General features: G+C 58.4%; 197 protein-coding genes and 1 riboswitch (2 of these 198 cut by a window edge). Of the genes, 78 read left to right on the top strand and 119 right to left on the bottom strand.

Translation table 11 applies throughout. The annotated features are described in order from the left end of the window. Positions 1–578: the 3' end of an NAD(P)(+) transhydrogenase (Re/Si-specific) subunit beta gene (locus D777_RS15615; protein WP_036134059.1), read on the top strand. The gene continues 820 nt to the left of window position 1, outside the view; only the last 578 of its 1,398 coding nucleotides appear in the window; its start codon lies off the left edge, out of view; the stop codon is at positions 576–578. 120 nt (positions 579–698) lie between these two features. Next, entirely contained in the window at positions 699–2,087 is a 1,389-nt protein-coding gene (locus tag D777_RS15610) for a sodium:solute symporter family transporter (RefSeq protein WP_036134057.1), read from the top strand. Here the strand turns inward: D777_RS15610 and D777_RS15605 are convergent. Continuing rightward, complete coding sequence (locus D777_RS15605) at positions 2,041–2,835, bottom strand: alpha/beta hydrolase (protein ID WP_036134055.1); 795 nt, start codon at positions 2,833–2,835, stop codon at positions 2,041–2,043. The two genes, D777_RS15610 and D777_RS15605, sit on opposite strands and share 47 nt — an antisense overlap. A gap of 22 nt (positions 2,836–2,857) precedes the next feature. After that, entirely contained in the window at positions 2,858–4,360 is a 1,503-nt protein-coding gene (locus tag D777_RS15600) for a flavin-containing monooxygenase (RefSeq protein WP_036134053.1), read from the bottom strand. 172 nt (positions 4,361–4,532) lie between these two features. On the opposite strand from D777_RS15600, the gene D777_RS15595 reads away from it, so the two are divergent. Continuing rightward, positions 4,533–5,546 (top strand): AraC family transcriptional regulator, encoded by a 1,014-nt coding sequence (locus D777_RS15595; protein WP_036134051.1) that lies wholly within the window; start codon positions 4,533–4,535, stop codon positions 5,544–5,546. 138 nt (positions 5,547–5,684) lie between these two features. Further along, positions 5,685–6,275: a hypothetical protein gene (locus D777_RS15590; RefSeq protein ID WP_051669143.1), complete on the top strand. Its 591-nt coding sequence runs from the start codon at positions 5,685–5,687 to the stop codon at positions 6,273–6,275. Positions 6,276–6,288: 13 nt separating this feature from the next. On the opposite strand, the gene D777_RS15585 is transcribed toward D777_RS15590, so the two are convergent. Further along, the gene (locus tag D777_RS15585) at positions 6,289–7,194 is read right to left on the bottom strand and encodes a LysR family transcriptional regulator (RefSeq protein WP_036134469.1); all 906 of its coding nucleotides are present in this window, start codon (positions 7,192–7,194) and stop codon (positions 6,289–6,291) included. Between the two features lie 103 nt (positions 7,195–7,297). Between D777_RS15585 and metE the strand changes: the two genes are divergently transcribed. Continuing rightward, a complete protein-coding gene (metE, locus tag D777_RS15580) occupies positions 7,298–9,571 on the top strand; it encodes a 5-methyltetrahydropteroyltriglutamate--homocysteine S-methyltransferase (RefSeq protein WP_036134049.1) in 2,274 nt (757 codons plus the stop codon). Between the two features lie 74 nt (positions 9,572–9,645). Beyond that, the gene (locus D777_RS15575) at positions 9,646–9,963 is read left to right on the top strand and encodes a hypothetical protein (RefSeq protein ID WP_036134047.1); all 318 of its coding nucleotides are present in this window, start codon (positions 9,646–9,648) and stop codon (positions 9,961–9,963) included. Between the two features lie 12 nt (positions 9,964–9,975). On the opposite strand, the gene D777_RS15570 is transcribed toward D777_RS15575, so the two are convergent. The 4 genes from D777_RS15570 to D777_RS15555 are packed head-to-tail and all read right to left on the bottom strand — an operon-like array spanning position 9,976 to position 14,890. After that, complete coding sequence (locus tag D777_RS15570; protein WP_227501799.1) at positions 9,976–11,163, bottom strand: MFS transporter; 1,188 nt, start codon at positions 11,161–11,163, stop codon at positions 9,976–9,978. A gap of 25 nt (positions 11,164–11,188) precedes the next feature. Beyond that, entirely contained in the window at positions 11,189–12,628 is a 1,440-nt protein-coding gene (gene eat / locus D777_RS15565; RefSeq protein ID WP_036134045.1) for an ethanolamine permease, read from the bottom strand. Positions 12,629–12,654: 26 nt separating this feature from the next. Continuing rightward, complete coding sequence (gene eutC, locus D777_RS15560; protein ID WP_036134043.1) at positions 12,655–13,485, bottom strand: ethanolamine ammonia-lyase subunit EutC; 831 nt, start codon at positions 13,483–13,485, stop codon at positions 12,655–12,657. Continuing rightward, positions 13,478–14,890 carry an ethanolamine ammonia-lyase subunit EutB gene (locus D777_RS15555; protein WP_036134041.1) on the bottom strand — a complete coding sequence of 471 codons (1,413 nt, stop codon included), beginning with the start codon at positions 14,888–14,890 and terminating at the stop codon, positions 13,478–13,480. Before D777_RS15555 ends, eutC begins: the two co-directional genes overlap by 8 nt. 139 nt (positions 14,891–15,029) lie before the next feature. On the opposite strand from D777_RS15555, the gene D777_RS15550 reads away from it, so the two are divergent. After that, positions 15,030–16,058, top strand: a complete 1,029-nt coding sequence (locus D777_RS15550) for a helix-turn-helix domain-containing protein (RefSeq protein ID WP_201443390.1) — start codon at positions 15,030–15,032, stop codon at positions 16,056–16,058. 176 nt (positions 16,059–16,234) lie between these two features. Next, a complete protein-coding gene (gene nfsA, locus D777_RS15545) occupies positions 16,235–16,972 on the top strand; it encodes an oxygen-insensitive NADPH nitroreductase (protein ID WP_036134039.1) in 738 nt (245 codons plus the stop codon). A 4-nt stretch (positions 16,973–16,976) separates the two neighbouring features. On the opposite strand, the gene D777_RS15540 is transcribed toward nfsA, so the two are convergent. The 4 genes from D777_RS15540 to D777_RS15525 are packed head-to-tail and all read right to left on the bottom strand — an operon-like array spanning position 16,977 to position 21,672. Then, a complete protein-coding gene (locus D777_RS15540) occupies positions 16,977–17,648 on the bottom strand; it encodes a LutC/YkgG family protein (RefSeq protein WP_036134037.1) in 672 nt (223 codons plus the stop codon). Position 17,649: 1 nt separating this feature from the next. Then, the gene (locus D777_RS15535; protein ID WP_036134035.1) at positions 17,650–19,119 is read right to left on the bottom strand and encodes a LutB/LldF family L-lactate oxidation iron-sulfur protein; all 1,470 of its coding nucleotides are present in this window, start codon (positions 19,117–19,119) and stop codon (positions 17,650–17,652) included. Further along, on the bottom strand, positions 19,116–19,943 hold the full coding sequence (locus tag D777_RS15530) for a (Fe-S)-binding protein (RefSeq protein WP_036134033.1): 828 nt from the start codon (positions 19,941–19,943) through the stop codon (positions 19,116–19,118). Before D777_RS15530 ends, D777_RS15535 begins: the two co-directional genes overlap by 4 nt. A 40-nt stretch (positions 19,944–19,983) precedes the next feature. Beyond that, the gene (locus D777_RS15525; protein ID WP_036134031.1) at positions 19,984–21,672 is read right to left on the bottom strand and encodes an L-lactate permease; all 1,689 of its coding nucleotides are present in this window, start codon (positions 21,670–21,672) and stop codon (positions 19,984–19,986) included. Between the two features lie 227 nt (positions 21,673–21,899). Here D777_RS15525 and D777_RS15520 point away from each other — a divergent pair, with 227 nt between their 5' ends. Then, complete coding sequence (locus tag D777_RS15520) at positions 21,900–22,676, top strand: GntR family transcriptional regulator (protein WP_036134028.1); 777 nt, start codon at positions 21,900–21,902, stop codon at positions 22,674–22,676. Between the two features lie 123 nt (positions 22,677–22,799). On the opposite strand, the gene D777_RS15515 is transcribed toward D777_RS15520, so the two are convergent. Further along, positions 22,800–23,552, bottom strand: a complete 753-nt coding sequence (locus D777_RS15515; RefSeq protein ID WP_036134027.1) for a putative 4-mercaptohistidine N1-methyltransferase — start codon at positions 23,550–23,552, stop codon at positions 22,800–22,802. Between the two features lie 95 nt (positions 23,553–23,647). On the opposite strand from D777_RS15515, the gene D777_RS15510 reads away from it, so the two are divergent. Beyond that, positions 23,648–24,424, top strand: a complete 777-nt coding sequence (locus D777_RS15510; protein ID WP_036134025.1) for a crotonase/enoyl-CoA hydratase family protein — start codon at positions 23,648–23,650, stop codon at positions 24,422–24,424. On the opposite strand, the gene D777_RS15505 is transcribed toward D777_RS15510, so the two are convergent. Next, positions 24,390–25,262 carry an Nmad3 family putative nucleotide modification protein gene (locus tag D777_RS15505; RefSeq protein ID WP_036134022.1) on the bottom strand — a complete coding sequence of 291 codons (873 nt, stop codon included), beginning with the start codon at positions 25,260–25,262 and terminating at the stop codon, positions 24,390–24,392. The two genes, D777_RS15510 and D777_RS15505, sit on opposite strands and share 35 nt — an antisense overlap. Before the next feature lie 131 nt (positions 25,263–25,393). Between D777_RS15505 and D777_RS15500 the strand changes: the two genes are divergently transcribed. From D777_RS15500 to D777_RS15490, 3 genes are all read left to right on the top strand, one after another. Continuing rightward, entirely contained in the window at positions 25,394–27,874 is a 2,481-nt protein-coding gene (locus D777_RS15500) for an ExeM/NucH family extracellular endonuclease (RefSeq protein ID WP_036134020.1), read from the top strand. Between the two features lie 124 nt (positions 27,875–27,998). Next, positions 27,999–29,822: an NAD nucleotidase gene (gene nadN / locus D777_RS15495; RefSeq protein ID WP_036134018.1), complete on the top strand. Its 1,824-nt coding sequence runs from the start codon at positions 27,999–28,001 to the stop codon at positions 29,820–29,822. A gap of 159 nt (positions 29,823–29,981) precedes the next feature. Further along, positions 29,982–30,590: an LLM class oxidoreductase gene (locus tag D777_RS15490; RefSeq protein WP_227501798.1), complete on the top strand. Its 609-nt coding sequence runs from the start codon at positions 29,982–29,984 to the stop codon at positions 30,588–30,590. Here D777_RS15490 and D777_RS15485 read toward each other — a convergent pair. Beyond that, complete coding sequence (locus D777_RS15485) at positions 30,587–31,117, bottom strand: glutathione peroxidase (RefSeq protein ID WP_264673456.1); 531 nt, start codon at positions 31,115–31,117, stop codon at positions 30,587–30,589. The two genes, D777_RS15490 and D777_RS15485, sit on opposite strands and share 4 nt — an antisense overlap. Before the next feature lie 124 nt (positions 31,118–31,241). On the opposite strand from D777_RS15485, the gene D777_RS15480 reads away from it, so the two are divergent. The 5 genes from D777_RS15480 (at position 31,242) to D777_RS15460 (ending at position 35,453) form a co-directional block, all read left to right on the top strand. Further along, positions 31,242–31,766, top strand: coding sequence for an alpha/beta fold hydrolase (locus tag D777_RS15480; RefSeq protein WP_036134461.1), 525 nt, complete (start codon positions 31,242–31,244; stop codon positions 31,764–31,766). 162 nt (positions 31,767–31,928) lie between these two features. Continuing rightward, positions 31,929–32,957 carry a TRAP transporter substrate-binding protein gene (locus tag D777_RS15475; RefSeq protein ID WP_036134015.1) on the top strand — a complete coding sequence of 343 codons (1,029 nt, stop codon included), beginning with the start codon at positions 31,929–31,931 and terminating at the stop codon, positions 32,955–32,957. A gap of 108 nt (positions 32,958–33,065) precedes the next feature. Continuing rightward, entirely contained in the window at positions 33,066–33,659 is a 594-nt protein-coding gene (locus D777_RS15470; RefSeq protein ID WP_036134012.1) for a TRAP transporter small permease, read from the top strand. 35 nt (positions 33,660–33,694) lie between these two features. Continuing rightward, positions 33,695–34,981, top strand: coding sequence for a TRAP transporter large permease (locus tag D777_RS15465; RefSeq protein ID WP_036134010.1), 1,287 nt, complete (start codon positions 33,695–33,697; stop codon positions 34,979–34,981). Between the two features lie 28 nt (positions 34,982–35,009). Further along, positions 35,010–35,453, top strand: coding sequence for a universal stress protein (locus D777_RS15460; RefSeq protein ID WP_036134009.1), 444 nt, complete (start codon positions 35,010–35,012; stop codon positions 35,451–35,453). Here the strand turns inward: D777_RS15460 and D777_RS15455 are convergent. The 10 genes from D777_RS15455 to D777_RS15410 form a co-directional block, all read right to left on the bottom strand. Further along, a complete protein-coding gene (locus tag D777_RS15455) occupies positions 35,421–37,676 on the bottom strand; it encodes a GGDEF domain-containing protein (protein WP_051669141.1) in 2,256 nt (751 codons plus the stop codon). The genes D777_RS15460 and D777_RS15455 overlap by 33 nt on opposite strands. A gap of 149 nt (positions 37,677–37,825) precedes the next feature. Next, the gene (locus D777_RS15450) at positions 37,826–38,680 is read right to left on the bottom strand and encodes an ABC transporter permease (RefSeq protein WP_036134008.1); all 855 of its coding nucleotides are present in this window, start codon (positions 38,678–38,680) and stop codon (positions 37,826–37,828) included. Positions 38,681–38,683: 3 nt separating this feature from the next. Beyond that, positions 38,684–39,547, bottom strand: a complete 864-nt coding sequence (locus D777_RS15445; protein ID WP_227501797.1) for an ABC transporter permease — start codon at positions 39,545–39,547, stop codon at positions 38,684–38,686. Then, positions 39,547–40,638 carry an ABC transporter ATP-binding protein gene (locus D777_RS15440; protein WP_036134006.1) on the bottom strand — a complete coding sequence of 364 codons (1,092 nt, stop codon included), beginning with the start codon at positions 40,636–40,638 and terminating at the stop codon, positions 39,547–39,549. Before D777_RS15440 ends, D777_RS15445 begins: the two co-directional genes overlap by 1 nt. Positions 40,639–40,643: 5 nt before the next feature. Continuing rightward, positions 40,644–41,729, bottom strand: a complete 1,086-nt coding sequence (locus D777_RS15435) for an extracellular solute-binding protein (protein WP_036134004.1) — start codon at positions 41,727–41,729, stop codon at positions 40,644–40,646. A gap of 167 nt (positions 41,730–41,896) precedes the next feature. Next, complete coding sequence (locus tag D777_RS15430; protein ID WP_036134001.1) at positions 41,897–42,934, bottom strand: extracellular solute-binding protein; 1,038 nt, start codon at positions 42,932–42,934, stop codon at positions 41,897–41,899. Further along, a complete protein-coding gene (potC, locus tag D777_RS15425) occupies positions 42,931–43,701 on the bottom strand; it encodes a spermidine/putrescine ABC transporter permease PotC (RefSeq protein WP_036133999.1) in 771 nt (256 codons plus the stop codon). The genes D777_RS15430 and potC overlap by 4 nt, the downstream gene beginning before the upstream one ends. Then, entirely contained in the window at positions 43,698–44,555 is an 858-nt protein-coding gene (gene potB, locus D777_RS15420) for a spermidine/putrescine ABC transporter permease PotB (protein ID WP_036133997.1), read from the bottom strand. The genes potC and potB overlap by 4 nt, the downstream gene beginning before the upstream one ends. Continuing rightward, entirely contained in the window at positions 44,548–45,666 is a 1,119-nt protein-coding gene (potA, locus tag D777_RS15415) for a spermidine/putrescine ABC transporter ATP-binding protein PotA (protein ID WP_051669140.1), read from the bottom strand. The genes potB and potA overlap by 8 nt, the downstream gene beginning before the upstream one ends. A gap of 132 nt (positions 45,667–45,798) precedes the next feature. Continuing rightward, positions 45,799–46,863 carry a TRAP transporter substrate-binding protein gene (locus tag D777_RS15410; protein WP_036134455.1) on the bottom strand — a complete coding sequence of 355 codons (1,065 nt, stop codon included), beginning with the start codon at positions 46,861–46,863 and terminating at the stop codon, positions 45,799–45,801. A gap of 185 nt (positions 46,864–47,048) precedes the next feature. On the opposite strand from D777_RS15410, the gene D777_RS15405 reads away from it, so the two are divergent. Further along, complete coding sequence (locus tag D777_RS15405) at positions 47,049–48,233, top strand: response regulator (RefSeq protein WP_036133993.1); 1,185 nt, start codon at positions 47,049–47,051, stop codon at positions 48,231–48,233. Here D777_RS15405 and D777_RS15400 read toward each other — a convergent pair whose 3' ends face one another. Next, positions 48,234–49,910 (bottom strand): methyl-accepting chemotaxis protein, encoded by a 1,677-nt coding sequence (locus tag D777_RS15400; protein ID WP_036133991.1) that lies wholly within the window; start codon positions 49,908–49,910, stop codon positions 48,234–48,236. It lies immediately after the preceding gene. A 236-nt stretch (positions 49,911–50,146) separates the two neighbouring features. Between D777_RS15400 and D777_RS15395 the strand changes: the two genes are divergently transcribed. Beyond that, positions 50,147–51,469: a CHAD domain-containing protein gene (locus D777_RS15395; protein WP_036133989.1), complete on the top strand. Its 1,323-nt coding sequence runs from the start codon at positions 50,147–50,149 to the stop codon at positions 51,467–51,469. Positions 51,470–51,549: 80 nt separating this feature from the next. Further along, positions 51,550–51,930, top strand: coding sequence for a rhodanese-like domain-containing protein (locus D777_RS15390; protein ID WP_036133987.1), 381 nt, complete (start codon positions 51,550–51,552; stop codon positions 51,928–51,930). A gap of 22 nt (positions 51,931–51,952) precedes the next feature. Here D777_RS15390 and D777_RS15385 read toward each other — a convergent pair whose 3' ends face one another. Beyond that, positions 51,953–52,414, bottom strand: coding sequence for a YchJ family protein (locus D777_RS15385; protein WP_264673453.1), 462 nt, complete (start codon positions 52,412–52,414; stop codon positions 51,953–51,955). 105 nt (positions 52,415–52,519) lie between these two features. Here D777_RS15385 and D777_RS15380 point away from each other — a divergent pair, with 105 nt between their 5' ends. Together D777_RS15380 and D777_RS15375 are read left to right on the top strand one after the other, a co-directional pair. Beyond that, positions 52,520–53,251, top strand: a complete 732-nt coding sequence (locus tag D777_RS15380) for a TSUP family transporter (protein ID WP_036133983.1) — start codon at positions 52,520–52,522, stop codon at positions 53,249–53,251. A 98-nt stretch (positions 53,252–53,349) separates the two neighbouring features. Further along, on the top strand, positions 53,350–54,315 hold the full coding sequence (locus tag D777_RS15375) for a GGDEF domain-containing protein (protein WP_036133981.1): 966 nt from the start codon (positions 53,350–53,352) through the stop codon (positions 54,313–54,315). Here the strand turns inward: D777_RS15375 and D777_RS15370 are convergent. From D777_RS15370 to D777_RS15360, 3 genes are all read right to left on the bottom strand, one after another. After that, positions 54,312–54,740, bottom strand: a complete 429-nt coding sequence (locus D777_RS15370) for a hotdog fold thioesterase (RefSeq protein WP_036133979.1) — start codon at positions 54,738–54,740, stop codon at positions 54,312–54,314. The two genes, D777_RS15375 and D777_RS15370, sit on opposite strands and share 4 nt — an antisense overlap. 96 nt (positions 54,741–54,836) lie before the next feature. After that, positions 54,837–57,443 (bottom strand): bifunctional diguanylate cyclase/phosphodiesterase, encoded by a 2,607-nt coding sequence (locus tag D777_RS15365; RefSeq protein ID WP_051669139.1) that lies wholly within the window; start codon positions 57,441–57,443, stop codon positions 54,837–54,839. 49 nt (positions 57,444–57,492) lie between these two features. After that, complete coding sequence (locus D777_RS15360; RefSeq protein ID WP_051669138.1) at positions 57,493–58,284, bottom strand: substrate-binding periplasmic protein; 792 nt, start codon at positions 58,282–58,284, stop codon at positions 57,493–57,495. Positions 58,285–58,487: 203 nt separating this feature from the next. Here D777_RS15360 and D777_RS15355 point away from each other — a divergent pair, with 203 nt between their 5' ends. The 3 genes from D777_RS15355 to D777_RS15345 all read left to right on the top strand — a co-directional run bounded on the left by D777_RS15355 (position 58,488) and on the right by D777_RS15345 (position 61,683). Further along, positions 58,488–59,216, top strand: coding sequence for a MotA/TolQ/ExbB proton channel family protein (locus D777_RS15355; protein WP_036134448.1), 729 nt, complete (start codon positions 58,488–58,490; stop codon positions 59,214–59,216). After that, the gene (locus D777_RS15350; protein ID WP_036133977.1) at positions 59,213–60,259 is read left to right on the top strand and encodes a peptidoglycan -binding protein; all 1,047 of its coding nucleotides are present in this window, start codon (positions 59,213–59,215) and stop codon (positions 60,257–60,259) included. The genes D777_RS15355 and D777_RS15350 overlap by 4 nt, the downstream gene beginning before the upstream one ends. A gap of 101 nt (positions 60,260–60,360) precedes the next feature. After that, on the top strand, positions 60,361–61,683 hold the full coding sequence (locus tag D777_RS15345; protein WP_036133975.1) for a DASH family cryptochrome: 1,323 nt from the start codon (positions 60,361–60,363) through the stop codon (positions 61,681–61,683). 5 nt (positions 61,684–61,688) lie between these two features. On the opposite strand, the gene D777_RS17720 is transcribed toward D777_RS15345, so the two are convergent. The 12 genes from D777_RS17720 to D777_RS15285 are packed head-to-tail and all read right to left on the bottom strand — an operon-like array spanning position 61,689 to position 73,525. After that, positions 61,689–63,773 carry a sensor domain-containing diguanylate cyclase gene (locus D777_RS17720; protein WP_051669137.1) on the bottom strand — a complete coding sequence of 695 codons (2,085 nt, stop codon included), beginning with the start codon at positions 63,771–63,773 and terminating at the stop codon, positions 61,689–61,691. A gap of 25 nt (positions 63,774–63,798) precedes the next feature. Next, on the bottom strand, positions 63,799–65,562 hold the full coding sequence (locus D777_RS15335; protein ID WP_036133973.1) for a hypothetical protein: 1,764 nt from the start codon (positions 65,560–65,562) through the stop codon (positions 63,799–63,801). A 1-nt stretch (position 65,563) separates the two neighbouring features. After that, on the bottom strand, positions 65,564–65,848 hold the full coding sequence (locus tag D777_RS15330; RefSeq protein WP_036133972.1) for a hypothetical protein: 285 nt from the start codon (positions 65,846–65,848) through the stop codon (positions 65,564–65,566). After that, on the bottom strand, positions 65,845–66,528 hold the full coding sequence (locus D777_RS15325; protein ID WP_051669136.1) for a tetratricopeptide repeat protein: 684 nt from the start codon (positions 66,526–66,528) through the stop codon (positions 65,845–65,847). The genes D777_RS15330 and D777_RS15325 overlap by 4 nt, the downstream gene beginning before the upstream one ends. A 56-nt stretch (positions 66,529–66,584) precedes the next feature. Continuing rightward, the gene (locus D777_RS15320) at positions 66,585–67,454 is read right to left on the bottom strand and encodes a type II secretion system F family protein (RefSeq protein ID WP_036133969.1); all 870 of its coding nucleotides are present in this window, start codon (positions 67,452–67,454) and stop codon (positions 66,585–66,587) included. Continuing rightward, positions 67,447–68,364 (bottom strand): type II secretion system F family protein, encoded by a 918-nt coding sequence (locus tag D777_RS15315; RefSeq protein WP_036133967.1) that lies wholly within the window; start codon positions 68,362–68,364, stop codon positions 67,447–67,449. Before D777_RS15315 ends, D777_RS15320 begins: the two co-directional genes overlap by 8 nt. Continuing rightward, positions 68,364–69,566, bottom strand: coding sequence for a CpaF family protein (locus D777_RS15310; RefSeq protein ID WP_036133965.1), 1,203 nt, complete (start codon positions 69,564–69,566; stop codon positions 68,364–68,366). The genes D777_RS15315 and D777_RS15310 overlap by 1 nt, the downstream gene beginning before the upstream one ends. A 10-nt stretch (positions 69,567–69,576) precedes the next feature. Then, positions 69,577–70,755, bottom strand: a complete 1,179-nt coding sequence (locus tag D777_RS15305) for an AAA family ATPase (RefSeq protein ID WP_036133963.1) — start codon at positions 70,753–70,755, stop codon at positions 69,577–69,579. Between the two features lie 4 nt (positions 70,756–70,759). After that, positions 70,760–71,914 carry a type II and III secretion system protein family protein gene (locus D777_RS15300; RefSeq protein ID WP_227501794.1) on the bottom strand — a complete coding sequence of 385 codons (1,155 nt, stop codon included), beginning with the start codon at positions 71,912–71,914 and terminating at the stop codon, positions 70,760–70,762. Beyond that, the gene (gene cpaB / locus D777_RS15295; protein WP_036133962.1) at positions 71,904–72,755 is read right to left on the bottom strand and encodes a Flp pilus assembly protein CpaB; all 852 of its coding nucleotides are present in this window, start codon (positions 72,753–72,755) and stop codon (positions 71,904–71,906) included. Before cpaB ends, D777_RS15300 begins: the two co-directional genes overlap by 11 nt. Before the next feature lie 52 nt (positions 72,756–72,807). Then, complete coding sequence (locus tag D777_RS15290) at positions 72,808–73,254, bottom strand: TadE/TadG family type IV pilus assembly protein (protein ID WP_036133960.1); 447 nt, start codon at positions 73,252–73,254, stop codon at positions 72,808–72,810. Positions 73,255–73,291: 37 nt separating this feature from the next. Continuing rightward, the gene (locus tag D777_RS15285; protein ID WP_036133958.1) at positions 73,292–73,525 is read right to left on the bottom strand and encodes a hypothetical protein; all 234 of its coding nucleotides are present in this window, start codon (positions 73,523–73,525) and stop codon (positions 73,292–73,294) included. 330 nt (positions 73,526–73,855) lie between these two features. On the opposite strand from D777_RS15285, the gene D777_RS17715 reads away from it, so the two are divergent. The 6 genes from D777_RS17715 (at position 73,856) to D777_RS15255 (ending at position 79,610) form a co-directional block, all read left to right on the top strand. Further along, positions 73,856–74,350: a DUF6231 family protein gene (locus tag D777_RS17715; protein ID WP_051669135.1), complete on the top strand. Its 495-nt coding sequence runs from the start codon at positions 73,856–73,858 to the stop codon at positions 74,348–74,350. Beyond that, entirely contained in the window at positions 74,341–75,987 is a 1,647-nt protein-coding gene (locus D777_RS15275) for a phytoene desaturase family protein (protein ID WP_036133957.1), read from the top strand. Before D777_RS17715 ends, D777_RS15275 begins: the two co-directional genes overlap by 10 nt. A 20-nt stretch (positions 75,988–76,007) precedes the next feature. Continuing rightward, a complete protein-coding gene (locus tag D777_RS15270) occupies positions 76,008–76,427 on the top strand; it encodes a YkvA family protein (protein WP_036133955.1) in 420 nt (139 codons plus the stop codon). 66 nt (positions 76,428–76,493) lie between these two features. Then, the gene (gene pomA, locus D777_RS15265; RefSeq protein WP_036133953.1) at positions 76,494–77,270 is read left to right on the top strand and encodes a flagellar motor protein PomA; all 777 of its coding nucleotides are present in this window, start codon (positions 76,494–76,496) and stop codon (positions 77,268–77,270) included. Between the two features lie 3 nt (positions 77,271–77,273). Next, positions 77,274–78,191 carry a flagellar motor protein MotB gene (locus tag D777_RS15260; RefSeq protein WP_036133951.1) on the top strand — a complete coding sequence of 306 codons (918 nt, stop codon included), beginning with the start codon at positions 77,274–77,276 and terminating at the stop codon, positions 78,189–78,191. Between the two features lie 210 nt (positions 78,192–78,401). Then, on the top strand, positions 78,402–79,610 hold the full coding sequence (locus D777_RS15255) for an ammonium transporter (protein WP_036133950.1): 1,209 nt from the start codon (positions 78,402–78,404) through the stop codon (positions 79,608–79,610). 9 nt (positions 79,611–79,619) lie between these two features. Here D777_RS15255 and D777_RS15250 read toward each other — a convergent pair whose 3' ends face one another. Both D777_RS15250 and D777_RS15245 read right to left on the bottom strand, forming a co-directional pair. Continuing rightward, a complete protein-coding gene (locus D777_RS15250) occupies positions 79,620–82,760 on the bottom strand; it encodes an efflux RND transporter permease subunit (protein WP_036133947.1) in 3,141 nt (1,046 codons plus the stop codon). Further along, positions 82,757–83,989 (bottom strand): efflux RND transporter periplasmic adaptor subunit, encoded by a 1,233-nt coding sequence (locus D777_RS15245; RefSeq protein ID WP_036133945.1) that lies wholly within the window; start codon positions 83,987–83,989, stop codon positions 82,757–82,759. Before D777_RS15245 ends, D777_RS15250 begins: the two co-directional genes overlap by 4 nt. A gap of 134 nt (positions 83,990–84,123) precedes the next feature. On the opposite strand from D777_RS15245, the gene D777_RS15240 reads away from it, so the two are divergent. After that, positions 84,124–84,549 (top strand): potassium channel family protein, encoded by a 426-nt coding sequence (locus D777_RS15240; protein ID WP_036134436.1) that lies wholly within the window; start codon positions 84,124–84,126, stop codon positions 84,547–84,549. 14 nt (positions 84,550–84,563) lie between these two features. Here the strand turns inward: D777_RS15240 and D777_RS15235 are convergent, their stop codons facing one another. From D777_RS15235 to D777_RS15225, 3 genes are all read right to left on the bottom strand, one after another. Next, the gene (locus tag D777_RS15235) at positions 84,564–87,785 is read right to left on the bottom strand and encodes an efflux RND transporter permease subunit (RefSeq protein WP_036133943.1); all 3,222 of its coding nucleotides are present in this window, start codon (positions 87,783–87,785) and stop codon (positions 84,564–84,566) included. Then, positions 87,782–88,846, bottom strand: coding sequence for an efflux RND transporter periplasmic adaptor subunit (locus D777_RS15230; protein ID WP_081849579.1), 1,065 nt, complete (start codon positions 88,844–88,846; stop codon positions 87,782–87,784). Before D777_RS15230 ends, D777_RS15235 begins: the two co-directional genes overlap by 4 nt. A gap of 178 nt (positions 88,847–89,024) precedes the next feature. Next, positions 89,025–91,043, bottom strand: coding sequence for a TonB-dependent receptor domain-containing protein (locus D777_RS15225; RefSeq protein ID WP_227501793.1), 2,019 nt, complete (start codon positions 91,041–91,043; stop codon positions 89,025–89,027). A 135-nt stretch (positions 91,044–91,178) separates the two neighbouring features. Here D777_RS15225 and D777_RS15220 point away from each other — a divergent pair, with 135 nt between their 5' ends. The 3 genes from D777_RS15220 (at position 91,179) to D777_RS15210 (ending at position 95,351) form a co-directional block, all read left to right on the top strand. Continuing rightward, entirely contained in the window at positions 91,179–92,471 is a 1,293-nt protein-coding gene (locus D777_RS15220) for a sensor histidine kinase (protein WP_036133942.1), read from the top strand. Further along, complete coding sequence (locus D777_RS15215; protein ID WP_036133940.1) at positions 92,468–93,001, top strand: response regulator transcription factor; 534 nt, start codon at positions 92,468–92,470, stop codon at positions 92,999–93,001. Before D777_RS15220 ends, D777_RS15215 begins: the two co-directional genes overlap by 4 nt. 226 nt (positions 93,002–93,227) lie before the next feature. Next, on the top strand, positions 93,228–95,351 hold the full coding sequence (locus D777_RS15210) for a GGDEF and EAL domain-containing protein (RefSeq protein WP_051669134.1): 2,124 nt from the start codon (positions 93,228–93,230) through the stop codon (positions 95,349–95,351). Positions 95,352–95,360: 9 nt separating this feature from the next. Here D777_RS15210 and D777_RS15205 read toward each other — a convergent pair whose 3' ends face one another. From D777_RS15205 to D777_RS15170, 8 genes are all read right to left on the bottom strand, one after another. Then, positions 95,361–96,020, bottom strand: a complete 660-nt coding sequence (locus tag D777_RS15205; protein ID WP_036133939.1) for an energy-coupling factor ABC transporter permease — start codon at positions 96,018–96,020, stop codon at positions 95,361–95,363. A gap of 82 nt (positions 96,021–96,102) precedes the next feature. Next, positions 96,103–97,836 (bottom strand): SulP family inorganic anion transporter, encoded by a 1,734-nt coding sequence (locus D777_RS15200; RefSeq protein ID WP_036133937.1) that lies wholly within the window; start codon positions 97,834–97,836, stop codon positions 96,103–96,105. 7 nt (positions 97,837–97,843) lie between these two features. Continuing rightward, complete coding sequence (locus D777_RS15195; protein ID WP_036133935.1) at positions 97,844–98,710, bottom strand: MBL fold metallo-hydrolase; 867 nt, start codon at positions 98,708–98,710, stop codon at positions 97,844–97,846. A gap of 81 nt (positions 98,711–98,791) precedes the next feature. Continuing rightward, the gene (locus D777_RS15190) at positions 98,792–100,291 is read right to left on the bottom strand and encodes a sensor domain-containing diguanylate cyclase (RefSeq protein WP_036133933.1); all 1,500 of its coding nucleotides are present in this window, start codon (positions 100,289–100,291) and stop codon (positions 98,792–98,794) included. 87 nt (positions 100,292–100,378) lie between these two features. Next, entirely contained in the window at positions 100,379–100,999 is a 621-nt protein-coding gene (locus D777_RS15185; RefSeq protein WP_036133932.1) for a tetratricopeptide repeat protein, read from the bottom strand. After that, a complete protein-coding gene (locus D777_RS15180; RefSeq protein ID WP_036133930.1) occupies positions 100,996–101,778 on the bottom strand; it encodes an SDR family oxidoreductase in 783 nt (260 codons plus the stop codon). Before D777_RS15180 ends, D777_RS15185 begins: the two co-directional genes overlap by 4 nt. Beyond that, positions 101,765–103,936 (bottom strand): AMP-binding protein, encoded by a 2,172-nt coding sequence (locus D777_RS15175; RefSeq protein ID WP_036133928.1) that lies wholly within the window; start codon positions 103,934–103,936, stop codon positions 101,765–101,767. The genes D777_RS15180 and D777_RS15175 overlap by 14 nt, the downstream gene beginning before the upstream one ends. Continuing rightward, positions 103,920–104,630 carry a thermostable hemolysin gene (locus D777_RS15170; protein WP_201443389.1) on the bottom strand — a complete coding sequence of 237 codons (711 nt, stop codon included), beginning with the start codon at positions 104,628–104,630 and terminating at the stop codon, positions 103,920–103,922. Before D777_RS15170 ends, D777_RS15175 begins: the two co-directional genes overlap by 17 nt. Before the next feature lie 226 nt (positions 104,631–104,856). Here D777_RS15170 and D777_RS15165 point away from each other — a divergent pair, with 226 nt between their 5' ends. The 8 genes from D777_RS15165 to D777_RS15130 all read left to right on the top strand — a co-directional run bounded on the left by D777_RS15165 (position 104,857) and on the right by D777_RS15130 (position 113,057). Beyond that, the gene (locus tag D777_RS15165; protein WP_036133926.1) at positions 104,857–105,261 is read left to right on the top strand and encodes a GtrA family protein; all 405 of its coding nucleotides are present in this window, start codon (positions 104,857–104,859) and stop codon (positions 105,259–105,261) included. Further along, positions 105,254–106,228 carry a glycosyltransferase family 2 protein gene (locus D777_RS15160; protein ID WP_264673452.1) on the top strand — a complete coding sequence of 325 codons (975 nt, stop codon included), beginning with the start codon at positions 105,254–105,256 and terminating at the stop codon, positions 106,226–106,228. The genes D777_RS15165 and D777_RS15160 overlap by 8 nt, the downstream gene beginning before the upstream one ends. Beyond that, the gene (locus tag D777_RS15155) at positions 106,212–107,765 is read left to right on the top strand and encodes an ArnT family glycosyltransferase (RefSeq protein WP_051669133.1); all 1,554 of its coding nucleotides are present in this window, start codon (positions 106,212–106,214) and stop codon (positions 107,763–107,765) included. Before D777_RS15160 ends, D777_RS15155 begins: the two co-directional genes overlap by 17 nt. Further along, complete coding sequence (locus tag D777_RS15150; RefSeq protein ID WP_036133922.1) at positions 107,671–108,357, top strand: response regulator transcription factor; 687 nt, start codon at positions 107,671–107,673, stop codon at positions 108,355–108,357. Before D777_RS15155 ends, D777_RS15150 begins: the two co-directional genes overlap by 95 nt. Beyond that, on the top strand, positions 108,354–109,769 hold the full coding sequence (locus D777_RS15145; protein WP_036133920.1) for an ATP-binding protein: 1,416 nt from the start codon (positions 108,354–108,356) through the stop codon (positions 109,767–109,769). Before D777_RS15150 ends, D777_RS15145 begins: the two co-directional genes overlap by 4 nt. 93 nt (positions 109,770–109,862) lie before the next feature. After that, a complete protein-coding gene (locus tag D777_RS15140; RefSeq protein WP_036133919.1) occupies positions 109,863–110,630 on the top strand; it encodes a glycosyltransferase family 2 protein in 768 nt (255 codons plus the stop codon). Position 110,631: 1 nt separating this feature from the next. Continuing rightward, the gene (locus D777_RS15135; RefSeq protein ID WP_036133918.1) at positions 110,632–111,300 is read left to right on the top strand and encodes a TVP38/TMEM64 family protein; all 669 of its coding nucleotides are present in this window, start codon (positions 110,632–110,634) and stop codon (positions 111,298–111,300) included. An 8-nt stretch (positions 111,301–111,308) separates the two neighbouring features. Further along, positions 111,309–113,057: an ArnT family glycosyltransferase gene (locus D777_RS15130; protein WP_036133917.1), complete on the top strand. Its 1,749-nt coding sequence runs from the start codon at positions 111,309–111,311 to the stop codon at positions 113,055–113,057. A gap of 10 nt (positions 113,058–113,067) precedes the next feature. Here D777_RS15130 and D777_RS15125 read toward each other — a convergent pair whose 3' ends face one another. Continuing rightward, the gene (locus D777_RS15125; protein ID WP_036133916.1) at positions 113,068–113,736 is read right to left on the bottom strand and encodes a DNA-3-methyladenine glycosylase I; all 669 of its coding nucleotides are present in this window, start codon (positions 113,734–113,736) and stop codon (positions 113,068–113,070) included. Between the two features lie 67 nt (positions 113,737–113,803). On the opposite strand from D777_RS15125, the gene cobS reads away from it, so the two are divergent. Next, positions 113,804–114,601, top strand: a complete 798-nt coding sequence (gene cobS / locus D777_RS15120) for an adenosylcobinamide-GDP ribazoletransferase (RefSeq protein WP_036133915.1) — start codon at positions 113,804–113,806, stop codon at positions 114,599–114,601. On the opposite strand, the gene D777_RS15115 is transcribed toward cobS, so the two are convergent. The 13 genes from D777_RS15115 to cbiB all read right to left on the bottom strand — a co-directional run bounded on the left by D777_RS15115 (position 114,598) and on the right by cbiB (position 132,065). After that, positions 114,598–116,193 carry a GGDEF domain-containing protein gene (locus D777_RS15115; RefSeq protein ID WP_051669132.1) on the bottom strand — a complete coding sequence of 532 codons (1,596 nt, stop codon included), beginning with the start codon at positions 116,191–116,193 and terminating at the stop codon, positions 114,598–114,600. The two genes, cobS and D777_RS15115, sit on opposite strands and share 4 nt — an antisense overlap. A gap of 104 nt (positions 116,194–116,297) precedes the next feature. Continuing rightward, positions 116,298–116,759 (bottom strand): methyltransferase family protein, encoded by a 462-nt coding sequence (locus tag D777_RS15110; RefSeq protein ID WP_036133914.1) that lies wholly within the window; start codon positions 116,757–116,759, stop codon positions 116,298–116,300. Further along, positions 116,756–117,463, bottom strand: a complete 708-nt coding sequence (gene bluB / locus D777_RS15105; RefSeq protein WP_036133913.1) for a 5,6-dimethylbenzimidazole synthase — start codon at positions 117,461–117,463, stop codon at positions 116,756–116,758. The genes D777_RS15110 and bluB overlap by 4 nt, the downstream gene beginning before the upstream one ends. Beyond that, on the bottom strand, positions 117,460–118,956 hold the full coding sequence (locus D777_RS15100; protein ID WP_036133912.1) for a cobyric acid synthase: 1,497 nt from the start codon (positions 118,954–118,956) through the stop codon (positions 117,460–117,462). Before D777_RS15100 ends, bluB begins: the two co-directional genes overlap by 4 nt. Beyond that, positions 118,957–119,568, bottom strand: coding sequence for a cob(I)yrinic acid a,c-diamide adenosyltransferase (gene cobO, locus D777_RS15095; RefSeq protein WP_036133911.1), 612 nt, complete (start codon positions 119,566–119,568; stop codon positions 118,957–118,959). It abuts the gene before it with no gap. Continuing rightward, the gene (locus tag D777_RS15090; RefSeq protein ID WP_036133910.1) at positions 119,561–120,901 is read right to left on the bottom strand and encodes a cobyrinate a,c-diamide synthase; all 1,341 of its coding nucleotides are present in this window, start codon (positions 120,899–120,901) and stop codon (positions 119,561–119,563) included. Before D777_RS15090 ends, cobO begins: the two co-directional genes overlap by 8 nt. Before the next feature lie 27 nt (positions 120,902–120,928). Next, entirely contained in the window at positions 120,929–121,699 is a 771-nt protein-coding gene (locus tag D777_RS15085) for an ABC transporter ATP-binding protein (RefSeq protein ID WP_036133909.1), read from the bottom strand. Continuing rightward, positions 121,696–122,670 (bottom strand): FecCD family ABC transporter permease, encoded by a 975-nt coding sequence (locus D777_RS15080; RefSeq protein ID WP_036133908.1) that lies wholly within the window; start codon positions 122,668–122,670, stop codon positions 121,696–121,698. Before D777_RS15080 ends, D777_RS15085 begins: the two co-directional genes overlap by 4 nt. Continuing rightward, complete coding sequence (locus D777_RS15075) at positions 122,667–123,563, bottom strand: cobalamin-binding protein (protein WP_036133906.1); 897 nt, start codon at positions 123,561–123,563, stop codon at positions 122,667–122,669. Before D777_RS15075 ends, D777_RS15080 begins: the two co-directional genes overlap by 4 nt. A 2-nt stretch (positions 123,564–123,565) precedes the next feature. Then, positions 123,566–127,804 carry a cobaltochelatase subunit CobN gene (locus D777_RS15070; protein WP_227501792.1) on the bottom strand — a complete coding sequence of 1,413 codons (4,239 nt, stop codon included), beginning with the start codon at positions 127,802–127,804 and terminating at the stop codon, positions 123,566–123,568. Between the two features lie 20 nt (positions 127,805–127,824). Further along, positions 127,825–129,678, bottom strand: a complete 1,854-nt coding sequence (locus D777_RS15065) for a TonB-dependent receptor domain-containing protein (protein WP_036133904.1) — start codon at positions 129,676–129,678, stop codon at positions 127,825–127,827. Between the two features lie 144 nt (positions 129,679–129,822). Then, positions 129,823–130,053, bottom strand: a riboswitch (cobalamin riboswitch). A gap of 21 nt (positions 130,054–130,074) precedes the next feature. After that, positions 130,075–131,085, bottom strand: coding sequence for a threonine-phosphate decarboxylase CobD (gene cobD / locus D777_RS15060; RefSeq protein ID WP_036133902.1), 1,011 nt, complete (start codon positions 131,083–131,085; stop codon positions 130,075–130,077). Beyond that, positions 131,085–132,065, bottom strand: coding sequence for an adenosylcobinamide-phosphate synthase CbiB (gene cbiB / locus D777_RS15055; RefSeq protein WP_264673455.1), 981 nt, complete (start codon positions 132,063–132,065; stop codon positions 131,085–131,087). The genes cobD and cbiB overlap by 1 nt, the downstream gene beginning before the upstream one ends. 94 nt (positions 132,066–132,159) lie before the next feature. On the opposite strand from cbiB, the gene cobT reads away from it, so the two are divergent. Together cobT and D777_RS15045 are read left to right on the top strand one after the other, a co-directional pair. Further along, a complete protein-coding gene (gene cobT, locus D777_RS15050) occupies positions 132,160–133,215 on the top strand; it encodes a nicotinate-nucleotide--dimethylbenzimidazole phosphoribosyltransferase (RefSeq protein WP_036133900.1) in 1,056 nt (351 codons plus the stop codon). Positions 133,216–133,217: 2 nt separating this feature from the next. After that, entirely contained in the window at positions 133,218–133,844 is a 627-nt protein-coding gene (locus D777_RS15045; RefSeq protein WP_036133897.1) for a histidine phosphatase family protein, read from the top strand. On the opposite strand, the gene cobU is transcribed toward D777_RS15045, so the two are convergent. Next, a complete protein-coding gene (gene cobU / locus D777_RS15040) occupies positions 133,827–134,360 on the bottom strand; it encodes a bifunctional adenosylcobinamide kinase/adenosylcobinamide-phosphate guanylyltransferase (RefSeq protein ID WP_036133895.1) in 534 nt (177 codons plus the stop codon). The genes D777_RS15045 and cobU overlap by 18 nt on opposite strands. A gap of 239 nt (positions 134,361–134,599) precedes the next feature. Here cobU and D777_RS17710 point away from each other — a divergent pair, with 239 nt between their 5' ends. The 4 genes from D777_RS17710 to D777_RS15020 all read left to right on the top strand — a co-directional run bounded on the left by D777_RS17710 (position 134,600) and on the right by D777_RS15020 (position 142,882). Continuing rightward, entirely contained in the window at positions 134,600–137,068 is a 2,469-nt protein-coding gene (locus D777_RS17710) for an amidohydrolase family protein (RefSeq protein ID WP_051669131.1), read from the top strand. A gap of 73 nt (positions 137,069–137,141) precedes the next feature. Continuing rightward, on the top strand, positions 137,142–140,150 hold the full coding sequence (locus tag D777_RS15030; protein WP_081849577.1) for a parallel beta-helix domain-containing protein: 3,009 nt from the start codon (positions 137,142–137,144) through the stop codon (positions 140,148–140,150). Positions 140,151–140,277: 127 nt separating this feature from the next. Continuing rightward, on the top strand, positions 140,278–142,155 hold the full coding sequence (locus tag D777_RS15025; RefSeq protein ID WP_036133893.1) for a putative nucleotidyltransferase substrate binding domain-containing protein: 1,878 nt from the start codon (positions 140,278–140,280) through the stop codon (positions 142,153–142,155). Beyond that, positions 142,145–142,882, top strand: a complete 738-nt coding sequence (locus tag D777_RS15020) for a 3'-5' exonuclease (RefSeq protein WP_036133892.1) — start codon at positions 142,145–142,147, stop codon at positions 142,880–142,882. Before D777_RS15025 ends, D777_RS15020 begins: the two co-directional genes overlap by 11 nt. Here the strand turns inward: D777_RS15020 and msrB are convergent. The 5 genes from msrB to D777_RS14995 all read right to left on the bottom strand — a co-directional run bounded on the left by msrB (position 142,879) and on the right by D777_RS14995 (position 147,829). Further along, positions 142,879–144,069, bottom strand: coding sequence for a peptide-methionine (R)-S-oxide reductase MsrB (msrB, locus tag D777_RS15015; RefSeq protein ID WP_036133890.1), 1,191 nt, complete (start codon positions 144,067–144,069; stop codon positions 142,879–142,881). The two genes, D777_RS15020 and msrB, sit on opposite strands and share 4 nt — an antisense overlap. 99 nt (positions 144,070–144,168) lie before the next feature. Further along, the gene (locus D777_RS15010; RefSeq protein WP_036133887.1) at positions 144,169–145,629 is read right to left on the bottom strand and encodes a sensor histidine kinase; all 1,461 of its coding nucleotides are present in this window, start codon (positions 145,627–145,629) and stop codon (positions 144,169–144,171) included. A gap of 3 nt (positions 145,630–145,632) precedes the next feature. Next, positions 145,633–146,334, bottom strand: a complete 702-nt coding sequence (locus D777_RS15005) for a response regulator transcription factor (RefSeq protein ID WP_036133885.1) — start codon at positions 146,332–146,334, stop codon at positions 145,633–145,635. Positions 146,335–146,367: 33 nt separating this feature from the next. Continuing rightward, the gene (locus D777_RS15000; protein ID WP_051669130.1) at positions 146,368–146,670 is read right to left on the bottom strand and encodes a hypothetical protein; all 303 of its coding nucleotides are present in this window, start codon (positions 146,668–146,670) and stop codon (positions 146,368–146,370) included. Positions 146,671–146,851: 181 nt separating this feature from the next. Then, positions 146,852–147,829 (bottom strand): NAD(P)H-dependent flavin oxidoreductase, encoded by a 978-nt coding sequence (locus D777_RS14995; protein ID WP_036133883.1) that lies wholly within the window; start codon positions 147,827–147,829, stop codon positions 146,852–146,854. Positions 147,830–147,884: 55 nt separating this feature from the next. Between D777_RS14995 and D777_RS14990 the strand changes: the two genes are divergently transcribed. Then, entirely contained in the window at positions 147,885–148,466 is a 582-nt protein-coding gene (locus D777_RS14990) for a QsdR family transcriptional regulator (RefSeq protein ID WP_036133881.1), read from the top strand. 144 nt (positions 148,467–148,610) lie between these two features. On the opposite strand, the gene D777_RS14985 is transcribed toward D777_RS14990, so the two are convergent. The 5 genes from D777_RS14985 to D777_RS14965 all read right to left on the bottom strand — a co-directional run bounded on the left by D777_RS14985 (position 148,611) and on the right by D777_RS14965 (position 156,337). After that, positions 148,611–150,026, bottom strand: a complete 1,416-nt coding sequence (locus tag D777_RS14985; RefSeq protein WP_036133879.1) for an aldehyde dehydrogenase family protein — start codon at positions 150,024–150,026, stop codon at positions 148,611–148,613. A 10-nt stretch (positions 150,027–150,036) separates the two neighbouring features. Next, complete coding sequence (locus D777_RS14980; protein WP_036133877.1) at positions 150,037–151,143, bottom strand: zinc-binding dehydrogenase; 1,107 nt, start codon at positions 151,141–151,143, stop codon at positions 150,037–150,039. Between the two features lie 31 nt (positions 151,144–151,174). Further along, positions 151,175–152,977, bottom strand: a complete 1,803-nt coding sequence (locus D777_RS14975) for an acyl-CoA dehydrogenase (RefSeq protein ID WP_036133876.1) — start codon at positions 152,975–152,977, stop codon at positions 151,175–151,177. A 16-nt stretch (positions 152,978–152,993) separates the two neighbouring features. Beyond that, positions 152,994–154,178, bottom strand: a complete 1,185-nt coding sequence (locus D777_RS14970) for an acetyl-CoA C-acyltransferase (protein ID WP_036133874.1) — start codon at positions 154,176–154,178, stop codon at positions 152,994–152,996. A 62-nt stretch (positions 154,179–154,240) separates the two neighbouring features. Further along, positions 154,241–156,337, bottom strand: coding sequence for a 3-hydroxyacyl-CoA dehydrogenase NAD-binding domain-containing protein (locus tag D777_RS14965; protein WP_036133872.1), 2,097 nt, complete (start codon positions 156,335–156,337; stop codon positions 154,241–154,243). 317 nt (positions 156,338–156,654) lie between these two features. Between D777_RS14965 and D777_RS14960 the strand changes: the two genes are divergently transcribed. Continuing rightward, positions 156,655–158,061, top strand: coding sequence for an alpha/beta hydrolase (locus D777_RS14960; protein WP_036133870.1), 1,407 nt, complete (start codon positions 156,655–156,657; stop codon positions 158,059–158,061). Between the two features lie 73 nt (positions 158,062–158,134). Here D777_RS14960 and D777_RS14955 read toward each other — a convergent pair whose 3' ends face one another. Then, positions 158,135–158,962 carry an IclR family transcriptional regulator gene (locus D777_RS14955; protein ID WP_036133868.1) on the bottom strand — a complete coding sequence of 276 codons (828 nt, stop codon included), beginning with the start codon at positions 158,960–158,962 and terminating at the stop codon, positions 158,135–158,137. Between the two features lie 260 nt (positions 158,963–159,222). After that, on the bottom strand, positions 159,223–160,590 hold the full coding sequence (locus tag D777_RS14950; RefSeq protein ID WP_036133867.1) for a hypothetical protein: 1,368 nt from the start codon (positions 160,588–160,590) through the stop codon (positions 159,223–159,225). Positions 160,591–160,751: 161 nt separating this feature from the next. On the opposite strand from D777_RS14950, the gene D777_RS14945 reads away from it, so the two are divergent. Continuing rightward, positions 160,752–161,957 (top strand): 3-oxoadipyl-CoA thiolase, encoded by a 1,206-nt coding sequence (locus D777_RS14945; RefSeq protein WP_036133865.1) that lies wholly within the window; start codon positions 160,752–160,754, stop codon positions 161,955–161,957. Between the two features lie 27 nt (positions 161,958–161,984). Here D777_RS14945 and D777_RS14940 read toward each other — a convergent pair whose 3' ends face one another. The 4 genes from D777_RS14940 to D777_RS14925 form a co-directional block, all read right to left on the bottom strand. Beyond that, a complete protein-coding gene (locus D777_RS14940) occupies positions 161,985–162,278 on the bottom strand; it encodes a hypothetical protein (RefSeq protein ID WP_036133863.1) in 294 nt (97 codons plus the stop codon). Between the two features lie 177 nt (positions 162,279–162,455). Continuing rightward, the gene (locus D777_RS14935; RefSeq protein WP_227501815.1) at positions 162,456–163,808 is read right to left on the bottom strand and encodes a DUF1329 domain-containing protein; all 1,353 of its coding nucleotides are present in this window, start codon (positions 163,806–163,808) and stop codon (positions 162,456–162,458) included. A gap of 38 nt (positions 163,809–163,846) precedes the next feature. Further along, positions 163,847–165,739, bottom strand: coding sequence for a DUF1302 domain-containing protein (locus D777_RS14930; RefSeq protein WP_036133860.1), 1,893 nt, complete (start codon positions 165,737–165,739; stop codon positions 163,847–163,849). A 95-nt stretch (positions 165,740–165,834) separates the two neighbouring features. Further along, positions 165,835–168,801: a hypothetical protein gene (locus tag D777_RS14925; protein ID WP_036133858.1), complete on the bottom strand. Its 2,967-nt coding sequence runs from the start codon at positions 168,799–168,801 to the stop codon at positions 165,835–165,837. A 291-nt stretch (positions 168,802–169,092) separates the two neighbouring features. Here D777_RS14925 and D777_RS14920 point away from each other — a divergent pair, with 291 nt between their 5' ends. From D777_RS14920 to D777_RS14905, 4 genes are all read left to right on the top strand, one after another. Further along, the gene (locus D777_RS14920; protein ID WP_081849576.1) at positions 169,093–169,680 is read left to right on the top strand and encodes an RNA polymerase sigma factor; all 588 of its coding nucleotides are present in this window, start codon (positions 169,093–169,095) and stop codon (positions 169,678–169,680) included. Next, positions 169,667–170,344 carry an anti-sigma factor family protein gene (locus tag D777_RS14915; RefSeq protein ID WP_150112658.1) on the top strand — a complete coding sequence of 226 codons (678 nt, stop codon included), beginning with the start codon at positions 169,667–169,669 and terminating at the stop codon, positions 170,342–170,344. Before D777_RS14920 ends, D777_RS14915 begins: the two co-directional genes overlap by 14 nt. After that, positions 170,341–170,799 carry a hypothetical protein gene (locus tag D777_RS14910; protein ID WP_036133853.1) on the top strand — a complete coding sequence of 153 codons (459 nt, stop codon included), beginning with the start codon at positions 170,341–170,343 and terminating at the stop codon, positions 170,797–170,799. Before D777_RS14915 ends, D777_RS14910 begins: the two co-directional genes overlap by 4 nt. 102 nt (positions 170,800–170,901) lie before the next feature. Beyond that, positions 170,902–172,215, top strand: a complete 1,314-nt coding sequence (locus D777_RS14905) for a tetratricopeptide repeat protein (protein ID WP_036133851.1) — start codon at positions 170,902–170,904, stop codon at positions 172,213–172,215. Positions 172,216–172,224: 9 nt separating this feature from the next. On the opposite strand, the gene oadA is transcribed toward D777_RS14905, so the two are convergent. The 6 genes from oadA to D777_RS14875 all read right to left on the bottom strand — a co-directional run bounded on the left by oadA (position 172,225) and on the right by D777_RS14875 (position 178,519). After that, the gene (gene oadA / locus D777_RS14900; protein WP_036133849.1) at positions 172,225–174,024 is read right to left on the bottom strand and encodes a sodium-extruding oxaloacetate decarboxylase subunit alpha; all 1,800 of its coding nucleotides are present in this window, start codon (positions 174,022–174,024) and stop codon (positions 172,225–172,227) included. A 23-nt stretch (positions 174,025–174,047) separates the two neighbouring features. Further along, positions 174,048–175,469 (bottom strand): acetyl-CoA carboxylase biotin carboxylase subunit, encoded by a 1,422-nt coding sequence (locus D777_RS14895; RefSeq protein WP_036133847.1) that lies wholly within the window; start codon positions 175,467–175,469, stop codon positions 174,048–174,050. 91 nt (positions 175,470–175,560) lie between these two features. Next, on the bottom strand, positions 175,561–175,917 hold the full coding sequence (locus D777_RS14890; protein ID WP_150112657.1) for a hypothetical protein: 357 nt from the start codon (positions 175,915–175,917) through the stop codon (positions 175,561–175,563). Between the two features lie 74 nt (positions 175,918–175,991). Continuing rightward, the gene (locus D777_RS14885) at positions 175,992–176,591 is read right to left on the bottom strand and encodes a CBS domain-containing protein (RefSeq protein ID WP_036133840.1); all 600 of its coding nucleotides are present in this window, start codon (positions 176,589–176,591) and stop codon (positions 175,992–175,994) included. A gap of 77 nt (positions 176,592–176,668) precedes the next feature. Then, positions 176,669–177,010, bottom strand: a complete 342-nt coding sequence (locus D777_RS14880) for a hypothetical protein (RefSeq protein WP_036133837.1) — start codon at positions 177,008–177,010, stop codon at positions 176,669–176,671. A gap of 195 nt (positions 177,011–177,205) precedes the next feature. After that, positions 177,206–178,519: a DcaP family trimeric outer membrane transporter gene (locus D777_RS14875; RefSeq protein ID WP_227501791.1), complete on the bottom strand. Its 1,314-nt coding sequence runs from the start codon at positions 178,517–178,519 to the stop codon at positions 177,206–177,208. Positions 178,520–178,847: 328 nt separating this feature from the next. Here D777_RS14875 and D777_RS14870 point away from each other — a divergent pair, with 328 nt between their 5' ends. The 4 genes from D777_RS14870 to D777_RS14855 all read left to right on the top strand — a co-directional run bounded on the left by D777_RS14870 (position 178,848) and on the right by D777_RS14855 (position 182,538). After that, positions 178,848–180,044, top strand: coding sequence for an acyl-CoA dehydrogenase family protein (locus D777_RS14870; RefSeq protein ID WP_036133830.1), 1,197 nt, complete (start codon positions 178,848–178,850; stop codon positions 180,042–180,044). 10 nt (positions 180,045–180,054) lie between these two features. After that, complete coding sequence (locus D777_RS14865) at positions 180,055–181,197, top strand: acyl-CoA dehydrogenase family protein (RefSeq protein ID WP_036133827.1); 1,143 nt, start codon at positions 180,055–180,057, stop codon at positions 181,195–181,197. 110 nt (positions 181,198–181,307) lie between these two features. Next, positions 181,308–182,069, top strand: coding sequence for a class II aldolase/adducin family protein (locus D777_RS14860; protein ID WP_036134412.1), 762 nt, complete (start codon positions 181,308–181,310; stop codon positions 182,067–182,069). A 10-nt stretch (positions 182,070–182,079) separates the two neighbouring features. Beyond that, positions 182,080–182,538 (top strand): MaoC family dehydratase, encoded by a 459-nt coding sequence (locus D777_RS14855; RefSeq protein ID WP_036133824.1) that lies wholly within the window; start codon positions 182,080–182,082, stop codon positions 182,536–182,538. A 38-nt stretch (positions 182,539–182,576) separates the two neighbouring features. On the opposite strand, the gene D777_RS14850 is transcribed toward D777_RS14855, so the two are convergent. The 13 genes from D777_RS14850 to D777_RS14790 form a co-directional block, all read right to left on the bottom strand. Then, a complete protein-coding gene (locus D777_RS14850; RefSeq protein WP_036133820.1) occupies positions 182,577–183,509 on the bottom strand; it encodes a ketopantoate reductase family protein in 933 nt (310 codons plus the stop codon). A gap of 102 nt (positions 183,510–183,611) precedes the next feature. Next, entirely contained in the window at positions 183,612–184,760 is a 1,149-nt protein-coding gene (locus tag D777_RS14845) for an ABC transporter substrate-binding protein (protein ID WP_036133817.1), read from the bottom strand. Between the two features lie 59 nt (positions 184,761–184,819). Then, positions 184,820–185,527 carry an ABC transporter ATP-binding protein gene (locus tag D777_RS14840; protein WP_036133814.1) on the bottom strand — a complete coding sequence of 236 codons (708 nt, stop codon included), beginning with the start codon at positions 185,525–185,527 and terminating at the stop codon, positions 184,820–184,822. Beyond that, positions 185,514–186,281, bottom strand: a complete 768-nt coding sequence (locus D777_RS14835) for an ABC transporter ATP-binding protein (protein ID WP_036133811.1) — start codon at positions 186,279–186,281, stop codon at positions 185,514–185,516. The genes D777_RS14840 and D777_RS14835 overlap by 14 nt, the downstream gene beginning before the upstream one ends. Further along, complete coding sequence (locus D777_RS14830) at positions 186,274–187,308, bottom strand: branched-chain amino acid ABC transporter permease (RefSeq protein WP_081849575.1); 1,035 nt, start codon at positions 187,306–187,308, stop codon at positions 186,274–186,276. The genes D777_RS14835 and D777_RS14830 overlap by 8 nt, the downstream gene beginning before the upstream one ends. 2 nt (positions 187,309–187,310) lie before the next feature. After that, positions 187,311–188,174 (bottom strand): branched-chain amino acid ABC transporter permease, encoded by an 864-nt coding sequence (locus tag D777_RS14825; protein ID WP_036133808.1) that lies wholly within the window; start codon positions 188,172–188,174, stop codon positions 187,311–187,313. Positions 188,175–188,340: 166 nt separating this feature from the next. Then, on the bottom strand, positions 188,341–190,005 hold the full coding sequence (locus D777_RS14820; protein WP_036133805.1) for a long-chain fatty acid--CoA ligase: 1,665 nt from the start codon (positions 190,003–190,005) through the stop codon (positions 188,341–188,343). 25 nt (positions 190,006–190,030) lie between these two features. Beyond that, positions 190,031–190,810 carry a 5'/3'-nucleotidase SurE gene (gene surE / locus D777_RS14815; RefSeq protein WP_036134408.1) on the bottom strand — a complete coding sequence of 260 codons (780 nt, stop codon included), beginning with the start codon at positions 190,808–190,810 and terminating at the stop codon, positions 190,031–190,033. A gap of 14 nt (positions 190,811–190,824) precedes the next feature. Beyond that, positions 190,825–191,889, bottom strand: a complete 1,065-nt coding sequence (locus D777_RS14810) for a phosphotransferase (protein WP_036133802.1) — start codon at positions 191,887–191,889, stop codon at positions 190,825–190,827. A 173-nt stretch (positions 191,890–192,062) separates the two neighbouring features. Continuing rightward, positions 192,063–192,830, bottom strand: coding sequence for an SDR family NAD(P)-dependent oxidoreductase (locus D777_RS14805; RefSeq protein WP_036133800.1), 768 nt, complete (start codon positions 192,828–192,830; stop codon positions 192,063–192,065). A gap of 165 nt (positions 192,831–192,995) precedes the next feature. Then, complete coding sequence (locus tag D777_RS14800) at positions 192,996–194,198, bottom strand: acyl-CoA dehydrogenase family protein (RefSeq protein WP_036133796.1); 1,203 nt, start codon at positions 194,196–194,198, stop codon at positions 192,996–192,998. A gap of 32 nt (positions 194,199–194,230) precedes the next feature. Next, positions 194,231–194,671, bottom strand: coding sequence for a PaaI family thioesterase (locus tag D777_RS14795; RefSeq protein WP_036133793.1), 441 nt, complete (start codon positions 194,669–194,671; stop codon positions 194,231–194,233). Then, complete coding sequence (locus D777_RS14790) at positions 194,671–195,465, bottom strand: SDR family NAD(P)-dependent oxidoreductase (RefSeq protein ID WP_036133791.1); 795 nt, start codon at positions 195,463–195,465, stop codon at positions 194,671–194,673. Before D777_RS14790 ends, D777_RS14795 begins: the two co-directional genes overlap by 1 nt. 141 nt (positions 195,466–195,606) lie before the next feature. On the opposite strand from D777_RS14790, the gene D777_RS14785 reads away from it, so the two are divergent. Next, entirely contained in the window at positions 195,607–197,214 is a 1,608-nt protein-coding gene (locus D777_RS14785) for a class I adenylate-forming enzyme family protein (RefSeq protein ID WP_036133788.1), read from the top strand. Here the strand turns inward: D777_RS14785 and D777_RS14780 are convergent. Then, entirely contained in the window at positions 197,211–197,951 is a 741-nt protein-coding gene (locus D777_RS14780; RefSeq protein WP_036133785.1) for an enoyl-CoA hydratase/isomerase family protein, read from the bottom strand. The two genes, D777_RS14785 and D777_RS14780, sit on opposite strands and share 4 nt — an antisense overlap. Before the next feature lie 179 nt (positions 197,952–198,130). Here D777_RS14780 and dctP point away from each other — a divergent pair, with 179 nt between their 5' ends. From dctP to D777_RS14760, 4 genes are all read left to right on the top strand, one after another. Continuing rightward, positions 198,131–199,177, top strand: a complete 1,047-nt coding sequence (gene dctP / locus D777_RS14775; RefSeq protein WP_036133782.1) for a TRAP transporter substrate-binding protein DctP — start codon at positions 198,131–198,133, stop codon at positions 199,175–199,177. Between the two features lie 99 nt (positions 199,178–199,276). Further along, on the top strand, positions 199,277–199,825 hold the full coding sequence (locus D777_RS14770) for a TRAP transporter small permease subunit (RefSeq protein WP_036133779.1): 549 nt from the start codon (positions 199,277–199,279) through the stop codon (positions 199,823–199,825). After that, positions 199,822–201,132, top strand: coding sequence for a TRAP transporter large permease (locus D777_RS14765; protein ID WP_036133776.1), 1,311 nt, complete (start codon positions 199,822–199,824; stop codon positions 201,130–201,132). The genes D777_RS14770 and D777_RS14765 overlap by 4 nt, the downstream gene beginning before the upstream one ends. Before the next feature lie 72 nt (positions 201,133–201,204). Then, the gene (locus D777_RS14760; protein ID WP_036133773.1) at positions 201,205–203,067 is read left to right on the top strand and encodes a HAMP domain-containing methyl-accepting chemotaxis protein; all 1,863 of its coding nucleotides are present in this window, start codon (positions 201,205–201,207) and stop codon (positions 203,065–203,067) included. A gap of 33 nt (positions 203,068–203,100) precedes the next feature. Here the strand turns inward: D777_RS14760 and D777_RS14755 are convergent, their stop codons facing one another. From D777_RS14755 to D777_RS14745, 3 genes are all read right to left on the bottom strand, one after another. Then, positions 203,101–204,492 (bottom strand): sodium-dependent transporter, encoded by a 1,392-nt coding sequence (locus tag D777_RS14755; protein ID WP_036133770.1) that lies wholly within the window; start codon positions 204,490–204,492, stop codon positions 203,101–203,103. A 158-nt stretch (positions 204,493–204,650) separates the two neighbouring features. Continuing rightward, a complete protein-coding gene (locus D777_RS14750; RefSeq protein ID WP_036133768.1) occupies positions 204,651–206,222 on the bottom strand; it encodes a methyl-accepting chemotaxis protein in 1,572 nt (523 codons plus the stop codon). Positions 206,223–206,378: 156 nt separating this feature from the next. Further along, on the bottom strand, positions 206,379–207,248 hold the full coding sequence (locus D777_RS14745; protein WP_036133764.1) for a carboxylate/amino acid/amine transporter: 870 nt from the start codon (positions 207,246–207,248) through the stop codon (positions 206,379–206,381). A gap of 170 nt (positions 207,249–207,418) precedes the next feature. Between D777_RS14745 and D777_RS14740 the strand changes: the two genes are divergently transcribed. Continuing rightward, positions 207,419–208,816: an MATE family efflux transporter gene (locus tag D777_RS14740; RefSeq protein WP_036133762.1), complete on the top strand. Its 1,398-nt coding sequence runs from the start codon at positions 207,419–207,421 to the stop codon at positions 208,814–208,816. Here D777_RS14740 and D777_RS14735 read toward each other — a convergent pair. Next, positions 208,746–209,774, bottom strand: a complete 1,029-nt coding sequence (locus D777_RS14735; protein WP_051669129.1) for a GGDEF domain-containing protein — start codon at positions 209,772–209,774, stop codon at positions 208,746–208,748. The genes D777_RS14740 and D777_RS14735 overlap by 71 nt on opposite strands. A 169-nt stretch (positions 209,775–209,943) precedes the next feature. On the opposite strand from D777_RS14735, the gene D777_RS14730 reads away from it, so the two are divergent. Then, positions 209,944–211,068 (top strand): HD-GYP domain-containing protein, encoded by a 1,125-nt coding sequence (locus tag D777_RS14730; protein WP_036133759.1) that lies wholly within the window; start codon positions 209,944–209,946, stop codon positions 211,066–211,068. A 13-nt stretch (positions 211,069–211,081) separates the two neighbouring features. Here D777_RS14730 and D777_RS14725 read toward each other — a convergent pair whose 3' ends face one another. Beyond that, positions 211,082–211,513, bottom strand: coding sequence for a CBS domain-containing protein (locus D777_RS14725; protein WP_036133756.1), 432 nt, complete (start codon positions 211,511–211,513; stop codon positions 211,082–211,084). A gap of 251 nt (positions 211,514–211,764) precedes the next feature. Here D777_RS14725 and D777_RS14720 point away from each other — a divergent pair, with 251 nt between their 5' ends. Both D777_RS14720 and D777_RS14715 read left to right on the top strand, forming a co-directional pair. Beyond that, positions 211,765–213,129, top strand: a complete 1,365-nt coding sequence (locus tag D777_RS14720) for an alanine/glycine:cation symporter family protein (RefSeq protein WP_036133753.1) — start codon at positions 211,765–211,767, stop codon at positions 213,127–213,129. A gap of 119 nt (positions 213,130–213,248) precedes the next feature. Beyond that, a complete protein-coding gene (locus D777_RS14715; RefSeq protein ID WP_036133749.1) occupies positions 213,249–213,902 on the top strand; it encodes a peroxiredoxin in 654 nt (217 codons plus the stop codon). Positions 213,903–213,905: 3 nt separating this feature from the next. On the opposite strand, the gene D777_RS14710 is transcribed toward D777_RS14715, so the two are convergent. The 4 genes from D777_RS14710 to D777_RS14695 form a co-directional block, all read right to left on the bottom strand. Beyond that, a complete protein-coding gene (locus D777_RS14710; RefSeq protein ID WP_036133746.1) occupies positions 213,906–215,168 on the bottom strand; it encodes a YncE family protein in 1,263 nt (420 codons plus the stop codon). A 191-nt stretch (positions 215,169–215,359) separates the two neighbouring features. Continuing rightward, entirely contained in the window at positions 215,360–216,142 is a 783-nt protein-coding gene (locus D777_RS14705; protein WP_036133741.1) for a MetQ/NlpA family ABC transporter substrate-binding protein, read from the bottom strand. A gap of 181 nt (positions 216,143–216,323) precedes the next feature. After that, the gene (locus tag D777_RS14700) at positions 216,324–216,989 is read right to left on the bottom strand and encodes a methionine ABC transporter permease (protein WP_036133739.1); all 666 of its coding nucleotides are present in this window, start codon (positions 216,987–216,989) and stop codon (positions 216,324–216,326) included. Next, positions 216,989–217,996, bottom strand: coding sequence for a methionine ABC transporter ATP-binding protein (locus D777_RS14695; protein ID WP_036133736.1), 1,008 nt, complete (start codon positions 217,994–217,996; stop codon positions 216,989–216,991). Before D777_RS14695 ends, D777_RS14700 begins: the two co-directional genes overlap by 1 nt. Before the next feature lie 212 nt (positions 217,997–218,208). Here D777_RS14695 and D777_RS14690 point away from each other — a divergent pair, with 212 nt between their 5' ends. Next, entirely contained in the window at positions 218,209–219,630 is a 1,422-nt protein-coding gene (locus D777_RS14690; protein WP_036133733.1) for an HDOD domain-containing protein, read from the top strand. A 5-nt stretch (positions 219,631–219,635) separates the two neighbouring features. Here D777_RS14690 and D777_RS14685 read toward each other — a convergent pair whose 3' ends face one another. Next, positions 219,636–220,334, bottom strand: coding sequence for an anti-sigma factor (locus D777_RS14685; RefSeq protein ID WP_036133730.1), 699 nt, complete (start codon positions 220,332–220,334; stop codon positions 219,636–219,638). Next, positions 220,331–220,888 carry a sigma-70 family RNA polymerase sigma factor gene (locus tag D777_RS14680; protein ID WP_036133727.1) on the bottom strand — a complete coding sequence of 186 codons (558 nt, stop codon included), beginning with the start codon at positions 220,886–220,888 and terminating at the stop codon, positions 220,331–220,333. Before D777_RS14680 ends, D777_RS14685 begins: the two co-directional genes overlap by 4 nt. Positions 220,889–221,042: 154 nt before the next feature. Between D777_RS14680 and D777_RS14675 the strand changes: the two genes are divergently transcribed. The 4 genes from D777_RS14675 to D777_RS14660 all read left to right on the top strand — a co-directional run bounded on the left by D777_RS14675 (position 221,043) and on the right by D777_RS14660 (position 225,107). Next, the gene (locus D777_RS14675) at positions 221,043–222,527 is read left to right on the top strand and encodes a DUF4331 domain-containing protein (RefSeq protein WP_036133724.1); all 1,485 of its coding nucleotides are present in this window, start codon (positions 221,043–221,045) and stop codon (positions 222,525–222,527) included. Positions 222,528–222,539: 12 nt separating this feature from the next. After that, positions 222,540–222,776, top strand: coding sequence for a hypothetical protein (locus D777_RS14670; protein ID WP_051669128.1), 237 nt, complete (start codon positions 222,540–222,542; stop codon positions 222,774–222,776). Between the two features lie 79 nt (positions 222,777–222,855). Next, complete coding sequence (locus tag D777_RS14665; RefSeq protein WP_036133722.1) at positions 222,856–223,980, top strand: tetratricopeptide repeat protein; 1,125 nt, start codon at positions 222,856–222,858, stop codon at positions 223,978–223,980. After that, entirely contained in the window at positions 223,980–225,107 is a 1,128-nt protein-coding gene (locus D777_RS14660) for a HupE/UreJ family protein (RefSeq protein WP_051669127.1), read from the top strand. Before D777_RS14665 ends, D777_RS14660 begins: the two co-directional genes overlap by 1 nt. A 13-nt stretch (positions 225,108–225,120) precedes the next feature. On the opposite strand, the gene D777_RS14655 is transcribed toward D777_RS14660, so the two are convergent. Continuing rightward, complete coding sequence (locus D777_RS14655; RefSeq protein WP_036133719.1) at positions 225,121–225,717, bottom strand: hypothetical protein; 597 nt, start codon at positions 225,715–225,717, stop codon at positions 225,121–225,123. A 114-nt stretch (positions 225,718–225,831) separates the two neighbouring features. Beyond that, positions 225,832–227,334, bottom strand: a complete 1,503-nt coding sequence (locus D777_RS14650) for an amidase (RefSeq protein ID WP_036133717.1) — start codon at positions 227,332–227,334, stop codon at positions 225,832–225,834. Positions 227,335–227,385: 51 nt separating this feature from the next. Here D777_RS14650 and D777_RS14645 point away from each other — a divergent pair, with 51 nt between their 5' ends. Further along, complete coding sequence (locus D777_RS14645) at positions 227,386–228,498, top strand: transglycosylase SLT domain-containing protein (protein ID WP_036133713.1); 1,113 nt, start codon at positions 227,386–227,388, stop codon at positions 228,496–228,498. Beyond that, the gene (locus D777_RS14640; RefSeq protein WP_036133710.1) at positions 228,489–229,253 is read left to right on the top strand and encodes a sulfite exporter TauE/SafE family protein; all 765 of its coding nucleotides are present in this window, start codon (positions 228,489–228,491) and stop codon (positions 229,251–229,253) included. The genes D777_RS14645 and D777_RS14640 overlap by 10 nt, the downstream gene beginning before the upstream one ends. A 2-nt stretch (positions 229,254–229,255) precedes the next feature. On the opposite strand, the gene D777_RS14635 is transcribed toward D777_RS14640, so the two are convergent. Then, positions 229,256–230,686: the 3' portion of a diguanylate cyclase domain-containing protein gene (locus D777_RS14635; protein ID WP_227501789.1), read on the bottom strand. Its footprint extends 933 nt past the window's final position; only the last 1,431 of its 2,364 coding nucleotides appear in the window; its start codon lies beyond the right edge, outside the window; it ends in the stop codon at positions 229,256–229,258.

Genomic DNA, 230,686 nt, shown 5'->3' with positions numbered 1-230,686 from the left:
CCGACAGTGCATCCGCCAGTCGCGACGAAGGCGATTTCTATGCCGGCAAGGTGAAATACGCAACCCCGGACGACCTCGCGCTGCTGCTGGACAGCGCCAGAAATGTTGTCATGGTTCCGGGCTACGGCCTCGCGGTCGCCCAGGCCCAACACGCCGTGAAAGAGCTGGCGTCTCAACTCGAGAGCCGCGGCGCCAACGTACGCTACGCGATTCACCCGGTGGCCGGTCGAATGCCTGGTCATATGAACGTACTGCTGGCTGAGGCAGAAATTCCTTATGACCACCTCAAGGACATGGACGCCATCAACCCGGAACTGCCCCAGGCTGACGTCGCCATCGTTCTCGGGGCCAATGACGTGGTCAACCCGGCCGCAGCCGAGGAGCCCAGCTCCCCGATCTATGGCATGCCGATTCTGGATGTTCACAAGGCCAAGACCGTCGTTGTGGTGAAGCGGAGCCTGTCACCCGGCTTTGCCGGCATCCCCAACAGCCTGTTCATCAAGGACAACAGCCTGATGGTGAAAGGCGACGCCAAAGAAGTCCTGCAGGACACCACTCGGGCGTTCAAGGACCTGTAACAGACAGACTGAGTCTCAGTCATACCTTGAAAAGGCCTGCGTGAAAACGCGGGCCTTTTCTGTTTCGTTCCGGGTGATCTCTGATATGGTTGCCCCACATCAACAAACCGTGACTCAACCATGATCCTGACCCACTCCATCGCCCTGTTAGCGGCTTTATGCCTTTTTACCTGGCTGGGCCTGCGCGCCCGTAAAACATCCGACAACCTCGATGATTACGTGACGGCGCGGAATAGCCAGGGTGCCACGGCCATTGGCCTTTCATTTCTTGCCTCTGGCATGGGGGCGTGGATTCTCTTTGCACCGCCCGAAGTGGGCGCCTTTGTAGGCCCGGTCGCGCTGGCGGGCTATGCGCTGGGTGCAGCCCTGCCCTTTATCGTCTTCGCCATACTCGGACCGCAGATTCGCAAACAGATGCCGCAGGGCCGTAGCATCAGCGAGTTTGCCGACCAGCGCTTCGGCAAAGGCATGAGGCATTGGGTGTCCCTGATTTCGGTGCTTTACATGGCCTGTTTCCTGGCCGCCGAGTTAACGGCCATTGGTGCGATTACCGGGCTGTTGTCTGACCTGAACGGGCAGCTGGTGATTATCGGTGTTGCCGTGACCACCCTGGTTTACACCGCCTGGGGTGGGTTACGGGCCAGCCTGGCCACCGATCGCTGGCAGGCGGTGCTCCTGATGGCGCTGCTGGCCGCGGTGTTTTTCGTGGACTGGAAGCACCTTCCTGCAGTCACGGAGTCCGCCGAGTTACCGGGCATTCCGTTCTGGAGTGCCGTGAGTGTGGCGCTGACTCTGGTGCTCGCCGTGACCGCCGCCAACCTGTTCCATCAGGGCTACTGGCAACGCGTCTGGGCTGCCAGAGATACGGCGTCACTCTGGAAAGGTGCGGCGCTGGGTGGCATCACCACCATCATCGTGGTCGCCGCCGTTGGTGCGCTTGGGATCAGCGCCGCCATGGCCGGGCTGGACCTGGGCACACCGCCGATTCCGTTTTTTGCTCTGCTCAACGAAGCGCCCCAGTGGCTTGGGGCGGTAGCGCTGGTACTGGCGGTCACCCTGGTGGCCTCATCCGTTGACACACTGCAGAATGGTATTGCGTCACTCGCGGTGTCCGCGAAATCCGGGCTGACCCTGAGGGCTGCACGCTGGATAACCGTGGCGCTCATGGTGCCGGTGATTCTGGTGGCGTTGCAGGGTGCGTCGGTACTTCGCCTGTTCCTGATTGCTGACCTGCTCTGCGCGACCGCGATCATTCCGGTATTGATGGGTTTGTGGTCCAGGGTTAACCATCAGGCCGCAATGGCCGGAGCCGTCGCAGGTCTGGTCGGAGCCATACTGCCCGATTGGGTGATCACTGGCAGTCTGGTGGAGGCCATCCAGATTGCCAGCTTCCCGGGCGGAGTACCAACGCTGGCGCCCTTTGTCGGGGCACTGGTATTGTCTGCCACCGTCGCGACAGCACTCACACTGCTCCGGGCTTCTCCAGCCACTCAAACATCACCTGACTGATTTCTCCAAAAAAGCGGCCACCAATCGTCCAGTGGCAGCATCCTGGAATTTCCACCAACTGGCATCGGTCGCCGTAGCGGCGAGCGATGCTTCGTTGGATTCTAAAAGGCGTCACACGGTCCTCCGAACCGCCAATGATGAGCACCGGACAGGTAATACTGTCCGGAGGCACATGGGCGAATACCCGTTTGGTAAACGCCGCCAGCGTCATCTGGAAGGTCACCATGCCCGATTCGTAGCCACAGTGCTCATAGATGTCCCGCTGCTCGTCGTCGCTCTGGGAGTTGGCGATACCGTAGCGAACGTTTGCCAGTTTCAGCTCGGTGGTACTTTTCCACAGAGGAAAGCGCAGAAGGTTGGTACCCAGGGTTCGGAACACCGAAATACCCAACCCATTAATGCCCGCTGGTGCAGCGGACGACAACAGAATCAGCCTTTCACAGGGCACCCGGGCCGCCGTGAGCTGCGCAAGCAGCCCACCCATGGAGTGCCCGACCAGAATAGGGGGGCGGTCCAGTTTCCGGACACGGTCCGTCAGGAACGCGACATAATCCTGAAGCTTGGTACTGGCCAGGGCGGCCCGACTCGCCTCCGTATGCTCAGCGCGGGTGCCATGATGGGGAAGGGTCACCGCATCGACCTGATACCCTTCCCGCGAGAACGCATCACGAACGTCCTTCATGGTGCCCGCATCACTCCACATGCCATGGATCATGACCACGGGCGGTTTGCTGTCAGTCAACATCATCAGATCTCCCGATCACTGGCTGTCAGGCCGAGGCCTTCATAGCTCGGTTACTGCTGTTGTTCGCCGCCTCCGGCTGCTCAAACTGGAGCACACCATCATCGACCGGGTCTTCCACCAGCATTTGTTTGTCCTTGCCGTAATGCATCGTCACTTTCCAGGGACCTTCCCTGCCCTGCCGTGGCATACGATCCTTGGCGCGCATGATGTAGCCGGGAGCAAACCCGTCCAGCATGCCTACCCCGGTTTCATTGCCCTCAAGGTCGACAGGGCGCACCACCCTGGCACCGCGCTTTTCCATCAGATCAAACAGACGGCAGATGTACTGGCCTCCGATATCACATTTCAGAGTCCACGGTGCATTGGTGTACCCGAAAATCCAGCCATAGTTGGGCACATCCTGCATCATAATCCCCTTGTAGATCAGCTTCTTGGGCATATCCACATCTTTACCATCCAGCTTCAGCTGCAGGCCGCCCATCAACTGAACGTCCAGACCCGTTGCAGTCACGACGATATCCGCTTCCAGCTCCTGGCCGGACTTGAGCACGATGCCGTTCTCCGAGAAGTGATCAATTTGATCCGTCACGATATGACTCTTGCCTGAACGCAGGCTTTTGAAGAAATCACCATCCGGTGCCGCGCACAGGCGCTGTTCCCAGGGATTGTACTTCGGTGTGAAGTGACGCATGTCGACGTTCGGCCCCACCTGTCGGCGCATATGCCCAAGCATGACCTTGCGCATGGCATTAGGCCATTTTTCGCAGGCCAGGTAGAGACCACGCTGGAACAGGATGTTGCGTTTGCGGGCCATTTTGAAGACAGTCTTCTTCGGCAGGAATGTATTCAGAACCATGGAGATCCTGTCGGTGTCCGGCATCGCCATGATGTAACTGGGCGAGCGCTGCAACATCGTCACACTTGCCGCTTTCTCCGCCATTGCCGGAACCACGGTAATAGCGGTGGCGCCGCTTCCGATGACAACGACCTTCTTACCGGCGTATTCCAGGTTTTCCGGCCAGAACTGGGGGTGAACAATCTCGCCCCTGAAGTTTTCCTGGCCTTCAAAGTCGGGACGATAGCCCTGATCGAAGTTGTAGTATCCGGCGCAGTTGAGCATGAAGTTGCAGGTGAAATGGCGGAGTTCTCCACTCTTCTCATGGATAGCCGTTACCGTCCAACGTTGGTCATCACCCGACCAGTCCGCACTGGTAATTTTCAGACCGTAATGGACCTTATCCTGAATCCCGAACTCTCGCGCCGTCTCCGCCACATAGTTCCGGATATCCCCGCCCTTCGCCAGCACCTGATCGGAGTACCAGGGTTTAAAGTTGTAGCCAAAGCTGGCCATATCAGAGTCTGAGCGAATACCCGGATATCGGAACAGATCCCACGTTCCCCCCATCGCCTCTCGGCGCTCAAGAATGGCCATACTCTTGTTCGGGTACTTCTCGGCAATACGGCAGGCACTTCCTATACCGGATAGGCCCGCGCCAATGATAATGAGGTCGAAGTGCTGAGCGGTCATAGCGTTTTCCTTGTTTTTGGTTTCACGACTTGACGCTCGTACGATGCCAAATCCCGCGCTTGACAATATTGCCGGATACGGACATATTTTTGACGAATCGCGACATTTGATATAACTCAAAGAAAGCTCCAGCCAAAAGCCGACGAAACAACAAAAATCATTCGGAGGGCGCGTGTCCAGTCTTATCCGGGCCACAAACCTGTGGGGGTATGACGAACTGGTCAGAAGCAAAGGCGGTGATCCGATCCCGTTACTGGCCCGTCACCATATCCCGCCAGCGGAACAACGGGACGACCAATCCTTCCTGGTATTCAAGCACCTGAACGCATTGCTGGAAGACACATCGGCGGAACTGAACGACCCGGCCTTCGGGATGATGCTCGCAAACTATCAGGGACTCGATATTCTCGGCCCCATTTCAGTGATTGCTCGCAGCTCTCTGACAGTGGGAGAAGCGATCCAGAGTATTGCAGGTTACCTGCACCTGCATGCCCCGGCTCTGTCGATGGCCTTTGAACCGGTTGATTTCGATGGGACCTCAGCGTTTCGATTGGCGTTTAACATCGATAGTGAAGGCGAGGCGTACCGACGACAATCTCGAGAACTCACCATCGCCAATGCCGTGCAGGTCATGAAACTGTTGTGCGGGGAGACATTCCGGCCATTGGCTGTCGATTTCCCCCACACACAGATAGCAGATCAGGCAGACTACCATGCGGTCTACCGGTGTATTGCGAGATTCGAACGCCCCGTGCTCGGGCTTTATCTGCCCGCATCGATCGCGACGCTTCCCCTCACCAGCGCCGATCACCAGACATGGCAAATGGCCAAGCAATACCTGGATTCCCAGCAGGCTCCCAATGCCCACTCACTGTCGGAAGATGTCACCCGGCTGATCAACACTTTATTGCCCACTGGGCAATGCAGCAGCGGCGCCATTGCCTCCCATCTTGCGATGCACAAGCGCACCTTACAGCGGAAGCTGGCAGAAGAAGGGGTGACCTACGAGCAGTTACTCAACGAAGAACGTATCCGTCTGGCCAGGCAGTACTTTATGGAACCCAACCTCGGGCTCAGTCAGATTACCGGCCTGCTCGGCTACTCCGAGCAGTCAGCGCTCAGCCGGGCCTGCAAAGAATGGTTCGGGGTAACCCCAAAAACCTATCGCAAGCAACTTCAGAATTGAATGCCTCGTTGACGTTCAACAGCAGCGCCGAAATCTGACACTGAGCCGAGAAAATCATCTATCCTACTGAAACGCCATGATCTTCTGAGATATTGCTTCAAGGTCACCCAAGCATTCCCACCATCAAGGAGATTAAGAATGGGAATCGGCAAACCAGTTCAGCGGCACAAAGGAGCCGTTACAACGTCAGCTCAGCACCTGGCTATCGGCATGATCTCCCTTACCCTGGTCGCCTGTGCAAACAATGGCCCTCTATCAGTAGGGGTTACTGATCCATGCACGAGCCTGAGCAATATCGTTGACGATTACCCAAGCGGTTTTGAAAAGTATCGCGGCGCCGGAAATGACTATCACTCCGTCACCCTGTTCCGGGCCAAAGAACAGCTCGTCAAGGGACATTGCGAAATCTGGTCCTGGTCGGGCGGTGATCACGCCTATGTCTGCACTGCAAATGCCCTTGCCGCGGAAGTGGCAGCCGAACGCTATCAATCCAGCGTGGGATTTGTCTCGCAATGCCTGGGAAGCGGATGGACCCGGGAGACCATCAAGCGGGAGCGAGACGGAGTCCCCCTGGGAGAAGCGACACGGTTCACGTCAAGCGAAGCCCCAGGGCTTGTAGTGTCGGTAGAGAACCTGAATCCAAAGAAGTCATACCGCCAGTGGCACAGCAATTACCTCTATATTGGGTCCCAAAGCCGAGCGCCATCAAAGCAGCCAGCGACGAAGTGAGCTCAGAGATACATCACGTCGAAACCTTCCCCACTCCGGCGCTCTGAAAAGCCAGGGCCAGAAAGGATTCACCGAAGGAACTTCGCGCCTCATCGGTGCGGGTTCCAAGGTGAATGTGTTTGTGAATCCCCCCTCGCCCAAGCCGGACCGATGCGATGGGTAGTTGCTTCGAATACTCCTCCACCAACCACTGAGGTAAAGTCGCTACCCCGCGATTCGCCGCTACCATCTGCAGCATGATCTCGGTAGCCTCCACGGTTTTATGTTTCCGAGGGCTACTTTGGGCCGGCAACAGAAACTGCTGAAAAATATCCAGGCGTTCCACCGCCACCGGGTAGGTATACAACACCTGATCTGAAAGGTGATGCGGTTCTGCCTGCTCAAGCCTCGCCAACGCACTATCCCGACTCACCACCAACACCTGCTCGTAGGGAAACACCGGCTCGAACTGAATACCTTTCTTCTCGATCGGATCCGGCGTCACCAGAATGTCGATATCGTGATTGAACAACGCCGCCACACCACCGAACTGAAACTCCTGTTTCACATCCACATCCACCCCCGGCCACTCAGCCAGAAAGGGATCAACCACTTTCAGGAGCCACTGGTAGCAGGGATGACACTCCATGCCGATGCGGAGCGTACCCTGCTCGCCGGCAGCGTAGCCGGCCAGTACCTCGTCGATCCGCTCAAGCTGGGGTAACAACCGCAATGACTCCCGCAGCAGATACTCCCCCGCCTGGGTTGGTCGCAGCTGGCGCCCTTCCCGGCGCCAGAGGGCTGTACCCACACGCTCCTCCAGTTTGCGAATGGTATGGCTCAAGGCGGACTGGGTCAGGTGCAGACTCTCGGCCGCCGCCGTCAGGGACCCCTGGCGATCAATCTCTCTGAAAATCCTCAGGTGCGTACGTTCAATCATGGAACACCACATGAACAGATTTCATGGAAAAATGAAATAATAACATTATTTCTCATGTCTTATTTCTCCTAATCTGGCCTCCTTACGATTTGGAGGATATGACATGGCAAGGATTCACAACCTTGGATTCCCACGCATCGGCGCACGCCGGGAACTGAAATTTGCTCTTGAAGGCTACTGGAAGGGACTGTCTGAAGAACGGGATTTACAGGCTGTCGCCGGGCAAATCCGGCAGACCAACCGGCTTATCCAGAGTGGCCTGGACCTGCAGCCGGTTGGCGACTTTTCACTCTATGACCAGGTACTGGACATGAGCTTTACCCTGGGCCATTTGCCTGAGCGGGTTGCCAGTCTGGAGGGGAGTGAACTCGATAACTACTTCCGTGTCGCCCGGGGCCGCTCAGCACCGGACTGTGGCTGCGGCGGTGTGCACGCGGGCGAAATGACCAAGTGGTTTGATACCAATTACCATTTCATCGTACCGGAAGTCACTCGCGAGACCCGCTTTACACTGAACCCGAATCGCCTGCTGGCCCAATTGTCGGAAGCCAGGGCGGACGGCATCAACGCGAAACCGGTCATCATCGGCCCGGTCACCTATCTGTGGCTCTGCAAGGAAAAAGACGACTCCAAACCGCTGGATCTGCTGGAATCCCTGTTGCCGCTATACAGCCAACTGCTGGAGCAGTTGGCGGATGCCGGTGCCGAATGGGTTCAGGTCGACGAACCCGTGCTGTCCACCGAGCTGGAGCCAGCCTGGAAACAGGCACTGGAAACGGCATACCACACCCTCAAAGCGAATCGACCGAAGCTGTTGCTCACCAACTATTTCGGCGGTCTCCGCGAGAATCTTCAACAGGCCTGCAACCTGCCGGTCGCCGGACTCCACATTGACGCGGTTCGGGCCCCCGAGGAAGTTGCCCGGGTCGCTGACTGGCTGCCCGCCCACAAAGTCCTGTCGCTCGGCGTGGTTGATGGTCGTAACATCTGGAAAACCGATCTCAACACGGTTCTTGACTGGCTCGAACCGCTGGCGCAGCGTCTGAGCGAACGGCTGTGGATTGCCCCCTCCTGTTCCCTGCTACACGTTCCCGTTGACCTGGACAGCGAAGAAAATCTGGACCACGACCTTCGCCAATGGCTGGCCTTCGCGCAACAGAAAATCGATGAGGTGGTTCTTCTAGGCCGGGCAATCAACGAAGGTCGCAACGCCGTGGCCGAGGCCCTGGCGAATAACCAGAAAGCTATCGCCGCCCGAAAGCAGTCAAACCGGGTCCACAACCCGGCGGTCCGGGAGGCCATAGCTTGTGCTGACACCGCTCTGGGACAGCGCCAGAGCCCCTATCCCGATCGGGCCCGGGCACAATCTGCACGCCTGAACCTGCCTGATTTCCCGACCACGACCATAGGCTCTTTCCCGCAAACCCCGAACATCCGCCAGGCCCGGCAGGCATTCCGGAAACAGGAGCTCTCGGCCTCAGCCTACGAGCAACGGATGAAGTCGGAGATCGAGTACGCCATCCGTGAGCAGGAGAAGCTTGGGCTCGATGTGCTTGTGCATGGGGAGGCCGAACGCAATGACATGGTCGAGTACTTCGGTGAACAGCTTGATGGCTTTGCCTTCACCCGGTTCGGTTGGGTGCAGTCTTACGGTTCGCGCTGCGTGAAACCGCCCATTCTGTTTGGCGACATCAGCCGACCCAAGGCCATGACCGTGAATTGGATACGATACGCCCAATCCCTCACCGACAAACCGATGAAAGGCATGCTCACCGGTCCGGTGACCATTCTCAACTGGTCCTTCGTACGGGACGACCAGCCTCGTAGCGAGAGCTGCAAACAGCTGGCTTTGGCCATACGCCAGGAAGTCCTGGATCTCGAGGCGGCTGGCGTCAGCATTATCCAGATTGACGAAGCGGCGCTGCGGGAGGGCCTGCCGTTGCGTCGCTCAGAGTGGCAGGCCTACCTGGACTGGGCAGTCGAGTGTTTCCGGATCAGCGCGAACGGTGTGAAGGACGACACTCAGATCCACACCCACATGTGTTACTCGGAATTCAATGACATCATCAATGCCATCGCCCGAATGGACGCCGACGTGATCACCATTGAGACGTCCCGGTCGGATATGGAGCTGCTAGATGTGTTCGACCGGTTCGACTACCCGAATGAGATTGGCCCCGGGGTCTACGATATCCACAGCCCCAACATTCCTTCCGAGGAGCAGGTCGTCAGTCTGATGAAAGAGGCGGCGAAACGTATTCCTGCGGAACGATTATGGGTCAATCCGGACTGCGGCCTGAAAACCCGGCAATGGGAGGAAGTCGTGCCGGCACTGACCCATATGGTGGCAGCAGCCAGGAAGTTGAGGGCAGCCTGAGATTTGCAATTTCTGGCCAATCGGGGATAATCGCGAACAATTTTTAACCAGCTCAATACTCATATTCAGCCGTTATGACGTTACTGATTGTTCTTCAAGTCCTTATTTTTATTACCCTGATGCTGCACACGGTGCACCTGATGCCCGCCTTCAACCGGTGCCTGCGCAACGCAGAAACCATGATGGAGGCGGGCTATCTCGGGGCCATGCTGACGATCCGCCTGGCACGCAATATTCTTGGCCTGATCCTGGTGACCGCCAGCGCGGCACCCAACCCCGACGTGCATGCACTGGTTGGCAAAGGCATAGCCCTTTTCCTGGCCCTGGCAGCCGTGAACGTGGTGCTTACCCACTACCGCCGTCGCAGTCAGATTGAAGGCGTTCGCTTCTAACGCACGTCTTCTTCAGGGTCGATTCAGGCGAACAAGCAGTAAAGCAATACCGGCAACGAGAACGCCCGACAGGGCAAACGAAGCGCCGAATCCGCTAAGCTCAAGAATGGCCCCGAACCACAGGGGCGCGAGAAAGTGAATGGCACGGTTGGCCATCAGCCTCATGCCCAGGGCCCCGGAGCGTTGCTCACGGCCCACGCTTTCTGCCAGCACCACCATGGATAGCGGCTGGCTCAGGCCGCCGCCCAGCCCCACCAGTATCGACAGCAGCACAACGGCCGCAACACCTGTCGCAAAGCCAAGCCCGCCGAGACCTATCGCCAGGGTGGCCAGCGCCAGACTGGTTGCCCTCGCCCGACCACCAGCGGCCTGTATGATCTTGGGGATGAACGGCCGGATTACCATGGACACACCCGCCCGCAGGCTGACCATGATCCCGATCAACGCCGCACTCACCTCGAGGCTGTGGAGGTAGACGGGCAAATAGCTGCCGTAGACACCCAGGGCAAACATGCCCGCAACGGTAATCGCCACGGACACCTGCACGCCGGTATTCTCGCGCATTAGCCTGGCCTGTGCCCGGAACCCCGATTCGGCCCGGCCGACCTTGATGCCTTGAACGGCATCACCCGCCAACCACAATCCCGCAATTCCCCCGAGCAAGGCGACGACCGCCATCATCAGGAACAGAGCGCCAAAGCCTCCCGAAGACTCGATCCAGAAGCCAGCCAGCAGCGGGCCAATGACCTGACCGCCGGATAGCCACGTGGAATACCAGCCGAAATAGCCCTCAAGTCTGGTCCCCGAGGCCAGCGACGAAATCACAGTCTGCGCCGACAGCACCATCTGCAAATGCGCCAGCCCAACCAGCAACTGCCCGAGAATCAACCCGGCATAACCCGGTACAGCCTGCATGGTTAACAACCCGCCACCCATGATCACACCACCAGCAATCAGGTTCACCCGGCCACCAAAACGCGCGACCAAGCCACCCAGTGGTATCGCCATGATCAAGGGCAGCAGGTACTGGGAACTCAGAACAACCCCCAACATCAACGGGGACGCGCCCAGCTCCAGTCCGTAGACAGGCACCACAACAAGCAGCATGGAATAGACGACAAAGCAGAATGTCAGGGAAACACAGACCGCAATGAAGCTTCGCCGGGCATCGTCCTCCGGTGATCGGACATCTGAACTCAACTACCTGGTCTCCGATTTTGTAAAGTCAGGCTTTCACTGGCTCGGGCCGAAATTCCGGCGCCTCGTGTTCATCCAACGATGATTCCGCATCCAGGACCAGAGCCAACTCCTCTTCCGCCGACTTGGCCACCAACTGGTGCCGCCCATAGATGAAGTAGTAAGCCGCTCCCACCGCAAACAGCACAATAGTGTAGTTAAAGGCACGGGGGTCGAAGGCATATACACCAGTCAGCGCGATGAGAGACAACACCAGTGCGATACCTGACGTCATGATACCTCCCGGAGTACGGTACGGGCGGTGCAGAGTCGGCTGCCGCAGCCGCAGCAGAATGTGGCTCACGGCCATCAGGGCATAGGAGATAGTTGCGCCGACAACCGCCATACCCAGTATCAGGTCACCTTCGCCGGACAGCGAGACCAGGAAACCGAATACGCCCGGCACAATCAGCGCCCACATCGGCGCCTTGCGCTTGCTGGTCAGAGACAATGCCTTGGGCAGATATCCCGCCCGGGACAGCGCGAATACCAGACGGCTGTAGCCATAAATAATTGAAAAGAAGGAAGCGATCAAGCCCGCCAGGCCCAGTACGTTAATGACCGTTGCCAGAGTCGGATTGCCGGTTACTTTCAGGGCATCGACAAGAGGCACACCGCTGGCACCAATGGTTTCCGCGCCGGCTGCGCCCGCCAGAAGAACAACCACGAGCAGAGCAGTAAACAGGAGGAACAGCATGGCACCGATGATACCTTTAGGCATATCGCGCTTCGGATCCTTTGCTTCCTCCGCCGCCAGAGGAACGCCTTCCACGGCCAGGAACAGCCACATGGCGAACGGCAGTGCGGCCCAGACACCGTACCATCCAAAAGGCAGGAACTCGCTTGCGCCTGCGGCATCGCTCGCGGCGATATTGAACAGGTTGGTAGCATCAAAATCGCCCACCAGAACCGCGGCGGTTGCGAGAATAGCAAACACCGCCAGACCGCTGATCACCATCATCACTTTGAGCGCTTCACCAACGCCTGCCAGGTGAATACCGACGAAAACCGCGTAGAACAATGCATAAACCCAGGGGCCATTGACGCCCAACAGCTCTTCAACCGCTGCCCCGATAAAAATTACGATGGCGGCAGGTGCCAGGGCGTATTCGATCAATACCGCCAACCCGGTCAGGTAGCCACCGGTCGCTCCCATGGCGTGGCGGGCAAAACTGTAACCACCACCGGCAGCAGGAATCGCAGCAGACATCTCGGCGAGGGAGAGCACAAGGGCAAAATACATAACCGCCATCAGCCCTATGGCCACGGCAAAGCCACCCCAGCCCGCTTCACCAATACCAAAGTTCCAGCCAGCGAAATCCCCCGAAATCACATAGGACACGCCAAGACCCGCCAGCAGAATCCAGCCGGCGCTTCCCTTCTTCAACTGGCGCTTGGCCAGGTAGTCATCATCAAGTTGTTTTGCCATGGTGCATTGTATCCAGATTCGTGTTTTCAGTTAGTCAGAAAATTGCTGTGTTTGCTGTTATTGTCGATTACCACTTCTTCGGTCCGATCTTTCAGACCGACGCCGGATAATTTCAGACGATCTGCCTCCCGGATCAGGTAAAGCAGACGCTGGCTGGCATGGCCAAACGCCAGACCGGCCGGGCGAACGTTCGAAATACAGTTCCTGCGGGCATCCGTAAGCCCGCTTACCGGGCCGAAGGTCAGATATATCCCCAGACTGTCTGGCGAACTCAGCCCCGGCCGCTCACCAACCAGCAGAATCACCATGCGCGCCTTCAGCAGGTCCCCGATCTCGTCACCGATCGCTACGCGGCCTTGTTGAACCACGGTCACCGGAGCCAGCTGCCAGGGTCTCGGCTCCGCCTCCAGATCCGTCAGGAACTGCTCAAGAAAGGGCACCACATTGCTCTGAACGGCAGAGGATGAGAGTCCGTCAACGATCACAATGGCCAGATCAGGGACAGCATCATCAGCCAGTGACAGGGCCTGCAGCCTGTTGCGCGAATCGTCTGCCAGACGCCGCCCGAGATCCGGCCGCTGGAGGTAGGTAAACCGGTCATCAGCCTGGCTGTGGAGAACCTCAGGCGCCAACGGCTTATCTGCCACGCTCAACTGGCGCAGCTCGGCGGACAGACGGTTTACATCCAGAGGCAAATGGACAGCATCCCGAGCCCGGGCATGGGCGAGCTGAAACTTCAGGAGTTCGGCCGTCGGGAGGCTGATTCCGGCGCGCCCCAGACCAATCCGCGCATCGGTATAGCGGCGAAGCGCGCTCCAGACATTATCGGTAACGATGGGGCGGTTCTGGTCACTCATCACGGACCTCCTGAGCAATACCTTTCAGACTGCCCCGGAACGCATGGGGCAGCGCGTCGTTGGGGGAGTGCGTTTTCACGTTCTCAAAAATGTTCATCCGCTCGAGCCAGGCCTCGAATTCCGGTGCCGGCTTGAGTCCAAGGACCCGCCGGGCATAGAGCGCGTCGTGGAAGGATGTGGTCTGGTAATTGAGCATGATGTCGTCAGAACCGGGAATACCCATGATGAAGGTGCAACCCGCCACTCCCAGCAGGGTCAGCAGGTTATCCATGTCGTTCTGGTCGGCTTCGGCGTGGTTGGTGTAGCAGATGTCGCACCCCATGGGCACACCGAGAAGCTTGGCGCAGAAGTGGTCCTCCAGACCCGCCCGGATGATTTCTTTGCCATCAAACAGGTATTCCGGACCAATAAAACCGACCACCGTATTAACCAGCAAAGGCTCGAACTTGCGTGCGACGGCATAAGCCCGAGCCTCACATGTCTGCTGATCAAGACCGTGGTGCGCATCAGCCGATAGCGAACTGCCCTGTCCAGTCTCGAAATACATGACGTTCTGCCCAACAGTGCCCCGGTTCAGGGAAAGGGCGGCATCCCGTGCCTCCTGAAGATTCGCAAGGTTGAAACCAAAACTGCTGTTGGTCGCTTCGGTGCCACCGATGGACTGGAACACCAGGTCCACCGGGGCGCCCTGCTCAATCGCTTCCAGCGTGTTGGTCACGTGAGTAAGGACACAGGACTGGGTTGGAATGTCGTATTTGCGGATCACCTCATCCATTAAATGCATGAGCTTCACAGCCTGAGACACGTTGTCCGTCGCCGGATTGATACCGATAACCGCGTCCCCGCTGCCATATAACAGGCCATCGAGGATGCTTGCCGCAATACCCGCCACATCGTCTGTGGGATGATTTGGCTGCAGCCGAGTAGAAAGGTGACCCGGCAATCCAATGGTGTTTCGGAACGCGGTGTGTACGTGGCATTTGCGCGCCACCAGAATCAGGTCCTGATTGCGCATCAACTTGCTGACCGCTGCCACCATTTCCGGGGTCAGTCCGGAACGCAATCGCTCCAGCGCGTCCGGTGTCGCATGATCACTCAGCAACCAGTTTCTGAAATCCCCAACGGTAAGATGAGCGATTGCCTGAAAGGCCACGGCGTCATGATCATCCAGGATCAGCCGCGTCACTTCGTCCTGCTCATAAGGGATCAGGGCCTCGGACAGAAATGTCTTCAGTGGCAACTCCGAAAGTCTCATCTGGGCAACAACACGCTCCTCTGCCGACTCGGCAATAACGCCCGCGAGTCGATCCCCGGATCGGCCAGGTGTCGCCTTGGCCATCAGGTCCGCCAGATCCCTGAACTGCCACGTCCGCTGCCCGAGCATGTATGAATATTTATGGTTCATGTCGACCTCCCGACACCGTACAACGCCTTACCACCGCGCACACCGGCAAGGAATGGAATTTGCTGATAGCTCTACTCTAGCCACCCCGCTGATGACGGGTTATCGAAATTCGGCAAACCTTTTCTACTTCGGAAGTGCAATGAAATCAGGCGAAAAGTTCAGTTGGCAGAACGCAGAAAGTGGAACCATGCTGGTAGGCAGCGACTCCTGGGAGGCCCGCATGCACGACAAAAAACAAAAAACCGCACCAAAGAAGTGCGTCACAGCAACCGATGATGCCAACGAACAGGCGGCGAACCTGACGGATTGGAACCAAAAGTACGATCAGGTAGGTTCCGGCCGATTTTATGGCCGGATTGATGAACTGAGACTGGGCGACATGCAGGTCTATAACGAACACAGCAGCCAGACCCTTCACCAGCAATGCATGGTGCGAGAAGACGCTTTCTGGTTCGGGATTCCCAGTAAACGGGATGGCTGCAGGATCAACGGACAGGCGGTTGAGGGTAACGACATCCTATACCGACCTGGCAGCCGAGCGTTTGACCTCGTAACCCCTGACCGCTTCGATATGCTGGGCATCGTCATTGCCAAACATGACCTGACAAGCGCCGCGGAACAGCAAGGGATTTCGGTCAAAAGCCTGGACTGTTCAGATGTGCCGCGTCTTCAGCTTCCCCAAAAAACCCTGCAGCAGATCAGCTATCTGCTGGGCCGGATTATCAACTCGAAAACCGGCTCTATCGACAGCCACATCCACTACGATCTTTTGATGATCGCGCTGCTGGAAGTGCTGAAGCGGGAGCAGCCAAATGACTCGGTCACACCCAGCTATCACCACCGGAAAGCGGTGGTTGAACGTATTCGGGAACACATAGAGAGGGTCAGTGACCTGCCCCTGACCATGGCAGAACTCTGTGAAGTGGGCTGTGTCAGCCGGCGTACCCTGCAGTACAGCTTTGAGAGCATTCTTGGCATGAGCCCGTCCCAGTTCCTCAGAGTCAGTCGGCTGAACCGCGTAAAACGACTGTTGAGCAAGGACTCGACCACGTCCGTTTCCGACGCCGCTGCGTTCAACGGCTTTTACCACCTCAGCCAGTTTGCCGCAGACTACAAGCAGCTGTTCGGCGAGTTACCCTCACAGACTCTGGCGCGCCACACAGGTTAGCCCCGGGGCCCGAATCCGTCATCATCTCTATCGCACTAATGCGCATGGATGATTGCGCCAACCCCCACGCTCGGCTTATGGTGACATGCTTCGCAAGCTACCTTATCGTTCAAGGCAAACGAACAGGGCATAGTACGCAACCAGTCCCACTAGCCAGACACTGCCAGAGAGAAGCCATGAATCCGATCATCGAACTCCAGAAATCCCACCGTTCCATCCGGAAATTCAAAGATCAGAAAATTCCTCGCGACCTGTTTGAAGAACTTATTCGGGCAGGCCAGTGCGCTGCCACTTCCAACCATGTCCAGGCCTATTCAATTATCCATGTGGTCAATCCGGAGAACCGCCAGAAGCTGTCGGAACTGGCCGGCGGTCAGGCCCATGTTGCCGCCGCCTCTGACTTTCTTGTCTTCTGCGCCGATATGAAGCGCTCTACGGAAGCGGCTGAGCGGGTTGGAGCCGAGGTTGTCCGGGGCATGACCGAGCAGTTGCTGGTCGCCAGTATCGACGCTGCACTGATGGCTCAGAACGTCGCCATCGCGGCAGAATCCGAAGGGCTGGGGCTGTGTTATGTGGGCGGCATTCGCAACAACCCGGCTGACGTGGCTGAGGTTCTCAAACTGCCGGATCACGTATACCCGGTTTTCGGGATGAGTCTCGGTTACCCGGACCAAAACCCGGAGGTGAAGCCGCGGCTGCCGCTGGAGACCATTCTCAAAGAAGATTATTACGACGACAGCCGGGATGAAGAACAGGTGGCTGGTTTTGATGCCACCATGAATCGCTACTACAGCGAGAGAACCGGCGGCAACAAGGACACCAACTGGTCCGAGCAGTTGAAGCCCCTGTTTACCACCAAACTGCGCCCGCACATGCGCGACTTTCTCACCAAGCGCGGCTTCGAGATGAAGTAAGCGCTTACGCGTCCTCAAGGATGAGGACAATCAGCTCCTTCGGGCCATGGGCTCCGAATGCCAGCACCTGTTCGATATCCGCGGTCTTGGATGGCCCGGATACCAGCAACAGGTTGGTCGGCATGCCCGCGGACCAGTTGTTGCGTTTCATCACCGCGTAAAGGTTATCGTCAATCTCACTGGCCTTGAGCAAGGCAATATGAAGAGGCGGCAACAGGCTCATCAGCCGTGGTTCCAGACGATCCGGCCACATCACCAGCGAGCCGGTAGCGGCAATAGCGCCCCGGGTACCGGTGATGCTCGCGTCCACGTTCCAGAACAGCTCCTCTTTCCATTCTTCAATGGGGCGATCGTAGCTCAACAGGTCCACAGACTGACCGCTGCTGTGCCAGTATTCCGCCAACTGTTTGCCATGCCCGGTTGCCGGCGCATGCAGCAGGTTACTCAGATTGCGCTCAGCCAGAACCTCGGCCACTTTCTCGGGCCAGTTTTGACTGTCGACCTGATGAACCTCGGTGTGCACAGCTTCCATCAGGGTGCGCAGACGCTTGATACGGTCTTCCGGCCGGTATTGCCAGGGTTCGGTGACCAGGCGTTCGTTGAAATCGTCCGGGCGCGGCGTGGTGCCGGCCAGCCCCGAGCGCAACTTGTTCAGAATATTATTGCGGGCACTCACGTTACTGCCCTCCCTTTGTCGGTCCGTTTGAACGGCCATGGCCGGAGAGGTGGTCACGGGCGAGATCGTGCAGAGACCGTTTCGCAGGCACCGGCGCGGTATGGTTCTCAGTCCAGGGTCCGACATTGCCCGGCGTCAGTTTGCGGAAACGGGTGGCGCCCCACAGGAACAACCGATAGAACAGTGAACTGGTATTCAGGGTCTGCCAGAGCCGCCAGACCAGCTTTTCTTTTGCCGAATACTTGGCGCCACCGTCTTTGACCTTCGACCCTTCTGACGGCTTCTTCACGTTTTCCTGGCGCAACCGCTGAAGCATTTCCGGAATCGGGATCTTGACCGGACACACGTCCCCACAGGCGCCGCACAGGGAGGACGCACTGGGGTGGTCGGGCACCTTGTGCAAACCCACCATGTGCGGCGTAATGATTTTCCCGATCGGCCCCGGATAGACTTCCCCGTATGTGTGGCCACCCACCCGGACATACACCGGGCAATGGTTGATACAGGCTCCGCAGCGGATACAGTTCAGGGTCTGGCGGAGCTGGGCATCGGCAAACGCACCGCTGCGGCCATTGTCCAGCAGAACCAGGTGCACCTCTTCCGGACCATCCAGCTCATCCGGCTTGCGGGGGCTGGAGATCATGTTCACGTAGGTGGTGATCGGCTGACCCAGGGCTGAACGGGTCAGCAGGGACAGCAGTGGCACCACGTCCCTGAGATTCTGAACCACCTTTTCAATACCCGTCACCGCAACGTGTACCGGCGGCGCGGTGGTGCTCATCCGGCCATTGCCTTCGTTCTCCACCAGCAACAGAGTGCCGGTTTCGGCGATGGCGAAGTTGACCCCGGAGACGCCAACATCGGCCTCCATGAACTTGCGCCTCAGGGTCCGCCGACCGATCTGGATCAGTTCATTCACATCGTCGGTCTCATCGACGCCGAGCTTGTCGTGGAACAGCTTTGAAACCTGCCGACGATTCTTGTGGATGGCCGGCATGATGATATGGGACGGTTTTTCATGATCCAGCTGGACGATGTACTCCCCCATGTCGGATTCCAGGCACTCGATGCCCCGGTCAGCCAGGTAGTCGTTCATCTCCATCTCTTCACTGACCATGGACTTGCCTTTGACCACTTGCGTGCCCTGGCGCGCCTCTATGATGCTGTGAACAATCTCGTTGGCTTCTTCCGTGGTTTCCGCCCAGTGCACCTTCACGCCATTGGCGGTCAGGTTTTCTTCCAGCTGTTCCAGCAGATCCGGCAACTGTGACAACGCCCTGGCCTTGATGCGGTTGCCCAGTTCCCGCAGGCTTTCCCGCTCGTCCTCATCCGGGAACGCATCCGCCCGCTTCTGCATCAGCGAGTCCATGGCGGTACGGAAGTTGGTTCGCAACTGGCTGTCGTCGAGAGCGCAGGTGGCGCGCTCCCGGAAGCTGCTGGTCAGTTCGGTGACGGGAATACGCTGGTTCATGCCTTCACCTCCCCGCTCACACGCTCCCAGAGGAAGCTGGCCAGGTGACGCCCGCGGAACGCCTGCTTCTGTTTATCGAGGGAGCCATTGATGTTCAACAGACATCCGCCATCCGCAGTCACCATTTCGTCAGCGCCGGTGTCCATCAACGAGCGGGTCTTGTCCCGAACCATGGCACCGGACACTTCCGGCATCCGCACAGAGAAGGTCCCGCCGAAGCCGCAGCATTCACTCTCATGGTCGTGATTGATGCGCTCGACGTTGGAGAGGGTCGAAAGCAACTCCCGGGCATGCAGGTGGGTGTTCATTTCCCGGCGCGCAGAACAGGAGGTGTGCAGGGCAATCCGGGTTGGCTCTCCAACGTCCTGCCACTGCACTTTGCACACCTTGAGCAGGAACTCCGTCAGCTCGAAGGTTCGCGCTTCCAGAGATTCAACCCGTTTCAGGGTTTCAGGTTCTTCGGCAAAGAGTTCCCGGTAGTGCTGCCGGAACATGCCCGCACAGGAACCCGAAGGCACAACCACCGGGATCCCGGCATCGAGGATATCCAACTGCGCCCTGGCCACGCCCCGGGCTTCATCAGCATAGCCGGAGGTCCACGCCGGTTGACCGCAGCAACTCTGGGCTTGTGGATACTGAACCCGGATACCTTCCCGCTCCAACAGGCGGATAGCATCCAGCCCCGCCTCCGGGAAGAACAGATCCACCACGCAGGTGCCGAACAGGATGACTTCCTGCGGCTTGTCCGGGTAATCCCGCTCTGTCGGTCGCGGCGGGGCAACCCGGGTGGCATTCGGTGCAGCATCGTAGAACAGTTCGCTCATGATCGGCTCCTCAGGAAGGGTCCTGTATCGGTATCAACAATCAGGCCAGGGGATCGGTCAGGCCCAACACATAGGCTCCGATCAGGGCAATCAGCCCCGCCATCACCAGGTAGTACAGGGTCGGCCAGATTGTCTTGCGCAACGTCTGCCCTTCACGGCCAAGCAGCCCTACCGTTGCCGATGCCGCGACCACGTTGTGAATCGCCACCATGTTACCGGCGGCCGCACCAACCGCCTGCACGGCAACAATCAGGGCGGTGGACAAACCAAGGCTTTCCGCCACACCGAACTGGAACTGGCTGAACATCATGTTGGAGACAGTATTGGAACCCGCCAGGAAAGCACCCATGGCGCCGACGGCGGGCGCCAGTAATGGATAGATTCCACCCACGGTATCCGCCACCCAGGCTGCCATGGCAATCGGCATACTGGGCAGGTCCGACAGATTAACGCCGGAGTTGATCAGGATCCGCACCATCGGCACGGTGAACAGCAACACAAAACCCGCACTGAGCAGAACGCTGCCGGATTCCTTGACCGCTGCGGTCAGTTCCCGGACCTGCATGCGGTGGATGAAGAACGTGGCAATCACCACCATCACCAGGATGCCGCCCGGCAGATACAGCGGCTGAACGCCGGCATTGATACCAGCTTCACCAAGGATGTTGGAGAAACCGACCCCCACCGAGGTGAATGCTGCCTTCACTTCCGGGATCACCCGGCTAATCACCAGCACCGCACCCACGAGAATGTAGGGCAGCCATGCGCGGAAACCGCTCATGGGCCTGGCAGCGAGGTCTTCCAGTTTCATTTCGATCCGCCCGAACCACTCGGACGGCCACTCATCACGACCCGCAAAATCCCAGGTGGTTTTCGGCAACAGGAAGCCCTTGCGCGCAGCGGTCGTTACGATCGCCAGGCCGATCAGACCACCCAGCAGTGAGGGAAACTCCGGCCCAAGGACCACGCCCGTGATGGCATACGGCACAACAAAGGCGAGACCGGCGAAGATAGCAAACGGCAGGACCTCGAGCCCCTCGCGCCAGCTTTTGTTACGACCAAAGAAACGGGTCATCATCATGACCATGAACAACGGCATTAATACGCCGACAATCGCGTGCGTAATGGCAACCTCAGACGTTACCAGTTGCAGGTACTGATCCCAGTTGGCGCCGACCTGCTCCATACGCTCGCCGATGGCGTTGCGATCAAGCCCCGTGGTGACACCTACAATGATGGGCGTACCGACAGCGCCGAAGGAAACCGGCGTGCTCTGCACCATCATGCCCAGCATCACCGCCGCCATGGCCGGGAAACCCACCGCGACCAACAACGGCGCCGCGATCGCAGCCGGTGTACCGAAACCGGAAGCACCCTCAATGAAGGAGCCGAACAGCCAGACAATAATAATGGCCTGAACCCGACGGTCGGGACTGATGTTGGTGAAACCGGCACGAATGGCGGTAATCGCACCCGAGTGCTTGAGGGTGTTCAACAGCAGGATGGCGCCAAAGATGATCCACAACAGACCAATCGTGATCACCAGCCCCTGCAGGGACGAAGCGAGGATACGATTAACACTCATGTCCCATCCCGTGTAGGCGATCAGGGCGGTGATCACAAACACCAGGGGCATGGCACGACGAGCCGGCCAGCGGAGTCCCAGCAACAGGATTCCGGCTAGCAGGATGGGGGTAAAGGCCAGAAAGGCGAGCATTCCGGACGACATACAGCTCTCCGAGTTTTGTTATTAAAATCTCTTTGGATAATTGGTAATACCAATTTACAAAATCTAGGCACTTAAGGTATGTGAGGCGTCCTCACCGTGTCAAAACCGAAAACTTCGACATTGGTCGCATTGCTTTTGCTAATCACTGAAAAATCAGTTCAAAACCGGTACGATTATTTTGGTAAGACCAATCCACCTTCACCTTTGCAAAGGCATAGAATCCGCGCATGGCCATAGGACAGATCGCTCCACGCCGCCTGGCAGATACAATCGTAGAACAGCTGGAAACGATGATTCTGGAAGGAACCCTGCAACCGGGCGAGCGTCTGCCTCCGGAACGGGCATTGGCCGAGCAATTCGGCGTGTCCCGCCCCTCTCTTCGGGAGGCTGTTCAGAAGCTGGCTGCGAGGGGGCTACTCAACAGTCGGCAAGGCGGGGGCAATTACGTCACCGAGGCCCTGGGCAGCAGCTTCAGCGACCCGCTGATTCCGTTACTGGAAAACCGTCCCGACGCCCAGCGGGACCTGCTTGAATTCCGGCGCACACTGGAATCCGACTGCTCCTACTATGCCGCCCAACGGGCAACGGAAGTGGATCGAGAGCACCTGCAATCGGCCTACGATCAGCTACAGGCGTGCTATGACACCGGAGTTGAACCGGATACCGACGCCGAGGGTGTCGCCGATGCGCGCTTTCACCTGGCGATCGCGGAAGCCAGCCACAACGTGATCCTGCTGCACACAACCCGCAATCTGTTCAGCATGTTCAAGACCAACATGATCCTGAATATTGACGGCCTGTATGCCAAAGATGCAGAAACAAGGAACAACCTGAAAAGCCAGCACCAGGCTCTGTTCAACGCCATTATGGAAGGCCGTGCCGAGGATGCCCGCCGGTTTGCCGGCAGCCATATCCAGTTCGTTCAGGAGCAACTGTCAGAACGTCACGAAAACGACCGCAGACTGGAGCGCGCCAAACGTCGCGAGCGGATGCATCACGACTGAACGGCGGACATAAAAAAACCGGGGCAAAGCCCCGGTTAAGCATTCACACGATGCACCAACACAATGCATGTCGTCCTGATGAGTGTTCAGACTAAAAGCCCCCGATGACCATTTGATGACAAGTCAGGTCAACTTTTCCCACACCGTCAGTTCCGAGAAACTGTGCTGGAATTTGTTTCGGGTCTCCCGGATCACGAATGGCACACTGCGAGGCTCTCCCAGCATCCGGAAATGAGGCGCCAGTAACTGCTTTAACCCCTGCAGCGTGGTGAAATCCTTGCCGTTCTTGCGGAAACCTCCAACCCAGTTTTCCCGGGGAGTAAACTCCTCTAGCCAGGTGTAGGGCGAAGCGATGACCAACAGGCCCAGCTCGTTAATGCGTTCGTGGATACGGGTCAGGAAGTCGGACGGCTGGTAAAGGCGGTCAATCAGGTTGCCGGCAAGAACCAGATCGTACCCTGCAAATTCAGGCGCCAGGTCGCAGGCATCACCCTGATGGAACTGGACCCGGGAGCAGGCATCAGACAGGCCAAGCTCATCGAGAGAATGCTGCTGAAAACTCGTCAGCGCCCCTTCTTCCGGGCGGGCGTAGCGTACTTCTCCATCCCTTGCGATGCCACGACAGGCCTCAATGAATGCGTTGGAATAATCGACGCCGTCGACCTGTCGAAATCGTCGTGCCAGTTCAAAGCTGGCTCGACCGCAGGCACAGCCAATATCCAGAGCCTTGCCCGCATCCCTGCCGTCAAAGGCTTCGAGCGACAGCTCCGCAAGCTCCCTCGGGAAATTGGGCTCCCCGTGCCATGACTCACCGAAATGAAACTCAAGGTACTGAGCAAGAGCCGCATCGTTTTCGTAAAAATTGGACTCGGACAAACCACAAACCTCCTGCCAACGCAGCTTAATGACCTGCTATCTTGGATGAACACCCAGATTATGGATCAATCCCACCAACAATAAAGGGTCCGAGCATGAATAAACCACTCGTGCTGACAGAAGCCGACCAGGGCATCCTGACCATTACCATCAACCGACCTGCCAGCCGCAACTGCGTGGACCGGCCAACCGCCGACGCGCTCCGTCAGGCTTTTATCGAGTTCTCCGACAACGACGAGCTGCGGGTTGCCATCCTTGCTGGTGCCGGAGGTAATTTTTGCGCGGGCGCCGACCTGACAGCGCTTGACGACCCGGAGCGTAGAAACCAAATCGACTCTCAAGGAACCGGCCCAGGCCCCATGGGCCCAACCCGGATGCCTCTGGGCAAACCGGTTATTGCCGCCGTATCCGGCTACGCAGTGGCGGGCGGACTGGAACTGGCGCTGATGTGCGATCTTCGTGTCGCGGAAAGATCAGCGGTCTTTGGCGTTTTCTGCCGGCGCTGGGGCGTCCCGCTGATTGACGGTGGCACGGTCAGGCTCCCCAGGATCATTGGCCATGGCCGAGCTATGGACATGATCCTGACCGGGCGGCCGGTCCAGGCCGATGAAGCACTGGGCATGGGGCTGGCAAACCGGCTGGTCGAGAACGGAACGGCGCTCGACGAGGCTCGGGAACTGGCCCGTACCATCGCGGCTTTCCCGCAACGGTGCCTGCTCGCGGATAGGGCTTCCGCTAACCGTCAGTGGGATCTGGAATTCGAACAGGCACTGAAGAACGAAGGCGCCGGTGGTTATCCGGTGGTGTTCGAGGAGGCCCTCGACGGTGCGCGGAAGTTCAGCGCTGGCGCCGGTCGCCATGGTCGTTTCTGAGCAACCCTTCGAGCCAGGGCTTCACATCCGGATAACGGGACAGATCAAGAACAAACTCCTGCCCTCTGGCGGCGCACTCCAGGTAACACCAGGGGGCTTCCCGCCGCCACCGATCCATTCGCGTGTGGTAACTCAACGGCGGCTGCCCATCCCCCGGGTAGAAGCTTTCCGGTAACCGCCAACGCGTGGGCAGGCGTTCAGCCGGGTCCGTCAGAACCAGAGAGTCGCGGAGGTGAGGAAATACACCGCTGCCGGAGAGTACAGGCTCCTTGCCTCCCAACCTGAAACTGTCGGACGCCAGGTACAGCGTATTTCCAGGATCCGGCTCACCGTGACAATGAGGATGGTACCGCACCCATTCCAGGCGCCCTGCGGGAATGTCATCGACGCGATGAATCTCGCCAATATGGAGCCAGCCCCAGATGGCATGAAAGGGCCGACTTCCCGGCACAAAACGCCAGCGCCTATGCCACACCTCGGCCTGCCGGAATACCCCGAAAAACAGGAACAGATCACCCGTCTCAACGCTCTGATTTCGCAAATGACCCTGGGCGGATCCGGTCTGGCCCAGAACCGGCCGCCAGCCATCAGCACGGGCGATGGAACCGGCCAACAGGTCCGGGTCCAGATGCGCGCCGCTCCCCCCGCCCACGCGACCGCCAGTCAGGTCCCGGACCAGCTTGCCCAGCCGTCGTCCACCGAAGTGCACGTCCTGGTATCGGATACGTGAACGGGCATCGGGAATGGGCAGCACACACAGAGAACCATCCGGCAACACCGGGCTCGGACAACCGCCCGCGGACGAATCGAACCCCTTCCGGCTGAGTATCAGACGCATGAGACAACTTCCCCTTTCATAAAACTCTCACCTCATCGTCACACATTCTTCCCTGATTGGTCACAGGGGGTTTCCACACTGGAGGCGGCAAACGTTGCCCTTTCTCAAAATCAAAAATCAGGGACAAAACCATGACGATGAAACACGCCCTGTTGGCTGCCGCCATCGGCGGGCTGCTGACAACCTCTGCGCAGGCCTCGCTTGTGATTAGCGAGTACATTGAAGGATCCAGTAACAACAAAGCCATTGAGCTTCTCAACACCGGCGATCAGACCGTCGATCTCACTGCGTGGGAACTTCAGATCTTTTTCAACGGCTCCCAAAGTGCCGGCCAGACGTTCAACCTGGAAGGCAGCGTGGCTCCGGGCAAAAACTTCGTCTTCGCGCACAGCTCAGCGGCCAGCGACATTCTCTCGGTGGCTGATCAGACCACCGGCGCCGGTCTGTTCAACGGCGACGACGCGATCACACTGCTCAACGGCGGTAACGTGGTGGACAGTATCGGCCAGATCGGAACCGACCCTGGCAGCTATTGGGGTTCTGGAGATATCACCACCCAGAATCACACCCTTCGTCGCAAGGACGGTGCCGCTGCCGACAACGACCCCTCGAATAGCTATAACCCGGCGGACACGTTTGATGGTTATCCCCAGGACAGCTTCGAAGACCTGGGAGCAGCAGGTGGCGACAATAACACAGGCGGCGAGAATCCGGACGCTCCGGAGATGGCCTGCGGCGCTGGCGCGACACCCATTTCCGCCATTCAGGGCAACACCGGCATCAGCCCCCTCGACGGACAGAACGTCGTGGTAGAGGCGGTCGTCACCGCCGTTTTCAATGCTGAGAACAGCCTGAACGGATTCTACATTGAGGAAGAAGCCGATGACCGGGACAATGACGACAGCACCTCTGAGGGTCTGTTTGTCTACTCCCCCACCCTGAACGTTGAACCCGGTCAGGTCCTCCGTATCGCGGGCGAAGTCGTGGAATACTATGGCCTGACCGAGCTCTCCAATATTAGCGACAGTGTCATCTGCGGCACCAGCGACCTGCCAGCGCCCGCCGTCATTTCCCTGCCTTGGGCCTCCGAGACCGCACCGGAAGCGTTGGAATCCATGCGCGTGACATTCGCAGAAGGGCTTGTGGTCAACGACAACTATGACCTGGGCCGCTACGGCAGCCTCACCCTTGGCAGTGGCCGTCACTTCATTCCCACCAGCATCGCCACCCCGGGTGCCGACGCGGCCATCGTGGAGGGTATGAACGCCCTGGACCGGATCATCCTCGACGACGCCAGCAATCAGCAGAACCCGGCCACCGTGCCATACCCGGCACCCGAACTGAGCGCCAGCCAGACCGTGCGCGCCGGTGATACCGTTCAGGACCTTGAGGGCATCCTGGACTACAGCTATTCGGAGTGGCGACTGCAGCCCACCAAGGCTCCCTCATTTACTCAGACCAACCCCCGCAGCTCGGAGCCGATGCTCGAGTCCCGAGGCAACCTGGTTGTTGCGTCATTCAACGTGCTCAACTTCTTTAACGGCGACGGCTTTGGCGGCGGTTTCCCGACCGCTCGCGGCGCCGATAACGTCGAAGAACTGAGCCGCCAGACCGCCAAACTGGTAAGCGCCATCACCGCGCTGAACGCGGATGTGGTCGGCCTGATGGAAATTGAAAACGACGGTTACGGCGAGAACAGCGCCATCGCAGAGCTGGCCAACGCGCTGGGTGAAAACTGGAACTACGTTAACCCCGGCCTCGAGCAGCTGGGAAATGATGCCATTGCTGTCGGTTTCATTTATCGCTCAGACCGCGTAGAAACCGTCGGCGAAGCCGCGACCCTCGCCACCGCGCCCTTTGATGATCTCAACCGCCAGCCACTGGCACAGACCTTCCAGCGGCTGGATTCCACGGACGGCGTAACCCTCGCAGTGAACCACTTCAAATCCAAGGGCTGTTATGACGTGGAAGGCCCAAATGCCGACCAGGGCGATGGTCAGGGCTGCTGGAACCCGACCCGCACCGAAGCGGCTCAGGCACTGTTGTCCTGGCTGGCGAATGACGCCACTGGCACGGGAGAGGAAGACGTACTGATCATTGGCGACCTGAACAGCTACGCCAAGGAAGATCCGATCACCACCCTGACGACCAACGGTTACACGGACCTTATTGCCAGCCATGAAGGCGAGCAGGCGTATTCGTATGTCTACTATGGCGCCGCCGGCTATCTGGACCACGGTCTGGCGAATGCAACCCTGGCCGCCAAGGTGCAGGACGTAACGGTGTGGGCAATCAACGCCGACGAGCCCCGGGCCCTGGATTACAACACCGAGTACAAGTCCGTGGAGCAGCAGGCCAGTTTCTACGCACCGGATGCCTATCGCGCGTCCGATCACGACCCGGTCATCGTGGCACTGGACATGAACATCCGCTCTGCGGCAGAGCGTGCGGACCTGAATGGTGACGGTCGCATCAATGGTCGTGATCTTTCCCGGTTCGTTCTGGCGCTGATTTTCGGCAAGGCCAGCGCCCCGGATTACGACATTAACGGCGACGGCAGCATTACCCGTCACGATATGTTTACCCTGATCAATCTCCTGCGCGGTCGCTGATCACCTTCTTGTGATAACGCCCGCGCCAGGCGGGCGTTTTTTCTTTTTTTCGCAATAAAACCATCATCTTGCTGACACCTGCATGTCGGAAGCTTGTCGGGATACTCAACAAGGAGTCCAGAACATGCAACGCAAAAGCCTCTGGCTAGCCCTTCCCTTACTGGCCCTCGCGGGCTGCAATGACAGCGATAATAATTCGACCACCGATGACAACGCATCGTTCAGCGTTAACATCCTGCACATTAACGACCACCACTCGCATCTGGAGGAGGATAGTCAGGCCCTGAACATCGCCGGTCAGGAGACCGAGTTTTCCTCCGGTGGTTTTCCTCGTGTGGCTGCCAAGATTGCCGAACGCGAAGCCGCCCTCGATAACGTCCTCAAGCTTCATGCCGGGGACGCGATCACCGGAACCCTTTATTTCACGTCCTTTGAAGGTGAAGCCGATGCCGAACTGATGAACCAGGTCTGCTTCGACGCCTTTGCCCTGGGTAATCACGAGTTTGACCGTGGCGATTCGGGACTCAAGAGCTTCCTGGATCTGCTCGACAGCGGCAGTTGTAACACGCCGGTACTGGCGGCCAACGTCAAGCCCCAGGTTGGTACTCCGCTGGCTCCGTTTGCCGAGAATGACTACATCCAGCCTTACACCATCCAAACCATCGCTGGCGAAAAGGTCGGCATTGTCGGTCTGGACATTGCCACCAAGACCAAGAACAGCTCCAGCCCCCTGGACAGCACGCAATTCCTCGATGAGATCGACACCGCCCAGAAAATGATTGATGAACTGGACGCGGGGGGCGTGGACAAGATTATTCTGCTGACCCATTACCAGTACGCTAATGACAAGCTTCTGGCCGAGACGCTTTCCGGCGTGGACGTCATTGTCGGTGGTGATTCACACACGCTGCTCGGCGACTTCGACGCCTACGGCCTTGGCGCATCCGGCCCTTACCCCACGGAAGTGACCAATGCCGATGGCGACCTGGTCTGTATTGCCCAGGCCTGGCAGTACGCACAGGTTGTCGGCGAGCTCAACGTCACCTGGAATGCGGACGGTGTCGTGGAATCCTGTTCCGGCGTACCGCACCTGCTGCTGGGTGACAACATCGTTCGCGAAGACGAAACCGGAGCCGAATACGAGCCAGAAGGTTCAGAGCTCTCCGACATCATGGCGGCTGTCGACGCTGATCCACAGCTGAGCATTGTTCAGGAGGATGCGACCTCCGCTCAGATGCTGGCATACTACACCGACCAACTGGACAGCTTCCGGAATAAGGTGGTTGGCACCGCCACGGAAGATCTTTGCCTCGCGAGAATCCCGGGCGTAGCCTACGGCGACGACACCTGTGAAGGGGAAGATCCGGCCCGCGGCGGCGACATCGCAAACCTGGTAGCTCAGGCATTCCTGTATCTGAGCAAAGACGCCGACGTTGCCATCCAGAATGCCGGTGGCGTTCGTATCGATATACTGGCAGGAGACATCACCATAGGTGACGCCTACACCCTGCTGCCATTTGCCAACACTTTGACCGACCTCTCCATGACCGGTGCGGAAATCCGAACGGTGCTGAACGAAGCCGTTGACTTCGCCCACCGCGAAGGCGGGTCCACAGGCGCCTACCCTTATGCAGCGGGTCTTCGCTGGGATGTCGACATGACTCGCGCTGAAGGCGAACGTCTGTTCGATATCGAGGTCAAGCCGAGGGGCGAGACCACCTGGCGCGCGCTGACCGACGGTGAAACCCTGACGGTTGTTTCCAACAGCTACACCGCCGGCGGCAAAGATGGTTACCTTACGTTCGGCACCGTATCCGACGATGGTCGCGCCGTAGATACCTACCTGGACTACGCGCAGTCCTTCGTGGATTACCTGACCGAAGTCGGCACCCTCAGCAAGCCCGCGCTGGAAGACTACTCTACCCAGTCCTACACGCCTGCCCCCTGACTTCCGGGCACTCCGGAGCCCGGCCCTGATGCCGGGTTCCACACCTTGAAACCAGGCCCCCGGATCACCACGTTACAAGCTGTCATTCAGTATTTATCCAGCCCGGGAGCTTCATGTCCAAACCACAGCACTACTCTCTTCTTGAGCTCGCCTCCGTTCGTGAAGGCGACTCCGTGGCAACCACGCTCGCCAACAGCGTTGCCTATGCCCGGCACCGATCCGATCACCTCGCGCGCCCTGCGTCGTGACGGTCTTGGGGCGGAGCAATTCCCGGACGATGTCGCCGCCCTGCAAACGCTGCTCGGCCCATTACAACCGGGGCAGCAAGTGAAGGCCATCCCGGGCGCAGGCACACAGGTGCCAATCTGGCTCCTGGGTTCCAGCCTGTACAGCGCGCAACTGGCGGCCATGCGCGGCCTGCCGTATGCTTTCGCCGGCCACTTTGCACCGCGCCTTTATCGGGAAGCGCTGAGGGTCTACCGGGATAATTTCCAGCCCTCGTCTCAGCTAGACTCACCCTATGCCATGCTTGCGGTTCCCGCCGTGCCGGCCGACTCCATGGACGGTCTGTGGAACGCGGGCGAAGAAGCTGGCGTGCAGGACTTCCTTGGGCTGCAACTTCTGGGCAACAGCGACGACATTCGACGCCAGATCGACGAACTTCTGAACGGTGTTGAGGTCGACGAACTGATGTTCACTGCCGACATCTACGATCCGGAAAAGCGCCGCCACGCACTCGATATTCTCGCCGCCACTCGTCAGGCCTAGAGGACGGACTCGATCGCCTGCACCAGTTCAGGATCACCGGGTGTGACCCGGCTCGGAAAGGCTCCCACCACGTTACCCTGATGGTCGAGGACATACTTGGAAAAGTTCCAGCGCGGTGGCTCGCTGTGGGTATTTATGTATTGGAACATGGGGTTGGCATCCGCACCGGTCACGGGTCCCGGTGCGATCATCGTGAAGGTGACTCCAAAGTTCTTGAAGCAGATGGAGGCAGCTTCAGCCTCAGAATCTGCCTCCTGTCGGAAGTCGTCACTGGCAAATCCGACCACAACCAGACCCTCACTCTGGTACTTCCGGTGCAAAGCCTCCAGCCCTTCAAACTGACCGGTATAGCCACAGTGACTGGCGGTGTTTACCACCAGCAATGGGTGACCGGACGCCAAATCGCACAGGTTCACCACATCCCTGGAGTGCAGCTTGCGCATGTCATGATTCAGATAAGACGGGCAATCCCGTGCTCCATCGGATTGCTTCGCTCCAAGACCTTCACCCGCGTGCGCCACCATCATCGAAGCGGCAATGGCAAAGCCGACCAGCATTCTACGCATTGGCATTCTCCTGTTTCTTTGGGTCAATATACGGTTCGATGACTCATTCAGTTTCAGCTACCCGCAGGACAAAAAGGGGGTTTCCATGGCAACAGCACTGCACGTCTTTCTCTCTCACGGACTGGAAAGCGGCCCCGGCAGCACGAAGATACGGGCCATGAAACTGGCTGCGGAAAGCTATCCCGGAGTAACTGCGATCGCTCTGGACCACCGAAGCAGCAAAGACCCCGAGGTGCGCCTCGAACAGATGCACCGCGCCATGGAAGACGCCGGAGCAGTTCCGGAACGCACGGTACTGGCTGGATCAAGCATGGGTGGCTGGGTCTGCGCCCAGACCAGCGCACAGCAACGGGTTCTCGGTTGTTTTCTACTGGCACCCGCGCTGGCTCTACCCAAATACCCCCAGTCCAGCCCCGTCATCCAGGCCCGCTTCTGCCAGATCATTCACGGCTGGGATGACGATGTCGTTCCGGTCTTTCCGGTTCTGAATCTGGCCCGCGATCAATCTCTGCCCGCTCTGGTATTACCGGACGGACACCGCCTCGAAAACAGCCTTGAGAGGGTCATTCTGGAGTTTCGACACTTCCTTGAAATCTGCCTTCAAAACTGAATCAACCGGAAATTCAGAAACTTGCAAACCACCCGCCTATTTCGACGAACGTGTTTTCTCTTTTTGGTCAATTTCTTGCGTAAACCTCTTTGTTTTGCCAGTCTTTATTAATGTAACAATAAATTTCATTAGAAAAACGAGAAAACGAACGGAGAAAACCCGATGAGTAGCATGAGTAAATTCAGAAAACTGGCCGGAATTTCAGCGTTCGCTTTCGCGGCTATGACTGCCGTAAACTCCGCTAGCGCTGACAACTGGCGCTACGCCCACGAGGAGTATGAAGGCGACGTACAGGACGTATTCGCATACAAGTTCAAGGAATACATCGAAGACAATTCCGACCACACCCTGCAGATCTATCGTTTTGGTGAGCTGGGTGAGTCCGACGACATCATGGAGCAGACCCAGGCGGGCATCCTGAACTTCGTCAACCAGTCCCCCGGTTTTACCGGCTCCCTGATTCCGGAAGCCCAGATTTTCTTCATTCCCTACCTGATGCCGACCGACATGGATACGGTGATCAAGTTCTTCCGTGAGAGTAAGGCGATTAACAAGGATTTCCCCAAGCTCTACTCGGATAAGGGCCTTGAACTGCTGAAGATGTATCCGGAAGGGGAAATGGTTGTGACCGTCGACGAGCCGGTCACCAAGCCTGAAGATTTTGCCAACAAGAAGATCCGGGTAATGACCAACCCGCTGCTGTCCGAAACCTACGCGGCGTTCGGCGCAACCCCGACCCCGCTGCCTTGGGGTGAGGTTTACGGCGCGTTGCAGACCAACATGATTCAGGGTCAGGAAAACCCGATCTTCTGGATCGAGTCCGGCGGCCTGTATGAAGTGTCCCCGAACCTGGTTTTCACCAGCCACGGCTGGTTCACAACGGCAATGATGGCCAACCAGAACTTCTATGACGGTCTGTCCCAGGAAGACAAGAAGCTGGTTCAGGACGCTGCAGACTACGCCTTCGAAAAAATCATTGTGCACATCGACGGTCTGGCTGAGGAAGCCCTCACGAAAATCGAAGAAGCCTCAGACGAAGTCACCGTTACCCGCCTGAACGATGAACAGATCGCTGCCTTCAAGGCCCGCGCGCCCCAGGTAGAGGAAAAGTTCATTGAAATGACCGGCAAAGGCGGTGAAAAACTGCTGAAGCAGTTCAAGAAAGACCTGGAAAAAGTTCAGAAGGAATAATCTGAACCCGAAAACAGCCGCCGGCCTCGATGCCGGCGGTTTTCTGTATAACCCCGCCCCGCCGGGGATTGCCCACCGGCAGGGAGCGCACGCGCTGGAGCAGACCCCATGTCCGAGAATGCCCCGGAGATAGAAGACGATACCGGTACCTATGAGTCCGGCTTGCCCGGGTTTCTGGGAACCATCGATGTGTTTATCAGCAAAGTGGAAGCGGTCATGCTGGCTGCTGGCGTCTTGCTGATGGCCATCAACACCTGTGTGAACGTGATCGCACGTTTTGTTTTCGGTGAAGGCTTGTTCTTCTCCGGAGAGATCAATCGTATCCTCATTATTCTTATTACCTTTGCTGGCATCGGCTACGCCGCACGGCATGGCAGACACATCCGGATGTCCGCCGTGTATGACGCGATACCGGTTAAAGGCCGAAAGGTTCTGATGATTTTCATCGCCCTGGTGACCTCCGTGGTGATGTTCTTCCTTTGCTACCACTCCTATGGCTACATCGAGACGCTGTACAGTCGAGGGCGCATTCTCCCGGCTCTGGGTTTCGAGATCTGGTGGATCTACATCTGGGCACCGGTCGGTTTCGCCATCACCGGCATCCAGTATTTCCTTACCGCAATCAAGAACTTCACAAGCAAGGATGTATATCTGTCGACGGGCGTCATCGACGGCTACTCGGATACCGAGTCTGAAGTCTGATCCCCTGCAGCTGCACTGACAAAGGATAGAGAATCATGGCAACTATAATGATGGCGATCATGATCGGGCTGTTGCTGCTGGGCTTCCCGATGATGGTTCCGCTGATCGCCGGCGCGGTGGTCGGTTTTGTAATGATGTTTGATGGCTTCGGCCAGATGGGCACGTTTGTGCAACAGATGATGGGGGGCATCCGGCCTGCCTCGCTGATTGCCGTTCCCATGTTTATTCTGGCTGCCGATATCATGACCCGGGGCCAGTCCGCTGACCGCCTGATCAACATGGTCATGTCGTTCATCGGCCACGTGAAGGGCGGGCTGGCAATCAGCACCGCAGCTTCCTGTACACTGTTCGGCGCGGTTTCCGGCTCCACACAGGCAACGGTTGTGGCCGTTGGCTCCCCGCTCAGACCCAAAATGCTGAAGGCGGGCTATTCGGATCCATTTACGCTGGCGCTGATTATTAACTCCAGTGATATCGCGTTCCTGATCCCGCCCAGTATCGGCATGATCATTTACGGGGTTATCTCCGAGACCTCCATCGCCGAGCTCTTCATCGCCGGCATCGGTCCCGGGCTATTGATCCTGCTCATGTTCTCGATTTACTGCCTGATCTATGCCTACAAGAACAACGTCCCCACCGAAGACAAAGCCACCTGGGGCCAACGCATGGTTTCGATTCGTGACGCCCTGTGGCCGCTGTTCTTCCCGGTTATTATCGTTGGCGGTATATACGGCGGCATTTTCAGCCCAACCGAGGCAGCGGCGGTCTGTGTGCTGTACGCCTTCCTTCTGGAATTCGTGGTTTTCCGATCACTCAAGCTTGGCGACGTTTACAAGATTGCCAAATCCACCGGCCTGATCACAGCGGTTGTCTTCATACTCGTCGGTGTCGGCAATGGTTTTTCCTGGATTATCTCCTTCGCCCAGATTCCACAAACCATTCTGGAAGCTGTTGGTGTTAATGAAGCCGGGCCTGTTGGCGTGCTGATCGCGATTTGTGTGGCCTTCTTCATCGCCTGTATGTTTGTTGACCCGATTGTCGTCATTCTGGTGCTGACGCCTATTTTCGCACCGGCCATCGAAGCCACCGGCCTGGATCCGGTTCTCGTGGGTGTTCTGATTACACTGCAGGTCGCCATAGGTTCTGCGACACCACCGTTCGGCTGTGACATATTTACCGCCATTGCGATATTCAAACGGCCCTACATGGAAGTGATTCGCGGCACACCACCGTTTATTTTCATGCTGGTTGCGGCTGCCGGGTTGATTATTGCCTTCCCGGACATTGCACTGTTCCTGCGTGATATAGCCTTCAGAGACTGATGGTCACCGGATTTTAAGGAGAAAACCTATGTTCAAGAGGATACTGGCCGCCGTCGATGGCTCCAAAACCTCCCTGAAGGCGCTGGACAAAGCAATCGACCTGCAAAAGCTGATGCCGGAGGCGGAGATCTATATTCTGTGCGTCTACAAGCATCACAGCCTGTTCGAGGCGTCCCTGTCGATTGGTCGGCCCGATGACATGGACATTCCCGACAAGGTATTGTCAGACTACGCCAAGGGCGTGGTCAACCATGCCAAGGAACTCGCCAAAGAGCACGGTGCAACCAAGGTACGGGGTTTTGTGAAAGCGGGTAAACCTTCCCGCGTAATCATAAAATTTGCCCAGGACAAGGAAGCCGACCTGATTGTGGTGGGTACCAAAGGCACGAACAGCGACAAGGACGGCATGTTTCTGGGAAGTGTCTCGCACCGGGTAGCGTCAAACGCCAAGTGTCCGGTGCTGGTTGTCTGAGTCGCTGTAATACTCAACTCTGTCACGGCCCTGTTCCTTCGCCCGGTACAGGGCCTGATCCGCGAAATTCAGGAGCTGAGAAGGCTCTTCGACATACTCCGGCCATGAAGCAATGCCAACAGACATGGTCAGATGGCCTAGCGTTTCGCCGCGGTACACCACATTCTCAGCACGGATCGCATCACAGAAATCCACTGCTCGCTCTCTGGCATCGGCCATTAGCGCGCCAGGCATGATGACGACGAACTCCTCGCCGCCATACCGACAGACAATGTCGCTCTCCCGGAACTGGGACTGCAGAACCGAGGCGACCAGTTGCAGCGCCCGATCGCCCGCTTCATGGCCGTGGCTGTCGTTAAACCGCTTGAAGTGATCGATATCCAGCACCAGCAGTGACAGGGGCAATTCCTTTCGCTGGGCGACCAGGCATTCATGCTTGAAAAGCTGGTCGAAGTAGCGACGGTTTTTCAAACCGGTCAAGGCATCTTCATAGGAGAACTTCTGCAGCTCTTCCCGTAAGGCGATACTGGAGAGCGTGATGGCTACACGCTGTATCGACTGCTCCAGCGACGCGAAGAGCCGTGCAGAACCATACTCACCCTCTCCGGTGTTAAGTGCACTGTCGCGCTCAAGCAGAAGAATCCCTTCCGTCACGATCCCTTCGCCAGCCGATTCAACATTGATCCAGAAGCACATGGGGGCATCGGTGACTTCCCCGTCACCGCTTTTCCTGTCCGCCCTGAATCGCGTGGGCATATGCGTCGGCGAAGGCAGGCCCGTCGTGGCGTCCAGAACCAGAGGCATGCTTCTGGACTTGCTGCCGATACCCCAGTCCGATGCTCGTTCGTATCGGTCGTCGGACACCCGCCGGTAGAACGCACCCCGCAGCGGGCTGCACAACTCCGGCATCATGCGGGCCAGCAACAGGAAAGCCTGACCAAGCCCAAGACAGTCCTGGAGGTCGGCGATTACATCACCCAGGATCCGACTTTTCTCATTCTCGAACGTCAGCATTCTCACCCGTACCTGCTCACGACGGGCCAGGGATTCCGCTCGGGCTGTTCGTTCTGCCACCTTCTGCTCAAGAGAGAGGTTCATACGTTTCAGCGCTTGCTGGGTACCGGCGTAATGCCAGAGGGAGATAGCAACCACGGTCATCGAGAAGAGCAGCATGCCGTAACTCACAGGCACCCGGCCCCAGGGCAGAATGCTATGGGCAACGGCCATATCTGCAATCAGAAACAGGCTGAAGACCCCATAAGCCAGCATCAGGATCTGTTGTTCGCGCTGTAGGTGTCGGAAACGCAGGGTAGCCACTCCGCCAAACACCAGCAGCGAGCCCAGGAAGAGCGCATCAAACGGCGGGAATGTCGAAGACAGGTCCACGGCTCCAGCCAGGGCCAGCCCTATCGCTCCCAGCAGGTAAATCAGGTGCACCTTCCAGACCAGGTTGATTAGCCAGGGCCGGTTATTTGCCAACCACTGTTCCAGCAATAGCGCCATCGCCACCGGCACCATGTAGTACGACCCGGCCGCGAGATAATCCCAGAGCAGCGGTTCATACCACATCAACAGGCTGGCCTGACTTTCGGACACCAGCATGACCGAGGAGGCCAGGGTAAACAGCGCAATACTGAAAAACGATTTCTTCTCGGTTTGAAGCGCGGCAAACACCAGCGCCAGCAGTGCGATCAGCGAGGAAAAACCGGCAACAACCAACGATTCCATGGAATTGCCGAGGACATACAGCACCAGTTCTGGCTTATCCATGAGCGACACTTCGCCCCATAGCCCGATATCCGTGTAATCGGAAAAGACGCGAAAGTAGATGGTCTTGCTCTCATATCCCTCAGGCAGCGGGATTGCATGCCAGGGCCAGCCCTCAAACCGTCCTTTACCCTGCTCATCAAAAGTGCCGTAGTGATAGATCTTGTCACCATCAAGGTAGACCTCGAAGATGATGTCGACGCTGTAAATGTAGAGGACCGGGCTCTGGAACTCTCCATCGGGCAGGGCAACCCGGTACCAGACATTTTCCCGGCCCTTACGACCTGGCGGATTGGAGGGGAAACCAATCGCGCTCCAACGCTCCGGCTCTGCGGTCTGAGTCCACTCTGGCACGCCCGACTCGGAAAACGGTGAGTCGCCCCATCGGTATTCCCAGCCGTCCTGTACCGGCACCGGCATGCCGTGCGCGAGCGAAGGGAGAACGAGAAAGAGCATGACGAAAACCGTCACGGTACGAAAAACACGATGCACTGGCGCTACCCGACGAGCTGGACAGAATAAAGATGAACTCCGCACAGAGTATAGTTCATTGAAGTTGTAGCTGAGCTACCATTTTTTCAAAACTACCGGGATTTCTGTTGCCATCAGCCCCGATCCGACCGCCTCATAGCGACCATGGCCAGCAGCGCAGACCCCACCATCAGGAATAGCGCCACCGCGTTAAGAACCGGGGTTGACCCCTCTCTCAAGCGGTTGAACAAGGCCACCGTCAACGGGGTGTCGCTACCGGTCAGCATCACCGTGGTATTGAAGTTCTCGAACGACATAAGAAACGCCATGGCGCCGGCCCCGAAGATTGACGGCATCAACCAGGGCAACGTCACAGTAAACCACGCCATCAATGGCGTAGCACCGAGATTCAGAGCCGCCTCCTCCAATTGGCGGTCAAACTTTCGCAACCTGGCGGCAATCACCAGGGTGCTGAGCGTAGCAATAAAGGCGACCTGCCCCATCACCACCAGAGTCATTCCCGGCCGAAACAGATCCAGCTCTATACCCCATAGCCGGGACGCATCATTGGCCATGCCGCTGTAAAAAACCAGGATCGACACACCGAGAATAACCCCCGGTATGACTAGCGGCAGCAACATCAACAGGTAAAGAAGCTCCTTGCCACGGAAATTCAGGCGCTCAAACAACACCGCATTCACGCACCCCAATGAGACGCTCACCAGGGTTACCCAGAAAGCGATCTGGACACTGACCCAGAGCGCGGACAACAGACCGTCATCATGGAACAACCCGGTGCGCCCCCCAGTTCCGTCGGCCAGGTACCAATCCAGGGTAAACCCTTTCCATGGCAACGAGGGGAAAGGCGCGTCATTGAAGGCGAACACGCCAGTCACGATAAGAGGCAATGCCAGATAAACAAAGAAGGCCACCAGATAGAGCAGGTAAATAGCGTCAAACCAGCGGGAACGAGGCACGGAACGGATCATGGCTTACCCCATCACCTTGCGCAGCGACTGGCCCGAGAGCCGCAGTCCGATCCAGACGATCACGGATGACAGGAACAACAACAACACGCCAAGCGCAGCACCCTGCTCCCAGTTGAAGCGGGTTATGAACTGGGTAAAGATCTGTTGGGTGAACCAGGCACTGTCCTTGCCCCCCATCAGAATGGGCGTCAGGTAGCTGCCCAGGGTCAACATGAACACCACGATACAGCCGGAGACAATGCCTGGCATGGCCCAGGGGACAACCACCTCCCTCATGACCGTCAGGTGCCCTCCTCCAAGGTCATAGCCCGCCTCAACGAGGTTTTCATCCATACCGTCGAGGGTGGTCACCAGCGGCACCACCATAAAGAGCAGACCGTTGTAGACCAGGCCGATGATGACAGCGACATCGTTATACAGCATCTCCACCGGCGCATCCGCCAAACCCAGCAACTGCAACCAGGAACTGATCAGCCCACTCTCCCGCAGCAGGATCATCCAGCCATAGGTTCTTACCAGCTCACTGGCCCAGAAGGGTATCAGGCATGCCAGAAACAACAGCCCGCGGGCCCTGCCCCGTGCCAGCCGGGCGATATACCAGGCGATGGGAAACGCAATAATCAGGGTCAGGAAGGTGGTAAACAGGGACATCACCCCGGTGCGCACAAAGGTTCGCCAATAGTAGGACTCGGTAAAGAAGTTCTGATACTGATCAAAGCCCCAGACCAGCGTGTCCCAGCTTTCACGAACCTGGAAGGAAACCCTCAGCATCTGGAGGTGAGGCACCAGTACCAGGAGCAGAATCCAGAGCAGAAAGGGCGTGAGCAACAACCACAGGGACAGTCGACTGGCGGAATCCTTCATCATCAGGTCGCGGCCTCAAACACCCGGGCCAGGATCGGATCCCAGGCCAGCCGAACCGCCGCGTTCTCGCCAAGGCGCGGAGCCGAACCATCCTGGGGCAGCCTGGCATACACGGTCTGGCCCGCTGCTTCTGCTTCTACACGGCTGTTGGCACCATCGAACAGTGTTGTTCTGATTCGCGCATCCATACCGGTATAGCCCGGATTGATGGCCTCACCGGCCAACACCAGCGACTCGGGGCGAACGAAAAGGTCTACCCGACTTCCTGGCTCGAGCCCTTCGCAGGCAATGCGTCCTCGTACTCGCGAGCCGTCATCAAGGCGAATATCCGCCAGTTCCCCCTCCACCGACACAAGATCACCCCGGAGGCGATTATTGTCGCCCACGAACCCGGCAACGAAGGGTGTTTCCGGTTGCCGATACAGGACCTCTGGCGGAGCCACCTGATCAAAGCGACCGTTTCGCATCACGGCGACCTGATCTGACATGACCATCGCTTCTGACTGATCATGGGTAATGTAGACAAAGGTCGTGCCAAAGGCTTTCTGAAGGTGTTTCAGCTCCACCTTCATCTGCTCACGCAGCTTCAGATCCAGAGCCCCCAGAGGCTCATCGAGCAGCAACAGTGTCGGCTTCAATACCAGACAACGAGCAAGGGCAACACGCTGTCGCTGACCACCCGACAACTGTTGCGGGTTGCGCCCGGCCAGGTCTGGCAGACCCACCTGCTCAAGCACTTGGACAATGCGCTTCTGCCGCTCGGCGGCAGGAACTTTCTGGCGTTTCAGCCCGTAACCGATATTCTCACCCACCGACATCGTGGGAAACAGGGCCAGATGCTGGAACACCATGTTGACCGGCCGGTGGTTGGGCGGTACATCATTCATTCGCTGTCCGCGGATGTGGATGTCGCCCTCATCAGGCTTGTCAAAGCCCGCCAGCAGACGCAACAAGGTCGTCTTGCCGCACCCGGAAGGGCCAAGAATCGAGAAGAACGTGCCCGCAGGCACGTCCAGGGAGACGTGGTCCACCGCAGTATGCCCGGAAAAGCGGCGGACCAGTCCGGTGCAGGACAGGTCAGAGTGGGATGTCATAGGGGTCAGTTGGCTGCCTGGACCCGATCAAGCACCTGGCCTTCGACGGTTTCCAGCCCCGGAGGTACCGGTGGATACCATTTGATGTTGTTGATGGCCTCGTCGTTGAAACTGGCCCGGTAGGCATCGGCCAGTTCAGCACGAACGAACTCGTCTGCGCCTTTCGATGCGGTAAAATTCCCGGAGGCATTGGTGATCTTGGCGGCGATCTCCGGCTGCATCACGAAATTGATCCACTTGTACGCGGCTTCTTCGTTCTCGCTCCGACGGGGGATCGCGAAGGTATCGATCCATCCCAGCGCTCCCGATTCAGGGGCCACAAACCGGATCTCCGGATTTTCGGCGTTCAGTTTCCACCCGCCGGCATCCCAGGCCATCGCTGCCTTTACCTCACCGGTGCGCAGCAGCGCCAGCAACTGATCACCGCCGGTCCAGTAGGTTTTCACATTCGCTTTACAGTCAATCAGCTTGTCCTCAACCTGCGCCAGGATGGAATCATATCGATCACGATCGTTGTAGGCTGAGAATGGGTCCAGCCCCAGCGCAAACCCGAAGCCAATCAGGGTCGGACGCTTGAGGCGATAACTCACCTCACCGGCCACCGCCGGATCACACAGGTCGGTGTAGTCCTTGACGCTGTCTGCGACAGAGTTGTGAACGATAAGACCACTGGTTCCCCATACCGCCGGCACACCATAATGCTTGCCACTCAACTCGGTGGAGTCTTTGGTGGCCTTGACCATGGATGGCTGCAGTTGCTCTGTGTTCACCCGGCTGAAGTCGATGGGCTTGTATATATTGAACTGACGCTGGACACCCACGATACGGTCCTGACTTGGCTGGGCCAGATCAAAACCGGCACCGCCGGTGGCTCGCAGCTTGGAAATCATGTCTTCATTATTCGACAGGGTGACCTTCACATCGATCCCGGTTTCCTTCTCAAACTGCGCCACCACGTCGTCGGGCGCATACCCTCCCCACGTTATCAGGCGTAGCTCTTCCGCCATGGCCCCACCGGCAAACCCGCCAGTGACCAGGGCGAGCGACAACATCAGTGCATGTTTCCGTGTCTTGCGATCCAACCTTTTCATAACGCTTCCTTGACTATGGAGAGTGAAAATTCCGGGTTCGGGAGTTTGCTAACCATTTATTATCAGGAAGGTATAGACCAAGTATTTCAGTTATGTGAAACCTGGAGCCAAAAAAAACGGAGACCGAGGCCTCCGTTTTCTGGGTCTGCTTATTCAATACGCCGTCATTACTGGCCCGACTTCAGCATTTCCCAGTATTTCGCATACACCTGCAACGCGTCATCGCCAATGTCGGTCTGGAACTCGGCGTTGACCATATCCTCCGGTGTCGGATAACTCGCCCGGTCGCTGGCAACGGCGTCATCCAGCAATTCGCGAGCGGCCAGATTCGGCGTGGCGTAACCGATTTCTTCGCTGATCAGCGCAGAAATCTCTGGTTTGAGTACGAAGCTGATGAACTTGTGAGCCGCGTCCGGATTCTTGGCATTTTTCGGAATCACGAAGCTGTCCAGCCACGCGATGATGCCTTCTTCCGGATAGACATACTCCAGCGTTGGCAACGTGTCCCGCCCCATCACGGCCTCGCCGTTCCAGATCATGCCAACGTCCGTCTCGCCTTCCAGGTAGGGCATCCGCGGCGCATCGGAGTTAAAGGTGCGAACCGACGGCATCAGCTCCTGCAATTTTTCATAGGCCTGCTCGATTTCCTCCGGGTTGGTGCTGTTTCCGGAATATCCCAGCACCCGCAGGCCCACGTGGAATACCTCCCGCATGTCGTTGGTCAGCATGACACGGCCGTCAAAGCGGTCATCCCAGAGATCTGCCCAGGCGGTCACCTCGCCCTCAACATCAGCGGTGTCTACTGCCAGCCCGGTGGTGCCCCACAGGTAGGGCACGCTGTACTGGTTATCCCGGTCGATATCCAGGTTCACCAGGTCCGGATCCAGTTGGTCAAAGCCCTCGATCTTGGCGCGGTCAATGGGCATCAGCAGATCTTCCTGGCGCATCTTGCTGACGTAATAGGTAGACGGGACGGCGAGATCGTAAGCCGCGCTGTCATCCAGCAGTTTGAGGCGCGCATACATAGCCTCGTTGCTGTCGTAAGTGGTGTAGACCACCTGGATACCGGTTTCCTCCGTGAACCGGTCGAGCACCTCCTGCGGCATGTACTCGGACCAGTTATACAGGTTCAGAACCTGCGGCTCTTCGGAACTGCAGCCAGTCAGGCCCACAGCAAGCAGGCCGGCCAGTGCCAGTTTCTTCATCGTCGACTCCTTAACAGTATCCATTGAGACAAGATCAACATCACCAGTGAGAACACCAGTAACAGCGCGCCCAGGGCATTCACTTCGGGCTTCAGCCCCACCCGGACCATGGAATAGATCCGCAAAGGCAGGATTTCATAGCTTGGACCACTGACAAACGTACTCACCACCACGTCATCCAGAGACAGTGTAAACCCCAGCAACCAGCCCGCCAGCAATGCGGGCATGATGACCGGAATGAGCACGGTACGAGTCATTACGAAATCGCTGGCGCCAAGGTCCCGAGCCGCCTCGGGAAGTCGTTCGTCAAAACCACTCAAACGGGCAGTCACCGTAATAACCACAAACGGCAGGCAGAAGGTCACGTGAGCGAGCAACAGCGATACGTATCCCAACTGCATACCCACCAGTAGGAACAACGCCAGCAAGGAGATCGCCAGGACAATTTCCGGAGACATCATCACTACAAACAGCATGCCATTAAGCACCTGCTTGCCGCGGAAGCGATAGCGATGCAGAGCCAACGCGGTTAGCGCCCCGATCAGCGTGGAGATCGTGGCCGCCGAAAGCGCCAGCCACAAGGAGTTCCACATGGCCTTGACCATGGCCCGGTTATTAAACAGGGCTTCGTACCAGCGCAGGCTCAGCCCGCCCCAGTCGTAGCCCGTGCGTGATTCATTGAAGGAAAACACCACCAGCACCGCAATCGGGACATAAAGCAGCAGGTACACCAGGGTGAGGTAGGTCCGGGGCAGCCAGCGGTTCATACACCGTGCTCCCCGATCCGACGCTTGCTCAGGCGGTGAGCAAACATGAGAAAGGCCATGGCCAGGGTCAGAACGATACTGGCAGCGGCGCCGAACGGCCAGTTACGGGCGTCGAGAAACTGGTTCTTGATGACGTTACCGACGAGCAGATTGCGGGAGCCACCGAGAATATCCGGCACAAAGAACAGCCCCATTGCCGGCAACAGCACGAGCATCACGCCGGCCAGTACGCCCGGCAGGGTCAATGGCACAATCACGTGGATAAAGGTGGACCAGCGCCCCGCCCCCAGATCGTGGGAGGCCCGCAGCAGATCCTCACGGAGATCCTCGAAGACCGAATACAGTGGCAGAATCATGAACGGCAACAGCAGGTACACCAGACCAACAATGACCGCCCCTTCGGTGTAGAGCATCTGTATCGGCTCATCAATCCAGCCCAGTGACATCAGGGCACTGTTCAGCAGCCCGTTCGTCGCCAGAATCAGTTTCAGCGCATAGGTGCGCACCAGGGAATTGGTCCAGAAAGGCACGATCAGCAGAAAGACCAGCAACACCTGCCTCTGCTTGCCCATTTTCGACAGAGACCAGGCAAAGGGATAGCCGATCAGCAGGCACACCATGGTGGTCATCGCCGCCATGTACAGGGAGTGCAGGAAGACCTCCAGATACAACGGATCAAACAGCTGGCGATAGGCATCCAGCGTCAGGGGCAGCGAGATGAAGGTTCCGGGGCTGCGGGTCATGACACTGGCACCGACCACCAGCAGGTTCGGGGCCAGCACCAGGAACAGCAGCCAGCCCCAGACCAACACCAGCACCGCCGTCCGGAACGGTTGCTGCATCAGATTATGCATCCGCGATGGCGCCCTGTGCTAATCCGTTTTCCTGGGGCAGCAACCACTCCCAGCCATCAACCCAGCTCACTCTCACCGGTTCGCCCAGGCGATAGTCAAACGCCGGATCGTCTTCGTCAAAAAACTCGGAAGCCAGAACTTCGGTGCCATCCTCCAGATGAATCACCGAATCCAGGGTGCTGCCCTTGTAGTTGCGCTCGACGACCTTGCCCGGCACTCCGTCAGTACTCTCCGGTGCCAGTACCCGTATATCCTCCGGGCGCAGCAGAACGTGAAGTTCCTGCCCCTCAGCAACCTGAAAATCCGGTTTTCGGAAACTGCGCTTGAGGCCGAGCACATTCACGGAAATCGTGTCTTCACCGTCAGCGCCATCGACGCGCCCCGGAAAGAAATTCGTTTCGCCCACAAAGCGGGCGGTAAACAGGTTGGCGGGGCGCTCGTAAACTTCCCTCGGCGTCCCGAGCTGCTGAATGACACCCTCTTTGAGAACCACCACACGATCGGACATGGAAAGCGCTTCTTCCTGGTCGTGGGTCACAAAGATGAACGTGATCCCCAGCTCCCGCTGGAGTCGCTTCAGCTCCACCTGCATGGTGCGGCGCAGTTTGTAGTCCAGGGCGGATAATGGCTCATCCAGTAACAGCACCTTCGGCCGTTTCACCACCGCCCGGGCAATAGCGACTCGCTGCTGCTGACCACCAGAGAGCTGATGGGGCTTCCGCCCGGCATACTCTTCCAACTGCACCATCGCCAGCGCCTCATCCACGCGCTGCCGGATTTCCTCTTTTGGCCGTTTCTCCATCTTCAGGCCGTAGGCCACGTTGTCGAACACCGACATATGCGGGAACAACGCGTAATTCTGAAACACGGTATTGAGGGGGCGATGCTCGGGTGCCGTATTCGTCAGATCGTCACCGGCCAGTGTGATCGACCCTTTATCGGGGTGTTCAAACCCCGCCATCAGCCGCAGCAGCGTGGTCTTCCCGCACCCGGACGGTCCCAACAAGGTCAGGAACTCGCCGTCATAGATATCGAGATCCAGCGAATCCAGAACGGATTTGCCATCAAACTGTTTGGATAGTGCTCGCAGAGAAAGCAGTGTCTGGTTCATAGGCCCTGCCCGATGGATAAGGTGGCTATTTTTCCAGAAACATCCGCAAACAAAAAGAGGCGCCAGGATTCGGATTATCCTGACGCCTCTTGTTCTTGCGCCCTTTTACAGGCAATGGTTCAGGTCAACCGGTTACTGACCGGCAACACTGTCGAGATAGGCCTTATCGGAAATATTGGTCCACTGGCGAACCTGTTTGAGGTAGTCACGCTGGGAGGTAATGATTTCCCGTGCCAGCTCGTCTTTTTGAGCTTCCTGTTCCAGCAATTTGTGAGTAGCTGCGCGCAGAGCCTCGATGACTTCCGGCGGGAACACTTTGTGGGTGACGTCCGGATATTCTTCCTTCATGTTCGCCCAGGCCACACCACTCTCGTGGGTGCTCTGGATGTACATATCATACGCGGCTGTGCGCATGGCCACCCGGAGGATCTCCTGCAGGTCCGCAGGCAGCTTGTTCCAGGTCTTCTCGTTTACCAAAAACTGCACCTCGGCACCTGGCTCCTGCCAGCCGGAATAGTAATACTTGGCAATCTGATGGAAGCCCATCGGGAAATCCAATGCTGGGCCAACCCATTCCAGGGCATCGATCGTGTTCCGTTCCAGGGCGGTATACAGCTCTCCGGGAGGCAGGTTGGTGACGGCCACACCCAGCTCGGACATGACCTCCCCGGCAAACCCGGGCGTCCGCATTTTAAGGCCCTTGAGATCATCCACGGAATTGATCTCCTTGCGGAACCAGCCACCCATCTGGTTGCCGGTGTTGCCACCAGGGAAGGACAGCAAGCCGAAAGGTTTATAGACCTTCTGCATCAGCTCCATGCCGTCGCCATAGTAGAACCAGGCGTACTGCTCCGGCGCGGTCATGCCAAACGGGACGGTGGTGAAGTACATGGCGTTCGGAATCGTGCCCTTGTAATAATAGGACGCGGTGTGGCCCATGTCGTACTGGCCGTTACGCACCATGTCGAAAATTCCGAAAGGCGCTTTGTGCTTGTTGGACGCATCGATGCGGATCTTCAGGCGACCATTAGACATGGTCTCGGCCATATCGGCCATGTGCTGAACAGTCTCACCGAGAATCGGCGAATTAGGTCCCCAGGTCTGCGCAAGGCGCAAAGTAAAGTTGTCAGCTGCCAGGCTGAGCGAACTGACGGAAAATGCCAGGGTCGCCACTGCCACTCTGAACAGACGAGTCATCATTGTTGGCACCATTTATCAGGTTGTTATTTCATTCGGGTTAGCGCTAAAGCGCACTCATACTAGCTTGCCACTCCCCTGCAAGCCAAGAGGGTGAATACATACTGGCTTAGCCCACGGTGTTGCACTATGTTCTATGGGTAAATAGGACTCTTTCTTGTTGTCTGACGAACAGGACCGTGCACATGGACAACAAAGACTCTCAAGAGACATATCGAGAGCAACTGGACACGCTTCGTACACGATACCTGGAAAAGCTACCGGAAAAGCTCGACCGGCTGGAAAGCCTGGTTTTCGCCATACCGGTGGATGGTTTTTACCGGGAGGATAACGCTAACGTTCAGTCCCAGCTCAACCTCGTCTATCAGGAGGCACATTCGCTTGCCGGATCGGCGGGCACCCTGGGCCTGGGGCGAATATCGGAGGAAGCCCAAAAGCTGCAATCCATCATCGACCGCTGGTTCGACCACTCGTCCACGGATCCGGTCTTACAGCGGGACACCATGCTGCAGCTGGTCCAGAGTATGCGTCAGGGGGATGTCGGTACCTCTTCGGATGTCCCGACACTGCCGGGACGCGGAACCGGCAAGATTCATCTCGTTGAGGACAATGAGCCAGATGCCGATCAGATGCTATCGTGGCTCAGGGATGCCGGTTTTGATACGGAGCTGTTCATGTCTGCCTCGGTCTATGGCGACACCTTCGAGGTCCTGCCCAGACCGGACCTGATTATCATGGACGTCCATTTTGGCAATGATGTCTCGGCCGGCACCCGCATTATCCACTTCCTGTCACAAAAGCTCGGGCGCCTGCCACCCGTGGCATTTCTGTCGGCACAAAGCGACATGAAATCGCGACTGGCGGCACTGAGAGCGGGCGCGACCCAGTATCTGACTAAGCCGATCTCGCGGGAGGATCTGCTTCAGCTTGCCGATGAGCATGTCCAGCGGAAAGACTCTCCGGCGCTCCGGGTACTGATGGTGGACGATGAGGAGAGTGTGCTGGAAGCAAACAGGCTGACGCTGGAACATGCTGGCTTGAAGGTACGCTCGGTCAGCGATCCCTTCGAAACCCTGGAAGCAGCGCACGAGTTCGACCCAGACGTGATCATGCTGGACATGTTGATGCCGGAAATATCCGGCAGCGAGCTGGCCTCCGTACTTCGCCAGGACTGGCAGTTTGACGCGGTGCCCATTGTATTTCTGACCACAGAATCCAGTCCGGATCAGAAAGTGATCGGCACTGCGCTGGGAGGGGATGACTTCATTACGAAGCCATGCGAGCAGGATTACCTGCTCACCAGCCTCATTGCCCGGGCCAGACGCTCCCGCCGGCTAAGGGAGCAAATGAACCGTAACCGGCGGTCGTAATCAGACCTTGAACTGCGCGACCAGCTCTCTGAGGCTCTCACCCAACCGTGCCAGTTCCTGGCTGGCTTCGTTGGTCTGGGTGACACCGGTGTCACTGCGCTGGGCAGCGTCGACGATCCGCACCACGTTCTGATTAATTTCCTCTGCCACCTGGCTCTGCTGTTCCGCTGCCGTCGCGATCTGGGTCACCTGATCGTGAATCTGGCCAACCGATGTCTCGATCGTACCCAGCGCACTGGTGGCGTGATTGATGCGCTCAACGGTCTCGGAGGAGCGATCACGGGAGTTGTTCATCCGCTCCACAGCCGCCCGTGACTCGGCAACAAAACCATCAATCATCTCTCGGATCTGGTCAGCGGACTCAGCGCTTCTCTTTGCCAGCTGCCGAACCTCATCGGCAACCACCGAGAAACCTCGACCATGTTCCCCTGCCCGGGCCGCCTCAATGGCCGCATTGAGCGCCAACAGATTGGTTTGTTCCGTGACGGCATGGATAACATCCAGAACCTGCTGGATGTCATTGGATTTCTCAGCCAGGGCATCAATGCTGCTGGCACTGTCCTGGATCTCCTCGGACAGCTTGTTCACCGCCGCCTGGGCACTGGTGATGGTCGCTCCACCTTCCCGAGCCACTCGGTCTGCATCAGAGGCAGCGCCCTCAACTTCATTGGCATTGCCGGAAATCTGTTGGATCGTGGCCGCCATTTCGTTGATGGCAGAGGCAATCTGATCCGTTTCGGTGCCCTGTTCCTGAACCGACGAGCGGGTTTCGTTGGCCACCCGGCTCAACTCTTCAGCAGCCGAGGCCACCTGATCCGTTGTCGAGCCCACTTCACGGATGGTGTTCTGGATCTTGACCACGAAGGCGTTGAAGCGGCGGCCAAGTTCGGACAATTCATCGGTTCCCTCTTCCGGGAGACGTTGACGCAGATCGCCCTCGCCAGCGGCAATCTCTTGCATCATATCGCTGACATTTTTCAGTGGTTTGGTGACGGTGCGACCGACAACAACGCCAATCAGCAGTGAAACCACTACAACAACCGCGGTGACAACAAAAACGAAACCGAGGGTTGAGGCGGTCTGTGCCTCAATGTCCGCGCGCGCCGCAGCAACCTGCTTTTCGATGTCCGTCACGTAGACACCAGCGCCAATCATCCAGTCCCAACCCGGGATGGTGGTGGAATAGGAAACCTTGGGTTCATCGTTACCGGAAGCCGGGTTCACCCATTCATAGGCGAAATAACCATCGGAGCCGGCCGCTTTGAACAGATTTCCCACCAGCTTGCGAACAACCGGGTTAGCCGTGGGCCCTTCTTTCGAGGGATCCGGTGCATAGGCCAGATTGTAGACATCCCGCGTGTAGGCAAAAACGTAGTTGGTCTTGTCAAAACGGATGGAGCGCAAGCGCGACGCGGCCTCTGCCTTGGCCTCGTCTTCGGAAAGTGAGGAGTCCGCTTTGGCTTCCAGAACCACCGCTTTGGCGGCATCAACAAGGTTCTTCAGCCCGGTTTTCCGGGCTTCCAGCAGGCTCGCCTCGAGACGCTTCAGCTCCATCTCGCCATTCGCCTGAATCTGGCCAATCGTAATCCAGGCAATGGTGGCTGCGGTTATCAGGACGGGCACCAGCACCGCAACCAAGAGTCGGGTCCTTATGCGCAGTCGAGTCAGGAAATTCATGTTGAAGAGCCCTCAGGAATGGTTGTTATGGGTATTTGAACCAACATTATCCATAGACAACCGGGCCGAGCTGTTCCAGTTTGTTAATACACGCATACAATCGCTCGTCTTCCGGCTTGCCGACCCTGGCGACTCATTGTCATGAGTTCTTTATATTCAGACAGATAGTCTATCGGCAAACGCCATGACTTCTTGAGAGGCGATTACGACTAAAGTACCAGTACCAAGGTAGCACAATGAAACACCTGTTCCTGATCCGCCACGCAAAATCGAGCTGGGCCGATGAGCAGCTCAGTGACAGAGAGCGCCCGTTGAACCCTCGTGGACAAAGCCAATTGGCACCTCTGGGAAATGCCCTGGCACGGGAAGGGGCCTTTGACGGCCTGGTCCGCGCAAGCGATGCAACCCGCGCCATGTCTACGCTGGAGGGTATTGTTCCACCTGACATCCCGGCAGAACGGATAGCCACAATGGCCGACCTCTACACCTTTGACTGGCATCGGCTTGTTCGCTGGCTGGAGAGTCAGAGCCAAGGTGACCGGATTGCACTGGTCGGCCATAACCCTGCTTTGCTGGAGCTTGCCTCCTGGCTTCTGAAGCACCCTCCCGCACACCTGCCTACGGCAGCGTTTATCCATATAAAGCTGCCCATTGACCACTGGCGGCAGGTCGCCCGGCACAAGGGCAAACTCGAGAGATTCCTCACTCCGGCCGATTACAGCTATGCCCATTTCGCCCGCAAACTGAAGAAGCAGGGAAAAGACACGGAATTGCCGGCAGCGCTCCAGCATCAGCTCAGCCTCTTGCGGCAGCTGGAAGCGGGCGTAATTCAGGGGCTGGACCCCGAGTTTTTGCATCAGTACCGGATTGCTATCCGGCGCAGCCGTGCCATGGCCGAGGCCTTTCAGGATGTCAGTGGAAACCGTTTGCTGTCGCCGTCCATTCCACAACTCAAGCGCCACGCACAGGCAACCAGTCACCTGCGGGATCTGCACGTATTGCTCAGCGATCTCCCGGCTCTGTGCCACGACGACGAGCCATTACAGCAATCACTGCACCACTACTTCTCTGCGGAAGCCGCCAAAGAACAGAAACGACTTTCAAGACGCCTTTCGGGTAAGCGTTATGAGAAGAGCGTAGCGGTATGGGAGGACCTGATTCATTCCAGGAAACTGCACAAGCTTTCGAAACATCTTGGAGCTTTTGAAATACGGACAGCCGTGGAAGAGAAAATCCGGGATTTCAACCGGCGCACCGCAGAACTGATGCACCATTCCCCCGATAACGACATCCACCGATTGCGCAAACAACTGAAACGCCTGCGCTACCTGATGGAACTGGACCAGGCGGCCTGGAAACCCGCTTTAAAAGAGATCAAATCCCGTCAGGAACTTTATGGCCAGTTCCAGGATCTGTGTGTTCAGATTCGCCTGATTGACGACTACCGTAGCCACGCCCCGAGGGCCTTCGGCAAGGCTGCGAGCCACATTACCAATTCGCTGAAGGACGAGAAAGCCGCCCTCCGGACCAGGATCCTGGCGCTCGGCAGCCTACCCTGAGCATCCTATGATGACGACCCACTCGAAATGGAATAAGGTTATGACAGGAAAGATCATCAATACCCAGCCCAGGAGGCACCATGAAAACAGCCCATGACCTCGTCGAAGCCGCAAAAAAAGAAATTCAGGAAGTTCCGCTTGATAAGGCGGAGGACGCGATCAAGAGTGCGGATCTGCTACTCGACGTCCGAGATGCCGATGAATACCGAACCGGGCACATCCCTGGCGCCGTTAATGTCTCCCGGGGCATGCTGGAGTTCAAGTTCACCAATGATCCCGCGTTCGAAAATCGCGACATGAATATTGTCTGCTACTGCAAGACGTCCGGTCGGGCCGCGCTGAGCGCCAAAGCCCTCAAAGACATGGGCTATGTCCATGTACAGTCCATCACCGGCGGCTTTGACGCCTGGCAAGAGGCCGGCAAACCCGTGGTTAAACCCGAACTTCCCTCTTTCGAGTAGCTGCGCCCGGAACAGGATCTCCCTAAAGACAGCAGGCTTTGTATTTCCGGCCACTCCCGCACGGGCAAGGCTCATTTCGGCCCGGTTTGAGGGCGCCCTCGCTGGTATTGCCACTCAGGTAATACCAACGACCACCCTCACGACAGAACTCGGACACCTCTTCCAGGTATCCCCAACCGTTGCCGGTGCGATAGATGGCGCGAAAGTGGACCTGGCCTTTGTCACCCTGTTCACCGCTGCTCAGTATCTGCAGCATTGTCCACGCGGGCGTTCCGTCGAGATCCAGCTCATCGGGCCGTGTTTTGGCATGCCAGGTCGCCAGCAGATAACCGGATAGCCCAAGCACAAATGCCGCATACCTTGAGCGCATCAGGGTTTCCGGGGATGGTGCCGGGTTACCCTGATGGAAAGGCTCGCAACACTCGCGGTAACGTCTTACCCTATTGCATGGGCAGGGACGGGAATCATCAAGTTCCGTTGTCATCAATCGTCAGCCGTTTCGATCATAATCGGGGCCGCCAGTGTATCAGCATCAAACCGACCTCGCCCCGCATCACGCTTCTCCACGCCCCAACTCAGGCGGTGACTTTTGACGGATATCTCACTCGTACAGATTCTTCTCGCCAACCTGGCGATCCTTGCTGGTGCCTGCTTGCAGGGCGTTGCCGGTTATGGAATCGGCACACTATCGGCCCCGCTTCTGTTTCTGATCAGTCCATTGCTGCTCCCCGGGCCTCTGGTGCTGAACGCCATTATCCTTACGATCCTGATGCTCTTACGAAACCGGGGGGCACTGCGGCTCCGGGAAGTGAGATTTGCAGTCGGTGGCGGCGTTGCAGGCGCAGTGCTGGCAGCGCTGACCCTGCTGGTGGTTTCAACCAAAGGGTTTGAGCTGATGTTCGGGGCTTTGATCCTGGCTGGCGTTGCACTCAGTATCGGAGGACTGAAACCCGCCCTTAATGCCCGCAACAGCATTATCGCCGGCGCTGCCTCCACCTATATGGGGACCATTACCGCAGTGGGCGGCCCGCCGATCGCCATGATCTACCAGAATGAAAAAGGCCCGCTGGTGCGCGCCAATATGTCCGCGTTTTTTCTGGTTGCCAGCGTATTCAGCCTGACGGCGTTGCTGCTATCGGGTTACCTCGGTATGCGGGAGCTGAGACTGTTTGCCGTCACCCTGCCGGGCGTTCTGGTCGGCTTCTGGCTATCAGGAAAGCTGGTCCACCGCATGCCCTTTGAAGGCCTTCGCCCCATCATTCTCGCCATTGCAGCGCTCGCAGGCACGGCCGCACTAGTAAGAGGTATGTTATCTCTCTGATTTCTCCGTAAATACCCAGACAGATACAATTACGACCATTACAAACCGGGACTGACTGGTATACTGATCAGAAAACAAGCACCGGATTTAATACACGGATGACCTCTGGAAGCAGCCCCAATATCATTTCCACCGCGACAATCTCCGGTGGAGAAACGACTCCCTCATACGCAGAGGGGCTAACAGCTATTCTGGACAACCTGGACGCCCTGGTTTACGTCTCCACTTTCGACACCTACGAACTGCTTTACATGAATGCCTACGGTCGCAACATCTGGGGCGCTTTTGACGGCAAAAAATGTTGGCGTGCGCTCCAAAATGGGGACGGCCCCTGCAGCTTCTGCACCAATCACCTGCTGCTGAATGAGAAAGGCGAACCGAACGCTCCGCATGTCTGGGAGTTCCAGAATACGGTCGACCAACGCTGGTATCAGTGCCGGGACCAGGCTATTCGCTGGACCGACGGTCGTCTGGTTCGCATGGAGATTGCCACCGATATTACCGAACGCAAGCAGATGGAGCTGGCTCTGAAGGCCGCCCAGGAGAAAGCCGAAGCCGCGGCCATGACAGACGAACTCACCGGATTGCATAACCGGCGCGCTTTTTTCCAGTTTGGCCAGCAGGCAATGCATCAGGCGAGACGCCAGGGTACATCACTGTCGACCATCATGTTCGACCTTGACCACTTCAAACTGATCAATGACGGTCACGGCCATGAAGCTGGCGATGCCGTACTTCGGCGGGTTGGCGAACTGCTGAGAGAAAAAGGACGGGAATCCGATATCGCGGCCCGCATCGGTGGTGAGGAATTTGCCATTCTGCTGCCCGATACCGGGAGTACTGAAGCAACAGAAATGGCCCAACGGCTATCCCTTTTATTCCGGAAAGCCACCATCGCCTACCGTGAGAACGCCATCCCTTTTACCGCCAGCTTTGGCATCGCCACGCTGAATGAGCAGGATGCCCGCCTCGAGAGCCTTCTGTCCCGGGCCGATGAAGCCATGTATCAGTCCAAAAAGCAGGGCAGGGATCTGATCCATCTTCACCCCGCCACCAGGGTCTAGCGCGGCATTGAAGTGACTGCCATAGTCAGCCTTGAAATGCAGGTGGTTTTGCCTTCTTCGTTTTCCAGCCGAATTTCCCAGACCTGGGTCGAACTGCCAATGTGGATGGCTTTTGCCGTACCGTAGACCCACCCTTTACTGATCGGTCGGATGTGGTTGGCATTAATATCGAGCCCTACGGCAACGGTATTCGGATCCTTCAGGCAACAATTGGCCGCCATACTACCCAGCGTCTCCGCCAGTACAACCGAGGCGCCGCCATGGAGAATGCCGAAGGGCTGAACCGTCCGTTCATCAACTGGCATCCGCCCCTTGACGTAATCATCACCAATTTCCACATACTCGATTCCCATGTGGGAAACCGCTGTGTTACGGCTGGACTCAGCCAGTTGCTCAAGCTGTGGAGTACGGGTCCAAATGGCCATAGGAAGTTACCTTGATAGATTGTTTGCTCGCTAATTGTTATCTGCCAACAAATTCTATCCTGTCCCGGAAAGAAGCGCCATGATTCCCACGCAGCCTCAACACTCAGCCATCAAATGCCGCACCAAATGGTCCCCTGGCAGGGGGCGTGCAAATAAATAACCCTGATACCTGCTACAGCCCATGGTCGCCAAAAGATCTCTTTGCCCGGGGGTTTCAACGCCCTCGGCGATAACCGCCAGCTTCATCGCACCAGCCAGACTGATGATCATTTTGGCAATTGCCGCATCATTACCGTTATCCAGAATGTCTCGAACGAAGCCCTGGTCAATTTTAAGTTCATCCAGTGGCAAACGCTTGAGGTAACCCAAAGACGAATACCCGGTACCAAAGTCATCCAACGAGACTTTAACGCCGACATTACGGAGAGATTGCAGGGTATCCTCGACAGTCTGAAGATCAAAGGCTAACGCACTTTCCGTAAGCTCCAGCTTCAATCGGCTGGCCCGCACACCGGATTCCCGAATGGTTGAGATCACCGTATCCAGGAAGTCGGGCTGGTGAAACTGCTTTGCACTCACATTAACCGAGAGCGTCAGGTCGCTGAATGGCTTTCCCCGGCGCTCCCAGCTGACCAGCTGCTTGCACGCGGTTTTCAAAACCCACTCGCCGATGGGCTCGATCAAGCCCAGCTCTTCTGCCGCGGGAATAAACTCGGCAGGCGAAACATAACCCCTGGCATCGCTGTGCCAACGGAGCAGTGCCTCGGCCCCATAGGGCATCGAGTTCTGGTCATACTGCAATTGATAGTGAAGAGTAAACTGTTCAGTTCGCACAGCCTCCCGGAGATCAGATTCAAGCGACATGCGCGAATTGACGGCATCCTGCATGGCGGCATCGAAGAAACGAACGCGATTCTTGCCATCATCCTTCGCACGAAACATTGCCATATCAGCCTGCTGCAATAACTCCTCCAGACTGACTTCATGATCAAAGAACAAAGTGACACCACAGCTCGGGGTGCCCGAGTAGAAGCTATCCCCCAACCTGTATGGTTCAATGAGCGCGCTCCGGACTTTTTCACAGACCTTCCTGGCCTGTGCAGCGGCCCGTTGCGGATCTTCCGCAAAGCCTTTCAGAATGAGAACAAATTCATCCCCTCCGAGTCGGGCAACCGTATCCCATTCCCTGACGGTATCGGTCAAACGCTCTGCGACCTGGCGCAGCAGGTTGTCACCCTGAACATGGCCGGCGGAATCATTAATCGTCTTGAAGTTGTCGAGATCGATAAAAACAAGCGCGCCATGAGTCCGATAGCGGCTGCTCGACGCCAATGCCTGTGAAAGTCGGTCACGAAGCAGACGACGATTGGGTAGTCCGGTCAAGGAATCATAAAAAGCGAGACGCTCAATTTCCCTCTCCGATGATTTCCGTTCCGATATGTCCGAAAAGATACCAATGAAACGCTCACCGTCCTCATCCAACACCCGGGAAAGCTTGACTTCAGCCGGAAACTCGCGTCCCTGCCAGGTGACTCCCACCATCTCGCGGCGACCCGACGATGGCTCCTTACCCTGCAACTCAGAGAGCAAGGCGAGCTGACGGGAACGCACCCTGACCGGCATCAACATGCCGACGTCCTTTCCGATGACCTGATGGGCCGGATAGCCAAAAATCGACTCAGCGGCCAGATTAAACGTCTGAATGCGCCCCTGGCTGTCGGCTGTGATTACGCCGTCCGCTATGTTGTCCAGAACCGCCTGGTTACGCCGGTTCTGCTGCTCAATCACCAGAGAGCTCTTCTTCTTTTCGGTGAAATCGTGGAAATAGCCATGCCACAGGATGCTTTCGTCCGCCAAACGCTGGGGTACAGCTCTGACTTCAATCCATATCTCGCTGCCGTCCAACGTCATAGCTCTGACGTTTTCGGTGAAGGCACTCAGAGTCTTGGCTGATCTCTGAATCTGTGAAAACAGTCTGGACCTGTCCTCCTCGACAGCATGGTTCAGAAGCGGGCGACCGTCCCGGCCCAGTTTTTCCGGATCACGGCCGAACATCGACGCGACGGCAGAACTGACGTAAGGAAATCGCATCCTGCCATCGGGATAAAGGCGAAATTGAAAGACGATGCCGGGGAACTGGGTGGAGAACGAATCGATACTGCGTTGCAGTTTCACGGACTGCTGATGACACAGATATCGGTGCACCGCCGCACTCATTAATACGCCAAGCTGGGACAACTCAGCGCTCAGGATTGGCGGCAAATGGAACAGATCCCCGACCGAATCAAACCCGAAAAAGCCGATCACCCCCCCTTGAGCTCTCAGAGGGACCATAATCATGGAACGAATACGTTGAGACTTGAACTCAGCTTTCTCCGCCATTGCAGATTCATCGAGGTCATCCACATCCTGAATGTGAATGACGTTCTGCCTGTAGAGTTCTTCCCGCAGCCATGGAAAATGTGCCAGTGACAAGGATTGCACTCTCTCCCTCTGCGGGGGTACACCGGGCCTGCACCATTCATGGGTGTTGGAAAGTGTCTCCGTCGCCTGGTCAATCAAAAACAGGTAAGAGCGATCTGCCCGCAAACGCTTTGCTGCCTGCCGGATCACAGACTGGATGGCAAAATCGTGTGACATCAGAGACGATTTGGCCAGCTCCAGCCCTAATTCGAGAAGTGTTCTGCTGCCGAAGTTTTCCAAGTCAAACCAGTCCTTTTGCTACTCAGACAAAGATACGATTGAGATAGCGTCAGAGTTCACCGGCGGAACCACTGCCGCTGATTTTTCCCTCAGGTTCCCTCCGTTCCATGTACCGCAGTATCAAATCTTCATAAACACCTTCGTGTTTGATCAGCTTGAGTGCAGCCCGGATATCATCGGCATAATCGAGAACTGGCGAGTTCTTGGCCACAGCTATGTATGAACGCTCACCCGGCACAAAGAAAGGGGAAATAGAGACCGCCATATCCAGATTATTCACGGTGTAGATCCCCACGAGCTCCGGGGCGATAACGACGTCCACCCGGTCCTTCTGCATCATCAGCATCAGGTTTTTATATCGGGGCGCAGGTTCTTTTTGGAGCTGATCATCGGTGTCAAATCGATGGAAATAAGAAGCACCTTCTAATACCCCGATTCGTTTCCCGTCGAGATCGGAATATCGCGTTATCCGGTTTGACTCATCGGTGTAAAAGAACAGCTTGCGCTCGGGAGGGAATGCCGGTGCGACAAACGCCATCATGGATTCTCGTTCGGGCGTCCGCAGCGGACCGAGCATGATATCCACCTCTCCCATCTGCATCATTCGCAGTACCCTGCGGAACGGTGCCTCACGGTAGATCACTTCCCATCCCAATCGATCCGCGATGTTCCTGAAGATGTCGATGTATAGGCCAGACTCTTTTCCACCACTCAGGATGCGGTAGGGTGGCGCATGGTTGGCTCCGACGGTCACTGTCAGCGGCGCCACCGTTTCGGTGCCCTGCTGAGCAAGGGCGGGCATGGCAATAAACGCCACCAGGAGTACGGCTGCAAGTCGCATGGCTTGTTTCCTTCCATGTAATCCCGAATCCTCGGGTTCCGATTTCATTGCCAGCCAAAGGCCAGCCAAAGTATAGACGACAGAATATACGTCGCCATATACGTCATGAACTATAACCTTCTTTTACGTTTAAGTTACCACGGAGGCGTGCCGCACGCAGTGTGCTATGTTTCAGTAACATGCCAGACGGATCGGCCAACACCATGAGCAATCCCAAACACACGCTCTTCTGGATGACTCTTTTCCTCACCGTTGTCGTGATCGTTGGAGTCCTGATTCACAAGCCGTTAATCACGGCCTTCATGGCAAACTGGGTCTTTAATTTACTCATACTCTGTGTACTCCTCGTCGGTATCGCGCTCACTTATCGACAGGTGTTCGTGCTGTTTCCCGAGCTGCGCTGGGTGGCACAGTTCCGCACCGGTCATGCCGGCCTTTCCGTCGTGGAAGAGCCCCGGCTGCTGAAACCCCTGGCCAGACAATTGGGTGAAGACGCAAAGAAAGACCGGTTCACCCTCTCGACCCTGTCGCTACGCACGGTCCTGGACGGCATCCATTCCCGGATGGACGAGCAGCGGGAAATCACCCGTTACTTCATCAGCCTGCTGGTGTTCCTTGGCTTGCTCGGCACATTCTGGGGCCTGCTTGGCACCATCAATGCCGTGGGCCAGGTGATTACCGGGCTGGACATGGGCCAGGAAGACTTTGGCAAGGTGTTCGCAGAACTTCAGGCTGGGCTTCTGACACCGCTGGAAGGCATGGGCACCGCCTTCAGCTCCTCGCTGCTGGGTCTTGGGGGCTCGCTGATACTGGGCTTTCTGGACATTCAGGCCGGCCACGCCCAGAACCGTTTCTATGACGGACTTGAAGAATGGCTCACCGGTGTCACCAATCTTGTTGATCGAGTGAGTAACGAGCAAGAGCTGTCATGATCGGATCGAAGCGCCGAAGTCGGAGCGCCACCAATGTCTGGCCGGGCTTTGTAGATGCTCTGTCGGCCCTGCTGATGCTGGTGATTTTTGTGCTGATGGTTTACGTGGTCAGCCAGCTGTACCTCACCCGAACCCTCTCCGACCGTGACACTCAGTTGGCGCGCCTGCACTCACAGCTGAATGAGCTGACGGAATTGCTTGGCCTCGAACGGGGCCAGAACGATGCCCTGGAAAACCGGATTGCCAGCCTTCGGGACGATCTCAACAACAGCCTTGAACGCAAGAATGAACTGGTGAGTCGGCTGGAGGCTTCCCGACAGCAATTGATGCAGCAAACAGCGACGATATCCGCCCAGAACGAGCAGCTGGCGGGCATGGACGCAGCGATGGATGAAAAGGACGAGATCTCCGCCAGTCAGCAGGCCATGATCTTGCGCCTCTCGAACCAGATCGCGTCTCTTCGGGCGCAGCTACGCCAGATTGCCTCAGCACTGAAGCTACAAGAGCAGAAGACCTCAGAGAAAGAAGAAGCATTATCAGAGGTCAGCAAACGCCTGAATGCCCTCCTGGCCGAACGGGTCAATCAGCTGGAGCAATATCAGTCCGAGTTTTTCGGTCGCCTGAGAGACATCCTCGCCAGCAACGAGAACATTCGTATCGTAGGCGACCGCTTTCTGCTGCCCTCGGAATTGCTGTTTGCCTCCGCCTCTGCAGAACTGGGCCCGGACGGAAAACGGGAACTCGACAAGCTGGCTGACGTATTGCTGGATGTCGCCAGCCGGATTCCGGACGATGTGGAGTGGATACTGCGGGTAGACGGGCATACGGATGTTCTCCCCATCAATACGCCGAAATTCCCTTCCAACTGGGAACTATCCACTGCCCGGGCCGTGTCGGTGGTTCGCTACCTGGCGTCCCGGGGCATCGCCCAGCGGCGCATGGCTGCCGCAGGCTTTGGTGAATTCTTCCCGGTGGCAGAAGGCACCAGCCCTGGCGCCCTGCAAAAAAACCGACGAATCGAGCTCAAACTGACAGATCGGTAATCGATGCATTCCGTGAATCTCCAGTCTGGCTGAACTTCTCGCAAGGGCATTTCGTAAAGATGATTAACAGATGACTGCCACCTGACTTTGGGAGCCTGCTCTTGCGAACCCTCTACTGGTTTACCCGGGATCTCCGCCTGCATGACAATACGGCCCTGTTGGCTGCCTCGAAATCCGACCTCCTACTGTGCGTCTACGTTGTGGACCCACGGTGGTTCGAACCCGGCCCCCATCAAAGCAGGGCAATGGGTGATCATCGATGGCGTTTTCTGTGGCAAAGCCTGATGGCACTGGAGCGAAGCCTGCGGCCGATGGGTCAACGGCTGCACATCGCGTGGGGAGAACCGGAGGAGATTATTCCGGAGTTGGTACAGGCACACCGGATCGAACGAATCGTTCGCTCCCGGCTTCCCGGCACGGAAGAAGCTCGCCAGTGGCATTCAATCAGGGAACAACATCCCTCCTTACATTTTCAGCAATTTGAGACCCTCGGCCTGTTTACCGAGGGCTCGTTGCCCATGCCCATTGATGAGCTGCCAGGCACCTTCTCTCAGTTCAGGAAACGCGTGGAGTCCACCGGCGAACGCCACTCCGAAAGGCTCCGTATCCGCACGTTGACGGCCCTGCCTCCAGCGCCGGGTTTCCCCGACGATAATCGTGGCCAGTGCCCGCCGATAAGCGAACCTGTGCATCCCGGACAATTCAGCGGCGGTGAGCCTGCGGGGCAGCAGCAACTCAGAGAGTTCCTCTTTGTCAGCCACGGAATTGCCCGCTACAAGGAAACACGGAATGAGCTGGACGACTGGGACTCGTCGTCGAAACTGTCACCGTGGTTGGCCAACGGATGCCTGTCGGTTCGGGAAGTGTCCGAGTCCATCCATGAATACGAAAAGAGCGAAACCAGCAACGAGTCGACCTATTGGCTCTGGTTTGAGCTGCTCTGGCGCGAGTACTTTCTGTGGTATGCCTTCCGTCACGGAGCGAACCTGTTTCGCAGGGATGGTGTGCAGCGGAAAAGGCGCCCGTCCACGTTCTACAGTCACCGGTTCAGGGCCTGGTGTGAGGGAAACACCGAGTTCCCTGTGGTCAACGCTGCCATGAATCAACTCCGGGAAACCGGCTACATCAGCAATCGGGCGCGCCAACTGGTCGCGAGCTGCTTCGTGAACGAACTGGAACTGGATTGGCGATACGGTGCCGCCTGGTTCGAGCAACACCTGGTTGATTATGACGTCGCCAGCAATTATGGGAACTGGCAGTATCTGGCAGGCGTGGGCGCCGATCCCAGGGGATTACGACGATTCAATCTGGAAAAGCAGGCGCAACAATACGACCCGCTGGAAACGTTTATTGACCGCTGGGGCGGCCATAGCGATAACCCCGTAGGACTGCACATGGTCGATGCCGCAGACTGGCCTATTTAGGCCTGTCAGGCAGCGGTTCGGACGCAGTTTCTCCCTTCCCCTTTGGCCACGTAGAGGGCGCCATCGGCTCGCTGGAGGATGTGGTGGGGCTTGTCGCCTTGCTGGAACGTCGCGACGCCGACACTGATGGTGACAGGAACCGGGATCGAGAAACGGTACGCTTCCACATGACGGCGTATGCGTTCGGCGACGGCCGAGGCATTCTGTAACCCGGTTTCAGGCAGCAGTATCAGGAATTCCTCACCACCCCAGCGACCGGCAATCTCAGATTCCCGGATATCGCCCTCGACGATCTTCGCAACCCCGGCTAGGACGCTGTCACCCTCGTTGTGTCCATAGCGGTCGTTAATCGACTTGAAGTGGTCAAGATCAAAAATAATCACCGAGAAGGTTGTACTGTAACGCTCACACCGAGCGACTTCCTGCTCCATAAAGCTTTCCAGCTTATGGCGGTTATAGAGGCCGGTAAGCTGATCATGAACCGCCCTGAATGTGAGGGAGCTGAGCAGCTTCTCACGGGTCAAAACGTTACCCATCAGGCTGGCCATGAGCTTCACGTTTTCAAGCTGTTCGGTCGTCCACGCCCGCATCGTCGACGTTTTCACCAGGCCCAGCAGACCAATGAGCCGCTCTCCCTGATAGATTCCGGTTAACACTAATGACCGTGAACTCCCCAACCCCAACGGCTCGCCTAAAAACTGCAGCATGGGCGGTACCGGATGGTTGCCGTCGAAAACCGGGGACGGTGAGGATTTGAACAGCGCCTCCAGACTGACCGGTATGACCGGCAAAGGCCTCGAAATTTGCGGCCGCAAAAGTGGCAATCCTTCTCCTGCCCATTCATGACTGATCCTGAGTTCCTGCGATGCGTCATCGACTCGGCACAGAAACACTCTGTCTGCCCGGAAAAAATGCCCCAAGGCAGAGCAGGTGCGCTCCAGCCCTTCAGCAGCATCATCACCATTGATCGTCAGCAGATCCGTGCTGATACGCCTTACGGCTTTTTCCGAGACCACCATCTGCTCGAGCTGCATCTGCGCACGGTGTCGCTCAATGGCCAGGCTAGCCAGGAAAACCGGCCCGGTCAGCAGATCCACGTCTGCATCACCTGGCGTCCAGGGAACATCATGGTAGACATCGAACGAACCCAGGGTTTCGCCACCCCGACCGAGAATTGGCTCTGACCAGCAGGCCCGGACACCCGTAGCATCAAGCAGTTGATACCACTTCGCCCAATGCTCATCCGCATTGGTGTTGCGGGTAACCACGCGCGTTCCGGTGAATACGGCCGTTCCGGGGCTGGCTTCGCCATAGCCAATAGCGACACCATCCAGCGCATCGCGCATTGCCGAGGGCAGGCTTCGGCCGCCGGCCCAACGAAGCCGGTATTGCTCCGAGTCCTTGAGCATGATGGCGCAGCGCGCACCTGGCAGGGCGGACTCCGCCACTGACGCAATCTGGTCCAACGTCTGGTGTAGTGGGCTATCGCTTGCCATGGATGCCAGCGCCCGTTGGCGATTTTTCTCAAGATCTTCGGTCTGTTTCCGGGCGGTCACATTCACGCCGGTAAACATCATGGCCTGCTTCGATTTGTAGGTCAGGAAAGACAAAGAGCACTCGAGCCAGATTTCCTGCCCTCTGGCAGGCTGGATTTGCCAATCGAAGGACTTCGTGCCTGCCCGCATGGCCTCGCCGACCAGAGATTCAAAATCCCTCAGACTATAGGGAGCCGGTGCCCAGGCATCCGGTCGCTGAAGCACATCGGTGCTCAGGTGCTCGGCACTGAGAACGCCAAACGCCTCCAGCACCGTGGTATTGGCGTAGAGAACCGACGCGGTCTGGGCGTCCATCAGGAATACGGCAATACTGGATTGGTCAAACAGAGTTTTCAGCTCCCTGTCGGCATTACGCAGATTACGGGAGCGCGTACCCACATCAAACATCAATTGATGGATGTGTTTTTTCAGATGGCGTACGTATAAGAGCGCCACAGCCAAGGCGAGCAGCAGACCAATCAACAGATAGGGCAGAAGCGAAAACAGCCCACTTTGCCCCGCTGCAAACCAGTTTTCTTCAAACCCTGCCTGCATAGACCCCGTTCCTTGTTGAGGGGATTCAGTTACCGACCACCTCGATGTTCTCGATCAGCTGGCTGCCGCTCTGAGAGGCCTCATAGATTGTCACCTGCATACCCCCGATTCCAACGCCAAGGGCCTCCGCCAGCGGGTCCACCAGGGTTTCAAGCAAACTGCCCACTACGGTATTCAATAGCCCCGTTACCGTGGACAGGATGGCATTGGCGAGGCTGGTATCGATTCCGGTAGCCAGTATTTCCAAGTCTATGATCTGAACGCTGAAACTGGTCCCTGAGAAACCACCGCTATTCTGATCATAGACCAGACTTGAACAGCCGCCAGCACCGCAGTACAGAGGATACGCCGGATTCATGGTTTCGGTAGCCGAAACCGAGCCAATCGTGCCATCAATTGTGGCCTCAAGGCCGACTATCGGATCGATAGTGATGAGCCCCGCCAACAGTTTTAACGTGCCAATATTGACGTCCAACGGATCACTGAGGTGATCGCCGGTGGGTTCATCAATCGTGCCAGTACCGAGGCTCACCGCCTGGCGTTGCATGTCCATCCCGAAAACGACATCGTTATTGCCGCCAGCGGCGCAGCTTGCAGACACCAGCGCCCCCTGCCCACCACCAAGGTCCACAGCCAGCGGAATCACCAGGGAACCGATGCCGAATTCAGCCAGGCCCAGCAGGTTAAGGGTTGGCAGCTCGGCGCTGACGCCGATTTCGAGGCTGATGTCCGGTGCATAAAACGTCGTAATCCAGTCGCCGTTTATGTCCTGCCGTGCCGGACCGACCGCAGCCGTTGGTGGCCGATTGACATAGACTTCAAGTGTCAGCGAGTTCTGATCAATCGCTGACGTCAGGGGTAATCCCAACGCATTCAGGTTGGTGATCGTCAGAGGCGAACCACTCAGGATCTGCTGTTGCTGCAGCACGTTGAGGGCCGTACTGACCAGCAGGTCATAGGCCCGGAACTTTGCATCACGGGGCACTTCGGCCTCGCTGAGCGTGGAGATGACATCGCTGATAACCACCGTCTCGATACCGGAGGCGGACAACAGGCGGGTCGCAAGATCGCCTGCCGGCGTTGCCGCACCACCAACCGTCCGAATGGCCGTTGCCAGCTCATCAGCTCCAAGGGGCAAGGCATCCTCGAGGGTGCCGACACCCAGGCCATCGAGCAGGTCCCCTACCGAGAACAGGGTGTTCCCGAGACTACTCATGTCCGTGGGATCAAGCGTATACCCCGGTTGCCCGAGTATGCCGCCAAGCAGGGCTCCCACCAGGCCTCCGTCAACGCCGGCAGTCGAGCCCGCCGCGCTGATAGAGGCAATCACCTCTTTTCTGACCGCGGAGTTTACGGAAACCCGGACATCATCAAGGAATCCATCCGGCAACAGCCGTGAAATGGGCTCATCGCGACTGTAACTCACCCTCGTGGCATTGGATTGAGCAATATCCGTGACCGGCCGAAAAACGACCTCGCTGGGGTTTGATGCGGATTTCTCAATGACTCCGGCTTGCACCACAAGATCCGACGCATCGCCATCAAATCCCTGAGCCTGAGCCGCCGCCAGTGCCCGGGCATTCATGGTTTGCATGGAGACCGCCGCGCCACCACATGCTTGAGAGGCTCCCGCTGCAGCCGTCGCCGCTGCATTTACCTGACTTTGCATGTCTGCCCGCAGGGATAGCAGGCGTGCGCCATCAATCGCGAGCGCTGTGAACAAAAGAATCGCGGTAATGACCAGCGGCGTGATGACCATCAGGGCCCCGGTCTGACGTCGCGCATTCATTCTATTCACCACGGGTTTCGTTCAGCATTTGATCAGGCACGGGGCGCCGGAAGGTTTCCGCGATTCTCGCCTGGGTGTCAACGAACACGCCCACAGCAAGCTCCCCTTCATCAGGCTGGCCTGTGGTAGCCTGCTGTTCCAGCTGCGCGCTCACCTTTGAGCGATGATGTTTTTCTGGCACGTCATTGATCACACCCGAACTGAAACCTGACTCATAGGTCTCCCCCGCGCTCACCTGTGCCGCCCCGATCATCAAAGCCAGCAAAATCCAATACCGTACGCTCATTGCGATCTCCCCATGCGTTGCGCGATTTTCTGCGCATGTTCAAGCTCTGCCCGGGTTAATCCATAACGGGTTTGCATCCATTTCAGCCCGGCAGAATCTTTGCCAAGGATGTAGGCAACGGCCAGATTCTGTCGGGCACTGCCCTCGCCGTTTGCCAGCTCAAAAGCCGTTCTCAGTTCGTAGGTCGCCGTGGCGATCTCATTCACCTGCAACAGCGCATAGCCGTAGTCATTACGAATCTTGCCGGAAATCGGTGCCTTTTTTCTCGCGATAGCGAGGTGATCCACCCCCTCCGCAAATCGCCCCTGTTTCATCGCCACCAGCCCCAGGCCGTGGTGGCTACTTGCCGAGTCGCATTGCAGCGCCAGCGCTTCAAATAGCTCCCGTGCATCTGCCATCTGGCCGGTGATCACGTACAATTGGCCACGCCTCAACCAATGCTGCTCTGTACCCAGTGGCTCGCTTTCCAGCTGTGCTAACGCTGCGTACAACTGATCGTTTCCGATTTTCTCGTCAATTACATCAAGTTGGAGCCGTTCTTCCGGCTGCACCTGGGTCCGACAGCTCACATGTAATGTGGGCTCTTCACTGTATGACGTTTCCGGCGGCATTGTGGTTGCACAACCAGCCAAAACCGCTGATGCCAGCAACGCTGCCATGGGACGCACAAAACTGGGCATAGGGTGAATCAATCCGTGTCGCAACTTGATATCGCTCCTGTTGAATCTCATGTTGATCAGCGCCCGAACGATTCGGCAATGGAGAGGACGGCAGGTCCCCCGACCAGGATGAAGAGTGCCGGCAACATGAACACCATCATCACTATCGTCATTTTGGCACCGATCCGGTTGGTTTCTTCTTTCAGGCGCGCCCGCTCATTTTGCTGGGCTTCCCGGATAATCTGTTCGAGACTGGAAGACACGCCCGCACCAAGGCTACCGCTCTGTTTCATCAGGTTGACATAACTGCGCAACACCAGGATTTTCCGGTTGCGTCCAAGTTCCTCCAGAGCTTCCGTACGATCTGCCCCACTTTCCATGACCCGATTGAAACGATCCAGCCGCACACACAGATGAGGCATCACAGGGCGTGCCTGCAAGGCAATCAAGCGTATGGCCCGTTCGATCGACAACCCGGCCTCCATCAACATCCGGGTCATGTGGCAAAGCTCGATGGCCTCAAGGTTCTGGCGTTTCTCAGCGTTTGCCCCCATGGTGCGAATCACCCGGCGGGGTAACAGGAACGCAACCGCAGCGATAAAAGAGCCGCCGATTGGCCCCGTTATCAGGAAACCGGCGAGGATAGCCAATGCGGGGAGAAACCAACACAGCAGAATATAGGTGAGCTGCGCCTGATACTGGGTTCGCCCCGTGGTCTCCAGGGCCTGTTCCATATCGTCAAAGTCACTCTGGACCACGGACAGACCGGTAAACCAGGCAGCAAACGCCGCTATCCAGGTTTGCCCTTCTTCTCCCTCACCGGTGCCAGTCTTTGCCAGGCGATCCCGTATCCGGGAGGCAATGGCCCATCGTGGTGCCTGGTAGACCGCCATCCAAATGGCCGTCAATGCCAGTGCACTGGGCAGAACCAACCATAATTCACGCACGGCCCACCCCCTGGATCATCCGCCAGATCACGGCCATACCAATCAATTGCAGGATACCGGCGGTAATCAACAGGTTATGGCCTGTCGGTGTGTTGACGAGAATATCCGCATACTCTTCGTTCATCAGAACCATGTATGCCGCCAGCCCGGGCGGTAAAACAGCAAAGGTCACTGCCGTGAAGCGCGTCTCGGCCGTTGCCGCCAGAAATTCCTGTCGCAACTCCTGCTGGGAGCGCAGCGAGGCTGCAACCTGCTCCAGTACGGGCCTGATCGACGAACCGAACCTTGACGTTGTCCGCAATGCAAGCGCGACCAGGATCATGGATGGCGTGTTGTATAACCGGGCAAAATCCTCAAACAACCCGGTGTATTCCCGACCGGCTTCAACCGCGCTGCGAAGCCGGAATACCAGTGGCTGGAACACCGGACTGGACTCATCAAACGCTACGATAAGCGAATGCTCCAGAGAGCGGCCGGCATCAATATTTCTCAAAGCAGCATCGATAATACCGGGTAATTCTTCGTGGATGACCCGGCGCTGTTTCTGGAACCGGACCCGCCACCAAACAGCCCCGGCCACAGAAATAAAGAACACGGTCACCAACAGTTCAACCAAACCCCGGGTAACGAACAGCACCAGCAGACCCGCCACCAACACGACCGCCAAAATCGTCAGCCGCTGCAGACTCATCGCGATATCAGCCTGTACCAGCAATCGTTCCACCGGCCCCAGATCGACCCGGGCACCACCAAGAACCGTTGTCTCCTGCGCAGGGAACAAGCGCATGCGCGTTGTGCGTTCTATCGCCCGCATCCCGGCAGTGCGCGTCCACACCCACTGCCCAAGGAGCACCACCAGCGTCAGAACCGACACGGTGATCGCCGCCGCAAAGAGCGTCTGCGCCGGCATCAGAGTGCACTCCCAAGGGTCGGAATGGGTTCACCGGCTTCATCGGTATCCGTACGGTAGAGGCTTTCCATACGGTACGGGTCGTCACCGTCACCGGCCAGCGCCACCACTTCACTGACCAACCGCCGGCCGTTCGCCAGACGGCTCAGCTGAACAATAACGTCCAGTGATGATCCGATCAGGCGCCCAACAGCACGTTCACTGGCATCGTATCCGTTTACCGCAAGCAGGGTCTCGATACGGACCAGGGCATCGCGGGCCGTATTGGCGTGAATGGTACTCATGGACCCTTCGTGACCGGTATTCATGGCCTGCAGAAGTTCAATGATCTCACCGGAGCGCACCTCGCCGAGGATGATTCTGTCCGGACGCATCCGCAGCGAGTTGATCACCAGATCCCTGGCCGTGACTTTCCCGCTGCCTTCTGTGTTCGCCGGTCGCGTTTCGAGACGGACAATGTGGGGGTGGTTGAGTTGGAGTTCTGCCGAATCCTCAATGGTCACCACCCGTTCTTCCCGGGGAATGTATTGGCTCAGCATGTTGAGGATCGTTGTTTTACCGGTGCCCGTTCCGCCACTCACCAGGATATTCCTGCGGTTCTGAACCAGTTTGGTCAACAGTTCAAGGCAATCAGCGCTCATTGATCCCCGATCCACCAGGTCCTGCGCCGTCAGATGTTTCTGGGTAAACTTCCGGATACTGATTGAGGGGCCATCAAGGGCAATGGGCGGAATGATGGCGTTAACCCTCGAGCCATCCGGCAAACGGGCATCCACCATTGGGGATGACTCGTCGAGCCGACGCCCCAGAGGGGCGAGAATACGCCGGATAATCCGGACGACATGGTCATCGTCAATAAACCGGGTGTTCGCCCGTTGAAGAACACCAGCCACTTCCACAAACACATCCTCAGGCCCATTGACCAGGATGTCGTTGACCGACTCGTCGGCCAGCAGCGGCTCCAGCGGGCCGAAACCAGCCACCTCGTCCTGTATTTCCCGGGTCAGGTTGGTGAGGTCCTGGGCTGAAAGCGGCGTCCGATGATGGGAGACGTAGCCAGCGACATTATTCTGGACAAAGGTGGCCAGCACGTCGTTGCTGACCCTGCCGACTTCCACCCCTTCCTCGTCGAGACGTTCAACCAGATAGTAATGAACGCGCTTTTTCAGGTTCTGGTATTCCTGATCGGTTCTGCTTGCCATGCTTTACCTCTCAGGCTGGTTGCGTTGACCCTTTGCGGGCCGTTCCCTGGTTACTGTCGAGTTCGTAACGCTTGAGAATTTTCAGCAGCTCACGTTGATAGCTGGATTTTCCTGGCAACTGGTGCAAAGGCAAGCCCGCATTGATCGCAGTCAGGCGGGAACTCCAGTCCAGCGGCAGCGCGCCGAGTGAGTTGATGCCAACCGCCTTCTCCATGTCGCCAAGAGATGGAGAACCTTTCCCTTCAAATCCGTCGAGAAGCAGGCTTTGACGACAGTCTGCCGAGATGCACTCCTGCCAGGCATCCAATCGACGACGGGCCTCATGAGCCTGTTCCACCACAGGATGTATCATCATGACCAGGTCCCGGGCATGCAGACCGACCGCGTTTACCCAGAAGTCGGCTACGGCGGGGCTGACGTTTACGATAATGCGGTCAAAGAGGCCCACCAACTGACTCATGACAATGAACAGGTCGGTATTGCGCTCCTCCCCCCCTTCATTCATTGGCAGTTGCCCAGACAGGAACCGCAGATTCGGCAAATACTCCTCAAGGGCTGTCGCGATCAGAGAGGCATCCAACGAGTCCGGGTTATCCAGCAGGTTTTCCAGGGTCAGCCGGTTATTGCTATCAAGATAGAAGGCATGTCGGTCATCTGCGGCTGTATCCAGCCCCAGTATCCGCTCGTGCGGGAGGAAGTAGTTGGTCGCAAACACCAGGTTCTGGGCGAAAAAACGGGTGTCGACAATCGGGCTCGCACTGGTCACCAGTACGATCTTTTTACTACCCGCGACCTCAGGTCTGGGAGCCTTGGACGCTGAGAAACGAAAATCATTGATCCGGTTGCGCAGCTCTTCTCCATCACTACTGGCAATAAAGCAGTCCCGGGCGCCCGCCCTCATGCTCTTCAACAGAAAATCCTGAACCACGCGGCGCACCACGCTGACCACCACGAGGTCTTCATCACTTTTCGCCAGAGCGGAGATGATCCTGAGCGCCTTTTCAGGTTCATTTTCATCAGCGCTGACCATGACCAACCGTGTACCGGTCGCCGCGACCAACCGGTTGATCCGGGAAAGGTCAGACGAACCTACAAACTCGACCGGCCAGGCGCCTTGCAGGCTCCGCTCAAGCCAGGTGCGGATTCCGATGTCGTCTGAGACACAAACCAGTATTTCTTCCGTTGACATAGGCTTACCAACTGAATCCGTATTTGATTGGACGGGTTCCGGGCTCCGACCCGACGGCCATATCGATGAACCGGGTACTCCCCTGCTCATAGTCCCTGGCGATGGCACTCAGATCGCGGCCAGATTGGCTACTCGGGCTGACGATGTGAGGGGTCACCACCATAATCAACTCCCGGTCTTCACTGGATATCCGGTCTGATCGGAACAGAGCCCCCAGCACCGGAAGGCTGCCGAGCCCTGGAATACGGTCACTGTTGTTAATGGTATTCCGGCTGACCAGCCCACTGATAATGAACGTCTCTCCGGGCCCCATGGATACGGTGGTTTCCGTCCGACGAACCCGGAGCCCCGGCACCGTCACGCCACCGGTGGAAATACCGGCAGAGAAATCCAGATCACTCACCTCCGGTGCAACCTTCAGGATGATCTGTTCCTCATCTACGACGGTTGGCGTCAGGCTCAGGCTGACACCAAAGGCCTTGTACTCAATCTCAATGCCGTCGTTGCCACTGTCGATGGGTATCGGAAACTCGCCACCGGACAGAAACGTCGCACTCTGACCACTGAGTGACACCAGGGACGGCTCTGCCAGGGTGTAGGCAAAGCCTCCGGACTCAAGCGCATTGATCACCGCCAGCGAGTTGGTGCCGAACCGGAAGAAGTTGAATCCATTCGTGGCGCCGAGCGACGGAATGACTGCATCTGGCGCACCAAAGGAGGCTCCCAGGCTCCCACCGTCAAACAACTTGGTGTAATACGCACCGAGCTGATTCAATTCACTGCGGTTGACTTCTACAATCCTGATATCAGTCTGTACCTGCATACCAAAGGGCAGCTTTTCGCCCTGGGTTGCCGCCACTACAACGGGAGCCCTCGTTGGCTCGTCACGGCCTTTCTCCCAGACAGAGAGCACGGCCGTACCCTCACCCTTGGCGGTAACGAGGATTTCACGTTCATCCGATACCGATACCGCCGCGACGTCGGGGTTTGAGATCGCCACCCTTTTGAGTGGATCCTGGAACGAAAACACCTTCTGCTCGCCCTGCCCCAGCGAAACCGGAGTGCCGGTCAGTGTTTCCGCAATGGTCTGCTGGGCCACCGCCATCAGCAGGGCCACCACCAACATCCATGGAGATTTCATGAGCCTGTCAATTGACATAAACCTTCCTCGATTCAGATCCTTCGTAGACCTCGACCTGAGGTTTGGGCGGGGCGGCTACCTGCTTAACCGGTGCAGGCTTGGGTGGTTTTGGGAACAGATCGTCCAGATAGACGGGCTTTTCTTCAGAGTCCGAGGTGGCAACCAGATTCGGATCGCGACTGTTTGAGCTTGAAGCCGCCAACCGCAGCGCGCCTTCACTGGAGGCCAAAAGCAGTTTGGGTGCCAGATCAACGGGAACGGAGAGGACAACCGTCGCATTCCTGCGTTGATCATTGCCTTCCAGCGACTCGCCCTGATGAGGAACACCCCGAACCGCCAGGACGAGGACGTTCGACAGCAGGCGCATGGCAGCCGGCTGATCCTTGTTGGAGCGACGGAACGCGACGGTGACGTCCACCCGGTCCCCCGGACGAAGCAGGCCACCGACGCCCGACAGGTCATCTACCGATACCGCCATAGCCTGGAATCCCGGCTCAACCAGGTTCTCCAGCAGGCTATCGGTTCGAAGGTGCACGGCGCTCAGCACCTGCCCTGCAGACAGCCCCGTCTTCACAGGTTGCCCCATGGGTACATCAGACGCGAGGATGGCGCCGGCCACGGGCTGTTCAGAGTCCACTGACACAAAGGCGTCCTCAGATAGCGGAGTACCCGGAGAGATTGAGTCAATGGCAACGAGATAAGTGTGGGCGGGCGGCTTTTCTTCTACCGCTTCAGTCACGGTAACCGGCGTGCCCGACTCCGCCGTTTTTTTCTGGGTGAGAAATCCGAGCGTTGCGAGGGCCAGGGCCACCACTGCCAGAACGGTGGCCGGCAACGCGTATAAGAGTCGCTTGTTCATTACTCATCCTTGTTGTATCCGCACGAATCCGCAGTTTATTATTTTTTTGCGATCAGAACGCCACGGAGGCCGAAGCACTCATGCTCTCAGGCATGGGCGGAAAATCGCCAAGGAAGCCAAAACTCACCTGGGGCAACAGAGGTTGGTCGGCATTATTGCGAATGACCGAGCACTGCACCATCGAAATGCCACTCGCGGTGGTTTCAGAGCATCCGATTTCCTCGACACCCGCCTTGAGTTTAGCAGGCATTGCAGACCACAACTCCTCGAGTGCAGAAGTTGCGGTCGTCACAATCGCCTCGCCTGCTGTTTCATCCGTCAGAGTACTGCGATCGACCCGAAGTGCTGCATTGGTCGCCTGTTCTACAACGTTCTGCATTTCGTACTTGTTGAAGAACAGCACCCCGTAACTGGCCGACGCATAGAGAATTCCGACCACAAACGGAAACAGGAACAGAAACTCCAGCGCGACCGCGCCTCTCGACCGACGATGTGTCATAGCAGACTCCCGTGGACTCACTGATCAGACAACAACATCAGGCGCCGGAGGAAGAAGATGGCACCTCATCAAACAGACCGGAGAAGATGTCACTCACGGTATTCTTGATGGTGTCATTGGTGAACGCGAAGATCATGATGGCAACCAGGGCCCCTGCAAGTACCAGGTACTCCAGAGCCGAAGCGCCGGCCTGCTTCCCGCCAATCCGCGGAGTTCTGGATTGAATATTCACCATAATCAGTTGTGCGATATGAACGAAGGTATTCAGCATTTTTTGTTCTCCCCTATGCGTGTGAGCACGTATCTTCACTGTAGACATGTATCGGCCGTTGTTCTGCCGTTTTTAACAAGGTTTTTGTAACGAATGGTCAACGTAGATTTCCGTTGTCAATCATTCCCATGCAAACTTTTGCTGATAGGTTCACACCTTTTGGGCGTAACCCGTCCCAACATTAGCAAAGAAATGCGAATTCAGAGGATGGCACTAAAGATCAATTTTCATGTCATTTACGACAACCATCGCGAAAAGCCAGACATAAGCATTTGAAAAACAAGAACATGATAGAGTCATAAAACTTTGTGAAACCTTGGGGGAAGGCCCATGAACAGCGACCAGCCTCAGTTGACCCACTTGTTTGGGGACATTATTGCAAGCACATTACCGTCGATGATCGTTACATTCGGCAATCAAGCCAGGGCGGCGGCAACAGCGGCAAAACAGGTTGCCGAGGGTCGCTGTGGTCACGCTCATCTGGAGGGCACATCAATCAGCCCCGAACAGGTTCCCGCCCTGGCTTCCGGCCTCGCGCTGCTATCAGCTCCCATTGACAAGCTGACGCCCGAGGACAGTATTCAGCTGATAGGCACCCTGAGGAATCTGGGTACCCGACATATTGTGGTCGCGATTGGCGAGGGAAGCCGGCTTTCCTTCCAGGACTTCATCGCACTGGGCTTCCGCCGTCATATCGTGGACGAAACTGATAACGGCGCACTCACGCTCTACACCTACAATCTGGATACTTACAATCACAAACGGGCCTGGAATAATCCGCAGTACTGGGCCAATCCGGAAATGTGGGGGAAAGCATGGTGGTAACCAGTTCGTCTTCAGGAAAACTCAAACCGAGCAGCATTCGCATCGGTACCCGTTACCGGGCCAATCGTCTCAAAGGCCCTTACGACGCAATTGTGATCGGGTCGGGCATTGGCGGCCTGACCTCTGCCGCCTGCCTCGCCAAAGCCGGCAAAAAGGTTCTGGTGCTGGAGCAGCATTACACTGCAGGCGGCTACACCCATAGCTACGCCAGGAACGGCTATGAATGGGACGTTGGCGTCCATTACATCGGTGATATGGGCTCACCTCACACCCTTGGCAGGCGGCTGTTCGACTACATCACCGACGGCAAGCTTAAATGGGCCCCGATGGATGAAAACTACGATCGCTTTTTCCTGGGGAACAAAGTCGTTAACCTCCGGGCCGGGAAGGAAGGCCTCCGCCATTCACTGGTTGAGAGCTTCCCCGAAGAAAAGGAGGCTGTCGATCGCTACATCAAACTGCTGGGCGACGTTGCCGACGGCATGCAGTGGTACACCCTTTCCAAGCTCAGCCCCGGTATTCTTTCCCCACTGATCAACAAGGGGTTGGATATCACCCTGCCCGATTGCTTCAACCGCACCACCTGGGACGTGCTCAGCGAGCTGACCGACAACGAAGAACTGATTGGCGCCATTACAGGCCAGTGGGGCGATTGCGGCGTAACCCCAAAACAGTCCAGTTTTATGGTGCACGCACTGATTGCCAAGCACTATCTCTACGGAGGTTTCTATCCCGTTGGCGGCGCCTCGGAAATCGCCAAGACCATTATCCCGGTCATCCAGAAACCTGGCGGTGAAGTGTTCACCTACGCAGACGTTACCGACATCCTCGTGAAGGGTGGACGGGCAATCGGGGTGCGTATGGCCGACGGTGAAGAGATTCACGCCCCACTCGTGATAAGCAATGCCGGGGTGATCAACACGTTCGAGCACCTGCTGCCTGACGAAGTCGCAACCCAGGCCGGTTATCGGAAAAAACGCGAACACATTAATCCGTCCATGCCCCACATTGGCCTCTATATCGGTCTCAAGGGGACGCCGGAAGAGCTGGGGCTACCAAGAACCAATTTCTGGGTTTACCCCAGTGCGGACCATGATGGCAACGTCGCCCGATTTCTCGAGGCTCCCGAAGAAAGCCCGTTGCCCGTCGTCTACATTTCATTTCCAGCGGCCAAGGATCCGGACTACCAGAACCGATGGCCCGGCACATCCACCATTGAAGTCGTGGCACCGACAACCTGGGAAATTTTCGAGCCCTGGAAAGACACCACCTGGGGCAAACGCGGCGACGACTACGAAGTCCTCAAGGAAAAGGAGACCAACCGGATTCTTGACGTCGTGTACGAGAAACTGCCGCAACTTAAAGGCAAGATCGACTATGTGGAAACGTCCACGCCCCTATCGACCGCCTGGTTCTGTCGCTATGGCAAGGGCGAACTGTATGGCCTCGACCACACACCGGAACGCTTTGAACAGGACTGGCTGAAGCCGAAAACCAGCATCCCCGGCCTATACCTGACGGGCCAGGATATACTCACCTGCGGCGTGGTTGGTGCCATGATAGGGGGATTGGTGACGACGCTGGCAATTCGGGGATGGCGCGGCGCCGGGCTTGCACGCCGAATTTTCATTGGATAAACACAAAAGGGAAACACCACATGGCCCTGTTCAGTCAGAAAAAGGCCGAGACGCAGCTCAACGCTGAAGCTGACAAGGTTCACCGCAGGGATCTCGAGGACTTGTTGGACCGTCAGCGAGCCATCGAGGAAAAGGTGAAGGGAAGCGGCAAGCTGAATCGCTTCAGCTCCGATGTTCGGCTGATGTTTTCCATGATTCGGGATTACTGGTACGGAAATTACCGCAGTGTTCCCTGGAAGACCATTGCTGCGGTGGCTGGCGCTTTGCTCTACGTGCTCAATCCGCTGGACGTGATCCCGGACCTGATTCTTGGCTTCGGGCTTCTGGATGATGCCAGCGTGGTGGCACTGTGCCTGAAAGTTGTGGAATCCGATCTTCACCGTTATGCGGCCTGGAAGGAACAAACCGAGGAGCATAGACAATCGGCAAAGCCTGATTGATCAGTTAGTGAACTACGGGTAACCTTTCCGCCCATTATCAACCCAGTACCTTTTTTTGGAGCATCCGTGGATTTTGCCACTCTCATCGGCCTTGTCGGTGCCATACTGCTGATCGCCTCTGCCGTCATCCTCGGCACTTCGCCCAGCGTGTTCATCAACCCTCCGTCGCTGCTTATTGTGGTAGGCGGGACGCTGCTCGTCGTTTTGTCCAAGTTTAGCTTTGGTCAATTCCTGGGCGCATTCGCGGCAGCAGCTCGCGCATTCAAATTCAAACTGCCTGAAACACAGGCCAGCATTGAAGAGCTGGTCGATGTCGCCAACGTGGCCCGCAAAGAAGGCGTTCTTGGCCTGGAGGATCGTGAAGTCAGCACCCCCTTTCTGGGCAAAGGTATTCAGATGCTGGTGGACGGTCAGACCGGCGACACCATCAAACAGCTCCTGAGCAAGGAGCGCCTGATGACCCTGGACCACAATCGCTCTGGCGCCAAAGTTTTTACCGCCATGGCAGACGTGGCCCCCGCCATGGGCATGATCGGCACACTGATCGGCCTGGTACAGATGCTGTCCAACATGGAAGACCCGAAATCCATCGGTCCCGCGATGGCCGTTGCTCTGCTGACAACGCTGTACGGCGCCATGATCGCGACCATGATCGCAACACCGATTGCAGACAAGCTGTCCCTCAGAATGACCGAAGAAGCCCGCATCCAGTCCCTGTACATTGATGCACTGGTCGCCATTCAGGAAGGCACCAATCCGAGAATTATCGAACAGATGCTATCCAGCTACCTCCCCCCCAAAGAGCGTGAAAAGCTCGCTGAAGCCGAAGGCGCGGGCAGCTAGGTTATGGATGAGTTACCTGAAGAGGAAAAACCGGGTATCCCCGCCTGGGTTGTCACTTTTGCGGACCTGATGTCCCTGCTGATGTGTTTTTTCGTGCTGCTGCTGTCGTTTTCCGAGATCGACGCGCAGAAGTTCAAGCAGATTGCCGGGGAACTCTCCAAGGCGTTTGGTGTACAGCGTGATGTACCGGCACTGGAGATTCCCAAAGGCACCAGTCCTATTTTTGACAAGTTTTCTCCCGCACCGCCAGAACCGACGGTCATCAATCAGGTAAAACAGACAACCACCACGGAAGCCCCCGAACTCGAGACCCTCAAAAGCCCCACGGAGAAGGCCGTGGAAGCAGCTATGCAGGAAAAGATGGACGAGAATGCCCAGGAAATCATGGCGGTGCTGGACGAGGCGATCAAGGAAGGCAGAGTCAATGTAGCCCAGGATCAACGGCGCATTGTCATTCGCGTTGAGGAAAAAGGCTCGTTCCCCTCTGGTTCCGCCCAACTGACGTGGGAATTCGAAGGGCTACTGCTGGAAATGGCCGACGTCCTTGCCGACATGCCGGGCAAACTGACCATTGAAGGCCACACGGATGACGTCCCCATTCGTACCAAGCGGTTCTACAGCAACTGGGATCTGTCAGCGGCCCGAGCAGCCGCCGTCGCCAATGTCCTTCTTCACACCGGAGAAATCGAACCCACCCGGCTTGCGGTCAAAGGTCTGGCGGATACAGAGCCCCGCGTCGCCAACGACTCGTCCGCCAACCGGGCCAAGAATCGACGGGTGGAAATCATCATCGACCTGTCCGGACCGCTGGAAGAGCAGGAAATCGAACTCCGGGAAATCATCGAATCGGAATCCAAATCACAGGATGCCGTGATCGATATCGAATCCGGTAACGCCCCCGAAAACCAGATTTCCTGGTGATCCAGGTGCGACCATTTCGGTGCACAACTCTGCATATTGCACACATTTAGTGCACAAAACGGACACCTGCGACTCCTGAAGCCCCGCAAAAAGAACGCAACTAACCACTAACAAACAAGTTGCATTGTTTTGGAACACTGCTTGCTTACTGTGCACCCCATCAATGCACAGAAGGCCCGCTAGAGGCTTAAACATCAGGAGCAAAAACCCGTGGACATCACGAGTGCAGTACAAACCCTGACTGAAAGCGCCAACACGCTGTTCATTCTAATCGGTGCCATCATGGTTCTGGCCATGCATGCCGGCTTTGCCTTCCTTGAGGTGGGCACCGTACGCCACAAGAACCAGGTCAACGCCCTGGTCAAGATCATGACCGACTTCGGCATCTCAGCGGTCATGTACTTCTTTGTCGGGTATTACATCGCCTATGGCGGTCATTTCATGAGCAGCGCCGCTGACCTGACGGCCAGCAATGGCTACGAGCTGGTCAAATTTTTCTTCCTGATGACCTTCGCTGCCGCCATCCCCGCCATTGTCTCAGGCGGCATCGCCGAGCGCGCAAAGTTCTACCCCATGCTGATTTCCTCAGGCCTGATCGTTGGTGTGGTCTACCCCTTCTTCGAGGGCCTGATCTGGAACGGTAACTACGGCTTCCAGATCTGGCTCGAGACCCAGTTTGGTGCAGGATTCCATGACTTTGCCGGCTCCGTTGTAGTGCATGCCGTCGGTGGCTGGGTCGCCCTGGCAGCCATCCTGCTGCTCGGTGCACGAAATGGGCGCTACCGTAACGGCCGGGTCATCGCCTTTGCTCCGTCCAACATTCCGTTTCTCGCGCTCGGCGCCTGGATACTGACCGTTGGCTGGTTCGGCTTCAACGTTATGTCCGCGCAGACCCTGGACGGCATCAGCGGACTTGTCGCGGTCAACAGCCTGATGGCGATGGTCGGCGGCATCCTGGTGTCCATGGTGCTGGGCCGGAAGGACCCCGGCTTTATCCACAACGGCCCTCTGGCAGGGCTCGTCGCCGTGTGTGCCGGCTCAGACCTGATGCACCCGGTTGGCGCCCTGATCACCGGTGGTATCGCAGGTGCGATTTTCGTTTACCTGTTTGAATGGGCACAGGCAAAGATCGAACGTCTGGACGACGTTCTGGGTGTCTGGCCCCTGCATGGCGTATGCGGCGTCTGGGGTGCCATCGCCTGTGGCATTTTCGGCCAGGAGGCCCTGGGAGGTCTTGGTGGCGTCAGCCTCACCTCCCAGGTGATCGGTTCCGTTGCAGGCGTACTCGTTGCCTTTGTGGGCGGCCTGGTTGTCTACGGCGTGGTCAGCGCCATCTCCGGCCTGCGCCTGAGCGATGAAGAAGAGTTCAACGGTGCGGACGTCTCCATCCACCGCATCGGCGCCAACGCCATGGACTGACCTTCCCCGCTATTCCTCTGCACCCAGCGGCCGAGCCTCTGTGCCCTGCCGCTGGGCTCGCCATTCCCGGAACTGCTCCAGCCAGGACAACAACGCCGGAATCACAAGCAACACCAGCAGGGTCGACAGCCCAAGGCCAAACGCAATCGACGTTGCCATGGGAATCAGGAACTGCGCCTGCAACGAGGTCTCGAACAACAGGGGCAACAAACCGCCAATCGTCGTCAGGGAGGTCAGCATCACCGCCCGCACCCGCTGCACCGCAGCTTCGTTCAGTGCATCCGTGATGCCCAGCCCCTTTTGGCGCTGCTGGTTGTAGAACGCCACCAGGATAATCGCGTTATTGACCACAATACCGGACAACCCGAAGAGACCAAACAGAGACAGGATCGTCAGCTGAAGGCCCATCAGCCAATGCCCCAGCAAGGCACCCACCAGGGCAAACGGAATGATCGCCATGACAATCAATGGCAGACTCCACGACGCGAACACCCACGCCAGCACCACGTACATCAGCCCCAGGCCAATCAGCAGGCCGGTTTTCATGTCATCCATGGTTTCACGCTGGTCTGCCGCCCGCCCCTCAAAACTGAAGCGTACGTTATACCGGTTAGCGATGTCCGGAAGTGCTTCGGCCTGAAGACTGCTGAGAATCTGGTCGGTGGTACTGACACTGGTGTTCAGCCCCGATGTCACCTCCACCGCCAACTTGCCGTCTGCATGCCTGAGCGCCTGAAAGCCCTGGCGGTGGTCCAGGTTCATCACCTGGGTCAGGGGAACGAATCGACCATCGGGCACCCGTACGGTCATCCGTGAGAGCGTAGCCAACCGTTCCCGCTGATCCCGGGGCAGCTGTACCCTCACCTCAATTTCATCGCGTCCATCCTGGTAGATCTGGGCGATACGGCCATCGAACGCTGCCCGCAACTGACGCCCCAGGTCGGCCGTGGTCAGGCCCAGAGCCTCACCATAGGCGCTGACCTGGTAGATCAACTGCTCTCGCCCCCAGGGCATATCGTCTTCCACATCCAACACGCCGGGCAAGGTGGACAACGCCCGGTTGAGTTCATCAGCCGCCCGCTTCAGCGTGATGGCGTTGTTGCCCACCAGCCGGACATTGACATCCCGACCCGGTGGCCCGGCCTGCCGTTCGGAGATATTCAGGCTATCAAGCCCGGCGGGCAGCACCAGTCGGCTACGCCATTCGTTGATGAACTCCGGGTTTCGCACTGAGCGGCGATCCGACGGCACCAACTCGATCATCATTGACCCGAGCTCGTCACCGGTTCTGGATGCCCCCTCGGCCCCGAGGGTCGCGCCCCTGGTTGTCACCGCATGCAGAACGAGATTGCCACCCAGGGCGCTTTCCGACGCATTCAGCGCCGACTGCATCTGGCCGAGGAACTCATCCACAGTGGCCCGATCCGTGCCTGACACAAAACTGGCATTTGCATAGAACACCGACGGCTCCGGCGTCGGGAAGAAATTGAAACCAAGTCGTCCTCCGGCCAACAAACCGACCGTGATCAGCGCAAGCGCGACGGCTCCGGCCACCGTCAGGCCCCGGTGTTGCAGACTGGCCATGGAGAATCGGCGGAAGCTGCCCTCCCGAAAGCGGTCAAACCGTTTCTCGAAGCCGGTACGCAGGCGCGTGACCGGATTCGGGTTCGCTTCCTTCCGGCGGCTCACGAAGGCATGGCGCAGGTGGGCCGGCAATACAATGAAGCACTCCAGCAATGAGGCGACCAGCACACAGATCATCACGGTCGGGATATCACCGAGGATATTCCCGATCACTCCACCAACCACCAACAGGGGCATGAATGCGGCGACGGTCGTCAATGATGAGGCAAGCACCGGCCACACCATTCGTTTGGCCGCGCCTTCCGAGGCATAGATGGACTCTTCACCCATCCGGGAGTGGGCATCTGCGTCCTCCCCCACCACAATGGCATCATCAACGATGACACCCAGCGCCATGATCAGGGCAAACAGGGAAATCATGTTGATAGAACCACCAATGCCCCAGAGCACCGCCATGGCCGCAAGAAACGCGGTGGGAATCCCGATGGCGACCCAGAGCGCCACCCGCCCCGGCAGGAACAGGTAGAGCAGGGCGACGACCAATAGCAGCCCGCCAAAGCCATTGGTCACCAGCAGGGATATACGATCGTTCAGTAACTGCCAGGTTTCGTCGTAGACCTCCAGATGCAGGGAAGGAGGCAGTGAGGAGCGGGTATCCGCCAGCCAGGCTTCCAACACCTTCGCGGCCTCCAGGGAATTGCCGTTTTCCGCCCGCTGAAGCTGCAACTCAACAGCCGGATACCCATCCCGACTCAACGCGACCTGACTCTCCCTGGCCTCCTGACGGATGATCGCAATATCCCCGAGCCGCAGCTGGATACGCTCGCCGCTAACCACCGGAATACTCTCGAATGCCTGAGGGCTGCGGCGCTGCTCCACTGCTCGCAGTTCCCGGGTTGCATCCTGTTGCGCCATCATCCCCGCCGGCAAGTCCCGGGATACAGCACCAACCCGCTCGGCAATCTGCTCCAGAGACAGCCCCAGAGTTTCCAGACGCTCAACCGGCACATCAATGCTGATTTGCTGTTCCGGCAAGCCCCGGATGGCGATCCGGTCGATGCCACGGTCCAGCAAATCGTCTTCGTAGCGATACGCCAGGTCCCGAAGCTCGCTGCGGTCGACATTCCCGAATACCAGAACCCGGGCCACGGGCTCATAACGTTCGATCCGGGTAACCTGGGGTTCCTCCGCATCCGCCGGCAGGTTGGTAAATTCGTCCACCTGCTGCCGCACGTCGTCCAGTGCCTGAATCGGATTGGTCCCTTCATGGAATTCCAACGTGATTGACGACACACTCTGGGCCGAGGTCGACGTCATTTTCTTCAAGCCGTCGATGCTGCGCAGCCTCTGCTCCAGCGGGTCGGTAATCCCCTGCTCCACGTCCTCCGCCGACGCGCCGCTCCAGACCACCCGGACACTGACCACATCAAGGGCAAAGGTCGGAAAAAACTGGATATTCATGCGCGACAACGCCAGAGCACCGCCCAGCAACATCACCAACATAACCAAATTTGCTGCAACCCGGTGATGAACGAAGAAGCCGATGACGCCTTTTCTGCGCCTCATTGCTGTTGCTCCCCGGCCAGGTCGACCTTCAGCCCGGTGATTGCATTGGGGAGATGCGTCGTAATCAGGCGGGCACCGGAGACCAGCGCCTCGCCGGAGACCAGCAGCCGGCGCTCGCCGTTGACACCTCTGGCTTCACCGATTCGATGCACCTCGACGCGCTGCATGCGGTTGTCGTCATCCATCAGGTATACCGCATTGGCGCCGTACAGGGCACTGAACGAAACAGACACCGTCTGCTCCCGCTCCGGTCGCTCCAGAGTCACCGGCAACAAGCCACCAGGTCGCAGCCCCGCTGCGGATCCGCTCAGAGCGAGAATGGCTTCGGTACCGGTTGGATCGGATGTACCCGCAAACCGGGTCAGCTCGAACCGATAGTCCCTGCCTTCACTCCATGCCCGTAATTGCTCGCCCCGGTCCAGCGCCGCCTGCAACTCTGCACGAAACAACTCTGGCACCCTGGCCCGCAGCTCCAATCCCTCAGCCGGGTAGACCGACAGCAGCGCCTGATTTCGGGAAACCTGGTCGCCAGGCGCAACCTGAACACCAGTCACAACGCCATCGAACGGCGCAAACGCTTGGGACCGTTCGGCATCCCGATTGGTTGATTCCAGGTTGGCCTGAGCCTGTGCCAACCTCGCCTCCAGGCTTTGCAGGCGAGCGGGATGATCATCCACCGACCTCTGGCGTGTTTGCACCGTCAGTTCGGCCCGGGCCAGAGCATCGGTTGCGGATTCCAGATCTTCACGGGAAGCCAGGTTACGCTCAACCAGCGAGCGGGTGCGCTCCAGCTGCCGGCGAGCATTGGATTCAATGGCCTTCTCGCTCTCAAGGGCGTTGATATCGTTCTTGTGCCGGACCTGTTCCGAACGGATTTGCGCTTCAAGGTCCGCCACCTGGGAACGCGCCTGCGCCAGCACCGGTTGTACATCGACTTCATCCAGAGCCACCAGTAACTCACCGGCCTCAACCCTCTGACCTTCCGCCACCGGACGCTCACCAATGCGGCCCGCCAGCGTCGCGACGACCGTCACCTGTTCCGGCGCAACGACCTCACCATAAAGTGGAAGTATTGGCGTGTGCGTACCCGGCTCGACGGTTTGCACCTCCACCCGCCAGCTTCGCTCTGTTGCGGTGACCTGCGCCGGCTCCGGGCGCGTCAGTTTGAGCAGGATAAAACCGGCAATGCCGATCGCGAGGATGACTACAGGAAACAGTTTCTTGGACATTCTTATCAGCCAATCAGGATCATTGGGGCACGCCACACGCGACGTGCGAAATTGCTATACAATCACTACAGGACGCCGGAGGAATACCCGCCAAACGGAGAACCCCACAGTTGTTTCTGGACGCGCATATCAGTCTGATCACCATCACAATCATCAACATCCTGATCGTGGCAATCGTGGTGTTTATTCATCACGAGGCGCTCAGCCGCCTGAGCGGTGTTCTGTCTCGTATGCGCCAGAGCCGACATTTCCGCATGAGTATCGCGGTCTTCGGCATCCTCACTGCCCACGCGGTTCAGGTCTGGATCTTTGCCTTTGCCTATTTCGTCATGCACCACGCTGACGAATGGGGCCATCTTGCCGGCAACTTTACCGGCAGTTTCCTCGACTGCGTCTATTTTTCCTTCGCCACCTTCACCACCGTGGGTTACGGAGATATCGAGCCTCTGGGTGACCTTCGCTTCCTGACCGGTATTGAAGGTCTCACCGGCCTGGTATTGATCACCTGGAGCGCCTCATTCCTGTTCGTCGAAATGCAGCGCTACTGGCCAACCCGCTAACAAACTTTCAGCCTTCATACCCATTTGCAACGGGCCAGAGTGTAGTACAACAGCGGCACCACAATGATCGTCAGTAACGTGGACATGGCGAGACCGAATATCAGCGAAATCGCCAGCCCGTTGAATATCGGATCGTTAAGAATAAAGTAAGCGCCCACCATCGCCGAGATGGCCGTCAGCGCAATGGGTTTGATCCGAACGGCACCGGCGAGCACCACGGCTTCGTCCAACTCTACACCCTCATCCAGCAACTGCCGGATAAAGACCACCAGCAATATCGAGTTACGTACGATAATCCCCGCCAGCGCGATCATGCCGATCATGCTGGTGGCCGTGAATTCCCGGCCCAGCAGCGCATGGCCCGGCAGAATTCCAATCAGGGTCAACGGAATCGGCGCCATGATCACCAGCGGCAGAATGTAGGACCGGAACTGGGCCACCAGCAGCACAAAGATCATGAAGACCCCGACGCTGTAGGCGGCCCCCATATCCCGGAAGGTTTCGTAGGTGATCTGCCACTCACCATCCCACTTCAGGGTACCTTTCTCGGGCAGTACCGGCTGGCTGATGAAGTATTGGTCTGGTGCCGCGTCCTGCTGCTCCAGGCGGTCCACCAACCGGAACATGCCATACAGTGGCGAGTCGATCTCCCCGGCCATATCCGCCGTGACGTAGGTTACTGGCAGTAGATCCTTGTGGTAGATCGCACCTTGCCAGTCGGCTTCTTGAACCTCTGCGATACTGGCCAGCGGCACCAGTTGGCCATCGCGGCTGCGCACGCTGACGGACATCAACACCGGAATCTGGGCTTTTTCCCCCTCCGCCAGAATGACGCGGATCGGTACTGGATATTTGGCATGCTCGTCATGGAGAAAGCTGACACTGCTACCGCCAAGCGCCGTCTGCAACGCCGCCACCACCTGGGCCTGTGCGACGCCGAGCCTGGCGGCCCGATCCCGGTCTACCACGACTTCCCATTCCCGGGTCGGTGCTTCCAGCGTGGTGTCGATATCCACAAGCCCATCCACGCTCTCCATTTCGCCTGCAATCTCCTGAGCAAGGCCCGCCCGGCGCTGATCATTCACGGCATAAATTTCCGCAACCAGCGGTGAGAGCACCGGCGGCCCCGGAGGCACTTCGACAATTTTCAGCCTGGCACCGTAACGGTCCGCAATCTCCTTGAGAGGCGCCCTCAGAGACTGGGCTATCTCGTGAGACTGACGATCACGGTCCTCGGCACCGCTCAGATTGACCTGAATATCCCCGTGATAAGGATCCCCCCTGAGATAATACTGGCGTACCAACCCGTTAAAGTTGATGGGGGATGCCGTGCCGGCATAGCTCTGCCAGTTGGCCACTTCATCGACGGTTTCCAGGTAGTGCCCCATCTCCGTCAGCACCCGCTGGGTCTGTTCCATCGGGGCCTGCTCCGGCAGGTCCACCACCACCTGAAGCTCTGACTTGTTATCGAAAGGCAGCATCTTCAGGATCACGGCCTGGAACACGGGTAACGAGACCGCCGCGAGTGTCAGCCCCACCACGCCGAGGGCAAGCAGGCGACGACGCCAGCCGTGGTCCCCCAGGAAGGGTGACAGCACTGTGCGGAATATCCTGAGGGAGCGTTGGCTCACGCCGTCCGCGGAATTGGATCCTTCACCCACGGCCTCCCCCTTCCGGTGCCTGAGCAGACGCAGGGCCAGCCAGGGCGCCACCACAAACGCAACAATCTGTGACAGCACCATACCCGCCGAGGCATTAATGGGGATCGGGCTCATGTAAGGCCCCATCAAACCGGACACAAAGGCCATGGGTATCAAGGCCGACATGATGGTAAGGCTCGCCATGATGGTGGGGGTTCCGACCTCCTCGACCGCGGCCGGGATCACCTCTTTCACGGGCCGTCGGGAGTTCTGGATACGCCGGTTGATGTTCTCGGTGATCACGATGCCGTCATCCACCAGTATGCCGATGGAGAAGATCAGCGCGAACAGCGATACCCGGTTCAGGGTGAAACCCCAGGCCCAGGAGAAGACCAGCGTCAGCAGCAGGGTGATCAGGACGGCAATGCCGACAATCAGCGCCTGCCGCCAGCCCATCGCCGCCAACACCAGCAAGACCACACAGACGGTTGCGGAGATGAGATCGCTGATCAGTTTTTGTGCTTTCTGAGAAGCGGTGTCGCCGTAGTTGCGGGTCACCAGCACCTGCACATCGTCGGGCAAAGCCCGATTGCGCAACAGCTGTAAACGCTGCTGGATGGCGGTGGTGATATCGATGGCGTTCTCGCCGGGCTTCTTGGCAATGGCCAGGGTGACGGCGGGATACACCCGACCGGCAGCCACCCCGGAGGGATCCGTGTGCGCGGGGCCAAATCCGGTCATCACGCTCTGATCTGCGACGGTGCCGCCACGGCGGATGTCGGCAACATCCTCCATGTGCACCGCCGCCCCGTTGTGCATGCCCACAACCAGCCGTCGGACATCGTAGAGATTCTCCAGTAAGGTGCCGGCCTGAACCGGAATCGACAGATTGTTGCGAGTCACCCGGGTTTCCTGCGTGCTGCTGTTGGCCGATTGCAGCGCCGCGACGATGTCACCGATGGTCAACTGAAAGCCCGCCAGCAATGCCGGATCGAAACGGATATCGACCCGGTCCGGAATGCCGCCTACGGTGTAGACATCCCGGGTTCCGGGCACCCGTTTCAGCGCCACCTCCAGCATATGGGCCAACCGGGTAAGCGCCTCTCCGGAATGCCGATTGGATGGATCAAACAGGGTCAGCGTCATGACCGGAACATCATCGATGCCCTTGGGTTTGACGATCGGCTGCATAGCCCCCAGTTCCGGCGGCAGCCAGTCCTGGTTTGAATACACCTGGTTATAGAGTCTGACCAGCGCCTCCTGGCGTGGCACCCCGACCTCGAACTGCACGGTAATCACGGCCTGCCCCTGGCGCGACACCGAATAGACGTGCTTCACGCCCTTTATTTCGCTCATGACCTGCTCGGCGGGTGTGGCGATCACACTCTCCACCTCCCGGGTGCTGGCCCCGGGAAACGCCACCATGATATCGGCCATGGTGACATCAATCTGGGGCTCTTCTTCCTTGGGGGTAACGACCACCGCGAGAACACCAAGCAGGATCGCCAGCATCGCCAACAGGGGCGTCAGGCGGTTGTCCTGAAAGACGCGGGCTATTGCCCCGGAGGGGCCGACTCGCGGGAGGTCGTCACTCATTGTTTGGCTCCCTGCTGTTGCGCCGGCAGGTCAAGCCGATCACTGCCTACCAGCTGTGAAGGATCAACCACCACTTGCTCTCCTTCACTCACGCCCGCGAGTATCTCCACCCGACCATTATCGGAAACGCCCACGCGCACCTGACGCAGCCTTGGCCGGCCCTGGTCATCGATGACAAACACGGCCCGAAGTTCACTGCGATGGATCAGACTGGTCTCTGGCACCCAGAGCGACTCCCGACCAGACACAGGTATGCCGACTTTCACCAACATACCGGGGAACAACGACCCACCAGGTTCATTGAGCTCCATTCTGAGTCGGAACGTGTGGGTGTCCGGATCGGCGTAGGGGTAAAAGGTGATGGCACCGGTTTCCAGTACCCGGCCATCGGTCAGGGAGACCGTGGCCTGCCTCTCCTTGCGAGCGAGATCGGCGTATTTCTGGGGCAAATCCACCACCACCCGCAACTGCTCCAGCGACAACCCGCTCAACAGCGGCTGCCCCGGATTGACCGCCTCGCCAACTTCCACGTGACGCTCGGTGAGGATGCCGCCGTAAGGCGCAACAATACGGGTGTAGCTCAGCTGTTCCCGGGCCTCCGCCAACGCCGCCTCGGCTCTCGCCATCCGGGCTTTTGCTGCGGACAACGCATTCCTTGCCTGATCGTAGGCCTGGCGCGATACCAGGTTGCGCTCGAACACCGATTCGATCCGGGAGAACTGCTGCTCAGCGTCCACCAGTGCAGCCCTGGACTCCTCAACGCTGGCCTTCGCCTGATTCACCTGAGCCTGCTGCTTGCTGTCCTCCAGTTGGACGATCAGCTCACCTGCCGCCACCGAGTCATCCACATCAAACGGGAGCTTCTGAACAGTGCCACTGGTCTGTGCCGACACCGTGCTCTGCTGAACGGCTTCAATAACCCCGTCCAGGTGCACGGTTTCCTGAAGAAAGCTGCGCTCCACCGGTGCGGTCGGACTGTCCGTCTGCGCCAGGCTCGGTGCAGATGAGAGCCAGGCCAGGGCGCCCCAAACAACGGTGGACCAGGTAAAGGCTGTCGCCATCCGAATCACGGAACACCTCCCAAAGGCAGTCAGGTCAACAGGTTTAACCAAAGGAATTAGCTAAGAATCTATGGTTATCAATAATCGCATAAAAAAAAGCCTCGTATGAAGATTAGATTCACACGAGGCAGAATGTTACCCGCCGGCTATGAGAAGCGGGCAACCGCCATAACCTTGATTACCAGCGTGCTGTCAGCGCTGCCCTCAGGGTTCTGCCCGGCTCATTCACACGCACCGCTTCCGGGTTAAAGGGATCGGTATTGGCGCGACTGACATGAGGCGCCCAGGACGTGTCCAGCAAGTTATCGATGGCCCAGCTGAGCCTCAGGTAGCCGGTCAGCGGGTGGCTGCCGGACACATTCAGCACGCCGTAGCCCGGGGAGGTGCCAGCATCTAGGCCGGACGCCAGATCCACGTGATCCTGCCGTCGCGCCAGCTGCCACTCCACGTCGACCTGATGCCCCTGGTGCTGCCACCCCAGGGTCTGGACGAACTGAACCGGAGGAATCTGCGGCAGGGCCTTGTTGTCATCACGATTCTCGCCGTGCACGACCGCCAGTGAACTGGTACTTCGCCAGGCACCATCACTCCAGCCCAGCACACCCTCGGCGCCCATCAAACGAGCATCAATGTTCCGATAGACGCTGGTCTGACTGCTATCGCGGGTACGCAGGACAAAATCATCAACACGATCGATCCACACCGCAGGACGCCAGTGCCAACCGTCAGAGCGGCCGGCAAGCGCGATTTCGAGCTTGTTGTGCTTTTCCGTATCCAGAGCCGGGTTCCCCACCCAACGCATGGCCGGGTTCATACTCCAGCTGGCGATGTAGCGTTCGGTCACACCTGGACTGCGAACGCTGTGGCTGGCTGTCACCTCCAGTGACTGGCGCGTCGAAAAGCGCCAGTTGCTGGTGACGAACCCGCTGACATTATTATCGTCCGCGTCGGTGTCCGTGGTGCCGTACACACTGTCGTAAATGCCCGCCGCGGACATCGGCATCATGGCATTGCCAAAGGTCTTGTCCGCCGACCGGGCCTCCATTTCGACCCGGTCGTAGCGAACACCACCGCCGACCTGAAGCGCCGGATGGACCCGGTAGAAACGCTCGGCAAACAGGCCAATACGCGTGCGGTCCACGTCCGGCCACAGCACGGAGGTCAGGGTATCCAGTGTTGCACCGCCAAAACGTTCGGCATCCCAGTTGTTGGTTTCCGCGTCCACACCCACCGCCCAGTCGGTTTTGGTGTTGGGGCTTTGATCCAGGGTCAGCCGGACGCCACGGGTCCGGGTCTCCGAGGCCGTAAGCATCTTCATGGTAGCCGTTCTCAGGCTGAAGTTATCCATGACGTGATCCACATCCGCCTGCCACGCCAGCAGGTTCCAGTCGCCTTGGGCCACGGGAGCCCCCAGCTCGACCCGGGCAATGTCGGTATCGGTTTTGGGCGCGTCCATTCCCGAGCCCGCGTACTTGACGTCGCGTTCTTCTTGCCGGCTGACCAGGCCCTTTATGTAAAACCCATCGTCAGCGAGCCAGGCCGCATCAAGGCGGCCCTCGGCATTCTCATAGGCACTGCGGACCTCATTACCATCGCCGTCTTCATAATCGTCAGCTTCTTCGTAACCACCGGCGGCGCGAACCCAGCCCTGGGCGCCCCCCACCGCTATACCACCGTTCACCAGCCTGCTCGTACCATTGTCCGAGCCTCCGACCGTAATATGCCCAGCCAGCCCATCATCGCCCAGGTCCGGCGAGGGCGTTGTCGCGACGACCTGGCCGCCGCTGATCGGCCCCCATCGTAGCGTCCGGTTTGTGGTGCGCACCTGAAGAAGCGGCGCCAGCGCAGCGCTCAGTCGACTGGTCGGGGGATCCATGCGATTGGGACAGGCACCTTCAACGCGGATACCATCCAGCAGGACATCGACCCGCTCCTGCCCTTGACCACGGACAATGGGATCAAGCCCGCGCCCACCCATTCGGGACAACGACACCGCAGGATCCGAAGCCAGGCGCCGGACCGGCTCTGGCGCAAGAATCTCCGCCGCCGGGGCCGCTACCTGTCCTTCCGTTACACGGATCACCGGCAGCGTTTCCATCCTCTCTTCGGTACTTTCTTCCGCCAGCGCAACCATGGGTGCACCCAACATGCCGGCTACGGTTAAAACGGCCGCGCGGCCTACAACATTTACTGCCATCCCACATTATCCTGTCCCGACTCAATCAGCCGACATAGTAATGTGTGGCCGCTCACCGCGCGTGAGACAGAATGCCGCATCCCGAAGCGGGTATTCTCCGGGTGTGAGCCGTCAAAACCCGCTAGAATGCGCTTCATGGAATGGCTAACTCACTCACAGACCGGCTTCCAGCAGGCCGCCCGGTACCTGCTCGGCATGCGCCTCGCCATCGCCCTGATTCAGCTGGTGGCCCTTGCAGTCGCCGAGACGGTGGTCTCGTTTCCCCACCAGGTTCCGGCGCTGCTGTTCTGCCTGCTTTATGCGGTGTTAGCGACCCTGGGCTGGCTCTGGTTCACCCGCCGCCCACCCGCCTCGGTTCTGACGGTCAGCGCCGGCCTGGCCCTGGATCTGCTCCTGATCGGCGCCTGGCTGCTGCTGACCGGGGGCTATACCAACCCTCTGACCTCGTTGCTGCTGCTACCGATTGCCATGGCCATCATCCTCGTTCCCCTGAATCAGGGCATCGCGCTGACGGTACTCGGCGTTGCGGTTTACACGGCTCTTGTGGCCTGGCACTCACCGGTCACTCACACCGCGTCTCACCAGCAGCACAATTCAACCCTGCTCACGGAACTGCACCTGTTCGGGATGTGGGTTACCTTCGTCCTGACGGCTGCCATTCTCCTGCTGGTGGTCGGCACCCTGGCCAGACGCATGCGCCGCCAGCAGTTGCAACTCTCGATGATTCGCGAAACCCGGCTCCGAGACGAACAGATCATCGCTCTCGGCCTGTCTGCTGCTTCTGTTGCCCACCGCCTGGGTACCCCGCTGAACACCATGGCCCTGCTGGTGGATGAACTCCGTTCCGACTCGGATGGCGTTAGTCGGAAGGAAGACCTTGATTTGATGGAGCAGCAACTGGCCCTCTGCTCCCAGCATCTACAGCATCTTACCGCCGCTGCGGTGCAGGCGAAGACCGCACAGCTGGAAACCCTCAACCTGGGCGATTGGCTGCGGCGATTAAAGGAATCCGCCACCCTGCTCTGGCCCGCTGGTGCCCTCGAATGGTCCCTGCCTACCGATGGGGTGCAGGTCCAGGTGGATGCGACCCTGGATCAGGCGATCCTGAATCTGTTGGCCAATGCCCTCACCGCCAGCCCGGACTGGGTTGGCGTGCGCACTCGTCTGGCCGATCCGGGACGGATCGAGCTCATTGTCGAGGATCACGGCGAGGGCCTGGATCTGGCCCGAGAAGCCCCCCCCGGTGAAACCATCGTCACCTCGGAAAACGGTCTGGGTGTGGGCCTGTTCCTGTCCAATGCCACTATCCAGCGCCTCGGCGGGACGCTAAAGGCCAGTGTGGCGCCCACCGGCACCACCATGATTATCAATTTGCCTCAAGCCTCTTCCTCCGACACTTCCACCGATCCCGCCGGGAGCCGTTCATGACAAACGAGAGCCACTGGTTACTGATCGACGATGACGACGCCTTCCTGCAAGTACTGGCGCGCTCCCTCGCCCGGCATGGCTATCGGGTCAGCTGCGCCACAACGCCCGTCGAGGCTTTGTCTGTACTCGAATCAACCCATATTGACCGATGCGTGCTGGATCTCAATCTGGCGGGCGAGAGCGGCCTGCAATTATTGCCCGAACTGCTTTCAGCGCAACGGGATCTGGACGTTCTGGTCCTGACCGGTTACGGCAGCATCGCCACCGCCGTCGAAGCCATGCGCCGCGGCGCCGTGAATTACCTGTGCAAACCGGTCAGCGTCAGCCAGTTGATCAACGGATTCGAACCATTGGAAGCAACCCCAGAACTGCGTCCGGAACCCCCCTCGGTTGAGGAAATGGAATGGGAGCACATTCAGCGGGTACTGAATGAGCACGAGGGCAACGTCTCCGCCACGGCCAGAGCATTGAACATGCATCGCCGGACGTTACAGCGAAAACTTCAAAAGCACTCCCGTTGGCGTTCCTGACGGTAAAGCCTTCAGTAAATTGATACCCGTCAAACGGTATCCGACCATCCGGTTATAGCATTCCCGCCCCCGAAATGTAGCATGCAAAGGTAATCTGGCCCGGAAGCGCCCGATTATCGCCCCCGGAAAGTACTGATCATTTTTTGAACGCCCGGAATGCTACAGTGACTTTGTTCTCAAGGACGGAGACATCTGACCCGAAATCCATCGCCTAAGAATCATTTCCATGCGAAGCCCTCACGATCCGACATCCAACCTTTCTGATGAGCTTGTCGGGCGTCTCGCCAGTGTCGCTTTTGCCACCAGGAACCTCGTCGTCATCCTGGACGAGGCGGGCATGATTGAATGGGTCAACCCCAGCTTCGAGGAACAAACCGGTTATCATATCGATAACATCCGAGGCAAAGCCCCCCGTGATGTCCTCTACGGCCCGGATACGGATCCCGACACCATCAAGAAGTTTCGCCGGGCCCTGTTTCGGGGGGAAAGCACCAGCGCCGACATCCTGAATTACACCCGCAGCGGGCAGCCGTTCTGGGTGCATTGCCTCTGCAAGCCCATTGAACCCGTTCAGGAGGGAGCCCGCGCCGGTTTCGTGGCCATCCTCAACAACATCTCTGACCGCAAGAACGGCGAACGCAACCTCCGTATTGCCGCCAGTGTCTTCGACCGTAGCCACGAAGCGATCATCATCACCGACCGTAATAACCGTATTCTCGACGTCAATCCTGCCTTTTCACGGATTACCGGTTACGGTCGGGAAGAGGTTCTCGGACTGTTACCGAGCATCCTGAGCTCCGGTCGTCATTCCCGTGAGTACTACCAGTCCATGTGGCACACCATCGAAACAACCGACCACTGGCGAGGCGAAATCTGGAACCGCAGGAAGAACGGCGAGGAATACATCGAGTTGTTGTCCATCAGCCGGGTCCATCTCGAAGAGCCCGGGCAGTACTACCATGTGGCGGCATTCTCGGACATAACCACTTTGAAAAACCACGCCAAGGAGCTCGACCGCGCTGCCAATTACGATGAACTGACCGGCTTGCCCAACCGGCAGCTTCTCGAAGAGCGGCTGCAATCGGCGAAGGCTTACGCAGACAGGCAGAAACGGACATTATCCATCTGCTACCTGGATCTGGATGGATTCAAATCACTGAACGAGCGATTCGGCAAAGCCGAGGGCGACCGGATCCTGAAAACCACCGCTGAGCGACTGACGCATACGCTCCGCAGTGGCGATACCGTGGCGCGTGTTGGCGGCGATGAGTTTGTTCTGTTGCTCAAAAGCGGTGGCCATGAGAGTGTTTACCAGCGCATACTCGCCACCGTAGCGGAACCTCTGTCGGCTCAGGACCAGACCATTTCCCTCACCGCCAGTCTCGGTATCACCCGCTATCCCGAGGACCAGGGCGACGCAGAGGGGCTGATCCGGCATGCAGACCAGGCCATGTATTCCGCCAAGGAAAAGGGGCGCAACCAGTACCACTTGTTTGACCCGGACCTGAACGAGTTCCGCAAACAACGGCGCGAGCAGTTGACAGAAATCGCCCGGGCCCTCGAAAACGACGAGTTCTGCCTCTACTTCCAACCCCAGATTCGGCTCTCGGACAATCGCCTGATGGGATTCGAAGCCCTGATCCGCTGGCAGCATCCGGAGCACGGTCTGTTGGCTCCCGGTCAGTTCCTTCCAACCCTTGAGAACAGTTATCTGGAAGTTCCATTGGGCCAGTGGGTGCTTAAGGAAGCCATTCACCAGATGAACATCTGGCGGGAAGCCGGCCACAGGTTTGGGGTCAGCATCAACATCAGCGCCCAACACCTGATGGACCGCAGCTTTGCCGACTACCTGGAAAGCTACCTGCACAGCCACCCCGGACTGGACCCAGGCCTGGTCACACTGGAAGTGTTGGAATCCACAGCCCTTGAAGACACCAAACATGCCAGCAATGTGCTCAGCCGCTGCCGGGAAATGGGGCTTCAGGTGGGACTGGATGATTTTGGCACGGGGTTTTCCTCCCTGACCTATCTGAGAACCCTGCCAGTGGACATGATCAAGATCGATCAGAGCTTTGTCCTGAACATGCTGACGAATGCCAACGACCGTGCCATTGTGGAAAGCGTGATCTTCCTGGCTCAGCGCTTCTCACGGCCGGTGCTCGCCGAGGGCGTGGAAACCCCCGATCATGCCAGAGCCCTCCGGAGCATGGGATGCGACCAGATACAGGGCTTTGGTATCGCCCGCCCGCTGCCCGCGGGTGAAGTATTGGCCTGGGCAAACGACTGGGATCAGAAATACAAGCCCGGATCAGAGCCGGGGCAATCCGACACACTGTTTCCCGAGGCCTGATTCCAGCGCTCAGCGGTAGCGCTTCTGGTCCAGCGTGGTCAGCCGGTCCGGATGAAACACCATCAGGCCGGTAATAAATGCGCCATTCACAAACCCCTCCGGCAGCATGAACAGCGGCAAGTAACGGATATACTCGTGGATCAGCTCTGGGAATTCATACACCCCGCTGGTCCACAGCATCAGGCACATCACGGCGCCAGCGGCTGCAACGGCAATGCCTGCCCCGAAAAACCCACAAAAGAAGATGTAGGCGAAAAAGTTCCGGAAATTCCGCCGCCGTTCCCACAGCATAATGCCGTGGCTCACCAGAGCCGGCACCATCACCGCCACCAGCCCGTTGGCCGCAAACATCAGGAGTGGCTCCCGGCCGGTGATCACCGTAATCACCAGCGCCATCAGGCCGGCCAGTACCGCCAGAGCCCACCCCAGCATCAGAGTGATCGCCGTCATACCGAAAATATGGATAGCCAGACCGGGCGAAATACCGGCACGCATCTGCCAGATGAAGCCCAGAGCAACCGCGGCCCCGAAGAACGAATGCTGCAGAGGGTTATCGTCGCGCAGGTGTTGCCAGTCGACACTGCGCACGGCAAGGAATAGAACCACCACAAACAGGGCACAGGTGATCCACCATTGGCTGATGGAAAGCAGGTTCTCGGTCATACCCATGGGGCTTTACCACTGAATCGAATAAGACGCGATTATCATGATACCGGCCCACCCTACCCGAAGGGCAAGGGGTGCGCTGGAATCAGGCGGTTTCTTTCAGGGGAGAGGTCTTATCCGTCAGCGCCTGCCAAGCCTCATAGCTGCTCAGGAAGACCCGCCCCGTGAGATGCCTTAACAGATCCGAGCCCTTCAGGCGGTCCATGACGGGCCCTTTGACTTCCGACAGGTGCAGATTCACGCCGGCATCCCGAAGCCGATCATTAATGGCCTCCAGGCTCTCCAGCGCCGAGGCATCAATGAGGTTAACCGCCGGGCAGACCAGCACCAGCTCCTTGAGCTCCGGCTCCCGGGTCACCAGGTCCATCACGGTTTCCTCCAGGAAGCGGGCGTTGGCGAAGTAGAGGCTTTCGTCCACCCGCAGGAAGGTGATTTTCGGGCACAGTTCCACGTCATGGCGTAAGACATTGCGAAAATGCTCGGTGCCGGGTACCAGTCCCACAACCGCACTGTGGGGGCGACTGGTCCGATAGAGGAACAGGCCAATGGAGAGGGCCACCCCGGCAATAATGCCGGCCTCGACACTGTGCGCCAGCGTCAGGACGATGGTTGCCAGCATGGCGCCGAAATCGGTTCTCGAATACCGCCAGGTGCGAGCCAGCGCCGGGAGGTCAATCAGGGTGGATACCGCCACAATAATAGTTGCGGCCAGCGTGGCCTTGGGCAGAAACGCAATCGCCGGTGTCAGGAACAGAGTCGCCAGGGCAATTCCCACCGCGGTGAAGGCGCCAGCGGCCGGCGTTTCCGCACCCGCATCAAAGTTCACCACCGAGCGGGAGAAACCACCGGTCACCGGCATGCCACCGGAAAATCCGGCACTCATATTGGCCGTTCCCAATCCGATCAGTTCCTGGTCAGGATCAATACGCTGCCGGCGTTTGGCTGCCAGCGTCTGTCCAACAGAGACGGATTCGACAAACCCAACCACGCTGATCAGCAGGGCACTGACCGCAAGTTGCTGCCAAAGCCCCATATCAAGGGTCGGCAGGGTCAGCGCAGGCAGGCCGGACGGTACATCCCCCACCAATTTGACGCCCTGTTGATCCAGCTGCAATGACCAGGCCACCAGGGTGGTGATCAGCACCGCCAGAATCGGTGCGGTCTTGGTCAGGATATCCGCCATCCGGGGCGTCAGGCCCATCGCGGTCAGCAACGGTTTCAGGCGTTTTCGAGCGAATATCAGTAACAGCAATGCCCCAACACCAATACCAAGCGTCGCCAGGTTGGTATCACCAAGACCGGAATACACCGACTCCAGGATTTCAATCAGGTTATGGCCGGACGCCTCGATCCCAAAGATATGCTTGAGCTGGCTGGCGGCAATCACCAGGCCGGATGCGGTAATAAACCCCGAAATCACCGGGTGGCTGAGGAAGTTGGCCAGAAAGCCGAGGCGAAGTATGCCCATTACCGTCAGCATCAGGCCCGACATCACCGCGAGCAGAACGGCACCCGCCACATATTCGGGGGTTCCCACCGCGGCCAGTGGCGCCAGGGCTGCGGCTGTCATCAGGGAGGCGACGGCCACCGGGCCCACCGACAGCGTCCGGCTGGTACCGAAAATGGCATACACGATCAGAGGCAGGATACTGGCGTACAACCCTACCTCGGCCGGCAGGCCGGCCAGCAGTGCGTATGCCAGCGACTGGGGAATCAGCATGACGGTCACGATGACCGCCGCCACCAGATCACTGGTGGCCTGGTGGCGGCCGTAATCCGGTAACCAGTCGAGGATCGGAAAATAACGTTTGAGGTTCATCAGTCACTCAGAACAGGTTAATCGGAACTTTCAGATAAACCTGGCCGTTATCCTCGGCCGGCGGCATATGCCCTGCCCGCATGTTGACCTGAACCGATGGCAGGATCAGTCGCGGCATATCCAGGGTCGCGTCCCTCTCGGTGCGCATTTTCACGAAATCCTCTTCACTGACGCCTTCGTGAACGTGCACATTAGAGGCGCGCTGCTCAGCCACGGTGGTCATGAAGGCGTATTCGTCACGGCCTGGCGCCTTGTAATCGTGACAGAGGAAAATCCGGGTTTCCGGAGGTAACGCCAATACCTTCTGGATCGACTGGAACAGGGTCCGCGCATCACCACCGGGGAAGTCACAGCGGGCGGTGCCATAGTCGGGCATGAACAGGGTGTCACCGACAAACGCCGCATCTCCGACAACATAGGTCAGGCAGGCGGGGGTATGGCCCGGTGTATGGAGGACTCGACCCTCTAGGCCACCAATGTTGAAGGTATCTTCCTCACGGAACAGCCGATCAAACTGACTACCATCACGCTCAAACTCGGTGCCGGCATTGAATGCCTTGCCGAAGATTTCCTGGACATCGCAGATATGGGCGCCGATGCCGGTTTTACCGCCCAGCATCTCGTGAAGGTAAGGTGCCGCGGACAGGTGATCAGCGTGTACATGAGTCTCAAGTATCCACTCAACCGTCAGATCATTGCTACGCACGTACTCAATGATCTGGTCGGCTGAACGCACGTCAGTGCGGCCAGCGGCGTAGTCGAAATCCAGAACAGAATCGAGAATGGCACAACTCTGACTCTCGGGATCCCGCACCACATAACTGAAGGTATTGGTCGGTTCATCAAAAAATTGCTGAACGATCGGGTTACTCATGGCTTCACCTCTGAGGCAATCAATCTATTTATTGATTCTAAGGATATATTAAAAGGTAATATGAGGTGAAATGCTCTTTTCTTATATAGGTGATTGGCCTGATGAATCCATAAACCGGTTGCGACCAGAAGACTTTGCCTTGTACAGCCTCTCGTCGGCCAGAGACAACAGCTCATCCACTGTGTCTTTGTTCAGCACATCCTCGCTGGCTGAGGCGATACCTGCGCTGGCCGTCACGGCAATCTCAAGCCCCTGAAACGCGAAACCGCCATTGCAAACTGCCTGTAAAATCCGATCGATCGCCAATGCCGTTTCCGCCATTCCCTGGTCCGGAAATACCACGACAAACTCCTCACCGCCAAACCTGGCGACAATATCCGTCGCTCGTGACTCCTTCCTGACGATCTCCGAGAAACGGCATAACACCGCATCGCCCGCCATATGGCCAAGGCGGTCGTTGATTCTTTTAAAGTGATCGATATCGATGATCGCCACACTGAAATCTTCGTTGTAGCGACCCACCCGCTGCATCATCTCCTCCAGACGCGGCATGAGGTACCGACGGTTATACAGCCCCGTCAACGGATCCTTGAGCGACTGCCGGACTAACCGTTCTTCCAACAGATGCCTTTCCAGCACTCCCGAAAGCAGGCCCGCGAGAATGACGAGCAAATCGTTCAGGTCGTCCCGCCAGCTGTCACTTGCATAAAAGTCCATCCCCATAAACCCGACGACCCGCCCCTGAACCGAAATCGGCACACTGAAAACGGTCGCCAGCGTCGTCGAGTCCTCCCCATCACTGCTTAGCCTCTCAACATCATGCCCTGTAAAGACAACCCTGTTGCCTTCAATCATCTGAAGAATCTGTTGATGCCACGGCAATCGATTGTCGAGCGCAATGGTCTGATTCGGGGCAATCAGGGACGGAATACCCGGTCGACACCAGCGGTGGGTCTTCGTCATGGACTCAAAATCATCATCCAGCGCATAGAGGTACACTCGATCGGCTCCGAAAAATTCCCCAACCTCGGACAGGAACTGATCAATACAGTCGTCAATGGTCTTGCCCCCGGCATGAATGAACTCTTTTGAAAGGCGGGCAACGAGGCTCTGAAACCGAGCCTGGAATGAGTACTCTGCCTCGCTGTCCCGGAGCTCCTGTTCCAGCTCTTTGTACTGCTGGATGTTATGAAACTGTCCGTACCAGAGGGTACTGCCGTCAGCTTGACGCTCCGGCTGCGAAAATCCCTCAAACCAGATGTAGGAACCGTCAACGACCTGGAGCCTCGCCCGGCATCGCCACGGCTCAAGACTCTGGACCGATTCCGCGATACTCTCGCCCAATATCGGGTAATCCTCGGGGTGGATGAGCGCAAACAGCGCATTTCCATCCGCGGACAGATTCGCCGGGGCAAGGCCGAATAGCGCCTTCACCTGTTCGCTGACATAAGGAAAACAGTGCTTACTGGCATCTGCGGAAAGCCAGTAGGTGTAGAAAATTCCGGGTACTGCATCTGACAGTTTCCGGAAGAAGTCTTGGGGCGGGGCCGCGTCTGCCGGACCGTCGTTACTCAAGGCCATATGCACCACTGATTCAGATCAAAGGCCGGAGCCTTCCACACCTGAAGTGTAGTGCAAGGCTCCGGACCCAGCGAACGCGCCCTCGGTTTAAAGATTTTCCAGCCGCTGCTTCGCCTCCCGGCGGCGACCTTCGTCCGCCAAGGCCCGCCCCGGCCGGCCAGGGACCTCCAGCACCTTACTCAGATAGACCTTGGCCCGGTCATTCTCACCCTGCTCCAGCAGGTAATCACCAAAGAAGAAATTAGCATCAATGCCCTCCGGGTTCAGGGTGAGGGCCCGCTGGAGATACTTCTTGGCCTTGTCATCATCGCCGAAGCTCAATGGCCAACCTGGCACCTGATAGTAGAGGCTGCCAAGAGACGTCAGTGCGGAACCATCGAGAGCGTTCGGATCAATCTCAACGGCTTTTTCCAGCGACTTCCGGGCCTGCTTGACCAGCCCCAGCGCCCCCAAACCGCCTTTTGCTCCGGCATAGGTACTGAGCACAATTCCCTGCCAGATCAATGGCTCCGCCCGCCCGGGGTACTGCGATACGAAGGCTTCTGTTTCAGCGCTGAGCTTCTCGAACGCTTTTTCACGTTTGTCTTCCGGGGTCTGGTACTGGATTTTCGCCCAGCGCGTCTGGATATCGAGCAGATCAGTGTCCAGATCCGCCGCCCAGAGGTTCAGACTGACCAGAAAAACAGCCGGTAGCATCAACCATTTCATGACATCACCTCCCTGTTGAGGAAACGCCGGACAACAGGCAGTTGCTTGAGCATGGCTTTGTCGACGAGCCGTGGCACAATGCCATTGAGAACCACAAACAGCTTCTCGGGCCAGCCAAGGAAACGACGACGCGCATCGTTTTCCATGGCATACAGAATCTGGCTTGCCACGGCCGACGGGGCATCCATTCGGTTCCCCAGGGCTTGATTGAGTTCGTTGACGGCCTCAGGGTTCATCGCCGTCGCCGTTGCCCTCGGTGCCACATAGACAACCTGCACAGGAGTATCGGCCAGCTCCCGGCGCAAGGCTTCGGAAAAGCCCCGCAAGCCGAACTTGCTGGCACAGTAGGCGGTGTAACCCGGGAACCCGATGCTGCCGAACGTCGAGCCGACAAACACCAGCGCCCCGAGTCCCTTGCGCTCGAATCGCGGCGCAAAGTGGCGGGCGACCAGCATCGCCGAGCGCAGGTTTACCAAGAGCTGGCTATCAATAGCGGCAACTGACAGATGGTCTATACCCGCAAAGTGGTTTTGACCGGCGCAGTGAATCACCCCATCAATGTCCGGATAGGCCTCACTGAGCATCTGCAGCTGTAGATCAAGATCTTCGGCTGCCAGATCGAGTCGTACCGCCGACACACCGGCACCATGCTGGATGCGATCAGGATGACGGGACGCCACAATCACCCGAGCACCGGCCTGGACCAGAGGTTCGATCAGCGCCTGGCCGATACCCCCGGTGCCACCCAATAACAGAAACTCCCGATCATGCAGCCTCATGGCGATGTTCCCCCTGCTGATTTTCCAGCGGAATGTTGTGCAACATGTCCCCGTACAACCGATAGACCATGTTTGCTGATTCAATGATGGCGCTCTGGTCGTCCGGGTCGGTAATGGAATCCATCAGGTTGCGGAAGAACTCGAAATGCTCCTGATCCAGCGCTCCATGGGAATACAGGTAGCTGAAGGCCTGGTTTGGAAGCCCCAACTGCTTCTGGATCTGCTCACCAAGTGGCGTAGCCAGTTCAATGGACGTGCCCTCGAGAACCTGAACCATACCGAAGAAAGCGATCGGATTACCCCGATCGATCTGGTCATAGAGGTAGGACACCATCAGCTCGATGGAGGTATCTGGCCGACCATGACGAATGGCTTCCTTGTCTTCGCCGCAGGCGTCCAGGTCGTTCAGGATCCATTCATGATGTCCGTATTCTTCCTCGATGTATTCCACAAGCGCTTTGCGGACAAATTCCAGTCGCTCCGGAAGGCGACCGCCACAGGACATCATCAGTGGTACCGTATGTTTGACGTGGTGGTAGGCCTGGGTCAGGAACCAGGTATACCCTTCCAGGCCGAAACGTTGCTCCTGGATGGCGGTAATGACCGGAGCGCCCAGAACATGGCTCCGGGCCTCAGCGGTTTCCTGTTGCAGTCTGTCGAAAAATGCCATGTCAGATCCTCCTGGCGGGTTTAATGTGGTGGTGTTCGGGTAAATGGGGAACGCCTTTGTCAGCAGTGCCGGCAAGTCAGCCTGTATCTGTCCTCGGACCGGTCGACCGTTGGCGGTCAGGTGGCCTTCCGCCTGATTGAGAAGCTGGCGGCGAACATAGACCGCCATCAGTTGTGCGTAATCGGGCAAACGCTGATTCAATTCCGTCAGCGCCCGGGACAGGTCCTCGGGCGAACGGTTATCCTGAGCCACAATCAGGGCACTGGGCCTGGGATCGCCATCACCAAAGACAACCGCCTGGCGGGCACCAATGGCCTGAACCAGCTCACTTTCGAGCCATTCAGGGCTGATATTCCGACCGAAGCTGGTGATCAACAGGTTCTTGGACCGGCCATCGACACTGAGAAAGCCGTCCTCCGTCAGAAAGCCCAGATCGCCGGTGTGAACCGGGCCGGTATCGTTCGGTTCATCGCCCAGATACCCAAGGTGAGTGTTGCCCCGAACCAGAATCTCGCGCTCCGGGCCAACCTCGACCTGAACGTGATTCAGTGGCCGGCCAACACTTCCGGGCTTTTCATCACCGGGAACGTTTAACGCCACGACCGATCCACACTCGGATAGGCCATACCCCTCGTACAGAGGCAATCCGCAGCTCCGTCCGCGGTCAAGAAGGTCCGGAGATACCTTGCCTCCGCCCACCGCGAGGAAACGAAAACCGTCTGTTTTCAGTTGCCCCTGCTCAGCCGCATGCACCAGCAGTGCGGCCAACTCTGGCACCAGAATCAGCGACTCCGGCTGAATCCGGTTCAGGCTGGCAATCAGTTGTGGCGCATCAAGGCCACTGCTGCCGGTCATGCCCAGTGTTTCCAGCGGAGCCAGTTCCACCATGGCACCCATCAATAGCGGCAGGTAGACTCCGGCAATATTCTCGAGCAGCGTTGCCAGCGGCAGAATGCACAGGTGATGCCTCAGACTGACCCGCGCAAGCCGTTCCTTGAGAGAGAGGCTCGTGGCCGTCATCTGAGCAGCCGATAAACACACGCCTTTGGGCGTGCCGGTGCTGCCGGAGGTAAAGGTGATTTTTGCAGTGCCTTCCGGCATCCGCGAGGGTTCCGCAGTCACCGGCAAGGTCTCCAGGGAAAGGCCGAATCCGAGGGATTCGCCATCAGACTCACCATGACCAAAAATAAGGCTATCCAGCCCGGCGCGAGCCACGAGATGTTCAATCTGGCCTTTCGAAAAGAAACCAGGCACAGGCACGCAAACCACGCCAGCCATCAGGCAGGCAATATCGGCGATAACCCAGGCTGCGCTGTTGTCCCCGGTCAGCCCCACACGCGCAGCGCCTAGTTTCCTGAGTCTTTCAGACACCGCCGTTGCAGCCTCAAGCAGTTCTCCGTAGCTCAACGTCTGCGACTCAAAACGCAGAGCCGTACGCCCGGGAAAGCGTTTCGCCTGTTGTTGCAGCAATTCAGGCAGAGAAGCCATAAGCACCTCCTGCCGCATGGGATTCGCCGCTTTCCACCTCGCCCAGATAACGGGTCGTTCGAAGCAGCCCGGACGCACCAAGGGCGCGAACGCTTTCATCAACGTTCATAGCCATGACAACCGGATGGTTATCGTAGTAACTGCCCCAGCCGGCGCCGCCGTCGCTCAGACGTTTCGGATCCGCAAAATCAATGACATGGGTATCGATACCCACCCGTCGAAAACTGTTACGAAGCTGATCCGTTCCAGTACACACCACCCACTGGCACCCCGCGTTCTGCAGCCACACTGCAAGCCCGGCGAACAAGTAGCGGCTAACACCAGCCTCCACACCCGCCAGGTGGGCAATCTCGACAATGTGGCCACGGCTGACACCGGGTTCCGGCAGGTATCCTTCAACCGGGAAGTCAAGATAGTCCTCCAGGAACAGCTGTTCATTCGCGGCATTACGTACACCGACAGCTGCCAGCAAGGCTCCCTGAGCCGTCGTCAGTGCCAGCAGGCGAGGAATCCGTAACACCGGCTCGGCGCCGTAGGCCAGCCGGAATCGGCGACGAATAAAATCAGCTACACGGCTGGCTACGTCAGACTCAGGCCTGACTTCCGACAACCAACGGCCCGCACAACGGACAACCTGCCGGACATCCGCCTCATCAGGCGTACAGCTAACCGGCATCAACAACGGGTCTGACATAAGCACTCTCCGGGGCATTCGCCCAATCCGGGACCAGCAGGGCGCCAGGTCGGCAACCCTTTCTCAATACCTGTCAGACTATCGATGGAGGCTTAATCAGGGCTTAAGCCAAACCCGCAAAATCCTTAAATCAACGTTAAGAATTCCCCACCCTCGCTATTAAGGCTCGCTTAAGAATGACTGCGTAGATTGCTAACCACACAACGCAGAGTGGATCGGAAAGCCGGTGAGACTGTTGAAAAAAGCACAACGATTCCTGATGGCCGGCGGTATCGCCACCACGGCCCATTGGTTGTCCATGTATATGCTGATCCAGGCTGGCCTCGTTGCAGAGGCTGCAACGGCGGTTGGAGCCTTCATCGGCCTGCTGGTGAATTACCGGCTGCAACACCAATTCGCGTTTCAGTCCAGCCTTCAGCACCGCGTGGCCTTTCCCCGGTATGTGAGCACATCACTGTTGGCCTGGGGGCTGAATCTATCGCTCTTTTCACTACTCCAGATGCTGGGCACCCATACGGTCGCCAGCCAGGTGACCACCACCGGCACCGTCGCGCTGGTCAACTACCTTCTCGCAGACAGGTTTGTATTCCATGAAGAGTCAGGCAACGATATCGAGCCCCCCAATGCTTAGCCTCGTGATTCCGGTTCACAACGAAGCCGAAGTCATCCCCCCGCTGCTGGCGCGCCTGAACAAGGTGTGCCGGCAAATCGGCGGCGACGTCGAGCTGCTGTTTGTCGATGACGGCAGCCACGATAACAGCGTGGCGCTTTTGCTGAAGGCCAGGAGGAGCACCCCGGGCATCCGGGTACTGCAACTGTCCCGGAATTTTGGCAAGGAGGCTGCTGTCAGTGCCGGCCTGAAGCACGCCCGAGGCGATGCGATCATCCTTCTTGATGCCGACCTGCAGGACCCGCCAGAGCTGATTCCCGATATGGTCAGGGAGTGGCACAAAGGGGCCGATGTCGTATTGATGAAGCGCCGCTCCCGGGCTGGCGAGAGCTGGCTCAAACGGGCAACGGCCAGCCTGTTCTACCGAATCATCAACCGGATCAGCGATGCGCCTATCCCGGTGGATACCGGCGATTTCCGCCTGATGAGCCGGCGCACCGTTGATGCCCTCAACAGGTTGCCGGAACGCAACCGCTACCTCAAAGGTATGTTTGCCTGGGTTGGCATGAAGACCGTGACGCTCGAGTTCGACCGGGATCCCCGCCTCGCTGGCCAGACCAAGTGGAACTACCTGAAACTGATGCACCTGGCGATGGAGGGCATCACGTCCTTTTCGACCCGTCCGCTTCGTATCGCGCTGGTCCTGGGCTTGATGGCAGCGACCCTGGGAGGACTGTTCGGCACCTGGGAAGTCATTCGCACGCTGGTGTTTGGTATCTCCACACCCGGTTATGCCTCGATGATCGCCATGATCACGTTCCTCTCCGGTGTGCAGCTGCTGTGTGTCGGCCTGCTGGGCGAATACGTTGGCCGCATTTATATGGAAACCAAGCAACGGCCAGTGTTTATTGTTGCCGAGGACAGCGATCAGTCATCCCGACATTTTGTTCCCCAACTGCGAGTGGCCGGCAATGACCAGAACCATTAATACGCTGCTCTGGCTATTACTGGCCGTCCTCGCAGTCCGTCTTGGTCTTACCGCCATGCTGCCCCTGGCCGATACCACCGAGCCACGGTATGCAGAAATCGCCCGCATCATGGCCGAAACCGGTGACTGGATTACCCCCTGGTTCGACTATGGCGTGCCTTTCTGGGGCAAACCGCCGCTGTCATTCTGGGCCCAGGCCCTATCCTTCAAGGTGTTTGGCGTTTCCGAATTCGCTGCACGGTTTCCATCCTGGCTGGCAAACGCCGCCACCGTCTATCTCATCTACACCCTGGGGCGCTACCTCAACCTCAGCCCCCGGGACGATCAGGCCAGAGCGAGCGGGTTATGGGCGGCAGTGATCTACGCGACCACGGCACTCGGCTTCGTCAGCGCCGGGACGGTCATGACCGACTCCTTTCTACTGCTCGGCACCACGCTGACGTTGTCCGGTCTTATCATCCGCCTACAGGATGGTCCTGCAGTCTGGGGTTGGCTGTTCTTTGTGGGGCTCGCTATTGGCCTGCTGGCAAAGGGCCCTCTGGTTCTGGTGCTGACGGGTCTGCCGGTCTTTCTCTGGGTCACATTCAAAGGTCAGTGGCGCCCATTGTTTACGACCCTGCCGTGGATTCGCGGTGTTTTGCTGACGCTGGCGTTGGCGCTTCCCTGGTATGGGCTGGCCGAGATGAAAACGCCGGGCTTTCTCGACTATTTCATTGTCGGCGAGCACTTCAAGCGTTTTCTTGTCAGCAGTTGGCAAGGCGACCTCTATGGCAACGCCCACGAATTCCCCCGCGGTACGATCTGGTGGTACCTGGTGTTAGCGAGTTTTCCCTGGGGCATCATCGCTCTGGTGGCAGTGGCTAATCGCTACAGAACGTCAGGGGCAGCCAGTTTGAAGGCGCAATCCGGGGACAATGGCATTCGCTTCCTGATCATCGCTTCCGCACTCAGCCCCGCCATGTTTTTCACCCTGGCCGGCAATATTCTCTGGACCTACGTGTTACCGGGGCTGCCATTCATTGCGATACTGGCTGCAAGGCTAGTACCTGTGAAAGCCGGTTCTGGATTGCCCCTACGGAAAACCGCCGCCGTTGCCCTGACCCCGCTTGTCGCGATGCTTGCCAGTGGCTGGCTCATGCTCAACCCGGACGCGGTAAAGAGTGAGCGGCAGGTGGTTCAGAGAATCGAACAATTACCAGACGCTTCCACGAAAAACCTGGTCTATGTTGATGAAGCACCATTTTCCGCCCGCTTTTACAGTCACGGACAGGTACAAACCGTCAGCCAGAAGGAACTTTCCCACTGGCTTGCGCAGGCACCAGCGTCCAAGCCAATGTATATTGCGGTAGGAAAGGGCGATAAATCGACCCTGCGACGGGTGGAAAGCCAGGCGCCCCGATTTGATCAAAACCGTCGATTCATTATTTTCAGGCTGGAGCCCGATGAGAATACTGCTGATAGAAGACGATCACCCCCTCGCCAAAACCATGCTGGACATGCTCCGGGATGGACAGAACACAGTGGATTGGCTGGATGATGGTCAGCAGGCACTGAACGCCCTGTTAAACGAAACGTTCGATCTCGCGATACTCGACCTCACCCTGCCCAGGCTGGACGGCCTGGAAGTGGTGAAGGCTGTCCGCAAACAGGGCATCGACACCCCGGTCATCATTCTGACGGCACGCGGTGAACTGGACGAGAAGCTTCAGGGCCTCGACTATGGTGCGGATGACTACCTCACCAAACCCTTTGCCATGGCCGAACTGAAGGCCCGGATTCGGGCGGTCACCCGGCGTGGAAGCGCTGGTGCTGTGACCGAAGGCCTGAAAATCGGTCGTCTGACACTGAACCCGGATACCGGTCAGCTTGATGTGGGTAACGAATCCGCGATCCTTCCCCGCAGTGAGTTCCAGATCCTGCAATACCTGATGCGGCATCCTGATCAGGTCGCCACCCGGCGACGCCTCGAAGAGCAGCTTTACGGCTGGGAGCATGGCGCTGAGAGTAACGCTCTTGAGGTCCATGTGCACCATCTCCGCCGACGGGTCGGCAAACAGACCATTCGCACCGTTCGGGGCGTGGGATACCTGCTCGACAGTGAAGCAGCAGCGAACGAGGGCGCAGAATGAGCCTGACTCGCAAACTCACCATCCTGACCACCAGCACGGTTCTCTTTATTACCCTGATAGCGGCCGGCTGGGGGTTCTTTGTCAGCGACAACCAGCTGGAAGAATTGTTCGATGCCGAGTTGGCGCAAAGCACACGTATTGTTCAAGGCCTCGTTGAACACCTTGCCAGTACCCAGTCGGAAGATCAGCTTTCCCAGGTCCTGGCCAAGACTCTGGAACTGCCCGACGACATCTACGGCACCGAAGAAGAGGAAGGCGAAGAGATTTTGCCCGGAGGTGCCGGCCACCGATATGAACGCAAAATTGCCTTTGAAGTCTGGACCCCGGACAAGATCCCCGTGTTGGACACGCTCAAGGCCAATGATACTCACAGTGTCGAGCCCGGCTTTGCCTGGCAGGAAGTCGCCGGTTTCCAATGGCGTACGTTTACACTGAAAGACCAGGCCACCGGGTACTGGATAAGGACCGCGCAACGGGAAGATGTCCGGGACGAATTGAGCCAGGAGATCGCGATGGGCAATGTGCTTCCCTTCCTGGTGGTGTTGCCCCTGCTAGCCATCGCCATGGCCCTGTCCATTCAGTTTGGTTTTCAACCACTCAGAAAACTTGAAAAGCCGGTCCGAAACATGGCGCCCGAGAACATTCACCCGCTGGACGAGAGCCTGGCCCCGAAGGAAGTCGTTGGCATGGTCCAGGCGGTGAACGGGCTCTTGCGCAGGCTCGATCAAGCGCTAGAGCGCGAGCGTCGGTTCTCGGCAGACGCTGCGCACGAACTGCGCACACCTCTGGCGGCGCTCAGACTCAATCTGGAGAAGGCGTGTGAGGACAATCCCGAACAGTACCGGGATCTTATCCAGTCGGTGGACCGGATGGTGCATCTTGTTGAGCAGATGCTGCTGCTGAGCCGGGTTGATGCCGGCACCGATTTTTCTCCGGAATATCACAATCTTTCGGCAATCCTGGAACAAAGCATTGCCGACGTGGTTCCTCTGGCTTTGAAAAAAGACATTGAACCGGTACTGGAAGACGAGGCCAAAGAAGCGCTGGTGTCCTGCAACGTCGCATTGATTAATACCCTGATGCGCACACTCCTGGCTAATGCCATCCAGTACAGCCCCGAGAAAACCGTTGTCACCACCCATCTGGAGCCCTCATCGGATGGTTACCACATCAGCGTGTGCGACCAGGGTCCCGGCATTCCTCCGGAAGAGCGAGAACGCGCACTTAGCCGGTTTGTTCGCCTGGATCAGCGCCAGGGCGGTGGGGCAGGTCTCGGGCTGGCCATCGCTCGCCGGATTGCCGAACTCCACGACGGTCACCTGACACTTAGCGACCGGCCAGACCAACAACATGGCCTCTGCGTCAACATCTGGCTGCCGGCTCGGCCCCGAAAACGTTTCCGGCAAACTTAAGGTTAATTTAAGGTAACAGGACGATACTGCGCTCCGGAAAGATGGGCTTCCACTCTGCCCCTCTGTTTGGCCACCCGTCACAAGTAGGCATCCATGAGCCAGGAGAAGACCGTATCGCTTGTTATTCCAGCCAAGGACGAACAGGACAACATTTCGTCCCTGCTGACCGAAATCTTCCGGGTCATGCGGGATTACCGCGGCTTTGAAGTTGTTCTCGTGGATGACGGCAGCACAGACCAGACCGTGGAAACCGCCCAACGTACGGCGCAGTCGCTGGGCGGACGTCTGGTCACAATCCAGCACCAGCGGAACTATGGTCAGAGCACAGCACTTGCCAGCGGTATAAAAAATGCCCGTGGCCGATTCATCGCAACCATGGATGGCGACGGCCAGAACGACCCCGCCGACATTCCGGCATTGCTGCACAAAGCGAATGCCATGCAAGCGACCGATTTCTGCATCGCTGGCTACCGAAAAAACCGAAAAGACACCGCCTGGAAACGTTTCCAGTCCCGACTGGCCAACCGGGTTCGTGATGCCTTACTGCACGATGGGGTCCCTGATACCGGCTGTGGGCTCAAGCTCTTTCCCCGGGACACCTTTCTGAAACTGCCCTGGTTTAACCACGGTCACCGCTTCATTCCAGCCCTGGTCAAAGGGATCGGAGGCGAGGTAGCCGTGGTAGAGGTTAATCATCGCCAGCGGGAAGGCGGGGTTTCCAAATACACCGCCTGGAACCGGGCCTGGGCCGGTATTCTCGACCTGTTCGGCGTGATGTGGATCCTGCATCGGACCCGCGTGCCCGTTATCACGGCGGTCACAAACACCGGCCCACAGGGCAATACGGCGGGAAGTCCGTAATATGGGCAAGCTGTTGCGTTGGCTGCTGTTCGGTCTGCTGGTGCTGGCCGCCTATCTGGTCATCCACTTCGACTGGCTGGATTTCATGTCCGATGAAAAACTGGTGTCGAGCTACCTTCACAGCCATGGCCTGTTCGGGTTGGTGCTGATCACAACCGCCGGTGCCGTATTCACCGGCGTCGGTGCCCCCCGCCAACTACTGGCGTTTGTGCTGGGATTTTCCCTCGGCGCGGTGAATGGTACTTTGCTGTCGTCGATTGCAACCGCACTGGGTGCGGCCGGGAGCTTCTATGCGGCCCGAGTTCTTCTGAGAACCAATCTCGCAAACAGGTTCGAGCGCCGGATGTGCCAGTTCGATAACCTGTTCCGCGAGCAAACCTTCCTGAAAATTCTGATGGTTCGCCTGCTTCCGGTCGGGAGTAACCTGATCACCAACCTGATCTCCGGATGTTCCGGTATCCGGTTCAGTCCGTTCCTGGCGGGAAGTTTTATTGGCTATATCCCGCAAATGCTGGTGTTTTCCCTGGCCGGCGCGGGCATTGGCAGCGCCGACCAGTACCAGGTCCTGTTGAGTGCGGCCCTGTTTGTGGTGGCCTCACTGCTTGGCGGCATCCTCTACCGTAATCATCGCGCCAGATCCCTGGCGAACTCCGTTTCCGATACCCCCTGAGACACCTCATGCCCGCAACGCCCTTTGTTCGTCACCTGCCGGAAACACTCTTTAATTTGTCTCGAAACCGGCTCTTGCTTCTGCTTCTGGCCTTCGCGGCCGTCATAATTTTTACCGGAATCGGTCTGCGCTCCCCCTGGCCGGCGGACGAACCTCGATTTGCGGAAGTCGCCCGGGAAATGGTTGCCTCCGGTCAGTGGCTGATTCCCATGCGAGGGGGTGAGTTCTATCCCGACAAGCCCCCGGTCTTCATGTGGAGCATTGCCTTTTTCTACTGGCTCACCGGCAACCTGAAAATCGCCTTCCTGCTGCCCAATGCGCTGTGCAGTCTGGTTACCCTCGGGCTGACGTTTGATATCGGATCCCGGCTCTGGAACCAGCGTACCGGCGCGGTGGCCGCCATGCTGTTGATGCTGGCGCCGCAGTTTGTGTTACAAGCCCAGAAAGCCCAGATCGATGCCATGGTGGCATGCTGGATTGCCGTCGCCTGCTATGGCCTGCTACGGCACTTTTTCATCCAGCGATCCTGGGGCTGGTATTTCACCGCCTGGGGCTTCATGGGGCTGGGCATTATTACCAAGGGCGTCGGATTTCTACCGGTCTTCCTCTTCATTCCGCTGCTGGCCATGAAGGCCCGTGACAGCTCGCTGTTTGAGGGCAGCCTGACCTGGCGCTGTGCCTTGGGGCCTCTGGTCATGCTGGCTGTCGTTGCAGCCTGGCTGATTCCTATGGTGCTGTATGTGCAATCGGTCGGAACCGACGAAGCCATCGCCTACCAGAACAACATCCTGTTCAAGCAAACCGGAGAGCGCTATGCCAATTCCTGGGGCCACCTCCAGCCTTGGTATTACTATCTGACCAGTGTCATCCCGTCGCTGTGGTTCCCACTGCCCCTGTTACTGCTGGCGTTCTTCCGACCCCTGACCGAATCATTCAGATACCGCCCGGTGATTCCGGTCCTGCTGGCCTGGATTGCCCTGGTCATCCTGTTTTTCAGCCTAAGCCCGGGCAAGCGCGGCGTTTACCTGCTACCCGCCCTGCCCATGCTGGCGCTTACCCTTGCGCCACTGGTGGCCAACCAACGGCCTGCCAACTGGTTCCCCCCCTTGCTGACAGGCATTCACTTGCTGCTCGCCGTCGCGTTGATTTCAGTGGGCGTTATGGCCTGGAACGACCACCCCAAGCTGGTCGAAAAAGTCAGCGACTACAGCACAGACCCCGCCCGCCTGCACGAAGCGGGCTCACTGGTGTTCACTATGGGGTTGGTCTGGCTGGTGAGCCTTCTGGCCTTCTGGCGTTCCCGCGCCCTCGGCCGACTGTTTGTCGCGATGATGCTGACCTGGATTCTGCTATCGACCTGGGGATACCGAATCCTTGAACCACTGCGCACGCCCCGGAATATCCTTGCGGCCGCAGAGCAGGTTTTACCGAATGATGCCCAGTTGGGCATGCTGGATTTCAGGGAGCAGTTCCTGTTGTTTTCGAAGCTCGACTTCGTGCACTTCAGCTTCTTTACCGGTCGGCAACAAGAAGAACGCAACGCCTGGCGCTGGATGAGCGAAGGTGAGAACCGGCACCTGATTGCGGCAGACAACCTGAAACTCTCGTGCTTTACGTTTGACGGTGCAACGGAGCTTGGTATTGCTCATCGGGAACGCTGGATGCTACTGGGTCCCGAACAGATGGCTCCGGAATGCGCGTCACCTGCCCGTATCCGACAGTTCACCACCAAGAGCCCGGGCAGCTGGATGGACTGATCGGTGGGCGTCAGTCGCCCACCGAGAAGGACAGTATCCGGGACAGGTGACTGTAGGGCAGCCCGGTTTCCCGGTGCCAGGCGTTGAACGCCTGCTGGGCCTGCTTCAGCGCTTTCTGACTGCCAGGGCTCGCATCCAGCACCTCTTCCCGACGCAGAGCGGTAACCACATCGTTGGACAGGATAAAACCGTCCCAGCCCATTCTTCGCAGGAAGTACTGGGCACTGTTCCCTCCCAGCCTGGCGCCATTCTTCTTCAGCCAGAGCAACAGGCCCACCTCATCATCCGACGGCCACTGCTCCAGGAACTGCCCGAAGCTGCCATACTCATGGGCCGCATCCACAATCATGCGGGCATTGTCCGGCACCGTGCGAATCTTCTGCATATTGCGCACAATGCGTTCGTCCCGGGCCAGCTCCTCCAGCACATCGGGTGGTACCTGCTGCCAATACAGGGGCACAAAGCCTTCAAACGCGGCTTCAAAATCCGGCCATTTATTCTCGATCACGCGCCACACGAACCCGGCCTTGAAGATACAGCGGGTGATTTCCGACAGGTAACGGTCATCGCTTATGGCCGCAAGTTCCCCGGGCTTCGCCACCCTGGGCATCATCGACAGCATCGCTGCCTCGCCGCCTTTGCGATCCGCTGCCCATTGATAGATTTTTGAAAACGCCATCTCGCCCTCGTCTGTAAATCTGCCCCAGTACCACTACAATAGGTGCCCCCGAACCGGAGACCCGAACATGAGTGCACAGAGTAACCGACTGCAACAGGAATGGCAGGCCTTCTGGCTGGCACTCGGTTTTCTGACCCGAATCCCGATGCTGGTGAAGATCGACTACTCCCAGCGCCTGATGAACCAGAGCAGCGTGTACTTCCCGCTGGTTGGCCTCATCCTGGGCGCACTCTACGCCGCCCTGTTCAGCATCACCGAGCTCGTTTGGAGCCCGCTTGCCGGCATCCTTCTGGTAATCAGCTTCCACCTGTGGATTACCGGCGCCTTCCACGAGGACGGCCTTGCAGACAGCGTGGATGCCCTCGGCGGTGGCTATACGGTGACCAAAAAGCTGGAGATCATGAAAGACAGCCGGATTGGCACCTATGGCACAGTGGCGCTGATCATGGCCCTCGGTCTCAAGGCCGCATTCCTGCTGGATACCCAACACACCTGGCTGGCCCTGCTGGTCGCCCCTGCCATTTCACGGCTCACGCCGCTGCTGTTGATGGGATTCCTGCCCTACGTGACAGATCCTGATAAGAGCAAAAGCAAGCCGGTCGCTGACGGCTTCTGCCACCAACGACTGACCTGGGCGGGTGGATTCGTTTTGCTGCTCACACTGATGGCCGCTTTGCCCGTCCGTGGTCTGCTGCCCTGTGCGCTGTTCGCCACGTTGATCGTCGCACTGGGGTGGGGGCTATACCTGAAAAAGCAGCTGGGCGGGTACACCGGTGATGCACTGGGTGCCAGTGTGGTGTTATCGGAGTTGGCGCTGCTGGCCGGCATCAGCGCCCTGAATCCGGCGTCTCTGGCCTTGCCCTAACTGGCATTGGTCTCCACGGGTGGCTCGTGCACCGTATCCCCCGGGGCTATCGAGTAGCTGTCGCGCCCTCCCTCTTTCGCCCGGTAGAGGGCTTTATCCGCTGCTCCCCAGAATGCCTCAAGTTCGCCCGAGGCCTCGGCGATACCCGCACTTGCCGTGATGGAAAAACTGCCCTTCGCATCGGGCGCGACGATCTTCAAGGCCCGAATCTCGTTCAGGATACCCCGGGTTACCTCAACGGCCGCATCTTCGCCTGCGCCGGTGAGCAGCAAACCAAACTCTTCGCCCCCCAGGCGAGCGACGACGTCATGTTCACGACGATTGGCAGACAGAATCTTCGCAAAAGCAAGCAGAGCCGCATCCCCCGCCAGGTGCCCGTACCGGTCATTTACTGACTTGAAGTAGTCGATATCGAACATCACGAAGGTGCTGCTCGCCCCGTGCCTTCTAGACTGATTCAGAACCACCGGCACCATCTCGACAAACCCATGGCGATTCTTGAGCCGGGTCAACTGGTCCGTTCGCGCCAACTCTTCCAGTTCCACATTTGCCAGCGCCAGGCGTGTGGACAAGCTACGGAATTTGAAGATCACCATGGCCATGATCGTAAGCAGCAACAGACTGGTCGCAGCCACGATCATGGCCAGCTTGTAGCTGACCTTGCCCTGCTCCGCCCTGAACAGAAAGCCGTCGAGATTGGCATCCGCCTGCGTCATCTCCAGATCACGGTAGCTGTCCGCAATGTACTGCCACCGGCCCGGATTCATATGCCCCAGCTCCACCAGATCAGGCAAGACCAGCTCCCGGATGGTTCGGGCCTCGTAGCGGAGATGGTCCAGACTTTTACCAGGCGCATACCGCCGGTGGATAAGCTTGACGGTTTCTTCCATGTGGTTCAGCGCATACCCCCATCCCCTGAGCGTCGCATCCCGGAACGACCGAACCTGCGCGGGGTCTTTTCGGGCAAGGCGCTCGGTGGTGATGAGCACGTCGCTGTAGAAGTTAACCCCGTAATCCCGTGGATTGATGATGTTGTATTCCACGCCTCTTTGCGTCAGCAGATAAGGTTCATTGGAGATGTAGCCATCGTAGGCATCTGCCTCGCCATCAATAAGGTCTTCAATACGGTAGGAGGTGGGGACAATGTTCAACTGCTCGCGGCGGATACCCTCACGCGCCAGCATGGTTAAGAGTTCTGCGCTCTCCGGAGGCGGCATAATCAGCAGCTTGCGGTCGGCCATATCCATTGGCCCACGAATATCGCTCGATTTGAGCGTAATCCAGACGATGGGGGATGTCTGCATGATGGCGGCCAACGCCACAACCGGCTTGCCCTCCATGCGATCAATCACGACGCCGGAGCCTGTCACGGCATAATCCACCTTGTCAGACAGGAGATCCTCAATGGGGCGCAATGCGTGCGGACCGCCGGCAATCAGCTCCACATCCAGACCGGCTTTCTGATAGAAGCCTTTTTCCTTCGCCATGTAATAGCCGGCAAACTGGAACTGATGGGTCCAGCGGAGCTGAACTTTTACGGACTCGTTGGCGGATGCCCTCGCACTCACAACAATCAGGCAGATCAATGCCATTAAAAGAAAGCGCCTGCAGACCACCGCAAAACCCTACATATGTTATGTGTACTTTGATTGTAGCATCCCGCTGCCACAAGGGGCCGACTCTCCCCTATTGAGCCTCAGACCCAACGGCGGACCTTCCGGGTGTATTGGCGAAAGGCTTCGCCAAACTTCTCGTTCATGTAGCGCTCTTCCGGGATGATCTGGAATCGATTCATGTAGAAAACGAAGGCAGGTAACAGGGCAAACGCTGGTACGTTCCCCAGAATCACGCCCCAACCCATAAGCACCAACAGAAAGCCAAGGTACATGGGATTCCTGCTGATCCGATAGACGCCCCGCACCACCAACGTGGCTGATTGATCCGGCACCCGCGGGTCGACCGTTGTCCCCGCAGACCGGAAGGCCCAGACGCCCAGCAGCGCCACTGCGACACCCAGTCCTCCAAACGCTATACCCGCCACCTTCGCAGCCGGAAACAAGAAGCTCGCGCCGGGAAACGCCAGTGCCAACGTCCACATGAGAGCGCCCGCGATAAGAACCAAAACCACCGGCGGGACTTTAAGCTCCAGGTTGCTCATAGATTTTCCTTTGACAGGCATCGCAACAGCTCGCCGTCTTCCAGACGGGTATCCCAGCCGTTCCTCCGAACCAGATCCCCCAGGGGCAGGCGTGATCGCCAGCCTTTGGTTTGAAGTTCCGGCTGATCGAGAAATTCGCTGACGTACCCCAGACACAGGTAGGCAAGCGGATACACGTGCTCGGGCAGGCCCAGGGTATCGGCCAGTTGTTGCTGGTCAATGATGCTCACCCAGCCAACGCCGATGCCTTCAGCCCTGGCCGCCAGCCAGAGATTTTGCACGGCAAGGCAGGTACTGAACAGGTCGGTTTCGACGATGGTATTGCGGCCCAGTACGTGAGTGCCACCACGGCTGCGGTCACAGGTAATGCAGAGGTTGATCGGGCTTTCGAGGATGCCCTGGAGTTTCAGGCTTCGGTAGTTCTGCTGGCGCTCGCCGCTGTAGTTGTCAGCAGCGCGCTGGTTTTCCCGCTCGAAGATGGACAGTACCTGCTGGCGCACCTCCACGCTGTCGATCACGACGAAGTCCCAGGGCTGCATGAAGCCTACCGAGGGCGCATGGTGGGCGGCATTGAGCAGGCGAGCCAGGACTTCGTCCGGAATCGGTTCGGGAAGAAACTGGGAACGCACGTCCCGACGCTCGTAGATGGCGCGGTAGAGTCCCTCGGCTTCGGCCTCAGAGAAGGGGCGGTTGTGGTCGGTCATCGGGCGGTTCCTGTCTTCGTTATTCCCAGCACCTCATTCAACCAGTCGGTATCCAGGTGCTGTTCGATCTGATCAGCCAGCCGATCCAGTTGCTGCAATCGATGCTGTTGGTAGTCGATAGCCTTGTGCCGGGTGGCGAGCCCGGCCCAGGCAAGTAGCGTATTGCAGGCGGCAGGCTCATCGAATATACCGTGCACGTAACTGCCGATCACCTGTCCATCGTCACTGATGGCGCCATCCGGCCGGCCATCCAGCTGGGCCAGAGGCTTTTCCAATGCCGGTCCGGTCGTCACGCCATTATGCATTTCATAGCCGGTCAGGCCCGGGGCTCGCGCAGGATTCTCCGGCACGGCCAACCCTGCGGACAATTCACCGCGCACATTCCGGAGCTGTTTTCCGGCCACCATTCGGGTGGTCATGTCGAACAGCCCCAAACCCTCAGTGGCGCCCCGCTCCCCTTCGAGACCGTCCGGATCGTCCACCCGGCGGCCCAGCATCTGGAAGCCGCCGCAAATACCCATGACCTTGCCGCCGTAGCGCAAGTGACGCTCAATGGCCTCGGGCCAGCCCTGGGACTTGAGCCAGGCCAGATCGGTCCGGGTACTTTTACTGCCGGGCAGGATAATGAGATCCGCAGGCGGGATGGTTTCGTCGGGGCCGACAAAGCGCAGGTTCACTCCGGGGTGCAGGCGCAGGGGATCAAAATCGTTGTGGTTACTGATGCGTGGCAGTACAGGAACGATCACGTTCAGGGCGCCGGCTTCACTCTCACCACTGGTGCCCACACTATCCTCGGCGTCGACCACCAGGCCGTGCAGGTATGGGAGCACGCCAATCACCGGTTTGCCGGTGCGTTCTTCCAGCCACTCGAGCCCGGGGTCCAGCAGGGTTTTGTCGCCCCGGAAGCGGTTAATCACAAAGCCACGGGTGCGGGCCCGTTCGCTGTCCGAAACCAGCTCCAGGGTGCCGACAAGCTGCGCAAAGACGCCGCCTCGGTCGATATCGCCTACCAGTATCACGGGGCAATCAGCCGCTTCGGCGAAGCCCATGTTGGCAATGTCGTTTTCTCGCAGGTTGATCTCAGCCGGGCTGCCGGCACCTTCCGCAATGATGACCTGATAGCGGTCGCTGAGAGACTGCCAGGCAGCCATCACCGCCTGTTTCGCCTCCACCTTGTAGGCGTGGTAGTCGAGGGCGTCCATGTTGCCATGGACATGGCCCCGCAGAATCACCTGGGCCCCGCAGTCACTCTGGGGCTTCAGCAGTACCGGGTTCATGTCGCTGTGGGGTTCAAGGCCACAGGCCAGAGCCTGCAGGGCGGTAGACCGTCCGATTTCGCCACCGTCCACGGTCACCGCGCTGTTCAGGGCCATGTTCTGGGGCTTGAATGGCGCCACCGACACACCCTGCCGGGCCAGCCAGCGGCACAGGGCCGCCACCACAGTCGTCTTGCCGGCATCCGAGGTGGTGCCCTGCACCATGAGCGTGGTCATTTACAGTTCCACGCCCTTCTGGGCTTTCACGCCCTGATCCTTGAAGGCGTGCTTGACCACGCCCATTTCGGTCACGGTATCGGCCAGGTCCACCAGCTCCTGGGGCGCTGAACGACCGGTTACCACCACGTGTTGCATCTCCGGGCGGGCCTGCAGGTCATCCAGTACCTGATCCAGATCGATGTAGTCGTATTTCAGGGCAATATTGAGTTCGTCGAGAAGAATCAGGTCGTAGCTGTCGTCTTTCAGCATGCGCGCGGCAATGTCCCAGGCTTCGTTGGCGGCCTGCACATCCTGCTCACGGTTCTGGGTATCCCAGGTGTAGCCCTGGCCCATCACGTGGTAATCCACATTGGGCAGGTCCCGGAAGAAGGCTTCCTCACCGGTACTGAAGGCTCCCTTTATGAACTGGATAATGCCCACTTTCATGCCGTGACCCAGGGCACGGGCCACCATGCCAAAGCCGGAACTGCTCTTGCCCTTGCCGGGACCGGTCAGCACCAGCAACACGCCCTGCTCATTCTGGGCCCGGGCGATGCGGTCCTGCATGATTTTCTGTTTGGCTGCCATTCGGCGGGCATGGCGCTCTGGGTCTTTGGCACGTTCACGCATGATCGGATTCCTTGGCGTTGTTGGTTGTATTGAAGTTCAGGGGCTGCCCCCTGAAGATGGCGGCAACCAGTTCCGGCGCCGACGGGAAATAACCGTGAAAATAGCTGGCCACCAGCCCATTCCGTTCATACACCGGCTCGGCTTCGGTACCGGCGAGTTTCCGGGTACGGGCAGTGGGCGGAAGGTCTGAATTGAGCCTGGAGTGATGGTAGGTGTGGCCGCGTAACTCGCCCAGCCCTGTGGTCAGGCTTTGCATACCCAGGCCCTGCAGTCTGTCCGCCATTTCGGCGGTGCCCGGTATCAAGCCAAGCATTGCGTGGGCATCACCAGTTTTGTCCACCAGCTGTTCGGCACACACCATGAGCCCGCCACACTCCGCCAGAAGCGGTTTGCCTGCGACATGATGGTCGCGGATGGCCTGAAGCATCGCGGTATTGGCCGCCAGTTTGTCTGCATGAAGCTCCGGATAGCCGCCCGGCAACCAGAGGGCATCAGCCTCCGGCAAGCCAGCATCATGCAGGGGAGAAAACTCGATCAGCTCGGCCCCCATGGCCCGCAGAAGATCCAGATTGGCCCGGTAAACGAACGCAAAGGCGGCATCCCGCGCAACCGCGATCCGGCAGCCACGCAACAACGGAGGTGGTGTTCCCGGTGCCTCTGCAGCCAACTCGACAATATCAGGCAACCCGGTCATGCCGGCTTCGACAAGAACCGTTGCCGCCTCGTCCAGCCGCTGCTCCAGATCCGACAGCTCACTGGCCTGCACCAGTCCGAGGTGACGGTCCGGAATCGACATGGCCTCATTGCGGGGAATCGCCCCGAGCAGGCGAATGCCGTCGGGCAGGCTTTCACGCAGCATATCTCCATGACGGCTGCTGCCAATGCGGTTGGCAATCACCTGGCGCACCGGTAACCGGGCATCAAAGCTCGCTAGGCCGAGAGCGACGGCACCGAAGGTCTGGGCCATGCCCCGGGCATCGATCACCGGCAGTGCGGGGATCCCCATCAGCCGGGCGAGGTCCGCGCTGGAGGGGTCGCCATCGAACAGTCCCATGGCGCCTTCCACCAGAATCAGATCCGCGTCCTGCGCCGCTTCCGCCAGCCGCCAGCGGCACTCGTCCTCACCCGTCATCCATGGGTGTAGCTGGTATACCGGGTTGCCGGAGGCCACTTCCAGCACCATGGGGTCGAGGTAGTCCGGACCATGTTTGAACACCCGGACCCTGCGGCCGACATTGCGATGCAACCGGGCCAATGCAGCGGTGACAATGGATTTTCCCTGGCCCGAGCCGGGGGCGGTAATCATGGCCGCGTGGGCCTGCGCCTTGATCATGACAGCCTGCCTTCCTTCACCTTGGTCTCAGCCTTTCACAGGCACAAACACTGGCGCACCATCGGCTTCGACGGTTACCAGCTTCTGGTTATAGAGTCGCTCCAGGGCCGATGGCACCAGCATGGTCTCCGCTGGTCCCCAGCAGGCTTCGCCATTGGGAAACAACAGCAGCAGGTGATCGCACCAGCGGGCCGCCAGATTGAGATCGTGCAGGCACATAAAAATCGCTCGTCCTGCGCCGGCCTGGGCTTTCAGAAGCTCCATGACGGCGACCTGATGGTGAAGATCCAGATGATTGCTGGGTTCATCGAGCAGCCAGGTGGCGGGGTTCTGGGCCAGTACCGTCGCAATGGCGACCCTCTGACGCTCTCCGCCGGACAAGGTGCTGACCAGACGATCCGAAAGATGCGCCACATCCAGCTGTTTCAGAGCCTGTTCAGCGATGGCGAGGTCCTCGCCGGATTCCATCTGCCAGGGCGAGAGCCATGGATGTCGTCCAATCAACGCCGTTTCCAGCACGGTTGCCGGGAATTCGTCATGGCGCTCCTGAAACACCAGCCCCAACTGTTGCGAGACCAGGCGACGCTTCATATCTGACAGTGCCGTACCACCGAGACGAACCTCGCCGGAGCGCGCCTGTCTCAACCCCGCCAGGGTATGGAGCAAGGTGGTCTTGCCGGCACCATTCGGGCCCAGCACACCCCATACCTGGCCTTCACCAACGGTAAAGTCCATCGCCTGCCCGCCAGTCCGGCCGGGCACATCAATGACCAGGTTGTGGGCATTTAACGGATTCATACCCGGCTCCGGTACAGCAGGTAAAGGAACGTCGGCACCCCGAGCAACGCGGTGATCACACCAACGGGCAGCTGCTCCGGGGCAATCACCACACGCGCCAGGGTATCCGCCAGCACCAGCAGAGTGCCGCCTGCCAGGGCACAGGCCGGAAGGATGATGCGCTGGTCATTGCCAAGCACGAGACGCAACATGTGCGGCACCACCAGCCCCACAAAGCCGATGCTACCGGCTGTGGTCACAGCGGTAGCCGTCAGCAGGCTGGCAACAAGATAGATCAGCCATTCCAGAGGGCGCACCGCCACCCCGAGCGCGGCGGCCTGCAGAGGCCCTCGGGCCAGTACATTGAGGCTACGCCCAAGGGGGAAAAGCATCAGGCAAACGATCAACAACAGCATCAGCCCGGGCCAGGGTGCACGGGCGTAGGACACATCCCCCATCAGCCAGTACAGCATCCCGGGCAGGCGTTGAGCAGGTGCAATAGCGAGCATCAGGGTGATCACTGCACCCCAACCAGCCGCCACCACCACACCGGTCAGCAACAGCCGGGAAGGAGTCCAGCTCCCGGTTCCGTGAGCCAGGCCGAACACCAGCAGCGTCGCCAGCAGGGCGCCTGCAAAGGCAGAGCCCGATACCAATGCCGCTCCCAGTCCGGCCAGCATGGCGAGCAGCGCGCCCACGGCGGCACCGCCGGAAAGCCCGAGTACGTAAGGGTCGGCAAGCGGATTGCGCAGCAGTACCTGCATCAGGGCACCGGCCACGGCAAGCAGGCCACCCGTGGCAAAGGCTGCCAGTGTCCGGGGCAGGCGAAGCTCAAAGATCAGGGTTTGGTGAAGCGTGCTGCCTCCACCCGCTAACGTCGACAACAAATCACTGATCGGCACCGTGACACTGCCCACACTCACCGAGAGTGCCATGGCGAGCAGGCTTATACCGGCCAGCAGCAGTAGTGACGGGGCCAGGGGACGGCTCATGGTTTACCTGGCTCCCCGGCACGACGTCGGCTACGGGCCTGATCCAGTTTCTCGCAGAACAGGCGACTGCCCTCCAGCAGTCTCGGCGTTGGCCGCTGGATCAGGGAGGGAGGTACGAAGTAGAGGTTATCCTTCCGGGTGGCGGCCATCTGCGGAAATGCAGCCCAGCGTTCCAGCCATTGCCGGTTTTCCTCACCCATGCCTCCGGCAAGGATGGCTTCCGGGTTGGCAGCCAATACCGATTCATCACTGATCCGTGGCACCAGTCGTTCCAAGTTCCCGAACACGTTGTTACCGCCGCAGAGGGTAATGACCTTACCGATGAGATGCTCGTCATTCACGGTCATCAGGGGCTCGTCCCAGACCTGATAGAACACCGGCACCGGCTCGGCGTTCTGATAGGCCGCAGCCAGTTCCTTCATACCCTCGCGGAACCGGTCTGCCTCGGCAAACCCGGAAGCCTCAGTTCCCGCCAGCGTGGCCAGCCGCTCAATCGTCGACGACACGCCTTCAAAACTCCGGGGTTCGATGTAGAACACGGGGATGCCCATGTCATCCAGCGCCGCCAGCTGCGCCTGGGGATTGCCGGTTACCCAGCCGATCACCAGATCCGGTTGCAACGCAATCAGTCGCTCCAGGTCCAGTCGTGTATGGCTCCCAACCGAGGCAACTTTCCTGGCCGCGGGCGGGTAATCACTGTAGGCCACCACGGCGACGACCTTTTCGCCGGCACCCGATGCATAGACCAGCTCCGTCGCTCCGGGAGAGAGCGCCGCGATTCGCTGGGCCGGTTGTTCCAGGCAAACCTGATCGCCCCGGTCATCGGTGGCGCAGACAGCCCCGAATACGCTCTGGCAAAGACCGGCCAGCACCATGGCGGCGAATGTTCTCATTGTCAGTTTCCGTTGGCGGTGACGCATGAAACGCTGCTCGTCTGATTCACTTGTTTAAGCCCCGGATGCCCGGCACAGTTCCCACGAGAAATTGCAGCATTGCCCGCTTCCACCATGCCACCCTGGCGGGCATCGTCAAAGGCTTCACGCTGCGACGGTGCCAACTGCTCCGCCACCCAATCCATCAGCGGGTGGCCTGGTCGGGTATGACCGTTTCCGGGCAGGCCATGGTCGATGATTGTCGCGGCAAAGTCACGGGCAAGGGTCCGGATGGTGAAAGGGTCCGCCTGCCAGTAGCCCCGTTTGGCTGCCAGCAAGGCCACGGATTGCATGTGGGATTTGACGTGGGCATTGCTACCCTCGGACAGGAATCGATCCAGTCCGAGTCCATGGCGATCCTTGAAGTAGACCTCGTTCACCTCATCCCAGACACTGGAACGGACCACTTGTGGACTGGTGATCTGCCAGCCCCAGAGGTTATCCAGAAAATCTGCGGCCATGGTGCGAGCGCCGGCATAACCATGCTCCATCAGGGGCGCAAGCCATTGAGGATTAAGGTTACGGGCCCTGAGTTCGACCTGCAAAGCTCGTTGCAGCGAATCTATCCGGGGATTGTCTGGGTCAGCGTATTGCAGCACCCGATTACGGGGTGGTTCACCACGAAGATGTTCGACCGCATTGGACAGGCCTCCCTGGAAATCGAAACCATCGTCGTTGTCGAGCAACCCATACAGGTGGCTGGCCCGCCCCAGGTAGGTTCGCCGCACCGAAAGCAGTTGTTGCTGAAAGGCGCGCTGTGCGGGTATCCCCTCGCTTTTCTGGCTATAGGCATGCCCCATACGACGCATGTAAACCTCCCCGAGCTGACGGCGATCATCCCAGGCTCCCGAACGGGTCGACAGGCGGTTGATGCCGACGCCATAAGCGCCCGGCGCGGTGCCGAACACCCGCATAGCGGCTTCAACGCCAGCGTCGGCGGGAGAGATCCCCGTCGCAATCAACGCCCTGGCATCCTTTACCCAGCGCTGCGCAACCCCGTTCAGCGACAAGGGCTCGTCCCCCAGCAGGCGCTGCCCCGGAGGTAGTGTCTCCAGCGCTTTATCCAGGGCATGAGACAGTTCCGGGTATTGCCATTTGATGGTGGTTCCGGCACCTGCCAGCGCCAACTGCACCGCACGATCCAGCCAGACCAGCTGGCTGCCGTACAGATCCCGAAAGAGCCCCGAGGTGGTAAACACCACATTCCGGCGCCTCGCGGTTGTCGTGCCCGCCTGCAACGGCACCCGCTCCAATCCCTTGACGATACCCCGACTGTTCCAAACCGGACGAATGCCCAGCAGTTGCAGGCCAAAGGCAACCATCACCCCTTCATCCCTTACAGTATCCGATGCCCACAACACCAGGGCGTCACTTCCTTCAGAACTGTCACCGGCATTGCGAATTAGCTCAGAGGCCAATGACCAGGCCACCCGCGTCGGAATCAGGTCATCGGAGAGGGCATGAAAATTACGGCCAGTCGGCAATACATCCGGGGTGCGCAGAGGGTCATTGCCATGGCCGGGCGGAACGAACTGTCCATCCAACGCCGCCAGCAACTGACGCCGCTCTTCAGAAGGCGAGGCCTCCAGCTTCTGGCGCCACAGCAGGGCCGGCGCATCGGCTTCGGTGGTCATGGACTCAAGCATGGTATCCACCATCTCCTGGCTCCAGTCCTGCCCGAACACATGCAGCCCGAGGGGCATAAAATGCTCCTGCATATCGGTGACGTAGTGGCCGGCCTCATGCACAAGAAGCTCCGGCGAAATCTCGTCCAGAGACACCTGATCGGCCGACAGCCCCATTTCACCGGCGATTTCCTGCTCAAGATCCTGGCGGATATCCAGTGCCTGTATCTTCTCCCTCAACAGCTTGAGGGCCCGTTCGCGGGTAGGACTGTCAGGCTCATTGGCGGCTTCCCAGGTTTCTACCAGCTGACGAAGCTCCAACAACTCGTCGTAGAGTTCGGTAGCCGCCAACGGCGGTGTCAGGTGACTGATCATCACCGCCAATGCCCGGCGCTTGGCCTGGATACCCTCACCGACGCCATCAACGATGTAGGGGTATATCAGCGGGAGATCGCCACCGAGAATATCCGGATAGTCATCTTCGGTCAGCCCAGCCCGGCGACGGGGCAGGAATTCCCGGGTGGAATGCCGGCCCAGGTATACCAGCGCATCGGCCTCAAACTTTTTCCGCAACCAGTAGTAGAAACCCACGTACTGATGGGTAGGCGGGAAGGTCGTGTTGGCGTGCAGGAGTTCTTCGTCCACCTCCCACCCCCGGGGCGGCTGTGGCCCGATGAAGATATTGCCAAAGTGCAGACCGGGGAAAACCATATGCCCGTCCACCACCATGGACTGGCCAGGCGCCTCGCCCCAGCCCCGCAACCCGGGAATGCCGGAAGCTGCCAACTCGTCCCGAGCCGCAGCCAATGCTCGCACCTGACCGCCCTGCTGCAACCGCGTTTTCCACAGGGATTCGTAGTGATCAAGAGAGGCCAGAGCCGCATCACGGGCAGGATGCTGGATATGCTCGATCAGGTGCCTAAGATCCCGGATACCACGATCCAGCAATCCCATCGCCAGTTCCTGCTGACCAAGCTCGTGCGCCTGCTCCAGCCGCTCGTGAACATACCCCAGCGGGCCATGAACAATTTCCTGCCGGACAACCATGGGCAGAGTTTGCAGATAGCTCAGGTAGTCGTCGGCAGACAGGGAATCCACACGAGGTGCCATGTCCCGCAACCCCAGAGGATCATCCGGGAGACTCACACCCTGGTGCTGGATTTGCGCCAGCAAAGCTTCCGGGCTCTCCGGCAGCGTGCCGGTGGTATAGCCGGCCTCTTTCAGCCGATGCAGGATTTCAAAGAGGGACGCGGGCACATCCAGATTATCAGCTCCGATGTTCTGGCGGCCTGGCGGGTGGTTGTAGTAAATGATGGCAAGCCGCTTGTCGCTGTTGTCCTTTACCTGTAGCCGATGCCATCGGGACAGCCTGTCCGCCATGGCCTCCACCCGGTCCTGAACCGGTTCGGTCAGGGTCAGCGCCACCCCGGTCAACGGATCCGTTTCCGGAGGCTGCGCCACCGCGAGCGCCATAGGCTGACTGATGCCCTGAAGCTCTGGCATCGCCAGCTGATAATGCACCTTGTCTGACGGCACACCATCCACTGAAAGCCGCCACTGGTATTCGGTGCGATCCGATAACCGGATACCCTTGATCACCGGCACATTGAGCCGTGTCAGCGCTTCCGTAACTCCCTGCCGGCCTTCGCCACCACCGACGGTAAAATCCTGCAGACTGACGATACCGCTCAGGGTCGCCGGACCGACAACATCCGGCAGGGTTCGAACGGCTTCCAGACTGGCGCCGCCCCACCGGGCCAGCACCGAAAAGCACTGCAAATTCCGTGCTTCCAGCGCCTGACAGGCAGCATCGAGAAGGTCCCGGTCGCCCGGACGATCACCGCTATCCAGATCAAGTACCGCAACAACCGGCCCGGCAGTCAGGTCAAGATCCGACGCCGTGCCAACCGACTCGCCGTGTCGGTAATAGCGAATCAGTTCCCGTGGCGGCAGCGCCGGGACATCCAGCTCCTCTCCGGCCTGGGCCAGAAGCCAGCGAAGCAGGGCATCCAGATGTTCCGGCGTCCGCCCCTGATACAACGCCCGGCCAGCCAGCCATCGGGCCTGCCCAGGAAAACGGGCCACCTGGCTGGCAAGATGTGCACGCACATCGGCGCCCGGGTCGGGCGCCGCCATCAACCGCGTCAGCGTGTCATCGGGAGCGCGGGCGAGCACCGCCTTGCCATCAAGCCGGGAGAGTCGGGTCAGGCGCCGGTCCCCATTAATGGCCAGCAGCGGAACAGGGCGGGAATGTTCCCGCTCTCTCAACAAACCTTCCAGACGACCAACCTGATCGCCGAACACCGCTGCCACGAGCAAAGCATCGGCGCGAGCCAGAAGATTACGCACAGCCTGATCATCCAGAGAGGCCACCTGTTCCGGTGTACGAAGGATCACCCGATGCCCTGGATAATGTTCGACGAAGCGATGAGCACCGGCGGCCATTTCAGCAGCCGATCGGTCGGAGACCAGGCCAACGACGGTGGCTGCGCGAGCTGTCAGCCCGGTGAGCATCAGGCACAAGGCCACCAACATCGTGACGCCTGCCCGGACAAACGGGCTATGAGTCCTGGCCATGATCTATCCCCGAGTGTGTATTACTGGAAATCGTAACGGACACTCAGCAAAGCCGTGCGGCCAGCCGCGATGTAACGACTGCCATCAAATCGCTCCGCAGTGGCGTATTCTTTGTCCAATACGTTGGCAACGGTCACACGGCTGGACCAGCCCGGCGCGAACTCCCAGCCCGCACGCAGGTCCAGGGTGCCATAGCCCGGCAGTCGCTTGGTGTTGGCGGCATCGTCGTAACGGTATCCTTCGGCAATGAAGGTGCCACCGAAAGACCAGGTCTGGATAATCTTGTCCAAAGCCAATCGAAGAGTCTGGGCGCTGCGACGACGAAGACGGTTGTCGGTTTCACGATCCCGCGGATCCATCAGCGCAAGACTCGCTTTGGCATTCCAGCCATCCAGCTCAAAGCCACTCGCCATTTCCAGACCCCGAATCCGTGCCTTGTTCACATTGGCCGGAGACATCAGGCCGGTGTTGTCGGTTTCCAGGGAAATCAGGTTTTCCACATCCAGCTGGTACACCGCAAAGTCCCAGAACCAGCTCTGGTAACGGCCACTAAAGCCAAGCTCAACGGTCCCTGACTTTTCAGGTTCCAGGTCGGCATTACCGGAATAGGAACCACCCCAGCTGTAGACTTCCAGCGGGTAGTAAAGATCGTTAAACGTCGGTGCCCGGAAGGACGTTCCGTAGCTGATCCGCACCCGATGCGCCCGATCAAAGGCATGGCCCAGCGAGACACCGCCGGTTTCATATTTGCCGTAAGCTTCGTTGTCATCACCACGCAGGCTGAACTGAAGATCAGTGGGACCGAAATTGAGCCGTAACTGGGTGAACAAAGCCGTATTAAAGCGGGTGGTTTCGTCGAAATTCGTGGTGCCACTGACTTCGTCATTGACCAGCTCAGTACCCACCACCAGCTCGTGAACGTCCATGGTGAAGGTGTTCTCCCAGCGACCGCTCAGAGCGCGGGTATCAAAAACGGAATCCGCGTAGAGATCGTTGAAGGTCTCCTGCTCATCCCGAGCTTCGGAGAACTGAATGGAGGTGCGCCAGTGATCGCTGACCGGCGTATCGAGGCGCAGACCGAGGGTCCGGATCATGAAATCGGTATTGCCGCCTTCAAACTCGGTATTGCCCTCGGATTGCATCAGCACAGCAGAGGCCTGGCCACCGTTGTCCAGTTCATGAACCACGCGGGCGACCCCCGCGCTGTTGCGGTATCCCCGGTCTTCTCCGTTTTCAATAATGGCCGTGCCATCGCTCTCCTGGTGCAGGCCACTGATGCTGACCCGGGTATTGCCATCACCCACAGAGACACCGGCGAGGCCCTTGCCGGTGTTGAACGAACCACCCGCCAGCTCGACCCATCCGCTGTTCTCTCGGCTCGGCTCAAGAGTAAATGCCTGAATGACGCCACCAACGGCATCGGCCCCATAAAGAGAACTCTTGGGCCCGCGGACCATTTCCACCCGCTCCACCAGATCCACCGGCAGGAACTGCCAGGGTGCACTGCCGCTGGTGGCCGAACGCAGGCGTACGCCATCAATCATGAACAGGGTGGATTCGCTGCCGGTGCCCCGGGTATAAACGCTGGTGTTCTTGCCGAACGAGCCGTTGCTGATGACGTTGATACCTGGCTGGCCCCGCAGCACTTCGGAAAACTCGGTGGGCGATTGCTGCTCGAGGTCTTCCTCGCTGACCACGGTTACCGATGACAAACTCTCACCGACCGTGCGAGGGCCCAGTGTCGCGGTAACCACAATCGGATCCAGCTCAGCGACCATCAGGGCATCGGACTCAGCCCCATTGGCAACAGCCGACGCCAGGGGAAGAACGGTAAAGGAACACAGCAGGGCCGGGGTGGCCTTGGAAAAACCCATAATCAACTCTCACTCGCACGTCGTGCGCACCCGCACGGCAGTATGGAATCAGACTGCGAGAAAGAGGCTGGGCTGAAATTCGGGCAAGGGGTTTCCAACAGGGGAAGACGAGCCGGATTCACCCACCTATACCGCCCTCCGCAGCATCTGGTGTGTTATCAGGCCGGTCTCCGGACTCATGAGCCGGGTCGGCGCAAGCCGATCCGCATCCATCACCTTCCCATGCCGCAGGCACAGTGGCGCATTTGATGAATGTTGACTCAATTACCGTTGCGGGGGCAGCGTCGGACTGACTCTGGAAGGGCTCCAAAGCGCACCGACTTCCCGTTTCACCCTGGCAGCTTTGCGCAGGGCACCTGAAAACGCTGGCAAGGCTACCAATCGGTCAATCCCTGGTCAATGACATTCCGCAAGTGCATCAGCCAGACGTTGCCATTCGGCCTCGCTGCCCGGCAGGCCAAAACGCAGCGCCCGTGGACGCTCGAACAGGCGCACCAGAATGCCCTGCTTTGCCAGCACTTGGTGAATCCGGGCCGACTCGGGGTGTGCCACATAGCGGAACAGATCGGTACCAGAACTGTGCCCCAGACCATGATCGGCCAGCAGTTGGCGCAGACGCCGGCTCTGTTGGCCCAATTCCCTGGCGGCCTGCCTCTGCCAGCCGGTGTCTTTCAGCGCCCTGGACATGACGAATCGCGCCGGACCGCTTATGGCCCAGGGCCCCAGGCGGTTAGCCAGGGCCGCTGCTGTATCGGCGTCGCTGATGGCGGCTCCGGCGCGGATACCCGCCAGCCCGAAGAACTTGCCGAGGGATCTCAAAACCGTCAGCCCGGGGATACCGGCAAACGGGGCAACGCTTTGCCCCGGTTCACGACTGACAAAGGCCTCGTCCACCACCAGAAACCCACCGCTGTCACGGAGTCGTTTATGCCAGCTCAGCAGGCGGTCGACCGGTACGGTCTGTCCGGTCGGGTTGTTGGGATTGATCCATACCAGCCCATCCAGATCCGACAGCCAATCATCACCATCCGCGACGCGCGCCAGATTCACCGGCACCAGCGTGTGACCGGCGTTTTGCCACCAGTAGCCATGTTCCCGATACCCGGGTACCGGGATACCCACCCGGCAGGGGGCGAACAACGTCGGCAGCGCCTGGATCGCCGCCTGGCTGCCGGCGACCGGCAGGCAGTGCGCTGAGGCCGGGGCCTCACACCAGCGGCGGATCGCCTCCGGCAGTTGGTCGGTTTCCTCCGGCAAGCGTTGCCAGACCTCGGCGGGGATGTCCGGAATCGGCCAGCTACGGGGATTGATGCCGGTGGAAAGGTCCAGCCACTGCGCCCGGGGGATACCCCATTGACGGGCAGCGTCCGCCAGACGTCCGCCGTGTTCCGGTGCTGTCAGCGACATCACAGGGCACCTCCCGCAAACACCAGCCAAAGGCCGGAACCACACAACAGGGCCATGACCCAGAGCCAGGCACCCTGGCGGACCAGGGTAATGGCGCCGTCGATACTGCGGGCATCCGGTGCCGGCCCCCGACCAAGAACCGGGCGTTGCTTGATGCCGCCAGTATAGGGCGCAGGGCCGCCCAGGGTCACACCCAGGGCACCGGCGCCTGCCGCCATGACCGGGCCGGCGTTGGGACTGTCCCAGTTGCGGGCCTGTACCCGCCAGCAATGCCAGGCCAGAGCAGTACGCCCCAGCAGGGTATAGGTCGCCGCCGTCAGTCGTGCCGGCACCCAGTTCAGCACATCGTCCAGCCTGGCGGCTGTCCTTCCAAAGGTCAGGTAACGCTCATTTCGATACCCCCACATGGCATCGAGGGTGTTCACCATGCGGTGCAGCACCACACCGGGAACACCGGCCACCAGGAACCAGAACAGGCTGGCAAACACGGCATCTGCACCATTCTCCAGCATGGATTCCGTAGCGGCAGCGGCAACGCCGTTTTCATCCAGGACCTCGGCATTGCGACTGACAATGCGCCCCACCTGTTGGCGGGCAAGGGGAAGATCCTCCGCCTTGAGGGCATTCGCCACCGCCTCGCCATGCTCGGCCAACCCACGGAGGGATAGGGCCAGCCACAAGGCCAGCACTTCCACCACCAGCCACACCGGTTGCGGCAGCTCGTACTGAAGCCCGCACAACACCAGCAGCACGGGCGCGACCAAGAGGCATAGCGCCAGCAACCCACGAGCAATGCCCTCGCCCGGGGGGCGGTTCAGCCTGCCTTCCAGAGCCGCAGCCATGCGTCCGAATCCAACCAGCGGGTGCCAGCGCCGGGGCTCACCCAGGCGCTGATCCAGCAGCAGCGCCAACAGGCACACCAACACCGAGATAAAAAAACCGTCCAATCCGGGCCCCTTGTCCGTTTCGTTTTCCTTGATGAGCGCCAAGTCTACTCGACCCGGTACCAGCCTTGACACTGTTTCAGTCACGGAGGACTATCAGGCGCCTGTCACACTGACCGGACGTCTTACCATGACCCTACCTTCCAGCTGGACCTCAGACCTTGCCCTGCCCGAGTCCTCTTTCGCCGAATCAGCCCTCACCCGTCAGGGAATGCTGACCAAACCGCCCGGTTCCCTCGGGCGGCTGGAAGAGCTGGCTATTACCCTGAGCGCCCAGCAGCGCACTGAAAGTCCGGCTGTGGACAAGGTTCACATCTCTGTCTTTGCCGGCGACCACGGGGTATGCAGGGAGGGAATTTCAGCCTTTCCCCAGGCTGTCACTGCCCAGATGATTGCCAACTTTGCCCACGGTGGTGCCGCCATCAGCGTTCTTGCCAGGCAGCTGGATGCCCACCTTGAGGTGGTAAATCTGGGCACCGTGGGCGACGTGCCGCCAATGCTCTCCGGCGTCGTCGACGAGATCATCGCACCCATGACAGGCAACCTTGCCTCCGAACCCGCGATGTCACCGGAACAGGTCGTACAGGCAGTGGCTGCGGGTGACCGGGCAGCGGAACGGGCGGCAAACGCAGGTGCTCAGCTATTTATCGGTGGTGACATGGGCATCGGCAACACCACCAGTGCGGCTGCCCTGGCCTGCGCGCTGCTGAATCGGCGCCCGGATCAGCTCGCAGGCCCCGGCACCGGCCTCGATGCGGATGGTGTTTCCCATAAGGCCCGGGTCATCGCCCGCGCCCTGGCGCGCCAGGAATTGGAGACGGATCCTCTCCGCCTACTGGCCTCACTCGGCGGCTTCGAAATTACAGCCCTGGCCGGCGCATACCTCGGTGCGGCCGCCCGAGGCATTCCGGTGCTGGTGGATGGCTACATTGTGTCGGTCGCCGCGCTCGCCGCGGTGAAGCAACAACCCGCGCTTCGACACTGGCTGCACTTCAGCCATCAATCCGCCGAACCTGGGCATCGTCTTGTACTCGACGCGCTGGAGGCAGACCCGCTGCTGGATCTCGGCATGCGCCTTGGCGAAGGCAGCGGCGCCGCAACGGCGGTTCCACTGTTACGATCCGCCTGCGCCCTGCATAACGGCATGGCCAGTTTTGCCGACGCCGGCGTGAGCGAGGGGAGCTGAGTATGACCAACGACCTGAGTACCACGATGATCGACCTGATTCGCCACGGAGAACCCGAAGGCGGGCAGAAATTTCGCGGCAGTCTGGACGATCCTCTGAGTGAACTGGGATGGCAACAGATGCGATCCGCCATCCGTGAGACAGACCGCTGGGACGCCATCGTCAGCTCACCAATGCAGCGTTGCCGGTATTTTGCCGAGGACTTGGCCGGTCAGCAGGACATTCCACTGCACATTGAAGAAGATCTACGGGAAATCGGTTTCGGTGCCTGGGAAGGCCTGACCGCAGAGGCCATCAACGAACGCTTTGGTGATCAGCTTGCTCGCTTCTGGGCCGATCCGGTGGGCTTCACTCCACCGGAGGGTGAGCCTGTGAGTGACTTCCGGGATCGGGTCGTTCGGGGCTTCCGGCACTGGCAGACAGAACTGGCAGGCAAACGGGTTCTCGTTGTGTGCCACGGCGGCGTGATCCGGATGGTGCTCGGCGATGTACTGGGTGTCCCCCTGGAGCGCTCGTTCGCCAGTGTCTCAGTACCCTACGCCAACCGCAGCCGTATTCGGGTCGATCGGTCACGGCATGGCGAGTTTCGGAGCCTACTGAGCCACTTTTCATCAGACTTGCTTCGGTAAGTGTCCTTTGAGGGCCATGGGCAACCCGGCGATACTCATCACAACCCGACCGCAACGCTGGGCGAGATCCTGATTTAGCCACCCCAGCTCATCGCAAAACCGTCGGGTAAGGGCATCCATCCCGATGGTTCCAAGCCCCACTTCGTTGCTGACAATCACGACCTGGCCAGGGTAGTTCTCCAATGCCCTCAGAAAGCTTTGCCGCTCTGCCCGAAAGATGTCGTCACCTGCAAGCAACAGGTTGCTGAGCCACAGACTCATGCAATCCACCAGCAGCATGGGCGGATAGTTCTGCCGCCCCATTTGAGTAATGACATGGCCGAGGTGCACCGGTTCTTCCGCCAGGCCCCAAGCTTTCGGACGCCCTTGCTTGTGGCGCTGGATCCGTTCGGCCATCTCCTGGTCGCCGGCCGTGGCAGTCGCCACATACACCACATCCACACCCGCAACTCTCGCCAGTCGCTCTGCCAATCCTGTTTTTCCCGAACGGATTCCGCCCAACACCAATGTGTGCATCTTCGCCAAGTCTCTATCTCCGGAGCGTGGAAACGGGATGCTGACTGAAACGCCGGGGGCTCGCAAATTCCGGCCAATGTGACGTGCATCACGTTTTTAGAACATACGACAGGATGTCACGTTTGGAACCAAATCCGGGTTCTTCACGTTACTGACATCACGACAACAAGAAAGCACCTCTAAAACAAAAAAACGTTGGCCCCTGGTATGCGCCAACCAGTCCAAACCGAGGTAACAATATGACCAGTCCGATCCGGCCAGGAAGCCATAAGGCCCTGGCCTCAATTTTTATCGCCGCGACCCTGAGTCTTCCCGGCTGCATGGAAAGCAGCCAGGATAGTGCGCCAGAACAGGCGGAAGAAACAAGTTCTGCACAACAACCTCCGGGTACCATTCAGGCTGACAAACAGATCGACCAGACCCGTTACAACGTCGCCAATCAATGCTACCTGCTGGAATCCAACGGCCAGTATCTCAATGCCGACGCCCAGGCAGGCCGCTACGGAGTCACAGCGGACCGTGCGAGTGCCACCCCGTTCTACCTGCGCCCCACGGCGCTTGGCTCTTACTTGCTGGTCACCGATTATCGCCGCAATTCCGGTGAAATCGGGGAGTTCGATATGCTTGGCATCAGCGATCCGGCAGGTGAATTTCTCGACGACACCGGTACTTTCATCGGCGAGGTCAGCTACCTGGTTGCCGGCCTGGGCGACACCACCAATGTGGTGCTGGATCCGATAGCCCCGCTGGGCAGTGCCGTCAGAGCCATAGGCGAAAGCCTGGAATTCCTCGGTGATCAACTCGCGGAGACGGATGTAAACCCGGCGCTGTCCATGCTGGCCCAGCCCAGCGATCTCGGCGTCTGGCAGCTCAACAATGTGGATGGCGATCGTTTCTCCCTGGTCTCTCAGGTAACGGGTCTGTTACTGGGCGTTCGGGATAACCAGCTGACTCTCGTTTCGCCCTCCTTGGCGGACGACAGCAATCAGTTCGAGCTGACCAAAACGACCGGCTGCCCCGGCTACCCTGAAGCCGAACTCAGTGCGGAAGTTCTGGACAAGCAAGGGCCCGCCAATTACCTGAAAGAGGTGGATCGCTTCCGCAACATTCAGGGAATCGATCAGGACGATGTGTTTGGTTTCGTCGACACGCACTCCCACGTTTCGGCATACGAATTTATTGGTGGACGGATCAATTACGGTGCACCTTTCCATCGTTTTGGCGTTACCCACGCGCTGAAAGACTGCGAGGCCAATCATGGTCCCTGGGGCGCCACCGGATTCGTCGAACTGGCAACCACCGGTATCGGTCTGCACGACACACAAGGCTGGCCCAGCTTCAATGATTGGCCCCGCAATAATTCTCTGCAACACCACCAGAGCTATTACCGCTGGCTCGAACGTGCTCACCTTTCGGGGATGAAGATTCTGGTGAACCATCTTGTTCACAACGAAGTACTTTGCGCCATCAATCCCCAGAAGCAGAACGACTGCGACCCCATGGAAGCGATCCTGCTGCAGATTCAGCGCATGTACGAAATGCAGGATTACATCGACGCCCAGCATGGCGGCCCCGGTGAGGGCTGGTTCCAGATCGTGACCAGCCCGGGCCAGGCTCGCGAGGTGATTGGTGATGGCAAGCTGGCCGTCGTGCTCGGGATCGAGATGTCCAAGGTGTTCCGCTGCGGAGAATTTCAGGGCGTGGCCGAATGTACCCGCGAGGAAATCGTTGAACGCCTCGACAAGATGTACCAGCTCGGCGTGCGGAACATCTTCCCCGTCCACAAGTTTGATAATGCCTTCGGCGGCCACCTGCCGGATCTGTCCAGCGGTGTCGGTATCGGAGCCGTCCTGTACGGCGGAAACATGCTGGAGACAGGCCATCCTGTGGAGTTCGAGCAATGCCCGGAGGAAGTGGAGTACACCGGTTATGAACCAGACCAGAACGCCACCCTGCAGCCGTTCGGTCTGGTGGACCAACTGCTGTACCAGATTGATTACCTGGGTGATCGTTTTCCGGAAACGCCGGAAGAACTGGCGGATATGGATCCGCGCCGCGGCACCGATCAGCTCTGTAACCGCCGAGGCCTGAGCGACCTGGGCGACTTCCTCATCCAGGAACTGATTCGCCGCAAGATGATGATCGAGACCGATCACATCAGCCGCAAGGCCGCAGCCCGTATTCTCGCCCTTACCGAGCCCCTGGACTATCCGGTGATCAACAGCCACGGCGGCTGGGGCGGCACCGAAGCACTCCGGGACCGGATTGCCGCCCAGGGTGGTATCACCTCATCGTTCGGCGCTACCCGCGGCGACTGGGTCGACAAGCTGACCCGTAATGGGCACCGCCCGAGGAACGATCGCTTCAAAGTTGGTCCATTTGGCGGCTCAGGATTTGCCTCCGACGTTAACGGCATTGCCCAGCTGGCGTCCAACCCCGGCACCCCCGAACAGGAAGCCGGACTGTATCCCTTCACTTCCATTGACGGTCGCGTGCGTTTCGACAAGCAACGCACCGGCGATCGGGAGTTCGGCCTTTATGATGGCCGCGGTGTTGCCCATTACGGGCTCTACCCCGACCAGATTGCCGACATGATCCGCAACAGCGATCGGGATCCGGCACAAATCGACGATGCCGTGAATCAGCTCTTCACCTCTGCAGAAGCTTACCTGCGAATGTGGGAGCGGATTGAAAACGCGCCACTGTAATTCTGTCCACAACAACAATAAATCCAATGCTCACCCCACGGTGAGCATCGGAGCAGCAAGGAGCAACACTCTCATGTTCCAAAAACACGTACCTACAGGTCGTTCTCCGCTATCCAAGCGATCAGCGGCCACCCTCGCACTGGCCATGGCCATACCTCTGTTTGCCGGCTGCCTCGGAGACAGTGGCGGGGACTCTGCCGCCTCTGCCGTTGCCAACGGCGCCCCGCCTGAAAATACGCCGCCTCAGGATCGCTTCAGCGACGGCCGGGTATTCCGGGTCGACCCCGGAGAATCCGCCACCAGCGACATGGTCGGTGCCATGATCCAGCTCAGACCGGGGGACACACTGGAATTCGGCTGTGGCTTTATCGAGCTTGAACACGGTCTCCTTATCCAGGCCACCGAAGACGTGTTGATCAAAGGCTGCGGCAAGGACGAAACGGTGCTGTCTTTCCGCAACAGCGATAACGTCACGGGTCTTGAAGCCCTCAACGTACGTGGCATCACCGTTCAGGATCTGACCATCGCAGACTCCCCGGGGGATGCCTTCAAACTGAAGGGCGTCAAGTGGGGCACCCTGCTCAATGTCCGGGCCATCTGGTCCGGGGGCGGCGCGCCCATCACTGCAGACAACTACAGCGAGCGCCTGAACGTGGCCTGTACCAACCCGCCACTCAACGAAGGCGACCCGACGCCAGACTATATCCCAAGCTCTGCCAGTGGCCGCTATGGCATCTACCCGGTGGAATCGGAGAACATCCTGGTGGATAACTCCGAATCCGTGGGTGCGTCGGATGCGGGCATCTACGTGGGCCAGACAAACACTGCGATCATCCGCAACAGCCGGGCCGTGTACAACGTCATGGGCTTCGAGATCGAGAACGTCCAGGGCGGCGAGTACGACAGCAACCTGGCCGAGTGCAACACGGGCGGCTTCCTGATCTATGATCTGGAAAACATCACCCAGTATGGCGACACCTCGGTGATGCTCAACAACATCGCCCGTAACAACAACACCTATAACTTCGCCCACAGCGGGCTGGTGTCGGCGGTGCCACGGGGCACCGGTTTTATCACCCTCGGCTACGACAACATCGAGGTGGTGAACAATACCTTTGAAGATCACAGCACCGCCGCGGTGATCTATACCAGCTATGAGCTGATCGATGGTAAGGATAAAACCGCGGACAAGAAGCTCGATCCCTACACCGAAGGCCTGCATATTCACGACAACGTGATGCGCAATTCCGGCTACGACCTGCCGCCGCCAAACTATGAAAAGGTGCTGCTCGAAGGCCAGGTGGAAACCGTGCTCCCGACTCTGATCGGTCTCAAGAATGTGACCAATCCCGGCAAGGGAGCTCACATCGTCTGGGACGGTCTGCGCGATGACCTGGACGCCGACTGCCCTTACCCGGTGGACGCCAATGGCCAGCCCGTACCCTCGGATGAGAATGGCAAACCCATCCACACCAACCAGCATCCGAACCCGTCCTGCCATTACAACGCGTACAAGTTCGACAGCAACGCTGAACGCAAACTGCCTCAGTGGGGGTCCTGCTTTAACAACAACCAATTCTCGGACGACAGCCAGGCTTACATGAACTTCCATGGCACCGAGGGCCTGGAACTGGTTCTCGCCGCAGCCGAGCAGGACACCAGCATACTCACACTCGAGGGCATGCAAACCGTGCTCGAGGGTCTTGATGGCGCCATTGCAGACACCGACGCGTCGGTACACGACTGCCAGGCCCGCTTCGGTGAACTGTTACCGGCGCTGCCCAGGGTCACCATTCCGCCCTTCGAGCCCAGCGGTTCGATCGATCCGGCGCCCAGTGAAGATTATGTGAACCGGGTATGCAGCAAGAAAATGAAGCCCGGCGCGGTGAATCGCGAGGCACTGGCACTGAACTGCCCGACTCTGGACCAGTACAACCTGTTTGCCGATCCCACCAATCCGCGCAGCACGCCTCATGAGGGCGGCGTACCCTACGTGCTGAACAGCAAACTGTTCTCCGACTACGCCACCAAATATCGGGTTGCGTTCGTACCGCCGGGCACCAAAGCCGTGTATGTAGACGGTCAGAATGGCGGGAACCTCAATGACGCGATTTATTTCCCGACCGGGACCGTCATTGCCAAAACCTTTGCCTTCACCGACGAGAGTGCGGGAACCGAGGAGATGGTAGAAACACGCCTGCTGATCAAACGAGTCAGCGAGAGCGGCAAAGCGTTCTGGGATGGCCTGACCTACATCTGGGAACAGGACACCGACGGACAACCCGTTGCCAGGCTCGCCATGGGAGGTGGAACCCGCGCCGTTAGCTGGCACTATCAGGACCCTACCACCGGCGAATTGCTGGCCGGCTCAACCGACGCTTATGCCATCCCCAATGCCAACCAGTGCATCACCTGCCACAGCAACGATGATGTGGAATCCGGGTCGGCCCCCATCGGTCCCAAACCCCGTAACCTGAACCGGGCCTATGCGCCTGAATCCTCGTTTATGGGTGCCAGTGGTCAGGGCGGTTTCCCGGCAGTGAATCAGCTCAAATACTGGGTCGACCAGGGCATACTTACCAATGTGCCGACACTGGAGCTGGATGGCGCCGGCATTGCCACCAACATCGAGCGCTTGCCACACTGGAACCTGCCGGGTGACAGCGGTGAAGCCGCCGGCTCCGATGCCGATGTAGAAGCTCGCCTGCGCGCCTATCTGGAGGTGAACTGCCAGCACTGCCACAACGACCGGGGAGCAGCTTCCAACACCGGATACTACCTGGACCACTACCGCAATGTGGATGCGGGCTATGGCATCTGCAAGAAGCCAACGGCCACTGGCGGCGGCTCCTGCGGACGACAGCATATTGTGGTTCCCGGTGATGCTGACAGCTCCATTGTCGCCTGCCGGGTTGCTGATGAAAGCGATCCTCAGCGCCGCATGCCACCCATCGCCCGCAGCGTGGCCCATGAGGAGGGAGTGGAACTGCTGACCTACTGGATAAACAACGTGGTCGACACCGGGTACGACAACGGCGATGCCTGTGGCAACCAGAGCATTTTCCAGTCACTGAATCAGTAAATCCCGCATTTATGACCGGGGCGGCCTATGGGCCGCCCCTTCTTCATGGTCAGTCCTGCCACCTGTTGCTATAGTCCTTGATTACTATCACGTTTTGGATTCCAGCCATTGCTGCGCAGGGAGAATCATGCAGGCCGAGCTCATCGACATTCGCAACCACATGGCCCAATACCCGCCCTTTGACGAGATGCCGGAAGAACTGCTCGACAAGGTCGTGGAAAGCATCGAGGTGGAATACTTCCGGGCCGGCACCCCGATTCTTGACCTGGGGGACCCGAATACCTGGCTCTTCTATATCCGCAGCGGTGCCGTGGAACTGTTCCGGCGCTCGGGAGAACTCTACAACCGGGTGGGAGAAGGTGACATTTTTGGCCAGATTGGTCTGCTGATGAACCGGAAAGTGCGATTCCCGGCCAAGGCCCTTGAGGACACACTGACCTACCGTATTCCCAGCGAAACCTTCCAGTACCTGTTCGAAAACGACGACAACTTCGCCGATTTCGTCGAAATCGAGGACCACTCCCGGTTGCGATCGGCACTCTCCCGCCGGGAAAAGTCCAACGACCTGATGACCGCCCGGGTCACCCGCCTGATCGCGCGAAAACCCATATCCGCGCCATCCACCGTACGCCTCCAGGAAGCGGCCCGAATCATGACGGATCAGGGTGTTTCCGCATTGCTGCTGATGGATGAGGAAGGCGACAAACCCCTGTTGCACGGCATCATTACCGACCGGGACCTGCGAACCCGTGCCGTCACCGAAGCCCTGCCTTCAGAAACACCGATCAGCGACATCATGTCGGAGGGGCTGATCACCATCAAATCCACCGCGTTCATTTTCGAAGCCATGCTCACCATGCTGCACAACAATGTGCACCACCTGCCGGTGATGGAAAAGGACGAGGTACGGGGCGTGATCGCACTGTCCGATATCGTCAAATATGAGAGCCAGAGCAGTCTCTACCTGGTCAGCAACATCTACCACCAGCAGAACGTCAAAGGCCTGAAGAAAATCAGCCGGGATGTCCGGGACAGCTTCGTCCGGATGGTGAACGAGGATGCCAACTCCCACATGATTGGCAGCGCCATGGCCGGTATCGGCAGAAGCTTCACCCAGCGGCTGCTGGAGCTGGGCGAGGAGAAGCTCGGGCCACCGCCGGTACCGTACTGTTTCTTGGGGCTGGGCTCTATGGCCCGGGATGAGCAGCTCGTGGTGACCGATCAGGACAACGCCATGATCCTCGACGACAGCTTTGTGCCAGAGGAACACGATGCCTATTTCCTGGCCCTGGCAAAGTTCGTCAGTGACGGTTTGGCGGAATGCGGCTACAAATATTGCACCGGCGATATTATGGCCACCAATCCGAAGTGGCGACAGCCGCTGAAGGTATGGAAAGAGTATTTCACCGACTGGATCGAGAACCCCAAGGCGGAAGCCCTGCTTAACAGCAACATCTTCTTCGATCTGGACGGCATTCACGGCAATATCCGCTTCGCCGACGAACTGAAGGCGCTGGTGGCGGAGCGAGCCAGCAACAGCCAGCGCTTTTTGACCCTGCTGGCACGCAACGCCCTGAACCGGACACCGCCCCTCGGCTTCTTCCGCACGTTTGTGCTTGAGGAAGACGGCCAACACCGGAAGACATTCAACCTCAAGCGTCGGGGGACCGCGCCGTTGTCCGATCTGATCCGCGTTCACGCCCTGGCTTGCGGCTCGCGGGCCCAGAATTCGTTCGACCGGCTGTCCGCCATTGCTAAAACCAAGCTGATCATTGAAGAAGACCTGGAGAACCTCCAGGATGCGCTCGAGTTCATTTCCATTGTCCGCATCCGCCATCAGGCTCTGGCGATCGAAGAGGGTCGTGAACCGGACAACAACGTTCGTCCGGAAGATCTTTCCCCCTTCGAACGCAATCACCTGAAAGACGCGTTCCAGATTGTCAGCAACGCCCAGAAGTTTCTCCGCTTCCGATACAACGCCGGGGTAGGCCGGAATGTCCAGTAAGAAATCAACGGATCTCCAACCCCAGGACCAGGTTCCAACGGATTGGCCGGCCCGATATCAAGCCCTGGCGCTCGAATCCCGGCATCCGTTGCTGAAAGCCTTCTACCAGGCGGGCTGCGTTTCGGCAGACACACCCATGTCGGACGTGCCGTTAATTGCCATGGATTTTGAAACGACAGGGCTGGATGCAAACCAGCATTCAATCGTTAGCGTTGGCCTGGTGCCCTTTACACTCAAAGGCATCCAGCTTGGGCGGGCGCGGCACTGGGTGGTTCGGCCGAAGCTGCCCTTGCATCAGACGTCCATCGAGATTCATGGCATTACCCACAGCGACATCGATGACGCACCCGACATGTCCGAAATCCTGGATGAGATGTTCAGCATGCTCAACGGCCGGATTCCCGTCGTGCACTATCGTGATATTGAGCGGAGATTTCTGGATGTCGCTCTCAAGTGGCGACTGGGGGAGGGCATTCGCTTCCCAGTGTTGGATACCATGGCCATTGAGGCTCACCTTCACCCGAACCGCAGGCCCACACGCTGGCAACAGTGGATGGGAAAAAAGCCGGTATCCATCCGCCTTGCGGACAGCCGGGGGCGTTATGGCCTGCCCCACTATGCTGCCCACAATGCCCTGATGGACGCCGCGGCGACGGCGGAACTGTTACAGGCACAAATCCACCATCACTTCAGTCCCGACACTCCGATCGGTGACCTCTGGCTTTAGTTGCCTCCGGTCACCTCAGGGATGTAATCCCCATACCCCTCAGACTCCATATCCTCCAGCGGGATGAAGCGCATGGCAGCGGAATTCATGCAGTAACGCAGTCCCGTCGGGGCGGGACCATCATTGAAGACATGCCCCAGGTGCGAATCGGCGTAACGGCTTCGAACCTCCACGCGACTCATGAACAGCGTGTTGTCCTCATGCTCGGTAACCGCATCCGGTGAAATCGGCCTGGTAAAGCTGGGCCAGCCGGTGCCGGACTTATATTTGTCCCGGGATGAAAACAGCGGCTCTCCGGAGACCACGTCCACATACAACCCTGCCTTCTTGTTGTCCCAGTAGGTGTTGCTGAAGGCACGCTCGGTGGCATCTTCCTGAGTCACCTCATACTGGAGCTCCGTCAGCTTTGCCTTGAGGGCTTTTGACGATGGTTTCTGAAAGCTGGCCGGATCGAACCCCATGCCGGAACTCTTCATGCCCTCGTTTTTCTGGCCATCATCCTCCATACCAGACGGCATATACGGCGTGAAGTCGAGCTCGTAGTCCTCACCATACACTTTCTCAATAAACTGGTAGCGGCCAGAGTTGAAGGTGTAGAACTTGTACCGAATCGGATTCTTCTTGTAGTAATCCTGATGGTATTCCTCAGCCGGGTAGAAGCTCTTGAAAGGCACTATCTCGATGACCACAGGCTTCTCGTACAGCCCGGATGCCTGGAGCTTCTTCTTCGCCGCTTCTGCGATACGCTTCTGTTCTGGATTGTGATAGAAGATGGCCGGTCGATATTGCTGGCCGCGATCCACGAACTGTCCGTTGGCGTCGGTGGGGTCCATGATTCTCCAAAGCCCCTGTACCAGCCCCTCGTAGGTGATCTTGGTGGGGTCATAATAGATCTGGGCCGCCTCCGTATGACCGGTGCTGCCCGACGACACCTGCTTGTAGCTCGGATTCGTCTCATCGCCACCGGAGTAGCCTGAAACCACCTCAATTACGCCAGGCACTTTCTCAAAGCCGGCCTCGACACACCAGAAACAACCACCCGCAAAGGTCGCCACCTTGAGGTTGGGATCGTCCGGGGCGTATCGGCTTCTTTCCTGGTGGTTGTCCGCCGTCGCGAAAGCCGTTCCCAGCACGCCGGCAATCACCAGCAACAGGGCCGACCCAATAACCATGATGTTGCGTTTCATAACACATCTCCTGTGACAGATTTCGTTACTGTCAGGGTATCGTCTGTGATTCACGAAAACGTTTATGGTTTCTTACGAATCTATAACGGGATGGATTATTCAGGCCAGCGGCAACCAGACCCGGAATTCCGCCCCGCCAGAGGTCCGGTTACGGGCTTCGATCCAGCCACCCTGAAGCTCGGCCATACGCTGGGCGATCGCCAGCCCCAGGCCTGCGTGACCGGAGCCCTGGCGGCCCGGCGCCTGATAGAAAGGTTCAAACAAATGCTCCAGGTCTTCTTTGCGAATTCCCGGTCCCGAATCCGACACCAGAATCTCGCCCCCATCATTCACGGGCCGGACACTGACGTTCACCGCGCCATTCTCCGGTGAGTGGCGAACCGCATTGCTGATCAGGTTATCGAGTATGCGCTCAACCATTGCGATGTCGGCCTGGATCATGACTGGCTCGGCCTGTGAAATCCCCAGATTGACCGATGCCTCCTCAGCGCCCGGGCGGTGTTTCTGGACCACATCATGCACAAGTTCAGCTATGAGGAAAGGCTCGGGCGATGGCTGCTTTTCCCGGGCATCCAACGCGGCCAGCTCGAACAATTCCCCCACCAGGGTGCCCAGCCGGTGGGTTTCTGCCAGTGCTACCTCGGTAAATCTGGACCGTTCCTCTGGCGAGAGGGTTTGCTGTTTCAGCTTGAGTGCTTCGAGATAACCCTGGATCGATGCCAGGGGCGTTCTCAGATCATGGGAGACCTGCGCCACCAGTTGCCGCCGCTGTTGATCCTTGTCTTTGAGCAGTTCGAGTTGCGCGGCAATGCGACGGGCCATCTGGTCGAAGCGAACGGTCAGATAATCGATGTCGTCACCCCGCACGGTCACCGGCTCGACCTCCGGCTGCTCACCCGCCTCAAAATGTTCAACCCGAGCGGTCAGGACAGACAGCCGCCGGGTAAGCAACCGAAAGTAGACCAGGCCGCCAAGCAAGCCAACGATGAGGCTCACCAACAGCGCCCCTGCCCCCATCTGCATCAGACGATCACTATGCACCATGCTCTCGGCCAGATCGTACTCCTCGCCCCGCAAGACCACATAGAGATAGCCATCCGGCTGGCCCTGAAAGGGCACGGTGGTCACCGAGAAGACCTTACGGCGATCATGGCTGCGGGGGTCGTCCCCCGGCACGGGGAAAGCATCCGGATGCGCCATTAAGGTCTGGATTGGTTCCAGCGATACCCGGTTTCGTTTTATTTTATCGGGATCCGCAGAATAGGAGAGGATCCGGCCGTCCCGGTCCAGCAGATAGATCTCGATGCTGGGATTGATGTTCATGTACAGCGCGAACAACTGCTTCAGGGCATCCCGGTTAAGCCGGTTATCGGTGATCAGGTTACGGTCGGATACCAGGTTGCTGGCCAGGTCCCGATTCAGTTCCTGATTGATGGCAGCGGTGTATTCCCGCACTGAGTACAGGCTGAGCACGGTAAACAGGGCACCAACAGTTACCAGCAACAAGAACAGCCCGAGGGCCAGGCGGGCATAAAGGGTGCGGAACAGGGAAAGGGTCATGGTCTAGTCCATAAACCGGTAGCCGACACCCCAAACGGTCTGCACGAATCGGGGATTGGCAGGGTCTGCTTCGATTTTGTTGCGAAGCCGGTTGATGTGGGTATTCACGGTGTGTTCATAGCCCTCATGGTTGTACCCCCAGACCGCATCAAGCAGCTGTGCACGACTGAACACCCGACCACGATGACGGGCGAAGTGCCACAGCAACTCAAATTCCCGGGCGGTGAGTTCCACTTCCTGGTCATCCACAAACACCCGGCGTCGCACCGGATCGATGCGCAGGCCATCGACAACGACCTCCTCTTCCTGTGCGGGCTCGGGTGCCCTTGAATCCAGAGCATCCACCCGCCGGAACAACGCTTTTATCCTGGCCGCCAGCTCAGCCACGCTGAATGGCTTGGTGAGGTAGTCGTCGGCGCCCATCTCCAGCCCCAGAACCCGGTCAAGTTCGGTGCTTTTTGCCGTGAGCATCAAGACCGGAACATAACCGGGGCTGGAACGGATTTCACGACAGACAGACAGGCCATCCATGCCGGGCAGCATCAGATCCAGGATGACCAGATCAATGCCGCCCTCACGGAAACGATCCAGTCCGGTATCACCGCGGGGTATTAGGACCGCCTGCATCCCCAGGTCCGCGACCTGCATACGGACCAGTTCCCCGATGCCGGGATTGTCCTCGATGATGAGTACTGTTCGGGTCATGGGTGACTGTCTCTGCCTCTGTGCCGGTGGTGGTCACATCTTGTCGTCGTCGGATTTCATCATGCCGCTGTCGTCCATGGGCTTTTTCATGTCGTCCATACCGTCCGAGCCCATGGCATCGTCCTTCATACCGTGCCCCATGTCTCCAGCCATGTCATCTTTCGCCATGCCGTGATCCGACATCTTGTCATCAGACATGTCCATTTCAGACATGGAGTCTTCCATCATGGTGTCGTCCTTCATCATGCCGTCATCGTCTTTCATATCGCCGGCAACGGCAAATGAGCCCATCAGGGCCATGCAGGCTACAGTCAGCATTCGGGTCATGTGTCGCATCGTGATCTCTCCGTATTATCAGGTTATGGCCGGCCGTTTGTTGCCGGCGACACCAACAGCCTGACAAAGCCCCGTCACGGCAGATTCACGAACACATAGAGAGTGTATAGCGGAATTATCACAGAACTGTCACGCCAGCCCCATAAGGACGGAGGCAAGCGTGACGTCATAGGGAAGGACGTTACGCCAGAAAACCGGAAAGCCGCTCCCGGACAATGGCATCAGCCTCGGACATGATCCGGCTGATCAGCTCGTCGCAGCTGGGGATATCGTGAATCAGGCCAGCTACCATACCGCAGCTCCAGGCAGCCTCATCCATCTTGCCTTCCTGAAGCACCAGGCGGCCTTTGACACCCGTCACCAGATGACGGATATCGTCGATGGTTTCCGCTTCGCCTTTCTCCTTCTCGATGCGGATGATTTCCTGCACTGCCGCGTTGTCCATCACCCGCTCGGTGTTACGCAGGTTGCGCATGATCAGGCGGGTCTGGCGCTCGTCGGCCTCGACAATGGCCTGTTTGACGTTATCGTGGATTGGCGCATCTTGGGTGGCGAGGAAGCGGGTCCCCATATTCATGCCTTCCGCCCCGAGTGCCATGGCTGCGACCAGGCTGCGACCATCGGCCATCCCTCCGGAAGCGACAAACGGAATCTTCAGTTCTTCCGCGGCCCGGGGCAACAGAATGAAATTGGGAATGTCGTCCTCACCGGGGTGGCCACCGCACTCGAAGCCATCCACACTGACCGCATCACAACCGATCGTTTCCGCCTTCAGGGCATGGCGCACCGACGTACACTTGTGGATAACCTTGATACCCGCACTCTTGAGCCGCTCCATATACTGCTCTGGACTGCGGCCGGCGGTCTCAACCGCTTTTACACCGCCCTCGATGATGGCATCGATGTATTCCGGATACGGCGGTGCCTTGAAGGAAGGCAGGAAGGTCAGATTCACCCCGAACGGGCTGTCGGTCATGGTCTGGCAACGGGCAATTTCCCGGGCCAGGTCTTCCGGGGTCGGCTGGGTAAGGCCGGTAATCATGCCCAGACCGCCCGCGTTGGAGACCGCTGACGCCAGTTCTGCATAGCCGACATGATGCATGCCTCCCTGAATAATCGGGTGGCGAATTCCGAACAGCTCGGTAATACGGGTCTTCATAGCGGCATTCCTTTTTTGTCGTTAAAATGAGTTGAAACGAGGGCACGAGGTTTCAGTGGCAGAACAGACAACAACAAGAGCAACCCCCGCCGACGCGTTCAAACGGGCCCGCCGTATGTGGCTCAAGGGTGAACGAATTCATCTCGCGTCCCTGTCCGACGAGCTCAACATTGGTCGTGCCACGCTGTTCCGCTGGGTTGGCAACAAGGACCTCCTGATCGGTGAGGTTCTGTGGTCACTTTATGAACCCGTGCGATTGCAAGCTCTGTCCTCAACACCGGGACAAGGCGTCGATTTCGTGGTCGGCGTTTATCGCCAGATCAACTCAACCATTCTCCATTTCGAGCCCCTGCGTCGATTCATCAATCAGGATCCCGAATACGCCCTGCGCATCCTGACCTCGTCCCAATCGACCCTTCACAGCCGAACGGTTGAAGCCAACACCCGGACCCTTCGGGATCAGGTCGCCTCCGGTTACATCGATCCTCCGATGAATATCGAAAGCCTGTCGTACTTCATGGTCCGCCTGGCCGAGTCCTGCCTCTACAGCGACATCATCGGTGGGAGGGAACCACGGGACGAAGAACTGGAAGACGCCTGCACGGCGGTCCGAATTCTCCTTGGCGGAAAGGCCTGAGGAGCGACCTGCCATAGTCGATTCAGGCTGGGGGTGGGGTGCCTTTTCTGCCGGGAAAAAATGTCTGAGCACAGCGAGTTGTTTTTCCCAGAAGAAAAGGCACCCCACCCCCAGCCTAGCCCCCAGACCGATCAAACTCCTGGTTTAGAGCTGTAGGGAGCGGACTTCCAGGAATTCTTCGAGGCCCCATTTTCCGAATTCGCGGCCGAGGCCGGAGTGTCCGAAGCCGCCGAACGGCGCCAGCGGGTTGAAGGCACCGCCGTTGACGGTGACCTGGCCGGTTCTCAGTTTTCCTGCCACTTTTTTGGCTTTGGCGTCGTCTGCGGACCAGACCGCGCCGGACAGACCGTATTGAGTACCGTTGGCGATGCGGATGGCTTCTGCTTCATCCGTGTAGGGAATCACGCACAGCACGGGGCCGAAGATTTCTTCCTGGGCGATGCGGCTGTCGGGTTTGACGTTGCCGAATACGGTCGCTTTGACGAAGTAACCTTTGTCGCAGCCTTCCGGTGCTTCTGGTCCGCCAGCCACAAGGGTGGCGCCTTCTTCGATGCCGAGTTTGATGTAGTCGATGACTTTGTCACGCTGCTGGGCGGAGGCCAACGGGCCGAGGCGGGTGGTTTCCTCCAGCGGGTTGCCCGGGGTCATTTTGGCCACGGCGGCAGCCGCCAGTTCGCAGGCTTCATCGTGTTTGTCTGCGGGAACCAGCATCCGTGTCAGTGCGGTGCAGGTCTGGCCGGAGTTGAGCAGGCAGTTGTTGACGGTGCCTTTGACGGCGACGCCCAGGTCGGCATCCGGCAGGATAACCGAGGCGGATTTTCCGCCCATTTCTAGGGCGATGCGCTTGAAGTCATCGGCCGCGGCATGGGCAATAAGGTGGCCGGTTCGGGTCGAACCAGTGAACGACACCATGCGCACGTCCGGGTGTTTGATCAGGGTGTCGCCCACAGTGTGGCCTTCGCCGCACACGAGGTTGAAGACGCCTTTGGGCAGGTCGGTGCCATCCAGGATGTCCGCCAGAATGTAGGCGCTCTGCGGGGCGATTTCTGACGGCTTCAGCACCACGGTGCAGCCCGCAGCGATGGCCGGGACGATTTTCAGGATGACCTGATGCAACGGATAGTTCCAGGGCGTGATGCAACCCACCACGCCAACCGGGGCGTACTGCACTTCGGAATTGCCGGAGGTTTCGGTGAACGGAAAGTCCGGCAGCATCTTCAGGTAGGTTTTGGTGACGGCTGCCGGCATACCGGCCTGGATTGGGACGGCCAGTTTGATGGGCATGCCCACTTCCCGACAGATAGCCTGGGCGATTTCGCCGCCGCGTTCTTTAAGCCCAGCATGCAGTTGCTCGAGTACCTTGAGTCGGTCCTCCAGGGTGCTTTCTGACCAGCTCTCAAACGCTGCGTCAGCGGCAGCAATGGCCTGTTCCATTTCATCGCGGCCGGAGGCCGGTACACGGGCGATCACCTCGCCTGTGCCGGACTCATGGACATCAATGGTTTCGCCCTGCCAGGCCACCCATTGGCCGTTGATGTAATTCTTGCTCAGATTATTCATTGCGTTCTCCTCACTCGAATACGATAACGCCACGGGCGTTCTTGCCGGCCACCATATCATCGAAAGCCTGGGCGGCTTCCTCTATGGGATAGGTGCGGGTGACGAGTTCATCCAATTTCAGTTTGCCGGCCTTGTACAGGCCCAGAATCCGGGGAAAATCGTGCTGGGGACGGGCGGACCCGAGCCAACTGCCCTTGAGGGTACGTTCATCGGCAGGCAGGGTCAGGGTCGTCAGCGAGGTCTTGTCTTTGGGATCAGCAACACCGACAACCACGGCGGTACCACCACGCCCCAGGCATTTGTAGGCCTGTTCCACAACGGGGCCGGCACCGACGCATTCAAACGCATAATCGACACCGCCGCTCATTTTCTTCACCGTCTTGGCGGCATCGTCCACGTCGTTGATGTTCACAGTATGGGTAGCACCGAATTCCTTCGCCATTTCCAGCTTCTTCGGGTTGCTGTCGACCGCCACGATCATTTCCGCACCGGCAGTGGCACAGCCCTGGATGGCATTGAGACCAACGCCACCAATGCCGAAGACCGCCGCACGCGAACCCGGCTCCAGCTGAGCAGTATTGAACACGGCACCGACTCCCGTCATCACGGCACAGCCAACCAACGCCGCATTCTGCATGGGCACGGTTTCATCCACTTTCACACAGTTGTCCACATGCATGGTGGCGTATTCCGCCATCACGCCGCAGGCACCGAACACATTCAACGGCTCACCGTTGGCGTCCTTGGTGCGAACTGTCCCGTCCGGCAGGGTGAACATCGCTTTACGGGCGTTTTCACACAACACGGGACGACCACGAACACACTGCCGGCATTTGCCGCACATGGAGATGAAGGAACTCACCACATGGTCACCTTCCTGGAAGTCGGTGACACCCTCACCCACTTCCACAACCACGCCGGCGGCCTCATGGCCGAGCACCAGGGGAGGTGGGTACTGAATCTTACCGGTGGTGGCAGACAGATCGCTGTGGCAGACACCACAGGCAGCAACCTTGATCGTGACTTCACCCCGCTTGGGGCTCTCGACGGTAATGGTCTCGACGTGAACGGGTTGCCCCCATTCGCGGCAGACCACGGCCCTGGCTTTTCTGTCCATTGTTATTTTGCTCCCGTGTTAGAGAATCTCGTCAGAATTGTTCGTCGGCCATGTCCAGTGCGGTGGTATCAACACTCTTGAGGAGATCGGCCGTGGTGACCACCGAAGGCAGTTCGTAACGGGCGAAAAACTCGCAGGCCCTCAGTTTTCCTTCATAGAACTCGGCTGTCTGGCCACCGCTGCCGGCAAGGCCATCCAGCGCTTTCATGGCCTGGCGCAGCCAGAGCCAGCCCACCACCACGTGACCGAACGCGTCCAGATAAAGCGTAGCGTTGGCCAGTGCCTTTTCCACATCACCGCTGGCCTTGATGCGATTAATGGCCCCGGTGGCATCAGCCATGGCTTTCGCAGTCTGCTGCAGCCGGTTGGCGGAATCGACCAGCCGTTCATAGTGCCGAGCCTCGCCGATGGTCGTTTCAATCCGGTTCATCAGTTCGAGGTAAAAACGGCCACCCGCCATGGCGACCTTCCGGCCCAGCAGGTCCATGCCCTGAATGCCGTGGGTGCCCTCGTGGATCGGGTTCAGCCGGTTATCCCGGTAGAACTGTTCCACCGGGTATTCCCGGGTGTAGCCGTAACCGCCGTGAACCTGAATAGCGAGGCTGTTGGCTTCCAGGCAATACCGGGAAGGCCAGGACTTGATCAGCGGTGTGAGCAGGTCCAGCAGGCCTGCTGCCAGCTCACGGTCGGTATCTGTTGGACCGTGTTTTTTCTGGTCCACCAGCATTGAGCCCTCAAGACACAATGCCAGACCACCCTCCACGTATACCTTTTGCGCCAGTAACATACGACGGATATCCGCATGCTGTATCAACGGCACCTGGGGCGACTCCGGATTCTTGTCACCAACAGGGCGCCCCTGTCTGCGCTCACGCGCATACTCAAGGGCGTGCAGGTAGCCGGTGTAACCGAGCATGACGGAACCGAGGCCCACACCGATCCGGGCCTCATTCATCATGTGAAACATGGCGGCAAGGCCGTTGTTCGGTTCACCGACCAGATAGCCGACGGCACCGTCTTTTTCGCCGAAGTTGAGCATGGTGGACGTGGTACCGCGGTATCCCATCTTGTGGATCAGGCCAGCCAACGCCACATCATTTCGTTCACCGAGGCTGCCATCTTCATTCACCAGCTTTTTGGGTACCAGGAACAGGGAAATCCCGCGTACGCCCGGCGGGGCATCGGGCAGACGCGCCAGCACCATGTGAATGATGTTTTCACTCAGTTCATGATCGCCGGCGGAAATGAAGATCTTGTTGCCGAACAGCCGATAGCTACCGTCCGGCTGAGGTTCCGCCCGGGTCCTGAGATCCCCCAGGGAGGAACCGGAATGCGGTTCGGTCAGGCACATGGTGCCGAAGAAGCGCCCGGCCATCATGGGCTCGGCGTAACGCTTCTGCTGCTCTTCCGAACCCTGCACCATGATCAGGTTGGCGGCCGCAATGGTCAGCCCGGCATAGCCCTGAGTGCCCACGTTGGCGCCCTTGAGCAGGCCGACGCACATCTGTGCCACCGCCGCTGGGAGCTGCATGCCACCACGCTCGTAATCCTGGCTCGCCGCCATCAGGCCGGTTTCTTTCAGGACATCGAGCGCCTTGCCCACTTCCGGGCGCATGGTAACCCGGCCGTTTTCGAACCGGGGTTCCTCTTCATCCACCAGCCGGGCATGAGGCGCGAATTCTTCGGCAGCCACTTTCAGCGCCAGGTCCAGAGCCGCCTGCAGGGTGTCCCGGCTGTGATCGGCATAGCGGTCGTAGGCCAGGGTTTTCTCAACCTCATGGAGCTCGTATAGCTGGAACGCCAGGTCCTGGGGATTGATGATTTTCTGGGCCATGATCCGCTCCGCCGGTTTATACGATTTCGAACAATCCGGCAGCCCCCTGACCACCGCCGATACACATGGTGACCACAACATACTTGGCACCACGACGCTTGCCCTCAATCAGGGCATGGCCGGTGAGACGGGAACCGGTGACACCGTATGGGTGACCCACGGCGATGGAGCCACCATTCACGTTGAGCTTCTCCATCGGGATGCCCAGCCGATCCCGGCAGTAAACCACCTGGGAGGCGAACGCTTCGTTCAGTTCCCACAGATCGATGTCGTCCATCTTCAATCCGGTGCGTTCCAGCAGGCGTGGAATGGCGAAGACCGGACCAATACCCATTTCGTCCGGCTCACAGCCAGCGACAGCAAAACCGCGGAAAATGCCCATGGGTTCGATGTTGTTCTTTTCAGCGTAGGTGCTGTTCATCACCGTACAAACGGATGCCCCATCAGACAGCTGGGAGGCATTACCCGCCGTCACGAAGTTGCCTTCACCACGCACGGCATCCAGTCCCTGCAGACCTTCCAGGGTGGTGTTGGGGCGATTGCACTCGTCACGGTTCAGGGTGACCGCCTTTTCGCTGATCTCACCGGTTTCCTTGTCCTTCACCAGCATGGTGGCATCGTAGGGCACGATCTCGTCATCGAACTTGCCCGCTTCCTGGGCCGCCGCCGTACGCTGCTGGGACATCAGGGCGTACTCGTCCTGGGATTCCCGGCTCACACCATAGCGCTGTGCGACGATATCGGCCGTTTCAATCATCGACAGGTAAAGTTCCGGCTTGTTCTTCATCAGCCATTCGTTGGTGCCGTGGAAGCTGTTGAGCTTGTCGTTCTGCACCAGGGAAATCGACTCCACACCACCGGCGACGATGGCGGGAATCTGCTCTGAAATGACACGCTGGGACGCAATCGCAATGGACTGCAGTCCGGAAGAACAGAACCGGTTGATGGACATGCCGGCGGTGGTCACCGGCAAACCGGCGCGAATGGCTGCCAGGCGAGCCATGTTCTTACCCTGGGCACCCTCGTGGAAGGTAGCACCAAGGATGACATCTTCGACGATGTTCGGATCAATACCGGCACGCTCAACGGCGTGCTGGATCACGTGGCCTGCCAGGTCGACACTGTGGCTGTTGTTGAGCGCACCGCGATAGGATTTACCGAGGCCGGTACGGGCCGTGGAAACAATAACTGCATCAGACATGGTCGTGTCCTCTTTAAACGGGTTGGCTGCGGGGACTCACCCCGCAACGAATCAGTAAACGCTTACAGGTCGCCGAACTTCTTGCCTTCGGCTACCAGCTTCTCCAGCAGCGGGGACGGCTCCCACTGCTTGCCGCCAACCTCGTTGTGATACTTCTTCACCGCGTCCAGGATCTTGTCCAGACCGATTTGATCTGCCCAGAACATGGGGCCACCACGATAGGCGGGGAAGCCGTAGCCGTAGATCCAGGTGATATCAATATCCAGGGAACGGTAAGCGATGCCCTCGTCGAGGATCTTGGCGCCTTCGTTAACCATGACGTACATGCAGCGTTCGAGGATCTCCTGATCGGTGACCTCGCGGGCAGTGATTCCCTGTTCTTTACGAAACTCGGCGATGAGTTCATCAACCGCTGGATCCGGAATTGGCTTGCGGCTGCCTTCTTCATAGCGATAGGTTCCTGCCATGGTTTTCTGCCCCAGGCGACCTTGCTCTGCCAGTTTGTCCATCCAGCTAGGTGCAACATCTTCACCGGCCTTGCGGCGCTCCTGACGAATGCTGTAACCGATATCAATACCCGCCAGGTCACCCATGGCAAACTGACCCATCGGGAAGCCCAGGTCCGTCAGCACTTTGTCCACCTGCTGTGGCGTTGCGCCCTCGTCCACCAGGGACATAGCCTCGGCACCACGCTTGTGCAGCATACGGTTACCCACGAAGCCATGGCAGTTGCCCACCAGCACGCCAACTTTCTTGATGCGCTTGGCCAGTTGCATCGCAGTTGCCTTGACGTCATCAGCGGTCTTCTCGCCGCGCACAATCTCCAGCAGCTTCATCACGTTGGCCGGGCTGAAGAAGTGCAGACCAATTACATCTTCCGGGCGCTTGGTGGCGGAAGCGATCTCGTCGATATCCAGGGTGGAGGTGTTGGAAGCCAGGATGGCTCCCGGTTTACAGACTCCATCAAGCTGACCGAAGATGCTCTTCTTCACGTCCATCCGCTCGAACACGGCTTCAATGACCAGGTCCACGTCCGCAAAGTCGTTATAGCTGAGCGTGCCGGTAATCAGGCTCATGCGCTCTTCCACCTGCTCCATGGTCAGGCGGCCTTTCTTGGCGGTGTTCTCGTAGTTCTTGCGGATGATGGCCAGACCTTTATCCAGCGCTTCCTGCTTCACTTCCAGCAGGCGAACCGGGATGCCGACGTTGGCAAAGTTCATGGCAATACCGCCACCCATGGTGCCGGCACCGATCACGCCAACGGATTTGATGTCGCGGACCGGTGTGTCCTTGGCCAGTCCCGGTACCTTGGACACTTCACGCTCGGAGAAGAACGCGTGGATCAGGCCGGCACGCTGATCGGAGGCCATCAGTTCGGAGAACAGCTCGCGCTCCCGCTTCATGCCATCGGCAAACGACGCAGAGGTAAATGCGGCTTCAACGGCATCGGTGCACTTGAAAGGTGCGATCAGGCCACGGGCCTTTTTCTTCAGGCCTTCACGGAACTGTTCGAACACCGCACTGCCTTTCTCAGCCTCAAGCTTGTCACTCAGCTCACTCACCCGACGAACCGGCTTGCCTTCGGCAACCACCTTCTGTGCATAGGCCAGACCTTCGGCACGAACATCTTCGCTGCCGACCACTTCGTCGACGATACCCAGCTCTGCCGCCCTGGCGGCCGCCACAAAGTCACCCGTGGTAATCATTTCCAGAGCCTTCTGCGCGCCGGTCAGACGAGGCAGCCGCTGGGTGCCGCCGGCCCCGGGCAGCAGGCCCAGCTTTACTTCCGGCAGACCCACTTTGGCACTGGGCACGGCCACCCGGTAATGGCAGCCAAGCGCCACTTCCAGACCGCCACCCAGCGCGGTGCCGTGGATTGCAGCGACAACGGGCTTGTCGGTCGCTTCAATGTCATTGATCAGATCGGGCAGCGCCGGCTCCTGCAGGGGTTTTCCGAACTCCCGGATGTCCGCACCGGCAATAAAGGTACGGCCTTCACAGACGATCAGGAGAACCTTTGCATCTGCATCATCACGACCCTGCTGAATGGCAGACTGGATTCCGGATCGAACCGCATGACCCAGCGCGTTCACCGGCGGGTAATTTACGGTGATCACACCAACGCTTTGTTCACGGGAATAAGTTACAACTTCCGACATAGAGCCTCCTCTGATGTTCCGGGGCGGCGGGCCTGACCAAGGGCTCTGGCACAGCCAGGGCACAACTGAACATTCCGCCACTTATGAAATCTAGTTTTAACCTGCGAAATTAAGATCAATGTACTACGACCTTTAAGGAGCTTTCAAGCTCGATTTTGTTTTATGAAACCACAGTCTGAAAATGAATAACAAACTTGACAAAATGCACTTCCGATTCTTAATTTTCATTCTTGGCAGTACTTTGTTCTGCCATGCAAAACCATAAATCACAATAAAAAGTGGTGGTTATACAAGCCATCACATAAAGGAATGACACAATGACAATCCGGCAATACGCCCTCAGGGCAGCACTTGCAGCCTCCGCCATTACCCTCTCAGCCTGTGGCGGCAGCGACAACGACGGACTCTCCACCGACACCCAGACCGAACCCACACGACTGCAGGACGAACGCACGTTTGCCGTGGACCCGGCAACCCTCCCATTCGAATCAGAAGCAGGAACCACTACGGACACCTGGTGGGGCATTATGGAAAGTGGCGCCGGTTACCGCGTGGAGGTTCCTGATAACTGGAACGGCGTGCTGGTCATGTACGCCCACGGTTACCGGGGCACGGGAGAGGAACTCACCGTGAGCAATCCATCCCTTAGAAGCTGGCTGATCAATGAAGGTTATGCCTGGGCCGCATCCAGCTACAGCAAGAACTACTACGATGTGGAAGTCGGCGTTGAGGACACCAACGAACTGGCACTGAAATTTACCGATATTGCAGAGGCAAATGGTAGATCTCTGATCGCCCCCCACCAGACCTTTATCATCGGGCATTCCATGGGCGGGCACATCACGGCTGCAGCCGTCGAACAGGAAAACCTCTCATCCGCCCGAAACAAAGTTTACTACGACGGCGCAATGCCGATGTGCGGCGTTGTGGGCGGTACCCACGAGTTCGATTACCTTCTGGATTTCACGTTCGCCGCACAGCATGCGGCCGGGCTGGGACCCGACAGCTATCCGGCCGACTTTGACCAGAGCGCCATTGATCAGGTGCTGTGGACAACGCCGCCATCCTTCGCCCTGCCGGGCGTACCGACGGCAGACGGTCTGAAGCTGGAAGCTATCGTCCGAAACCTTAGCGGCGGTGATCGCCCGGTATTCGAGGCAGGGTTCCGCGGTGGTTACTACAACGTCGTAATGGGAACCGGGGGCCGCGACGGCACCGTAAACGGCATACTGGCGCGAGACCTGAGCAGCAACCTGGGCACGTTCTATCAGCTGGACAACGACCCGCTCCGCTCTGCCGAAGAAAACACCTTCAACAACACCATTCTCCGTGTTGAAGCAGACCCTCAGGCCAATGCGCCGAGAGCGGAAGGCCTGCGCCACATCCCGCAGGTTAACGGCCAGTTCTCGGTGCCGGTACTCACGCTGCACGGCCTGGGCGACCTTTACGTGCCGTTCGTCCATGAGCAGATCTACCGTAAGCGAGCCATCGCCAACGGCAATGATGATCTGCTGGTACAGAGGGCCATCCGCGATCCGTTCCACTGCGACTTCACCGAAGCCGAGGAGTCAGAGGCATTCAGCGATCTCGTCAACTGGGTGAACACGGGTATCAAGCCCGCAGGTGACAACGTTCTGGACGCAGCGACCGTTTCAGATCCAGCTTATGGCTGCACCTACTCTGATCCGACTCGAGCGAATCACATGGCCAGTTGCATCAACTGACACCAGATTAGATTACGCCAAAAAAAAGCAGGCCCGAGGGCCTGCTTTTTCTTACTGGCCCATACGTGGGCGATCAGACCCCCAGCGACTCGATATCACTCGCCAGCATCGCCAGCTGATGGGCAATGGATTCCCGGAGCTTTTCACCGGAAACCAGATAGGACGGTGCGGCGCAGGTCAGCGCCATGATGGTGCCATCCTGCAGTTGAATTGGCACACCGGCCGAATTGATGTTGCGATCCCACTCCCCGAGTGACAGGCAGAAACCATGTTGCTTGTACTCTTCCATCGCGCGCTCGAGTCCTTCTTTCTTTTCCGGCCAGCCCTCCGGGCCGTATTTCGCTTCCATGGCATCATCAATCACTTTCCGGCCCTTGTCCGTAATGGCGCAGTAGTAAGCACGGCCAGCGGAAGTCGTTGCCATCGGCAGTTTTAGGCCGATATCCATTCGCAACAGGGAAGCTTCAGGCGGCAGACGGTTCTCTACATAGATCATATGCAGCCGGTCGCGGCAGGTCAGCCCCACGGACATGTTGGTCTGGCGGGCGAACTCATCCATGTAAGGCTTGGCCAACTGACGAACCTTCAGATTGGACACGTACGCGTAACCAAGGGCCAGCACCCCGGAGCTGAGCTGGTATTTCTCCAACTGCGTGTTGTAGCTCAGGTAGCCCAGCTTGGTCAGCGTGTAGGTCATGCGGGAGACCGTTGGCTTGGGGAGACCGGTAATACGGGCAATGTCCTGGTTACCAAGAATGACCGAACCCTGGCTAAATGCCCTCAGTACATCGAGGCCACGAGAAAGCGCTTCGACAAACTTGCGATCTTTCTCCGGCTTCACTGGTTCGCCGTCACCGGAGGCCGCCATCAGTTCCGGTGTGGGGTTTTGTGCTTTTGACATAGTAGGGCGCCCTCCAACAGCCACGCCTTTTCGGTACCGGGATATAAGCACCGTTCATATAAAAGATGCAGTATTTTAATCGTTGGCGAAATCAAGTACCAGAATTGCTTTTCAAATCCCGTGCCAAATTTGAAACACTCCTGCGTTACGTATCACGGTATTCTGCATTTTTCATTCACAACCACGGCTTATTGAGAATTATTTCGGTACCTTGTTCCAGGCAGCGGAATTTCGGTAGCAAGTTAACATTCCCAACATACTCAGCCCGGAACCGGCAACATAAGAGCTTCGAAGGCCAGCAGTGCCAGCAACAGCGGAACCGCAATCACGACAAAGACCCCGTTCCATCGAAACGCCACCACCCATCGGGACACCTGACCAAACCGGGACAGCAGCATGACCGAAGGGCCAAACGGCGACAGCATCATCGCCAGGGAGAAGCCCGTGACCAGAGCCACGGAAACAGGCAATGGGTCCATGCCCTCCGCAACCAGAGGCGGTAACATGCCGGCCTGGATACTGAGTACCGTAATCGGAATGATGCCGATGGCCGACAGCAGGGGCATGATCAAAAGCCCGGCGGCAGCCAGCAGCCAGGTTCCGGAAGAACTGCTGATCAGCCCGATCAGGACCGTATCGGGAATGACTGTCGACAGGGACACGCCCAGCAAAGCCGAGGCCGCAAAGATTGACATTTCATTGGTCATGCCAGCGATCTGATCGGCCCCTTCCTTTGCCACGTTCACCAAGGAGCGCCCGCGCCAAAGCATGTAAACAAAGGTGATTCCCGGAACCGCCAACATAGCGGCGGCGGACACCTTCAAACCGGTCAGGGTCACCAATGCAAACATGACCGTGAAGACCGCGAGCACCAATACAACCAAACCCAGCGTGCCGGCCGGCCATTGTGCCAAAGCCACCCGTTCACTGCTGATCTCCCTGAATCGCCGCTGCTCCAGGGCCCAGCCCACCCCGATGAGCACCACCGCCGCGGCAGCCCCAAACGGCAATAGCATGGACCAGCTGAGCTGAGGCAACTCACGGGTAAGGATGGCAACAGCCACACTGGTGGGAGCGACCAGCGGCACAAGGGCAAATCCCCGCAAGGCACTGATCAACACACTCCGCAGCCAACGCAGACGCGACGAACCGGTTATCCCGCGCTCTCGCAACGTATCCGACAGAGTTCCACAGAGCAGGTTCATCATCCCAAAACTCAACACCGACGCGATGGCACCGCTGACCGCCGCGTATTTCGGATACAACCAGATCGGTGGTCCACCGAGTAGAACATCATGGATTCTGCGCAGTACCTCAAAACGACGAACCAGGCACTGCATCATTCCCAGACTGGCCAGGAACGCCGAATAGAAACCCGCATCGGCAAGCCCTTTTTCCAGTTGAGCACCCGACATGGATCCTCCAGCCACCAGCCAAACAGTGACGACAAACCCCAGAGCCAATAGGCCACGGGCATAGCCGTGAATTTGTCCACCGTGCAAAAGGAAACACACCAGGAACAGGCCACCGGCCACGGCGGACAGGGAACGACTGTCCATGCACATGGCCGAGAGCGCCAGCAGCATGGCAAGGGGCAGCGTGGCACGCACCAGCCGGCCCCGGATCATTTCGGCCTCCACTGATACGTGCAAAGGGCGGCTGTGTCTGCTTGCATTTCCACTACACCCGGATTAGTCTTTTGCTCATATTTACAAAACATAATTTCGCATAATGAAATTATGTTAGCATAAGCGCGACATGCCGCCAAAACCACAAGGGGCAACAAACCATGAGTGCATATATCTACGATGGCCTCAGAACCGCATTCGGCCGACATGCCGGCGGCCTGGCGAAAGTTCGGCCGGATGACCTGCTCGCCAGCGTGATTAAGGCCCTGATTGAACGCAACGCGTTTTCCAGGAATGATTACGAGGACGTTATCGCGGGCTGTACCAATCAGGCAGGTGAAGATGCCCGCAACCTGGCCCGCCACGCCGGCCTGATGGCGGGACTGCCAGTGGAGACCGGTGGACTGACCGTCAACCGCCTCTGCGGTTCTGGATTGGCGGCCATCATTGACGCAGCGCGCGCTATTCGCTGCGATGAGGGCGAGCTGTTTGTTGCCGGTGGTGCCGAGAGCATGAGCCGGGCTCCGTTTGTCATGGCCAAATCCGAATCGCCTTTCAGTCGTGATTTCCGGGCCTTCGACAGCACGATCGGTGCCCGCTTCCCGAATCCGCTCATTGAGAACGAGTTTGGCGCTGACACCATGCCGCAAACCGCGGACAACATTGCCAGCGAACTCAACCTCAGCCGTGACGTCGTCGATCAGTTCGCCGCCCAAAGCCAGGCGCGCTATGAATCCGCCAGGGAAGCCGGCTTCTTTGAGGATGAAATCCTGCCAATCGATGTACCCCAGGGGCGTAAGAAACCATCCCTCACCGTCAGCACCGATGAGCACCCTCGCCCGCAATCCACGGCTGAGGTATTGGCCGGGCTGCGCCCGCTGTTTGAAGGTGGGGTCGTCACTGCCGGAAATGCCTCCGGGATCAACGATGGCGCCGCTGCACTGATTATTGGGTCACGTGCCGCCGGTGAACGGGCCGGGATCAAACCCCGCGCTCGGATTGTGTCAGCAGCAATCGCAGGCGTACCGCCAAGAGTGATGGGTTACGGGCCGGTCCCCGCCAGCGAAAAGGCTCTGGCGCGGGCAGGCCTGACGATCAAGGATATGGACGTCATAGAGATCAACGAAGCCTTTGCTGCCCAGGTCATCGGATGCACCACCAGACTCGGCATTGAGCCCACAGATCCTCGTCTCAACCCCAATGGCGGCGCCATCGCGGTTGGCCATCCGCTCGGCGCCTCTGGTGCGCGAATCGCACTGACGGCAACCCGTCAACTGGAGCGCAGTGGCGGACGGTACGCGCTGATCAGCATGTGCATTGGCGTTGGTCAGGGGATTGCAGCCGTCATTGAGAGGGTCGAGGACTGACCCTCAAGCGCTTCGCATCACGCCAGCTCAGGCCCTGAGCTGGACCCGCACCGACTCGGGACAGAGTGCGAGGATATCCTCGCACTTCTGACAGACCGGTTCTTTGCAGGTGACAATCGAGTGCCGATCCAGGCTCTCCATGCCCCGCTCGCGGGGACCCGGTGAGGACTCGCAGGCGATGACGTGACGGTGCAGCGCATCAACCGCTTCTTCCTTGGAGCCGAAAGGCCCCAGCTCCGGGATTTCCCGGGTGCGTACACGCCAGGTACCATCACGAAACATTAGCCGCTTCTCTACTTCAAACAACGTATTGTTTAGCATCGACTGTCGCCTCCCCACGACCCCAGAGCCGGGCCTTGGCATTCGTTGGACTTTGTTTTTCTTCACTCAGAGTTCTAATCACGGGGCCCACAAGAAATGGTTCCAACCAGAGCCGTTTTTCCTGTCGGCCCGTGAAACCAGCTCCCAACCGGAAGCCGGATCCAGCCACTCCGTCGCTTAGCGAACGCCCGCACGACGCAGAGCGGCCGGCGTGTATTCGCGGGAACTGCGCTCGGTATCATACTGGTAGGGCTCGTCCTCTTCGTTCGTCATGCCCATAACCAGGTAGCGCCCGGACAGCAAGTCATAGAGGGTTTCAAAGGCATAAGCCGGAATGTTGGCATCATAGATCTGCATTGCGTGTGCTTCCGCAACCCGCCAGAGCGTTCCACGGCCATCGTAGTGATCGACCACCGCGATCTGCCAGGTGTCCTCATCAATGTAGAAATCCCGAACCTCGTAAACATGGCGTTCCCCATCTTTCAGGGTGGCCTTCACGTGCCAGACCCGGTGCAGCTCATAGCGCGCAAGGTTCTGATCGATGTGCCCCGGCTTGATGATGTCGTCGTAGCTCAGGTCAGCACTGGCAAGACGATAGGAGTTGTAAGGAATATACATCTCCTTTTTGCCCACCAATTCCCAGTTGTACTTGTCTGGCGCACCGTTATAGAGATCCAGGTTATCCGAGGTGCGCTGACCATCCGCTGCCGTACCCGGACCATCGTAGGCAACGTTCGGTGCACGGCGAACCCGGCGCTGTCCTGAGTTGTAGAGCCACGCACGACGGGGCTCCTTTACCTGGTTGATGGTTTCATGAACCAGCAGCACGTTACCGGCCAGCCGTGAAGGAGCGGTGATGGCCTGCTTGAAGTAAAACATCACGTTCGGATCGTCTTCCGGATCGTAGTCCTTGAGCGCGACGCGCTCGGTGAACGACTCGGTAAACTTGACCGGACTGTAGTCGCCATTCGGCTGCGGAGTCACCTGGGCCACGTTACGGGTAAAGGAACCGCCACGGTAGCGGGTGATATGGTTGAAGATGGCTTCAAGGCCACTCTGAGGCATCGGAAACGGAGTCGCTGTCTGGTAGTTTTCCAGACCGTTCCCGCTTTCAACCAGCGAAACGGCCGTCGCGTTCTCAATCGTCTGAGCCTGCACCGGCTCTGGATATACGCCAGAACGACGAGTCTCATAAACCGGGATAAAGTAATCGTCGTAGGCCTTGATCATCGCAACCTGGCCCGGACTCAGTCTGTCGGCATATTCGTCCACGTTGCCCTGATCAATGCGGAAGAGTTCCTTGTCCCCCGGGAACGGATCCACGTAACGACCATCGCCTTTATAATCTGCCGGTGCCTCGAGGAGGCCACCCGTCCACGCCGGAATTTCATTACCGTTACCCGCCTTCTCGGCGCCGATTGGGGTCAGACTGTTCCCCAGTTTTGCAGCCTCGTCAGCCGACACTGCCGCCAGGGCAGACCCGGAGGTCATCAGGGCGCTGGCAATAGCGCCGTACATCAGGTTTCGCATAACGTTCATAACAAATACTCCTGCTATTTTTGTCGCTGTCAGAAGGAATAGGAAATTGAGGCAGCTGCGAAATCGCGGTCATTGATTTCGTTGTAATCGCCACCGAAATAGTTGGTGTAACTGAGCGATGCCTTGTAGGCATTCTGGTAGGTTGCCTCCAGGCCAAGACCAACCGCCTTGTTACCCTCTTTGAAGTTACCGCCGGGATCAGGCGCATAGCCTTTGACGTCATGGGACAGGAACAGACGGGGCCTCAGGTTTACACCCGCGACGGCGTCCGGGTAATCCCAGACAAACAGGGTGCGATAGCCCCAGGAGAATGAGGTGGTGAAGCCGTCGCCCTGACAGTTGGTGGCATTGATGTTCAGGCGCGGGGTACTGTCTGTTCCATTGCTACAGAAATCCCCGGAGAAGCTGGCGCCGTCCAGGGGCACCGGCCCAACACCGTAGATACCGGAACGACCATAACGCGCCTCGGATTTACCCGGCAGATCATGGATGTAGGTGGCACCTACTTCACCGATAATGATGAAACGTGCCGCGCCCATCACACGGTCGATGAAGTGAATCAGCGTCGCCTGGGCCTGGGAAACCTTGAACCGGTCATAGCCATCAACAGCCTGGCCTGCATAGTTGTAGTTCCTGGCCTGCTCCCGCTGCTCCAGCTTGCTGACGGTCTGACCATCCGGTCCGCGCTGCTGCAAACCACCGTAGATCAGCTCAAAGGTGTTCCACTGGATGGGCAGGTTCGGGCGGAAGCTGTATTCCGCGCCAAGGGATGTCCCCGTGGGCAAGGTCGTATTGATACTCAGCCCGAACAGGTCGATACCCTTCGGATACTCGATGAAGTAACTCGGGAACCGGGAGAACGGCAGGTCCGGGTTGTTCATCTGGTTTTCAGTTGGTGACTCCGGGTTGTTCACCACACCGCTGATGTAGGGAAGTCGGCTATTGTAGCGGGTGTAATAGACACCCAGCTCTGCATCCAGGTCGGTGACAAACCAGCGAGCGGCGACGCCGAACTGGTCCTGCTCACCCGGCTCGCGATCACCAAGCCGGGGCGCTATAAAACCTTCTTCCAGCGCCTGGGAGTCGGGCACCTGGCCAGCCAGAAGCACCGGTCCACATCCATCTGCGGCAACGTCAGCCGAAGAGAAGAAGGTGCCGCAATCATCAATCCGGAACGGTTCCCAATCGGTCTGAACAAACGCTTCAACGGTGATGTCAGGCGTAATACCAACCGACGTGTAGAGTGCTTCAACGGGCAACAACACGTCCTTCAGCTCCGCCCCGGGAGCCCGGAAGGCAGGTACGTCAATCGGGTTTACCGCATTAATGCCGCCGAGAATGAAGGTGCTCTCGCCCCAGTTAATGACCTGACGTCCATAGCGGATTGCCACCGGTGTGTCGCCAAAATACCAGTCTGTGAAGACATAGGCGTCGAGGAGATCCGCACCGGCCGCATTGTCCTTCGCTTCAGGATTCAGCTCCCGCTGTTGTCCAACCGGATCGACAGCGCGTGAATTATCCCGCAACTCGTAATCGTAGTAGTAGGTGCCACGAACCAGAGCCCCTACACGGGTCAGCGTGTCGCTGTCCGGGGCATAGTCGAGGAACAGCTCGCTGCGTCCCCTCAGGATCTGCGAGTACGGTTCGCCTTGTTCAAAGTTGAGGTTGCCGTCGTCAAAGTTGTTTGAGGACGCACCGGTGTCGCTGAACGCAAACTCCGGCCCCAGGTTACCCTGGGAAATCAGATCCTTGTCCTGATCTTCCAGTCGATAGGCAATACCCGCCGTCAGCGTCGTGCTGAACGAGGCATCAATCTCGTAAATCTCGAAATCAAAAGCCGATGCCGGAGTGACCAGGCAAGCTGCTTGTACCGCCAGCGCTAACCGGAGCACGTTATATGATCTGGAGTTTTTTATTTTCATGACATGTTACTCCGCTTTCTCTGGGCAAGCCGGGCCCGTGTGGCGCGGCTTGCCCCATGTTTTTATTGGGTATTTGGTTTAGGTGTATCCGGCTATCAGAGACCCAGCACGCCGTCGAGCAGGCCGCCGCCAGTGTCACCGCCGCCACCGCTCGGAGTCTCACCCGGGTCGGTATTGCCGCCAGTGTCACTGCAGTCTGTGCCGCTGGTGTCGGCGTCTTTCACAACACAGGGGTTGGTCACGCTGACGGTGCCGTCGGTGAAGAGCTCCAGCATCTGGGCCGCCATTTCGTTGAACACCGCGCTGGAGGAGAAGGCCTCAGCACTCTTCTGCCCGGCAGAGATCGGGTTGGCGTGAGAGCCTTCAAGATAGCGCGTGATGTAAGGCAAACCTCCGGTCGCGATCGGCGTGGATTCTGCCCCCATGGTGGCGGCCAGAGGGTCGGTACCTGCCAGGGGCATATTTTCGCCATCAATTACGAAACCGGTCTCAGCAATCGTGGTGCTCAGAGGGCCTTGTTGATAAAGCACAGCATCAGCCGCATTGGGAATGGTGCCGTCACTCGGGCGCTCGGGGTCATCGGCGACTCCGGCGATTTCAGTCAGCAGCGTCGAACTTCCCTCATAGAAGGAAGCAAAGGCAGTCGGATCAGCAGAATCGAGCAATGCCTGGAACACATTGAAGTAAATGTTCAGCTCGGTTCTGCCCTGCGCAAGCAGACCGGCCGACGCAGCATCCAATCCCGGCAGCACTTGCGGGGCAACAGACGGGGAGTTTTCCACAAACCGTGTGAACTGCCCGCCGGTATTGAACAGGTTGGTCGCCGTAATGGGGTTCAAGTTGCTATTGCCCGCATCAATCGCAGCCTGAATGACTGGCGGGACGGCAGCGCCTCCCATGCCACTCAGGGAATGGCTGATGAAGTAGACTCGGTTGGGATCCAGATTCAGGTTCTGGGGACAATCGGCGCAGGCATTGATTGCATCCTCAATAGCCTGCAGCGACGCGTTCACGTTCATCAGGTCGAGCGCGCCCTGACGCATGTTGTCCCTGGTATTCGCGTAGTTCGCGAAGTTCAGGTACAGACTACCGGACTCGGGGCTATCAAGCTCCGCCGCGGGAGTGGCCGCCAGATTGGCATCGGCTGCGAACCCAAAGTGGCGTTCGGTCGCATCTGCGGATGCCCCAGCCTGTTCGCTAATCGGGTTCAGCCCCACCAGGCCCTGACCAAAGATCCCGTGCAGGGGCTGGTCAATGCCAATGGTGACAAAACAGTCGTAGGTATTGTTCGGATCAGCACAGAGCAGTCCGGCAGCTGTTGCCAGCGGCAGAATCGCGGAACGGTCCGTGGTCACCGCATGCTGATAGATGATGACCGGGTAACCGTTAATGGGCTGCTGGCCACCTACCAATAGCTGATTGGTGTCTGGCGCAGCGACCACAAGCGGAACCTTGGTGTCTGTCGTTTTTCCCGCAAACGGAAAGCGGTAGGTAATGCGGTCAGAGGGCGCATTATCCAGGGTTTCATCCCCGCTAAAGTCCGCAGGCACCCAGCTGCCGGAAGTCAGAGTGGAACCGTCACCCTCCGCAGGCAGTGACTGGTAGTAAGGAAGGGTAATTTCGCCTTCATATACATGAATGTTCAGTGGCGTTCCTGCAACTTCCTGCGCGAGCGCCGGATTCACATCGCCACCGTCTCGCTGACTGAACACTCGCACCGTTCTCGGTTTCGGCGTGTCCAGCAGGGGCTCTGCGGCAGTAGCCAGAGACTGCGCCTGAGCAGAAACGTCCATAGAGGAATCCGTGGCCATCGCCGTGGCAACCTGCACAGCATGGGCAACGCGGCGATCAGTGCTGGCATCAGCGACAACATCACCGTACGCAACGACGACACCGCTCGCGTTGGCATCCTGAAGGATCGCAGCCAAGTCCGCGTTATAGAGACGGAACGCGGTGTCCGTCAGAGTGTTGTATATCGCGGTATTCAACGCCGATTCCTCGGCGGTTGCCTCTGCTCCCAGCGGCTGATCACTCAGGTTATAGAAGCCCGCCTGGAGACGCGCCAATTCGCTCTGTCGCTTGGCAATCTGGAGCGTTGATTGAAAGTAAGTCACCGGAGCGGCGTTGGCCAACAGGATGTCATCCACAGACGTTGTCGTGATCGTGGTGGAGTAGACAACATCGCTAAACGTCGATGAAAAAGCCGAGGCTTCCGGAGTCTCCCGTTTGAAGTCAAAGTAGTCTGCAGCCAACTGGCGGGCCGGAAGCATCACATCGCGGAAGGGCTGGAACGCTGCGTTGGAAAGCGTGCGGTCCGGGTCTGCCACGCTTTGATAGGTAACAGATCCCACAAGTGGATTGCCTTCGGCATCCACGATGTCGTTAGTAACCACCAGGATGTATTGTGTTTTTTCCTGCAGCGGCTTGACCGGGAGCACACGAATCAGATTGTTTTGCCCGCCATCAATGTCGAGCAACTCAACCCGCAGGTTCTCCTCCAGCAGGTCGCTGAAAATCTCATCTGCACCCGCGGCATCGCCTTGTTCCTGCAGGCGCAGCGCCTGGCGATAACGCTCCGCTGGCGTCAAGCCAGCAACTTCACCCGCCGATGGTTTGAGCGCATCTCCGCCGGCATACTCGACGGGAACCAGGAACACATTCTGGTCCGGATTCGGTATGACCTGACCGTCAACATCGACGAAATCGCGTGCGTCCAACACCTGCTGGCTATCGATACTTGCGCTGATTTTGATATCAATAGGCGCCAGCACCGAGTTCCCATCCATGAAACCAAGGCCGGTGGTGACCGGATTGGCCGGATCCGAGCCGTTAAGCATTGTGCCATCGTCGACAGTGCTGAGCTTGAACAGAGCGTCACTCGGAATCGGGAATGCTGTCTCAAGGGGATCGAAGACCGGAAAAACACCGCGCTCGGTCTGCGGGCTGCTAATCACATAGTCTGGGCTTTTGTTTTTCTGGGTCTGGCTACTGCTGTCCAGGCAGCCCGACAGTCCAAACGTGGCTGCCGAGATCGCCGTGATCAATGCCGTTCTGATAAACATAGTCTACTACCTCTTCGTTTCTTGTAATCCAGCGATCCGTCGCCTTTAGTTGCATTCAACGGAGGTCTAATTGCAAAGGTTCCAATTTGAAACCGGATTTTTTTCAAGACTGGCTGATCAATCGACGTAACCCTCGGCCTATGTTGGAAAAACAATGATTCATTTTTTTAACAAAACGACATACCTACCAGGCGGACGCACTGGTACCATAGGAGGACGCTAACGAAAGAGCCCCAAAAAAACTCTGACAGAAGATCAAAGGGGCCGGGCAAGCTACTCAGAGGTACTCATTTGGCTCTGCTACCGTTCCGCCAGTCCAAATCAAAGCGGTTTGAAAACCTGATTCAGCCGCACCTGCAGCCGATGTATAACTATGCCTATCGTTTGACTGGCCGCTCCCACGATGCTGAGGATCTGGTACAGGAGGTGGTAACCAAACTGTTCCCAAAACTGGAAGAGATGGAGCAGGTGTCGCAGTTACGCCCATGGATTGCCCGGGTCCTGTATCGGCAGTTCATCGACAACATCCGGAAACGCCCTGCCGGCAGAGAAATGAATGCCAGCGCCCTCGACAATCCGGAACACCCAACCAGTTACCTGGAGTCACTTGAAAGCGCGGCCCCAGACCCACTGGGCCATACCGAAGGTGACCAACGCAGCGAACTGCTCAAGCAGGTTATTGGTGAACTTCAGCCCGATCAGCGCACGCTGCTTCTGCTGCACGACAGTGATGGCTGGCGTCAGGAAGACATAGCCGAGATTCTGGAGGTGCCCATTGGTACGATTAAGTCCCGACTGCACCGGGTCCGCGCGCTGGTGAGAACAAAATTTCAGGAACGACTGGAACCTTTTGAGGAGCAATTGCGTGACTCTCACTGAGGTGACTGCAATGAACTGTAACGAATTCAACCAATGCCTGGACGACTACGCGGCCGGTGAGCTGCCGGAGCCGATCGAACGGCAAATGCAACAGCACGCGGACAACTGCGCAACCTGCTCGCAGGATCTGGATGCAGCGCGTTTTGTTGCCGATACGATCGCCGTGTCGCGGCCGCCCCAGCCATCCGTGGACTTTGAGGCAAAGGCACTCAGTGGAATTCGCGACAAGCAGCCGCGGCCTGAGCGCTCCTGGACAACGCCAATCTGGGGCGGCGCTGTTGCTGCAGCCCTGGTGGTCGGCCTGTTCGTAGGCAGTGAGTTCAAGCAGCAACCTTCAGTTACGACCGAGACGGACACACCGGTCGCCGAAGCACCAGTGGAGATAACACAGCAGGTGGTACGACTCGCATTCAGTTCCAACGAGGCACTGGAGGACGTCACCCTGACCCTGGAGTTGCCGGCGAACATGGAGCTCGCACCATTTCCTGGCCACCACAAGGTTAGCTGGAAAGTCGATCTGAAGCCTGGAGACAATCTCCTGGCACTGCCACTAAACATCCTGTTTCCTGGGCAGGGAACTCTGGTCGCCCATCTGGGCGAAGGAAGTAACCGGAAAACGTTCCGCACAGAAATCGGGAAACAGGCTAAGGAGCCATCTTCATGATGCCTGAAACTCATGCATTGATCCGATTGTTCATCGCCGGCATTCTCTGCCTCGGCCTCCTGCCCGCAGTCGCCGCTGCGGAGACGGATTACGACGTCACCATGCGCATGGTGATGGATGATGAGGAACTGGATGCGTCTTTTGTCCAGGAAATGGAAATTCCGGAGTCGCTGAATCAACTGGACACCGCAAGTGACATTGAGCCTCTCGAACTGAACGAACTGGCGGATGAAACCCAGAACCTTCAGGAGACGCTCTCATCCGAGACCCGCGAAATCCGGGATGCGCTGGATGAACTGCTTCCCGGCGAAGAGATTATTGACGATACCGTTGGCGAGCTTCCGGATCTTACTGATCCGGACCTGCTTCCCGGCGGCGGGGATCTGGACCTTCTGAACGGTGATCAACTGGACCTGCTCAATAACCCGGAACTCAATGCGACCGGCCAGCAGTAGTCACTGAGGTTCTGCTCCACCACCTCCGCACACGGGATCTTATCCTGTGGGCATTTGTGCGTTAAGCTAGCCTTACATAAGAATGTATAAGGCCGAGCTTTCTTGTTGCAAAAATCTTTCTTCACCTTCGCGCTGTGTTTTCTGATCGCCTGGCCAACAATCGGCCTTGCCGACACCGAAGCGTCCGCGAAAAAAAAGTTCCTTGCCGGCATTCAGGCCTTTCAGCAGGAAAACCTGGTCAAGGCCCGTACTCTGCTGGAGGCCGCTGCGGAAGCCCTGTCTTCAAAGGCGCTAACCTACAACCTCGGTGTCGTGTACTACCGACTGGGCGAATACGACAAATCCCGGCAGATGTTCGAGGCGCTCCTGCCCACCAATCAACGGGCCCTCGCATTCTACAACCTCGGACTCATCGCCCTTGCCGAGGATGACACAACCAAAGCCCGACGTGCTTTCCGTGATGCAGCCAGAAACAGCTCCAAAGAGAACCTGACCAAGCTCGCCTACGGCCAGCTAAAGGAACTGGGCTCCGAGCTTCCAAGCCAACCATGGCAGGCCCTAGTTTCCCTGGGGACAGGCTACGAGGACAACATTGCACTCTTCCCGGACAGCGCTGCGACCACCCTCGACAGCAGCTTCTTCGAATCGGTAAACGCCGTTTCCGGCTATCCATTGCGCAGCGGGAATCACGCACTGAAGATTCTGGCCCAACTGTATGGGCGGCGCTATAACGAATACAAAGGCTTTGATACTTATCTGGCGCGACTGGAGTTAGCATGGGCCTACCTTCCCGATGGCTACAGGTTCAATCTTGGCATAGGTGGCGACCAGCTTTGGCAAGGCAGTGAGAGTCGTGAACAGAGAATGCGGGTCTTTACCGATTTCCAGGTCAAGGGCTGTTTGCGGGACAACGCCCGTGATCGCTGCACTTTGGGTCTGGAAGCAGAACAGGTTGAAGCTGCAGAGCGGTATCGCCCTTATGACGGCCAGCGCTACCAGTTCGAAACGAAATACCGTACCCGTTTCGGCGACTGGACCTGGGATGCGCGCTATCGGGTGGATTACAACGACCGCCGGGATCTGGATACCGGCACCGAGTCATTCAGTGTCTCTCCACTGACACAAACGGCCAAATTGGGACTGGATTACGAGGTGACATCAAACTGGAGCCTCGGGGCGTCTGCTAATTACGGCTTCCGCCACTACCAGACTGATCATCGTTTGCAGATCCCGGAAGGCCTGCTGACCATTCGGCGGGAGGACAATCGGTTTGCCTATTCCTTAAAGACGGCATACAAACTCACATCAGCCCTGTCGATGAGCCTCGACGTGGAGCAGGTTCAGAACAACAGCAACATTGATCGATACGATTACGATCGGCGGACGGCCACTCTGAGCCTGGCCGTCCACCTTTAACCGCCGGCCTTACTCGATATCGATCAGGACTTCACCGGGCACCACACGATCGCCTTTGGTAATCGCAACTTCCTTCACCGTTCCGGAGATGGTCGCTTTCACTTCCGTTTCCATTTTCATGGCTTCGATGATCAACACCGGATCTCCGGCTTCGACCTGGTCACCCTCGCTCACCAGAACATCAACGATATTACCCGGCATGCTCGTGGTTACATGCCCTTCCTTGGTTGCCGATGCCCGGCCGCCACTGGAACGGGAGCCGGCGTCGCCGTCACCTTCGGATGCGAGGTGGATTTCCTCAGGCACGCCGTCGACCGTCATGTAAAAACGGCGCTCATTCTCGCCCGTCGGACTGGCCCCGGTGACGTGAATATCGTAGCTCTCACCGTGCACCGTAATCTTGAACTTGGTTGAGAGATTGCCACCGGCCTGGCCGGATGGTACCGGCTCCAGTTTCTCTGGCTGCAGGGTTCCGTCTCGGCGCTGCTCCAGGTAGGACTTGGCCTGGTCCGGGAACATGGCGTAAGTGAGCACGTCCTCGTCGCTGGTTGCCAGGTCACCGACCTGCTTGCGCAGATCTTCCAGTTCCCGTGGGATCAGGTTCGCCGGGCGTTCCTCAACCAGCTCCTCGTTGCCAACCGCACGGCGCTGGAGTGCGCTGTCTACGGCCGCAGGCGCCTTGCCGTACCAGCCCTGGAGATACTTTTTCACTTCATTGGTGATGCTGTCATAACGTTTGCCGCCCAGAACATTGATCACCGCCTGGGTACCCACGATCTGGGACGTTGGCGTCACCAGCGGCGGGAAGCCCAGATCCTTGCGGACGCGCGGAATCTCCTCGAACACTTCCTGAATGCGATCCAGCGCTCCCTGTTCCTTGAGCTGGTTGGCCAGGTTGGACATCATCCCGCCCGGCACCTGAGACAGCAGCACCGAGGTATCAACACCGTTGTAGGCGCTTTCAAACTGGTGGTACTTTTTGCGCACTTCGCGGAAATGGCCGGTGGCCTTGTCCAGCAATTCCAGGTTCAGGCCCGTCTCATAGCCGGCATCGTGAAGCGCGGCCACCAGGGATTCTGTCGGCGGGTGACTGGTACCTCCGGCGAAGGCAGACAATGCGGTATCAATGTGATCAACCCCGGCTTCCATGGCGGCCCACTGACACATCGGTGCCATCCCGGAGGTGGCATGGGAATGCAGGAATACCGGCAGATTGAGCGTCTTTTTGAGCTTGCCGACCAGTTCAGCCGTGACCGATGGGGTCAGCAGGCCCGCCATGTCCTTGATGGCAATGCTGTCAGCGCCCATGTCAGCCATGGCTCTGGCCTGCTCCAGATAGGCATCGGTATCGTGAACCGGGCTGACGGTGTAACACAGGGTGCCCTGGGCGTGTTTGCCCGCCTTTTTTACGGCCTTGATACTGGTTTCCAGGTTGCGCACATCGTTCAGCGCATCAAACACCCGGAACACATCAATGCCGTTTTCCGCCGCTTTTGCCACGAAGGCCTCAACAACGTCATCACCGTAATGGCGATAACCCAGCAGGTTCTGGCCACGAAGCAGCATCTGCAGACGGGTATTCGGCAGTGCCTTACGCAAGGTGCGCAGACGCTCCCAGGGATCTTCTTTCAGGAACCGTACGCAGGCGTCGAAGGTAGCGCCACCCCAGCATTCCAGGGACCAGTAACCAGCCTGGTCGAGCCATTCACAGGCCGGCAACATGTCCTCAGTACGCAGACGGGTGGCGATCAGGGATTGATGGGCGTCCCTCAGGATAACGTCAGTGATGTGGATCTTACGCTTAGTCATTCTGGATCTCTCCGGTATTCGTTTTACAGGCCCGCCTGGGCTGCGATAGCGGCAGCGATGGCAGATGCAATGGATTCAGGGCGGGTCTTCGAGCTGTATTCCAGCAACTGAGGATTTGCTTCCACAAAGCCGGTATTGAAATCAGCCGCCTGGAACTCCGGGTGCTCAAGAATCTGTTTGTAATAGGGGATGGTGGTCTGGACGCCATAGATGCCCATGTCGCCGAGTGCCCGACGGGACCGCGCAATCAGCTCCGGCCAGTCCATCGACCAAACGATCAGCTTGGCGCACATCGAGTCATAGTAAGGAGGGATCTCATACCCGGTGTACATATTCGCGTCGGTGCGCACACCGGGGCCACCTGCTGAGTAATAGCGGGTGATCTGGCCAAAACTCGGCAGAAACCCATTCTTGGGGTCTTCGGCGTTGATCCGGAACTGGGCCGCAAACCCCCGGTAGCCGATGTCTTCCTGTTTGAGACCCAGCGGCTCGCCAGCGGCAATCCGGAGTTGCGCCTTAATGATATCGACCCCGGTTATTTCTTCGGTGATGGTGTGCTCCACCTGAACCCGGGTATTCATTTCCATGAAGTAGAAACTGCCATCGTGGTCCAGCAGGAACTCCACCGTTCCGGCGTTTACGTAGCCACACTGGCGAGCAACCCGACGGGCGAGATCGCCAATGTATTCACGCTGACTGTCCTCCAATTGCGGTGACGGTGCCAGCTCAATCAGCTTCTGGTTGCGGCGCTGGATCGAGCAGTCCCGCTCATAAAGGTGGACCACGTTCCCGTGCGAGTCCGCCAGGATCTGAACCTCAATATGACGGGGGTTGATAATGCATTTCTCCAGGAACACTTCGGCACTCCCGAATGCCTTGGTGGCCTCGGAAATCACCCGTTCGTAGTTCTGCCGCAGCTCTTTCTCATTGTCGCAACGGCGGATCCCCCGGCCACCACCGCCCGATGTTGCCTTCAGCATAACCGGGTAGCCGATGTCGGCTGCCTGGGCGACGGCATCATCCACGTTCTCAAGATTACCCTCGGACCCCGGTGTCACTGGAACGCCCGCCGCAACGGCGGTTTGCCGTGCCTGGGTTTTGTCGCCCATGGATGCAATGGCATCCGCCGACGGCCCGACAAACGTAATGCCCCTTTGCTCGCAGATGGCAGCGAGTTCCGCGTTCTCGGAGAGGAAACCGTAGCCGGGATGAAGAGCATCACAACCGGTTTCCACGGCCATGTTCACGATATGGTGCGGATTCAGGTATCCCGACAGAGGATCCTTGCTTATCTGATAAGACTCATCGGCTTTCTTGACGTGCAATGAATACTCATCAGCTTCGGAGTAGATAGCAACCGAGCGTATGCCCAGTTCGCTACAGGCCCGGGCAATTCTGACCGCAATCTCACCGCGATTGGCGATCAGCAGCTTCCGTATAGCCATGAAATATCCTCCAGATGTGGAAGGTTTGGACGTTGTCTTTTAACAGGGTAGTCAGGATGAGCGGCATTGGCTCCGTTCCTGATAACGGTCTTCAGACCAGGGGTGGCGCCTGTGGCAACACCGGGAAGCTGGCGCGGTGCACCAGAACAGCATGGGGAAGAGAAACAGAAGAGTCACAGGCCAGAGGCGAAACAAAACCGGAAAAGACCACGCCCCGGGTCAACTCTCCGTCCTGGTTTCCATCGCCCGCAACGTCATCGGCCATCAGGCACGAGACGCCCCCACAAGCCATAAACGTGGAGTCAGCCTGAACCGAGTGGGAAAGGAAAACAGAGAGGCCGAAAGCAAATAGAATCAGTGCACAAAGCACCTTCGGCCGGGCATATTGCTGGGCGTCCTGCATGGGCGTCCTTTGCATGACAAAAGTCAGGAACGAGTGTCGCGTCATACACGACCCCATTCAATACGGTTTTTTGGTGCCAAAAGATCGTTATTTTCGACCTTCTGGCACCTTGGTTACGGTCAGAACCCTCCCTGAACCACGTTTACAATTTCATAAAACCGGGTTGCCCGATGCTCAAGGTCCAGACTCAGATCCAGACGCTGTACCAGATCCCTTGCACCGATCAAGCCACGGAGATAGGTTTGCGACGGGTTATTCCAGTCGTCATCCAGCACCAGAAGATACTCTTCGTGAACTTCCCGGAAGGTACTGACCAGATCCCCCACCGTTGCGGCCCGGAGATCCCGATAATGGATGGCGGGCAGTTCACTGAGGGGGCGCATGATGTCACGCACCCGTATCTCAGGAATGGCGGTGCCTTGTCGGTTGGCAGCCATCATCGGCTTTTCACCGTTGACGTCGTGGATGGTCAGGATACCGATACAGTCGCCGGTTTGATTCTCGACCAGCTTGATGGGCGTGTCGGCCAGCCGCATCCAAAGGCGGGCCTCAGATACCGGCATGGTTGAACTGAGAGACGGTGGCCGCTGCTCGGCAAAGTCTTTCAGCAGATGAACAGCAGAGTCGTCACTGCCAATCTGGGCGACGGGCTTGGCGGTACTGATGGCGCCGGTGCGCGCCAGGTCCTGCACAGGCAGGGCATTGAATTCGTTGTTCATGATGAACCTCGCAATATGTAATTCGGACAGAACTGGCAGGCGGAATTACCCACCGTTCGTTTTGATCGTTGTCGGAATCAGGCGAGGATAGGGGGAGCCTGAGGTAGCTCCGGATAACTCAGAAGGCGACGGGGAGGCCGAACGGACTCAACTCTCGCAACAAAATCCGGAGCCAATCCGGGCTCGGGGAACAGCGAGAGAAAGGAGGCAAGAGGCAGCGGTTCCGGCGGGGACGAGTCACCGGCATCGAAGCTCGAAACCAGCTCCGGCGCGTGGTGGTCAAAGCTTTGATCATCCGAGAAGGGGTGCTGAGATACGCCAGCCCACAGCAAGAGCAGGCCCGTCATCAACAGAGAGAACAGGCTGACACTCAGAATGCTTTTGTGCGACGAATCACTCGACATGCTCAAGCCCTGCATCAGCTACTTCCACTAACCTTCTTTTTTAAACATAAGGACTTTTTGATACAAAGCAAGTCTGGAAGGGCACAGCCACATTAAAAAACCGAGAGAAAAAAGCCCCGGCGCTCGGGGGATGGGCGCCGGGGCAACAGGCACGAAACCTGTGAAGAAAGAAAACTCTCAAAGGGTCCTTCGTTGAGACTTCTGTGTGGATCAGAAGCTCAGCTTGGCTGACGCCATGACCTGCTCGTACTGCTTGCTGCCACTGCTGGCAATTTCTCCGAAGTCCCAGTAGGCGTATTCCAGACCAAGGATCAGATTCTTGTGAGCCGACCAAAGAAGGTTGGCATGGACCGACGTTGAAGAATCGAAGTAGCTGAGCGTGCCAGCCGGAGAGAATTCCAGGTCATCCACGATTTCTGTGTGGGAAGCCGAGACGGTGGAGCGCCATGCCGGGCTCCAGAAGTGACGATAGGCGGCCGTCGCGCCGTAGACGTTCAGCGGCTCTACCTTTCCTGCCGCCTGGGCACCCAGGTCGACATCCGGATAAGTGAACAGCCCCATGTAGCGTCCCAGCGCACCGTAACTGTATTGTAGGCGCAGATCATCACGGCCCACGGTCGGAATCCTTGCACTCAGCGACACAGCGCCGGCCACTTCAGTGTCTCCAGCCGCATCATCCTCCAGATTACGGAGCATACCGGCGACAGAGTAGAAGCCGTAGTTTCCGCGAATCTGGTAACGCGCGGTCAGGTCCGGGTAGGACTGGTCGTCATAAGAAGTGGAACCAAAGCCATCTTCCGGGTTTTCCAGGGCAACCATCAGTTTGCCGCCCGGCGCAGCCATGGTGTAACGCAACATCGGCTGCGTGGTGTATATAAAGGCAGCCTGTTTGCCCTGATTCAGGATTTCCGGCATGGCCGCCAGATCAGAGAATGTGGTATAGGTCTGGCCAAAATCCCAGCCATTCCAGTTACCATAGGCCTGGCGCAGGCGCGGAGAATAGCTGTTGGAAACCACTTCATTGCCGTCTGCGCCGATACCCTGATGAAAATCCATCTCGATATAGGTACGCAGTTTGTGGCCGGCAACCTCGTCGGTTTCTGTACCGATGCTCAGCCGGGACTCACGGGCAGTGAAGCCGGCCTTCCAGTCACTCTTGCCGGAAGCGGCCGCTGAGGCAAAAGTCCGCGGCAAGCCAATGGAATAGGTATTCTTTGAACCGTTACCATTGGAGCCGTAGATCATATCGGCTTTAACGAAACCACCGAAGGAAATGGTGGTATCACCAATCTTCAGGCCATCACCTTCCCGCAGGATGTAAGGATTGTCTTCGCTCAGCTCCGGTGCCGTCGAAACCGCACCTTCAAGCTTCTCCTCCAGAACCTGAACGCGCTCGCGCAGTTGTTCCAGTTCGGAATTGCTTTGGGCCGATACACCCGCAGAACCCAGCACAAGCATGGGCAATCCTGCCAGAGCAATGGCGCGGACAAGGGAGTGCTTCTTGATGTCTCTTCTTGTTGTCATCTCAAACCTCGTGACGGAGTTGGTATGTGTCGTTGTTATTGAATGAACCGGTGCTGGTACGTCGGCAAACCCAGCTCAACCCCTGGTTTCGCATAGCGGTATTGTGCGTAGTTCTAATTTCGCTTAGCAGTACCAGCTTCCGTGTTTTCGAATATAGACGAAGCTTTTTCTATCAACAAGGGCTTGAAACCAAATTTTGATGAAAGTCGTATCTACATAGCGTTTAGTTGTTTCATTTCCATTGACATCAACCAAAAACATCAGAGATCATTGAGCAATTCTGCTATGCGGTATATATTTTCGCTGTAATGCAAAACGAGGTTATGCCATGAACATGAACTACACGGCCGAGGAACTCGCCTTCCGTGACGAAGTGCGCGCCTTCCTGGATGAGAAGCTGCCGGCTGACATTGCCGCCAAAGTGAAAGGCTTCCGCCGCCTGTCCAAACAGGACCATCAGCGGTGGCAGAAAATCCTGACCGAACAGGGCTGGTACGCCACCCATTGGCCGGAAGAGTACGGCGGGGTGAAATGGACACCGGTGCAGAAGCACATCTGGGACGAAGAGTCCTGCCGCTATGGCGTACCTCGCTCCATCCCATTCGGTGTCAACATGGTGGCGCCGGTCATCATCAAGTTCGGCAACGAAGAACAGAAACAGCAGTACCTGCCCCGCATTCTCAGCGGCGAGGACTGGTGGTGTCAGGGCTATTCAGAGCCTGGTGCGGGTTCCGATCTGGCCTCCCTGAAAACCCGGGCTGTGCGGGACGGCGATCATTACATCGTTAACGGCCAGAAGACCTGGACCACTCTGGGTCAGCACGCCAACATGATTTTCTGTCTGGTGCGGACCAACACCGAGGTCAAGGCCCAGGAAGGCATTTCCTTCCTGCTGATCGACATGAACACTCCGGGCATCACCGTTCGCCCGATCATCACCCTCGATGGTGAGCACGAAGTGAACGAGGTGTTTTTCGAGGACGTCAAAGTTCCGGTCGAGAACCTGGTCGGCGAAGAGGACAAAGGCTGGACCTACGCCAAGTATCTGCTGACCTATGAGCGCACCGGGCTTGCAGGCATCGGCCTCTCCAAGGCGGCGCTTTCACACCTGAAACAACTGGCCTCGCGCCGCCTGAAAAATGGGCGTCCGCTGATTGAGGATCCCGCCTTCAGCCAGCGCATCTCCCAGGTTGAGATTGACCTGACCGCGGCAGCCATCAGCAACCTGCGCATCATTGCCTCTGTTGAAGGCGGCGGTGTTCCCGGCGCTGAAAGCTCCATGCTCAAGGTAAAGGGTACCGAGATTCGCCAGGCCATCAACGACCTCGCGCGCCGCGCGCTCGGGCCTTATGCGCTGCCGTTTGTGGAAGAAGAGCTGGATCTGAGTTACGAGGGCGAGTTCCTTTCTGACGAGAACGCTGCACCTCTGTCGGCCCAGTACTTTAACAACCGCAAGCTCTCGATTTTCGGCGGATCCAACGAGATCCAGAAGAACATCGTGTCGAAAATGATTCTCGGGCTTTAAGGAGGCGACCATGGATTTCCGACTAAATGAAGAGCAGCAGATGCTGCAGGACACCGTGGCCCGCCTGGTGCGCGGTGAATACAGTTTTGAAAAGCGTCTTGAATTCAGCGAAACCGATGCCGGATTCAGCGAAGATTTCTGGAAACAACTCGGCGAACTCGGCCTGACCGCCGTGCCCTTCTCCGAGGAACTGGGTGGCTTCGGTGGCGGCGGCGTCGAAGTGCAGTCCGTGATGACCGAGCTGGGCAAGGGCCTTTGCCTGGAACCCTACCTGCAGTCCGTCATTCTCGCCGGCGGCCTGATTGGCCAATCCGGCAACGACAGCCAGAAAGAACAGTGGCTGGCCGGTATTGCAGCGGGTGAACTGAAGGCCGCCGTTGGTCTTCAGGAGCCCCAGAGTTTCTACAGCCTGAACGACGTGGAAACCCGCGCCGAAAAAAATGGCGAAGGCTACGTGCTGAACGGTCGGAAGGCCGTGGTCATTGGCGGCCAGTGTGCCGATCTGATCCTGGTGTCCGCACGCACCGCCGGCAGCAGCCGGGACAGCGACGGCATTAGCCTGTTCGCGATCTCACCGGAAACGGCCGGTGTCGAACGCCGGGTTTACCCCACCATTGACGGCTCCAAGGGCTGTGACATCACCCTGACCAACGTTCAAGTGGGAGCCGACGCGCTTCTGGGCAACGAAGGCCAGGCCTCGAACGCCATCGAATACCAGACCGGACGCGCCATTGCTGCCCTGTGCGCGGAAGCCGTGGGCGTGATGGAAGTGGCCAACGAACTGACCCTGGACTACCTCAAGCAGCGCAAGCAGTTTGGTGTCCCCATCGGCAAGTTCCAGGTCCTGCAGCACCGCATGGTGGACATGATGTCCGAACTGGAACAGGCCCGTTCCATGGCGATCCTGGCCGCCAGCGTGGCCGACGAGGAACAGAGCGATGAGCGCCGCCGCATTCTGGCTGCCGCCAAGAACGTGATCGGCCGTAGTGGTCAATTCATCTCCGAAAAAGGCATTCAGTCCCATGGCGGCATCGGGATGACCTGGGAGTATAACTTCGCCCATTACGCCAAGCGTCTGGTGATGATCAACCATCAGCTCGGTGACGACGATTTCCACCTGGAACGTTACGCCACCCTTTTACAGGCCAGCTAAATCCCTTCATCAGTGAGCCTGGGGCCTCTCTCCACCAGTCAGAGGCCTTGTTGGGGGTGGTCGTCAGGCCACCCCCTTTTTTATTTCCGGAACCTCGTGAGGTGAGCACCATGACAACAATGAATAACGCAACCGACGCCGACTCCCTGCGCAAGGCTGAATGGAACGTGCGCACCGAACTGGCCGCGGCCTACCGCCTCGTCGCCCTGTTTGGCTGGGACGATCTTGTTTTCACCCACCTCTCGGCGCGGTTACCCGGCCCGGAGCATCATTTCCTGATAAACCCCTACGGGCTCCTGTTCCACGAAATCACCGCCTCATCGCTGGTCAAGGTGGATCAGGACGGACAGGTGGTGGAATCCGGTGGCCTGGCACGAGTCAACCCGGCGGGCTTCACTATCCATAGCGCAGTTCACATGGGCCGCGAGGACGCTGGGGCCGTCATGCACCTTCATGCGTCGGATGGCGTGGCCGTTTCCGCGCACAAAGACGGTCTGCTGCCCCTGAGCCAGACCGCCATGCTCTGCCTCGACCACCTCTGCTACCACGATTACGAAGGCGTTGCCCTCAACCTGGACGAGCGGGAGCGCCTGATCCGGGACCTTGGCGACAAGTCCATGATGATCCTGCGCAACCACGGCGTACTCACCGCCGGCAAGGATGTCGCTGAAACCTTCACCTACCTCTACTTCCTGATGAAAGCCTGCGAGATCCAGGTGAAAACCCAGAGCTGCGGCCCGGTGTACATGCCCTCGGAACAGGCCATCCAGACCACGGCGGAGCAGTCCCAGCAGCTGGGCATGGCATCAAAGCTGACCTGGCCGGCCCTTCGCCGCCTGCTCGACAGCAAGAACCCCGGCTACGCGGTCTAAGGAGGCAACGATGATCACACCCACTCTGCAGGAACTGGAAGGGTATAAAGGCCAGTTGATCGGCCACAGCCCTTGGGAAACCATCTCCCAGGCCATGATCCAGGCCTTTGCCGACGCCACCGGTGACCACCAATGGATTCACGTTGATGTGGAACGCGCCCGCACCGAGTCGCCCTGGCGGAGCCCGATTGCCCACGGTTACCTGACGGTTTCCCTGATCCCGAAACTCAACAGCCAGGTACTTCAGGTCAGCGGGCTGAAGGCTACGATTAACTATGGTATGAACAAGCTGCGCTTTCCGTCACCCGTTAAAGCCGGATCCAGGGTACGGGCAAAGGTGGAGCTGATGGATCTGGAACCCGCCGGGGAGCGCCGCTACCTGGCCAGCTTCCGGACCACGATTGAAATTGAGGGAGAAGACCGGCCGGCCTGTGTCGCGGAAAATCTGGCGATGTATGTGGCCGAATGAAGCGGGGCTCCGGGATCAAGCCCGGAGCCCATGATCCTTCATGCGCTCTCCAGCAACCCGCGAATCCTCAGCGTCACCAGCACGGTGTTCAGGTGAGGCACAGCAATCCCGTGGTGCTTTGCAATGGCAACCACATTGCCCAGGACTGCATCGCGTTCGATTGGCCGGCCGTTCAGGTAATCGAGCGCCATACTGTTTTTGTAGGCCGGCATGGCTCGGGTGCCCTCGATATTTTGCTCAATGACCTTCTCATCCATCGGGTAGCCTTCAGCAGCCGCTACCGCCATCACTTCCCGGATCATGGCCCGGATCAGGTCCTCACCACCCTCTGCATCAAGGATCGACAGCGTATCCGCCCCATTGGCAATGACTGAGAGCGGGTTAAAGGGGGTATTCCAGAGGCACTTCCGCCAACGCTCGCCCACCACCTGATCGGTGAGATCGATCTTGATACCACCCTCAGTAAACAAATCCGCCAGTGTCTGGCAGGATTCATCAATACCTTTGGGGAAACTGCCCATCACCAGTTTTCCGTAGGCTTTGTGTTCCACCACACCGGGCGCCGTGCGACTGGCGGCGATAAAGGCCAGGCAGCTGATCAGGGGATTATCCGGAAAGGCATCGGCCAGTTCCCGCTCGATATCCAAACCATTTTCAATCAACACCAACCGGGTGTTTTTACCCATCCAGGGTTTTACCAGCGAGACCCGGTCAACCCCCGGCAGCACCTTGACGCAGAGAATCAGGTAATCCGGCGCTTCCTCCGGCGTGTCGCCATCCCGGTAGACATTATCCGGCCGATAGGAGAGGTCACCAAGAGGACTGGAGACGCTGATGCCATTGGCCTTGACCGCATCGTACTCGGAGCGCAGCACAGCGCTGACACGGCAACCGGCCTTCTTCAGGATCGCACCGTAAAAACTGCCGATGGCACCGGCTCCAACAATCAAAATACTGGGCTTGTCGCTCATAGCGTTTGTGAATCCTCGTTTCGTGTTCGAGCCTCAAGACAAACCGGGGCCGCCCCTCTGCAGGGGCAGCCCCGGAATAATGCCGTCGTCAGGTAGCCTGCCTTACTTGATGGCTTCCTGAACGATCTTACCATCCTTAACCACAGCGAGCGTGGTATCGGTAACAAAGCCACCTTTCTCGGTTACATCGGTCACTTCGTACGGATTCTTGCTTGCATCCATAGCCTTCAGCGCATCACCCAGAGCGGCACGGATTACTTTCGGATCCGTAGACTCCGTCGCATCCATCGCGGCCACAAGGCCATGCAGTGCCAGGTAATTGTAGGCGGCTTCTGAACCTGGCGTTTTACCGTACTTCTCTTCATAGCGCTTGAGGAAAGACTTCGCGGCGTCAGTGTCATAAACGCTCAATGGGACAACACCCACTGCACCTTCGACCATATCCAGGCCGCCAGCGACATTGGCCACCTCATCGATCTTGGCCTGATCCATCACGATAAAACCACCCTGGAAGCCCATCTGACGGGCCTGCTGCACCACCAGGCCAGTAGGCTCGGAAGCCCCGCCCACAAACATAACATCCGGTTCTTCAGCAATGATGCGACTGACTCCGGTGAAAAAGTCCGCAGACTTGTTGTAATCCATCGGGTTATTGGCAACCACTTTGCCACCCTTCGACGTCCACTCTTTTTCAATCATCGAGCCCCAGATCTTGGCGTACTCGTGGGTCGCACCGGCCATGCCCAACGTGGTACCCAGGTTCTCCAGCGCATAATCCGTAAAGGCGTGGACATAACCATCGAACGTGGGGGGGATTCGCACTGTCAGGGAGTTCCCCTTCTCAGTCACGGTCGGCACACTGGTGTAGGCCATGATCAGAAAGTCATCTTTCTCGTTGAAATCCTGCAGGGCAAAAACACCACCGGAGTGCGGGATGAATATCGCCGGCACGTTGGATTCCTGCTTCAGCCGTTTGGCGTTGGTGGCAGCCTGGGCTGGCGAGTACCGGTCGTCCAGCGATACCAGGTTGATAGTGGTCTTTTCCCCGTTGAGATCAAATCCACCCGCTGCGTTGATCTCTTCTGCGGCCATACGCAGGCCAGACAGGGTGTTCTCACCGTAAAGAGCTGCACCACCACTGAGCGGGCCAGTAAATCCGATATTGACCTCACCCGCCATAACACCAGCGGACAGACTGATTCCAAGGGTTGCTGCTGCGACTGCACGACCCAGTGTTCTTGCTGTTTTCATTGTTTTCTCCTGGTTTGTTGCGCTCGTTGTTATCGTCACTCTTGTCACTGTCGGGCTCGTCAGGCCCCAATGTATGCTTTGCGAACCTGCTCGTTACCCAGCATGGTTTCCCGGTCGCCTTCCATCACCAGGTGACCGTTCTCCATGACGTAGGCACGGTGGGCGATTTTCAGGGCCGCAAAGGCATTTTGCTCAGCCAGCAGCACCGTGGTGCCCAGGCTGTTGATCTGCTGGATGGTCTCGAACATCTGCTTGACCACCAAAGGCGCCAGCCCCAGTGATGGCTCATCCAGCATCAACAGACGGGGCCGGCTCATCATCGCCCGGCCAATGGCGACCATCTGCTGCTGACCACCCGACAGGGAACCGGCCGGCTGCTGGGCCTTGTCTTCCAGAATCGGGAACAGTTCCAGCACCTCGTTCAGGCGCTTGCGATTACCGGCACGGTCACGGCGATGCACGAAGGCCCCCATCATCAGGTTCTGCATCACGCTCATCTGCGGAAACAGTTTTCGACCCTCGGCGCACTGAACCACGCCGGAAGACACCACCGCGTTGGGCTTCATGCCATTGAGGTGCTTGTCCTCGAACTGGATATCACCGGCGGCGGGTTTGACCAGCCCGCTGATGGCGTTGAACAGCGTGGTTTTACCGGCACCGTTGGCGCCCAGAAGCACAACCAGCTCACCAGTGTCCACGGTCATCGAGATATCGGAGAGAGCCTTGAAACTGCCATAGCAGACATCGACATTCTTAAGCTGCAGCATCGTCTTCACCTCCCAGGTAGGCTTCGATCACCACCGGATTGTTACGCACCTGCTCCGGCGTGCCTTCTGCGATTTTCTCGCCGTGGTCGAGAACCATGATCTTGTCCGCCAGGCTCATGATCATGTCCATCTTGTGCTCGATCAGGCAGACCGTCAGACCGTTATCCACCATCTTGCGCATCAAGGCGGCAAAACCTTCAGTCTCTTCCGGGTTCACACCGGCAGCAGGCTCATCCAGCAGAACGATTTTGGGATCGGTCGCCAGGGCCAGGGCGAAGGCCACCCGTTTGCGCTCTTCCTGGGTGATGTCGGCGATGAACTGGCCGGCCACGTGGGTGAGACCGACAAAGTCCAGGGCTTCCATGGCCTTGTCACGGGCTGCCTTTTCCTCGCGCTGCAGGCGCTTGCTGTTGATCAGCACGTCCCACAGGCCGGATTGTGTGCGCAGGCGATGCCCGACAATCAGGTTATCCACAACCGTGGCCTGCTCGAACAGGTTCGTGGTCTGGAAGGTGCGTCCGACACCGAGCCTTGCCACCTGATCGCTGGGCATCCGGGTGACATCCTCGCCGTCCAGCAGGATGCGGCCCGAGGTGGGCTGGTGCATCCCGGAGATCAGATTAAAGAACGTACTCTTGCCGGCACCGTTGGGGCCGATGATGGCGTTGATCTTGCCCGCCTCGAATTCCACCGAGACATCATTCACCGCCGCCAGGCCGCCAAACATCTTGGTCAGGTGTTCTACCTTAAGCATTGTTCTCAACCTCCCGGCGCTGTGTGGTCACAACCTTGCTTTCCTTACGCTTCTTGGCGGGCGCAATGGACTGGGCCTTGTGGTGCATCCAGGTCAGGAACTGGCCGGTAATGCCCCGCGGGAAGAAGATCACCAGGATCACCAGCAACGGGCCGAATATGATCATCCGGTATTCCTCCAGGAACTGCAGGGACTGGGTTATCCAGACGATGCCCACGGTGCCCAGAAGCGGGCCGGTCAAGGTGCCGATACCGCCCACCAGCAGATAGGTGATCATGTCGAAGGTATGGATGATGTTGGCCTCTTCCGGACCAATGAACCGAACCATCCCGGCATACAGGGCGCCGGCCATCCCGGCGTAGGTGGTGGACAGCACGAATGCCAGCACCTTGTTGCGCATCAGATTGATGCCCAGGGACTGGGCCAGTTCATCGCCATTACGGATTGCAATGAAGGTACGACCCAGCAGCGAGCGGGACAGACGCCCCATGAACCAGATGGCGAATACCAGAAAGGCCAACACCAGGTAATAGAAGGGCGTGGTTTCGGTGAAGTCGACGACGCCGAAGCCATAGGGCGCGGCAATGTCTCGCACGCCAATCGGACCGTGGGTAAGCTCTTCCCACTTGTCGATCAGCAGGTAGATGATGAATCCCACGCACAGGGTGAAGATCGCAAAGTAATGCTCCTTCAGGCGCAGGGACACAATGCCCACCAGGAAACCGAGCACGGCGGTTACCACCAGTGCTGCAATAAAGGCAGGCCAGAAACTCCAGCCGGCATCGGCGGTGAGCAAGCCAAGGGTATAGGCTCCGATGGCAAAGAACCCTCCATGAGCGAGGTTCAGCTGGCCACAGTAACCCGTGATGATGTTCAGGCCATACACGGCAATCGCCCAGACAAAAGCCGACGCCATGACGTAGACCTGATACTCGTTACTGGCAAGAAACGGAAACACCACGGCGAAGGCCAGCATCGCCAGCTTGGCACCGGGTTTCATGAACAGGGATCCGAGTTTGAACAACATGATCAGTGCGCCCCCTTAGCGAACAGCCCCTGTGGGCGAGCGGAAAGAATCAGGACCAGCAGGCCGAATGCGATGATGTCCTTGTAGGCGGTAGAGATGTAGAAACCGCCAAAGGCCTCGGCGAAACCGATGATCATGCCGCCAACAATGGCGCCTGGAATGCTGCCCATACCGCCGAGGATGATGATCACGAAGGCTTTCATGATGACCAGGTGCCCCATGGCGGGGTAGACCAGGTTGATTGGTGCATAAAGCGTAGCTGCAATGGCGGCCAGCGCACCGGAGATGGCAAAGGTCATCATCGCCACACGGTTGGCGTCGATGCCCACCAGGAAGGCCCCTTCACGACTCTGGGCCATGGCAATGATGGTGGCGCCAGTCATCGTCTTGCGCAGGAACATCTGCAACACAAAAACCAGCACGAAGGCTGCAACGATGATCAGCAGACGCTGCTCCGGGATGATCAGGCCGTCAAAGTTCATGATGCCGGTGAACGGCGAACTCAAACGGCGGAAATCCGATCCCCAGAACATCTGCACCACCGCTTCAAGAAACAGCAGGATACCTATGGCGGCAATCTTGTCGTGTATCGGGGGAGAATGGCGCAGCGGGTGAAACACCAGCCGCTCGCAGAGAATTGCCAGTACCGCAACAACAGCGGCCGAGCCAGCCATGGCGATCCAGTAATGCACACCCAGATCCACCATGAAGAAATACGACATGAAGGCGCCGACCATGTACAGCGCACCATGTGCAAAGTTCGGAACGTGAAGAATTCCGTAGACGAGAGTCAGTCCGAGGGCGACCAATCCGTAGATGCTGCCCAGGGTCAACCCGTTAATGATTTGCTGGAAGAAAAGATTCAACTGTGCCCCTCCGGTGTTTGTTTTTATCGGGAGTTTTTGAGGCTAAAACGTGCAGGGCGATATCGCCCTGCACCGCTGATGAAACAATTACACCAACCGTCTCAATTGTCAATAATTTAAAATACGGTTTCGCTGTGCGGACTTTATGGTTAAATTTGTTTTACTTTCAGCCGTTAGCTTTCCACTCTTCTTCCTGAAGAGTCCGCCACATGAGCTTGCCGGTGGGGGACTTCGGCAGAGCCTCAACAAACTCGACAATCGTCGGCACTTTGTAGGCTGCCATCTGCTCCTTACACCAGCCGATCATGTCAGCCTCAGTCACCTTGCCATCGGCCTCAGGGGTCAGCACGATGCAGGCCTTTACGGTCTCACCCCGCTTGGGGTCCGGTGACGAGATGATGCACACCTCATGGATATCCGGATGGCGATACATCAGCCCTTCGACTTCTGAGGGCCAGACCTTGAAGCCGGAGGCATTGATCATCCGTTTGACCCGGTCGACCATGAAGAAGTAGCCGTCCTCGTCGTAGTAGGCGAGGTCACCGGTTCGGAAGAAGCGCTTGCCATCAATCTCAACGAAAGCCGCCTCGGTGTCGGCAGGCCGATTCCAGTAGCCAAGTGTCACCTGTGGCCCACAGGAGACGATTTCCCCGGTCTCACCCGGCCCTTTCTCCTCAAGGGTGTCGACATCGATAATCCGGCTGTCCACGTCGAACACCGGAATACCCAGGCACTGGGGTTTGGGGTTCTCGCCCGGATTGATGTGAGTAGCGGCCATGGTCTCCGAGAGACCATAACCCTCGATGTAGTCGAGCCCGGTCATGCGCTTCAGTTTTTCAGCAACGGCCACCGGCATGGCCGCACCGCCGCCACCGATCATATTCAGGCTGCTGAGGTCGTAGTTTCCGATGTCAGGATTGGAGAGGAAATCCACCGCCATGGTGACGATGTTGGTCCAGCCGGTTACCTGATAACGCTCGATCAGTTTCGCGGCCGTTGTTCGCTCCCAGCGGGTCATGATCACCGAGGTGGAGCCACAGAGGATGGGACCGTTCATGGAGCCCGTCATTCCGGTCACATGGAAGAATGGCAAGGTTGCCAGCTGGACACCGTCCTGGGTGGAAAGATTCCAGAACACGCGGTGCATGGCTGTCGCCATCACCGAGCGGTGGGTATGCATACACCCCTTGGGCGCACCCGTGGTGCCGGAGCTATAGGGAATCACGGCAAGGTCTTCAGGCTGGGCGGTATGCGGCGTCGGTTTGATCGCCTTCGCCATGGCATCTTCCCAGGAGACCACCCCTGGCAGCGCCTTCGACCAGGCCGGCGCAGCCACTTCGGCAGGCAGCGCCAGGTCCGTTTCCGGATCGATGTAGGTGTTGTAGGAAGCCACAATCACTTCCTCGAGGTGACTCTGGCCGACCATTGGCACAATGTGTTCCGCCAGCTCCTGGCCCGCCATACACACCGTCGCGCCGGTATCCGAAATGTAGTGCTCCAGCTCAGCGGCCCGGTTCATCGGGTTCACCGGAATCACCACGGCATCGGCACGCAGGATCGCATAGTAAGCAATCACATACTGGGGCGAGTTCTGCATGTAAAGCAGGACCCGATCGCCCTTTTTGACGCCTTTGGATTGCAGGTAACCCGCCATGCTTTCTACTTCCTCCAGCAGGCGGCGATAGGTCATCGGCGCATCGTAGAAGATGATGGCGTTGTGGTCCGGATAACGGAGTGCCGAGATTTCCAGGTTGGTACTCAGACTGGTTTTCGGCAGAGTCATGGTCTTGGGCAAGTCTTTGGGCCAGACCTTGTAATGACGTGTAAACATCGGTGTTGTGCTCCCCAGGATTCAATCAGTCAGCCGCAAATGCGGACAGTTCTATTTCAAGTGCGCCCCCTGGCAGGGGGTCTTCGTGTCGTAAAGGGGTTACTGCAATGGCTTTGTCACGGAGAACCGTGACATCAACGTCCGGCGCCACGATGTGGCGGGAACTGCGCTCGAAGCCCAGCCACCAGTAGGGCAGGCTGCGGGCATCGCGGCCGGACAAAAGACGGGGCCGTTGGATCGACCCGGTGGACTGCCGGCACCAGCGTGCAACCTGAATCTCACTGGCGTCACAGGCCGGGAAGTTCACATTCCAGGCGCGGTTTTCGCCGGGCTGGTAGAGTTTTCGAATCAACCCCTCGGCGTAGGCTTCCACCGGCGACCACTGAATACCGTCCCGGGTCAGGAAGGCCTGACTCAGGGCAATCGCAGGTATGTTCATATGCTCGGCGCTGAGTACAGCACCCACGGTGCCGGAATACTGGACCGAGTCACTGATATTGGCGCCACAGTTCACGCCGGACAGCACCAGATCCGGTGGCGTTTCGCCGAACCACTCGGCCAGCGAATAGAGCACACAGTCTGCCGGTGTGCCGGAAACGGCATAACGCTTTTCACCGCTCTCAAACACCCGAAGCGGGCTGTGAATGGAAATACTCTGGCCGGCACCACTGCGATCATGCTCCGGCGCCACCACCCAGACCTCCTCGGCCAGGCGGCGGGCGATGCGCTCAAGAACTGCCAGCCCCGGTGCGTTGATGCCATCATCATTGGTAATCAGAATGCGCTGAACCATGGGTCCCTGCATAAATACCTCTTCCATCAGGACCGCTCGCCTTCACAAGCGATTTTCCAACCGATATCGGCCAGCAGGCTCGCGCGCCGACCAACCTCAAGGGCGTTGGCGTTAGCAGCGTTTCCATCCAGCGCCCGCTTGTAGACGCCCTGCAGAATCGCAGCCAGCCGGAACAACGAGAACGCCAGGAATACATGCCAGTCCTCGATACCGTCACGGCCGGTCTGCGCGCAGTAGCGGGCGATGGTTTCCTGTTCATCCGGAATGCCGAGCGCCTCCAGATCCTCACCACGCAGGCCCCGCATGCCCTCCATGTCGGACGGCAGGTAATAAGGCAGGCAGTAATAGGCCAGGTCCGCCAAAGGATGCCCGAGTGTGGATAACTCCCAATCCAGAATGGCAATCACCTCGGGACGATCCGGTGCCAGCATCAGATTGCCGAACCGGTAATCCCCATGGGCGATGGAGGTTTCATCCTTTGAGGGCAGGTTCTCTGGCAACCAAGCCATCAACTTGTCCATCGCCGGCAGATCATCAGTCTTGGAGGCCAGATACTGCTTGCTCCACCGGGCAACCTGACGGGCCACATACCCCTCCGGGCGGCCGTAATCGGCAAGGCCGATGGCGTTTACATCCACGGAATGAAGAGCAGCCAGCGTATCAATCGCCGATAGATGGGCAGGCAGGCGATCCTTGCGATCCAGCGCCCGCAGCGCCGAATGACTGACGATCCGACCGTCCAGGTAATCCATTACATAGAAGGGCGTTCCAATGACCGATTCGTCCTCGCACAGCACCCGAACATTCGGAACCGGAACCTCTGTGTGATCCGCCAGCGCCTTCATCACCTTGTATTCCCGCTCCACCATGTGGGCAGAGGGCAAGGTCTTCCCGGGCGGCTTCTTACGAAGCACATAACGACCACCATCGGTATCCAGCAGGAAAGTGGGGTTCGACTGCCCACCCTGAAATTGTTTTACATCCAGCCGATCACCAACCTCCGGCAACTCCTTCTGAAGCCACGCCAGAAGCCGTTCTTCATCAAACTTGTGTGCCGGCAGTACATCTACCAACTCAGGACTCGTACTCATTTTTCAGTCATGCCTTTCAGATTCGAAAAATCCACGGCCCGCACGATGTTCAGCGGACGGTGGGCGGGGGTGTCTTTCTGCAGGGAACAAAGGTGTCTGAGCGCAGCGAGTTCTTTTTCCCGGAAGAAAGACACCCCCGCCCGCCGGCCTTACCCCAATCCTGCAGTCCCATATCAGCAGATGGTTTCGCCACCATCGGCTACGATCACCTGGCCGGTGATGTAGGCGCTGGCCTTTGTGGAGAGGAACACTGCCAGACCGGCGATATCGACCGGATCGCCGATGCGACGGAGCGGGGTTTTATCCTCAGCACGCTTCACACGCACCGGATCTTCCCAGAGGGCTTTGGCGAAATCGGTCTTTATCAAACCGGGGGCTATAGCATTCACTCGGATACCCTTTGGCCCCCATTCAACGGCGAGATTTCTCGCCAACGCAGCCTCTGCGGCCTTGGAAACACCGTAAGTGCCAATAACCGTATTGCCGCGAATTCCGGCAATACTGGATAGCAGCACCACCGAACCCCCGCCATTCTTCGCCATCTGAGGAAGGACCATATTGGTCAACCAGAACGTGCCTTTGACATTGGTATCCATGATCTTGTCCCAGGCGTCATCGGTGAGCTCAGAAGTGGGGCCGTATACAGGATTGGTTGCCGCGTTACACACCAGCACATCAATGTCACCCCAAGCCTCGTTGGTCTTATCGACCAGGTTCTGCAGGTCTTCTTTTTTACCCACATGGCAGGGAATCGCCATGGCTTCGAAGCCCTGTTCTTTCAGTTCAGCAGCTACCTGCTCGCACACCTCGGCCTTGCGGCTGGAAATCACGACCTTGGCACCACACTTCGCCATTTCCTCAGCGATGGAACGGCCGATACCTTTGGTGGAGCCAGTGATTACGGCGACCTTGCCGGTCATATCAAAAAGCGGGTTAGTCATCTATTCGATCCTCATGCACTGCAGTTTGGGGCAGCCGGGGCGGGGTCCTTGCGGGACTGTGCATAACATGGATGTTTTGCCCAAGCCTGCAGGGACGTATTAACGGCGTGTCCCGGCAGAGCCCTCCCCGTTTGTTCATTCACCCGAAGTAACGGGCCGTATCAATCAGCGGTACTGACGAAGTTCCATCTTGGCCACAGCGTCCATATGCACCTCGTCCGGACCGTCTGCCAGCCTCAATGTGCGAACCTTCGCCCAGGCCGCTGCCAGGAAGGTGTCCTGGCTGACGCCGGCACCGCCATGAACCTGAATGGCACGGTCGATCACTTTCAGCGCCATGCTCGGGGCAATCACCTTGATCATCGCTATTTCCTGGCGTGCCACCTTGTTACCCACGGTGTCCATCATGTGAGCGGCCTTAAGAGTCATCAGACGGGCCTGTTCGATCTCGATACGGCTGCGGGCAATGTCCTTGCGGATGGAATCGAAGTTCGCCAGCGGCTTGCCGAACGCTTCCCGCTCACTGGCACGTTTACACATCAGTTCCAGCGCCCGTTCGGCCACGCCGATGGTGCGCATGCAATGATGAATGCGCCCTGGCCCGAGGCGGCCCTGAGCAATTTCGAATCCGCGCCCTTCACCCAGCAGAATGTTGCTGGCGGGTACGCGCACGTTCTCATAGTGAATTTCCGCATGGCCGTGAGGCGCGTGGTCGTAACCAAAGACTGTCAGGGGTCGAACCATCTTCACGCCGGGGGTGTCCAGCGGCACAAGAATCATCGATTGCTGCTGGTGCTTGGGTGCGTCCGGATCGGTCTTTCCCATCACGATGGCGATCTTGGAGGTCGTGGTCATGGCGCCGGAAGACCACCACTTCTTGCCATTGATCACGTACTCGTCGCCTTCACGACGAATCTGGCAGGCGATATTGGTGGCATCGGACGAGGCCACGTCCGGCTCGGTCATGGAGAAGCAGGAACGGATTTCACCGGCCAGCAACGGCTCAAGCCACTGCTTTTGTTGTTCCTTGTTACCGTAACGGGCGATGGTTTCCATGTTGCCGGTGTCCGGAGCGGAGCAGTTGAACACCTCCGGCGCCATTTCCGAACGCCCCATGATTTCACACAGGTGGGCGTACTCGAAATTGGTCAGCCCGGCACCGTAATCACTTTCCGGAAGGAACAGGTTCCACAGCCCTTCAGCCTTGGCCTTCGCCTTCAGCTCTTCAATGATGGGAACCGGCGCCCAGCGATTCTCTGCATGAGCGACCTGTTCATGGTGTTTGTGTTCATTGGGATAGATGTGCGCATCCATGAACTCGTTCAATTGCGCCTGCAGTTTCTTGGCTTTATCAGACAGCTCGAACATGTCCGCTTCCTCTTTGTTTGTTTTGGGGTTGATCAGATCGGCACGCCTTCTGGTTTGTCGCTGCCGGAACGTATGCGGAAGGTGCCTTCACCGATGGCCAACAGGTTGCCCTTGTCGTCATGCACCTCTCCGGTGCTGTTGAAGATGCGGGTGCCGCCAGCACGTTTGCGAGCCGTCACCCGGATCGTTCCTTCAGAGCATTGACCAGTAAACGTAGTGGTCAGGGACAGAGTAATGGCCTTGCGCATCCGACCAGGGTAGGGGCAGTGCGTGCCGGCCTGGGCAAGGGCGATGTCCAGTAATGAGGTGAGAACACCACCGTGGATCACGCCCCCAAGGTTCAGGTGCCGGGGCTCAAGCTCAAGCTGGATCACGGCTTCATCCTGCTCCCAGGACACCTGGCGATAACCCAGGAGATTATGGAATCCCGGTAAGTCGGGCCCATCGACAAAGAGATTGTCTTGATTGCTCATTACACTTTCATTCCTGGCAGATTCAGTGAAGCGCTGTTGCCGCCATCGACGGGCAGGGCCTGTCCGGTGATATAACTGGCATCGTCGCTGGCCAGGAAGAGAATCGCTGCGGCAATCTCTTCAGGATCACCGTACCGACGCAGCTCGCAGCGAGAGCCGAGTTTGTGAGCTTTTTCCTGGGCTCGGGCGTAGTCGAACACAGCGCGGGTCATGCCAGTTTCCACCAGCCCCGGGCAGACCGCATTAACACGCACATTATCGCCACCCAGGTCACAGGCTGAGGTCATGGTCAGGTTGATAACGCCGGCCTTGGAGGCGCTGTAAGCATTGCCGCCCGCACCGGAACGCAAGCCGGCAACCGAGGCGGTATTAACGATGGCGCCGAGTTTTCGCGCCTGCATATGAGGGGCGGCATGCTTGATCATCAGCATGGTGCCGGTCAGGTTGACCGATAACACCTGGTCCCACTCATGGCGATCATTGCCGGTCACCGGCGGGTGTCCTTCACCGATGCTGGCGATACCCGCGATATTGCATAGCACATCAATTTTGCCGTAGGCCTCGATCGCCTCCCTGACCAGCGCAACAACCTGAGCTTCATCCGAGACATCCACCAGCCGGCGCAGGGTTTCGCTGCCCTCCGGCATCATGTTCTCGGTCTCTATCAGGCCCGCTTCGGAGGTATCAGCCATCACCACCCGGGCGCCCTCACGTGCCAGTCGTATTGCAGAGGCTCGCCCAATACCGCTGCCGGCCCCGGTCACCACGGCTACCCGCTGATCAAAACGCGCCATGCCGCAACTCCTTCACTGTCAGTTTTATTTTTGTGGGTAACTTTGCTTGCTCATTAATTTGTCACGCCTTCCGGTTTTGAGTCAATATATTCGGAAATTAATTTCACTAGTTAAAACTGTGAGTCATAGAGGGTAATAAAAATGACAAATATCCTGAGCGAAATGCCCGTATACGCCCCGACCGAATCCGGCGAAACCATGGAAGCCATAGGCCATCGGATTCAGCGATTCGCAACAGAGCAGGGCGACAAGGCCGCTGTCATCAGCGAATCGGGGGTTCTCAACTGGCGTGAGCTGGTTCAGCAGGCAAACCGGATTGCAAATCGATTACGTGATGCGGGACTGCAGCATGGAGAGACGGTGGCAGCGCTGTCCGAGAACAGCGCCGAGTACGTCGCTCTCTACCTTGGCACCCTGGTCGCCGGGGGTTGCATGGTGCCGCTCTCCGGTATGGCCAGTGCCGAAGCTCTGGGGCTGATGCTGGCTGACAGCCGGGCCCGGTTCCTGTTTGTTTCCGAAAAGAACCGGGATCTGCTATCAGAGTTCCGCCAATCCCTGGCCGACCTCTCCGAAGACACCATCCTGGCCCTGGGTAACAATGGCACGAACATAGGGCTGCCCATGGCCGAGTGGCTTCTGGGCACCTCCGCGGATCCCGCACCCGACGATGTCAGCCTTGATGACCCGTTTAACATCATCTATAGCTCGGGTACCACGGGCACACCCAAAGGCATTCTGCATGACTATCGTTTCCGACAGCGTCAGATGGTACGCATGAGCCGGTTCGGGCTGGATGGTGACGCGGTAAACCTGGTATCTACCCCACTGTACTCAAACACCACACTGGTTTCGGTGCTGCCCACCCTCTTTCACGGCGGCACCCTGGTGACGATGGCCAAGTTCGATGCTCACCGCTTCCTGAGTCTGGCTGAACAGCACCGGGTAACCCACGCCATGCTGGTACCTGTGCAGTATCAGCGCATTCTCGCAGACCCGGAGTTTGATCGTTTTGATCTCTCGAGCTTCAAGCTCAAGCTATGCACCAGTGCTCCCCTGCGCGCCTCCGTGATTGCGGAAGCCATGCAACGCTGGCCCGGCAACATCCGGGAAGTTTACGGACTGACGGAGGGCGGAATCTCCACCAGCCTCGACTGCGGTGCCTACCCGGACAAGTGGGATTCCGTTGGGCTGCCAACGGAAGGCGCGGAAGTCAGGGTTATCGACGACGCCGGCAACGAAGTAGCCAACGGAAAAATCGGCGAGATCGTTGGCCGCGCCATTTCAATGATGCGGGGGTATGTCAATCGCCCGGAACAGACCGAGGAGATGCTCTGGACCAGCCCCGGGGGCGACGTGTTCTACCGAAGCGGCGACATGGGCCGGATTGACGAGGATGGCTTCATCTACATCCTGGACAGACGCAAGGACATGATCATATCCGGTGGTTTCAACATCTACGCTGTCGATCTGGAGAAAGTCCTGCTGGCTCACCCCGACGTCGTGGATGTTGCGGTCATCGGTATTCCCAGTGACCACTGGGGCGAAACGCCCCTGGGCCTGGTGGTCAGAGCCATTGGCAGCACCGCGACGGAGTCCGACATTCTGCATTGGGCCAACAACCAACTGGGCAAGACCCAGCGACTGTCGGCGATTGAGCTCAGAAGCGAATTGCCCCGCTCCACCATCGGCAAGGTTCTCAAACGGGAGCTCCGCGCGCCTTACTGGCAGGGCGAGGCAACCGGTAGCTAACGTCTCGCCAGCCGAGCAAGGGCCGCACGGCAGTCATCGGAGCGCAAGCGTTCGGCAAACACCGAGCGCTCCCGCTCCAGTGCCTGCATGGTCATATCCCGCCAGGGCGCTCGCATCAATCGCTTGCTCGCCCGCAGTGCCTCACGAGGTTTGCCCGCAAGGCGACCGGCCAAAGCCAGCGCTTCACTTTCAGCGTAACCCCGGGTAACCACCCGGCTCACCAGCCCACACTCGCGGGCTTCCTCGGCATTGAGAACCTCGCCCAGCAGCAACAGATCCGCCGCTCTCCGCGCTCCCAGGTGCAAAGGCATGGTTACCGTTGAAGCGGCTTCCGGCACCAATCCCAGATCCACGAACGCTGTTTTGAAGGTGGTTCCTTCCCCTGCCACCACAGCATCCACATGCAACAACATGGTCGTACCAATGCCGATGGCAAGACCTTCAATGCCCGCAATCACGGGCGTATCACATGCCATGAGGGTTTCAATGAAGGCCAGCCCGGCAGAGGGCTTCGGGGTCTCGTCGGAGGCGCGGGCCCGGAAATCATCAAGATCATTCCCCGCCGTGAACACGTCACCGGCACCGGTTATCACGATGGCATTAATCCCCGGGTCTTCATTTGCAGAGTGCACGGCAGCACCGAGCTGCTGATACATGTCACGGGTCAGAGCATTCTTTTTCTCTGGGCGGTTAATAACCAGGTGCAAGACCCGGTCAGACTGGTGTGCATCGATCATGAAACTATCCTTTGGTATGAACAGGACTGCGGATGTCTAAAAACATCCTATTGCAAAACACCAATCTTGTGATAGATTCATTGAACACAATTCACTGTGCAGTTGTTTATTCTGCACAGCGAAATGTGAAGACGAGACAACCGGAAGCAAAACAATACAACAACGAGTGAGGCACAGTCATGAAGCTCATCGCCAACATCCGCAAGAACCTGACCGCCTACGCGTCAGCCTTTACCCTGGGAGCAGCCACGATCCTGAGTGCCGGCCCAGCTGCCGCGCAGGAAACCTTCACCTGGAAAGTACAGTCTCATTGGCCGGGATCGAGTAGTTCCTACACCGATAGCCTTGTTCGACTGCAACGCGTTCTGGACGAACGCACAGATGGCCGCCTGAAACTCAAACTGTATGAAGCAGGCGCCCTGTTCAAAGCCAAGGAAACCTTTAACGCCGTCAGTCGCGGCATCCTGGAGATGGGCACCATCTCCCCGGCCTATGCCCAGGACAAGATCTCTCTGGCTGGCATCGCCTCCGGCCTGCCATTTGCCTTCCGTAATGTCTGGGAAGCAGCTTACTTCCACCAGAACCTGGGCTTCGAGCAGATGTTGCGGGATGAGGCTGCCCAGCACGGTGTTTACTGGGCAACCGACAAAGTCTACCCCACCGAAATGGTGGTCAAGAAGCCGATCAACAGCTGGGACGATTTCACCAGCCTGAAGCTGCGGTCTTCCGGTGCCCTGCAGAAGTTTCTCACCGAAGCCGGTGCTGCAGCATCCTACATTCCTGGCAGCGAACTCTACTCAGCCGTCGATTCCGGCATCGTGGACGGCGCACACTGGGGTGCTGCCCAGGGTGCCTACAGCATGGGTCTGTACGAAGTCGCCAAGTACCATGTTAAGCCTGCGCTGAACATTGCAGGCACTGACGTGATCATCGTCAGCCAAAAGGCTCTGGACAAGCTGCCGGCAGACATGCAGAAAACCGTCAAGGATGCCCTGCAGGAGCAGTTCTGGATTCGCACCAACGAATACCAGTACAAGGAGCGCATCACACTTGCCAAAGCAATCGCTGAACAGGGCGTTGAAGTCACCGAGCTTCCTGCCGACGTTCAGGACAAGCTGGTCGCAACAGCCCAGAAGATGTGGGACGCCGAAGGTGAGCGCGGCGACAACGCCAAGAAAGCACTGGATATGCTGAAGTCCTATCTGTCGGACCTCGGCTACCTCTGATCCTGCAATACTGAATGAAACAGGCCGGGGCATCGTGCCCCGGCTTTTTTACTCTGAAACCATGTCCTCCTGGACACTATTGAACGTATGGAGAGTGCCATGGGTGCGATGATTGCCGCCTTCATGAGAGGGATCACCCGTCTCAATGACTACATCGGGCGATGGATAGCCCTCCTCGTGTTCGCCATGTTCGCATTCCTTCTACTCGAGGTAGGTTTCCGCTACCTGTTCAACTCGCCAACGGTATGGACGAACGAGCTCACACAGATGCTGTTCGGTATTTACGCCGTTATGTCCGGAGGCTACATCATGGCCCACCGTGGCCACGTCAATGTAGACCTGTTGCACTCCCACCTGGCGCCCAGAAAACGGGCTTCGGTGGATATCGTGACCTCGCTGGTGTTCTTTACATTCACCCTTGCCCTGCTCTGGTTTGGTATCGATATGGCCCGCGAATCCATGTCCAGTTGGGAAACGTCTTATTCCGCCTGGAACCCGCATATCTGGCCGGTGAAGCTGGCGATTCCGATAGGTACGGCCCTGCTGGTGTTACAGGGTCTGGTCAAATTGCTTGAGGACATCGCGGTTGCTTTCAACCTGGATTACTACACCCCCGATGAAACCGAATCTGAAGGAGAGCAGCTGTGAGTATTGAAGTCCTGACCCTGCTGTTCTTCGGCACCCTGTTATTCTTTCTGTTACTGGGCCTGCCTCTGGCGTTCGTACTGGGCGGCGTGTCCGTTGTGTTCCTGTATTTCACCTGGGGGTTTGACTCCTTCTACATGGTCGCCTCGCAGATCTGGGGCACCATGGGCAGCTTTACCCTGGTGGCCATTCCACTGTTTGTGTTCATGGCCATGATTCTTGAACGGACCGGCGTGGCCAAAGACCTCTACCGCATGATGCATCTATGGTGCGGAGGCCTGAAAGGCGGCCTGGCCCTGGGTACCCTGGGGATTTGCGCCGTATTCGCCGCCATGGTCGGCATCAGTGGCGCGGCAGTGGTTGCTATGGGCACCATTGCCCTGCCGTCGATGCTGGAACGCGGTTATGACAAAAACATGGCCCTCGGTGTCATCAACACCGGTGGCGGCTGGGGCATTCTGATCCCGCCAAGCATTCTGATGATCCTCTACGCCCTGATCACCGGTGTGTCCGTCGGGCAAATGTTTGCGGCGGGCATCATGCCCGGCATTCTGCTGATGGTGCTGACCGCCATCTACATCCTGGTTCGGGCACATCTCCAACCCGAACTCGCACCGGCGCTGCCAAAAGAGGAGCGCGGTTCCTGGCCGGAGAAATTCCGGGCACTGCGTGCGGTGTTGTTGCCTATCGGCGTGGTGGTGATGGTTCTGGGCTCCATCATCGGTGGCATCACCACTCCGACGGAAGCGGCTGCCATGGGTGTTTTCGGCGCGCTGATCTCCGCTGCGGTTTACCGCCAGTTCAAATGGAGCATCCTGCAGGAAGCGGCCATCCGCACGTTCAAGCTCACCGGCATGATCATGTGGATCCTGTTTGCCGCTCACGCATTCAGCGCCGCCTATCAGAGTATGGGCGCCCAGGAACTGATTGAGGGATTGATCGCCATGATTCCCGGCGGCCCCTGGGGCGTCATCATCGCCATGATGGTGATCGTGTTCCTGCTGGCCATGGTGCTGGACCCTGTGGGCATCATGCTGATTACCCTGCCGGTGTTCATGCCCATCGTTGAATCCCTGGGCTTTGACCCGATCTGGTTCGGCATTCTGTTCGTGATCAACATGGAGATCGGGTACATGACCCCGCCCTTCGGCTTCAACCTGTTCTACCTGAAAGGTGTGGTGCCATCCTGGATCACCATGAAGGACATCTACAAGTCCATCATTCCGTTTGTCATCGTGGAGATTATCGGCATCATCCTGATCATGATCTTCCCGGAAATCGCCACTTGGCTGCCCGATCTGTTCTTCTGATCTGAATACCGGGGCCCGTTTCTTACGGGCCCCTTCTCGCTTTCCTAAAACAACAACATCGAGAGTGCAGAAATGCTGTCGCCTGCTCATTTTTTTAGCGCCTTCACGCTGACCATCGGTCACAAACTCGCCATCGGATTTGCCATTTTGATCACCCTGGCCGTCGCCACCGGCATTATCGGGGCCACCGCGCTGGACCGTTACGGGCAAAGCGCCGACAGGATTGTGCTGACCAGCAAACTGGAATCCGGATTCCTGAAGGCCCGCGCTGAAGAGACAAAATTCCTGCTCCACAAGGATCCGGCCTATGTCGATCAGGCGACGGAACGGCTCGACCAGGTGGTTGCTACCGCAGACAAATTGCTAACCATGATCCCCAGCGAGCGAGCGTCCGCCGTGGACACGATCAAGGCAGATGCCGGACGCTATGCCAGTCTGCTGCAACAGGTTGCCGCCACACTGTCAGAGACCACCCTTGCCACCGAACAGCTCACCATGGAAGGACGTGTGCTGGAAGCACACATGAACAATGAGTCCAGGCTCTACCTGGCCACGGCCATGTTCAAACAGATGCGACGGGAAGAGCGGAACTTCCTGATCTCCCGTGAGGAGAAATCCATTCACCAGTTCGATGATCGTCTGGACCGGACCCTCGCGTCCATCCGCTCTTCATCCCTGAACACCAGCGAAAAGGAGGAAGTGTCCAGCCTGTTCAACAGCTACGCCGCTGCCTTCCACACGACCGCCGGCAAAATCCAGCAGACTGCAGAGCTGGAGAGCACCATGGAAGCCACCGCCATGGCCGGGCTTCAGGCTGCCTCCAAACTCCAGTCCAACCAGGCGGCACGCATGGTTGATGAGCAGCAACGAGCCACCCTGGCCATCTCCGTCGCCACTGGCGTCTCTATCCTGATTGGCGTGGCCCTGTCCCTGCTTCTGACCCGCCTGATTGTCCGTCCGATTCGCGAGGCAGTCGGTGCCGCCAGGAAGGTTGCCGAGGGCGATCTCCGGGACAGCATTACCAGCAAACGCGCCGACGAGTCCGGCCAGCTCCTCAATGCACTGGGTGAGATGATCGTGAACCTGCGTAACCTGGTGAACCAGATTGACGGCAACGCCCGGGACATCGCCGCATCCTCTTCACAGCTTACCGCCGTGACCACCCAAAACAGTCGGGGCGTTACCGAGCAGCGGGACCAGACCGATCAGGTCGCTACCGCCATGAATGAGATGGTGGCCACCGTGGGTGAGGTAGCCCGCAATGCCGAGGCAGCTTCGAGCGCGGCCTCCGACGCCAGTGCCAAGGCAAGGGTGGGCGAACAAGCCGTCGAGCAGACTCTGTCACGGGTCACGGATCTGAACCAGCAAGTGTCTACTGTGCAGGAACGCCTGCATGGATTGCAGTCCGACACCCGCAACATCGGAACCGTGCTGGATGTGATCAAGTCGGTGGCTGAACAGACCAACCTGCTCGCCTTGAATGCCGCTATCGAGGCCGCTCGGGCAGGTGAACAGGGACGGGGATTTGCTGTCGTGGCAGACGAGGTCCGGTCACTGGCTCAGCGGACACAGGGATCGGCGTCAGAAATCGAAGAACTGATCTCCCGGCTGGTCAACAGTGCGGAAGAGACCGTGTCGGTGATGGAAGCCGGCGCACAACTGGCCGACGAAACCCTGACCACCGCCCACAATACCGGATCGGCTATTCAGGAAATAACCCGGGCTGTGGACAATATCCATCGCCTGAACCAGCAGATTGCGACGGCAGCAGAGCAACAGACCTCGGTGGCCGAGGACATCAACCAGAATCTCACCCGAATCCGGGATGTCAGTGATTCAACGGCCTCATCCACCGAGCAGGTGTCATCCGCCAGCACCGAACTGGCCAACCTTGGCGACAGCCTGCGCACGCAGGTGGCCAGGTTTGCCGTTTGAGCAAAGAGCGGACAACGCCCGGGACTGACGGCCTCAGGCCGTCAGGTTGTAGACAAAGACGATGATCACCGCCACCGGGGTGACAAACCGGATCAGGTTATACCAGAGGCTGAAGCCCACGCCCTCAAGGTTCAGATCCCGCATCAACGATTCCTTGGCCACAAACCAGCCCACAAAAATCGCGGTCAGCAAGCCTGACAGCGGCAGCAGTACGTTGGCGGTGAAGAAGTCCAGAAGATCAAAGATGGTCTTGCCTTCAAACCGCGCGAACATATCCAGTGGTGCCACATCGGACCAGACATTGAGTGACAGGATGGAGGCAATCCCCAGCGCCCAGCACAACACACCCACGAGGATGGCACTGCCAGAGCGGGCCAGAGAGGTTCTCTCCTCGACCCATTCCACCACTGGCTCCAGCAGGGAAATACCGGAGGTCCAGGCGGCAAACAACAGCAGCACGAAGAACAGGGTTCCGAACAGACCACCCATGGGCATATTACCGAAAGCCAGGGGCAGCGTCTGGAAAATCAGCCCCGGCCCGGCACCCGCCTCGAGGCCGTTGGCAAACACCACCGGGAAGATGGCCAGGCCAGCCATAAGCGCCACAACCGTATCCATAAAGGCAACGCTGACGGCCGTTCTGGCAATGGACACGTCACGGCCCAGGTAGGAGCCATAGGCCATCATGATCGCCATACCCAGGCTCAGGGTGAAGAAGGCATGGCCCAGCGCGATCAGAACACCGTTGATCGAGAGCGCCCCGAAGTCCGGCGTGAACAGGAAGTCCACCGCCTCACCGAAGTGACCCGTGGTGGTGGCATAGCCCACCGCAACAATCAGAAGCAAAAACAGGGCTGGCATCAGAATGGTGGCAGCACGCTCAAGACCACCTTTCAAACCACGGGATACCACCAGAATCACCAGCGCCATGAATACCGTGTGCCAGATCAGAAGCTGTCCTGGGCTGGCCAGAAGGCCCCCAAAAAGCTCACCGATGGAATCCGCAGTGCCCCCGGTAAAGTCACCCTGGGCCGCATGGCCGATGTAGGACGCTGCCCACCCGCCAATAACAGAATAAAAAGACAGAATGGCAAAGGCGGCGATCATACCGACGATGGCCGACACCCGCCACAGCGGCGACTTCAGGTTACGCTCCGCAACGAGGCGCATACTGGTGATGGGGTTATGACGGCCATTCCGACCGACAAAAACCTCAGCCATCATGATGGGAATGCCGAGGACGGCGATACAGATCAGGTAAACAATGACGAATGCACCGCCGCCATTTTCACCCGTGACGTACGGAAATTTCCAGATGTTACCAAGGCCGACTGCAGAACCGGTGGCGGCCAGGATAAAGGCCAGTCGTGAGGACCAGAGGCCACGATCCGCTCCGCTGTCCGAAACCGGGGTGGAGTTGCTCATGATGTTTTCCTGTGCTTTTGGCTAGGGAATACGCAAATAGTTGGCTACCGGAGCTTTGCTGCCGGCAATTGGAGCGGAATTCTGCCAGCCATGAACCGCCGGCGCCAGTGTTGCAGCGCCCGGAGCCGGCGCTGCGGCAAGGCTCTGTGATTTAACCGTCAGTTTTTACTGATAAATCTGGAAACAAGATCCTTCAGACCCCGAGACATGGTACTGAGTTCGTCGCTGCCCTTCTTGGCGGCGTCCGCCTGCTGATCGCTGAAGTCGGCCAGCTCGGCAATGTTGACGATCTGACCATTGATCTCCTCAGACACCTGGGCCTGTTCTTCAAACGCTGCTGACATGCTGATGAAGCTGTCAGAAATGGTGCCGATGGAGGTCACAATATCCCGAAGCGAATTCTCGGCCTCACGAACCCTGTCCAGTCCCTGGCCGGCAACGGCTTCGCCATCACGGGTTGCCTGCACGGCCGATTCAACCTGGGTGCGGAAATCGTCGATCACATCCTGGATTTTGACGGTGGATTCCCGGGTTCGGGCAGCAAGGGAACGGACTTCATCAGCGACCACGGCAAAGCCGCGCCCCTGTTCTCCAGCCCTGGCGGCTTCAATGGCGGCGTTGAGGGCCAGCAGATTGGTCTGGTCGGCAATGTCGGAGATCAGGCTGGCAGCTTCACCAATGCTGTTGGTGGACTCCCCGAGTTTACCAATGGTGTCGCCAATACCGTTCACCCGAGTCACCAGTTCTTCAATGGCGCCCAGGGCCTCGGCACTGCGTTCGCTGCCCACGCCCGCCAGCCGGTTCGCCTCCTCGGCGGCTCGGGCATTGCCCGTCACGGATTCGGTGACCTCCTGAATGGACGCGGTCATTTCAGTAATCGCCGAGGCGGTCTGCTCGGTCTCCGCGCGCTGACGGGCAATGGCATCGGCACCATCGCGAATATAACCGTGGGAAGCCCTGGCGTGCTCGTAGAGCAGTTCCGCCTGATCCTCGATACGGGCCAGCACCGTGCGGATTCGCGCCTCTTCGCTGATCAGCACCATGGATAGCTGCGAGAACAACCCGCTCTCATCACTGTAGGTTCGCGCAACCACCGGATCCTGGAATGCATCAGGCCGCTGGGCCAGCAGGTTTTTGAGCCTGGCAGTTACCGAGCGCAGCAGCAAACCTGCACCCAGCAAATGACCAACGACAATTACACCGCCGGCCAGCCATTTCTGATCAAACTGCAGGGCCACAAGGCTCAGCACCAGCGACAGGATAAAGGGCCACCCCGATTTGAGAACGGACATCAGACGCCCCCCCACGCTGCTCAGGGATTTGCCGTCGGAAATGCGCTTGTAGAGCGTCTCGGCCCGCGCCACCTGCTCCCGGGTGGGGGCGACCCGCACAGACTCGTATCCGGTCATCCGGCCATTCTCGAGGATGGGCGTCACATAGGCACTGACCCAGTAATGATCCCCGGACTTTGCACGGTTCTTGACCACGCCCATCCAGGATTTCCCGGCCTTGAGGTATTCCCACATGTCCTTGAACACCGGCTGGGGCATGTCCGGATGACGGATCAGATTATGGGCCTGGCCGATCAACTCATCCCGCGAGAATCCGCTGATCTCGACGAATTCGTCGTTGCAGTAGGTGATCACGCCTTTCAGGTCGGTGGTTGTGATCAACCGGCCGCCCTCACGCATGGTCACTTCTCGCTGGGTTACGGGGAGGTTTTTACGCATTCGCTTGCCTTTTTCCGAGTCGGCCCTGCCTGGGAGAAATAATAATCAATGCAAGGCTAGCCCCTGACGAACATTCTTGATATCCGTCAAAGGTATCCTTGGGCAAGCAAGTTTAACGGCGGGAAGGGGGAAAACCTTAGTCCGTGTTGCTACTTATCAGGCAACGGCAAGGCGGGCGCGAGGGTGAAAACGTGCATTGACCCAGAGCGAAAAGGCAATAACGGCACCACCGACCGCGAGTCGCAGCAGGTCAGCATCCCGGTTCCAGATCAGCAGATTGACCACCAGGCCAGCGGGTACCAGGGCATTATTCATGATTGCCAGCGTGCCGGCATCCACATGGCAGGCACCCCGATTCCAAAGGAACAGCCCCAGGCCGGACGCCGCCAGCCCCAGCCACGCCAGGATCCCCCACTGCAACCCGGTCGCCGGCAACTTGTCGGGGTTGCCGAATATCAGGAAGGAGGGCAGAGCTATGACCAAAGCGCCAAAAAAGAAGTAACCAAAGGTCCGGAAGGCCGGCAACTCAAGGGTGTAATGCTGCATCACATGCTTGTAGCCGACCTGGCCGGCAGCAAAGGTGAAGTTGGCGACCTGCAACAACAGGAAACCGGTGATGAAGTCCTCGCTGAGACCATCGTAACGGATAATCCCCGCGCCGACGGTGGCAATGGCCGCCGCGACCAGCGCCATGGGGGAGAAACGGCGGAACAGGGCGTCATCCAGCAAGGTGACGTACAGGGGCGTGAAGATCGTAAACAGCAGCACTTCAGGCACCGTCAGGTAACTGAACGAGCGGTACAGGCACAGATAGGTGATGCCGAACTGGAGCATGCCGGTCACCAGGATGCCCAGTTTCATGCCTGGGGGCACCCCCCGCCAGCGGGTAAACGGCAGGAAGATCAGAGCACCGAGCAGGACGCGGCTGAGCACGGCGAAGTCACTGTCTACGTGGCCAGCGAGAAATTCACCAATCAAACTGAAAGAAAATGCCCAGAGGACGGTGACAAAAACCAGTAAACCCATGCGCTCAACACCTGTGCCGTTCAAGGCGCGTACTGTAACGTGTTTGCCTCAATCTGTCAGCGCCGGACCGCAGGGAAACCCCCGATGCCCGGCCAGCATCGGATCGGGTAACATGCTGCTCCCGATCCCGTTGAACAGCCCCCTCGAAACCAAAGGACAGCGTCAGAGCCATGGACGAAACCCATCAGCCATTACCGGAAGCCCGCCAACCCCTGGTATCCCGGACCCTGTCCGAGTGGCGCACCCTGTCTGTTCTTGGTGGTCCCATTCTCATCGCGCAACTGGCCCAGATGGCGAACGGCGTGATCGACACGGTTATGGCGGGCCATGCGAGCGCTGAAGATCTGGCGGCGGTCGGTATCGGCGGCAGCCTGTGGATGCCCCTGTTCCTGTTCTTCATGGGGTTGCTCGGTGCGCTGCAGCCAATCATTTCGGGTTACAACGGCGCCAGGAATCTGGACCGGATCATGCCGACGACATGGCAGGGGCTCTATCTCGCCGCCGCTGGTTCAGTGGTGATGATCCTGCTGTTGACCAACGTGCACCCGGTGCTGTCCATACTTGAGCTGGAAGCCCATACTGCAGGCATCACCCAGGGCTATCTGGATGCGTTTTCCTGGGGCGTTCCCGCGCTGTTGCTGATGACCGCGTTGCGGGGCCTCACCGATGGCCTTGGACACACCCGTGTGATCATGGCGTTTTCGGTCATGAGTACCCTCCTCAACCTGCCTCTCAACTACGTGTTCATCTACGGCAAGCTCGGATTACCCGCCATGGGCGGTGTTGGCTGCGGCTGGGCAACCTCGCTGTCCAATGGCGTTGCCGCCATTGCGCTGCTGGTGTATCTGAACAAAAGCAAGGTCTACCAGCGCTTCCATCTGCTGGCAGACTGGGCAAAGCCCGATGTGGCGGGGTTGATCTACATCCTCAGACTCGGGGTACCGATCGGCTTCACCATCTTTGTGGAGGCCAGCATGTTCGCGGTGATTGCCCTGTTCCTCGCCCCCCTTGGCCCAGTCGTTGTGGCGGGACACCAGATTGCGCTGAATGTGGTGTCGCTGTTGTTTATGCTGCCCCTGAGCATTGGCATGGCCCTCACACTCCGGGTCAGCTTTCTCATCGGCGCGGGTGCACCGGATACCGCCCGCTTGATTTCCCGAAGCTCACTCATTCTGGCATCGGCAACAGCCCTGATTTTCGCGCTGTCGCTGTGGCTGTTTTCCGGCGCCATTGCGGCTCTCTACACCGGTGATGCCGACGTTCAGGCGGTGACCATTCGCCTGCTGACCTTCGCGGCCCTGTTCCAGATTGCGGACGTTATCCAGGTCACCTGTATCAGCGCGCTCCGTGGTTACAAGGATACCCGTATCCCCATGTACATCATGCTGTTTTCCTTCTGGGGCATCGGCCTGCCTCTGGGCTACGTACTGACGTTCACGGATGCCATCACACCTGCGATGGGGGCTGCGGGTTTCTGGGTGGGGCTGACCGGTGGACTTACGTCTGCGAGCATTCTGCTAAGTTGGCGGCTGTTCCGGTTTGAGCCTTCAGCTCATCCGCATAGATGATACGGTCCCGCCCGGTGGCCTTCGCTTCATAAAGCGCTGAGTCAGCCCGGGCCAACCAGCTGTCGACGGTTTCTCCGGTTTGCAGCAGGGCGACACCAAAGGAGGCGGTTACCACACCGCCGGGCGAGCGCATGTGTCGGCGCATGACCTGCTGCAGGTTGTGGATGACAGCGCGCAAACCAACGCCATCCGTTCCCGGCAGCAACAGCACAAATTCCTCACCACCGTAGCGGAACAGTTGATCCGCTTTTCGGGTATTCCGCTCAATCAACGCCACCAGCTCCACCAGCACCCGGTCTCCGATGCCATGGCCGAACTCGTCGTTAATCTTCTTGAAGTGATCGATATCCAGAAGCACAACCGCGTAGGGCACGCCGTTTCGCGTCGCGTGGCTGGCGGCCAGTTCCAGCTCTTCATCCATGGCCCGCCGGTTGCGCACACCGGTGAGCGGGTCGATGGTAGCCAGGTGTTCAAGCCGTTCACGCTGGTTGCGGTTGCGGTGAGCAAATACATAGGCACAGGCACTGACCACCACCGCCGTGGCCGCGAATGACCACATCTGCACCTTGGACACGAAGGCTTTGTCCAACAGAAGCAGGGCAACAATCGAAGCCAGGTTCAGAAAAATGGCGAGACGCGGGGGCGCCAGGAAAAACGTCGTTACCAGACAGGGGTAGAGCCAGAACAACCCCGGTTCACCCACAACAGTGCCTACGGTCACCGCACCGCCACAGGCAACAACCGCCAGTACCACACCGCTGCGGCGGGTATCGCCGGTCTTCCAGGCGTAGATAACGCCGGATACGATGCCCAGCATAATGGATAGATCAACGGTCCCCGCGAGGCTGTTTCCCTGCAGGAAACGCATCACAGCAAACGGCGTAATGCCCAGGAGGGCACTCGCACCCAGCAACGTGATGATGGAAAGACGGAAATCCGTCTTCAGGCGGTAGAACATTGATCAGCTGTCCGACAAAGGTCTTGTTTAGCATCCTAGAATAGCGCAAGGTTCCCAGTTGGTCGCTAGCGCAAAACGACTTTTTACATTTCAGCGCAATCTGGAGGCCTGCGACCAAACGGAGTTAAACTGAACCCTCGAACAATAAGCAGTAATTGGAACCCCTGATTTGGACAATCTAATACGGATCGCCCCTGGGGCCCTCGAGTTGGGCCGCCCCTTGCCATGGAACGTCTATGATTCCGATGGAAACGTGCTGTTGCGCCAGGGCTATGTGATCCAGACCAACAGCCAGCTGGAGCAGCTGTTTGAACGGGGCCGTTTCAAACCCCGGAAGATTGACCGCCCGGATGAGGAGGTGTTCGAGGACAACCGGGACCGGAATCCCTTTGCCGATTACCCGGATCTGTTACAGACCCTGGAAGCCACTCTGGCTGCCATCACTGCTGGAGATCCGTCCGCCCAAAAGCGCTTGCTCGGTTTGAGCCGGATGGTGGAACGGATGTGCGCCGAGGCACCCGATGCCAGCCTGGCCCTGGTTCACCTCTATTCCATCGGCCCAACCAGCCTAGAGCAAACCCTGTTCTATGCCATCCTGAGCCAGTTTATTGCCCGCCAGTTCGGACTTGAGGAAAAACGAGTCAGTGTCCTGACGGCAGCGGCACTCACGGCCAACCTCGCTCTGGTCCCGATTGCCGATCAGCTCAATCAGTCCAACAAGATACTGACCGATGAGCAGCGGCAGGTGATCCGCAAACATCCGGAGCGAAGCATTCGTGCCCTCAAGGCGGCAGGAATCGACAACAAACTCTTGCTGGCAATCATTGCCCAACACCATGAACAGGCCGATGGTAGCGGCTACCCGAGAGGTCTCAGCGGTACCGAGATTCGCCCGGAAGCAGAAATTCTGGCGCTCTCGGAGCGATACGTTGCAATGATCACCAAACGGGCCTATCGCAGCCGGATGAACGTCACGGATGCCCGAAAACTGATCGCACACCTGGCCGACGGCGGCTTTCGCCCGGCCATCCCAAAGGCGCTGTTACAGGTGCTGGGAGAATATCCCCCAGGCATTCTGGTGCGACTGGATAACAACGAGGTGGGTGTGGTCACCGCGCGCCCGGTGAGAGCACGCGGCCCGTTCGTGAAGGCCATCTTCGGCCCCAGGGGTAATCGCTACAGCGGCACGTTTGAGCGGGATACCAGTCTGCTGGAGTACAACATCCGGGCTCTGGAAGAGCCCGAAATCATGCCGTCCATGGATTTCAGCCTGATCTGGGGCTTTCGTTCCTGATTCCACCCTGGTATCAGATTGCTGAACCGGCGTATTTTGGCGCTTCGATGCCGCATCCGGTGCGGGCAAGCTCGGACAGGATCGCTGTCCTCGTTACAATACCGATCAGCTTACCGTGATCGACCACCGGGTAGACCTTGGGTTTACCCGCACCCAGGTTCTGAGCCAGGTCCACGACGGCCATCTCCGGAGAGATCGTCACCGGTTCCCGGAACATCACGTCGTCAACGATCGGATCACCCTCGCAGTGGTAGCTGCTCACCAGCAATGAGTGAATACAGTCCTGTTCCGAGACAAATCCCAGAACATGGCGATGGTCATCCACCACTGGTAATCCGGTGACATGGTTGTGCAGAAGGGTCTTCACAACACGGGTCAACGGTGTGCCGCACCGAATCGGCTCAATGTGATTCCACATAACATCCGAGACTTTCAGTGATCGCATGGGCAGCTCTCCTCCCCGTTACTGACAGATGCAGGCCCCGTCCAGAGCCCTTGTCTATAAAGATAGGCAATGGTCGGGCGAAAGGAAAACACTATCGCCCAGAGTTTGCCGCGAACATGATCCCGGTCAGTTTTCCCGGGCCAAGGTTTACAGAATCCAATTTTGTCTTAAACTCAAGGATTTAAGCCCCACAAGGGCAAACACCCAGACATCGATCCAACCGTCGATTCAACCAACAGCGGGAGATCCCCATGGAAGCCATTTCATCCTTTGTCAGTCAAATCAATTCGCTGGTGTGGGGGCCGCCCATGCTGGTTCTGATCCTTGGCGTGGGGTTATTCCTGAGCCTGGGACTGAAACTGATGCCGGTGATAAAACTGGGGGCTGGATTCCGGCTGTTATGGCAGGGGCGCAGTGCCGCCGGCGCCGAGTCTGAAGGCGAGATTCCGCCGTTTCAGGCGCTGATGACAGCCCTCTCCGCAACCGTCGGCACCGGTAACATCGCCGGCGTCGCCACCGCCGTGTTCCTTGGCGGCCCGGGCGCCCTGTTCTGGATGTGGCTCACGGCTCTGGTGGGCATGGCCACCAAGTACTCCGAGGCGGTGCTGGCCGTGCGCTACCGTGAAGTGGACGAGCGCGGCGCCCATGTCGGTGGTCCCATGTACTACATCCGTAACGGTCTGGGCGAGAAGTGGGCCTGGCTTGGCCTTTTGTTCGCCGTTTTTGCCGCCATCGCCGGTTTCGGCATTGGTAACACCGTACAGGCCAACTCCGTGGCGGACGTGATGGAAGCCAGCTTTGGGCTGCCACACTGGGTAACGGGGCTGATCCTGATGATTCTGGTAGGCGCTGTTCTAATTGGTGGCATCCGCAGAATCGGCCAGGTGGCCAGCGCCCTGGTGCCGCTGATGGCGGTCTCCTATCTGGTTGCGGGCGTCGTCGTGCTCGCCATTAATGCCGCTGAAATCCCCGCCGCACTCAGTCTGGTATTCGAACACGCCTTCAGCCCGATTGCTGCCGAAGGCGGCTTCGCAGGAGCGGCAGTATGGGCCGCTATCCGCTTTGGTGTCGCCCGCGGCGTCTTCTCCAACGAGGCCGGCCTGGGCTCCGCCCCCATCGCACATGCGGCTGCACAGACCAAGAATCCGATCAATCAGGGCATGGTGGCCATGCTCGGCACTTTCATCGACACCATTATCATCTGCTCAATCACCGGCCTTGTGATCATAACTTCCGGCACCTGGACCTCCGGCGTGTCCGGCGCCGAGCTGACCTCCATGGCCTTCGCCGAGGCCTTGCCCGGCGTGGGTAATTATCTGGTGGCCATTGCTCTGGCGGTATTCGCCTTCACCACCATTCTTGGCTGGTCGTTCTACGGCGAACGCTCAGTCGAATATCTGTTCGGCGTGAAAGCCATCGTGCCATACCGGGTTGCCTGGATCCTCGCTATTCCCGTGGGCGCGACCCTGAATCTCGGCTTTGTCTGGCTGGTAGCCGACACCCTGAATGCGATGATGGCGCTGCCAAACCTGATTGCCCTGGCGCTGCTGAGCCCGGTGGTGTTCAAGCTTACAAAAGAGCACTTTGAAAAGCAGAAACTGTCCGGAACGCAGTGACCCCCTTGTATTCCGGCGACGTAAATCGCAAGTATGTTGTATAACACCGACAGCCATCCTTCGGGGCCGCCCGAAGGAGGCCCTAGGTTTCTCGAAGCACCACCAATGGAGGAAGATCTATGAGCTTACGTCTCGGAGATACCGCACCGGATTTCCAGCAGGAATCCAGTGAGGGCACGATTTCATTCTATGATTGGCTGGGCGATAGCTGGGGTGTGCTGTTTTCGCACCCGGCCGACTTTACCCCGGTCTGTACCACGGAACTCGGCCTCACATCCAAGTTGAAAGACGAGTTTGCCAAGCGCAACGTTAAGGCCATTGCCCTGAGTGTTGACCCGGTCGCGTCTCACAAAGATTGGATCAAGGACATCGAAGAAACCCAGGGCTGCTCGGTCAACTTCCCGATCATCGCCGACGAAGACCGGAAGGTCTCCGAACTTTACGACATGATCCACCCGAACGCCGATGCCACCCTGACCGTGCGCTCGCTGTTCGTGATCGACCCGAACAAGAAAGTGCGGCTGATCATTACCTATCCGGCCAGCACCGGTCGCAATTTCAACGAAGTGCTGCGGGTCATCGACTCCCTGCAACTGACTGACGAACACAAAGTCGCCACCCCGGGCAACTGGGAACGTGGCGGCGACGTCGTGATTGTGCCGTCGCTGCAGGACGAGGACGAAATCAAGCAGCGTTTCCCCAAAGGCTACAAGGCGGTGAAATCCTACCTGCGGATGACACCGGACCCGAAGACCAACTGGGGCGGTGATTAAGCCTTACCAATTACTCGGGACTCGCCCCTCGCGGATACGCTGGGGGTGATCCCCGACATCAATCCGGGCCACTTCGGTGGCCGTTTTGTAGGAAATCACCGACATCTGATCGGTGCCGCTCCACGAGATATAGCAGTGCTTGCCGGACGCATCGGACGTGACCCAGTAGGGCTTCTCGCCCAGACCTTCCAGCAACTGGTAGCCAAACGTTTCCCGATCAACGATCGCCACGTAGTCGCTCATGGTGCCTGCCACACAAAGGGTGTCACCGGCACCGTTCATGGCAATACCGTGGTGAGCCGAGTCGTTGACGTACAGTTCCTCAGGCAGGTCCGGCACCAGGTTGGGCAGGCGCGCCAGTCGGGTAACCACCCCCTCCTCCATGTCGTACTCCACGAAACCGTGCAGGAAGGACAGCTGAAAATAGAAGAATCGCTCGTCTGGCGTGTGCGCCATGGGCCGGATGGCCGGGCTCAGTTCGTTATATCCCGCCGCGCTCAGCTTCTCCGCAAAGTCGAATTTCTCAATAATCTCCAGGGTGTCCGCATCCACAATCTGGAACACGCGTTCACCTTTGGTGAAGTCCATCAGGTCGTTGTCCAATGGCGTAAACACGTGCCCGATGCTGGCGTGATAGATTTTCGAGCCGTCTTTGGAGTACACATTCTCATGGGGCGAGTTACCCGTCGGGAACGATCCCAACTCAGACCCGGTTTCCACATCCAGGATGTGCACCACATTACCAGTGGAGGCCGAAACGGCCACCTGGGTTCCATCCGGAGAGATCGCCATATGGTCAGAACGGTAGCCTTCCACCTCGAAGCGCCAGGCAATATCTCCCGTCGCCGTTTCAATGGCCACCACGTCGGCGAAGCTCGGCCTGGACACAATAAGCAAACGGCCATCGGGACTGCTGTACATGTCATCCACGTACTGGTCGTGACCTTCACCGATCAAGTAACGGATACCCTCGAAGAAGGCCAGACGGACGGGATTGAGATAGATTTCTGTCAACCGCTGGCGTTTGTCGGGGATGCCATTGATACGACCCAGGCGGTCATACGTTGAAGCATCCACCACGTCGATCATGCCTTCCCAGTTGTTACCCACAAAGATGACATCCCGAGTCTTTCCCGGGTTGGTTTCGCTGCTGTCACTGCCACCAAACCAGCCAGCGCTGGCCGGACCTGCTGAGAGTACCAGCATCGCCCCGGCAATCAGGGCGGTGATGCCTTTCCTGAGGGTGTTTTGATTCGACGTTGTCATATCCGACTTCCCCGGTTTTGTTGTATTTGTAGGAAACACAACTATTGCACCGACACCCCCATCGGGTCGTTGACATGCTTGCCTTGGCCACCGTCAATTGGGCCAACCCGGATTTCGATGCCAGGACGTGCATCAGGCACAAAAAAACCGGCCACAAGGGCCGGTTTCATGGTCATGCGATTCAGCACTGATCAGAAAGCCGGAACCACCGCACCTTCATACTTCTCCATGATGAAGTCCTTCACCGCCTCTGACTTGAGTACCGCGGCAAGCTTTTTCATCGCCTCGCTGTCCTTGTTGTCCGGACGGGCAACCAGGATGTTCACATACGGGGACTCGGAACCTTCGATCACCAGGGCATCTTCAGACGGGTTCAGGCCCGCTTCGAGGGCGTAATTGGTGTTGATCAGTGCCAGATCAACCTGGTTCAGGATGCGCGGCAGGGTTGCGGCTTCCAGTTCCTTGAAGTCGAGGTCTTTCGGGTTCTCGGCAATGTCACGGGGCGTGGCGGTGATCTTGCTCTCGTCCGCCAGCTTGATCAGACCCGCTTTCTGCAGCAGGAGCAGGGCACGACCGCCGTTAGTCGGGTCGTTCGGAATGGCAACAACAGAGCCTTCTTCCAGGTCATCAAGAGAGTCGATCTTGCTGGAGTAGGCACCGAACGGCTCAACGTGAACACCGGTGACGGTGACCAGATCGGTACCGCGGCCGGCGTTGAATTCGTCCAGGTACGGCTGGTGCTGGAAGAAGTTGGCATCCATACGCTCCTGGTCCACCTGGATGTTCGGCTGGATGTAGTCAGTGAATACCTTCACATCCAGTTCCACACCGTCTTCCGCCAGCATCGGCTTTACGAATTCCAGGATCTCGGCGTGGGGAACCGGGGTCGCCGCAACGGAAAGTTCGTCAGCAGAAACTGCAGCAGAAAAAGTGGCAGCAGCAGCGAGTGCCGCGAAAGTCTTCTTCAGATTCATAACCTGTACTCCTGTTCTAGGAACGATTGTTTGTGAGGTTAACTGGAGGCCCGGGCCGCCGACAGGCGCTGCGTCCCGAAAACGTGGAGCGCCAGGGACGGCGCGACCGAGCCCTACAGGGACGTATTCACGGGCGTTTTTCGGGACGCAGCGCCTGTCGGCGGCTTCCCCCAAACTGTGGTTATTTCCGGCTGAAGTACAGCACGAGGCGGTCGCCCACCATCTGCAGTACCTGCACAAAGATCACCAGTAACGCCACAGTAATCACCATGACGTCGGTCTGGAATCGTTGATAACCGAAGCGGATAGCAAGGTCACCCAAACCGCCGCCACCGATAACGCCGGACATGGCGGCGTAGGAAACCAGGGTAATGGCGGTAACGGTGACACCGGCAATGATGCCCGGCAGGGCTTCCGGAAGCAGGGCGCCGAAGATGATCTGGCGCACGCTCGCGCCCATGGCCTGGGTGGCCTCGATGATGCCGCGGTCCACCTCCCGCAGGGAGGTTTCCACCAGACGGGCGAAGAAGGGCGCGCCGCCGGCGACCAACGGAGGAATCGCGCCAGCCACTCCCAGGGAGGTACCGATCAGCATCACGGTGAACGGAATCATGACGATCAGCAGAATGATAAACGGCACCGAACGCAGCACATTCACCACAAATGACAACACCGAGTAGGCCACCGGCTGTTCCAGCAACTGACGCTTGCCAGTCAGAAACAGCAGCACGCCAATCGGCAGGCCGATGACCACGCTGAACAGCAGGGACATGCCCACCATGATCAGGGTATCCCAGCTGGCCCAGCCGATTTCGGTCCAGTCCACGTTACTCAGTAGGGCTTCCATCAGCGCAGCACCTCCACGTGAACATCAGCGGCTTCGAATTGCTTCATGGCGATATCCAGATCGCCACCCACCAGGGACAGGGTCAGCTGGCCGTAGGGGGTGTCCTTGATGTGGTCGATGCGTCCCGACAGGATACTGAAATCCACGCCGGATTCCCGCGCCACACTGCCCAGCAGAGGCTGGTAGGTGGACTCGCCCTTGAAGGTCAGGCGCAGAATGCGGCCATCGGCCTTTTCCAGGTCCTGCTGCAGTTCCTGGTTATCGATGTTTTCACTCTCGAACACGAAGTCCCGGGTGGTCGGGTGCTGGGGATGCAGGAAAACCTCGCTGACCGGCCCCATTTCCACCACACGGCCGGCATCCATCACCGCAACACGGTCACAGACCCGGCGCACCACATCCATCTCGTGAGTGATCAGGACGATGGTCAGCCCGAGTTCGCGATTAATATCCGCCAGTAATTTGAGCACCGACTGGGTGGTTTGCGGGTCCAGGGCACTGGTGGCTTCGTCGCACAGAAGAATCGTCGGGCGGCAGGCCAGGGCGCGGGCAATACCCACGCGCTGTTTCTGGCCACCGGAAAGCTGGGACGGATACTTGTTGGCATGCTCCGTCAGGCTGACCCGGGCCAGCAGCTCCTCGACACGATCCCGTATTTCAGTTTTCGAATAGATACCGGCCAGCTTCATCGGGAAAGCAATGTTATCCGCCACCGTCTTCGAGGACAGCAGGTTGAAGTGCTGGAAGATCATCCCGACTTTACGGCGAAACGCGCGAAGCTCGGAAGGGGAGTAACCGGTGATATCTTCGTCGTCTATCAGGATGCGGCCGCCGGTGGGCGGTTCCAGCAAATTGATAAGACGCACCAGGGTCGATTTTCCCGCCCCGGAATGACCGACGATGCCAAACACCTCGCCGGTTTCAATGGCCATATCCGTAGGCTGGAGCGCGGGGATCGCCCGGCCGCCTACCTGATAGGACTTCTGTACCTGGTCAAATACAATCACAGTCAGCGCCTTGTGGGTGCAACTCTAAAACGCGCGATTATAGCGCATACGCCGATCAAACCCGAATGGGAATCGCTCCACAGGCCGGCCACCCGCATGGGTAAATGCCCGTATAACGCCGACACAAACCGTTACCTGACACCACTGGCGACACTGCTAGACTGTTAGCAACCCGAAACAATTTATCAGCCAGACCGCCAGAGAACACCACCTTGACCACAACCGACACCCCCCCCACCGAACGCCTCATGTCGACCCAGGCCTGGGTCAGCTACCTCAGCAAGGTGGAGTTACCGGTTCTCGCCAATACCCTGCGCCGAATCAACGAGTTGACCGACAGCAAGAACAGCACCGTGAACGAGTTGGCTAATGTCATTCTCAACGATGCCCAGCTCACCTCGCAGGTTCTCCGGCTGTCCAACACGGTGTTTTACAACCAGACCCGGACCCAGGTCAGCACCGTCAGCCGAGCCATTACCCTGATCGGCTTCGATGCCGTGAAGTCCATGGCGATCTCCTCACTGGTGGTGGATACGCTGCTGCAGCGCAATGATCGCCCCCACCTTCTGCGCTGCCTGGCGCGCGCGATTCATGCCGCGGTCCAGGCCCGCTGCCTGATGCCCAAGCGCAACGAGACGGCGCTGGAAGAAGTATTCATCGGTGGCCTGTTGATGAGTATTGGCGAGTTGGCTTTCTGGTCGTGCGACACCGAACAAGCCACCGAGCTGGAACAACGCTTGCGACTGGAGGAGCCTCCCGTCGAAGCACAGAAAGAGGTTCTCAATACGACCTTTACCGAGATCACCCGGGGCCTCGTCGAGGCCTGGTCCCTTGGCCCGTTCATCCGGGATGTCGTGTCCCCGGGCAAGCCCAACTCTCCGGGCGCGAGTCTGGTGAGACACTCGGTCGAAATGGCCAAACTGTCCGAAAATGGCTGGCGCGGGGCAGAGATAGACAAGCTGCTCGAGCGCCTAGCCGCAGACGTTGGAGAAGCGCCGGCCGCGATCCGGGACCGGGTCAAGGTGAACGCGTCTGAAGCGGCCAAGGTTGCGGTGTCTCTGGGCATCCCTCAGGTCACTGAATTACTCCCAGGCAGCGAGAATCGGAACGGCAACACCGCCGCCAGGGCGCCGGATATCGATCCGGAGCTGCAACTTCAGATTCTCCGCGACATGACCCAGACGCTGGCGGAGAAACCAGATATCAACGAGGTCTGCCAGTTAGTCATCGAGGGGGTTCACCGTGCCATCGGAATGCAAAGGGTGGTCTTACTGATGACCGACCGCGGGGGTCAGAATCTGGTCCCCCGCAAGGTTGGCGGGCGCGGCACAGAAGAATGGCGTGAGAACCTGACCATCGCCCGAGATGGCACCGGTCCCCTGGGCTGCCTGCTCCCCAATGCCTCAAGCGTTATCTACCAGCCCGCAAAGAACGCCGACGGCGTGCCGTATGATCGCTGGCTAGGGCGCGTACCGGCCCTGATCGGCCCGCTCAAGGCCAGGGGGCGCCTGGTCGGGCTGTTTTACGCTGACAACGCAGCCGGGGACTACCTGCCTTCCGATCAACAACTCTCGGCATTCAGCCACTTTATCCAGAATGCGCAACTGTGCCTGAACATGATGGCGTCCGGCTAACCGAATCAGAGCTCATAAAGTTTAGTCACGTGCAGGATCGGTCCCGTTGGTGCGCCTGTGGGCGAACCACCACGGGGTTCAAGGCTGATCGCCAGAGTGCGGCTGCTGGATAGCGTCGCCCGCGCCTTATCCGTCAGCGTCACCTGATGCACGCCGCCTGCAGGAATCACCCCGAGCGACAGCGGCTGGCCGTCTTCAGGCACAATCCATAGCTCGTAGTCCTTGCCGCTCTGAGCGGGATCTGCTGCCACCGGCCTGAGTTTTAATAGCCGTTGTTCAGCGGATTCACTCACCAGCCACAACGGGTCGCTGACATTGGCCTGAACAATGGCTCCGGACAGTTGGCTGCCCACTGGCAGTTTCGGCTCTTGCAAGAACAAAACTGCCATGACCATCGCCGCTGCGGTTGCCGCCAGACTCCAGCCTGTCCAGAACCAGTTTTTGCCTTGTGGCGGTGCATCATTGGCGGCCATCTGTTCCGGCCAAAGCCGCTTTTCGATGGCCGCCCATACCGACACCGGGGGCACTTCAGACGGCACTTCCGACGCCAGCATCCCGAGCTTTTCTTCCCAGTACCAGACTTCCTGGCGAACGGTGACTGACTCCATCATCCAACGCTCGAAGCGCCGCCTGGCACGCCCTTGAAGCGTTCCCAGTACGTATTCCGCCGCCAGGCTTTCAATGCGTTCAGGTGTTCTCTTCATTGTTCCAGACACCTCTTCAGCGCCAGCAAGCCACGTCGTATCCAGCTTTTAACGGTACCGAGTGGCGAACTCAGGGCCGTAGAAAGCTCCTCATGGCTCAGCCCTTTGTAAAACGTCAGCAGGATACTGTCACGCTGGGCATTGGTCAGCTCGTCGAGGCAGCCTGTCAACTCGGCGGCCCCCGCGCTTCGTAATGATTCGTCGAGGGGCCCTGCGCGTTCGTCGTGCATTTGCTCGATAGGCTGATCACCACTGCTCTGACGAACCTTCCGGGCCCGCATCAGGTCGAGCGTGCGATACCGCGCAATCGTCATCATCCAGCCCAGCGGCGTACCACGATCGCGATGATATTCTCTGGCGTGATGCCAGATTTGAATGAACGCTTCCTGCAGCGCCTCTTCAGCCGTTTCCCGCTGCCCAGCCAGCTTCAGGCACACACCAAACATCCGGGACGCCATGCACTGGTACAGTTCGTGGAAGGCCTCGCGGTCCTGTCTGGACACCGCAACCAGAAGCCCCATCAGGTACTCCTGATCTGCATTGGATTCCGCCATATTCGCTCCATAGACCCTGGCTTTTCTTAACATACGACCGAATCCGGCGACAGGATGCATTTCCCAAATTTTTTTCACCGACAACTGCATCCGGGAAGAAAACGGCCCCGTATCGTCCTTGGCACAACCCACAAGAACAGTCGAGGAACACGCAATGAACACAACGATCAAACGCTCAGCCCTCGCCCTTACCATTTCGGGGCTCTGCCTCGGCGCTGCGACCGGTTATGCATCCAGCCACCGGGAAGCGCCATTCATTACCGAAACGCCCAAACTGGATGGTACCGATTTCTACATGTTTCGGAGCTATGAAACAGGGCGGGAAGACTATGTCACCCTGATCGCGAACTACCTGCCGCTGCAGGATGCCTACGGCGGTCCGAACTACTTCGACCTGGATGACGACGCGATCTACGAAATTCACATTGAAAACAGCGGTGACGCGCAGGAGGACATCACCTTCCGATTCCAGTTCACCGATAACCTGAACGACATTCAGCTGCCCGTCGGCGACGACGGTGCCAAGCAGATGGTGTCGGTGCCGCTGAAGAACATCGGTGACGCCACAGCAGACGCCAATGTTCAGCTAAGCCAGCAATACACCGTGACCGTGATTCGCGGCGATCGTCGAACCGGCACAGAGCAGACCGTCACCAACGTGACCACGGGCACGGAGACCTTCGACAAGCCTCTGGACAACATTGGCGCGAAGTCCTTCGGCGATTACGCCAGTTACGCCAACGCCCACATTTTCGACATGGCCATACCGGGCTGCGCCACCAACGGCAAGGTATTTGTCGGTCAGCGAAAGGAGGCCTTCGCGGTCAATCTGGGCGAAATTTTCGACCTGGTTAACACCAACCCTGTCGGTCCCCGGGACGGTGAGGGCGCTGGTGACCTCGCGGACAAAAACGTCACCTCCTTCGCTTTGGAGGTACCAACCAGCTGTCTGACAGGCACAGCTGAGACCTCAGCGGGCGACCCCGTGCTCGGTGGCTGGACCACAGCCAGTGTTCGTCAGGCACGCATCATCAACCCCGCGCCGGCCGCGAATGGTAAAGGTGCAACAGTCGAGGGCGGAGCCTACACCCAGGTATCCCGGCTCGGCATGCCTCTGGTTAACGAAGTGGTTATCGGGCTCAAGGACAAGGATCGGTTCAATGCCAGCGAGCCGGCCGATGACGGCCAATTCGCCACGTACGTGACGCATCCGACCCTGCCGGAACTGCTCGAAGTCCTGTTCGGCGTCACTGCACCGAACAACTTCCCGCGCACGGATCTGGTCACTGCGTTCCTGACCGGCATTGACGGTGTCAATCAGCCGGTTGGTGTGACCGCCTCTGAAATGCTGCGCCTCAACCCGGCCATCCCCGCAACAACAGCGGCTTCCCAGAGTGATCTCGGGGTGCTTGGCGGAGACAACGCGGGCTTCCCGAACGGCCGCCGTCCGGTGGATGACACGGTCGACATCGCTCTGCGCGTCGCCATGGGGGTACTCGTCTATACCGATGGCTCCGCAGGCTCCGACGCCCCAGACGGCAACCTCGGCTATACCGATGGCGTTCAGCTGGACCCGGCTGAGCTGAGCGAGGCCTTCCCGTATCTGGCCACCCCGATTGCGGGCTCACCGAACAGTTAAGAGGACGGCATTATGAACCTGTTAACGAAAATGAGTCTGGTGGCAGCTGGCACCGTCTTGCTTGCAGGCTGCTTCGATGGCTCCAGTAGCAACGGAGCAAGACCGGAGCCCACAGTGGACTTCACAGCTTTCGTGAAGGCCCAGGTGAAGGCAACGGATGTCGTCACCCGGCCAGTTGCTGTGAACAACGTTGACTTCAGCTTCAACGATAACGACAACCCGCAGGCCTACGATGATCTGCTTCAGTGAGTTGTCTCCGCGCCGCAGGTCTCCTCCGGAGGCCTCGGCGTTCCTCCTCCCTGCCTTTCGGGGCGGGGCTTTTTGGACCATGATTGGGCTGTGGGCATGGCTTCTGGTGACCAACGTCGCCGAGGCTGCTCCATCCCCGATAAAGACCGATTTCCGGGCAGACGACGTGCTGACAACACTGCCGCTCAATCTGCCCGACGCCACAAGCCTTTCGCAAACCGAAATCCCGACAGCTGCTCTGGCCGATCGGATTCAGTCTCTGATCGAGAATGCCCGCGCCACGGGCGACCCCCGTTTTCTTGGCTACGCTGACCGGCTCTTTGACACGGTTCCGGATAAAAATCTGGGCGACCGTCTCCTGGTTCTGCGCGCCACGCTGGCTCAAAGCCTTCACCGGTTTGATGCCGCCAGAGCAGACCTCAACACGGTGCTTGCCCGGAGCAATGACCGAAATCAACGAATTCAGGCCGCACTGACATTGGCCAATCTTGAACTCGTGCAAGGCCAGTACAGCGAGTCAAGAGAGCAATGCCAACAGTTGATGCGACTCTATCCCGGAGTCATCGCAGAAAGTTGCCTCGCCCTGGTGGACGCCCGCACAGGCAATGCCGACGACGCCTACCGGCGGCTTTCCGCGCTGACGGCCCGTGGGAACCTCAACGCCATTGAACAGAGCTGGGCTCAGGGCACGTTGGGAGACATCGCGGCGCAACTGGGGATGGCCTCTGCAACTGAACACTGGCAGGAAGTGCTGAAGATAAACCCAGACGATCTGTACATCCGGGCCCAACTGGCGGACTGGCGGTTAGAGCAAAACGACCATGCGGCCGTTCTGACGCTCACCGAGGGCTATGAGCAGGTGGATGCTCTCGCGGTGCTTCGGGCCATTGCCATGAAACACTCGGACCAGGAAGGTTTCGAGACGCTTGCCGCGACGCTGAAGGAACGGTTTGACGAGGCCCAATGGCGGGGCACGTTGCTACACAAACGAGCCTTCGCCCGCTTCCAGCTCGATGTGGTGCAGCGCCCGGACGTTGCCCTGGATTACGCAGTGGAGAACTGGGTAAGCCAGAGAGAGCCGTTGGATACGCGACTGCTGCTGCGGGCGGCGCGGGCCAACGGAGCAGACTCAGAAACCCGTCGCATTAGCGAGTGGCTGTCCCGCAACGCACAGCACGATGCCCGATACCCGGAGAACCACTGATGCGCCTGACCCACGCAATCCCGGCAACACTCGCCCTGGTGTTCATGACGATGGTTACAGCAGCCCCCGCCATGGCCCACAAAGCCAGCGACAGCTTCCTTTACCTCGATCTGGACCGCTCCGAAATTCGAATCGACGTCGCCTTGCGCGACATGGAACTCCTGGTCCGCATGGACAGGAACCGCGACAACAGCATCACCTGGCAAGAGTTGCAGGCTCGGCGAGCGGCCATTACACGGGTTGTCGAGCAAGGCATTACCCTGTCGTCTGCAAGTGGTGCGGCCTGCTCCCTGGCTGGTCAGCAATGGGGCGTGAGTCGTCACAGCGACGGCCGATACGTGGCAGGCCTCTACCGCGTGAATTGCCCCGCAGGCGAGGCACCCGCCCGGCTAGAATACAACCTGCTATTTGACCGGGACACGCTTCACCGGGGGCTACTGGAAATCCGCCAGGACGGCTCAACCGTTCTGACTGCAATGGCGCCCGATAAGAACTCCATCCGCCTCACAGAACAAACCACAGGCTTGTGGACTACCTTCGCCAGCTTCACCTATGAAGGCGTCGTACACCTGCTCATTGGCCTGGACCACATGCTTTTTCTGCTGATACTGGTGCTCCCCGCGACCCTGGTTACAACGCGCTCGAAAGGTGACCCAGAAGCCTCATTGAAGCAACGGGTGATCCAGTTGGCTGGAATTGTGACGGCCTTTACGGCAGCACACTCACTGACACTGGCTCTGTCGGCACTGGGACTGGTCCGCCTCCCCATCGCATGGGTCGAGACCGTGATCGCACTCTCCATTGCGTTAGCCGCCCTGAACGTAGCCTGGCCCATCCTGGGTCGGAAAACGTGGAAACTGGCATTCGGGTTTGGACTGATTCATGGCTTTGGTTTTGCCAGTGTACTGTCGGATCTGACCAGCGGCACCCCGAGCCTGGCGGTCGCCCTGGCGGGTTTCAATCTGGGCGTAGAACTGGGCCAGCTGGCGCTGCTGCTTGTGGGATTCCCGTTGCTCTACATGCTCGGACACAACCACCTCTACCAGCGAGCTGTGGTTCCGATGATCCTTCTCGGGGTGGGAACAGTAAGCCTGATCTGGGTCGCCGAGAGAGCGACCCAGATCTGATGCCCTGTATGAATTAATGCAATGACCGCAACTGCCGGGGATAGAGCGCTGCCGTCACTTCCGGTTCCTCCAGAAGGTCTGCCAGTTCGCGATCCACAGCGGTCTCTTCACCCTCTTCTGGCAGAGGCTCAAACAGCGTGCTGAGCCATGATGTGACCGAGGGCGCTTCATCCCGTTTGTAATCGGTGGACAGCGCCTTGATGCGGCGGAAGCCGATAATGCGCTGGTGTTTGGGGTCCCGGATTTGTTCAAAGCCACGCCAGTAGACGTGATCTCGGGTGTGAAGTTGCACGAACAGGGTATCAATGGGCGGGTTGTCGCCGTCACTGGCAGACTCGCCGGACGGTTCTTCGGTTGCTTCCGCTTTCTGACGGATGGTGGTCCATGCCGGGTAGAGGACTGCTACGGCATCCGCCTCCACATGCTCGCGCGCTGCCCGCAGGATCAATCCCCAGCGGGCCTTGTCGGCATCGGTCTCCAGAGAGTTGATGGGCAAGTCGTAGCTTTGCTCGCTGGACAGGACGATCGCCATCATGGGGGCATCCAGCTCCCCCATGGCTTCGGCCTGTGCTACAGATACCAGTTCATCGATTGCCATCGGTTGGTTCATAATACGCTCGCCTCCTCGATGCCATCAGGGTCTGTCTGGAAGGAACAGGTCCTCCTGTCCAACAGCATAGCCTGTTCTAGACACAAAGATAAACGTGGAGGCATAACGAATGGATCACAACCCCGGATCGCCGAATTGATTTTCCAGCCGCTCGTACTGGCCAAACCACGGGTTTGCTTCCTCAAGCTGGGCGGCCAATTGCAACAGTGCCGCCTCACCACCGTGGCTGGCGCCAAACTGAACACCCACCGGCAAACCACCTTCACTCCAGTGCATGGGTACCGACATCGCCGGGGTTCCGGTCAGGTTGGCAAGCTGGGTGAACGGCGTCCGCCCAAGGCTTTCCATCGCCAACTGGTCTACCTGACCGGTACGATGCACCAGCTTGCCGGCCTTCAGAGCGAGCATCAGCTTACCAGCGAGCTTCATGTGCACCGGCGTATCCAGCTCGCCTACCCGGGCCGGCAACTGGCCGGTGGTCGGGCAGAGATACAAATCATAGCTCTCGAAATAAGCGCCCAATGCGCGGGCGAATTCGTTCCACTGTTGTCGCCGGCGAACATAATCCGACAGTGGCATGCTGTCGCCAAGCATACCAATCAGCCGGGTATCCAACTCAAAGTCTTCGTCCCTGGCACCAAACTGTTCCCGGGCCCTGGCCATCAACGCAGCCACTTCACCGAAATAGAGCCCGAGATAACAGCGCGCCAACGCCATGCCATCGAATTCTGGCCGCGCATAGTCCACTTTATGGCCGAGGTTTTCCAGAATTCGGGCCGTCGATTCCACCGCCGCCACACACTCCGGCGCCACTTCGGTGTCATAGGGGGAAGAGGTGAACACGCCGATTTTGAGGCTACCCGGGGACTTCTGGATCAGGTCGGCGTAACGGGAACCGGCCCGCGGGATAACGAATGGATCGCCCGATGCGGGACCACTGAGTACGTCCAGCATGGCCGCACTGTCCCGAACGGTACGGGAAACCACATGATCGGACGACGCCCCGGTCCAGGCTTCCCCCATGTAGGGACCACTGGAAATCCGTCCCCGGGAGGGTTTCAGGCCAAACAAACCGTTATAGGCGGCTGGGATCCGGATCGATCCGCCACCATCGTTGGCACCGGCCATCGGAACGATACCGGCAGCAACCGCAGCACCAGAACCGCCACTGGAACCACCCGGTGTCAGGTCGGTGTTCCACGGATTGCGGGACGCGCCCCACAGGTCGGACTCGGTCACCGCTTTGAGGCCAAATTCCGGGGTTGCAGTGCGGCCCAGAAAACGCAGGCCGCCAGCTCGGGCACGGCGTACAAACTCGGAATCCTGCGGCGCCACGTTTTTTGCCAAGCCCCGGCTTCCGAACGTACACGGGTGCCCGGCCTGCTCCTGGGCAAGATCCTTGAGCAACAGCGGAACGCCGGCAAAAGGTGCATCTTCGGGGTAGTCCTGAGTCAGGGCTTCGGTAAACTGGGGGTAGCAAATAGCGTTAAGGGTGCCATTTACCTTGGTCGCCCGCTCGACGGCCGCCTCACAGACTTCCCGGGAGGAAACATCACCCCGACGGATCAGGTCAGCCAGGGCAGTGGCGTCATAGCGCAGATATTCGGATTGTTTCATGTCTGGTTCCGTTTGTTATTGTGTTAGCGGACAGATCGGGATTGCGTGTGTATGAAATGCAGGTTCAAGAGCTTACGACAGGCAGCCCGGATTTTCATCCTGGCAGGTATCATGATCGGGCCAATCAGTGCCAACGATAACGAGGCATGGACTCAGGTTGTCCGCTCCTCCCCTTACTGGACCAGCCAGGGGGTCTACCAAAACATTCTCACCATCAGGAAATGGGTACTTCAGTCGTCTGGTTATTGCAGCGATGTGGACCGCCATGTCCTGTTCGATCTGCGCGGCCGCTTTCTGGCCTGGATATCCGATGGCCGCAGCCAACAAGACACCCAGACCCGTCTGAACGATACCCGCCAGGCGCTGAAGAATGACGGAAAGGCGGACACCTGGATCGCGGGTGGAAGCGACGTGACCGGTTATCCCTTCGCCCTTGCCTGCGACCAGCCTCACGTGAACCTGGGCGAAGCCAAAGCCCGCTATCTGGGCACGTTGCCCGCAGACCGGATCTGGGGCGCCTGGGACGATCTTGATTTCGCGTCCAGCGGACAACCCGGGACGCTGCACGAGGCCGTGGAGTATGTGTACAACAAACGCAAGGCCCAGAAACGCCTGAACCTGCCAGAGGAATTGCCGGCCTATCTGGCGGGCCAGATCCTGATCGAGAGTGGTGGCCAGGCCCGGGCCCACTCCGGCGCCAACGCCCGGGGCATTTTACAACTGTCGCCGTCGGCGTTATCGGACTGCCAGATCAAACCCCGGAATTACTGGCACCGACTGGCCCAGATCGACTGCGCCTTGAAGCTGATGAACCAGAATGCCCGTAACCTGCGCCCGGTGTTCGAAACACGGTTTGGCCACCTGCCCAAGGCCAAGCGCGACCGGTTATTCACGTTGCTGCTGATCCAGGCCTACCACGGCGGTGCCGGCCGCGTGGAAGCGCTGCTCACCGACGACCTGTTATCAAAACCGGCCCAGTATTTTGCTGACCACCAGGCGCGCTTTACAGCCGGGGACATAGCCTTCGGCATGGTGTTCCACAACCTCGGGCGTGACCGTCTGGGCCTGGCGTCACTGTACTATGTTGCAGACGTGGAACTGGCGACACGCGCCTTGTGCCGGGGCAAGCGTCTGAAATCATCGGAATTCTGTGCATGGATCTGACGCTGTTACCGGAGAGTCTGAGCCCTCTTGTCGCCGTTTTTCTCCTCGCCTGCTCGATCGTCACCTCCATGATTACCGCCTCTCTCGGCGCCGGAGGCGGGGTTCTTCTGCTGGTCCTGATGGCAAGCTGGCTGCCTCCGGCGGCCATTATTCCCGTCCATGGCATGATCCAGCTGGGTTCAAACGGCGGCAGGGCGATTCTGACCCGGAACCACATCGACTGGAAGGTCATTGCGGCTTTCGCCCCGGGCGTGCTGGTTGGTGCCGGCCTGGGAGCCTGGCTGTTGGTCGATCTGCCCAGCCATGTCTGGCAGACAACCATCGCCGTGTTTGTGCTTTATCTGTGCTGGGGGCCTCCGCTGCCCAAAGGATCCCTGGGCGGTGGCGGGGTGTTCCTGGCCTCAGGCCTGACCAGCTTCATCAGTCTCTTTGTCGGGGCTACCGGTCCGTTGGTCGCGGCCTTCATCAAACAGATCCATCAGGACCGGTTCCGGACCGTGTCCACGTTCGCTACCGCCATGACACTGCAACATGCGCCCAAGGCGCTGGTCTTCAGTGTTGCCGGCTTTGTGTTTCCCGACTGGCTACCGTTCATTGCCGCCATGATCGTTGCCGGCTTTGCCGGCACCTGGCTCGGGCTGCATTTATTGAAGACCCTGAGCAACCGCTGGTTCAACAAGGCGTTCAACCTGATCCTTACGGCGCTGGCTTTGCGGTTGCTCTGGCTGGCAGGCGGATCGGCAGGGTGGTGGTAGTCTCAGCCGGGACTCTGGGCGTCGGGCGGTGCAGGCACAACAATCACCATATTGCGGCCGCGGGATTTGGCAATGTAGGCACCTTCATCCGCCCGCGACACAATTTCCCGGGTACCGCTGTCCTGCACTGTCATCTCGGTAACGCCGATACTCGCGGTGACCCCGAAACTGCGGCCGTCCTGCTCAATCCGTAATGCCTCCACACCGGCCCGGATCTTCTCGGCCAGCGCTTGCGCGTGTTCCAGGCCACAGGCCGGAAGGATGATGCCGAACTCGTCTCCGCCCAGTCGCGCCACTATATCGGACTGGCGCACCGACACCATGAACAGGTCCGCCAGCCGCCTGAGCAGATCATCGCCCAGCAGGTGCCCGCCCTCATCGTTGACCGGTTTAAAATAGTCCAAATCGATCAGCATCAGCACCGAGCGGGCTTTCTGACGTGGGGCATCGCTCAGGCATTTCGACAAGGCCGCATTGAATGCGCGGCGGTTCACCAGTTGCGTCAGGCTATCGTGGGTCGCCTCCCAGGACAGACGCTCCTCTTCCCGGCGACGCTCACTGTCATCCCTGAGGACAAATACCATGCGCTCGTCGTGGCTGCCCTGGCGGACATGAAGCATGGTGAGATCAATATCGAACACCTCTCCTCCCGCGTTGGAGAGCGTGACATACAGGCTATCGACGTCATCACCGGCAAGGAAATCCGCCTGTGCCAGTGACTGGTCATCGTCTTTGATCTCGACCTGATCGAAGAAGTTACTCTGCATACAATCACCGTCCCCATTGCCCAGGAAATGGCATGCGGCTTCGTTGGCGTAACGGATTCGCCCTTCCACATCCACCATCAGGACACCCTCCTGGAGCACGCCAAGGATGCTTTCTGCACGCCGTTGCTCTTCCCGGAGTGCCTGTTCCGTCTCCAGCTCACGGGTGATGTCCCGGACTACGGTAATCGTACCCAGCGCCTTGTCAGACGTTTCGATCACCGATGTCATCACGTCGCCCCAGATCAGTTGCCCATCAGCCCGACTCAGCAACCGGAACCGGCCCCGGAATACCTCATGCTGCTGCAACGACTGCTGCCATCCTGAAAGCGCAAGGTCGCGGTCTTCGGAATAGATACTGTTGATCAGGTAGGTATGCTGGAGCTCCGAGGCGGGCCGCCCAATCAGCAGTTCATAGGCGGGGTTCACGAACTCAATCCGGCCAAGTACATCCGTCTGCACGATACCGATCGGAGCACTCTGGGTCAGGGAACGGAAAAACGCCTCGCGCTCGGCCAGCGAGCCCAGGACCTCGTCCCGCTCGTCCATAACCGTGTTGAAAATCTGCGCCACGTGGCGGATTTCCCGGCCACCGGCGACGCTGACCGGTGTGGTGCGGACCCCGAGATGGCGTTCATTGATTTCGTCACCAAGGGTGGCGAGAGGGCG

The organism is Marinobacter nitratireducens (assembly GCF_000708045.1).
Lineage (GTDB): Bacteria > Pseudomonadota > Gammaproteobacteria > Pseudomonadales > Oleiphilaceae > Marinobacter > Marinobacter nitratireducens.
Note: the sequence above shows the minus strand (reverse complement) of the source record. Positions and strands in the feature narration are given on the sequence as shown.

Bases quoted from the DNA above. Each gene is read 5' to 3' on its own strand.
- D777_RS15090 (WP_036133910.1), bottom strand. From the start codon at position 120,901: ATGATCAAGGCGCAGGCCCACGCGGCCATGATTACCGCCCCCGGCTCG.
- D777_RS14870 (WP_036133830.1), top strand. From the start codon at position 178,848: ATGAACATGAACTACACGGCCGAGGAACTCGCCTTCCGTGACGAAGTG.
- D777_RS15235 (WP_036133943.1), bottom strand. From the start codon at position 87,785: ATGAGTGACGACCTCCCGCGAGTCGGCCCCTCCGGGGCAATAGCCCGC.
- nfsA (WP_036134039.1), top strand. From the start codon at position 16,235: ATGAATCCGATCATCGAACTCCAGAAATCCCACCGTTCCATCCGGAAA.
- D777_RS15195 (WP_036133935.1), bottom strand. From the start codon at position 98,710: ATGAGTAACCCGATCGTTCAGCAATTTTTTGATGAACCGACCAATACC.
- D777_RS15370 (WP_036133979.1), bottom strand. From the start codon at position 54,740: ATGGCCATTTGGACCCGTACTCCACAGCTTGAGCAACTGGCTGAGTCC.
- D777_RS15410 (WP_036134455.1), bottom strand. From the start codon at position 46,863: ATGACTCGTCTGTTCAGAGTGGCAGTGGCGACCCTGGCATTTTCCGTC.
- D777_RS15025 (WP_036133893.1), top strand. From the start codon at position 140,278: ATGCAGGCCGAGCTCATCGACATTCGCAACCACATGGCCCAATACCCG.
- D777_RS15445 (WP_227501797.1), bottom strand. From the start codon at position 39,547: ATGATGAAGGATTCCGCCAGTCGACTGTCCCTGTGGTTGTTGCTCACG.
- D777_RS15430 (WP_036134001.1), bottom strand. From the start codon at position 42,934: ATGAAGAAACTGGCACTGGCCGGCCTGCTTGCTGTGGGCCTGACTGGC.
- potB (WP_036133997.1), bottom strand. From the start codon at position 44,555: ATGCATAATCTGATGCAGCAACCGTTCCGGACGGCGGTGCTGGTGTTG.
- D777_RS15600 (WP_036134053.1), bottom strand. From the start codon at position 4,360: ATGACCGCTCAGCACTTCGACCTCATTATCATTGGCGCGGGCCTATCC.
- D777_RS14685 (WP_036133730.1), bottom strand. From the start codon at position 220,334: ATGAAGAGAACACCTGAACGCATTGAAAGCCTGGCGGCGGAATACGTA.
- D777_RS15285 (WP_036133958.1), bottom strand. From the start codon at position 73,525: ATGCTGAATACCTTCGTTCATATCGCACAACTGATTATGGTGAATATT.
- D777_RS14785 (WP_036133788.1), top strand. From the start codon at position 195,607: ATGACAAATATCCTGAGCGAAATGCCCGTATACGCCCCGACCGAATCC.
- D777_RS15400 (WP_036133991.1), bottom strand. From the start codon at position 49,910: ATGAATTTCCTGACTCGACTGCGCATAAGGACCCGACTCTTGGTTGCG.
- cobT (WP_036133900.1), top strand. From the start codon at position 132,160: ATGACCCTACCTTCCAGCTGGACCTCAGACCTTGCCCTGCCCGAGTCC.
- D777_RS15190 (WP_036133933.1), bottom strand. From the start codon at position 100,291: ATGGCCTTGAGTAACGACGGTCCGGCAGACGCGGCCCCGCCCCAAGAC.
- D777_RS14855 (WP_036133824.1), top strand. From the start codon at position 182,080: ATGATCACACCCACTCTGCAGGAACTGGAAGGGTATAAAGGCCAGTTG.
- D777_RS17710 (WP_051669131.1), top strand. From the start codon at position 134,600: ATGACCAGTCCGATCCGGCCAGGAAGCCATAAGGCCCTGGCCTCAATT.
- D777_RS14710 (WP_036133746.1), bottom strand. From the start codon at position 215,168: ATGACAACGTCGAATCAAAACACCCTCAGGAAAGGCATCACCGCCCTG.
- D777_RS15350 (WP_036133977.1), top strand. From the start codon at position 59,213: ATGATCGGATCGAAGCGCCGAAGTCGGAGCGCCACCAATGTCTGGCCG.
- D777_RS15100 (WP_036133912.1), bottom strand. From the start codon at position 118,956: ATGACCACGCTCATGGTGCAGGGCACCACCTCGGATGCCGGCAAGACG.
- D777_RS15585 (WP_036134469.1), bottom strand. From the start codon at position 7,194: ATGATTGAACGTACGCACCTGAGGATTTTCAGAGAGATTGATCGCCAG.
- D777_RS14845 (WP_036133817.1), bottom strand. From the start codon at position 184,760: ATGAAAACAGCAAGAACACTGGGTCGTGCAGTCGCAGCAGCAACCCTT.
- D777_RS15070 (WP_227501792.1), bottom strand. From the start codon at position 127,804: ATGGCCAGGACTCATAGCCCGTTTGTCCGGGCAGGCGTCACGATGTTG.
- D777_RS14810 (WP_036133802.1), bottom strand. From the start codon at position 191,889: ATGAGTACGAGTCCTGAGTTGGTAGATGTACTGCCGGCACACAAGTTT.
- cobO (WP_036133911.1), bottom strand. From the start codon at position 119,568: ATGCGTGAACGTGCCAAAGACCCAGAGCGCCATGCCCGCCGAATGGCA.
- D777_RS15170 (WP_201443389.1), bottom strand. From the start codon at position 104,630: ATGTCAGACCCGTTGTTGATGCCGGTTAGCTGTACGCCTGATGAGGCG.
- potC (WP_036133999.1), bottom strand. From the start codon at position 43,701: ATGAACCGCTGGCTGCCCCGGACCTACCTCACCCTGGTGTACCTGCTG.
- D777_RS15605 (WP_036134055.1), bottom strand. From the start codon at position 2,835: ATGATGTTGACTGACAGCAAACCGCCCGTGGTCATGATCCATGGCATG.
- D777_RS14880 (WP_036133837.1), bottom strand. From the start codon at position 177,010: ATGCAGGGCTTGAGCATGTCGAGTGATTCGTCGCACAAAAGCATTCTG.
- D777_RS15080 (WP_036133908.1), bottom strand. From the start codon at position 122,670: ATGAGCCGTCCCCTGGCCCCGTCACTACTGCTGCTGGCCGGTATAAGC.
- D777_RS14945 (WP_036133865.1), top strand. From the start codon at position 160,752: ATGAGTGCATATATCTACGATGGCCTCAGAACCGCATTCGGCCGACAT.
- D777_RS14700 (WP_036133739.1), bottom strand. From the start codon at position 216,989: ATGGAAGCCCTACTGAGTAACGTGGACTGGACCGAAATCGGCTGGGCC.
- D777_RS14740 (WP_036133762.1), top strand. From the start codon at position 207,419: ATGGACGAAACCCATCAGCCATTACCGGAAGCCCGCCAACCCCTGGTA.
- D777_RS15075 (WP_036133906.1), bottom strand. From the start codon at position 123,563: ATGAGAACATTCGCCGCCATGGTGCTGGCCGGTCTTTGCCAGAGCGTA.
- D777_RS15140 (WP_036133919.1), top strand. From the start codon at position 109,863: ATGAGCCAGGAGAAGACCGTATCGCTTGTTATTCCAGCCAAGGACGAA.
- D777_RS14980 (WP_036133877.1), bottom strand. From the start codon at position 151,143: ATGGACAGAAAAGCCAGGGCCGTGGTCTGCCGCGAATGGGGGCAACCC.
- D777_RS14705 (WP_036133741.1), bottom strand. From the start codon at position 216,142: ATGAATCTGAAGAAGACTTTCGCGGCACTCGCTGCTGCTGCCACTTTT.
- D777_RS15020 (WP_036133892.1), top strand. From the start codon at position 142,145: ATGTCCAGTAAGAAATCAACGGATCTCCAACCCCAGGACCAGGTTCCA.
- D777_RS14640 (WP_036133710.1), top strand. From the start codon at position 228,489: ATGGATCTGACGCTGTTACCGGAGAGTCTGAGCCCTCTTGTCGCCGTT.
- D777_RS15010 (WP_036133887.1), bottom strand. From the start codon at position 145,629: ATGACCCTTTCCCTGTTCCGCACCCTTTATGCCCGCCTGGCCCTCGGG.
- D777_RS14820 (WP_036133805.1), bottom strand. From the start codon at position 190,005: ATGTTTACACGTCATTACAAGGTCTGGCCCAAAGACTTGCCCAAGACC.
- D777_RS15590 (WP_051669143.1), top strand. From the start codon at position 5,685: ATGGGAATCGGCAAACCAGTTCAGCGGCACAAAGGAGCCGTTACAACG.
- D777_RS14860 (WP_036134412.1), top strand. From the start codon at position 181,308: ATGACAACAATGAATAACGCAACCGACGCCGACTCCCTGCGCAAGGCT.
- cobS (WP_036133915.1), top strand. From the start codon at position 113,804: ATGAGTGCACAGAGTAACCGACTGCAACAGGAATGGCAGGCCTTCTGG.
- D777_RS15180 (WP_036133930.1), bottom strand. From the start codon at position 101,778: ATGAGGCTGCATGATCGGGAGTTTCTGTTATTGGGTGGCACCGGGGGT.
- D777_RS15485 (WP_264673456.1), bottom strand. From the start codon at position 31,117: ATGATGGTGGCGCACGCGGGTGAAGGTCTTGGAGCGAAGCAATCCGAT.
- D777_RS14850 (WP_036133820.1), bottom strand. From the start codon at position 183,509: ATGAGCGACAAGCCCAGTATTTTGATTGTTGGAGCCGGTGCCATCGGC.
- eat (WP_036134045.1), bottom strand. From the start codon at position 12,628: ATGGCAAAACAACTTGATGATGACTACCTGGCCAAGCGCCAGTTGAAG.
- D777_RS15220 (WP_036133942.1), top strand. From the start codon at position 91,179: ATGGAATGGCTAACTCACTCACAGACCGGCTTCCAGCAGGCCGCCCGG.
- D777_RS15465 (WP_036134010.1), top strand. From the start codon at position 33,695: ATGGCAACTATAATGATGGCGATCATGATCGGGCTGTTGCTGCTGGGC.
- D777_RS14755 (WP_036133770.1), bottom strand. From the start codon at position 204,492: ATGAGCAACTCCACCCCGGTTTCGGACAGCGGAGCGGATCGTGGCCTC.
- D777_RS15065 (WP_036133904.1), bottom strand. From the start codon at position 129,678: ATGGGTTTTTCCAAGGCCACCCCGGCCCTGCTGTGTTCCTTTACCGTT.
- D777_RS14770 (WP_036133779.1), top strand. From the start codon at position 199,277: ATGGGTGCGATGATTGCCGCCTTCATGAGAGGGATCACCCGTCTCAAT.
- D777_RS15315 (WP_036133967.1), bottom strand. From the start codon at position 68,364: ATGCCGGCGCAGACGCTCTTTGCGGCGGCGATCACCGTGTCGGTTCTG.
- D777_RS15470 (WP_036134012.1), top strand. From the start codon at position 33,066: ATGTCCGAGAATGCCCCGGAGATAGAAGACGATACCGGTACCTATGAG.
- D777_RS15480 (WP_036134461.1), top strand. From the start codon at position 31,242: ATGGCAACAGCACTGCACGTCTTTCTCTCTCACGGACTGGAAAGCGGC.
- D777_RS14720 (WP_036133753.1), top strand. From the start codon at position 211,765: ATGGAAGCCATTTCATCCTTTGTCAGTCAAATCAATTCGCTGGTGTGG.
- D777_RS15375 (WP_036133981.1), top strand. From the start codon at position 53,350: ATGACCTCTGGAAGCAGCCCCAATATCATTTCCACCGCGACAATCTCC.
- D777_RS15245 (WP_036133945.1), bottom strand. From the start codon at position 83,989: ATGTCCAAGAAACTGTTTCCTGTAGTCATCCTCGCGATCGGCATTGCC.
- cobU (WP_036133895.1), bottom strand. From the start codon at position 134,360: ATGCACACATTGGTGTTGGGCGGAATCCGTTCGGGAAAAACAGGATTG.
- D777_RS15275 (WP_036133957.1), top strand. From the start codon at position 74,341: ATGGTGGTAACCAGTTCGTCTTCAGGAAAACTCAAACCGAGCAGCATT.
- oadA (WP_036133849.1), bottom strand. From the start codon at position 174,024: ATGACTAAGCGTAAGATCCACATCACTGACGTTATCCTGAGGGACGCC.
- D777_RS15390 (WP_036133987.1), top strand. From the start codon at position 51,550: ATGAAAACAGCCCATGACCTCGTCGAAGCCGCAAAAAAAGAAATTCAG.
- D777_RS15175 (WP_036133928.1), bottom strand. From the start codon at position 103,936: ATGGCTTCTCTGCCTGAATTGCTGCAACAACAGGCGAAACGCTTTCCC.
- D777_RS14670 (WP_051669128.1), top strand. From the start codon at position 222,540: ATGAACCTGTTAACGAAAATGAGTCTGGTGGCAGCTGGCACCGTCTTG.
- D777_RS15300 (WP_227501794.1), bottom strand. From the start codon at position 71,914: ATGTCAATTGACAGGCTCATGAAATCTCCATGGATGTTGGTGGTGGCC.
- D777_RS14650 (WP_036133717.1), bottom strand. From the start codon at position 227,334: ATGAAACAATCCGAATATCTGCGCTATGACGCCACTGCCCTGGCTGAC.
- D777_RS14985 (WP_036133879.1), bottom strand. From the start codon at position 150,026: ATGAATAATCTGAGCAAGAATTACATCAACGGCCAATGGGTGGCCTGG.
- D777_RS15355 (WP_036134448.1), top strand. From the start codon at position 58,488: ATGAGCAATCCCAAACACACGCTCTTCTGGATGACTCTTTTCCTCACC.
- D777_RS14940 (WP_036133863.1), bottom strand. From the start codon at position 162,278: ATGCTAAACAATACGTTGTTTGAAGTAGAGAAGCGGCTAATGTTTCGT.
- D777_RS14930 (WP_036133860.1), bottom strand. From the start codon at position 165,739: ATGAAAATAAAAAACTCCAGATCATATAACGTGCTCCGGTTAGCGCTG.
- D777_RS14935 (WP_227501815.1), bottom strand. From the start codon at position 163,808: ATGCGAAACCTGATGTACGGCGCTATTGCCAGCGCCCTGATGACCTCC.
- D777_RS15160 (WP_264673452.1), top strand. From the start codon at position 105,254: ATGCTTAGCCTCGTGATTCCGGTTCACAACGAAGCCGAAGTCATCCCC.
- D777_RS14875 (WP_227501791.1), bottom strand. From the start codon at position 178,519: ATGACAACAAGAAGAGACATCAAGAAGCACTCCCTTGTCCGCGCCATT.
- D777_RS14975 (WP_036133876.1), bottom strand. From the start codon at position 152,977: ATGGCCCAGAAAATCATCAATCCCCAGGACCTGGCGTTCCAGCTATAC.
- D777_RS15305 (WP_036133963.1), bottom strand. From the start codon at position 70,755: ATGTCAACGGAAGAAATACTGGTTTGTGTCTCAGACGACATCGGAATC.
- D777_RS15325 (WP_051669136.1), bottom strand. From the start codon at position 66,528: ATGCCCAGTTTTGTGCGTCCCATGGCAGCGTTGCTGGCATCAGCGGTT.
- D777_RS15110 (WP_036133914.1), bottom strand. From the start codon at position 116,759: ATGAGCAACCTGGAGCTTAAAGTCCCGCCGGTGGTTTTGGTTCTTATC.
- D777_RS15335 (WP_036133973.1), bottom strand. From the start codon at position 65,562: ATGAATGCGCGACGTCAGACCGGGGCCCTGATGGTCATCACGCCGCTG.
- D777_RS15125 (WP_036133916.1), bottom strand. From the start codon at position 113,736: ATGGCGTTTTCAAAAATCTATCAATGGGCAGCGGATCGCAAAGGCGGC.
- D777_RS14960 (WP_036133870.1), top strand. From the start codon at position 156,655: ATGACAATCCGGCAATACGCCCTCAGGGCAGCACTTGCAGCCTCCGCC.
- msrB (WP_036133890.1), bottom strand. From the start codon at position 144,069: ATGAAACGCAACATCATGGTTATTGGGTCGGCCCTGTTGCTGGTGATT.
- D777_RS15115 (WP_051669132.1), bottom strand. From the start codon at position 116,193: ATGGCATTGATCTGCCTGATTGTTGTGAGTGCGAGGGCATCCGCCAAC.
- D777_RS15130 (WP_036133917.1), top strand. From the start codon at position 111,309: ATGCCCGCAACGCCCTTTGTTCGTCACCTGCCGGAAACACTCTTTAAT.
- potA (WP_051669140.1), bottom strand. From the start codon at position 45,666: ATGAACCAGACACTGCTTTCTCTGCGAGCACTATCCAAACAGTTTGAT.
- eutC (WP_036134043.1), bottom strand. From the start codon at position 13,485: ATGAGTGACCAGAACCGCCCCATCGTTACCGATAATGTCTGGAGCGCG.
- D777_RS14805 (WP_036133800.1), bottom strand. From the start codon at position 192,830: ATGACTAACCCGCTTTTTGATATGACCGGCAAGGTCGCCGTAATCACT.
- D777_RS15610 (WP_036134057.1), top strand. From the start codon at position 699: ATGATCCTGACCCACTCCATCGCCCTGTTAGCGGCTTTATGCCTTTTT.
- D777_RS14890 (WP_150112657.1), bottom strand. From the start codon at position 175,917: ATGACGCGACACTCGTTCCTGACTTTTGTCATGCAAAGGACGCCCATG.
- D777_RS14970 (WP_036133874.1), bottom strand. From the start codon at position 154,178: ATGTCTGATGCAGTTATTGTTTCCACGGCCCGTACCGGCCTCGGTAAA.
- D777_RS14725 (WP_036133756.1), bottom strand. From the start codon at position 211,513: ATGCGATCACTGAAAGTCTCGGATGTTATGTGGAATCACATTGAGCCG.
- D777_RS15000 (WP_051669130.1), bottom strand. From the start codon at position 146,670: ATGCGACACATGACCCGAATGCTGACTGTAGCCTGCATGGCCCTGATG.
- D777_RS14835 (WP_036133811.1), bottom strand. From the start codon at position 186,281: ATGCTTAAGGTAGAACACCTGACCAAGATGTTTGGCGGCCTGGCGGCG.
- D777_RS14955 (WP_036133868.1), bottom strand. From the start codon at position 158,962: ATGTCAAAAGCACAAAACCCCACACCGGAACTGATGGCGGCCTCCGGT.
- D777_RS15555 (WP_036134041.1), bottom strand. From the start codon at position 14,890: ATGAACCATAAATATTCATACATGCTCGGGCAGCGGACGTGGCAGTTC.
- D777_RS14735 (WP_051669129.1), bottom strand. From the start codon at position 209,774: ATGTTCTACCGCCTGAAGACGGATTTCCGTCTTTCCATCATCACGTTG.
- D777_RS15230 (WP_081849579.1), bottom strand. From the start codon at position 88,846: ATGGCGACAGCCTTTACCTGGTCCACCGTTGTTTGGGGCGCCCTGGCC.
- D777_RS15460 (WP_036134009.1), top strand. From the start codon at position 35,010: ATGTTCAAGAGGATACTGGCCGCCGTCGATGGCTCCAAAACCTCCCTG.
- D777_RS15155 (WP_051669133.1), top strand. From the start codon at position 106,212: ATGACCAGAACCATTAATACGCTGCTCTGGCTATTACTGGCCGTCCTC.
- D777_RS14675 (WP_036133724.1), top strand. From the start codon at position 221,043: ATGAACACAACGATCAAACGCTCAGCCCTCGCCCTTACCATTTCGGGG.
- D777_RS15475 (WP_036134015.1), top strand. From the start codon at position 31,929: ATGAGTAGCATGAGTAAATTCAGAAAACTGGCCGGAATTTCAGCGTTC.
- D777_RS15030 (WP_081849577.1), top strand. From the start codon at position 137,142: ATGTTCCAAAAACACGTACCTACAGGTCGTTCTCCGCTATCCAAGCGA.
- D777_RS14750 (WP_036133768.1), bottom strand. From the start codon at position 206,222: ATGCGTAAAAACCTCCCCGTAACCCAGCGAGAAGTGACCATGCGTGAG.
- D777_RS15145 (WP_036133920.1), top strand. From the start codon at position 108,354: ATGAGCCTGACTCGCAAACTCACCATCCTGACCACCAGCACGGTTCTC.
- D777_RS14655 (WP_036133719.1), bottom strand. From the start codon at position 225,717: ATGAACCAACCGATGGCAATCGATGAACTGGTATCTGTAGCACAGGCC.
- D777_RS14745 (WP_036133764.1), bottom strand. From the start codon at position 207,248: ATGGGTTTACTGGTTTTTGTCACCGTCCTCTGGGCATTTTCTTTCAGT.
- D777_RS14840 (WP_036133814.1), bottom strand. From the start codon at position 185,527: ATGCTGCAGCTTAAGAATGTCGATGTCTGCTATGGCAGTTTCAAGGCT.
- D777_RS15005 (WP_036133885.1), bottom strand. From the start codon at position 146,334: ATGACCCGAACAGTACTCATCATCGAGGACAATCCCGGCATCGGGGAA.
- D777_RS15215 (WP_036133940.1), top strand. From the start codon at position 92,468: ATGACAAACGAGAGCCACTGGTTACTGATCGACGATGACGACGCCTTC.
- D777_RS15385 (WP_264673453.1), bottom strand. From the start codon at position 52,414: ATGACAACGGAACTTGATGATTCCCGTCCCTGCCCATGCAATAGGGTA.
- D777_RS15510 (WP_036134025.1), top strand. From the start codon at position 23,648: ATGAATAAACCACTCGTGCTGACAGAAGCCGACCAGGGCATCCTGACC.
- D777_RS15520 (WP_036134028.1), top strand. From the start codon at position 21,900: ATGGCCATAGGACAGATCGCTCCACGCCGCCTGGCAGATACAATCGTA.
- D777_RS15575 (WP_036134047.1), top strand. From the start codon at position 9,646: ATGACGTTACTGATTGTTCTTCAAGTCCTTATTTTTATTACCCTGATG.
- D777_RS15440 (WP_036134006.1), bottom strand. From the start codon at position 40,638: ATGACATCCCACTCTGACCTGTCCTGCACCGGACTGGTCCGCCGCTTT.
- D777_RS14715 (WP_036133749.1), top strand. From the start codon at position 213,249: ATGAGCTTACGTCTCGGAGATACCGCACCGGATTTCCAGCAGGAATCC.
- D777_RS14995 (WP_036133883.1), bottom strand. From the start codon at position 147,829: ATGAAGACCCGTATTACCGAGCTGTTCGGAATTCGCCACCCGATTATT.
- D777_RS15360 (WP_051669138.1), bottom strand. From the start codon at position 58,284: ATGCGACTTGCAGCCGTACTCCTGGTGGCGTTTATTGCCATGCCCGCC.
- D777_RS15135 (WP_036133918.1), top strand. From the start codon at position 110,632: ATGGGCAAGCTGTTGCGTTGGCTGCTGTTCGGTCTGCTGGTGCTGGCC.
- D777_RS15530 (WP_036134033.1), bottom strand. From the start codon at position 19,943: ATGAGCGAACTGTTCTACGATGCTGCACCGAATGCCACCCGGGTTGCC.
- cobD (WP_036133902.1), bottom strand. From the start codon at position 131,085: ATGTCGCTGACAGCACCGGAACACGGCGGACGTCTGGCGGACGCTGCC.
- D777_RS15535 (WP_036134035.1), bottom strand. From the start codon at position 19,119: ATGAACCAGCGTATTCCCGTCACCGAACTGACCAGCAGCTTCCGGGAG.
- D777_RS15250 (WP_036133947.1), bottom strand. From the start codon at position 82,760: ATGAGGCGCAGAAAAGGCGTCATCGGCTTCTTCGTTCATCACCGGGTT.
- D777_RS14780 (WP_036133785.1), bottom strand. From the start codon at position 197,951: ATGATCGATGCACACCAGTCTGACCGGGTCTTGCACCTGGTTATTAAC.
- D777_RS14680 (WP_036133727.1), bottom strand. From the start codon at position 220,888: ATGGCGGAATCCAATGCAGATCAGGAGTACCTGATGGGGCTTCTGGTT.
- metE (WP_036134049.1), top strand. From the start codon at position 7,298: ATGGCAAGGATTCACAACCTTGGATTCCCACGCATCGGCGCACGCCGG.
- D777_RS14925 (WP_036133858.1), bottom strand. From the start codon at position 168,801: ATGTTTATCAGAACGGCATTGATCACGGCGATCTCGGCAGCCACGTTT.
- D777_RS14800 (WP_036133796.1), bottom strand. From the start codon at position 194,198: ATGTTCGAGCTGTCTGATAAAGCCAAGAAACTGCAGGCGCAATTGAAC.
- D777_RS14965 (WP_036133872.1), bottom strand. From the start codon at position 156,337: ATGTCGGAAGTTGTAACTTATTCCCGTGAACAAAGCGTTGGTGTGATC.
- D777_RS17715 (WP_051669135.1), top strand. From the start codon at position 73,856: ATGAACAGCGACCAGCCTCAGTTGACCCACTTGTTTGGGGACATTATT.
- D777_RS14885 (WP_036133840.1), bottom strand. From the start codon at position 176,591: ATGAACAACGAATTCAATGCCCTGCCTGTGCAGGACCTGGCGCGCACC.
- D777_RS15395 (WP_036133989.1), top strand. From the start codon at position 50,147: ATGAAACACCTGTTCCTGATCCGCCACGCAAAATCGAGCTGGGCCGAT.
- D777_RS15435 (WP_036134004.1), bottom strand. From the start codon at position 41,729: ATGAAAAGGTTGGATCGCAAGACACGGAAACATGCACTGATGTTGTCG.
- D777_RS15525 (WP_036134031.1), bottom strand. From the start codon at position 21,672: ATGTCGTCCGGAATGCTCGCCTTTCTGGCCTTTACCCCCATCCTGCTA.
- D777_RS14830 (WP_081849575.1), bottom strand. From the start codon at position 187,308: ATGTTGTTCAAACTCGGATCCCTGTTCATGAAACCCGGTGCCAAGCTG.
- D777_RS15085 (WP_036133909.1), bottom strand. From the start codon at position 121,699: ATGAATCCGTTAAATGCCCACAACCTGGTCATTGATGTGCCCGGCCGG.
- nadN (WP_036134018.1), top strand. From the start codon at position 27,999: ATGCAACGCAAAAGCCTCTGGCTAGCCCTTCCCTTACTGGCCCTCGCG.
- D777_RS15270 (WP_036133955.1), top strand. From the start codon at position 76,008: ATGGCCCTGTTCAGTCAGAAAAAGGCCGAGACGCAGCTCAACGCTGAA.
- dctP (WP_036133782.1), top strand. From the start codon at position 198,131: ATGAAGCTCATCGCCAACATCCGCAAGAACCTGACCGCCTACGCGTCA.
- D777_RS14950 (WP_036133867.1), bottom strand. From the start codon at position 160,590: ATGATCCGGGGCCGGCTGGTGCGTGCCACGCTGCCCCTTGCCATGCTG.
- D777_RS15225 (WP_227501793.1), bottom strand. From the start codon at position 91,043: ATGGCAGTAAATGTTGTAGGCCGCGCGGCCGTTTTAACCGTAGCCGGC.
- D777_RS15045 (WP_036133897.1), top strand. From the start codon at position 133,218: ATGACCAACGACCTGAGTACCACGATGATCGACCTGATTCGCCACGGA.
- surE (WP_036134408.1), bottom strand. From the start codon at position 190,810: ATGCAGGGACCCATGGTTCAGCGCATTCTGATTACCAATGATGATGGC.
- D777_RS15310 (WP_036133965.1), bottom strand. From the start codon at position 69,566: ATGGCAAGCAGAACCGATCAGGAATACCAGAACCTGAAAAAGCGCGTT.
- D777_RS15500 (WP_036134020.1), top strand. From the start codon at position 25,394: ATGACGATGAAACACGCCCTGTTGGCTGCCGCCATCGGCGGGCTGCTG.
- D777_RS15405 (WP_036133993.1), top strand. From the start codon at position 47,049: ATGGACAACAAAGACTCTCAAGAGACATATCGAGAGCAACTGGACACG.
- D777_RS15185 (WP_036133932.1), bottom strand. From the start codon at position 100,999: ATGAAATGGTTGATGCTACCGGCTGTTTTTCTGGTCAGTCTGAACCTC.
- D777_RS14895 (WP_036133847.1), bottom strand. From the start codon at position 175,469: ATGGCTATACGGAAGCTGCTGATCGCCAATCGCGGTGAGATTGCGGTC.
- D777_RS17720 (WP_051669137.1), bottom strand. From the start codon at position 63,773: ATGCAGGCAGGGTTTGAAGAAAACTGGTTTGCAGCGGGGCAAAGTGGG.
- D777_RS14645 (WP_036133713.1), top strand. From the start codon at position 227,386: ATGAAATGCAGGTTCAAGAGCTTACGACAGGCAGCCCGGATTTTCATC.
- cpaB (WP_036133962.1), bottom strand. From the start codon at position 72,755: ATGAACAAGCGACTCTTATACGCGTTGCCGGCCACCGTTCTGGCAGTG.
- D777_RS14660 (WP_051669127.1), top strand. From the start codon at position 223,980: ATGCGCCTGACCCACGCAATCCCGGCAACACTCGCCCTGGTGTTCATG.
- D777_RS15330 (WP_036133972.1), bottom strand. From the start codon at position 65,848: ATGAGCGTACGGTATTGGATTTTGCTGGCTTTGATGATCGGGGCGGCA.
- D777_RS15290 (WP_036133960.1), bottom strand. From the start codon at position 73,254: ATGACACATCGTCGGTCGAGAGGCGCGGTCGCGCTGGAGTTTCTGTTC.
- D777_RS15150 (WP_036133922.1), top strand. From the start codon at position 107,671: ATGAGAATACTGCTGATAGAAGACGATCACCCCCTCGCCAAAACCATG.
- D777_RS15455 (WP_051669141.1), bottom strand. From the start codon at position 37,676: ATGCTCTTTCTCGTTCTCCCTTCGCTCGCGCACGGCATGCCGGTGCCG.
- D777_RS15550 (WP_201443390.1), top strand. From the start codon at position 15,030: ATGAAATCAGGCGAAAAGTTCAGTTGGCAGAACGCAGAAAGTGGAACC.
- bluB (WP_036133913.1), bottom strand. From the start codon at position 117,463: ATGACCGACCACAACCGCCCCTTCTCTGAGGCCGAAGCCGAGGGACTC.
- D777_RS15260 (WP_036133951.1), top strand. From the start codon at position 77,274: ATGGATGAGTTACCTGAAGAGGAAAAACCGGGTATCCCCGCCTGGGTT.
- D777_RS15505 (WP_036134022.1), bottom strand. From the start codon at position 25,262: ATGCGTCTGATACTCAGCCGGAAGGGGTTCGATTCGTCCGCGGGCGGT.
- D777_RS14665 (WP_036133722.1), top strand. From the start codon at position 222,856: ATGATTGGGCTGTGGGCATGGCTTCTGGTGACCAACGTCGCCGAGGCT.
- D777_RS14865 (WP_036133827.1), top strand. From the start codon at position 180,055: ATGGATTTCCGACTAAATGAAGAGCAGCAGATGCTGCAGGACACCGTG.
- D777_RS15450 (WP_036134008.1), bottom strand. From the start codon at position 38,680: ATGATCCGTTCCGTGCCTCGTTCCCGCTGGTTTGACGCTATTTACCTG.
- D777_RS15205 (WP_036133939.1), bottom strand. From the start codon at position 96,020: ATGGGTATGACCGAGAACCTGCTTTCCATCAGCCAATGGTGGATCACC.
- D777_RS15200 (WP_036133937.1), bottom strand. From the start codon at position 97,836: ATGAACCTCAAACGTTATTTTCCGATCCTCGACTGGTTACCGGATTAC.
- D777_RS14760 (WP_036133773.1), top strand. From the start codon at position 201,205: ATGCTGTCGCCTGCTCATTTTTTTAGCGCCTTCACGCTGACCATCGGT.
- D777_RS15210 (WP_051669134.1), top strand. From the start codon at position 93,228: ATGCGAAGCCCTCACGATCCGACATCCAACCTTTCTGATGAGCTTGTC.
- D777_RS14795 (WP_036133793.1), bottom strand. From the start codon at position 194,671: ATGAGCAATCAAGACAATCTCTTTGTCGATGGGCCCGACTTACCGGGA.
- D777_RS14790 (WP_036133791.1), bottom strand. From the start codon at position 195,465: ATGGCGCGTTTTGATCAGCGGGTAGCCGTGGTGACCGGGGCCGGCAGC.
- D777_RS14910 (WP_036133853.1), top strand. From the start codon at position 170,341: ATGATGCCTGAAACTCATGCATTGATCCGATTGTTCATCGCCGGCATT.